Below are 228,856 nucleotides of genomic sequence, written 5' to 3'. Positions count from 1 at the left end.
TTGTGCGCCGATTACTGCTACATCTGCCATGTTTTTTGCCTTGCTGAACTAGAAGAGCCTCTATGCCGTGAGTCGACACAGCGGGGCCGAAATCAAAGCGGATACATGACGGATCGTCCTGCCCCGGTCAAACCGCAAATTCGGGCAAAAAGCTGTGGCCGACCCGACACACTGAAACACTGCTCAGTGTTATGGTTAACCCGGCGTTAAGGCCTGGGCGCTGACAACACGCCTCATGCAAACACCGGAGCGCATGAGATGAAACGATCCAAATTTTTCCTGGGGCTTTCCATGGCCCTGCTGGCTGGCTGGGGCACAGCGAAAGCCCAGCCGCAACAATACACCTTCAACCCCCGGGCGGTTTCCGCTGCATCTGCTGCAGACTCACGCCTTGGCGCGCGCGATGCAAAGTCCAGCGTTCTGTCCGGACCGCGCGCAGAACTGCGTCTTGGCTATGACTCTTTTGAAACAGAGGATCCTGTTGCGGGCAGCATTGAAGAAGATGGTGCCTTGTGGGGGTTTTCTCTCGGGTATGATCACCAGATGTCAAAACTGATCATTGGGGCGTTTACCAGTATCGAATGGTCCAGCACGTCTTTCGCAGGCGGCGTTGATACAGGCCGTGATGTAGAAGTGGGCGGCAAGCTGGGCTACCTCCTGCGCGATGACCTGACAGTTTATACGCTTGTGGCGCTGGTCAATTCACAGCTGACCGGCAATGGTGCAGAAGCCTTTGATGACGGGTTACGCGTCGGCTTTGGAGGTGAATTCGCCCTGCCGCGCAACCTCTTTGCCAAAGTCGAATATCGCTATACTGATTATGACGATGACACTGAGCGCCATCAGGTTGTGACGGCTGTGGGCAAGAAGTTCTAGGCTCAGGACTCATTGATTGATCCAGAAGATCATCGTAGCTGCGATGCAGATGCTTGAGAAGTATGTGTGAGCACAGCGGTCATAGCGGGTGGCGACGCGCCGCCAGTCTTTCAGTCTTCCGAACATGATCTCGACTTTGTGGCGTTGTTTATAGAGAGTTTCGCAAAACTCCGCTGGATGACGCCGTCCTTTTCGCGGTGGGATGCAGGGCTGAATGTTTTTAGCGGTGAGAGCACTGCGAAACTCATCGCTATCGTAACCCTTGTCGCCGATCAGGGTTTTCGCGCCCTCCGGCAGTGCCGGATAGATCAGCTTTGCGCCGATATGATCGCTTGTCTGTCCAGCCGTCAGGCACATGATCAGCGGGCGTCCCATGTTATCGACAACGGCGTGAAGTTTTGAGTTCAAGCCGCCTTTTGTGCGTCCAATGTGCCTGGGAAAAGCCCCTTTTTTAAAAGGCTGGACGCGGTGCGATGGGCTTTCAAATGCGTGGCGTCAATCATCAGCGTTTCGGAAACGTCCCCTTGCGCAGACAGGTTCGAAAAGATGCGATCAAAAACGCCCAAGCGGCTCCAGCGGATAAAGCGATTGTATAAAGTCTTGTGCGGACCATATTCCTTCGGCGCATCACGCCAGCGCAAACCGTTGCGGATCACGAAGATGATCCCGGACAATACACGCCTGTCGTCAACGCGCGGAACACCATGGGATAAAGGAAAATACGGCTCAATCCGTGACAACTGCTCTTTCGATAACCAAATCAAATCGCTCATTGCAAAGCCTCCTTTGCAATCTTGAATCACCGTTCGTATCAGATCACAAGATTAATAGGTCCTGAGCCTAGGCTCTTTCACCCGAAACAAACAGCGCCTCGCCCTTTTGGCCTGAATGTGCAGGTTACAAAGGGCGAGGCGTTTTTTTTGGCACCTGCCCGGCGTTGTTCTAAAGCACAACTGCCTGAAAGCCGGAAACGATGTCAGGCCAACTTTCGGGCCAGCTTTCGGTCCTGATCAGAACTGCAATTTCTTGGCCTGACGTACATGCGTCAAGTCACTGACTTTCTGCAGCAATGCATCGGTGATTTCACTGTCTACGGCGACGATGGCAATCGCGCCATCTTCATTCCGGCCCAGATTGAATGTCCCGATATTCAGGCCTGCCTCAGCCAGCAGCACACCCAGCGCGCCGATCAGGCCTGGTTTGTCATCATTGGTGACATAGAGCATATGCGGCGCAAAAGTGGCTTCCATCTCAATTCCCTTGATTTCAACGATGCGCGGTGCACCGCCAAACAGGGCCCCGGTTACGGTCCGCTTGTACCGCTCTGTGGTGATCTGGAGCTGTATCGTGCTGCCAAAGTTCTGCGCCGCATCAGTGAAGGTCTCTGTGACGACGATGCCACGCTCTTTGGCAACCGCGGGCGCACTGACGATGTTTACCCCTTGCAGCATTGGCGCCAGCACGCCGGCAATCACGGCTGACGTGAGCGGCTTGGTATTCAGCTTACTGACAGGCCCGGCATAAGTGATGATGATTTCACGCACACCTGTTTCCGTGAGTTGCCCCGCGAACGAGCCAAGGTTCTCTGCAAGGCTGACAAACGGTTTCAATTTCGGTGCTTCTTCCGCCGTCACGGACGGCATGTTGAGCGCGTTGGTTACAGCCCCTGTCAAAAGATAGTCTGACATCTGCTCGGCAACCTGGATAGCAACATTCTCCTGTGCTTCAGATGTTGAAGCACCCAGATGAGGTGTACAGACGACATTTTCGTGACCGAACAGCACATTCTCTTTGGCGGGTTCCTCCGCGAACACATCCAGCGCCGCCGCCGCCACATGCCCCTCATCCAGCGCTGCGCGCAGAGCTGCTTCATCAATCAGGCCACCGCGCGCGCAGTTGACAATACGCACGCCCTTTTTGGTTTTGGCTATATTCTCGGCAGAGAGGATATTGCGCGTCTGGTCCGTCAATGGCGTGTGCAATGTGATGAAGTCAGCCTTGGCCAGCAACTCGTCCAGGTCCAGTTTTTCGATACCCAGTTCCTGGGCGCGCTCAGGTGTGAGATAGGGATCATAGGCAGCAACCTTCATGGCAAGGCCAATGCCGCGACTGGCAACGATGGAGCCAATATTGCCACAGCCAATTAGACCCAGTGTCTTGCCGTAAAGCTCCGTACCCATGAATTTCGACTTTTCCCACTTCCCGGCATGTGTGCTTTCATTCGCCTGCGGAATGCGGCGAGCAGCGGCAAAGATCATCGCAATCGCGTGCTCTGCCGTGGTGATGGAATTGCCAAAGGGTGTATTCATCACCACAATGCCGGCACTGGTCGCAGAGGGAATGTCGATATTATCAACGCCAATACCCGCACGCCCAATAACTTTCAGGTTCCGACCAGCCGCAATAAGCTCAGGCGTCGCTTTGGTGGCAGAACGCACGGCCAGCCCGTCAAATTCAGGGATAATACGCAGCAGTTCTTGCGCGTCGGGACCCAACGAAGGTTCATAGGTCACGTCGAGGCCGCGATCCTTGAATATCTGTACGGCAGTGGGGCTTAGTTTGTCAGAGATAAGAATTTTAGGCATTGGTCATTCCTTGAAGATGAAAGGTGGGAACACAAAAAAAGCCCTGCTGTGGAAACAGCAAGGCTGATGATGCATATAATATATTGCGGGCAGTCAGCGCTGCGGCTGACTGTTCACAAATGTCTAACGGAAGCGACGCCCGAATTTGAGGCCGACATTCTCGACGCCCTCGTTCTTCTCTGTGTCGCCGAGAATCTGGCCGTGAGAAAGATGCTCGAAATAGGCTTGTACATCCCATTTGTCGGACACGGCCTTGCCAACGCCCGCCACAAAGTGGAATTGCAATTCTGATCCGAAAGTAATTTCTGTTGCCAGAATGCGCTCGCGCTCTGCTGCTTCGATTGGTGGCGGCAGATCGGTGCGACCATCCTGATAGACAAGACCGCCATCCAGCTCCCAGAACCAGTCCGACTGACCAAAGTCCCGCTTGTAGAGGAGGCCGCCGCCAGCGAAATTGGTCTCGCCATCTGTGTTGATGGACGCGATCAGATAAGGATTGGGTGACGCAATGAAGCGCAGGAAATCCGGCGACGTAAAGACGATTTGCGGTTGAATGTTGACGCCGCTCTCGCGCGGATCGTCGCCCGTCAGTTCCACGTCGTGCTTGGCGATGCCGATTCGAAATTCCTCGATCCCTGCCTGCGCGGCGGTGAAGCCCAACGCGGCCAGTGAAACCAGTGAAACGGCAAGTGTTCTGGTCAAGTTCATGTATATATCCCCTGCGACTGGGCCGGAGTATAGCTGTATTCACCATGGTGTAAATTGCCTATTCTGCCGCCAGTGCCGTCTCGAACGCCCAATCAAGCCATGGCGTGAGGTTTTCCACATCCCGCGTCTCGACTGTGGCCCCGCACCAGATACGCAGGCCCGGCGGGGCATCGCGATACCCGCCAATGTCAAAAGCGGCTTTCTCGACCTCAAGGTGTTTTTCCATCTGCTTCACAAACGCGCGCTGCGCGTCAGCCGACATGGCTGCTACCCGGCTGTCAGTGATTTTCAGGGTGACGGAGGTATTGGACCTGATGGCCTCATCGGCACACAGAAAATCCACCCACTCAGTTCTGGCAACCCAGTTTTCAAGGGCTGCCAGATTGGCATTTGCCCGCGCCTGTAACGCTGACAGGCCCCCGAGGCTCTCTGCCCAGTCCAGCGCGTCGATATAGTCTTCAACACAAAGCATGGACGGAGTATTGATAGTCGCGCCTTCGAAAATGCTGGCATTCAGTTTACCGCCCTTGGTCAGGCGGAAAATTTTCGGCAACGGCCAGGGCGGCGTATAGCTTTCCAGCCGGTCAACAGCACGCGGACCGAGAATGAGCATACCATGGGCTGCTTCACCGCCCATTACTTTCTGCCATGAGTATGTGACAACATCGAGCTTCGGCCAGTCCAGGTCCTGCGCAAAGGCAGCTGATGTCGCGTCGCAGATGGTCAGCCCTTCGCGATCTGCCCTGATCCAGTCAGCACCCGGCACCCGGACACCGGAAGTCGTGCCATTCCAGGTAAAGACAATGTCATGGGACGGATCAACCTGTGCAAGATCAGGGATCTCACCATAATCTGCCCGCAAGACCACTGGATCAATCTTCAGTTGTTTGACAGCATCTGTGACCCAGCCCTCGCCGAAACTTTCCCAGGCTAGCACGGAGACAGGGCGCTCCCCCAAGAGGCTCCACATGGCCATTTCCACAGCCCCTGTGTCAGACGCCGGGACAATGCCGATAAGATACTCATCTGGTACGCCCAGAACCTTGCGGGTCTTGTCGATGGCGTCCTTCAGACGTGCCTTGCCCGGCTTTGACCGGTGAGACCGCCCCAGCTGGGCATTTTCCAGATTTGCGAGAGACCATCCGGGGCGCTTGGCGCAAGGGCCGGATGAAAAAAAGGGTCTATCCGGCGTGATTGCCGGCTTCTGTAAAGTCATCATGTAACTCCTATCCTTACAGATAGGTCGCGCTGCGTTGGGACAGCGTGGCCCGGGCGGACCATTGCATATTCGATTTGTGAGTCAACGGCTTATTGTGCAGTTGCGAAGAAAACAGCGGCAATCTCCCCCATATGCGCGCTGAGTGCGACTGATCATCCCTCCGTTATCGGAGCATGACGGGCCGTCAATTTCTCACAAGGGTATCAGGAGAAAGCGCTTGACCCTTACCGGCACAAAGCCTAGCTGGCGACAATGAGCGAAGAACAGCCACAACTCTCAGTCCTGCGTGACGCCTCGGTGAAAGACTGGCTGATGTTGGCGGCCCTCATTTTTATTGGCGGATCAGCATTTGTCTGTATCAAGGCGGCCGTACAGACGGCAGAGCCTGCTGTTGTCTCTGGTGTGCGGCTTTGGGTCGCCGCGCTTTTGCTGTGCGGCTATGCCTACGCAAGTGGCCGACCATTGCCAGGTCTTCTGACAGTGAAAGACGGCAAACGCCAGCTTGACCGACGCTGGCGCTTCATGCTGGCGGGTGGCCTGATCGGTTATACTATTCCGTTCACGCTGTTTCCACTGGCGCAGCAAACGGTCGATTCGATGCTCGCCGGGATTTATATGGCTTTCATGCCCCTGCTGACGATTGTCATGGCTTATTTCTTTGCCCGTGAACCACTGACACTCTCACGCATCACAGGCTTCAGCCTAGGCACGATCGGCGTGATCTTCCTGATTGGCCCTGCTGCACTGCAAGGCATCGGCTCCAGCGATGTAACAGCCCAGCTCTGGTTGATTATCGCCAATGTCTGTTATGCCATCTATGCAGTGATGATGCGCTGGGCACCGGAGATGCCGGCCCGCACTTTTGCTGCTGGCACCCTTTTATCGTCGGCGATCTTCGCAACCCCTCTGCTGCTGATTTCAGGGCAGGACTGGACGGCGACAGACAGCACGAGTTGGCTGGCAATGATCTATCTCGGCATCATGCCCTCGGGTATTGCGGCCATTGTCATTATCAACCTGATCCGCAAGAACGGTGCCGGGTTTATGGCCATGGCCAATTATGTGACCCCGGTCGTGGCTATTGTTATGGGTATGCTGATTTACGCGGAACCCCTGAAGCCCACATTCCTGATTGGCTTGCTCGCCATACTGGCAGGGCTGGCAATCAGCCGTTCCAGGCACCTGCTGGGGCCGGGCATGGGGCTTCAGAAACTGATCCGGCCGCGCAAGTAAGTCACCGCCTGCCCACGCAGGATCACGCGGTCGCCTTTCACCAGACACTGAACCTTGCCGCCGCGTGGCGACGCCTGAAACGCAGACAAGTCTGACATGCCCAGTTTTTCAGCCCAGTATGGGGCTGTCATACAATGGGCGGACCCTGTGACAGGGTCTTCGAGAATGCCGACCCCTGGCGCGAAAAACCGGGAAACAAAATCAAACCCGTCATCGCCCGGCGCTGTCACCAACAGGCAGCCGTCATGCGCATGGTGCCTTAATTGCTCAATACGGAAGATATCCGGCTGTAACTCTCGCACTGTTCCGGCGTCTGGCAGGATGGCCAGCAGAAACGCATCTGACCAGACTTCCAGTGGCCAAACGCCAATCGCCTGTTCAATCAAATCAATCTGGTCCGTTGCTTCTTGTCGGTTCAGATAGGCCGGGAAGTCCATCATGAATACCTGCCCGTCACGCGAAACAACAAGCTCACCACTGCGCGTTGCGAATTTGAGCGTGGATGCAGTCGCCCCCAGCTCTGTACAAAGAATATGTGCTGTTGCCAGTGTCGCATGACCGCAGAGGTCAACTTCTGCGCCCGGCGTAAACCAGCGCAGGTCATATTTGCCCTGCCCCCTGTCAATGACATAGGCCGTTTCCGAGAGATTGTTCTCGATTGCGATTGCCTGCAGCGTTTCATCCGGTAGCCATTCCTGCAGCGGCACCACCGCTGCAGGGTTACCTTTGAACACTTCATCGGCAAAAGCATCTGCCTGATAGATATCGTACTCGGTCATTCAAGAACGCTCCACACTGACTTTCTTCACCACACTTGTGGTATAGTCATCGGCATCGATCGCAGAAACCTCATGATACTCTGTTTCTGCGGACTGCTTTGTCAGCGTTACCAGCATCCAGCCATGCCCATCGGGCTTGAACCAGTCCACTTCTCTATTGGCATCAGCGAATTGCTGGCCGAGGTCAGGCACATTGCTGATATAGCTGCCAAGACCCGGGGAGCTGACAGAGGTGGTGCCGAACTCGACGCCGCGTGTATTGCCTGCATCATCATACAAAGTGTTGGCCCACGCCGTATGGGTGTCGCCAGTCAGCGTCACCAGTCGGGCATCAGCTTTTTCAGCGGCCGCATACAGCCTCTCCCGTGCTGCCGGGAAACCATCCCAGGCATCTAGGTTCCATGGCACCTGAAGGCGGGAAAAGCCAACCACCTGTGCCGCGAAGCCCTGCAGCCCTGCTTTCTGCTCATCAGTCAGGGTTTGGTCAAACCGGGGCGGCTTTACCTTTGCCATGATGACCTGATTGGCGAGCACCTGCCACGCCTTGTCCTTTGCAGATTTTTCAAGCCCTTCGGCCAGCCAGTTTTCCTGTGTGGCACCAAGCATCGTGCGGGCGGGATCAGCGACTGCCTGCATGGTCGCAAACGCCGCTGCCGGAATTTCTGCTGGTGTCTTGTCCGCCAGAACAGCCCCCCAACTTATCTCGTCTGAACGCCCGGTCAGACGGCTTTCAAGGCAGAAAACGGTCGCGATATCGCCAAAGTCGAATTTTCGATAAATGCTTTCGCGCGCGCGGCCCGGCGCCGGATCGCGCACCGGCATCCATTCAAGGTAAGCCTGTGTTGCAATCTGCTTACGGACGGTCCAGTCTCCCTCACCGTCATTATGGTTCTGAGCCCCTGTGCGGTAGGAATTATTCGTACTCTCGTGGTCATCCCAGGTACACAGCCACGGCGCGGCCGCGTGGGCTGACTGCAGATCCCTGTCACTTTTATACTGGGCATGGCGGGTGCGGTAGTCAGCCAGTGAAATGATTTCCGTCGGCGGAATGTGGTTGCGGCCAAGCCGCTCACCAACATCGCCGCCATAGCCATCCCGGCCATACTCATAAATGTAATCGCCCAGATGGATAACCGCATCGAGATCAGCCTGTTTGCCAATTTCCCGGTAGACGTTGAAGTAGCCGAAAGGATAATTCGAGCAAGAGACAACGGCAAACCTGACAGGCGCTTGCCCGCTCGCAGCCAAGGTCCGTGTGCGACCAGTGGCCGAGTGCTGAATACCCTCAGGCGTGTTCACACTGAAACGGTAATAGTAAACCTGCCCGGCGACCAGACCAGTGGCGTCTACTTTTACGGTATAGTCACGCGCGGCGCTCGTCATCGCGACGCCAGACGTGACCGGTTTTTCAAGCGCCTGATCTTCATAAACCTGCCAGAGAACCGGCACGCTTGCGTCGACGGCATCAGAGGTCACCCGCGTCCAGAGAATAACCCGGTCCGTTAACGGATCACCGGAGGCAACACCATGGCGGAAGGTAACTTCACCCTGATAAAGGGGAGCCGTCGCTGTAAGCGTTGTGCAAGCGGTCAATCCCGCTCCGGCTGCACCTGCAGTTGTCGATAGGAATCCACGTCTTGTCAGTCTGGTCATCAGTCTCTCCTCACCGGGCGGCACTCAAATTGCCTATGCAGAAGGGCAATATCAGAAACGCACGGTCAGGGGAACGGCGCACTTTGCGCGCCGGATGGTGCTGTCAATACATCATTGAGAGGGTCGTTAGTTACTCAGATCGAGCAAGGCTGTTTCCTTGCTCATGCTATCCAGTGAAATCAACCCCTGATTGACCAGATAACCAGAAGCCCCAACAGCTTCCCGGCTTGTCATCTCGGCGACAAACTTTGATACGAGAGTATTATTCTGCTCGGCATTCTGCTTTGTATAAAAGCGCAGAAACCGCGATAGCTGATAGTCTCCTGACGCGATGGTGGACAGGGTCGGCGCTACCTCATTGATCGTCAGTGAAGAAATGATATCGCTATAGGCGGTGACATCAGCATATCCAAGTATACCTATTGCCTCTGGTATCCCGGAAATAGCTGCAATGATCGTATGATTATTCTCACCAGCATCAACCCAGGCACCATCAAGGCGCACGTTATGCGTCACTCTGTAAAAATGCTCTTTATCACGCGCTTTCAATACCTGGATGCACGTATCCTGCAGGGCACCATGCTCCATGGCCAAAGAAAGGAACGACCCTCTTGTGCCTGACGTGGCAGGTGGGCCGAAAACCTGTATGCGCCTTTTAGGTAAAGCCGGGTCAACATCGTGCCAGGTTTTGTTGTTGTTACTAGGGTCTGTACCCAATTTAACTGATTGATTTGTTTGTGCAAAGCGTGATTCAGGGATTTCCGAAAGGGAGTCTTAAATGGCGCGGTTTGATTTGTCGGATGAAGAATGGGCGGTGATTGAACCGTTGTTGCCAAAGGTTAGCCGCGGCCCGAAGCGCAAAGATGATCGTACGATCCTGAACGGCATCTTTTACATTTTGCGCACAGGCGCGCCATGGCGGGACTTGCCGGAACGATATGGACCGTACACGACTGCTTACAATCGGTATAACAGGTGGGGCGAGCGCGGCGTCTGGAAGGGCATATTCGATGCGCTCGCTGAAGAATGTGAGGACAGTCTGATCTTCATAGACGCCTCGATTGTCAAAGCTCACCGCGCAGCGAGTGGCTCAAAAAGGGGGAACTGGCGGAAGATATTGGACGCTCACGGGGCGGTCGCACAAGCAAAGTTCACGTGGCCGTAGATGAAAATGGCAGGCCATTGCGCATTGAGGTCACTGGCGGCCATGTTCATGACAGCCAGGTGATGAATGTCTTCCTCGACTGGGAGATGCCGCCTCTGGCGATGGTCCTGGACAAAGCCTATGGCAGTGCGAAGATCAGGCGCGATATCGCCGATGAAGGTGCGTTGGCGGTTATTCCCGCCAAGTCCAATGCGCGCAATCCGGTCCCGCATGACACCAGCCTTTACGCCATGCGTAATATTGTCGAGCGGTTCTTCTGCAAAATGAAAGACATGAGACGGCTGGCTACACGGTTCGAGAAATCTCGAAGGAACTTCATCAACATGATATATCTCTTCGCAGCAAAATGCTGGATCAATTGAGTCCACACCCTAACGAAAACGCAATCATCGTCAGAGGACGGCAGAAAAGCCGCCAGCGCGCGATAGATATGGCTGGTGGTCAGCTTTAGTGGTCTGTTCCCTGCCTTTTCAGCAAGCACAATACCGCTTAACCCGATTTTATATTCCCTGATTCCGTCTGCCAGTTGATCAGAACAGGCATTCATTTCCTCTTCGGTCATCGCGCGCGATGCCAGGAGAATTGGGGCAAAAGAATCTGTCTCGCTACGGCAGAATAACGATATGCCCCCGCTTGTACCAGTTGTGTCGATCACCAAGCGCTCTGTGTCGCTGACGTTGATGCGATCTATGACAGCTTGTCCAAAGGGCGTCACTGTGGAGGAGCCGACAATAATGATTTCTTGCTTATCGTCAGCTGCTGCCGGGATAAAAAGCGCGATCCCTAACGCCAGAATATTCAATAACATACGCATATATCAGCCCCTTCAAGCCGCCCTTGTCGCCTTGACATGGCTGCTCACACACACTGAGAGTTCATGTTTGGTCACAGGCTTGTGTAACACTTCCGTGAGGCCCGCTTCCAGAAGCAGGCTCGCATCCTCTGGCAGAACATGTGCTGTCACGGCGATGATTGGCATCACTGCCTGCGCCTCGCTCTGCTCACGTATCCGGCATGTGGCCTCAACGCCATCCATAACAGGCATATCAATATCCATCAGTATAAGATCAATATCATCATGCCTGTTCATGGCGTCAACGGCCTCTGCACCATTCTCGACCTCAATGATCTCAACATGATCAGATTGAAGAAAAGCCCGGGCAATCATGCGGTTCGGCATATTGTCATCAGCGACCAGAATTTTCATTTTCTCCGGAGCTCCCCTCTCCTCGACTTCACCAATCGATGGCTGACTGTTTTCATCTGAGTTTTGTTTCATAACAGTCTTCTTCATGGGCACGGTCACAACAACACTTTGCCCTCTACTGGTCAGTGTCGTGGACATCTCACCACCTGCCTTGTTGATGATCTGGCGACATAGAGCCAGACCAAGCTCACTGGCATCGCCCCGCGCATCTACAATGAGCTGGGCTTGGTTGCGGACATCAGCATTTTCCTTGGGAGAGATTTCAACAGCTCCGGACCCTGTGCTCTGAATCGATATACGGATGACCTCGTCATCGGCAGCGCTTGCCGTCTCGACTGTCATGGCAATATCAACAAAACCGGATGAGATTGACTTCATACCACTACCAATCAGGTTGATAATAACCTGACGGAACCGAAAGCTGTCTGTTTCATGGATATAATCTTCCGGAATGTCACTGCTGAAGTTCAGATCGACGCGCTTGTGCGCCGCTTCATGGCGCAGCATTTCAATGCAGGATTTGATCTGCTGATTAAGCGATACGAAAGAGAGATTGAAAGAGACGTCATCGGTATCGAGACGATTGAGCGCCAATACGTCATTGACAAGATGGCGCAGATGTCGACTGGCATCGTGAAGGTGATCGAGACGGTCGCGCTGCTCTTGATCAAGCGAGGTGTCACGCAAAAGGTCGGTCATGCCTGTTACGGCATTTAGCGGCGTACGCATTTCATGGCTCATGGTACGGAAGAACTGATCCTTTGCCCGCTTTGCCCGCAAGGCACTTGCTGCCTCTTCCTCTGCGCGCTGCCTCGCCTTGTCAGCCTCCCGGACACTGTCCCTGATCTTGCGCCCCATTGGCTCAAAGATGAAAAGCGCCTCCAGGATCAACAGTGCCACAATCAGGACGATTAGTACCCCCTGGGTAAACTTGGCCTGACGCACAGCGCTTTCAGACTCATGAACAAGGATATGCGCGATCACATCATGGGTCTGTGGAATAGACGTCATGCCCAGCAAATTGATTTCGCGCAAAGCATCGCCTGACGCAGCTTCAGATTCATCTTTCGACATGGACAGGTCGATTGCCTGCTGCGCAAAACGACGCACCTGTGCGTCGAACGGTTCTTGATCATTGAACATGATCATCCCGATGGGTGACAGCTTCTCCCTGTGCCCACGCACCAGATACGGCTTCACGAGCGCTTCGTGATCCTGCAACATCTGTTGTGCTGATGTGCGTAACTGTTCCCGGATCACAGCCCTGTCACTGTCGCTCAAGGTTGTCATCATCGCATTCGCCAGAAAGGCAATACGCTGGCTGGTTGCTTTTTGCGTTGCAGCAAGGTTGACCTGACGGGACTGTCCCGATTGCCAGCTTTCATGCCCCAGCAGGACAAACAACGAGGTAAAGGCCAGGGCCGCAATCAGCAGCATACCGGTGAGATAGCGCCCCCTGAACAGGCTGCGGATATTTTCAGCTTTTGTCGTCACCAGCGCGTTTCCAGAACAATAACAATATTGTTCTCCCCTTGTGGCTGATTAAACAGCATAGAGTTTAATGGCGCTTTAACCGGAAGTTGCAGATGCTGACTTTCTCACCAGAAAATCGGCATTCCTGAATTGAGAATTATTGAATCCTGCGCCAGACAGCAGTAAGCTCTTCGTATGACCAAGAATACCATAACTGAAAAGCTGGTCACCGCTGGTATCAATCCGACGCGCATACGCGTCGCTTTGGCAACATTGTTACTGTCCGGTAAAGACCAGCATGTGACGGCAGACAGTGTGGTGTCGGTTGCTCGCCAGAAAGGTATCAGGACATCTGTTGCATCGGTCTATAACACGCTGAACCAGTTTGCTGACTGTGGGCTGCTCAAGCGTATCATTGTCGAACACGGGCCAGTATTTTTCGACACGAATACTGATAATCATTATCATGTCTATCATGAAAATAGTGGCACGCTAACGGACCTCCCTGCTGAAAGCCTGAAAATTACTGGCATTGATGAAATACCACGCACCGGGAATATCACCGGCGTTGATGTCATTATCCGCGTCTCTGCCTAATTTAGTATCATTCCAGAAACTTGACCTTGGCCACGACTTCGCTATTGTCAGGCGCGTTATAGCCCACGGCCCGTGGGCCCTCTTTCACATACCCCTAACAGAGGAGAGAAACTCATGGAACTGGGACAAAGCAAGACGATTGAAAATCTGAAAGAAGCCTTTGCCGGTGAAAGCCAGGCCAACCGCCGTTATCTGTATTTCGCGCAAAAAGCAGATGTTGAAGGCTATAATGATGTTGCCGCCGTATTCCGGTCAACGGCAGAAGGCGAAACGGGCCACGCGCATGGCCACCTCGAATTCATGGAAGCTGTCGGCGACCCGGCAACTGGCAAGCCGATTGGCGGAACAGCCGACAATCTGAAAGCGGCAATCGCTGGTGAAACCCATGAGTACACGGATATGTATCCCGGTATGGCCCGCACGGCCCGCGAAGAAGGTTTTGACGAAATCGCGGATTGGTTTGAAACTCTTGCCAAGGCGGAAAAATCCCATGCCGGACGCTTCACCAAAGCACTGGAAAGCATGGACGATTGATATTTCAAAGCCGACGGCGGAAACACACCGTCGGCTTATGCCTCTCCCGGAGAGGCCCAGCCATTTTAAAGCGGAGGAAACCAGATGTCTTCAACACCCCCGAAGGAAGGCAGCACGGAAGCGCCGACACGGCATCCGCTCGATTGGCAATCTGACGAGTTTTACGACAAACAGGCCATTGAGGCAGAAATGGAGCGGGTCTTCGACATCTGCCATGGCTGTCGGCGCTGCTTTAATCTGTGTGAGAGTTTTCCACTCCTGTTTGACATGATTGACGAGTCCGAGACGGGCGAGTTGGACAGTGTTGACAAGGGGGAATACAAAAAAGTCGTTGATGCATGCACGTTATGTGACATGTGTTTCATGACCAAATGCCCTTATGTACCGCCTCATGAATTCAACCTTGATTTCCCGCATCTGATGCTGCGACACCGCGCTGCGGAGTTCAAGGAACATGGTGCGCCATTCACCCTGGCACAGCTGGCCCAGACGGACCGGAACGGCAAAATGGCCAAGCCTGTTTCCGGCCTTGCCAACTGGGCTTCCGCCAAAGGCAACACCGCAATGCGCGGCGTGCTTGAGAATGTTGCCGGCATTGACCGCAAGGCTGAGCTGCCCACGTATGTCAGCAAGACCTTTTCTGATAGAGCAAAGACTGACCCTGTACAGATCAATGCACAAGCGCCAGCGCATGGGCGCAAAGCCGTTATTTATGCAACCTGTATCGTTGACTATAACAAACCTGATACTGGCAAGGCTGCACAGGCCGTACTGGCGAAGAACGGTGTCGAGACGGAAGTGGTCTACCCGGCCTGCTGCGGTATGCCCCAGCTTGAGCATGGGAATATTGAACAGGTCGCAGAACAGGCCCGCAAGGTTTCCACCGAGCTGTTACCATGGATTGAGAAAGGATATGACGTACTCGCCCTGACAGCAAGCTGTGGCCTGATGATGAAATTTGAGTGGCCATTGATCCTGCCGGAAGATGAAAATATCAGGAAACTTTCGACTGCCGTATCCGATATTAGTGAATACATGGTAGATATTTCCAAGAAGGAAGGCCTTGCCCCCGGTCTTTCGAATGTTGATGGCGGCATCACCGTGCACATGGCCTGTCATGCACGCGCACAGAATGTTGGCGCGAAATCTGCCGAAATGCTCCGCCTTATTCCTGACGCCAAGGTTGATATTGTCGAGCGATGCTCCGGCCATGGCGGTACGTTCGGCATCATGAAGGAAACGCGGGGCTATGCCGAGAAAGTTGCCCGGCCAGCCGTCCGACAGATCAAGTCCAAGGGCAATGATCATCTGTGCTCGGACTGCCCCCTCGCCTGCAAGCATCTCGTGCAGGTTATGGAAGATAGTGGCGAGGAGAATGTGCCAGGCGCAGACCACCCAATCGAAATTTTTGCCCGGGCCTATGGCCTGACGTCATAAAGACTGAGGAGTATTTCTGACATGCCAGTTGCCGAAAGACGCATCACCCCTGACGATATTATCTCACCGGAAGAATTTGGCCGTCAGCGCGCTGAGCTGCGCGCCCAACTGCTGCCCGCCAAGAAGCGCCGGCGACTGGATGTGGGACCACATTGTACCTTCTATTTCGAGAGCTATGATACGATGCTGTTCCAGATACAGGAAATGCTTTTCATTGAACGTGGCGGTGACGAACAGCTTGTCGATGAAATGTCTGCCTATAACCCGCTGATCCCACAGGGCAGTGAACTTGTGGCAACAATGATGTTCGAGATTGATGATCCAAAGCGTCGCCTCAATCTTCTGCTGCGGCTGGGGGGCATCGAAAACCACGTTTTCATTCAGGTTGGCGATGAGAAAATCTATGCCGTCCCGGAAGATGATGCCGAGCGTACCACGGAGGACGGTAAAACATCATCCGTGCACTTCTTTCACTTTCCCTTCAATGATGCACAGAAAAAAGAATTCACCACCCCTGCGACGCAGGTTCTGATCGGGTCGGATCATCCTGAATATGCGCATCTGAGCGTACTCTCCCCGGCGAACCGGGAAGAGCTTGCAAAAGATTTTTCCTGACTTTTGTCCTGACGGTTAAGCAGGCTTGCGGAATTTCAGGGTCATGCGGTCGGTCTCACCGATCTCCATCATCTGCGCACGCAGCTCTTCGTCCTCACCACTGGTGCCAAGTGTAGGCGGCAGACGCCAGACCATGTCTTCTTCTGTTGGCTGATCTTTCGGGTTGGCGTTGATTTCACTGGCTTCGACCAGTTCAAAACCGGCGGCCTCGAAATCAGCAATGACTTCGCTTTGTTTGACATAGCCATTGTCGCCATTGGCCCACTCATCGCTGTTGCCTTCTGGCGCGCGGTGCTGAACCACACCAACAATGCCGCCCGGCTTCAGCAGGGTCATGATTTCTTCCAGCGCTGCCGTGGCATAGCCGCCCTGATCTTCAAAGCGGTTGAAATGGTGGTACGCGCGGACCATCAGCACGGCATCCAGTGTGCCGGCAGCCTCTGCCGGGGCCGTCGAGATTGTGAAAGCGTTCAAAGAGGCACTGGCTGGAGAACGCCACTCTTCTGCCTGCGCACTCCAGGTTTCAGCCCAGGTCTTGCGCGCTTCAAGGAATTCTTCCGTGGCAAACCCGCCAAACAGCGGCCACATCTCAATGTCGTAATCGACCCCATGGAGAGTGCCCTTTTCCCCAAGATAGGGCAGCAGGAGCTTGGAATACCAGCCACCGCCCGGCAGGATTTCCGCGACATTCATGCCCGGCTCAATGCCGAGGAAAAGGAGTGTCTCATACGGGTTGCGCGCATCATAACGGGCCTGCACTTCTTCTGGCTGGGCCGCCAGGATGAGCTCGAGCTGGCGCTCTTTTGGGGCAACCGTAATGCCGGATGTTGCTGGCTCTGGTGCCGCAACTTCTACTGTTTCGACAACTGTTTCTGCCGCTTCTTCAACAGCCGCTTCGGCTTCCTTGTTTTCAGCGGCGCAAGCGGTCAGCGCCAGTGCTGCTGCGCCGAGCATCAGATATTTCATGTCAAACTTCCTTTTGTTGCGGACAATCCTGTCCAGTAATCCCACACGGGACCGTACACATTTCGTATATCACATCAATCATTGCAATGTGACATCGTATTGAGACGCCAAAGCGCGTGCTAGCCTTCGCCTTACATCCACCTCTTGATGAGTCCGCTCAGCGAGATTTCGCGGGCCAGGATTTGCTGGTCTTCCGGCGAGAGATCGAAAATTTTGGAAACAGCTGCACGTTGCGGCACAAGAGGCAGCCAGAGGAAGCGAAAATCTCTCATCAGGCGGCCTTCAGACAGTGCCAGTTTGGTGGTGACAACAGTATCCTGATTTAGCTGTGTGCACACACGGTATGGCATGGGCATTGAAAGCCGCTACGACCAATCTGGCCAAAGCGACTTTCAATTTTATTGAGTGTGACTAATTTGTGCTCGCCTCTTGCGCAGCATTGGAGTCTTCCATTTCCTTTTCCCAACCTTTCGTGAACATCCCGACAAGGAACACCACGGCGCCGACACCAATTGCAAAAGTTGCAATCAGCTGGAAGAGGTCTGGCATCTCGGCAACATTTTCAGGATCGAAGCCACCCGCCAAAAGTCCGGCGATGATATTTCCCATGGAATAGGTCAGGACGAACAAACCCATCATTTGTCCCAGGAATCTTGGTGGAGATAATTTACTCACCGCAGACAAGGAAATCGGGCTGAGCGTCAACTCACCCACCGTGTGCAGAAAGTAAGTCATTACCAGCCAGAAAATGGCAACTTTCCCCTGAGACGCTGCCTGGGCCGCAAAGATCATAACGACAAAGCCCAACCCCATGATGATGAGTCCGGCACCCATTTTCAGCCCATATCCGGGCGTCATCATGCGCTTACCCAGCCAAATCCAGAAAGCTGCGAAAAATGGCGTGAGCGTTATGATGAAAAACGGATTGACGTTTTGCAACCATGTCGTCGGGACTTCAAAATCACCGATCATGCGGTTAGTAAAGTCCTGCCCGAACAGGTTTAAGGAGGATCCTGCCTGTTCAAATCCCGACCAGAAACACGTGGAGGCGATGCAAACGAGGAGGAATGCCCACATGCCTTTCTTCTCCACCCCGCTAAGGTTTCCGCCAAAATACACCCAGCAAAAATACAGCACGAATATTCCGACAAAAATAACAGCCGTCACTTTGGACAAGGCAATCGGGTCAAAGGTAAAAAGTCCCATCAACATGGCGATGGTCACAGCCGCCAGAACTGCCAGGAAGGCCCAGATCACTCCCCAGCCTTTTCGTTGGGCGCTTGATGAAAGAGGTGAATTGGGCGCCTCGCCTGCACCGTTCAGATCTTTGTTCGTAAACCAGAAATATATCAGGCCCAGGGCCATACCGATCGCCGATGCACCGAACGCCCAGTGGACACCCTGGTTTTCATACAACCAGCCACACACCGTGTAACCAATGAAGGAACCAATATTGATACCCATGTAATAAAGTGCGTAACCGGAATCTCGCCGTGCATCCTTGGCGCTATAAAGCTGCCCCACCACCGCAGAAATATTTGGCTTGAGCAACCCTGTACCCAGTACAACCAATATGAGACCAACAAAGAAAGTTTTATCGCTAGGGATAGCCAGTACGATATGGCCGAACATAATTATGATGCCGCCATACCAGATGGCCTTTTGGGAACCGATCATGCGGTCAGCAATCCACCCCCCCGGCAAGCCCATAAAATAAACCGATGCTGTATAAAGACCGTAAATTGCGGTTGCTGTAGCCACACTTATTGCCAGCCCGCCTTCAGCCATGGTCGCCGTCATGAATAAAACCAGCAATCCACGCATACCGTAATAACTCATGCGCTCCCACATCTCGGTGAGGAACAATGTTTGCAGCCCTTTAGGGTGGCCTAAAAAGCTTTTATCGCCGTCAAGCGGTCCTGCCGTAGATGTGTCACTCATAATACCCTCTTTATCCGGCACTGAACGGCCAGATTGTTGTTTTCCCGCCTCATCAACTATGAGACAAATTTTTGTCACCCTATGCCACTTTTTGAGCACACTCAAAGTGAAATAAAAGCCGGGCACGCCCGTTTACGGCCAGATGCCCTCCCGGATGAGGAAATGTCATTATATGAGCGCCCAAAGGCAGGCCCATAAGTTTTTTCTGGATGCCCGGATTGAGGCAGACACGATCAATGTTGCAAAGCTGGCATTATGCCAGATACGTCTGATGAATGACTGCCGCTTCCCGTGGCTGGTGCTGGTGCCCCAGAGACGGGATGCCACGGAAATTTTTGACCTGAAGCAGGAGGATCAGTCCATCTGTTATCAGGAAATAAGCCTGATCTCCCGGATGTTGAAGCAGGCAACAGGCTGCGACAAGATCAACATCGCCGCCTTCGGCAACATGGTGCCGCAACTGCACATCCATATAGTTGCCCGCAACCAGACAGACCCGGCCTGGCCGGATAGCGCCATCGGTTTTGGCACGCGCGAGGCCTACACCCCAGATGCTGCCGCTGCGATGGTCACAAAAATACGTCAGGTTATTGGCACAAGCCATTGATTATTCTGATTCTTTTGCCCGTTTGCGAAGTGACCGCACAAGACCGACCAGACTGATGATCAGCCAGAATAGCTCGATCACAAAGCTGGCGGCGTTGAAGGAAAAGATCAGCGAGAACAGAATCAGCAAAGCTGCAAGCGCATTAAGCACAGAGTAGAGAGGTGCCTCAGCCGAAATCTTGCCAAATTGCAGGCCTGCATAGGACGAGAGCAGGAAGGCGACGCCGACAAAGCCGACAAGATCAGGCCACCCCAGTGATAGTTCGCTCATGTGGCATCCTCATTGTTCGGCGCACTATGCGGCTGACAGCGCCTGTCTGTCGAGAGAAGACGTGGCTATTCCGGGATATAGGCTGCGCCATATCGCCGCAGCTCTGTGGCGACCGCGCCCTCCGCCGGTATCGTGACGACATAAAGCCGGTCATATTCGCTTTTTTCATAGATCGGCGTGCCGGGCTCACCGCCCAGTGCCGCAACCAGCGCTGGTGTCGTGTTGGAATGGCCAACCACAAGATGGGTGCCCGGCTCTTCTGTCAGGCGCGCGGCAAAGCCCGGCAGGTCCCGCGGATCATACAGGCTGACTGGCAGACCAGTGAATTGTGCAACGGGCATCGCCGTCTCGCGCGTGCGCCTGTACTCAGTTGAATGAATGTGTGTGAGTCCCGCGTCTGACAACTCCCGCGCCAGGAGCGCTGCTCTTTCCTGCCCGGCGACGGTGAGAGACGGATCAGTGCCCGTCTGTTTCTCCGCGTGGCGCACGAGATATATCACTGTCAGGGTATCGCCCCCGTCAGCAGTGGGGACCTTCGTGCTTGTACATGCCGCCAGCGCGAGCACGGCGCCGATAAAGAACAGTCTTCTTGTCACGGCGTAGATCATTTTTCCGCTCACGCCTGCATGGTCCAGCCCTCGACGCCCATGGCTGCCTGACGGACAGCTTCCGAGCGGGTCGGGTGCGCGTGACAGGTGCGGGCGATGTCTTCCGAGGCAGCGCCAAACTCCATGGCGACACAGACTTCCGCGATCAGCTCCCCTGCCCCTGTGCCAATGATATGCACGCCCAGCACCTCATCTGTTTCCTTATGCGCAAGCACTTTCACAAAACCATCCGTGTCATGATTTGTTTTGGCCCGGCTGTTGGCCATGAACGGGAATTTACCGGTCTTGTACGCGATGCCTGCTTCTTTCAACTCTTCTTCCGTCTTGCCGACTGACGCGACTTCCGGCGCGGAATAGATGACACCCGGCACGAGGTCGTAATTCACATGCCCTGCCTTGCCGGCAATCAACTCGACACAGGCAACGGCGTCATCCTCTGCCTTGTGGGCCAGCATTGGCCCTTGAATACAGTCACCTACCGCCCATATGCCCTCTGCCGAGGTGCGGAAATGATCGGTTTCGATAAAGCCGCGCTTGTCCGTCTGTACACCTGCATTTTCAAGACCAAGGCTTTGCGTGTACGGGCGGCGGCCAATCGAGACCAGAACAGTATCGCAGTCGATGGTTTCTGCATCACCGCCTTTAGCAGGCTCGATGGATACCTTGAGCTTGGTTTTCAGTTTCTCCACGCCGGTCACTTTGTGACCCAGTTTGAAATCCATGCCCTGCTTTTTCAGAATACGCATGAACTGCTTGGCGACTTCCCCGTCCATGCCCGGAATGATCCGGTCCAGAAACTCGACCACCGTCACTTTGGCGCCCAGGCGACGCCAGACAGAGCCCAGTTCCAGACCAATGATGCCCCCACCGACAACGATCATATGCTTGGGTACAGCTGGCAGGGAAAGCGCACCTGTTGACGACACAATGCGCTCTTCATCAATTTCCACGCCCGGCAGCGGCATCACCTCAGAGCCTGTCGCAATGATGATGTCTTTTGCTGTCAACTCCTGCGTGCTGCCATCTTCCTTGTGCACCGTTACCTTGCCCTTGCCGGTAATTTCGCCGCGCCCGAGAATGCCGGTGACCTTGTTCTTCTTGAACAGATATTCAATGCCGGTCGTCAGACCTTCCACGGCATCATCTTTCTGTTTCAGCATCTGTGGAAGGTCCAGCTTCAGACCGCTGAACTTGATGCCGAGACCCTCGAAATTCTGCAAAGCTTCCTCGTAAAGCTCTGATGCATGGAGCAACGCCTTGGACGGGATGCAGCCGACATTCAGACAGGTGCCGCCGAATTTCTGTGTTGATCGCATCTCCACACAGGCGACAGACAGACCAAGCTGCCCGGCCCGGATTGCCGCGTTATAGCCACCGGGGCCGCCACCGATGACAACAATGTCGAAAGAAGAAGCCATGTCGAGAAATCCTTGATCAGACGTGGGTTACAGGGTGTCAGGGCCTTAGCCCCCTTGCCACGGCAAGGTCAACCGGCGCGGCCTTTCAGCGGGGTCTGGATTTATATTTTGCTTTTTTGCGAATTAACGAATAAAAGAATCGCGTGGAGGTATTGTCATGGTAAAAAGATCAGTCGTTTTTCTTCTCATCAGCTGCACCTATAGCTGGGGGCTGTTCTATGCGCTGCGCATGGGCGGGCTTATCGGTGAAACCTTCAAGGCGGGAGACGTCATCTATCTCTTTGCCTATATGTTCGGACCGGCCATCGGAGCGCTTGTTACGGCGATGATGTTTGATCGCGGCGCGCTGAAAAAGATGCTCGGCTTGCGCTTCATGCCTTCCCTCTGGTGGCTGGTTGCCATACTCGTACCAGCCCTCGCCATACTGGCTGCAACCTGGCTGTCACCTTTTTTCAATGGCGTCGAGACGCAGAGCTATGCTGACGGCATACGGCCAGTGCTGGAAAGCCAGCTGGGTGAAGAACAGGCGGCCACCGCGCTGGACTCGATGCCGCCATTTCTAGTGGTTCTCCTGCTTTCTGCCCTGACCGGCGCTTTGATCAACGGTATTGCCACATTGTCCGAAGAGCTTGGCTGGCGCGGCTATCTCTGGTCGGTATTTCGGCCTGGCGGTTTCTGGTCTGCCGCCCTCTTCACCGGTCTTGCCTGGGGGCTGTGGCACGCACCAATTATTGTGCATGGCCATAATTATCCAGGTGAACCGGTGCTTGGTCCGATCATGATGGTGGGCTTCTGCCTGATGCTGTCACCGTGGATGGGATATCTGCGCGACCGGTCAGGCTCTGTCTTCGCCGGGTCAATTTTTCACGGTGTGCTCAATGCTGTCGCCCCCATGACGCTTTTTGTGCTGGTGACGGATGATGTTTTCCTGCGCGGCATTGTGGGCATTCCGGGATTGATCGTCATGGTACTGATGACAGTGCCGCTATTTTTTCTACCCAAGAAAGTTCATGACGCGGCGCATTGATCTTTTATGGAACCAAAAGCAGTCAATAGTGTTTCTTCGGGTATAACAGTTACCAAAGGACATTAACGATGGGCACATTACTCGCCATACTGCATTTTGTTGTCGCCATATGGGCGATCATGAATATTATTGGTTCCGGCGCAACACCGCTGGCAAAAGTTCTCTGGACATTGCTGGTACTGGTATTCCCGCTTGTCGGACTGATCGTCTGGTTTTTGGCCGGACCAAAATCATCCGCACAGGCAGCCTGAACTAGCGGATAACATGATAACAGGAGCGGCCTACTGGCCGCTCTTTTTTTTCACCCGAAAACTGCAGATCAATTATCTTTCACGACTATTCAGCCTTGTGGCTGATCCATGCGAGCAACGGCTCAACCCACACCGGGTCAGGGGTATAAAACGCCCCATGAGATCTACCTGTCGTGACAGCAATCTCACGATATTCAGACAAGCCTGCGCTGCGCGTTGCCAGTTCCTCACATGAGCCAACAAAGTCGGTTACTTCATAAATTGACAGTACACGACCATGAAGGCGTATATCCGGGCGCTCCTGCACCCAGCCGGCGCAACCAGCCAAGATCACAACATTGACTGGCTCATCACCAATCAGGTGAGACATATACGCTGCAATAAATCCGCCGCGGGAGAACCCGGCAATGCTGATGTTTTTCGCCGGCACGCCCTCGGCAATGAGGTTCTGTACATCATGAGCAAGTGCAGCCGCGTGCGCGACAGGGTCTGTCCCGGCCGCGCCGGTGATAGGCGATGAGATTGATATCTCCAACCGAAAGCGCCTGTTTTATCTCAGGGAAATCATAGCGCCCGAAAGTGGGATGCACCGGCGAAGGGTCAGTTCCCTCGACGATAAATCCGTGCACATAGAAAAGATACCTTCCGTCAGGATCAATCTTATCCGGATATGCTTCATATATCTCGCCCGCTGCGACCCTTAATGGCGCGATCAGGAGAAGGAACAGCAGGCACGCGAGGCGCACACCTACAGATCCAGAAGCAGCCTTTGCGGATCTTCCAGATTTTCCTTGGCGCGCACGAGGAAAGTTACGGCGCCTTTGCCGTCCACGATGCGGTGATCATAGGAAAGCGCGAGATACATCATCGGGCGCACAACGACCTGACCATTGACCACGACCGGACGCTCCTCAATGCGGTGCATACCGAGAATACCGGACTGCGGCATATTCAGGATGGGTGTGGACAGCAGCGAGCCATAGATGCCGCCATTGGTGATCGTGAATGTACCGCCCTGCATTTCTTCCAGCTTGAGGTCGCCAGAGCGTGCACGAGTGCCATAATCTACAATCTGCTTTTCAATATCAGCGAGCGACATCTGGTCCGCATTGCGCAGCACCGGCACCACAAGACCTTTCTCCGTGCCGACAGCAATGCCAACATCATAATGGTTCTTGTAGATAATGTCGGTGCCTTCTATTTCGGCATTCACGTCAGGAATTTCTTTCAGCGCGGCCACACAGGCTTTGACAAAGAAAGACATGAAGCCGAGTTTCACGCCGTGCTTTTTCAGGAAAAGATCCTTGTACTGTTTGCGCGCGTCCATAACAGCGGTCATGTCCACATCATTGAACGTGGTCAGCATCGCCGCTGTGTCCTGACTTTCTTTCAGGCGGCGTGCGATGGTCTGACGCAGGCGTGTCATCTTCACGCGCTCTTCCGTCGGTTCAAGGTCACGCTGAACAACTGGCGCTTTCGCACTCGCTTTTGTCGAAGACCCGGTACCAATAGCTGCCAGCGCATCAGCCTTTGTGATGCGCCCGCCACGGCCCGTGCCGGCGATACGGTTTGCATCCAGATTATTTTCCGCAATGACCCGGCGCGGTGCGGGGGATAGTTTTGCCGCATCAGCAGAACCAGTCGTGGCGGCAGGTGCAGGCGTTGCCGACTTGGCTGGCGCAGAAGCAGAACCAGAAGCGCCAGCACTTGCGCCAGCGCCTTCCGTCACGATCGCCAGCACATCTCCAACAGCAACCGTGTCGCCTTCCTGCGCGCGCAGTTCCTTGACCATGCCCGCTACAGGGGACGGCACATCCATGCTGGCCTTGTCCGTTTCCAGGGAGACGAGCGGATCATCGACTTTCACCTGATCCCCAACCTTGACGAGCCATTCGCCGATATCTGCCTCAGTGACGGATTCGCCGGAAGACGGGGCGACCACCTCAATGTCAGCCCCCGCCGCACCATTGCCATTGCTGGCGGCGGGTTTTGGTTCTGACTTGCCGTTAGCCGGTTTGACCGGTGACGGCCCTGCGCCGGTTTCATCGATCTCGCCCAGAAGCGCATCCAGCTCTACAGTGTCCCCTTCCTGCGCATTGATCACACTCAGAATACCCGAAGCGGGCGCCGGCACCTCAACAGACACCTTGTCTGTTTCAAGCTCAACAATCGGCTCATCAGCCTTGACGGTTTCACCCTGCTTTTTCAGCCACTGGCCAATAGTTGCTTCGGTGACTGACTCGCCAAGTGTAGGGACACGGATTTCCGTCATTTTCTTTAATCTCCAAGGGTGAGCGCTTCATCAAGAAACGCCTCGAGTTCGATATTATGGCGTCGCATCAGACCAGTGGCCGGGGCCGCAGCCGCTGAGCGACCGACATAGCGCGCGCGGGTGTGTTTTGCGCCGATCTGTTCAAGTGTCCATTCCAGGTTCGGGTCCATGAAGGTCCACCCCCCCATATTCTTCGGCTCTTCCTGACACCAGATCATTTCTGCATTCTTGAAGCGCTTCAGTTCCTTGATCAGGGAATGTGCCGGGAACGGATAGAATTGTTCAACACGCATCAGATATATATTTTCAATACCCCGCTTCTCACGTTCCTCCAGAAGATCATAATAGACCTTGCCGGAGCAGAGTACGACACGTTTGACATCCTTGTCTTTGCATAATGTCACCGTGGACCCTGGCCGATATTCGGCGTCATCCCACAAGACGCGGTGAAAGGACGATCCACTGCTCATTTCTTCCAGCGTAGAAACAGCCTTTTTGTGTCGCAGCAGTGACTTTGGCGTCATCAGCACGAGCGGCTTGCGGAAATTCCGTTTGATCTGCCGGCGCAGGATATGAAAATAATTCGCAGGCGTTGTACAATTTGCCACCTGCAGGTTGTCATGGGCACATGCCTGAAGATAGCGCTCCAGCCGGGCGGAGGAGTGCTCTGGCCCCTGCCCTTCATAGCCATGTGGCAACAGTTGCACCAGACCGGACATGCGCAGCCATTTGCGCTCACCGGAAGAAATGAACTGGTCGAAGATTACCTGTGCGCCATTGGCAAAATCACCAAACTGCGCCTCCCACATGACAAGGCAATTCGGGTCTGCTGTTGAATAGCCATACTCAAAACCGAGCACGGCAAATTCTGACAGATTGGAGTCGATAGCTTCAAAGAAGGCCTGCTCTTCTGACAGATTGTTCAGCGGCACATACCGGTCTTCCGTTGTCTGATCGACAAAGCTGGCATGACGCTGGGAGAATGTCCCCCGGCGCGAATCCTGCCCGGACAGGCGGACCCGGTAACCCTCCATCAGAAGCGAGCCATAGGCGAGTGCCTCGGCTGTGGCCCAGTCGAAGTTCTCCCCTTGCTCAAACATTTTGGCCTTGGCCTTGAGGATGCGTTGCAGCGTCTTGTGGGCGGCAAACCCGTCAGGCACTTTCGTCAGCACCTTGCCGATCTCTTTCAAGCGCTCAGGCTCGACAGCCGTATCGCCCCGGCGGTCATCCCCTTCCGGTAACTGGAAGCCTGTCCATTTACCATCCAGCCAGTCCGCCTTGTTGGGTTTGAATTGCTCACCGGCAGAAAATTCTTCTTCGAGGAAGCTGCGGAACTCGGCCTGTTCGCGGTCAACCCAGTCCTGGGTCACGGTGCCTTCATCAATCAGGCGCTTCGCGTACAGATCACAGGTTGTTGGATGCCCGGAAATTTTCTTGTACATCAGGGGCTGCGTGAATGACGGTTCGTCCCCTTCATTATGGCCGAAACGGCGATAGCAGATCATGTCGATGACCACATCCATGCCGAATTCCATCCGGAACTCTGTGGCAACCTTGGCAGCATAAACCACCGCTTCAGGGTCATCCCCATTAACGTGGAAAATCGGCGCCTCGACCATTTTCGCCACATCTGACGGATACGGAGAAGAGCGGGAGAATTGCGGGCTTGTAGTAAAACCGATCTGGTTATTGACGATGAAATGGATGGTGCCGCCGGTGCGATAGCCAGTCAAGCCGGTCAGGCCAAAACCTTCCGCGACAATACCCTGCCCGGCAAAAGCCGCATCCCCATGCAGTAGCAAAGGCATCACATGGGTACGCTTTTCGTTCAGCTCTGGTGCGTCAATTAAGTCCTGCTTCGCGCGGCATTTGCCCAGCACGACAGGGTTCACCGCTTCAAGATGCGACGGATTGGCGGCAAGGGAGAGGTGTACGGAATTATCATCGAAAGTACGGTCGGATGACGCACCAAGATGATATTTTACATCACCGGAGCCTTCAACCACATCCGGCGTCACGGACCCGCCCTGAAACTCGTGGAAAATATGATGATACGGCTTGCCCATCACGGCGGCGAGCACATTCAGGCGACCCCGGTGGGGCATCCCCAGATTGATTTCGCGCACGCCCAGGGCGCCGCCCCGCTTGATGACCTGCTCCAGCGCCGGCACCATAGCCTCACCACCATCAAGGCCAAAACGCTTGGTGCCTGTATATTTGACGCCCAGAAATTTCTCGAAGCCTTCAGTCTCAATCAGTTTCTTGAGGATCGCTTCCTTGCCGTTTTGCGTGAAGGAAATATCCTTGTCCGGTCCCTCAATACGCTCCTGTATCCAGCCCTTCTGCGCCGGATCAGTGATATGCATGAACTCCACCGCGAATGTGCCGCAATAGGTGCGGACCAGAATTTCCATGATCTGCCGGAGTGTCGCAGATTCAAGCCCGAGCACATGGTCGATGAAAATTTCCCGGTCGAGATCAGCTTCCGTGAAGCCGTAGCTTTCCATCTCAAGTTCAGGGTGGGATTTTTCTTCAGACAGGCCCAGCGGATCCAGATCGGCCTTGAGATGCCCGCGCACCCGATAGGCCCGGATGAGCATAAGGGCCTTGATCGACTCCTGCGTAGCGGCATGCAGTTGTTCTGGCGAGGCTTCCGGCTTGGCCTTGGCAATTTTCTTCTCAAGCACGCCTTCGATCGCTGCCCAGTTGCCATCAAGGGCGGCTGTCAGTTCATCACCGGGACGGTGCGGCCAGTCAGCCCCCTGCCAGCTTGGTCCATCAGATTTCTGATTGATCAGGGCCGGGTCATCATCCAGCGCATCAAAATAGTCTCGCAGATCCGGGTCTACAGAAGCAGGGTCGCGGGAATATTTCGCATGTTGCTGCTCAAGATAGAGCGCATTCGCACCAGAGAGAAAAGTCGTTTCTAGGAGGGCTGCATTGCGTGAGAGGCTGTCTGCCCCTCCCTGAGAGCCGTCATGGGCCATGTGTCGTTACCGTTATCCGAAGCGGCAAGGAACACCGCTCCTCTTAAGTTATTGATATGCAACAGTAGACGTTACTTAAAACGACTGTCCACCAGCGCAACCGTTTTGTTGCATAACTTCATGCAACGGAACGTAAACGATTATCCGTTCAGCAACTCAACCAGGGTTGAGCCAAGCGCTGCCGGTGTCGGGGAAACCGCGATACCGGCTGTTTTCATGGCCTCGATCTTGGCTTCTGCTGTGTCGTCACCACCCGAAACAATCGCCCCGGCATGGCCCATCCGGCGCCCTGGCGGTGCTGTAACACCGGCAATGAAGCCAACGGTCGGTTTTTTCACGCTGTTGCTGGCGAGGAATTTGGCCGCATCCGCCTCGGCAGAGCCGCCAATTTCACCAATCATGATAATCGAATGGGTTTCATCATCCGCCAGAAACATTTCCAGCACTTCGATAAAGTCCATGCCCTTGACCGGGTCGCCGCCAATGCCAACGCAGGTTGACTGGCCAAGACCGGCCTGTGTGGTCTGGTGCACGGCCTCATAGGTCAGTGTGCCCGACCGGGAGATGATACCCACATTGCCCCGGCGGTGAATATGGCCTGGCATGATGCCGATCTTGCATTCATCGGGGGTGATAACGCCCGGGCAGTTCGGCCCGATCAGCTTTGTGTCTGAATCCTGCAGGCGACGCTTCACCTTGACCATATCCAGCACCGGGATGCCTTCGGTGATGACACAGACCAGCGGGATTTCCGCATCGATCGCCTCGATGATGGAAGCTGCGGCAAATTTTGGCGGTACATAAATCACGGACGCATCTGCGCCGGTCGCCTCACGCGCTTCAGACACGGTGTTATAGACCGGCAGGGTTTTGCCGTCTGCCACGCCGCCGCCTGTCCAGGTCTGGCCGCCCTTGCCGGGCACGACGCCACCAACCATGTTTGTGCCATAGGCAATGGCTTGTTCCGTATGGAATGTCCCTGTCTTGCCGGTCAGGCCCTGACAGATGACTTTAGTGTCTTTGTTGACGAGAATGGACATGTTTGAACTTCCTTAGCCTTGCACAGCGGCGACAATTTTACGGGCGGCATCATCGAGATCATCAGCAGCGATGACATCGAGATCACTTTCATTGATGATCTTCTTGCCGAGTTCGACATTGGTGCCCTCAAGACGCACCACCAGCGGCACGGAGAGACCAACTTCCTTCACGGCCGCCAGCGTACCCTCGGCGATCACATCACATTTCATGATGCCGCCGAAAATATTGATCAGTATGCCTTTGACGCCATCATCAGACGTAATGATCTTGAAGGCTTCCGTGATGTTTTCTTTCGAAGCCCCACCGCCCACATCGAGGAAGTTGGCTGGCTCGGCCCCGTAATGCTTGATGATGTCCATGGTGGACATGGCAAGTCCCGCGCCATTGACCATACAGCCGATATTGCCATCCAGGTTCACATAGGACAGGTCAAATTCTGCAGCGCGCGCTTCCAGCGGATCTTCTTCTGTCGGGTCGCGCAGTTGTTCCAGATCAGGCTGGCGGAATTCAGCATTGGAATCAAAGCTCACTTTCGCATCGAGCACGCGGACATTGCCGTCTGTCATGACGATCAGCGGGTTGATCTCCAGCATGTCCATGTCTTTTTCGGTAAATGCCTGATAAAGAATGCCCATCAGATCACGGCCCTGCTGCACGGCATCGCCCGTAAGGCCTAGCGCCTTGACCAGCTCATCCTTGTCAGCATCGGTGACACCAGCGTCTGGATCAATGCTCCGGGTCAGGATTTTTTCAGGTGTTTCTTCAGCAACTTCCTCAATGTCCATGCCACCTTCTGTGGAGGCGATGAAGGCAACCCGGGATGTCGCACGATCGACCAGAACAGACAGATAGAGTTCTGTCTCAATATCAGCCCCGTCTTCGATATAAATGCGGTTGACGACCTTGCCGGCATCGCCCGTCTGTTTGGTTACCAGCGTTGAGCCAAGCATCTTGCGGGCCTCTTCGGCTGCTTCAGCGGCCGACTTGGCAAGGCGGACGCCGCCTTTTTCCCCGGCTTCCGGCTCCTTGAACTTGCCCTTGCCACGGCCGCCAGCGTGAATTTGTGCTTTTACAACGTATAAATTGGCGTCCATGGAGGCAGCCTTGGCCTCAGCCTCATCGGCATTCATGACGACGACGCCATTGGCGACCGGCGCGCCATATTGTTTCAGCAACTGCTTGGCCTGATATTCATGGATATTCATAAGAAGGGCTCTCTCAAAGGCGCGGATGAGTGCGGCGCCGGTGGACATTTCGCGCGCTTATAACATTGCCGCTTTCTCACGCAACCGGCAGAAGCGCATAAAGCAGCCCCGACGCTGCAATAATAAGACGCTACAATAATAAAAAGGCCGACACGCATGGTGCCGGCCCTTCGGGGTTATCCTCAAGTAAAGGGGGCTATACTCAGAGGCCTGTTATTTTTCCTCAGCGAGGTCACGACGCTGCTCGCTCACCTCTTCTCTGGCTTCACGAATTTCTTCGCGAGCAATTTCAATCTCGATGCGGGCTTCGGCCATCTCAGCAGCAGCTTCTTGTATTTGTTTCTCGATGACGTACCGTTCTTCTTCCGTCAGCCGCTCGCCATCTTTTTCGATATGCTGCAACCTGATCTCGACGGAGCGCCGGATTTCCTGCTCTGCGCCTTCCATTTCCAGTTCGGAGATGTCCATATCAGCCATGGCTTTGGCCAGCTTCTCTTCAGCACGGGCGAGTTGCTCATCAATACGCGCACGTTCTTCTGCCGACAGATCTTCATAACCGAGGACAATGCGCTCACCATCGGCCATTTTCATGATGTGGACTTCTTTCTTGATATCCAGATCTTCACCGTGGTCGCCGGTCTTGTGGACCCAGACATTGACGTCCTCTTCCTTTTGGCCGGCATCTGCTGTTGCGGATGAAACGCCTGCCGCACTGGCACAGCCGATTAGGCCAAGAACGGAAGCTGCAAGCAGAAGGCGCAGCGACCCTGTTAGAGTGGATTGCATGTGAAAATCTCCATTTATGATATTTTTTATTCTCATTTTTTCGCTCCTCAGGTTTTTTTGTGAGAAGGCAGCGGCGGAGCATGGCGCAGCCTCAACTGGAATACGGATCGCTGTCAGCAGGCTTTCCGCATAATTTTTGCGTTCTTCAGGGGCAGCATCTGCAAGGGCAACAGTGTCACTGCGCAACTCTACCGCCAGCTGCCAGCGCTTGATCAGATCCCGGACAAAAGGGCTGAACCAGAACAGGGCCTGCAGGAGATAGAAAAAATCTGCCCAGAGAGGATCTTTATGAGTGATATGCGCACGCTCATGACGCAGCACCATGTCAATCTGATCTTGTGTCAGAGCCGCAAGCAGATTGTCCGGAAAAACCACTTTCGGGTGCAAACCACCAACTGCGAAAGGTGACATGGGGCGATCAGTCACCCACAGGTCACGGGTGGCATCATAAGTCGCTTCCCGGATGATATGCCCTGTCTTCAGCTTGCCCAAGACGAACTGAAACAGGAAAAAAGCTGCACCCAGAGCATATATCATTGTGACACTGCGCAGCATCGGCGGCAAAATGCTCTGCCCCGTCACGGCGGCCACATCCATGGCGGGCAATGCCGCAAGCGCCTTGGGTGCTTTTTCCGGGTTTGCCCCTGCAAGCGACAAAAGGCCGGAGATATCCGGCAATGTGCCGGCCGGTAATGCTGCGAAGGCAAATATCGCCAATGCCGGCAGGCAGGCGACAATCGCATTCACCCGCCAGTAAGCTGGCCAGTTCGCATAAGAGGTGTTGCTGCGCGCATCAGACGTCGCGCATCCCCAGATCAATGCTGACCAGACAAGTGTGAAGACAATAGCAGCGACCAGAAGCGTCATTCTCCCGCCTCCTCTTTCAATAGCTCTTCCAGTTCCTTGAGTTCGTCGGCTGACAGAATCTTGCTGTCCGAAAATGCAGTCACCGGGAGGGAGCCGTCAATTTCCAACACGCGCGCGGTGAAATCCTTCATCATGCCGGCGATTGTTTTCAACTTGCTGATACCGGGTTGAAAGACTTTCACCCCATGGGCTTCAGACGTGGCAACCAGCCCCTTTTCCGCCATGCGCTCGAGGGTCTTGCGGGTTGAGGAAAATGACCAGTCCAGTTCACTGGCTGTTGCCTCATGAATTTCCCGTGCGCTCAACTGCCCTTTCGCCCACAGGACTTTCAGCAGGGTATATTCTGTTGGTGATGGCTTCATTTGACCCTCATTTCCTGTCGCAGGTATGCGACACTTGTCACAGAGGGGCAATGTAACTTTTTGTAAGGTTGGGGGGAGTACCAGTGTCCAGACTCAATCAGAACGACCGGAATTCGCCAATATCAGTCGCTAGGTTGGTGGTGCGGATGGTCTGGTGTAATCTCGTTTTCGGACGTTCGTCTCCAACCGATCCACTTCACATGGCGATATTCTGAAATTCCGAAACCGGCAACGAAAAGCAAAAATCACTGGGGGCTAACGCCCCCAGACCCCGGCTGGAAGGCCGAAGGCCTTCCAGCCGTAAAGGGGAAAAGACCCAAGGTGTAAGGTTGAGCCCTAAGGCTCAAGCGTCCTGGCAATCCGGAAGCCGAGTGTCACGACCCGGGCGGCTGAGTTGTCCCGGTAGCGATAGGCCGAGCGAAGGTCCAGTAGACCGCTGCTCCACGAGCCGCCGCGAAGCGCCCGCGGACACTCCGTATTACCTACGCCTTCAGAAACATCGGGCGACGGCCCCGGATTGCCCCGATAACAATCCTGAACCCATTCATAGACATTGCCATGCATGTCGTGGAGACCGAACGGATTGGCCGGGTAGCCGCCAACCGGCATTGTTCGTCCAATTTTCCAGCCATAATTTGCAAATTCATCGCTCGCCTCTTCGCCCCACCAGTACGGCGTCGTGGTTCCCGCTCGCGCTGCATATTCCCATTCGTGCTCCATCAGCAGGCGATAGGGCGCCCCTTCGACCTTGCTGTTGAGCCAAGCGATATAAGCCTGCGCATCGCGCCATGAAACTAAGATGACGGGGCGGTCGCTGCGGCCCCAGTCTTCATCTGATGGCGAATATCCATTGCACCCACCGTCAGCGACGCAGGCGTCCCATTCCGAAAAGGTGACCTCATACTGCCCGGCAGCAAAAGGCTGGACGGTCACCCGCTGGATCGGGCCTTCGTTGGGATTGCGTTTTGGTTCGCCGCTAGGCGAGCCCATCGAGAACGTCCCGCCCGGCAGAACGACCAATTCCGGACAGACGTCGCAATCATTGAAAGTCTCCCCTATTACATAGGGTGCTGGCGGCGGGATGAAGCCACGTTGGTCCGCTAAGTGATCATTATTGGCCATCGGCACAGCTTTGAGCGCCAGGAAGGCAACAGCGCCCAGAAGCGCCGCCACACCGACAGCAAGGCCGCCAAGGCTGACCGCCCAGCCGCGCGAGATCCGGGCGAGGGTCGCAGCCCACGTCTCGCCTTCGTGCTTTTTCGCCGGTGCGATCAGGTTGTCATCCGCTTCTTCATCCCCTTCGAGCCGCTCGGTGGTGTGGTCCGCAATGGCTTCGGCGAGTTCGCGGTGATCGAAATAGGTCGTGTGGATCAACGCGTCCCACGTCATCGCGTCCTCGGCGATCTTCCTCAACACCTCGTTCTGATCAGCGTCGACGTTGAACGCCCCGGATCGGTACTTCCTGAACAGACGTTGCGCCGCCTCTTCAGATGCTTCGGTCATCCGCTCGGCGAGTTCGCCGTCGAGAATGAGTGGCGTCGTGCCGAAACGATGGGAGCGCGATGAAACGTTTCCCGGATTGTGGTCGCCGTCCCTGCCGAAGGCGATGCCTTTCATGGCGCCGCCGACCGCCTGGTTGAGCGGCCCTCGCCCAAGCTGTTCAAGGACGACAAAGGCGAAGGCGCGATAGAGAAGATAGACGGCAGCGAACACCACGGGCGCGCCGGCGACGCCGAACAGGATCATCTGCTGCGCGATCGCTTCCAATGGCGCAGGGCCGAACCCATAGGGCGGATATGCCGGGCTCTGATCGAGAAAGCGTTACAGGCCCCAATCTGCCGCCAGCGCCATCAGGCCCAGAATAGGCAGAACGAAGACCGCCCGAACGCCCCAGAGGACCCCGCCCGTCCGCGAGCCGCGCCAGAGCGACCCCCGCGCAAACGGCTCAATGGGGAGCGTCTCCACCCGCTGCAGGAAAGAAATCGCTTCATCCAGGGGGTGCCAGATGGAGAACAGACCGGCTTTCGGGCGCCGCCGTCCAGCGCGCCTGATCCGCATCAGGCCCCGCCAGGCAATAGGCACAATGAAGATCAGCGCAATAAGGCCCGCGACGCCGACGGCGGTGAGCCAGGACGACAACGCAGACTGAAAGGTCTCGACGCCCGCCTCATCGACGTACCAGACCTCGCCGGTGAGAAAGCCAAGCAGCCATTTCGGCGCAGCAATCAGGATCGCGATGAGCGCAGCACTCACCAACGCCATCAGGCCGAAGCCGTAAGCGCCGAAGCGTTCGGCGTTGCTGACCGCCGACTGGAAGAACGGCGTCCCGACGGTCGTGATGGAGCGCAGCCGGTCCCGTGGGCCCCTTACGTCCGCACGCCCGCCGCGCCAGTTCAGCATCGCCGCCGCCTCGTTGGCCACATTGCCGCCATGGCTGTGGCCGATCACATGCACATTGTCGTACTCTTTGGCGAGTTTGCGCACTTGCCTATCAAGCGCCCGGGACGCATCCTCCCGCGCCGTGGCGCTATTGGCGCCCGTCCAGATCAGCGGATGAATATCCGCTTCGATGCCCCGCGCCGATAACTCCTCAATCAGCCAGCCTGAAAACTCCGAGCCCCGCTGCCACCATTTCTCGCCGTCCGGCCCGGGCTCGGTATCCCCCGTCCCATGCACCGTGATGATCGCTGTGCGGCCTGCCGCTGTAGAAGCTGTGTTATTCCCCGCCATTGATTCGCCCCACGCTCTTCAAGCAGACCATAGCATCTCGTTTCCGGATCGACAATTCTGGAAGACCCTTCGAAAATATAGTGACAAAAAGGCGCTGAGCCTTGGCTAAGTCTCGTTGCAAACAGAAATCGGACATTCACTTGATGAGCCGTTACGGCAAGAAAGGGCCAATCCCGGTCACGCTGATTGGGTTTTGAGCCTAATCTGTTACACCAACGACAATCTCGCCAAGACCTGAAGCCCGGTATGTCACTGTATCACCCGGTTGCAGGAAGTGACCGCCTGCCAGTTCGTTCTCGATAAATTTCTCCTTGCCGAAACTGTCGAGATCAGCCTCACCAAAGGGCCCCCCCTGCTTGAGATAACCGAGGATAATATCAGTGTAATCATGACGGGCGGGCGCCGTGAAAATCACGCCCTCGCCAGTGCCGGAGAACAACGCCATATCAGCGTCGATGCGGCCCTTGGGGGCCAGTCTGTAGAACTCACCCTGATAATAAAATCGCTCTTCCGACATATCAGCGAGCACTTTCTCCGTCAGTTGCCGGAAATCAAGCGTCATCTCGCCACCGCGCGCATCCTGGCGCGGCGCGCCATTACCTGGCGCGGCGCGCCATTATATGTCGTGGTCATGCGGGTTTCTTTCACGAACGCTGCCAGGTCTTTCGGGATCACCAGGAAAGGGCCTGTGGGGAAGAACCCTTCCCCGCTTTTCGCATCGCTGAATCCATAGCCGGAATCGAGATTGTCGGGATCTGCCAATTGCACAAGGGCAATCCGATCCGTAAAGTCCGCACACAGAAACAATCCCTTCACTGCCGCATCAAAATCCGCCAGCGACCTGATCGGCCGGTCAAAACGCACACACAGCTCCACTTCATAATCCAAAAGACCGTCGGCTGGCGCACTGACGCGCGTTCTTGCTGGCGTGGCGGCCCCGAATTTCGGAAAGTTGAAAACACCGTCACTGGAGGATTCTTCTGCGTGTTCCGGAAAATTCGTGCCGATACCAATATGTCTGTTGCCGCGCGGGCCTGATGGCAGAACATCATTGATTGACAGCACCGTCATCTCAAACACGCCGGAGGCTGGGAGAGAGAGATTTTCCAGATCAACAGCCGCAAATGCTTCAAAAGGATCTGTAGTTAGCGGCGCGCCCAGCGCGGTCAAAGCGATCCCCCTCACACTCTGCCCGTCGAAATCAGTCACCAGAAGTGTGCCGATGGCGCCTGCTTCTGTCTCATACTGGGCAAGCGTGATCGCCTGATCAATCGGGGCCAATCCGGCTTCCAGAGGTTCGTCCTCAAGACTTGCCGGGTTATGCGTTGGATCGGGAGAGGTGATGTGGGCGACATAAAGACTGGCAACCAGTAAAAACAGCACACCGATAAAACCATAAAAATAGCGCATCATACCACCCCCATCGAGCTTCATGCCCGCTGGGGCTGACGATAGCCTGAGAATAACCGCCGCGACAAGCAGCACCGGAAAATGAGCCTCTCACCGGCTGTTGTTTTTTACCCTGTACTGGGGGATTGTTACCCCAAGCGGTCATCGGCGCTGAGGTAAGCTATTTTGCGACCGAAGATGTCGAATTTACAAGTGGTAGCGACACGATCGAAGCATCGTATGGCAACACCTCATTGCTCGTTTTCTGGCGTAATGACTTCTGATTCCTGATCTGAAGTATCTGATCCAGCCCGGCTCACGGGGTCTACTCGGGGCCGGGCTTTTTTTTGGATTTTTTTTGCGGGCATATTAACCACCTAAATCCTTGTTTTGCCTGTCATTCAGCGAAATGTGGCTGAAAAGAGGTTATTTTGCAGGGTTGAGCGCCCCGGAAAATCGGATAATGTACTGGCTGCATGATGGGGACACTTAGTTCCTTGCGGAGGTTTAGTATGTTGAAAGTTTTCACAAGTTTTGCAGCTGTATCGGTTGCGCTGGTTGGTGCCGCTGCCGCTGATGACTATGAGCATGAAGCGTGGCCAGTGGCGAATAACGGCGAATGTATCTATGCGTTCACAGAGTCCGGTAAGTCTCAGGCTGTACCGCTCTGCACCGCTTTCTACGCGGCTGACCTCAAAGCCATGGCGGAGTTCAGCGAGCAGAAAACAGCGTATAGCGAAGTGATCGAAGAACACGCACAGACCATGTTTACAGCATATCGCAGTAAATTCAGTGGTAGTGACGACGATCTGTCAATTCTGACGACTGACATGACATGGCATTTTGGCAATGCAGCCCAGTATGGCAACTATCAGGAGTTCAAGGACTCTGCCAATATGGCCTGCGAAAGCTTTGCAGTGAATAATGACGTTGTCACCTTCGACTATCTTTCCAGCTTCAACGATGAGTTGCTGAGCGCGCTTTAAGGCTGAACTCTGTGGCAGGCGGTGAGGTAACCCTCACCGCGATGTCAGCGGAGCGGTTTATTCCACCAGACAAATATCCGGCAGGCCGCGCTTGAATTCCGCGTTGTCCATGCCGTACCCGACCAGAAAGGCGTCTGCGTCGGTCTCGAACGCCACGAAGTCGGCTGTGACCTGCTCGGCACGTTTCGACTTCTTGTCCACAGCGACGCAGATCTTGACATCAGCAGCGCCCCGATCTTCCAGCATCTTGCTGGCAAAATACAGACTGCGGCCCGAATCCAGCACATCATCAACCAGCAATATCCGCTCGCCTTCCACCGGGCGGTTGAAATCCTTGATCAGTTTGACCACGCCCGAAGAAGTCTGGGCAGTGCCATAGCTGGCAAGCTGAAGAAAATCGATCTTGGCATCGCCGCCTGCCCTGTATACTGCTCTGGCAAGATCAGCCCCCAGAACAAATCCACCTGTGAGAATCGGGGCCAGCGTAAACGCGCCCTGATAATGCCCGGCGATTTCTTCACCCAGTGCCGTGATGCGACGTGCAATATCAGCTTCTGAATAGAGTGTCTTCATGGGCCCTTCATCGCTCCTGCTGGCGCGGCGCAGGCGCGGATACCTCGTCAGTGCTGTTCCAGCCTGATGTGGTACGCTGAAGATAGAACGATTGTCCATCCTCCCCTTCCTGCAATACCTGTGCGCCAGTTGCCTGCTCAATCAGCACACGGTCTTTTTCAGACACAATACTGACAGCAATCCGGGCCGTGCCTTCCGGCGCAAGACTGCGCGTCATGAATGGCACCTCCATCTGGGGCAGCATCTGACGCGGGCCGGAAGGCCGGAAGACCCAGGTTGTGAGCACTTCTCCGCCCTCGCCGCGAGCTTCCGCGCGAATCAGCGGTGTTCTCAAGGGTGTGTCCCCCTGGTGTTGCAGTGACCCTGTCAATTCGATCACAGCGCCCTGATCTGACAGAGCGTAGCGAAAATCTGTATTGACCACCGCAACCGGGTCAATCCCGTCTGCCAGACCGGCAGCGGCGTAAAAGCCCGTCGTTTCAGGCCAGATGGTCATAATATTATCGCGCCAGACCACGGGGCCTGCCCCCAGCGCAACACAAGCATTCGCCCACAGGGTCCAGCCCAGCAGCCGCAGCGGCGTGAGTTTGTTCAGGGCTTTGCGGCGCTGTTGGTGGCGCCATTCAGATACCTTCAGGTCGCCGGGCGTCACAACCTTGCCAACAGGGCCGGCCCGATCAAAAAAGCGCTCTGCAATATGCGTGTCGAAGAGCACCCCTATTCTGCTGATGACAGCAACCAGACCTGCCGCGGCACCGGAAAGCGGCCCACGCTGATGCCCCCCCCCCTGATCAGGCCGGAAAGACGCCTGCTGACTGTTTTGCAACAGGGACTCAAGCGCCGGGTTCTCCTGTTTCAGGGCAGAAAGCTCATCGTGAAACGGGGAAGCTACAGCTTCGCCGGATTTTTGCTGCTCTATCAGGCGCGCTATCTGGCCAGAGCCGAGCGCCTCTTCCAGTTGCTGGTCAATGGTCACCAGCGCCCGGACATTCGATACAGGCTCACATTTTCCTTCAATGATCTGCTCTTCTTCGGCAAGATCGTGATGATCAAAAAGGGCCGCCAGTGCAGCGCCGCCGCGTGCCGTGCTGAGCGGGCGGGAAAAGGGGGTTCTGCCTGTCACATGGGACTCAGAACCATTGCGCGGTCCTGAAGATGCCGATGCAGCCTGCGGCGCAGCGCCCGCATTCCAGACATGATCACAGGAAGCACATTTGACAGACCGGCCATCAGACGGAATCCTGTCAGGCGCAACTTCATAATGTGTAGAACAAGATGGGCAGATCAGCAGCATGTTCTCTGCCCTCGCCCAGAATCAGGGTTGTATGCGGCGTGTAAAAAGCCGGTTTGAGAGTGATGGTAGAGCCAATCGTCCAATTCAAGAATGCCTGCCTGTCCTATGACGGGCATCTGGACATTCTGAAAGATCTGAATCTCATCATTCGGGATGGTGACTTCCGTTTCCTCACGGGACCGTCCGGCGCTGGCAAGACCTCGCTCCTCAAGATGATGTATCTCGCGCACAAGCCGACCAGCGGCGCACTGGAACTGTTCGGCACTGATGTCGGCACGGTGCCACGAGACGATCTGCCGCATATGCGCCGTCGCATCGGTGTGGTGTTTCAGGAATTCCGTCTGCTCGATCATCTCACGGCCTATGAGAATGCTGCGCTGCCCATGCGGGTCGCAGGTGTTAACCAAAAGGAGTACGGGCAAGACGTAACCGAATTGTTAACCTGGGTGGGACTGGGCACCAAGATGGACGCCCTGCCACAAACACTTTCCGGTGGTGAAAAACAGCGCGTGGCCCTCGCCCGCGCTCTCGTATCCAAACCTGACCTGATCCTGGCGGACGAGCCCACCGGCAATGTTGACCCGATCATGGGCGAACGGATCATGCGTCTGCTCATTGAATTGAACAAACTTGGCACGACAGTGATCGTTGCCACCCACGATCTCGCGCTGGTGCGGCGGATGCGCAAAAGCGTGCTCAGACTGAAAGAGGGCCGTCTGACGTTGCATGGCCCCCTTAAAGAGAATCAGTCCGGGGCGGGCGCGCAACTCACGGAAACCGCAGATGACCAAAACGGGACCATCTCCCTGCAGGGGCAGGCTTCATAATGGCGATGGAAGATACAACGGATACCGGCACAACGCTCATGCCGTCAGAGAAATTGCTGCCATGGCTGAAACGGGCGCCCTTGCTGCCGGAGGCAGGTGCCGCCGGAACGCCACTGGTGGCCGTCATCATGGTGATCTGTTTTCTCGCCAGCCTGGCGCTGGCCGGTTTTTTCGCTGTCAGTGAAGCGGCGGATGACTGGACCTCGGACCTGCGCGGATCTGTTACCGTACAGATCAAGGGTCAGGACGCCATCACGATCGCCTCTGATACCGGCAAGGCGATGGAATTTTTGCGCGATACGGATGGGGTTGTGGCAGCACGGGCCCTGTCGCGGGAAGAAACCGTAGAGCTGCTCCAGCCATGGCTGGGCACAAGCAACCTGCCCGCGAGCCTGCCGGTGCCCGGCCTTATTGAGATGGAAGTAACCCCTGCCTTGCGTCAAAACCTTGATGGGCTTGCTGATGATCTGGCTGTTGCCGCCCCCGGCGCTGCGATTGACGATCACTCGACCTGGAATGACTCGCTGGCCGCTTCTGCCCGGACAGTGCAGATATTTGCCTTTGGCGTCTTTGCCCTCATCATGGGGGCCGTTTGTGTCGTGATTATTTTTGCCACCAAAGCCGGGCTGGCGGCCAACAAGGAAATTGTTGATGTCCTGCATCTGGTGGGGGCCACGGACAGATATATCGCACTGGAAGTGCAGCGGCGTTTTCTGGTGCTGGGCCTGCGCGGGGCTATGGCAGGCGTTATACTTGCCGCCGCGTGTATTTTTGTGCTCGTGCTGGCCTTTGGCGCGCGCATTGATGCGGGCTATTTCCTGCCGGACCTTTCCGGCGGTGGCGGTCTGTTCTTCTACTTGCTCAGCGTCCCTCTTGTGACCTGTCTTGTGGCTGCCTGGACCGCGAGAACAACTGTGCTGCAAACGCTTGCAAAGCGCTTCTGATCTGGTTTCATTCAAAGCACATTACCGGAGCCCCCCCATGACCGACCTGACGCCCGATGAACAGGACAAGCTGGATGCCGCAGCCTTCCGGCAGCTTCTGGCCCACCTGGACAACCGCAAGGATGTACAGAATATCGATCTGATGATCCTGGCCGATTTCTGCCGTAACTGCCTTGGCAAATGGTACAAGAAAGCGGCCGATGAGGCGGGGATCAACGTCTCTGATGATGCTGCCCGCGCGCGCATTTACGGGATGCCCTATCAGGACTGGAAAGCCCAATATCAGACTGAAGCCACGCCCGAACAGATGGCCGCTTTCGAGAAAAGGCAGAAATAACGCGCCTTCTGGCCGCTGCGCGTGTGAATTTCTCGAATATCCTGCGCCAGATGCCACATCGGGACATGTTAACCTATGCGACAGGCACATTTGCGTCTCACGCCAAGTGAGGTAATATCTGCAGTGCTCTGGGCCACCCTTTCCGGGAAGCCCATGGAGGCGGCGTAACGGTAGGGGTTGAATGCAGAAACTGCTGCGACTGGTGACATTCGTTTTCCTGCTCTGGCTGGGCGGGTTTTTCGTCTTTGTTGCAACCCTGCCGCGTGAAGGTGATCCGGCTGTCGCCGTTCATCTTCTGGCTTTGCAGAATGAACAGACGGGCATTATCGCCCTGACAGGCGGCGGCGGGCGACGCATCGGGGCGGCCGTTGATCTGCTGGCAGAACGGCGTGGCCGGAAAGTCCTCATTTCCGGGGTGCACCCGGATACCAGAAAAGAAGAGCTGGCGGCGCAGTTCACCGGCTCAGACCTTCTGTTCGACTGTTGTATCGATATTGGCAAACGGGCACTGACCACCAAAGGAAATGCGATAGAAACCCGTGACTGGGTTCAGGCTGAGGGTTTCAACACGGCCATTCTTGTCACCACGGATTATCATGTTCCCCGCGCCAGGGCAGAAATTCACGCCATTATGCCTGAGCTGAATGTGGTCGTCTGGCCTGTCGCTTCCAAATCCGCCCCTGCAGAAGGCTGGCTGACATCATCGGAAGCCTGGCGTGTTCTCATGACGGAATATATGAAATTTCTGGCGGTGCGCCTCGGGCAGTTGCTGCCTTTGTCCTGACAGGCTATCTCCCCTTAGATGTTGATTCTCCTTCGCTCTCTCCTGCTCAGGGTCTGGCTTGTTCTGGTGACAGCCGTGATTGGCACACTTGCTTTCGTTACGCTTGCGCGGCGTGACTGGGCGCTGGCGCTCGGCAAGTTCTGGTGTCGCACTGTGCTTTTTGGCGCACGCATTTTTTGCGGCGTCGATCACCGGATCGAAAACCCGCAAAACATGCCGACCAGCGGGGCGCTGATTGCTGCAAAACATCAATCCTTCTGGGAAACCATGGCCCTGACCCTGATTCTGCCAAAGCCGTGCTTTATCCTGAAAAAGGAACTGCTGATGATCCCGATGTTTGGCTGGTGGCTAAAGGCCTGCGGCTTCATCCCCATTGATCGCAAGTCAGGCATCAACGCCATGCGCAGCATCATCGAGCGGGCCCAGAAAGAAACCGCTGACGGCTATCAGGTCCTGATCTTTCCGGAAGGCACGCGGATGCAACCGGGCACGACCGGCACCTATCACCCGGGAGTCGCCGGGATTTATGCCCGGCTTGGCCTGCCCTGCCATCCTGTCGCCCATAATTCAGGATTATACTGGAAGCAACCGGGGCTGATCCGCCATCCAGGCACCATCACGGTCAGTTTTCTGCCCCCTGTGCCCACGGGCCTCAGCCGCAAGGGATTCATGGCGGAGATACAGGAAGTGATCGAACGGCACTCCCTGGAACTTTCCGGCTTCGATGCCCCTGCAGACGAAGAAGACGATGATGATGAGATATTGCCGACACCAGCGCCTGCGAAACGCCCATCCCGGGAAAAACCGGACAGGGTCCGTCATTAAACCTGATTTATCCTGCAAATAGCGGCTGCAACAGGCAGACTGCTGCCCTAAACTGATCCCTGAAAAATCCGGAGAATTTCTCGTGAGCCAGACAGCCTCAAGCCCGCAATCATCAGGAAAACGCGCCAATCGCTGGCTGCTATATGGACCGCTGGGCGCTGGCGGCGTCATCTTCGCGATCTATACAGTCATCTGGATGATGGGGGCGAACATCATGCGCGAGGAACTTAACAACTGGATAGATGATCAGCGGCAAAGCGGTTTTGTGGTTGAGCACGGGAAAATCAGCGTTGAAGGATATCCGTTCCTGCTGCGCGGCAAACTCATGGCGCCGGTCTATGGCAACCCGGAGGATGGCTGGGAGTGGCAGGCAGAGCGGCTTTACGTGGACACAATCCCCTACAATCCCACCCGATTGATCCTGATGCCATACGGGGAGCAGCAGGTGCGTGTCATGGCAGATCAGGGCACGGAAATCTGGCGGATCAATGCAGATGTCATGAAAGCCAGCCTGTCCGAAACGGCCAATGCGGTTGAACTGCATAATGTTATCGCTGCCCCTGAGGGCGGCACATCGGCAACAAGTTTCAACCGGATTTCCATCGGCTCGCTGCGTGCCAATACCTATCTGCGAGATGATGAAGAAACAGGCCGCCAACAGGATATCGGCCAGTTCGCCCTCTTGGCAGAAGCAATTTTCCTTGATGGAGAAACACCTGAACGTGGTATACGGATCACGCTGGCGGATGCCAGCATTGATGCTGCACGCCTGCCTGAATTGATGGACGCGGTCGGGGGGCGCAGTACTTATCTGAACTGGCAGCGCGCTGGCGGTGAAGTGCTCATTAGCAGCGCCCGGATGGTTGTTGGCAGTGGCGACGAGACGATGCCTGCCTCCAAAGTTGCCCTGACCGGCAACCTGAGCGTCGATTCAGACAGCTATCCAGCGGGTGACCTGACAGCCAGCATTGCCGACCATGCCGGGCTGCTCTCTTTGCTTGTCAATTATGATCTTCTGTCAGCGGATAATGCCAGAGATGTTGATGGGACACTGAGCATGATCTCTTCTGCCATGGGCGAAGAAATGCGCGTGCCTCTTCAGTTGAAGGATGGTCGTGCCCGCGTTAGGACACCGCTGGGCGGCATCACCATCGCGCGCCTTGAGCCGCTGGAATAAAGGCTGCCTTCAAGAGGCCTTTCCTAGGCCGGACAATGCGCCCCGGCGTCAACCCAGGCAGAGGTCAAGGCACCGAACAGTGCCTGCTCTCCGGGTGCCGGGCTGCGGCCCTCTCCCGGGTTCCAGGCCCAGTTCACCAGATGGTCCTGCGTGTTGTGCTCAACGAGATCTTCAAGCGTGCGTCCGCCATTCAGGCTTTCATCCTTGATCTGCACACAAAGCTCAGCTGGGCTGGCACCAGCCCAGCCCATGCTTTCAGGCGCCAGCAACCAGGGCTCTGCACCGGGTATTGAGCCTTCCATGCTGGCAAAGGCGACATTTTCTTTGCCGTGACAGGTATCGCAGCCCATCGCTTCTGCGCCGAGGCCGGCACCGCGTATCACCGGCGGTTCATGCGGCTCCATATTGTCGCCCTGTGTCGGGCCGCCATAGCGTGGATGACAGTTTGAGCATCTTGGGTGCAGAAGCACCTTCGACATTTCCTCAAACAGGGCTGCTGCACGCGCATTATCGTCTGTGATGGCTGCAAAAGAGGCAGGTGTTTTCAATCCCTTCACCTCTGTTACATCTGTATAGGCTGTATTTTCATGGGCGCCCGAGTGACTGTCCGTCGCCGCCTCTTCTGCCCCCTTCTCCGCACAGGCGCCGAGCAAAAGGCCGACCGCGACCATGGATGTAATCATTTTTGTCATGACATTTTTTATCATCTTGTCGCTCCTAGGCCTTTAGGCTCTTGATCATCGGCAGTTTGCGCACAGGCTGTCCCGTTAACTGCCGCACTGCGTTGGCGACAGCCGGGCCGATTGGCGGCGTGCCAGGCTCACCGACGCCTGTCGGGGCTGCATCAGAGGTGATGATTGATGTTTCCACATCCGGCATCTCGGCAATGCGCAGAGAGCGATAATCATGGAAGTTGGACTGCATCACCTTGCCGCCCTCCCCCAATTCAAGCTCATTGAAAAGCACCGCACCCAAACCATACCCGATGCCACCTTCCATCTGCGCTTTGATAATTTCCGGATTAACCGCAATACCGCAGTCAACCGCGCACCAGACTTTATGGACACGCGGCACACCATCCTCAATGGAAACCTCAGCAATTTCCGAAACGTATGAGCGGAATGATTCAACACTAGCCACCCCCAGCGCATGACCTTCGGGCAGGCTGCGTCCCCAATCCGCCATTTCGGCAACCCGGCGTAGCGTCGCCGCAAGGCGCTGATGATCGCCCATCAGGGCAAGACGCCCCTCGACAACATCCCGGCCACCTTTTTCCAGCAGTTCGTCAATGAATGTTTCAACCGTGTATCCCGTATGCGTATGGCCGACCGAGCGCCACCATAAAGTCGTGACCGGACAGTTCAGGATATGGCAGGAAGCATTGAAATTCGGTACAGCATACGGAATGGCACTGCCGCCCTCGACCAGCCCGGCATCCACACCATTCTGGATCATCATGCTCTCAAAAGGCGTATTATACAGGAATGACTGCCCGGCCATAACATGATCCCAGGCCACGATATTGCCGTCAGCATCAAGCCCCCCACGCATCCGGTGCGCTGTGACAGGTCGATAGAACCCACCCTGAATATCATCCTCGCGTGTCCACATCAGCTTGACCGGCTGCTCGCCCCCAGCGGCCATGAAAACCTCTGCGGCTTCAGCCGCAAATTGCGACATGGGCTGGGCACGCCGGCCGAAACTGCCGCCAGCCAGCATGGTATGAACATGGACCTGCGCCTGTTCAACACCCGTTACAGCGGCAACAGCCTGCTGATCAAACCCGGGTGCCTGGCTACCCATCCAGACATCAATGCCACCATCATCGCGGCGTGCGATAACAGCATCCAGCGGCTCCATCGGGGCATGAACGAGATAGGGGAACTCATAGTCCGCCTCCAGCGTCGTAGCGGCAGAGGCAAGTGCCTGATCGACATCGCCTGTTTCACCTGCAACAGCGCCGCGCCGTTTCACAGCGGCAACACGCTCGGCCATGATTTCGTCGGACGTTCTTGTTTCTGCCTCGCTTGTATCCCAGGACACATCGAGCAGCTTGCGCCCTTTCAGCGCGGCAAATGTGTTCTCGCCATAAACAGCAACGCCGGTGCTGAGCTGCTTGACGTCCGCAACGCCAGAGACGACCCTCGCCTTCGCATCATCAACTGAGCCCACCTTTGCCCCAAAGACTGACGGGTGCTCCAGCACCACCGTCAGCATATCATCCTTGTACACATCAAGGGTGAATATGGCGTCGCCATTTGACTTGCTGGCCGTGTCCAGTTTGGGCACATTTTTGCCGATATAGACAAACTGGTCAGGCGTTTTCAGTGTCGGCTCCTGCGGCACATCAAACCCGGCGGCACGTTCGGCAAAGGTGCCGAATGTTGCGCTCTGGCCACTGCTCGGATGCGCAATGATGCCTTTCTCGACGCGGATATCAGCTGCCTCAACGCCCCATGCCTCTGCTGCGGCAGAGACAAGCATAGCCCTGGCAGCAGCGCCAGCCTTGCGCATCAAGAGGAAGGAATCAGCCATGGCCGTAGAGCCGCCAGTGATCTGCATGCCGCCGCTTACTTTATTCGTATAGAGATCATTATCTGCGGGGGCATGTTCAGCGCGGATCTGGACCCAGTCAGCATCCATCTCATCTGCCACAAGCGTGGCGAGACCTGTCCATGGACCCTGGCCAAATTCAATATGTTTGACAATCACCGTGACGAGATTGTCTGCCCCGACCCGGACAAAAGCATTATAGGCGTGCGTTGCCGATAATGCGGCATCCTGCGCCCTTGTTTTCATGGGCAAGGTCAGCCCGATCATCAGGGCACCTGCACCCGTGAGGAAAGTACGGCGCGATGGCGCAACTGTATCCAGTGGTGACATGATCTAGCCCTCCAGCTTTTCGCCGGCGGCCTTCACAGCCTTCCGGATACGGACATATGTCGCGCAGCGGCAAATATTCCCGGCAAATGAGTCATCAATATCCTTGTCACTGGGTGACGGGTTCACCGCGAGCAAGGCCGTCGCCGTCATGATCTGGCCTGACTGGCAATATCCGCATTGCGGGGTATCAAACGCGGCCCAGGCCTCTTTCACCGCGTCGGCTTCTGCCCCATCGAGGCCTTCAACCGTGGTGACCGCGGCCCCCTCCAGCGCGGCAATCGGCGTCACACAGGCGCGCCGTGGCCGGCCATTGACATGCACCGTGCAGGCACCACACTGGGCAATGCCGCAGCCAAACTTGGTGCCGGTCAGGCGCATATCATCGCGCAACACCCACAACAGGGGCGTATCGGGATCGACATCAACTGTCCTGTCCTGATTATTGACGTTCAGGGTAACTTTCATTTCTGATACCTCCCGCGATACGGGCCTGAATAGGCCGCTCATCTCCTCTGACGCGAGTTTACGCCTGTTGTGTCGCGAAGTCTACGGAATGGCAAAATTTGCAGGGGCTCAAGTCGAGGTCTAGTGACTGTCCCTGGCCCCAAATTGCCGGTCAACCCGTCTTTTCGAGCGACTTAAAAGCGCCTGCCGATTCAACCGGTCATCGCAACACAGGTATTTAATCGCTCAGCTGGGGTCTCATAGTCCAGTGTTTTTCTTGGGCGCTCATTTAGTTCTCTGGCGATCGCGTCCAACTGCTCCTGGGAGTGCACTGACAGATCCGTTCCCTTGGGGAGATATTGGCGCAATAGCCGATTGGTGTTTTCGTTCGTGCCGCGCTGCCATGGACTTTGCGGATCGCAGAAATAGACTTCGATATCCGTTTCAACAGTGAAGCGCTTATGCTCTGCCAGTTCATGGCCTCGATCCCAGGTAAGGGATTTATAGAGTTCGTCTGGGATTCTGTTGGCATGTTCGATCAACGCATCGACGACGGTTTCAGTGCGCCGGTTGGCTACCTTTGCAAGCATCACATAGCGCGAGTGACGCTCAACCAGGGTCACGATGAAGCTATGCTTGGGACCACAAATCAGGTCACCTTCCCAGTGACCGGGGACGGCGCGATCCTCCACCGAAGCAGGTCGTTCGCTGATCGAGACCGCATCCTTGATCTGTCCGCGTGGGTCTTTGCCTTTAAGCGCATGTCTTGAACCGCGTAACTGGCGACACGTTCGTAAATACTGCACGAGCTCTTTCTTCAGCACACCGCGCGCCTGTACGTATAGGCTTCGATAGATCGTTTCATGAGACACGTTCATCGCCTCTTGCCTTGGGTGCGCCCGCGCTAACCAGCCGGCGATCTGCTGTGGTGACCAATGGCGCTGAAGCTTGCAAACTACAACTTGCCGCAACTCATCATGCATGGCCAGCTTGCAAGGCTTCGGACGTAGGGCCTGCTTCCAGGCGCGCTTATCTGCTTTGACCGCGCGGTAACGCCTGGCGCCACCATTGCGCTTGATCTCCCGGCTGATGGTTGAAGCAGCACGCCCCAAAGCGCGTGCAATCGATCGGATGGATCGGTCCACCATAAGTCCTCGAGAAATCTCTTCACGCTCAGCCAAACTCAAACAGCCGGGCGCGCGGCGACGTTCAACCGGAGTATACCCACCCGTCGAACGAATATGTTTGAAAATGCTCGAAGATGGTTTTCCGAACTCTCGCCCGATCGACTTCATTTGTTCGCCGCGTCGCCATCGCTCCCACAGCTCTGCCTTTTGAGCCGGTGTAAAGCCAACCCGTACGTATTTCTTCCTCATCACTGTCGCTCCACATATCGAATTTATCGTATGTGTTGCGACGACCCATTGAACGCACAGCCCTAAAACGGACACTCGTTATGTTTCTAGCGAGTCGAGAACACGCATGCTCAAGAGTGGTCAATTTGGCGTTAGTTATTGAGGATATGCTGCATTTAGGGCTGTGGGGGCACGGGAGACGAGCTCATCGTCACTTTCGTGGCTCAGATCAAGCGCCGGCGTTGCAGCATTAAAGGCCGCGATAATCGGAACACCTAAATACTCATGGAAGTTAATCCAGTAGTTGAACTGCCCGCGTGGCAGGTCATTTTCCGGTGTTGTTAAGTCCTGATCCCAGAACACCTCATCAAACAGCAAATACAGCTTGTCCAACACGCCCATACCCATTCTGCCGATGGCCGACACTTTTTCTTCCGATAGCGAATGTTCGCGCTTTTTAATCTGCGGAGAAAACGGCACGTGGTGAGCCGGGGCATATCACCCTCTGAGCTGTTTAAATACTCTTGGATACGGAAATATGTCAGATCAAATCGCGACTACTACAGCTATTCAATCCGTCGTAACGCTGCGACGTTTGGCATCTCCTCCACAGATAACCATTCCTCATACCACCAATCATCCGGCGTTTTTTTCTTATCGGCTTTGTCGTTATTTTTGCGCTTAATGAAGTCTGATAGTTCTGCTTCATCTATTTTTTTAACAAGCTGAAGCTTCGACTTGGTCTTCTGCCAACGCTTACCGCCAAAGATAAATACCACAGCCTTGAAGATGAATATCACCATTGCGATCAAGTCAATTGGTGCAATCCATGACAAAAGAACAGTCGGCACATAGGTCAAATGCGAATCTAGAACACCGACTAGTTCTTTCTCGGGCATAAGCAACAGTGATGTCACAGAATTTTGATGGATAGTCAGAATTGTCTCTAGAAGATTGATCTCTGCGAGATCTACAATGCCATCTACCCAGGTAATGAATAAGGCATATGCAGATGAAAGGATAAGGACGCCCAACAACACAAAAAATACCATCTTTAGTATCAACCAAGCACCGTACAAGGACATTTTCGCATTCATATCGTCTATAAACTCAATATACTCATTCGCTTTCTTGATAAGAGACTCCGGTGTCGTAGATTTTGTGATCCTTATTTTCAGTAGATCCTTACCCTTATTAATTTTTGATTTTTCGTTCGCCTGTTTTGTTACCCAATTTTCTTCCAGCTCGGCGAGATCATCATTCAAAGGTGAAAGACATTTTAGCACCCAAACGCCGAAGCCTGCTAAAATGACCGAAAGGGCAAGTTGCAGATAGCCCATGATCTCAGCTTGATTAAATTCCATCCCTAACCCCACGATACGACCCCAACCCAGATCGTAGGACACATAAGCGTGTTACGTCTAGCCTTCAGAGATCGAGTGACGCTAAACCTGCAAATTCTTGTGCTCTCTTGCGCACTTCTCAGATTTTAACGCTCATTCTCATCGTCTCGATCACGCCCATTGTTCTGCTCAGGAGGTTTAGTCTGACCGGCATCTCTGAAACGCTCAGAAGTGGTCTTGTTGGATAGCGGTGTCATTTGAAGAGGCGGCGCTCACCGGTTTTTGCTTTTCGTTGCCGGTTTCGGGATTTTAGGTTAACGCCATGTGAAGTGGATCGCGTAGTGACGAAAGTCTGAAAACGGGATCACACTTAGAACTTTCGGAACACCAACGGCCGACTGTCATTGGCGAATACCCGCCGGTTGTGAAATTCGGGGGCTGGCAGGCAAGCGCTGGTCGCTTGTGCGCGATGGCGCCCGTTCAGCCTCATGCCAGCCCCCATTTCAGCCGCTTACCCCCCTTCAGCCCCCATGTTGTCATCGTAAACATTAAAATCTATGGGCCCCCCTTTGTCAGCCTTTAGTCTGGGTCTCCCGGCACATTTCGCGCCTCAAAAAAAAGGAGACCCCGAATGACTGCATCAACAACCGCATCAGCCCCACTCAGCCACGGCCGGGACCTTCTGCTCACGCCCCAGTCCCGCATCACCAACCTGCAGACAGCCCTCGACAGCCTGACCCTGCAGATCGCCGATCAGCGCAGCCTGTTCAATCCACAGGAAAAGCGCGTGCGCCTGATGCAGGATCAGGTCCGCCTCGTGGCCTGCCAGATCCGCTCTTACGAGAAACTCGAAGCCCTGAAAAAAGACATGGGGTTGAAAGTCACCATTGCCGAGGCGATGGCCGTGTACAACCAGCGAACCTGTACACCCGCCCCAACGGATGACGCAGATGCAACAAACACGGCAGAGGCAAAAGACACAGACACCAGCGACAAAGTGCACACCACTGCCACATCACCCACAAAAAAATCTGACCGGACCACCACGCCCGGCAATGAGATAATAGAGGCAGCCATGCCCGTTACAGGGGCAAAACCGCTGCAATCCGCCTCACCACAGCCAGCCGCCGCGGCGCGCGATGACGCCTTGCCCGGCCTCACCCCGAAAAAAAATCTCAGCCGGGCCGAGCGCCGCCGTCAGGCAAAAGCCGCGCGCAAAATGCCCGCCACAACAGCCGACCTGTTAAACGAGATCACCGCCATGGCCTGACCCCAGGATGACCCCAGGATGACCCCAGGCGCGCATACGCAATCAGCCGGGCCGGGAGTGGGTCATCGCTGTCATTCGATTGCCTAACTTGAACGACTGTTTCGCCCTCTTCGCGGAAGTCAGCGATCCATGCTAAGGAGAACGATGGCTAATAGGAGCAGGGCGCGATGACAGAAGCAGATCTCTTGGAACTAGCGGCTATGTCGCGAGCGAATTTGGGTTTTCTTTCAACTCAGATCATTGCCGTGCAATTCGCGCTAATTGCTGGAGTGTTCCTGTTTCTTAACCGCGCAGGAATTTTACTAAAGTTGGGTATCCTATTATTATATTCAGCCGGCTATGTGGCACTACTTGGCTTATATTATTGGGAGCAGGCCGCCTATGTTTCTGTCAGGGAAGCTATTCAGGCTCTCCCAGAGCAGAGCGCGGCATCTGCGGCTGTAATTGAATGGTTGCAAGGACCTGGCACGAACGTGTCTGCCTTGGTCAATGTGCTCTTCGTCGCGAACTGGTTTGTTGTTGCTTTCTTCTTGTTCGCGCCGGTTCTTGAGGATCGCGATAAATAAAGAAGCTTGATCCTTAGTTTCTATGGGCACTGTTTTAGAGCACATTGAAACGCAAATGTCCGCTTTGCGAATACCGGCTGGGTTTCTAACCAAGACATCCCCCCAAAAAAAAATTTGCAATGTCGGCCAAGACCTGGCGCTCTGAACCTGCCCTGATGCCTCTGGTCGGCGTCTACTGATCAGTGTCTGACCTTGTAGGCTTGCTGTCGCGGCCAAAATTCGGCTCGGCGGATTCCTGACCGGCGTCGATAATGGCCTTGCGCAAGCCGCGTGAGCGCGTGAATGCCTTTTCAAGCGCTTGCGCATCCCCCCAACGGATCGCCCGCTGCATCACAGCCAGCTCTTCCGAAAACCGGCCAAGCACTTCCAGCACGGCGTCCTTGTTATGCAGAAAAACGTCGCGCCACATCACCGGGTCAGAAGCGGCAATGCGGGTAAAGTCCCGAAAGCCGCCAGCTGAGTATTTCACAACCTCTGCCTCATTGACGCTCTCCACATCATCCGCCGCGCCCACAAGCGTGTAGGCAATCAGGTGTGGCAGGTGAGAGGTAACCGCGAGCGCAAGGTCATGATGGGCTGCATCCATCCGGGCAACATCAGAGCCGATGCTGCGCCAGAGGGTTTCGACTTTTTCGACCGCGCCCAGATAGGCATCATCCTGCCGGGCCAGCGGGGTCAGGATGCACCAGCGATTTTCAAAAAGCTCTGCGAAACCGGAAGCCGGGCCGGAATTTTCCGTCCCCGCAATCGGGTGTGCCGGCACCACATGGAGGTTTGGTGGCAGCTTCGCGGCAGCGTCTGCAACACTGCCCTTCACCGATCCCACATCCATAATGATGGCCCCGTCATGGGCGACATCAGCAAGTGCCTGTAACACGCCGGGCATCACGCCCACCGGCGTTGCGACAATGATGAGATCACAGCCTGCAGCAGCGCTGATGTCTTGTGACGTGGCGGTGACGATACCCAAATCAATGGCTTCAGCACACGCTGTTTCTGACTGGTCGATCGCGACCAGCTCGCGCGCCAGACCGTCTCGCTTCAGCGCGCGCGCAAGGGAGGAGCCGATCAGGCCGATGCCGATAATGCAGGCCCTGTCAAACAGGCCATGATTTTGCTCTTTAGGCGTCATGTCTTACCCGGCTTCACGATTACACCGCTTCCTTGCGGGCTTGTCGCGCGATCACCGACAGGATGCAAGCTGCGGGCACTGCGGCGTGTGGTGGCCGGGCGCAAAAGTCTTGGCTGCAATACATCCGCCTTGGTGCCGCCAGCGGGGATCGCAATTTCCTTGACCGCTTCCACAAGGGTCACCCCGGCCAGGGCCGACCACATATATTCGCCTGCCCGCTCCCAGGCGCGGGAGGCGCGCAACAAAAAGCCCATATCAAGCGGCGGAAAATAAAGGGCCGAGCTATGGGCCGCTGGCGTAAACATGGCGGATTTCAAGAGGCGGTCCAGCTGCACCCGCAGATAGGGCCGGCCAGCAGAAAAAGGCGTTGTTTCAATCATCGCCCATGGGCCACGCCGGTTCGGCACAACAATGATCAGCCGACCGTCATCGGCCAGCACGCGCCAGACCTCCCGCAGCAAGCGCCTTGGCGCAGCCGCCTCCTCAAGACCATGGACGATCAGAACCCTGTCCATGGAAGCATCCGGCAAGGGCCAGTACACATCACTGGTCAGGCAGGCATGATTTGCGGCGGCCCCGGCAGAAACGCCCATGCCTTCTGGCAGCAGCGAAAGGCACCGCTCAGCAGCGGAAAAGACCGGCAGATAGGGCTGACCATAGCCAAAACTTGCCACCCGCAAGCCCTCTGCCGAGCCCCAGGCCTGTTCAAGGCGGGCTGAAACATAGCTCGCCGTCGTCTGCCCGAGGGCAGAATCATAGAAGGCTTCGATATCAAGCACATCTGTGCGCATAGGTGCTTTGCCTGTTGCGGTTTTTTAAGGCAGTTTATTGCCTTAGCGTTTTAAGCATTGGTAAAGGACATATCATGCGCCAGGTCCACAAATTCAAAGCCGTTGATGTCTGTCAGTTTCCCTGCCTGAATGATAATTACGGATTTCTCGTGCGCGACAGGGCCAGCGGCCAGTGCGCCGCGATTGACACACCCGATGCGCAGGCCATCTCCGCCGCCGCCGCGGCAGAGGGCTGGCAGATCAGTCACATCTGGAACACACACTGGCACCCGGACCATACAGGCGGCAACTCCGCCCTGAAAGAGCACTGGAATTGCGAAGTCATCGGCCCGGCCGCCGAGGCTGGACGTATTCCCGCGGCAGACAGGCTTGTCGAAGGCGGTGAGACAGTCAGACTGGGCGATGTGTCAGCATCGGTGATCGCCACGCCGGGGCATACAACCGGCCATATCGTTTTTCACCTGCCGGGCGAACAGGTTGCCTTTGTGGGTGATACCCTGTTCGCGCTGGGCTGCGGACGTCTGTTTGAAGGCTCACCTGCCCAGATGTGGGACTCATTGCTGAAACTCCGGGCACTGCCCGACGACACGACCGTGTTCTGCGCGCATGAATATACTGCCGCCAATGCCCGGTTCGCGGTGACCGTGGAACCTGACAATACTGCCCTGCAAACCCGGCATGAAGAAATAATACGCTTACGGAGAGACGGTATACCGACCGTCCCGACAAAAGTCGGTATCGAAAAAGAGACCAATCCGTTCCTGCGCGCTGACCATGCGGCGCTGAAGGCCGGACTTGGCATGACCGCCGCCAGTGATGTTGATGTTTTTGCAGAGGTCAGACAGCGCAAGGACAATTTCTGAGCATGGAGAAAACCGCAGACGATACGGCCGCCCTGTTTGACCTCAAGCCGCATCCGTTTGATGGCTGGTTTGCCCCCATCCTGACGGACAAGCCCGGCCCTGCGCGCTTCCACTATCTCGCGAAAGCCAGTGAATATGCCGCCTGGCACCGCAGCAGCGGCCCTATATTGCTAACCCATATAGATGGTGCGCCCCTCACCCTTACCACCAGCGAAGATGGCCTTCGCGCACAGAACAGACTGCTGAAGCCGGGCGCGTCTTCTTCCGGCACGATTGGCGGCCATGTATGGCGCACCTGGGAGACACTGGGCCACTGGTCCCTGATTATTGTCAGTACAGAGAAAGCTGAGTTCTTTCTGGGCTGGGAGCTGGCACCAGACGATTGGTATCCGGGCTAAAGAGCGCCCTCAAGATAGCGCCGTGTCTGGCCAAAACCATTGCTGCCCGGGCTTGCGCCAAAGCGCAATGTCGTGCCGGAAAGGCTGGGGCCGGAGCCATCCCCGCTGCACTGGAATGATCTGATTTTGCTGCGCACCTTATCGGCCTGACCACTGTTGCACAGCGCTTCAACGGCACTGAGCGCACCATCACAGGCGCGCGCCAGGCCACGCCCCGCATTCGGCCAGTTGCCGGAGCGACGCCAGTCAATCCTGGCACTAATGGAAGCACCGCATTGGCCGGAAGTGTAAGCGGCTTCACCGCGCAAGGCCTGCTCTTCAGCCTGCCGGATGCGCTGCTCTTCAAGTGGCCGGTCATCCTGTACCAGCGCGACAGGCTCAGCGCCCGCGGCCGCAAAAGCAGACGCGAAAAACAGGCAGAATGTGCAAATAAACGCTTTCATCGGACACCAGATTACCAGAGCTTTGTTGAATACAAGATGAATCAGGCATGTGAAAGACCGGTTTGCGGCAAAATCACGACAGGCCGTCACCAAATCGTTAAAGCACACTCTCCAGATACCGCCGGATTTCCGCTGAAGAGGGTCTACCGGCAACGCCATTGCGCTCACTGTAGTAAACGATCAGCGTGGCATCTGCATACGCGACACCGGCTACATCACGTGGCCGGAACTCGACAGCCTGCAAGCGACGCGAGACAGCGCGCTGACCAAGTGAATCAGAGGCCACCAGATCAATGGCCTTGGCCGCCGTCAGAACAGCATCCCCCAGCACCGACTGGCTGGCAGGAGGACTGTCCACGGACATGAACGAGATGAAAAAGTCATATTTTTCAATAAGGTAACTCGTCACCTGACGCATACGCTCATCAACATCGGCAACAGACATGGCTGGAGGCACTAGGGCTTGTGTGCGGCTGACGACCGGCAGCACAGCGGCACCGCCTGCCACAACCGCCCCGAAGGAGCTGGCCGACAGATCAGTCAAAGCAGTTTCTTCCGGATCGTAGAGCGTCGCCCCGCCTGTTGCCGTGACGCGCAGGACCGCCTCACCGCGCCGGTTCTTGTAGGTCACATCGCCGCGCGGGCTGCGCCCTGCCCGCAGCAGGAGAATTTCCTCATGGGGCTGTCCCTGCAGCAGCCAGCATTCAAGGCTGGCATCATTTTCATCACAGTGAAACCGTAACAGGGCTGTCTGGCCACTGACCTGCAGAGTAAAACGGGTGTCACCCTGCGCCGTTTCGTAAAGTTGCGGCTCACGGCTCGACAGCCGGACCGCGCTGGGGCCACGCCTGTTCAACAGGGCAGAAAACGGATCAATATCCGGCAAGCTGCTGACATCGGAAAAACCGTCACCATCCTGCTGCGCCAGCGCCGAGCCAGAGGCCAACCCGAATGCAGGTCCCGATGCACACCAGAGACAAAAGCACAGGAAAGCCGACAGCAGCATGGTGCGCATGGCACGCTCAAAATCCGCTTGAGATTTCGTTCGGTCTTCCATCACTTCCTGTCATTCAACATCGGCAGATTACTATTACAGCAATTTGTCAGAATTAGGGACGGGATTCTACCGTAGCTGTGTCTTGCCGTCTCATGACCAGCAGAACGAAAAAGGGTGGCCAATCGGCCACCCCCTTACGCTACTCATACGCTTCGGAACACTACGTGAAGCGAACTGGACTAGAACTCGTAACGCGCACCAAACTGGATTTCCCAGGTTGAGATACCGATATTACGGCTCTGCGCACGAGGAGCAGTAAAATCAGAGATCACATATTGATTATTGGCATGGTCAATCGTCGCATCAACGATCGGTACATTGAACTCAAATGTGTTCTGGCGATAAATGCCCCACTCGTCGTTAAGCAAGTTGGTGAAGTTATCAATATCAACGATGAACTTCAGCTTGTCGTCACCAAATTTCTTCGGCAGCGGAATGTTCTGCTGAATGCGCAGATCAACCTTGCCGTTCCAATCACTTTGGAAGGCGTTACGCGGGGCGATACCACCACGATATTCACCGAGACCGGAAGCTTCGATGAAGTTCAGATACTCCTGAACAGCTGCGCCATCGGAGAGCGGGCTGATCAGCGGATCATTCACGCCGGTTGGCACATAAACCAGTGACCGATCTTCAGATGCATCTGAGTCACCAAACAGGTTGCCCGGCGATGTTGGGTCACCATCCCCAAATGGGGTATCGAAAGTATAGGAGAACGGACGCCCTTCATTATACTGACCGAAGAACGTGAAACGTGTATTCCATTCCGGTTTCCATTCCCAGTCGAACGTCACACGGGCTGTGAAACGTTGCTCAACTTCCGAGTTGGAAGTAGCTGGCGTTGGGTTATTGAAATCAGCCGTCGAGAAGTTTTCGAAATTTGAAATAGCCCGTGAAGATGTCAGCGGAGAAACTTCCTCTGCATCCGTGTAGGCATAACCCAGTGTCATATCGATACCGAGTTTTTCAAACTCCCAGTCCTTGTTCAGGTATGTAGAGAAAGTGAACGCATCAGGTGTCTGATTTGAGTTCGTCAGGAAGAAGTCACCATCACCCGAACCACCACTGCGAGAGTCACAGTTACCAGTGAACGTACCCGTTGGAGAAAGTACTTCCGGACAATCAGGATCAAGGAGATCCTGAGCTGCATAAATAGGACGACCATCAGGTGCTCGACCTACGAGCTGCAGGTTGGCCTGCTGGAACAGGAATGGATCTTCTGTTTCGGAGTAGAGGAAATCCACACCAAACAGCCAGTCATCACCCATACCCCAATCGCTGAAATCAGCATTATATGTGCCACCAAGAGCCCAACGGCGCACCTGAGGAATTTCAAAGTTGGGATCAATGAAGTTCACGAAACCATCGCCGATGGAGCCGGAGGCCGTAACATCTGCCTGCATCTGGGCAGGAATGTCAAAACCGTTGAAGCCATTGATGATGGAAGGATCAGTCTCGAAAGTAGAGCCCAGGAAACCGGTATTTGAATAGCTGTTGGACAGCAGCACAAACGGGTTGCCGCCAGAGAAAATACCGAAGCCACCGAAAAGCGTTGTGCGGTCATCAACCTGCCAGTCAAAAGAAATACGAGGCTGGATAATGGATTTACCGTCAAAGTTCTGATCGTTCGGGATGCCGTAACGCTGTTGTACGCGTGGGTTACGGGTCGGCGTATCGTCAGTGGTATACATGTCAATCCGCAGACCAGCAGTCAGCGTTAGGTCAGGAATGCCTGTATAGGTATCCTGCGCGTAAACTGTGTGGACCGTGTTTTCAAACTGCGCCGCACCATCAGCAGGGTCATTCGTGAAGTAGTTGGCGTAGAAAATGGATGACGGTGTCTGATTCTGGAAGTCAGCCAGACTGTCAAAAGATGCTTCACCTTGTGAGAAGGCCACGAACAGGTTGAACACTTCGATATTGTCGTATTCGTACCCAGCAGTGAACAGGTGATCATTCCACTGATAGTCACCTTTCAGTTTGATATTCAGCTGCTCCTGTTCAAGTTCGTTCGCATGACGGAAAACATCAGGCCCCAGTGTGATCTCATCACCACTGGCAGAGTCAATCACCACCTGGGCAAATTCGGTACCACCAATCGGGTCCTGCCCGGTTACACGCTCCTGGTAGGAGATACGCGCTTCAGTTGAGAAAGCCGGTGACCATTCAGAGAACAGGCGTGCGGTGTAAACATCCAGCTCTTCAGTACGATTGTAGTAGTTGGACGTCAGTGCAATATCACCGCCACCAGTGTTCTGTGGGATTACATTATTGCCTTCAGTACGCTGATACTGAACTTCCAGACGGTTTTGGTCATTGATGTACCAGTCAAGTTTACCGAAGAAACGCTCGTCTTCTACGTCAAAAGCCGTGCCCGGCAGTCCACCAGCATCATAGCCATAAACGCTCTGTGCAATGGAGGCCGCCTGCTGGAGTTCTGAGGACAGCGCCGCCAGATCGTCTGGGTCAATGTTGTTAACATCTTCGCCTTCAAACTTTTCGTAGCCGAGTGTGAAGAACAGTTTGTCCTGAATGATTGGACCCGTCAGCACCCCACCATAACTGTATTCATCAAAATCTGCGATATCAAGATCATCACCTTCGATTGAGTCACCCTGCAGATCGCCGTTCGTATAATCGACAAAGAACTTGCCGGAGAACTCGTTTCCACCTGACTTGGAGACGATATTGACGTTACAGCCAGAGAAGTTGCCGTACTCAACATCAAACGGTGCCAGCTCGACGGAGATCTGTTCTACAATGTCGAACGGGAACGGAAGGCGCTGTGTCGGGAAGCCATTTGAATTAAGGCCGAAATTGTCGTTCTGGACAACACCATCAACTGTCAGTGAGTTGATGCGGTTTGAAAAACCAACGCACTCAATGCCGTCATTGTTGGTTTCGTCAATAAATACACGTGGGTCAACGCGGATGATGTCCTTGATGTCACGGTTCGTTGTTGGCAGGTCAATGATATCCTGTTGTGTGAAAACGGCTGCGGGGCCGGTTGCGATATCAGCCAGAACACTTGGTGTGCCGACAACGATAATTTCGTCGCCTGCAGCGCCTTCAAGATCGAAAGTCAGGCTGGCTGCTTCGCCAACTGTCAGGAAAAGACCTTCAATACGCTCACCCTGAAAACTGCTATTATTGGCAGACACTGTGTACGGACCACCAACCGGGAGGTTACGACTTGAAAACTGGCCATTTGAATTGGTTGTGACGGTACGGCTGACGCCAGTACGCGTGTCAGTAATTGTTACCGTGGAGTTTGCCAGAGGCGCGCCACTATCATCTGTTACGACGCCACGAACGGAAGATGTTGTTGTTTGCGCCATTGCAGTGCCGCCCAATGCAGCCGTCAGCGCTATTGCAGCCGCGCCGGCTGCGAGTGCCTTCGTTAATTTCATGTCGATAATCCCCAAAGATTAAAAGGTTGTCGGCAACCATTTGCCCACTGGTTCGCTTAGGACTGGTTTGCGACAGAGACGTGACATATTTTCAAAGATTTCATGTAAGTCATCTGCATTCGGATAGACTCATGAATCAATTACATATTTTATTTTGCGACACATTTATGAAGCGCACGGAGCGCTCAAAAAACATGCAACAGAAGTGTCACAAGTTGCACAACAACATTACGATCTGACAAGTTTGAGATGAGCCTGTGAAAGCTGAAACTACATCCGCTCCGGCACATCGATGCCAAGGGTCGCCAAAACCAGTTCGAGCTGTCGTCCGGTTGTCGCGGCCAGTTTCAGCCGGGACTGGCGCAAGCCATCATCGGCTTCATCATTGATGCGGCAATTGGCATAGAATTTCGAGAAAGCCTGGGCCAGCGTGTAGGCATGATCGCACAGAATATGCGGCATCCGCTTGTCGCAGGCTGCCTGCATCGCCGGGGTAAAGCCGGCGAGCGCCAATACCAGATCACGCTCGGCTGCTTCCACGATCATGACTGGCGCATCGTCGATGACGCTGCCGGCCTTTTCCAGCACCGATTTGATCCGTACCGTCGCATATAAGAGATAGGGGCCGGTTTTACCCTCAAAAGATAAAAACTTATCCAAATCAAAGATATAGTTCGTTGTGCGCGGGTTGGAGAGATCAGCAAATTTCAGCGCGGCCATGCCGACCTTTGCCGAAATATCCGCCAACTCTTCAGATGAGTACCCCTTGCCGGAGAGGCTTGCGGTCACCCGGTCAATGGCGCCGGCTTTCATCTGGTCGAGCAGCACGCGCAAGGGCAGCGCGTCCCCCTCACGGGTCTTGTAGGGCTTGTTATCCGGCCCGTTGATGGTGCCGAACCCGAGATGCTCAAGTCTTTCCTCCGGAAAGAGACCCATTTTGTCCGAGGCCCGGAAAACCTGCTCGAAATGCTGGGACTGGCGGGCATCCACCACATACAGGATCAGATCCGGATCGAGGCTCTGCTTCCGGTCCATGATCGTGGCAAGGTCCGTCGAGCCATATAGCACAGAGCCATCCTGACTGATCATGATCAGCGGCGGGATCTCTTTCTTGTCATCTTCACGCGCGACACGGATGACCCGTGCGCCTTCTGACTCTTCAAGAATGTCCTGCGCTTCCAGTTGCTCGATCAGCGGCGCAATGAAAGGGTGGGCATCAGCCTCCCCCTTCCACAAATCGAAGGTGACACCAAGATCAGCATATTCCCGGCGCAGCCCTTCTTGCGAAACACGCACAAAATGCTGCCACAGCGCGCGATAGCCGGGCCGCCCTGCCTGCAGATCAGAGGTTGCCCGGCGCGCTTCATCGTTGCGTTCCTTGTCCGCCTTGCAGACGGCAGAAGCGACCGGATAAATCCGCGCAAGGTCTTCCAGTGTAACCGGGCTTTGTGCCGGATACGGCCCGTCAAAGGACTCGTCGAAATAGGGCAGGTCCGGCATTTCCCGCTTCACCTGCATCAGCAGCTGGCCCATCTGCTTGCCCCAGTCGCCCAGATGAATGTCGCCCGTGACATCATCGCCAGCAAGACGCATCAGCCTTTTCAGGCTTTCGCCAATAATCGCGGAGCGCAAATGTCCCACATGAAGCGGCTTGGCCACATTAGGGCCGCCATAATCCATCACCAGTGTCTTTGGTGCTGGCGACACCCAGGCACCGGTTCTGTCATCACCAGCTATCTCATCGGCAATCCCGGCGAGATAGGCATCTGTCAGTGTGAGGTTGATAAAGCCGGGCCCGGCCAGCGACACGTCTGCCAGTTCGTCACGCTTTTCCAGAATGGCAGCGACCTGTTCGCCCAGTGCACGCGGGTTCTGTTTTGCCTGCTTGGCGGCGGCCAGCGCACCATTGCACTGAAACTGGGCCAGATCTGGCCGGTCAGAAACCTGCACCTTGCCAAAACCAGCATCCAGCCCTGCTTCAGCAAAAGCATTGCCCACAAGGCCCGAAAGGCGATCAATCAGGGAAACAGTCACGGGAAATGTCAGCCTTCAGAGTTAGCCGTCAAGGCCGGGAAATTTCAGGCTTTCACCAGAGCGGTTGAAAATCACCTGATCGCGCGTCACGGCCAGCCCGACAATAATTTCAAAATTGATCCCGGAGATGGTCTCGTTGGCGCGCGGAATCAGAATGTCATTGATGCTCTCAGTGATGGTCACCACATCCTGCCCGCGGCGGAATTTCACTGGCACAGTAAATTCCTGCTTGGCAATCAGGTCGCGATTGGTGCGCGTGACGGCGACAAAATACGTCACGTCCCTGACATCGCCATCAGCCATGGGGCCGCGCCCGATCGACAGTTCAACGTCCAGCGCTGCTTCAATCGGCTCATCGGCAAAATAGCGGCAGGCCGTCGTCACATCCTTCACTTCACCGGACCAAGCTATGGTCTCCAGCGCAGGCTCTCCGGCAAATTCAATGAAACGTCCGGCATCCTGCAGCACCACAACATTGGGGCACGGGGCCGGGTTGCGCTCCTGGGAAGCACGATAACGCTCCTGCGCTTCCTGGGAGGCACAGGCGGTGGCGGCAAATGCGAGGAAAACTGCGGCAATGCGTTTCATTTATCTGTCCAATACTGCTAAACGGCCTTCAGCTTGCCATGATGGCCGGGTCTTTACAATGTGGCACTGGTAGCCACTTATGGAAATGTGCGCAATGGCCCGGTGCGGCGAGATATCATGAAAGTGTGTCCATGGAAGAGATGAACCCTGTGAAAAGAGACCTGACCGTATTGCTGACCGCCCCGCGTGGCTTTTGTGCCGGGGTTGACCGCGCGATTGAAATCGTCGAGCGGGCATTGGAGAAATTTGGCGCGCCAGTCTTTGTGCGCCACGAAATTGTCCATAATGACCATGTGGTCGGCCGCCTGCGGGATATGGGCGCTGTCTTTATTGATGAACTGGAGGAAGCACCTGACGATCGCCCGGTCATCTTCTCCGCCCATGGCGTGCCGAAATCCGTTCCGGCTGAAGCCGAGCAGCGCAACATGATCTTTGTGGATGCCACCTGCCCGCTCGTCTCCAAGGTGCATGTTGAAACCGAGCGCCACAGCACTCAGGGTCTTGAAATCCTGCTGATCGGCCATGCCGGCCACCCGGAAGTCGTCGGCACGATGGGACAGTTGCCGGACGGGGAAATCAAGCTGATCGAAACCGAGGAAGATGCGGAAAAATTTGAGCCGCAGGACCCGGACAAACTCGCCTATGTGACCCAGACTACCCTGTCCGTAGACGACACCGCGGCGATTGTTGGCATACTGCAACGGCGCTTCCCGAATATCTCGATGCCGCATAAGGAAGACATCTGCTACGCCACGACCAACCGCCAGGAAGCGGTCAAGGCGATTGCCCCGCGCGCGCAGGCGCTGATCGTGATCGGTGCCGAAACCTCCTCCAACTCAAAGCGCCTGGTAGAAGTCGGGGAGCGCCATGGATGTCGTTTTGCCGTTCTTGCCGCCGAAGCTGCACATGTAGACTGGGACAAACTTGAATCAGTGAAACCGGACACCGTGGGCGTGACGGCCGGGGCCTCCGCACCGGAACATCTGGTGCAGGAAGTCGTGGAGGCTCTTAAAGCACGCTATAATGTGACGGTTGAAACCATAGAGACCGCGAAGGAAGACGTGACCTTCAAAATTCCGCGCCTCCTTACTGCCTGAGCATTGACTGATGGCTGTCTACACGCCCGTCTCTGACGCCGATCTTGCTAACTTTCTGGAGAGCTATGATGTCGGGCACGCCATCAGCTTCAAAGGCATTGCGGAAGGTGTTGAGAACACAAATTACTTTCTGCAGACGGATCGTGATCGCTATATCCTGACCCTGTTCGAAAAACGGGTGCCCAAGCAGGATTTGCCATTCTTCATGGCACTGATGAACCATGTAGTTGAAGCCGGATTGCCCGCTGCTGCGCCCGTCAGCAACAGCGCCGGGCAGACGCTGGGCCAGCTGAATGGCAGGCCGGCAGCGCTGATTGCCTTTCTGGATGGCACCTCAAAAACCGCGCCCGAGAAGGCCGCGTGCGCCGCCTGTGGCACCATGCTGGCCCGCCTGCATCAGGCAACGGCAGATTTTGACCAGACACGCGACAATGCATTTTCCCTGCCTGGCTGGCAGAGGCTGGCACAGGATTGCAAGGCAGAGGCGAACAGATGCGCTGATGATCTCAACACCTTCATCCGCGATGAACTTGCCTTCCTGCAACAGCACTGGCCCGGGCCGGACGCACTGCCGCGCGCGGTTGTTCATACGGACCTGTTTCCGGACAATGTGCTGTTTCGGGATAACCGGATCAGCGGCGTCATAGATTTCTATTTTGCCTGTACGGATTTTTACGCTTTCGATCTGGCAGTCACACTCAATGCCTGGTGCTTTGATGAGACGCATGTCTTTCAGGTGGATCATGCGCGGGCGCTCCTCATGGCCTATCAGGAACACCGGCCACTTGACGCTGCTGAAAAAAAGGCCCTGCCTGTATTTTTGCGCGGCAGCGCCTTACGCTTTGTGCTGACCCGGCTTTATGACTGGATCAACCAGGACCCCATAGCTCTGGTGAGCGTGAAAGACCCGCTTGAATATCGCGACAAACTGCGCTTTCACCAGCAAAATGATTTCTGGAATTTGATTGATGAGTAATATTCATATTTATACGGATGGTGCCTGTTCCGGCAATCCCGGTCCCGGTGGCTGGGGCGTGTTGATACAACGCGCCAACGCAGAAGAAGAACTGTGCGGCGGCGCGGCGGAGACCACCAATAACCGTATGGAAATGATGGCTGCCATCAAGGCCCTTGAGCAACTGCCAGCCGGTGAAGCTGTCACCCTGCACACGGATTCCACGTATGTGATGAAAGGCATCACCGAGTGGATCAAAGGCTGGAAAGCCAGAGACTGGAAAAACAGTCAGAAGAAGCCGGTCAAGAATAAAGACCTCTGGCTCGTCCTCGACGAACTGGTCAGCACCCGTCAGGTGACCTGGAAATGGGTCAAAGGCCATGCCGGTAACAAAGGCAATGAACGCGCCGACGCCCTCGCCAATCAGGGCATGGAAGCGGTGCGCTAGACCGCGACACCCCTCTTCAGTTTGGGAGACGATTCCCGCGTCATCCTTGAAAATATAAGCTTTGCGACTCAGCCAAAGACGCGGCGTAAAATCTCTGATGTGCGCTTGACCGGATCACGGCGGATCGCCGCTTCTTCCTGGCCGATATAATAGAAAACGCCGTCAAGGCCCTTGCTGACACCATGGTCAATCAACTGGTCCTTGGCATCAGCGCCATATTGTGGGGCCAGGGGGATATTCCGCATACTGGCAACGAGATTGTCATATGTCTGGATGGCCCCGGCCTGTTGCAGGGCATTCACCATTATCGGCCGGAAAAGGGAAGTCAATCGCGGCGTGGTCGTCCGCTGAAGGTACTGCGTGGCGGCGTTGGACGGGCCACGCACAATGCCGATCGCATCCTGAATGGACAGGCTCGATACAGCCTGCACAAAAATATCACGCGCCACTGGCGCGGCAGCTTCTGCCCCCCGGTTCAGTTGCACCTGCAGGTTGTCCAGCGCGCCGGAAAGACCAAAACGCGCAAGCGTTGTCTGTGTCTCACCAAGGAATCCCGGCAGCGGTATGCGGATAATACCGTCATTGAGATACCCGCCATTGCGGCCAACAGTGGAGATGGCGCTGCCGATGCCATTATTCAGTGCAGCGCGAATGCCCGCCGCAGCCTCCGCCTGTGTCAACCCGACGCCACTGGTGCCGCCGGTTGTCTCCGCGAGGATACCAAGGAGTGCTTCCTGGTCCGCTGTGGTACAGGCCGTGACACCGAGCCCCAGTGCAGAAGCCATCAGCGTACGTCTTGTCATCAATGAAGTCATGGTATCCTCCTTATTGGTATGCGGTATTTCAGGAGCAGCCTAAAGCTGCCCCAGCATGTAATCGGCAGAAGAAACTTCATAAGCGCCGCCCTGCTCGATATTCAGCTCGGCGACACTGCCATCATCCACAATCATGGAGAAACGCTGAGAACGACCGCCCATGCCGAAGCCGGACGCATCCAGTTCGAGGCCCAGGGCCTTGGTGAACGCACCATTGCCGTCAGCGACCATCACGACCTTGCCTTGCGCACCCTGGTCTTTCGCCCAGGCATCCATGACAAAGGCGTCATTGACTGACATACAAACAATCTGGTCAACGCCCTTCTGCGCCAGCGCTTCAGCCTGTTCCACGAAACCCGGCAGGTGCTTTGCCGAACAGGTCGGCGTGAACGCCCCCGGCACGGCAAAAAAAGCGGTCTTCTTGCCCGCGAACAGTTCCCCCGTCTGCGCTTCCTGGGGGCCTTCCGGCGTGCCCAGCATTACTTTCACGTCCGGTAGCTTGTCACCTTTGGCAATCGTCATGATTCTCTCCTTCCAGAATTCTCTCAGATAGGTGTTAGGCGTTTGCGCTCCTTGCGTCCAGTCACGGCAGTGCCTAGCTTGGGTTACATGATAGAATTGAACACACGCACCCCGATGCCGGAATCCCTTACGGGCCAGTTGCTCCTGGCGATGCCGAACCTGAAAGAAGGATGCTTCGAGCAATCCGTTGTCCTTATCTGCTCTCACGATGAGAGCCACGCCATGGGGCTGATCGTGAACAAGCAAATCACGGATATGAGTTTCGCCACCCTTCTGGCACAGCTGGATATGGAAGCAGACACACTGGCGACAGACAGAAAACTGCATTTTGGCGGGCCCGTTGAGACAAAGCGCGGGCTGATCCTGCACGACCTCTCGCACCAGAGTGACGAAACGGTTCACGTGACAGATGAGATCGGGCTCACAGCCACACGACAGATGCTGGAAGACCTGAATGAGGGGCGCATCGGCCAGGATGCCAACTCGCCCGCGCTCTTATGCATGGGCCATGCTGGCTGGGCACCGGGCCAACTGGAAGGCGAACTGGCGCAAAATGCCTGGCTGAACATTCCTGCCACGCGCGATCTGGTTTTCAACGCCCGGCCGGACAAAACCTGGGAACACGCGCTGGCAGGCATGGGCGTCAGCAAATCCATGTTCTCGGCAGAATGGTCAGACACGCGCCATCCCGATGCGCCATTGAATTAAGTGGTGTACTGACTGCCGGATCAGCTATCAGCGCAGGTCCCCGACAATCGCCTGCGAGGTCTGGTCCGGCTCGCCTGCTGCTTCCGGGGCACCATAATAGAAGCCTTGCGCAAAGTCGCAGCCAAGGTCGTGCAGGAGACGGGCCGTTGCCTGATTCTCAATGCCTTCCACCACAACCTGCGCCCCGGCACGACGCGCCATATCCATGATGCCGGCGAGCAATTTTTCTGCCTGCGGATTATTTGGCAAAGACGTGATCAAAGAGCGGTCCGTCTTGATCATATCAAACGGGAATTTGCCCAGACGGCTGATCTGGGAATGGCCGGAGCCAAGATCATCAAGTGCCAGTCTGGCCCCTGCCTTGCGCAAGGCCGTTGCTACACTGAGGGCCTTGTCCTGATCTTTCAGAACGTGACTTTCCGTCAGTTCCACCACAAGAGATCCTTTTGGCAATCGGTGCTGCCTGATTTCAGCCTGAACGATTTCAACAAGTTCATCGCTCAGGAGGCTGTCTGCCGTGACATTGAATGACACAAACTGGCCAAGCCCCGGCTGTGCCTGCAGCCATGATGCCAGTTCTGCGGCGGCTTCGCGGGCCACCACCCGGATGATGTCCGCCTCGATGCCAGCCTCAACTGCTGCATGAATAAACTGATCCGCAGACATACCGTCTGGATGACCCGGCTGCTGCCAGCGCGCCAGCGCTTCAAAGCCGATAATTTCTTCATCACTGACCCGGATGATAGGCTGAAAATATGTGCGGATTTCGGCATTCGTCAATGCGGCGCGCAACCGATCCATGTCGGACTTGCGCGCGCCAGCTTCGCGCTGTGCTGCCACCTGCTTCATGTCATCGGGCATTGTGCGGGGCGCAGCACCGGCAGCTTCTACCTGCGCATAAATGCGGGAGATGAAGCCATCTGCATCCAGTTCCCGGTTACCGGTCAGGCGCACCGGCGCCCCGTTATGCAACCCAACCGTCAGGTCAAAAGCACCGGCCTGGGGGTCACCGCCACCAAGGATCGCCTCATCATACTGATCGAGGTCACTATGGGCGATCAGTCCACGCATGGTTTCAGGCGAGAGGTCTTCGGCGCTATTGACGCCGAACATCGAAATCACCTCGTCTGAGGCCTGAACACCTTCTTCAGCCGTCCACTGCCAGGCGGGATTGTTTGCTGCCGCTGCCGCAACAGCACCAGCTGCAGCCAGCCCAGAGGCAACCGCCACAGGAGCCGCCCGTTTTTCGCCAGGGCGTTTCCCCCAAAGCGCCGAGATCGGAGATTCGCCCTGGGCTATCTTTCCGGCGGTTTCGGAGTCTTTAACTTCTTCTCGCGACGGCTGTGGCGGCATCGGGGCCGTTTCCACACTGTCCGCATCATCTGTCGCCAGCACGGGCTCTCGGCGGGAAGGCTTGACGCTTGGGGCACGCCGCTCTGGCGCAACCAGTGGCGTGTCTTCCACATCCGTCAGCCCGGCAGGCAGCGCGCGGTCATCTTCGCGAAAGGCAACAGCTGGTTCATTGCGTGACATGCCGCCTACGGCAATCGGCGCGGCAGCATCCGCCTTGACCGGCACCAGCGCCATCAACCCGGCGAGAATGACCCCCCCGGTCAGCATCACATGAGGTGTAATCGCGCCAATCCAGTTGGTAACGCCCATATTACCGCCAATGATAATGGCAAGAATAGAGGCACTGGCCAGCATCACTCCCGGCGCAACAAGCATCGCGCGTTTATCAGACCCGAAGCCCTGATGCAGCACCATGATTGTGGCAAAGAAAGCTGTCGCAGCAATCACAAGACGCATCGGTCCGTCCGCGTCCAGCGCGCCAACAAAACCGGCAACGCCAAGCCCCACGGCCCCAAGCATGGCCAGCAGCATCAATGCTCCCAGAAGTGCATTATTACGCGCAGCCCTGACACTAGCGGTCAGAAACAAAAGCACCGTGGTGACGAAAAGTCCCTGCAGCACAACAGCGCTGCCTTCTGGCAGAAAGTCCACGCGCCCGAAGGCCAGCGCTTCCATCATCGCTGTCATCCCGCACAATCCTGCGGCTGTCGCGGCTGTGCCGCTGCGTCGAAAAAGGGCGATTACCAGAAACAGGAACAGGCTGCCCCCAAGGATGGCGAGAATAATACCTTCGCTCAACATGATCTCACGCGGATAGGAAATTGCCTGCGCGCGCGCCTGCTCAAAAAACTCACCAAGTTGTGCTATTGCCAAAATACTGTCCACTTTAACCTCACCCCATCACCCTGACAGGTCTTAACTGTCCCCTTGCAAAGACCGGAACCCGACGGATAATTGTCGCCGTCAGGGCTCATGGGTGCAAGGGAAAAATGGTCTCCGCGCTCATGGATGCAAAATTGGCTCCAGTTTTCGCGTCAGAAGTGTTCTTGTGGCACTTTTGCAAGCGTTTGCAGGGCGGCCTCAAAGTCACCAGGCAAAAGGGCAAAGAGCAGATGATCCTGCCTTTTCCCGTCGATTTGCAGGTATTGCCGGGCAAGCCCTTCCTGCCGGAACCCGGCTTTGGTGAGCAGATTGGCTGATGGCTGATTATGCACCAGACAGGCTGCCTCAACGCGCGTGAGACCAAGTAGTTCAAAAGCATGGGTAACAACGGCGCACACCGCCGCAAAAGCATAACCACATCTGGTATGCTCTGCGCCAACCCAATACCCAAGTGTCGCTGTCATAGCAGCGCGATAGCGAATGTTAGACAGGGTGCAGCCGCCAACAAGAGCATCATCCCGGGTCCTGAAGATGAAATAAGGGCGCGCGGTGCCTGCCCGGATGTCATGGGCATATAACCGCAACTTCTTTCGGAAAACCGGTCTTGTCAGCTCTTGCTCAAGCCAGCGCGGCTCAAATGGTTGCAGATGGCTCTGGCTCTTGCCACGCAGATCAGCCCATGCGTCATAGTCTTCTGCTCTGGGATAGCGCAGATATACCTCTTCCTGACAGAGCACAGGATTGCGCGGATCATTCAGCGGATAGTCCCAGAGTGCCATGATTTGTTCTGCCCGGTTCTTCAGGATGCAGACAGGATATGCTGTTTCATGATGGCAAGGTCATTCGGCAAAACGCTGAACCGCTCCTCACGCTCAAACAGGTCCTGAAGACCGGCTGGCAATTCTGGCCGCTTGCCTGTTGCCGCCTCAACAGCATCCGGGAATTTTGCCGGGTGCGCAGTAGACAGGGTGACGGCCGGACCGCTTATTCTGCCGCTTGCCCTTGCCTTTTCAGCGGCCACAAGCCCAACAGCTGTATGCGGATCAATCAATCTACCTGTCAGGTCACATACCCTGCCCATCATGCTTTCACATTCAGGTTCACTGGCAGCATAGGCTGCAAATTCTTCGCGTATTGAGGCAAGTATATTGTCAGACAGGGTGAATGCGCCCGTCTGCTTGAGGTCCCGCATGAGATGCGCGACAGCGCCGCTATCTCTGCCGAGCGCTTCGCTGATCAGTCGCTCAAAGTTGCTGGACACCTGAATATCCATTGACGGCGAAACCGTCCTGACAGTTTCCTGCGGCAGATAGGTCCCGGCGTCCAGCGTGCGCACCAAGATATCATTGGCATTTGTTGCGACACAGAGCACGTCCATCGGCAGGCCCATCCTTTTCGCCACATAGCCGGCGAAAATATCCCCGAAATTACCTGTCGGCACCACATAGGAGAACGCTCTGGCAGGCCCGCCAAGACTGGTCGCTGAGGTAAAGTAATACACCGCCTGTGCCATGATGCGGGCCCAGTTGATCGAGTTGATCGCCCCCATGCCTATCTCTGCGCGAAAGGTTTCGTCCGCGAACATTTCCTTTACCAGTGCCTGACAGTCATCAAATGTTCCCTGCACGGCAATGTTGTGAATGTTGGCCTCATGAACGCAGGTCATCATGCGGCGCTGTGTTTCAGAGACGCGGCCTTCGGGATGCAGAATGAATACATTGACATTGGCAAGACCGCGCAGGGCTTCAATCGCTGCAGCCCCCGTATCACCTGACGTAGCGCCGACAATCGTCAGGCGCTCGTTTTTCTCGCCCAGCACATGCTCGAAGAGCTGGCCAAGCAGTAACATGGCAAAATCCTTGAAGGCCAGTGTTGGTCCGTGGGAAAGTTCCAGCAGCCAGTCTGTCGGCCCAACCTGCGTGAGCGGCGCTGTCGCCGGATGCGCAAAACGGCGATAGGCCGCCTTGCACATTTCGCGCAGAATATCAGCAGGGATTTCGTCACCGATGAACGGGGCAACAACTGCCTGCGCAACCTCCGCATAGGGACGGCCCGTGAAACTGTCTATCTGTTCGCGCGAAAGGGACGGCCATGTTTCAGGCAGAAACAGGCCCCCGTCATCGGCAAGGCCTTTGAGCAAAACCTCGGTAAAGCTGCGGCCAGTGTCGTGGCCGCGCGTTGACAGATAGCGCATGTGATCTTCCTGACTTTCGAGGTCAGTTACATAGAAGGAATTTGTTTTCGGCGTAAGCGCCAATCAGCAGTTTTTGTCCCAGCCGGACAGCAGATGTGGCGCCGGACAGGCCTTCACCATCATCCTGAAAAAGTGCTTCAGGCATACCCTCCGCCTCATATGGCATTTCTATCTTCACTATGCGCGAGGGTGACAGCGCATCTGCGCTGCTTGTGTGTTTTGAAAACGACCATGGTTTTGGAATGGTCCCAACGAGAAGTGTGCCATCTTCAAGGCGGTTGATATTGTCGGGAAAGCCTTCAAGCGAGAGCGCACCGGCAGGTACGATTACGCCGGACCGGATGTCGCGATCAAATATGGCAACAGACTTGGCTGACGTTTCCGCCACATACAGCTTTGCCCCGTCAGCAGAAATCTCGATCCCGTTTGCCCGCTTCAGTTCATCAGCGGCGTTACTCCAGGAGCTGCCGTCAAAATAGAGAACCGAGCCGCTTGCCGTGCCGATGAGAAAGCCCAGATCCGAAAGCAAACCACGGCCTGCGCCCTGGCTTGAGTTGGTGACATAGAATTCAGACGGGCCAACAGCAACAACACTGTTTGGTGAGGTCAATCTGGTGTCTGTCAGTGTCTGCGCCAGGTCGAGGCGACCATCCGGCCCGACATCATAGATGAGAACCGATGGCCTGGCAGCATTGACCACGAACAGCCTGTGCACCTCTTCATCCTTGTAAAGATCGATACCCAGTGGCTCAAAAACGGCGGGGACACCGCCTGTCCTGTCGCGCCAGGACGCTGTGTCCAGCGGGTTTTCAGGGTCAAATGCTATAATCGCCCCTCTGACCTGGCCTGAAATGTCACGGCGATCCATTGAAGACAGCCAGGCTCGTTTCAGGCTCACATCCGCCGCCATGTCTTCGACACCCGGCACGCCGACCACGGGGATGCAACTGCCCGCATAGGCTGTCTCATATTCTTGAAAGACATTGAGATGACGCATGGCAACGTATGCCCCGCCCAGCCCGATGATCGCGAGAAGGAGAACCAGAACACAGGACACGACAAACAAACGCATATGCAAAACATCTTTATTTTGAGCCAACCAAAGCGCAACGCCCCAACGGGCGCAAGCAAAGCTGCGCGAAAGTGCCCAATATGACAAAAATTTAGGGCAGAGTTTCCACGGCCCTAACCACATGCAAGAATTTGCTTGCAATGCGATAAGTCGCGTTTTATCAGGCGCGTTCTGATTTTAACGCCATGTCCTTGACGGAGCGCGGACCATGAAAAAAGACATTCACCCTGAATACCACATGATCAATGTGGTGATGACAGACGGCACAACATTCCAGACACGCTCTACATATGGCGAGCCTGGTGCAACATTGCAGCTTGATATCGACCCCACATCCCACCCTGCCTGGACTGGTGGTCCGCAGCGTGTTTCTGAAAAAGGTCGTGTATCTGCGTTCAAAAACAAGTTTGGCAATTTCGGCCTGTAGTCTCAGGCTCTCTTTTATGTTCATGAAAAAGCCCGCAGCGATGCGGGCTTTTTGCTGTCATATTATTAAACAACTGTCTGATTACAGGCCATTGGAAAAAGCGGCCTGCAGGCTGCGTAGCTGACCAGCTGCATCGCCGCTGGAGACCGGGGCCTGTGCTGTCGCGAAGATGTCCGCATCAATGCGCGAAATGCGCTGATAGAGCAGACGTGTTTCGTCGCGCAATTCATGCAGGCGCTGCGGCAGGCTGGCCTCTTCATCCTCAGCTTCTGCGCGGCGCGCGGTGTCCGGTTTGCCAAGGCGATATTTATCTTCAGCAGCCTCGGCATAGCTCATTTCATTTTCGCGCACGGCGCGTAGCACCAAAAGCCAGGAGGCAATCTGCATGAGGCGTGTGGTCAGTCGCATCGACACTGCTGCATATGCCAAAGCCTGTGAGCGGGACAAGTCCTTGGCAGCTTCGCGCCCCTCGCCGTCCAGATAGGTGGCGGTCTCTTCAACCAGCTCCATGCCTTCGGCGAATATGTTGTTGAACAGTTTTGATTGCACAAATCCCCGGACCTGTGCGCTTTCGACAACTGTTTCTTCTGATGGTTTTTCGTGTGGCGTCACCAGCCTGCACTCCTCAAATTCGAATTATATCTTCGCCTGTAATCGCCTGTGATGCAATCCGGCAGTTTATTTGTGTATTCCGTTGCGTCTGTTGCGTATCCAGCCCTGTCACTGATCCTTCTTCCGAAAAGTGCAGCATTGTCACACACCGTTGAAACACATAGAGCAATGGCCATGCCAGCAACCGGAACGCGAAAAAAGAACGCCGCATTTGTGCTTGGGGTAGATGGATGCCCCAAAGGGTGGCTGGCGGTGAGGCTTTTCCCGCATCGGGGTGTCCCGCAAAGCGTTGAGCAGACCATTTTCAGTAACTTTAACGACCTCCTGCGTTCTGAATGGGGACAGGCTGAGCTTGTCCTTATTGATATGCCCATCGGGCTTGCAGATCACGGCAGACGTGGCTGCGATACGCTTGCCCGCAGGAAACTCGGCAAGGGCCGCGCCGCCAGCGTCTTCCCCGCCCCGCGACGGCCCATGCTGGAATTTGCCACCTATGAGGCAGCAAATGCCTGGGGCAAGGCGCAAGGCAAAGACGCTGGCGGCGGCCTTTCAAAGCAGGCCTGGAATATCCTGCCCAAAATCCGCGAACTCGATGCCTGCCTGACGCCGGACCTGCAGGAAGTCGTTCGCGAAGCGCACCCGGAAGTCGCTTTTCTGCGCCTCAATGATGGCAGCCCCGTTGTCGCCCCCAAGAGAAAACTGGCCGGGCAACAGCAGCGCGCCCGCCTGCTGGAAGCGAATGGCCTGATGAATCTTAACCGCACCTGGCAACAGCTTGCTGCAGAACATCGACGACAGGCCGCCAAACTTGATGATTATTACGATGCCTGTGCGCTGGCGCTTACGGCCAGTTCTATCTGCCTCGACCAGCCGGTTTTGCATCTGACCGAAAACCTGACGGACCAACGCGGCCTGAAAATGGAAATCTGGGGCTGATCCGTTTCGGGGCACCAGATGTGTCAGCTCTTGAACAGGGCCTCGGCGGCAGCTGTTGCTCCTTGCCTTTTATCCAGCGCTGCTTCGCAACGCGCGATTTCACCGCGCAGTCGTTCAATGCGCTCGCCCAGATCACTGACTGACAGGGCGGACAGATCCTGCGCCGTCAGTTCATCAATCAGGCGTTCGCCGCGCGGATCAGCCACAGAGGCCTTCAAAACATCCTCCATAAGCGCTATCTCCTCTCCACTGTCGTTCTCACACTCATACATATAGGCGCTCCTGAAGCTGCCCTCCAGATGAAAAGGCCCTGCCCATGACTGACGTGACGCACATGACTGCCGTTGAAATCAGCGCACCGGGTGGCCCGGAAGTGCTGCAGAGTGTGCAGCGCCCTGTGCCGCAGCCGGGCGACGGCGCAGTGCTGATCCGGGTGGCAGCGGCCGGTGTCAACCGGCCAGATATTTTGCAGCGTATGGGACTTTATCCACCGCCAGCAGGCGCGAGTGACCTGCCGGGTCTTGAAGTTGCCGGTGAGGTCGTGGCGCTCGGCGCGGGCGTTGAAGAAAGCTGGCTTGGCAGGAAGGTTTGTGCCCTCATGGCCGGCGGCGGCTATGCTGACTATGCGGTTGCTGATGCAGGACTCTGCCTGCCAGTGCCGGACGCCCTGTCGATGATCGAGGCGGCAGCCTTGCCGGAAACTTTTTTCACGGTCTGGACCAATGTTTTCGAAGACGGCCGTCTGAATCCGGGCGAGCGGCTTCTGGTGCATGGCGGGACCAGCGGTATTGGCACCACGGCCATCGAACTGGCCCATGCCTTCGGGGCCGAGGTGGTCACCACTGCCGGGTCTGATGACAAATGCCAGACCCTGAAAGACATGGGGGTTGCTGCTGCTTTCAACTACAAAAGCGATGACTGGGAGAAACTGATCACAGAGGCCGGCGGCGTTGATGTTGTGCTTGATATGGTGGGCGGTGACTATGTGGCAAAGAACCTCAACTGCCTGAAGACCGGTGGGCGTCACGTCTCGATCGCTTTTCTTGGTGGTCTGACGGCACAAATCAATATCATGCAGATCATGCGCGGGCGATTGACCGTCACCGGTTCCACCTTGCGGGCGCGGGATCCGGATGAAAAAGCACGTATCGCCAGCGTCTTGAAGGACAAGGTTTGGCCATTGCTGAACGCTGGCAAGATCAAGCCCGTGATTGACAGCACCTTCCCGCTGGCGCAGGCCAACCAGGCACATGCGCTGATGGAAGCCTCGAGCCATATTGGCAAAATTGTTCTGACAACGGAAAGCTGATTCATAGCCATGACGGAATATCTTGCGCCGGGCCTGTTCCTGATCCTGTGGGTCGTCCATAGCTGGCTTGTGGAGCGCAGCCGCTGGCGCACTCATGCCCTTTCCTGGCACATGGAAGAAGAACGCCGCAAATGGATGCAGACCATGGCCCGGCGTGAATTGCGGATGATTGACACGAATATCATCAGTGGCCTGCAAAGCGGCACGGCCTTCTTTGCATCCACATCGTTGCTGGCCATCGGCGCGGCCTTCACCCTGTTGAACAACACAGACAGCTTTCTGGGAATTGCCCAGAGCCTGCCAGCCCTTGTGCGCACCTCTGATCCCACTGCCTTCCAGATCAAAGCCATCGGCCTGATGCTGCTTTACGCCTATGCCTTTCTGAAATTCGGCTGGGCCTACCGCCTGTTCAATTATGCGTCGATCCTGGTGGGGATGGTTCCCATGCCCAAGGAAGAAGACCGGGAAGCAGAGGTCGAGTCCTGTGTTGAAAAGGCAACCGCCATGTGCGTGGAGGCCGGGCGGGAATTCAATCGGGGGCAGCGCGCCTTCTTTATCGCTATCGGCTATCTCGGCTGGTTTTTCGGCGATATCTTTTTTGTTTTCAGCACCCTGGCCGTTTACACAATCATGGTGACCCGGCAGTTCTTCTCCCCGGCCCATCACGCCGTCGATTGACGCCTGCCCGTCGCCATACTTGCTTGACCTGAGTAGCCTGCCTGACGTGATCATGTTCCGCGTCCCACCTTGTCTTTCACTCAAATGCGACACGCATCATACGACACCACCAGAGGGGGCCCATAGATTTTCAGGGCCTTTATTCATTGAAAAGGCATAGGCCAGGCCGTGCGTAATCCGGTGATAAATAGCGGTTGGCATACTCCCCCAACCTGCTTATATGAAGCTTGTCGCATGACAGCTTTCCCCGATATTCATGGTGGTAAGCAGGACCGGAAGGAAATTCCGGTCTGGTGCATGAGCTATTTTTTCAGGCTGACCCTGTGAGGCACTCAGCCCAAGCCCAAGGAGAATTATGATGTCTGACGCCCCTTTGATGCCGAAAGCGACGGCAGTCTGGCTGATTGACAATACAGCCCTGACCTTTGACCAGATCGCGGATTTCTGTGTCCTGCATCCACTTGAAGTAAAAGGCATTGCTGATGGTGATGTGGCCGGCAGCGTGCGCGGGATTGATCCGGTGTCACAAAACCAGCTGACGCGGGAAGAAATTGAAAAAGGGGAAGCGGACCCGAAATACCGGTTGAAGCTGCTGCGCCCGAAAACAGTAGTCGTCACCAAGGCAAGCAAGAAGAAGCCTAAATATACGCCTGTTTCCAAGCGCCAGAACCGCCCGGACGCGATTGCCTGGATGGTGCGCAATCATCCGGAAGTCAGCGACGCGCAGATTTCCAAACTGCTGGGCACCACGAAAACCACGATCCAGTCTATCCGTGACCGCAGCCACTGGAATTCCTCCAATCTGGAGCCACGTGACCCGGTCGCACTTGGTCTGTGCAAACAAATGGAACTGGACATGGTCGTAAAGAAAGCAGCATCCAAGCTGCCGCCTGAGCCGGTAACGGATGAAACCAGCGAAGGACCAAGATTGCGCCCGGCTGCCGAGACCACCGCGCCTGCGGAACCGGAAGGGCAAAAAGCACCGGAAGATGTTGATATGAGCAAGGTGTTCTCGAATTTCACTGACATGGACAGTGAGAAATCTGACAGCTGAGCCTTTGGGCGGCGGGGAGCCGTCGCCTAGTCTTCTTTCTTTTTCGGCATGCCTTGCCCGTGCATGGCAAGGCGGCCACCATCAACAAACAGTGTCTGCCCGGTAATGAAAGACGCTTCCGGCGAGGCCAGGAAGTGAATGGCATTCGCGGCTTCCTCGGGTTCGCCCTTGCGCGACAGGGGCGTGATTTTGGCGGAGTCCGGTGTGCGCCCCGACAGGTCCGTTTCCGTATCTTCCAGTTCCTTGCGGATGGAGGCGACACCCACCGCATTGGCACGTGCGCCGTAAGGTGAAAGCGTCATGGCAACAGCCTTGGTCAGTTGTGTGATTCCGCCCTGTACCGCCGCAAACAGCGCATGGTCGGCGCTGGCCGTAACCGCTTCCGTTGTGGTGATATTGACAATGGCCCCGGTGCGCGCCTGATCCACGCCGCCATCTTCCAGCGCGCCTGACTGCTTGATGATCTGTTTGGCGACCGCCTGATTGAGCAGGAAAACGCTGAACAGGTTGGCACGGATTGTTTTTTCGAAATCTTCTTCGGAAATCTCCAGCAACGGCGCCGAGAAGAAATATCCGTCACAATGCGCCAGCACATCAATGCGGTCATAAAGGTCAAGCGCCTCGGCAATCACATTGTGCACGTCGAGCTTCTTCGAGACATCCATATGCAGGAAGCTCACATCCCGTCCCTGCTTGGCGATCATCTCGGTCACCTGGCGACCGCTCTGTTCATCCTTGTCCACTAGAACGAGCCTGTCGCCACTGCTGGCAAAGCGCTCTGCCACGGCCCGGCCAATGCCGGAACCGGCGCCTGTCACGATAACTGATCTGCTGCCCATGGTGTTCCCTAATGCTCCTGATCGCGTAGTCCGGTGAGATAATACGGCAACCGGCCCGGCCCCCGGTGCGACGCAAAAGCGCCCCGTTGCCGGGGCGCCTGATCGCTGGTTTGTGTGCCTTTTGTCAATTCGGCAGCTTTGTTTTCAACTGTTCAAGCTCATCCTTGATCGCCAGCTTGCGGCGCTTGAGTTCCTGCACCCTGTCTTCATCAAACGCCGGATAACTGACCTCCTCATTCAACGCATTATCCAGTTCACGATGTCTCTCACTCAGTGACTGCACACGTGCTTCAATCGACATGATTGCTCTCCTTTCAGTTGGGGTTTGAAAAAAAACTGGATGGGAGGCTGGCCCGGTTTGCGTATCAAGGCCAGTCTCAAGCGAAATGAATATGTCGCTAACGTATCCAGACCTTGGATTACACACCCAAAAAGAGCGTTTGTCACGCAAGAAGGTGTTAAAATGGGGATAACTATCTATGTATATGATCCTGCTGGAATAAATCGTCAGGCGAAGGGACAGTGATATATGGCAGATTCGGCCAGACTTGTTGTGGGCATAACCGGTGCCTCCGGGGTGGTTTACGGCAAGCGCCTGCTGGAAGTTCTGCGCGGAACCGATATCGAAACCCATCTGGTAATGTCGAAACCGGCAGAAATGACGGTCAGCTACGAGCTTGAGCAGAAGGCCGCCGACATCAAGGACCTGGCGGATGCGGTTTATGCCCCGGGAGATATTGGCGCGGCAATCGCGTCCGGCTCCTTCAGAACCATGGGCATGATAATCGCGCCCTGCTCTGTGCGCACCATGTCCGAGATTGCCACCGGGGTTACCGCCGGTCTGATTACCCGGGCAGCGGATGTGATGCTGAAAGAAAAGCGCCTGCTGACCCTGATGGTGCGGGAGACGCCTTTTCACCTTGGCCATTTGCGGACCATGACAAGCCTTGCCGAAATGGGGGCGGTTATTGCCCCGCCCCTGCCCGCGTTTTATGCCGAACCGCAAAGCGTGGACGAGATCGTGACCCAGTCGGTTTGCCGGGTGCTGGATCTTTATGGCATTGAAGCAGCAGCGACAAAACGCTGGGGTGAAGACCTGACCAAGGGACAAAGATGACACAAGACACGGCCACAGCGCCAACGCAGAGCCCGCCTGAGTTCTGGGACTGGTCCCTGAAAACCTATGATGTTTCCGGCCTGCCGGAAGTGCTTTTGAACCTGCAGGATGAATTCGACCTCGATGTGAATTTGATCCTCTGGTGTTTCTGGGCGGGGCACTGGTATCCCGGCCTGAGTGAAGATCAGACAACGGAACTGTTGCGCAGTACGCAAAGCTGGCACTGCCGTGTCACTGTGCCATTGCGCAAACTGCGCCGGGACATGAAAGACATGAAGGACGTCCTGACCAGGAAGGCCTGCAAGGGGGTGCGCCGGGAAGTCAAAAATCTGGAACTGGAGACAGAGCGGCTGGAACAGGAATTTCTTGCTGCTGCGACACGCGACGCGGCTGAGGGCGCGGCCTCAGACGGCGCAGATCCGGCGGCAGCCCAACGCTATTTCAGATTGTATCGCCAGCTCTGCCTTAAACTTGAACCCGCCGGGCAATTAAGCGTAGAAGGCCGGATGGAGCGCGCCAGTGATCTGTTCGCGGAGGCGCAGCAACTTATCAACACGGAAAACCGGAACACAGATGTCTGACGTAAACTCTGGCGGAGACGATCATAAGAAGCCCAAACTGACCGTCGTCAGTTCGCAGCCCGAAGAGAACACGCTCTCTCAGTCGGAGGATAATCACGAAGCCGCCGTCAATGATGAAGGCGTCATGATTCGTGTGCAGGACCTTGAACAGGAACACCGTGATCTCGATCAGGCGATTGCGACGATGGAAGAGCGCATGCCTTATGACCGGCTGACCCTGCAGCGCATGAAGAAGCGCAAGCTCGCGCTGAAAGACCGCATCTCCAAACTGAAAGGCGATGTCACGCCCGACATCATCGCCTGATCCCTTTCAATCTGATCCTGTTCCACCTGATCCCGGTACGCCTTATCCTGTCCGGCTGGGTCAGGCTTGGCGTTTGGCCTGCTTCTGGGCATACATGGCCCGGTCTGCCTCGATCAGCGTTTCCTCGATGCAATTTCCCTGAAGAATCGGGAACACGCCGTAGGAGATGGAGACCTGCAAGGCACAGTTGTTCCAGATCATCGGCTTGGCCGAAATGATGCTGGCCAGCTGGCTCATTTTCACTTCGGCCATTTCCGTCGACGTATGGGTGAGCAAAAGGCCAAACTCATCCCCGCCGAGACGACCGACGGCATCGGTCTGGCGTATCTGCGCGGCCAGGGTTTCGCCAATGCGCTTGAGCACGGCATCACCAGCTGCGTGACCATGATTGTCATTGATGGCCTTGAGGCCGTTCAGGTCAAGATAGACCAGATTGGATTTGAAATTATACCGCTCCACGGCGGCCATTACCCGGCTCAGCTCGCGCACGAAGGCGCGGCGGTTCATGATCTCGATCAGGGGATCACGATCAGCCAGCTCCACCAGTTCAGAGACGCGCTTGCGCGCCTCCCCCAGTTCTGCTCTCAGGCGCGTGACTTCACTTTCAAGAAAGTTGATCCGCTGTCGAACTTCCCCGGTAACCTTTTCTTCCGGCAGGTCGATCAGTGCCTGTGCTTCCGCCTGGGATTGCCGGAGCTGCTCCTGCTTGCTGAGTTTGTTCTGCATCTTACGCCCTTATAGAAACTGCCTCTTAACAGTAGTGGAAAATTCCTTAAAAAAAGCAAAGCCGTTGCCTCGCATTTGAAATTATTGGGAACGGTTTTCACCGCGAGACTGCGCGATCAGACAATGACCTGTAAGCTGATTGCCTGCAATTTTGAATTTGCTATAAGCGTTGTTTTCCTGAACCACCGGAAAGGTGATGCATGGCAGACGCTCCTCTTGTCGGGATTATCATGGGCAGCCAGTCCGACTGGCCGACAATGCGCAAGGCCGCCGAGGTTTTGGAAGCGCTGGAGATCGCCCATGAAGCAAAGATTGTCTCCGCCCATCGCACCCCCAAACGTCTTTATGAATATGCCCAAAGCGCCAAAGAGCGCGGCCTGAAAGTCATCATTGCCGGGGCTGGCGGGGCGGCCCACTTGCCGGGCATGACCGCAGCCATGACGCCGCTGCCGGTTTTCGGGGTGCCGGTGCACAGCAAGACCCTGGATGGGCTCGACAGCCTCTTGTCGATTGCACAGATGCCAAAAGGCGTGCCCGTGGGCACACTGGCCGTGGGCGATGCCGGCGCGGCCAATGCCGGACTGCTGGCCGCAGCCGTTCTGGCAGCTTTTGATCCCGCGCTGGCAACGCGCCTTGACGCCTGGCGCGATGCACAGACGCAAAGCGTTGCCGAGACACCTTCCGGAGACTGACAAAATGAGCAAGAGCGCGCCCCTGCCCCCGGGCAGCACGATTGGTATTCTCGGGGGCGGACAGCTTGGCCGGATGCTGTCACAAGCAGCAACCAGCCTTGGCTTCCGGACGCATATCCTGTGCCCTGACGAAAAATGCCCGGCAGGCGAAGTCGCCACTGACTGGACCCACGCGGATTATACGGATGCGGCTGCCATAGAGCAGTTTGTCGCCGCCGTGGATGTGGTCACCTATGAATTCGAGAATGTGCCGGTTGCCTGCGCCGATATGGTGCTTGAGGCAGGCGGCCTGTTGCGGCCGGGCAAGCGCGCCCTGGAAGTGGCCCAGGACAGACTGACAGAGAAACGCTTCTGCAAGGACCTTGGTATTGAAACCGCGCCGTTCATGCCGGTCGCCAATGCCGAAGCGGCCAGTTTCGCCCTGAATGTGACGGGCATTCCCGCCATCATGAAGACACGGCGCCTTGGCTATGACGGCAAGGGCCAGCAGGTTATTCACGAAGAAAGCGAGGCTACGACGGCCTGGCAGTCCTTGCAGGGTGCACCGGGCATCATGGAAGGGTTTGTGCCCTTCGAGCGGGAGATTTCAATCATCCTGGCGCGCAGCACACTTGGTCATGTTACCTATGATCCGCCGGAAAATGTACACAAGGACGGTATATTGCGGGTTTCTTCCGTACCCGGCAGTATCACCGCTGAGGTGCAGGACAGAGCGAAAGAAATCGCGACGCAGATCGCGCAGGAACTTGACTATATTGGCGTGCTGGCGGTGGAATTCTTCGTTGAGAAATCAGGCCTGTTGCGGGTCAACGAAATGGCACCACGGGTACATAATTCAGGTCACTGGACCGCTGATGCCTGCTATATGGGGCAGTTCGAAGCGCATATCCGCGCCATATGTGGCTGGCCTTTTGGCAGTACAGCGCGCCATTCAGATGCCAGAATGGAGAACCTGATTGGCGAGGATGCCGCCGACTGGTCGGCCCATGCCGCGCAGGACAAGGCGAAGCTCACCCTCTATGGCAAGAAAGAGATGCGCCCCGGCCGCAAGATGGGCCACGTGACCTATTTATCTGCCCGGCGCTGAGTCGATACAGTCTCACTTGCTGCCGCCGCCATACCTCGCTTTGCCGAGAAAGCCGAACAGTTTTGAGGAATCGGGCACTGCTTTCAGGACCTTTGATTTGACCTTCTCGAACTGCATCACATTGCCGATGCGGTCATCGAGGAAAGCCCAGGTCGCTGCATAGGCGTTGTCCCCTTCCAGCTCTTCTTCGGCGAGCCATTTGGAGAATGTGGATAGCCAGACCCCGCTGAGAATGGTGCGCTTGGTATAGTAATTATAATCCGTAGACGTATCGCCCAAGGCACGCCAGATTGCATCTGACGTGGCCCATGTCAGGCGCCGGGCCACATTGGCATAAGGCGGCAGGGCCAGTGTTGCAGCGGCCCGGCGGGCGGCCTCGCGATGCTCATCCAGCAATTCAAGACGGCGGCGAACCAGCCAGGTCACCTTGTCGCGAATGCGCTGGGGCGCGGGATCAGCATTTTCATAGTCTTCTGCCATCTGCAGGTCTGTCTGTTCGCTCCAGAAGGTCAGCACATCGGCGATGCCGTCCGGAAAGGCGCGATAGAGGTCGCCCCGTGACCATTCTTCCTGGGACATGCCAGCGGCAAAGCTTGCCCGCTTTAGGCTCTGCGGCGTCCAGCCGTCAAACACGGCTTCCATGCGGATTTCTTCCAGAATGGCGTGGCGCAGGTCTTCCAGATCGTCGGCAACACCGGCATCGTTGCTGCCCGGCGTCTCAGCTTTTTTTTGAGCGGCCATCAGTGACCTCCTTTTGGATCATTTCCTGTGCCTTACATATATCTTGAGAGTGGACATTCCAATGTCTGTTTGCTATGGCGCCAGTTCCATTGAGGTCTGACTTCAAGGGAACGCTTTTTTTTTGCCAGTTTTCGGCTGGTATCCGACACTGCCGGTCTGACCGGTTTTTTTTGAACTGCCTGTGCCCATGCGGATTGGGGCAGGTCTTACAAGGAGGCCCTGGCCATCGTTAACATCGTCGTCCGCGAGAACAATGTCGAACAGGCATTGCGCGCCCTGAAGAAGAAAATGCAACGCGAAGGTACATTCCGGGAAATGAAACGCCGGAAGTATTACGAAAAGCCATCAGAGCGCAAAGCGCGTCAGAAAGCCGAGGCCGTGCGTCGTGCCCGCAAACTGGAGCGCAAGCGGATGCAGCGCGAAGGCCTGATCTAGGCTGGTCTGCCGGGCCCATGGCCTCATATTTTTTTTTCAAAGCCGCATCACCCGATGCGGCTTTTTTGCGTTCAGTCTTTGCCGGCCTTAAGACCGTGGTAACATTGTCTTAGCCCCCTATAACTGAGCTACCTAAATCGTGATATTCTACGAGCTTTGGAGGTACTGGGATGGCAAGGAAAAGATTTACAGACGAAGACATATTGAACCTGCTGCGACAGATTGAGTTGAGCTTGGCGCCTGGCACCTTCGATTGCGCCACGATCTCAACCTTCTCGTCATCTGACCAGTTTCGGCGCACTGTCCGAGAGGTCGTCAATGAGGACGCTAGGGTCATCTACATAGATGGGTTCATACTCGCTCGGGTCGCTGATCACTCCGAGACCGGTGCCAAACTGATCCTAAAAAATCGGACCAACCTGCCCTCACACTTCAAGGTCGAAGCCTCAATCTACTCCGGGCAAGTTGAAAAGGTCTGGCAACGGGGCAAGGCCATCGGTGTCAGAAAACAGCTCGCTTAAATCGCGATGTCGTCCTGCAGGGCTACGATGGTGATGTTCCGAAGGGTCAGTGTATCACCGCCCGAGACAAACAGGACGTCCCCATCAACCTCACTCATCAATGCTGTCGCCTCAGAGACGTTTGAGAACCCGTACGAAGAAAGGTCCAGCGTGTCCACGTCGTCCTTGAAGTCAGTTACCTCGACCTGCTCGTGACCAGCTTCAAAGACAAAGGTATCGGATCCGACCTTACCGGTGAGCGTATCACTTCCTGATCCACCAGAGAGGATGTCATTTCCGGCACGACCATCCAGCACGTCATCATCCACTCCCCCGAATAGCGTGTCGTCTCCCTGACCCCCAACAATGAGGTCATTACCGGCATCTCCATGTATGGTGTCTCGGCCACCGTTGCCCCGCAGCTCGTCGTTTCCGTCTCCACCAAAGATCGTATCTGTCAGCCCACGTCCTGAAACGAAGTCATCACCAGAGCCAGCATCAATGAAATCTGAGCCACGACGACCTGAAATTGTGTCATCGCCAGCGCCACCGAAAATGCGATCAGCGCTGTCACCTCCAATTAGATAGTCCGCACCGTCACCCCCAAATATCTCGTCTCGATCGCCTCCACCATTTATCGAGTCGCTACCGCCTTCACCGAAAAGCCGGTCTTTTCCGCCATTCCCATCTAGGGAGTCATTGTCTGCGCCACCGTTCAGTAGATCTCCTCCGCTGCCACCTGTTAAAGTATCTTGTCCTTCCCCTCCAAAAATTAGATCCTGACCAGCACTACCGCCGTCAAGAATATCATCTCCATCATTACCAATAATAATGTCCACACCCGCTGATCCTATAACGAGATCATTACCTGATCCAAGTGTCAGTTCTAAGGCTTCAATTTCGTGAAGCTGTAGATTAGGTAAGAGAAATACTGAACCTTGTGCATCAATGGTCAAATTTGATCTGCTATCAGAATAATCCCCTATGAATTTATCAACTCCTTCTCCACCTCGGATCACGTCTAACCAAGTCTGATCAAAAATATCGTCTCGATCTGTTCCAAGCCCCAAATCTGCTAAAAATGAAAGATCTAAATCGGCTATTTCGTATCTGGTGCCTCGAAAAAAAGCTACTCCGTTCATCAACCCTGCGAGGGGATTGCCGCTGGAAGGGTGTTCAATAACATTTCCGTAGTGAGCATAATTATTGTCTGTAAGAGGTACTGGATTCCCAAATGACTCCAGAGTATTGGGGCCAGTAAACAATACATCGTTGTTTATGAACAAGAGTCGTTGATCGTAAGGTGATCTGGCGTCATCTATGAAGCTATTGCTGCCCTCGAGATAATAGCCAGTGAAACCCAGCATATGTCCAATTTCATGCACAATTACGGACAGCGCATCTATCTTGTCTACAGGAATATCATTGGCAGTAGATGGGGTCGAATCGAACCAAAGTTCATTAAGCAAATAATCAACATCAAATCTAATTGTGGCGTCAATGTTGTTGCCATTAGGGTTAGAGTTGTGTCGCAATTCGTAGGCAAACGTTCCTTCAAATGTGTTCTTACCGTTTGGATTACCAATGAAGAGAACGTCAGAAGGGCCTGCGTCAGCAGTGACGGCTGGTGTTGCTTCCAATATTTGCACGTCAATGTTTGGAAAAGCACTGCCAGCGAGAAGTTCACCCCAAAGCTCAAAACCGAAATCCATGAGATTCAATATTTCGTCGATGGTGTCTGACGCAATCCCAGCAAAATTTTGAACTGAATAATTTGCGAATATTGCCATAAACGCCTCCCACCCCTGCTAAAAATGGTACTCGTCTCTTAGGATATTACAGAAACCACGCCTTCCTATGGTGATCCAACGCTGCGCTCCCTTGAACCGATACTTGAGAAAGTAAGTCTTTGTGCTCTTCGCTGATACCTCGATTCCAAGCCCTTTGACCTCAGAATCCCACGTTCGGGTGCCAGGTTGCGCAGAATCCACAACCTTTTTGGTTAGTTTCTGCGGCACTCCGAGCTCCTTTTCTCTACCATATTCCTACCATATTCCTACCATTTTCCTACCATTTTATCGGAATTTTGGTACATTGATAGGTACTCTATGAAGCTATCGCACCCTATTTTTCAACGATATTACAATAAAAAACACTATGAGAAACCGGTGACCCTGCTGAAACACGGAAAACCGGAGTTCATAACGCCATTCCGTAGGTGCTATGGGCCGGAGTTCGCCTCACAAGGCTTTCAGGACTGGCTTATCAAGGTCGGTATCAAACCCATCCGCATCTATCCAGGCTCTCCTTGGGAGAATGGATACAACGAGCGGTTCAATGGCACGCTACGCCACGAAGTTCTGAATGCAGAGTGGTTCCATACCATCGATCAAGCGAGAACAGTCATCGCCAGATGGCTCAGGCAATACAATCATATCCGGCCACATCAGGCCCTCAACATGCGTCCACCAGTGCCACAGACTCTATCAGAAAATGGCCCATAGGCATGGGGCTTTACAAGGTTGAAAAAAGCCAAAGCGGCTTCATTTGCGCTTACGAAGAAAGCGCAGCGACGTTCGATCTAACTATAATAATAAAGCATCAAAGTCATAATGCCGCGCACATACTGACGTGCCGATTGAATGTCAAGGCAGCTCCGCCCGCTGACAAGTGTGTTCGAACGGCAGAAATATGGTGGACACTGGTCATTCTCATTCGTTGTTTGCTACGGCAGTTTAGGGCCAACTCCCGGCCCTGCTGATTGCGTATGCCCGCCTGGGGTCATCCTCGGGTCAGGCCATGGCGGTGATCTCGTTTAACAGGTCGGCTGTTGCGGCTGGCATTTTACGCGCGGCTTTTGCCTGACGGCGGCGTTCGGCCCGACTGAGATTTTTTTTCGGCGTGAGGCCGCGCAAGGCGTCTTCTTGTGCGGCGGCGGCGGCTGGTTGTGGTGAGGCGGATTGCGGCGGTTTTGCCCCTGTAACGGGGATGGCTGTCTCTATTATGTCATTGTCGGGGGTGGTGGTCAGCTCAGATTTTTTTGTGGCTGGTGCGGTGCGGGCTTGGGCTGTGTCGCTGGCGTCTTTGTCTTTTGCCGCTGCCGTGTCAGTTACGTCTGCTGCGTCTGGGGTATCTGTTGAGACGGGTGTACAGGTCCGCTGGTTATACACGGCCATCGCCTCGGCAATGGTGACTTTCAACCCCATGTCTTTTTTCAGGGCTTCGAGTTTCTCGTAAGAGCGGATCTGGCTGGCCACAAGGCGGACCTGATCCTGCAACAGGCGCACGCGCTTTTCCTGTGGATTGAACAGGCTGCGTTGATCGGCGATCTGCAGGGTCAGGCTGTCGAGGGCTGTCTGCAGGTTGGTGATGCGGGACTGGGGCGTGAGCAGAAGGTCCCGGCCATGGCTGACTGGGGCTGATGCGGCTGTTGCTTCGGTCATATGGAGGGCTCCTTTTTTTGAGGCGCAAAATGCGCCGGGAGACCCAGACTAAAGGCTGACAAAGGAGGGCCCATAGATTTTAATGTTTACGCTGACAACATGAGGCCTGAAGGGGGCGGAGTGCAGCAAGATGCTGATCTTTAGCAACCTATGCCGTCTGGCATGCCAAGCTGAAGGCAACGATTCGCGCTGATTACGCCGCGTTGATCACAATTTTCCCCTTTGCGCGACCTGTCTGCAGGTAGGACAGCGCCTCTTGCACTTCATCGAGAGAGAATTCCCGATCGATCACGGGGCGAAGTTCATCTCGCTCAATCAAGTCCGTAATCTTGCCTAATTGTTCGGCATTTGGTTGCATGAGAACCATGTCAAATCCCGCTTTTTTCTGGCGCGCGAGCTGATTGTTTTTGCGGTTCAGAAACCCAAAGAGGAGTGGCATGTAGAACGGGAGATTTTGGGATTTCGCCCATTCAGCCGAGGGAATTCCCACAATCGACACCAAGTATCCCCCATTTTTCAGAACTGAAAAAGATCTGACCTGATTTTCACCGCCGAGTGTTTCCAAAACCACATCATAGTCCCGGAGAACTTCGTCAAAACGTTGTTTCTTGTAGTCTACGACGATATCAGCACCCAATTGGGTTACCAGGTCGACGTTACTGGTGCTCGTTGTCGTGGCAACATGGGCACCGAAGCTCTTTGCAATTTGAATGGCAATTGTGCCAACCCCTCCCGACCCGGCGTGGATGAGGATCTTTTGTCCTGATTTCATCCCTGCGGCGTCGAACATGCATTGCCATGCGGTGAGGCCAGCAAGAGGCACCGCGGCGGCTTCCGTGTGCGAAATATTTTGCGGCTTTCTTGCTACAAATTTTTCGTCGACGGCGCTATATTCCGCAAAAGTGCCGCAACGGTCACTATCGACGCGGGAGTAGACTTCATCCCCAACTTTAAACTTCGAGGTTCCGCTACCGGCTTCGACCACCACGCCAGACACATCAAGCCCCATCGTGTACGGGAAGGCTCGTTTTCGGACGTTTTTGAGGTCGCCTTTTGCCTCTTTAATATCAATCGGATTGACAGAAGCTGCATGGACCTTAATCAGGACATCATTTTGTAAAACCACAGGTTTTTTAATGTCACGCACCTCCACCACATCTTCTATTTTTCCATAACCTGTGCAAATCGCCGCTTTCATGTTAATTTCCTTTTATGTCTCGCCGCTGTTGATCGGCAGATCAATCATCTGCATACGATTCGTTTAAGTAGATTTTATTGTTCTGATTTTTTCTGAAGATCGCAAGATTTCTATACACCATTACGGTGAACGAATTCTAGATACTCAGATCCAGAAGATTGTAGTCCCGCAAAGAGGCTTTTGCCGCTGCGTCCCAAACATAGTTCTCAAGCGCGTCATGGAACGGCTTGTATTGGTAAGGTTTTTCATCAGGGTATTTCTTTTGGCGTGCGTCAATCGCGTATCCGATGACTTTCGAACGCTCTTTGATCACATCATTTGTATACACTGTTACTGGGCTGTGAATGCCAGCCCCTTTGACATTTAAGACCGACGAACGCCGATGAAAACCAAAGTTGATTGTCAGTCGAGGTTCAAACCCGGCATTCGCAAATGAGCCGTGGACAAGCTGACGATTGCAGATCACGACATCCCCTGGTTCACATACAATCGGTACAGCACCTTTAAGGCGTGCGCTGCCTGATTCTTCCACCATCTCTTTGATATTCAGTTTCCCTAGCTTATGAGTGCCCGGGACCACCCAAACGCCATTCACAGGGGTGCTTCCATAGACTTGTGCCATAAAATTGAAGCCATGGATGCCTTCATCGAAATTTGGACTTTCCCAGTGTGTGTCACCATCTTGATGCCATGACACTGCTGCACCAAGGCCGGCGTCTTTGATAAACAGTACCTCGTTGAAGGGCGCAAAATCTTCGCCATTGATCGCCGCTGCGACTTTCAGAAGTTCCGGGTGCCCATAGATTCGCAACGCCGCTTCAGAAAACTGCAACGAACCAAGCAGAATAAATGGTGCGGCGTCGGGTGCACCTTCGGAAGCCTTCAAATCCTTCAGCTTGACCTGGTGACGGCCATTTGCAATCTCGGTTCCGCCTAAGGGGTCGCTCAACGGTTTGCTCCATGTCAGGCCGGGCGCTTTATTTCCGGCCCCCAATGCTGGGCGGCCATGTGCATCGACTTCGGCGCCAGGATGAATTGGAAAACGCGAGCGTAGCTCCTCAATATCTTCAAGGATATCAGCCATTTCTCTTTCACCAATAACGTTTTCAAAGACATAAAATCCGTACTTTGAATAAGCTGTGACGATGGCGTGATGCAACGACCCGTCTTCATTAAACCGGATCGGGCCGCGATTATTGAGAGCGTAAGCTCGGGCCTCGCCCTCTAACATGTAGTTTTTTGCCGCCTCGGCCTCGTCGCCATAATGGGCTGCGCAAGCATCGATCGATTTCGTATAGTCAGGACGAGACATCGGCTTCCTCCAAATAATTTTTACATTGTAAAAAATTTAACAGCGTGTAAATATTGAGTCAATCCGCAATTTCACTTACGATCGAAAAATGGAACAGCACAGCCAAACCACAGTTGGATCAACGCGCACCATAAATATGGCGAAGCGGCGCGCCGCTGTCCTACACCACGCTCGAATCATCATTGCGCAAGAGGGGTTCGAGTCCTTGAAATTGAGGGATCTTGCGAGCCGCGCGGGCATCACCGTACCAACGATCTACAATCTGATAGGTGGAAAACCGGAGATACTCTCGCTGATCATCGAAGATCTAGTGGAACAACTTTTGATGGCCCAAGCGCGAATCGAAATTGGAGAAGCAGAGGAAACATTTGAAGCACAGATCGATGAATTGGTGACGCTTTTCGCAACTAACGAGGATTACTATCGCGCCGCTTTCGTTGCCGGCGATAGGAGCGGCTTATTCGAACAAAAATCCGCATCAGGTATCTTTGCGCGTTCTGTTCGCTATCCGATAAGTGCCTGCAAGAAGGCCCGCCAGGCAAAGCTGCTTCGAGGAAATATCTCCTCCGAACAGCTTGGCCGGCAAATCTATGGGTGTTATCGGCTCGCACGCCAGGATTGGGTAAATAGATATCTCGATCTTAGGACGTTTCGAGAGCAAGCGCTAACTGGTGTATTTCTATGCCTTGCGGCAGATGCCTCTACAGCGTTCCGTCAAAGGCTCGTGCAACGCATTCAATCACTAGCATGATTTTATCTATCAACGGCTACCAGCGGCTATGCGCACACAAACTACAATTATTGCTAAAAACGAATATTCGATTCTACGCCCTTGACGGGAATAGCTAACGGGTTCTGGCTGATCATTTCTTTGGTGCGTGGATCGGGTTGAACTGTTGAACAGGTGCCTTTTTTGGAACATGGTTCTTATTCGGGACCGACCTCACAGAACCTCCCGCTCTCAACGGCGCTTCTGCTATGGCCCCTGGCCTTGCACATTACTGACGCAATGCGTGTTCAGGACGACGGCGCGGGTCAGCGCTCGGTCAGTTTGCACTCGATGCGGTGCCCGCCTAGCTTTTTGTGGCTTCTTTTGGCCAGCGGCGGTGGAACCAGAGCCATTGGCCGGGATTGTCGTGGATGATGTCACTAAGGGCATCATTGGTCAGGCGTGTCAGGTGTTCCGTATCCTGTTTTCCATTGTCCGTAGGCTGCGGCATGATCGGCTTGTGCACGCGGATCGTAAAGCGGGCCTCGCCTTTATGGCGGCGGATGGACAGCGGCACCACGGGGGTATTGAACTTCAACGCCATCTTTGCCGTGGCAAGGCCTGTCATGGCATCATGCCCGAGAAACGGCACGGGGATGCCTTCGTTCAATTTCTGGTCTATCAGCATACAGACCGACAACCCCTCCCCCAGAGAAGTGAGCAGACGGCGGCTGCCGCGCTTGTTCTTCGGGATCTGGTGGCGGGACATGACATCCGCCCGCAGGTTGATGATTTTCTCATCAATGACCGGGTTATTGGCTGAACGGAAGACGATGGCGCATTTCAACCCGGCACGATAAAGCGTGATCGGCATCACCTCCCAGTTGGCGATGTGGCCGGACATGAAAATGACGGGCTTGCCACTGTCGCGGATCTGTTCGAGGATTTCAGCATTTTCAACGGTGACCCGCGCCTCTTCCGTGAACGGCACAAACTCTTTCAGATGCGCATATTCGGCCACTGTGCGGCCAAGATTTTCCCATGCCTCACTGAGGATCGCGCGGTTCTGCGCGGTCGTGTTCCGGGGATAAACCAGGCGCAGATTGGCAAAGCCGCGCTTCTGGACGCCTGTGAACAGCGGCCCGATGCGACGCAACAGACCGCCCATGAAACCGGATGCCCGGTCCACCCCCAGAAGCCGGAAAAGCCGGAACATGATTTCCATGAGCCCTGCCTCAAACCGGTGCGCCAGGGTCACCTTCATATTGGCACGGCGCTCCGGCAGGTCCGCGCCCGCATCCCAGCGGGCAGGATCGTGGGGGTCATGGATGAAGCTGGCAGATGTTTCAGCCATTCAGAACAAATCCTCCAGAAGCGATGTCAGGGTAGCCTGTTTATCAACCTGCATCCGGACGGGCAATGTCTCGACCTCTGCCTGCAGATCTGTTGGCAGGCGGACATGATCCTTCTGCGTGGTGAGGAGCGTGGCCTGATGTTGCCCCGCCAGCGCGCGCAAGGCGGTAAGGTCTGCCTGTGTAAAGGCGTGATGGTCCGGAAAATCCCGGGTGGCGGCAAGGTCATAGCCCGCAGACCTGGCGGTGCGATAGAATTTCTCCGGACGGCCAATGCCGCAAAAGGCCACGACCCGGCGCCCGGGAGGATGGACGGGCGCGGCCTCAAGCCAGGCGCGCAGAACCGGCTTGCCTGCCGCGCGCCTGACCAGCGCATCCGGCACACTGGCGCTCTGGTCCGGCAGCACGAACACCACCGCCTGCGCGCGGCGGAGTGCAGCGGCAGGTTTTTCCCGCAAGGGGCCTGCCGGGAACACCTGACCATTGCCGAAGCCTGTTTCTGCATCGATCAGCAGAAAAGAGAGGTCCTTGTGCAGGGAGGGATTCTGGAAGCCATCATCCATGATAAGGCTGTCAGCACTGGTCTGTGCAAAGATCAGGCGCGCGCCTGCTGGCCTGTCTGCGGCCACGACCACCGGCCCCTGTTGGCGCAGGAGTTGCGCTTCATCGCCGCTTTGGGCGGCAGTATGTTGTGTGCCGAGCATGGTTGGCTGTCTCAGGCTGCCGCCGAACCCCCGCGTGAGAAAGGCCGGTTGCCTGTTCAGGTCCTGCAGCGTTTCTGCCAGCATCAGGGAAAAGGGCGTCTTGCCGACGCCGCCCATGCTGACATTGCCGACACAGATGACCGGCCCTGCGGCCCGGTATGGCGTGGCCGCGCTGATCTTCCGTGCTCCAATGAAACCATAGAGGGCGGCAACAGGCCAGAGCAGGCGTGCCGCCGGGTGACGGGCGCCATCGGGCTCCTGCCAGAATTTGGGCGGCGTCATCATCCCGGCTCGTGCGGTGCTGGCAAAACGGGCATGAGCGCCTCGACAATGTTGATGAGTACCTCCTCGGCATTATCTTCTGCCCAGTTGCGGGCCCGGTCCGCCATGGCGTCGCGCGTCATATCATCCGTCAGCAAGCGGACGAGCGCCGCGGCAAGGTCCCGCTCATTGCGCACCAGCGCCGTGCCGCCAGAGGCGCGCATGTCGCGATAGGTTTCAGTAAAGTTAAACGTATACGGACCATATAGAATGGCCGAGCGCAGGCGGGCAGGCTCCAGCGGGTTATGGCCGCCGGTTTCGACAATACTGCCGCCAACAAAGGCAACATCGCTGAGCCGGTAGAACAGGCCGAGCTCGCCCAGCGTGTCGGCCAGATAGACTTGCGTGTCAGCCGTGATGTCTTCGCCAGCGGCGCGGCGCGCCACACGCAGCCCGCGCGCGCGGATCAGGCCGGCAATTTCTTCGCCCCGCTCGGGATGGCGCGGCGCAATGATGGTCAACAGGTCAGGGAAGCGTTCCGACACCCGTGTATGGGCATCGAGCACATATTCCTCCTCACCGGGATGGGTACTGGCTGCGAGCCAGCGCGGGCGTGTCCTGACCTGTTCTTCGAGGGCCGAAAGGTCCGTCTGCGTGACCGGCAGGGCCGGTGCCGCCATTTTGAGATTGCCGAACATGGCAACATCGCCGTCGCTCAGCTCCGCCAGGCGTTCCTTGTTGGGCGTGTCCTGCGCCATGCGCACCTGAAAGGCAGACAAAAGCGCATGGATCGCGTCAGGCCGTTGCTTCCAGCTGTTATAGGATTTGGGAGAGATGCGGCCATTGACCAGCGCCATGGGAATGTCGCGCGCGGCTGTCATCTGAATGAGATTGGGCCAGAGTTCAGACTCCACAAACATCGCCGCATCCGGCTGCCAGTGATCGAGGAACCGCCGCACATAGGCGGGGTGATCGAGGGGGGAGAACTGGTGCGTTGCGTTGTCCGGCAGGCGCGTCGCCATCAACCGAGCCGAGGTGACGGTGCCGGAGGTGACGAGAAACTGCAAATCCCGGCGCAGGACAGACAGGCGCGCGACCAGCGGCAGGATCGACAGGCTTTCGCCAACACTGGCCCCGTGAATCCAGACCAGCGGACCATCCGGGCGGGCAATCGTGGCGATGCCACGACGCTCATTGACCCTGTCCGGGTCTTCCTTGCCGTGTTTCAGCCTGTGTTTCAGGGTCAGGTCTGCCAATGGCCCCATCATGCCGGAGGCCGCCCGGTATGTCCGCAGCGACAGCGCGTTCCGTGATTTGCGTTCGCTGGTCATGACGGGGATATGGTCTTTCTCTCCTCTGCGCCCGGCGCTGCCTGCACCTGTTGCAGGTCTGGTACCAGATGCCCCATGCGACGGTCAGCGGTGCTGGTCACGTCCCGCAGGGCCTGTTCAATCTGCTGACGGGCTTCTTCCTCATCGCCGGTCACGTCAATGGGCTTACCATAGACATAACAGCCGCGGGAGAAAGGCAGCGGCAGGTGAAACCTGTCCCAGGTGGAGAAGAAATGCGCCCGCTTGACCGCATAGGCCGCCGGATAGACCGGCACGCCGGAGAGTTTGGCCAACTGGACGATGCCGGCATGGCACTTTTCGCGCGGGCCGCGCGGGCCATCGGGGGTCAGGCCCACCCCCTCGCCCCGGCGCAAGGCCTTTAGCAGCGTGCGCAGGGCATTGGAGCCGCTCTTGTTCTTGGCCTTTTTGCGCGGATTGCGGGCCGAGCCACGGGCGAATGAAATGTCAAAGCCCTTCACCGCCCGGGCAATGAGCTCACCATCCCGGTGTTCGGAAATCATGAACCAGAAGCGCTTGGGGAACAGACGCCGCTGATCGACCATCATCAGGATGCGACTGTGCCAGAAGACCACAATCATGCCCTTGTCGCTGGTGCGGGCCTGCTCGAAATTCTCTTCGCCGATCACCTCCCAGCGCGTGGTCAGCCGGATCAGGCGGATCCAGGCCGGCACGATGATGCCCAGGCACCAGGCCAGGAAAGGGTTGGGTTTTGAAGACTTTATGGCCATGAAGGACGGGATACATGTAACTGGAATGGCCGCTTATAGACGCTTGCCGCCGCCCTGACAAAGCCCGATATGCGGTTACGGGCACGAATATGCGCCGGGGCTTGGCCGGGGGCCGGTGGGCCGGGCCTAGAGGTCGGGCTTGGGGCAAGGCTTAAGGCCAGACTTAAGATCGGGCGGCCAGTCAAGGATCAAGACTGAACAGCGGCTTGATCCGGGAAGTGGACGTTGACCGCCCGTGAGGAAGTTCCGAATATCGGACATTAGAGTTAGCGAGAATAACTGGCAAATACTCGCCAATAGCGGTCATCTCAGCCGAATTTGCGAGCGGCGAATCTGCCCCAGTTTCGAGCCGGTTGAAGCGCGCTCCCACGTGCTGGAATGCTAAAATTCAGTTTGTAGACGTTGTGCTTGGACCGCCCGCTCTTTGGCAGGGTGAAAACAGACCCTTGCAACACGGGCCTCAATCCCATAGCCGGGAAACGCCCTGCCACGCCTGCTCGGCCTTCACGCGCCACCATTTGGGGCTTTTTAAGCCGTGGCGATCACAAGGGTCGCGCAAGGGTGTGCCGTCGACGGACAATCCGCTGAGAATGGGCGACACCTCCGTATACTCCGGGCGCCCATTCAGTTCTTTGCGCTCACAGCCGAGCCGGAACATATCTTCCCGGCTCCAGGTGTAGGGACCTGCCATCGCATCCCAGAGCCGCGCGGTGTCATCATCAGAGGCGGTGACAATCCGGGTCCCGTCTAAGCTGAACGCCGCGTGAACGACATCGCCCCCGTGGCCCTCCAGCGGGATGATGAGCGCCCCCGTCTCGGCATCCCAGAGCCGCGCGGTGTCATCATCAGAGGCGGTGACAATCCGGGTCCCGTCAGAGCTGAACGCCGCGTGAACGACATCGCCCCCGTGGCCCTCCAGCGGGATGATGAGCGCCCCCGTCTCGGCATCCCAGAGCCGCGCGGTGTCATCCCTAGAAGCCGTGACAATCCGGGCCCCGTCCGGACTGAACGCCGCGTAAACGACTCGGGCCCCGTGGCCCTCCAGCGGGGTGATGAGCGCCCCCGTCTCGGCATCCCAGAGCCGCGCGGTGTCATCATGAGAGGCGGTGACAATCCGGGTCCCGTCAGAGCTGAACGCCGCGTGAACAACCCAGTTCCCGTGGCCCTCCAGCGGGGTGATCAGCGCCCCCGTCTCGGCATCCCAGAGCCGCGCTGTGTTATCATGAGAGGCGGTGACAATCCGGGTCCCGTCCGGGCTGAACGCCGCGTGAACAACCCAGTTCCCGTGGCCCTCCAGCGGGGTGATCAGCGCCCCCGTCTCGGCATCCCAGAGCCGCGCTGTGTTATCCCTAGAAGCCGTGACAATCCGGGTCCCGTCGGGGCTGAACGCCGCGTGAACAACCCAGTTCCCGTGGCCCTCCAGCACCAGATTTCGCCGAAAGGCCCGTCGAAACTGCGCCATCGCCTGGGTATCATCGGATTTGATGAGATTTGTGGGCGCCGCCAATCCGCCCAGGGCCCAAAGCATGGCTGCGTCGTAGCGGAAATTGTCGGAGAGCTGCGTCGCCTTCTCCGCGAAAAGGAGGGATCGGGCGTCAACGACGCTTTTGCTCTGCACCGTCGCCAGAACGGTTGCGATGGCCCCGATGGCGAACAACAGTGCACCGCCAGAGAACAGCGCCCGCGCCCGCCGCGCCTGTTGTCGGACCCTGATCCGCTCTCGGTTTTTGAGGACATCATAATCGACATCTAACAAACCACTGACGAGACGCAGGAGACTGTCTTCCTTGCCAAACTTCCGGACATCGGTGGGCAGCGGTTCGGCCGGTTCGTCAGAGAGCGTCCCGTCTTCCGCAAGGGTATATTTAAGAGCGTTTGGGAAACATTCCTCTGCTGGCTCAGCCGCATGGGGTTCGCCCTCGACGATGAGCGCAAAGACACGGTGGGGGCGACCCAGTTTCTTGAAATCATGGATTTCCTGGTTCACCCATTGGGACTTTGCCGAATTGGGCGAACATACCACGATGAGGACATCACTGTCCTGCAAGGCCGCGGTGATCTTGGCCCCCAAATCAGCATGGGTCCCCAGTTCATCATCATCCCGGAAGACTTTGCCCAGGCGTTTCGGGGTGACGCCAACAGCGGTTTCCTGACCGACCAATTCTTTGGGGACTTTGAAGGTTTCAAGGGCTTTATGGAGCCAGCGGCCCCATTTCTGATCCGCATGACTATAGCTGATGAAAGCCCGATATTTATAGTCCGACATAATGCGCCTTCCCCCAAAAGTCTGCAAGGGCAGGTTATCGTATCAGGTGCCAGAATCAAACTGAATGTCGCCTGCTTGGCCTAAAGGGTCATTCAGGGAGCAAACCTAATGTCGCATTAGGGCCAAGCATACCCGTTCAATGTGCCGTTCCTCAACGACCGTCCATGCCCGTATTCCTGACCAGCTGCCGGGCCCTTTATTCATCGTCGGGTTTATCGTCAGCCTTCATCGTCGCTGAATAGTCTCTGGCGGGGGGCGCTGGGGGCGAAACGTCCGCACGCGATCCACACGCCATCCACATACAACCCACACAGCATCCACTGGCTATCCACATTTTATCCACAGCCGGGGGTGGATAAGTCTCCCCTTCCCCCCGGCTTTCCCCCTCCCTTTCCCCCTGGCCTGTCGGGCAGTATCTGCATGGTTTGCATTTGCCCGCGGGGCGGCACATGGTGCGGCTGGTTCTTTGGCAGACACAGGTAGAAAGACAGTGCTCAACAGCGCAAACGACAACCCGCAGGAAGTGCGCCAGCCCGGCCTCGCAAGACGGCTCTGGCGGGACTATATGTCCGCCTATACGCCGCAATTGCTGGCCGCGTTCGGCTTCATGATATTGCTTGCGGCGGCCAGCGCGGCTTTCCCGCTGCTGACCGAATGGATTTTTGCCGGGTTCACCAGCGGCCGGGCCGCTGACGCCGGAGTTGGGGATGCCGGGGCCGGAGAGACGGATGGCACCCCCTCGGCCCTGCGCCAGGTCATGATTTTGGGGCCGGTGGCGATGCTTGCTGTGGGGATTGCCATGGCGGCGACCTCCTATCTTTATGCCATCATGAGCCAGACAGCGGCGGTCGGCACCCTGCGCGATTTGCAGAAGGCCATGTTCCAGAACTTCCTGACCTATGATTTTGCCCAGACCCGGGAGGACGGGGCCGGGCAGCTTGTCTCGCGCTTTACCAATGACACGACAATCCTGCGCGAAAGCCTGACCCGGGCGCCCAATTCGGTGCGCGATATTCTGCTTTTGCTGACCTATTGCGGGGTGATGATCTATACCGACTGGGTGCTGTTTCTGGTTGTGCTGCTGATTTACCCCACTGTCGGCCTGCCGGTGACGTGGCTGGGCAAATATCTGCGGCGGTTTGCGGCAAAGGTGCAGGACCAGATTGGCGACATGACCAGCCAGTTGACCGAGAGTATGCGCAGTGCACAGATGGTCAAGACCTATCGGCTGGAAGATTATGAGCAAAAGCGCGCAGATGAGTCCTTTGATGAACGGCGGCAGTTGCTGCTGAAGGTCGTGCGCACGCGCGCGGCCAATGAGCCGCTGATTACGCTGATCGGCTCTGTCGCGGTGGCCTTTATTGTCGGCATTGCGGCCTGGCGCATTTCGACCGGGCACCTGGAAACAGAAAGCCTGATTGCCTTCATCATTACCCTGACGCTTCTTTCGGCCCCCGCACGCGGCCTTGGCACCATCAACGCTGTGCTGCAGGAAGGCTTTGCTGCCCTGGAGCGGATTTTCTGGGTGATTGACCGGCAGCCGGAGATTACGCAGGCGGCGGATGCCAGGCCGGTTCGCGTTGAGGCCGGTCAGAAGGCCCTGCCCGTCTCCTTCCGGCAGGTCTCATTCTCCTATGGCGGGAGCGAACAGGCGCTGCGTGACTTCACGCTTGATATTGAAGCGGGCCAGACTGTCGCCCTGGTGGGCGAGTCAGGCGCTGGCAAATCCACCGTGTTCAACCTGCTGCCGCGCCTTTACGACTGCACAAGCGGTGACATTCTGGTCAATGGCCAGAATATCCGGGAACTGACGCTTTCTTCCCTGCGCGACCAGATTGCCCTGGTGACACAGGAAGCGATCCTGTTTGATGATACGATCAGCAACAATATCCTGTTCGGGCAGGAAGGGGCGCGTGCTGAAGATGTGATTGAAGCGGCCAATGCCGCCGCCGCTGATGAGTTCATTCGCGAGCTTGAAAAGGGCTATGAAACGCGGGTTGGCGATGCGGGCAACAACCTTTCCGGCGGGCAGCGCCAGCGCATTGCCCTTGCCCGTGCTTTCCTGAAGGACGCGCCGATCCTGCTGCTGGATGAGGCAACATCGGCGCTGGATGCAGAATCAGAGCGCAAGGTACAGGACGCGCTGGCACGCCTTTCCGCCGGCAGAACAACCATTGTCATCGCGCACCGGCTGTCCACCATCCGCAAGGCGGACATGATCGCCGTGATGGACAAGGGCCGGATTGTCGAACTGGGCAACCACGAACAACTCCTGTCCAATGGCGGCATTTATGCACGGCTCTCTGCCCTGCAATTTACGGATGGGTGAGTGCGGCTCTGCGCAGCAGTTCTTCAGCACAACGTTATTCAGCGCAAGGTCGGTTGGTGACGATATTGACCCCGGCTGATGCGGCAGTGCAGGCGTTGCTGTAGGTTTTGCCATCGCAGCCACAGACCGGGCGATACTCCCGGGTGCAGAATTGTGGGCGCGCGGTGCAAGTGCCTGCCATATCCGTGACGCGGCACTGGCCCACCGGCATGGCGCAATAGTCACCCTTCTGAGCACATTGCAGACCGGCGATGCCTGCGCAGGACTGGCCTGTATCTGAAAGCCGGTCACTGTTCAGGGCGTCCCGGTGACGATCGCTCATACAGGCAGATGAGAGCAGCAATACCGAAAGCAGCAAAAAGATGCGGCGCATTCGGATTATCCTTCGTCAGCCATATCAGGCACCACGAGCTGCGCATCCAGCAGACGATCACGCCATTTGAGGCTCCAGTGCATATGCGGGCCGGTGGCACGGCCGGTGGCCCCGATCGCGCCGATGATGTCGCCCTTGCTGACGCGCTGGCCGGCTTCCACATCTACACGCGACATATGCATCAGGGCACTTTCCAGCCCCTGACCATGGTCGATAAAGACAAGTCCGCCCTCAAAATACATGTCATCTTCCGCCAGCGTGATGATGCCATCTGCGGGCGCGCGCAGATCCGTGCCGGTGGGCGCGGCAACATCCACACCGGAATGGAAGCGCCGGGGCACCCCGTTGAGAATGCGCTGCGAGCCGAAGACGCCGCTGATACGGCCTTTGACCGGCCAGTCAAACCCACTGGTCCAGTCAGCCTGTTTCTGCATGTTGGCGCGGGCGGATTTTTTCAATTCGATACCACGGACAATCTTCTGCTCTTCCTCCGGGGTGAACGCGTTCACCTTGTTGTCCGGCAGGCCGTCTATGCGCTCGATCTTGAACTCGCGCGGTTCAATGTTCAGGGTTTGCGGCGCCAGAATAGTACCATCAGCATACGTGATACGCAAAATGGCCGTCTCCGGATGGTCCCGGTTGAAGCCGAAAATAAAGCGGCCCTCACCGTCCACATCCAGGGTCATGTCATCCAGCATCACCGTTGAGCCGGGCTGTGTCTGACCAATGATCAGGCCGCCCTGCGCAAAATCACCTGCCAAGGTGGGCGGCGTGATGCCGCCATCGGGCCGGATCTCACTGGTGTCGAGCTGGGCGACTTTCATCTCCATGGACAGGGAGGCAGAGCCCAGCGCCTGTGTGGAACTGGCAAGGCCAGCCTCGCGCATCAGGTCTTTCATGCTGGCGGCCGAACTGGTGACCTTGGCCTCTTCTCCCGGTGTCGCAGCGGCGGGTGTGCCAGCCAGCGCCAGAGCGGAGAAGGCTGCAGCCAGCAGCAAGGCATGACGACGAGCGGATATTTGTTCAGGGAACATGCGTATAAAGGACATGCGTTTTCCTTCTCTCAGCTTTTCAGTTTGCCATCGGCATACATGGCTTCTGCAGCAATATGTGCGTTCAGATAGGCTTCCTGCCGGTCCACGCTCCAGTAGCGCAGGGATTCCAGCGGAATCTGCTTGCCGGTGACGGCGCAGAGGACAAAACTGCCATGTTCAATGATGGCAAATTCACCATCAAGATATTCCAGGACAGCCTTGCCGCTGCCAAATGAGTCTAACGGGTTCATGCCCATATCCTAGCGCCGCTTGTGTGAAAAAGCGAGTATCTGCGGGTTACGTTGCTGTCAGAGGAGGCGAAAATGCCGCAATTTCTGCGCGATTAACGGTTTTACCACCTAATCGTCGTAGAAAGTCTGCAATCCTCCCTCCTAACGGTTCAGGTGCAGAACATGACAGAAGAAAACCAGAAACAGAACAGCAAGGCGACCAAAGAGTACAAAAAGGCGTCTGAAATCGCTGAAAAAGCCTTCACCTATATCGAAGAACACCAGACGCCAGCTTATCCAAGCACTTATGCTTTCTGGTACAGCTATGCCGCGCGTTCTGATGAAGACATGGTCCGCACGGTTGATGAAACACTCGAAAAGACGGGCAGTCTGAGTGTTTATGACATCAACCAGCTGCACGATAAATTCCTTTCCGCTGACGAAGCGGAAAAGCGCCAAAGCGAAAAAATCGGCAATGATTTTGAAAAAGAGATGGTCAGCGTCATGCGGCTGGTGCAGCAGGGCATGAGCAGCAGCGACAGCTATTGCAGCTCACTAGATGCTGCACAGGAGCAACTGCCTGATGCAGTCTCTCCGGACAAGATTGCTGAAATTGTCACGTCCCTGATCGCCCAGAACCAGGAAATGAGAGAGATGACGGAAACCCTGAATTCAGGGTTGCAGAAATCCCAGTCACAGATTCATGAACTGAATGCCCAGTTGGCCAAGGCCCGCGACGAAAGCATGCGCGATGGCCTGACCAAACTGGCCAATCGCCGCAGTTTCGATATCAGTCTTGCCCGCGAAATCGCGACGGCCCGCGAGAACGGCACAGACCTGACACTGGTGCTGGCCGACATCGATCATTTCAAGCGTGTCAACGACACCTATGGTCACCAGGTTGGTGACGGTATCCTGCAGACATTCGCCTCCCTGATTTCCAATAACGTCAAAGGACGCGACATTGCTGCGCGTTATGGCGGGGAAGAATTTGCGCTGATCCTGCCACAGACGAATATGCAGTCTGCGTTCCATCTGGTGGAGAAGATCCGCAAGGACCTTGAGTCTTCCAAGCTGGTCATCAAGAGCACCGGGCAATGCGTCGGCAAGGTGACGTCATCTTTCGGCATGAGCATGTTGCAGGATGGCTTTGAAGCAGAAACGCTGATCCAGCGCGCTGATGCAAAACTCTATGACGCCAAGAATAATGGCCGTAACCGCATCGAGATGGATTCACGCAAGTCAGAAGCGGCCTGAAGCCAGACCACCACCTGACCTGTACAGATTAAAAATGCTGCCCGTAGCCTGATGCGCGACGGGCAGCTTTTTAATATCCGGCATCCGGGCAGAGACTGGCGCGCGGCGCTCTCTTTTTTTGCGCCCGGGATGAATTGGAAAATTGCTCGAGGTCAACCGGTGGCGCGTAAGGGTTGTTCCGGGTGCTGTACATAAAACTCGTTTGGCAGAACGGCCGTGAAGCGGGAGCCTTTGCCTGGAGCGCTTTCCACATCCAGGTGTCCGCCGGCGGAGGCCAGAAACTCGCGACTGAGCATCAGGCCGATGCCGAGACCGCCGTCAAAATCCGCCCCCGGCGTATAACCGTTCCGGCCAAGAATATCGGCGACCAGCTCCGGCGCCATGCCAATGCCGGTGTCTTCAACGCTGATGCGCAAGGTGTCGCCATGCCGACAGGCGCTGAGGGTGATCTGCCCCTCCTCGGTAAACTTGATGGCATTCTTGATGAGATTGACCAGCACCTGACGCAGGCGCAACTTGTCGCCCTTATACTGACAGTCAAGCGCAGATGGCAGGGCCAGGACAAGCTCCAGCCCCTTATGCGCTGCGTGTTCGCGGAACAGGCAGACAAGCTCTTCCAGCACGGATCCGACATCGAATATTTCCTGTTGCAGGGAGAGCTGGTTCTTGCTGACCCGGACATATTCGGAAATATTGTTGATGGCATCCAGCACATGGGTGATGGCAATGGTCGAGATACGGGCATTGGACTTGATTTCGTCAATGTCGTCCAGGAGCGCGATATTGGCCTGAAGCGTCTTTGCCGCCTGAAGGGGGCTGGACAGTTCATGGCTCATATACTGGAAAAATCGCGTATTGGTCTTGTCTGCCAATTCAATGGCAGACTGGAGATTACCCATTTCGTGAATGACCGTGTTGACCTCATTGAGATATTTCAGTGTGGTGAACAACAGATCAGCGCGCACCTGCTTGCTGCCAAAAACTTCCGACATTGGCAGTTTTTCCGTGCAGCGCGCTGCTTCGGGTGTCTCTGGGTCGGTGATCCTGATGACAGGCAACAAACGCCCGGTAATTTTCCTGTGGGATGAAACGCATTGATGCAAGGAAACGTCATCGTCGATGATGAAACTGTCTACGTCTGCTGGGCAGCCGGTATCCAGGAAGGCGTCAAACGTGGGATAGACCTCATGGGCATAGCGCGACGGGTCCGCTTCCTGAAAAACGGATGCAAGGCGTGCTCTGAGCCATTCATGATGGGCAATGATGACTACCAGCTGCGGTTTTCCCCCGGCGGTCAACGCGTCTCTCCTCTTTAATACGACCCATAGTTGCAAATTCGATTTAACGAATTGTTACAAAGGCAAAAAATTAACGGACAGGGCTGTTGCCGTTGGGTTTGCGGCCATTATGGTAAACGGTTGCTAACCCAAAGGTTGCAACCAAGAAAACGTCAGGCCGAAGAGCGATCCTTTAACGCGGCGATCGCCAGCAGTTCATCATCCTGCTTTTCCGCCTCCTGCAGGGCTGCCTGTCGTTGCGCGTGGGCGCGCATCATCTCAAGGCCGGTCACGCGCTTGAGGTCCTTGCGCAGCGCCTGTTGCAACTCCGCGACAATCTGGTCCAGCGAGGCTGCCTGCTGTCGCAGCTGCGCAGCCTTCGCCCGCTGCGCACAAAGCCATTTTTCAAGGGCAAGGGCATCCTGCAGGCTTTCCCCTGGCAGCGTATCCAGCGCTTCTTTTTCACACGTATCCGCCTGATCGCGCAGGCGCTGCTGATCCTGCCGGATACGTTGCAGGGACTGCTCCTTCTGCTGATATTGCAGATCGACCAGCCGGGCGATTTTCTCAAAATCGAGCGCCATCCTACCAGCTCCGCTTGCGCAGTTCGTCGGCGAAATGGATCGCCGCCGCGACGGCTGCATAATGCTCCGGCCGGATCGGATCGCCCACTTCCACCGTAGCATAGAGCGAGCGGGCGCATGGCGGGTCTGGGCGGATCGGTATATCGGCAATGGCAGCCCGCTCCCGGATGCGGAAGGCCAGTTCGTCGACCCCCTTGGCCACACAGATGGGCACCTGCCCTTCTGCGCGATCCCATTTCAGGGCAATCGAATAGTGTTCCGGGTTGGTGATGATGACATCAGCCTTGGCCACATCATTGAGCATGGTGTTGGTCGCCAGCGCTTCGGCCCGGCGACGGCGCGATTGCTTCTGGTGCGGATCACCTTCGTTTTCCTTATTCTCCTGGCGCATCTCCTGCAACGTCATGCGCAGTTTCTTGGCATGGGAGAAGCGCACCCAGGGCAGGTCTATCGCCGTAATGGCCGCAGACATGAGGGTGACGAAAATCAGCAAGGTGACTGTCCGTGAGCGCATTTCATTTGGCAGCACTGTTTCTGGCAGAAGGCTGAGCTGCGGCAACTCGTAATATTGCTGCCAGAGGAAAATCCCGGCGATCACTGTAATCGCCATCATCTTGGCGAAACTCTTGGCAAACTCCATCAGGCCGTCAGGGCCGTATTTCTGTTTTGCATTGGAAATCAGCGATATTTTTGACGGCTTGGGTTTGATCTTGGATGGCGCAAAGACAATCGCCTGTTGCGAGATGAGCGCAACGAGCACAAAGGCGGCGGGAATCAGGATCATTGGCAGGATGGCAAGACTGATGCCCATCATCGTCTCCCCCAACAGGCGTCGATCACTGCTGAAAAGGAAGGACTCTGACAGTTCTTCCGGCCGGGACAGCATGATGCCCAACTGCTCGGCCGTGCCGATAATCGCCGGGCCGCCAGCAAGGGAGATCGCAACGAGCATACCGATATAAAGGAGTGTGGTGGTCAGTTCGCGCGATTGCGGGACATTCCCCTGTTCGCGTGCCTTGCGGATTTTCGTTTCCGAGGCATCAAACGACTTTTCCTGGCCATCATTCTGCTGGTCTTCGGACATGGCCTACCCCACCCCGAACTCGCTGAAGACCATATTGAAGCTGGTGACCCAGGCCATCAGCATGGCAGCGACAGAAATTGCCAGAAGCACAAGACTTGCGCCGGTGATGGCAGGCAAGCCGACGAAAGAAACCATGAGCTGCGGCATGGCGCGGTTCACCACGCCCAGCACCACATTGTAGATGAAGTTGAGCACCACGAACGGCAGTGACAGGGAGAGGGCAAACTCAAACGCATAGGCCGCCTTGCCCGATGCCCAATAGGCCAGTTGCTCAAGGTCCGGATACGTGCCCATGGGGAATGTCTCATAGGATACCAGAAGAAGGCGGATCGCCTCGACATGGAAATCCAGTGTCAGCAGGATTGTGGTGCCGGCAACCATCAGCAACAGCGAGACGGTCGGGTTTGGCTCTTCCGTCAGGATATTCCCGAAAATCTGCGACAGGGACATCGCCTGCGCAATGATCGTCCCGGCGATCTGCAGGACAAAGACCATCAATCTGAGCGAGAAACCCAGGACAAAGCCGTAAATGGCTTCAATGAACATCAGTGAGACGAGAGCGGAAACGCTGCCGGTGGTTGCCGGGAAATCATCGACCATGAAGGGAACCAACAGCCATGTGATGACAAGGGCAACGATGATCCGCATCCGGACAGGGATAGTGCCCTCCCCCAGACCCGGCAACAGAAAGGCGAGCATCGACAGGCGCACGAACATGGCAGCGACGGCAAACAGATATGGTTCAAACGGGGCAATGACCTGTGCCAGAGACTGGAAAATATCCATGCCCCCACCCCTTTAGGCTACGCCGACGATGGACGGCTGTTCGTTTGAAGCAATTTCCTCATAGGAAATTACCGGATTGCGGATGCCCTTGGCGGAGAGCACCGTCTTGAGAAAACGCCGCCGTCTGGCGCTTGAGGCGATCGCCGCATAGACACCACGTGCTGCCGCCGTATTCAGCTTGTCCTGTATGGAAGAGGCAAGGCGGTTGAATTCTTTGGGTGGCAGGGCAATATCGGCCTGCCCGCCTTCACTCACGCGCTCATGCTGGCTGAAAAGCTGCTCCCATTCCGGCCCGAGCTGCACAAGGGGCAGTTTCCCCTTGTCATCGCGCAGTTTGTGCACAAACTGATAACTGAGGCGCTGGCGCACATATTCTGCAATCTGCTCTGTAGACGACAACGTGCCTTTGACCTCGGCAACAGTTTCCAGAATGACCGGCAGGTTCCTGATCGAGACCCGCTCTTCCAGCAAGGCGCGCAACACGGACTGCAACAGTTCCAGCGGCACTTTTTCGGGGATGAATTCATCCATGATACGCTTGTTGGACGCGCCCCGCTCCTCATTGGTCAGGCAGGTGAAGGCTTCCAGAATGTCGCGCAAGGCACGCCGGGTCATCAGTTTGGGAAAATTGGCCTGAATGGTTTCCATGACATGGGTGGCCATCACCTCCGGTGCTTCAATGGTGGGCAGGCCGTGCATCATCAGTTCATCCTGATGCGCCTTGCCAACCCAGCGGGCTGAGGCACCATACACCGGCTCCCGGACTTTCTCGCCAGGAATTTCCGGGTGGGCATTTTCTTCCATGAGGGCCAGCACATGACCGGGTTTGAGCTTGCTGCGGGCGATTTCCGCTCCCTGAATTTTAATGCGGTAAGTCTCCGTGGGCATGACCGTCGTGTCGGTGAGGCGAATGGCGGGGACCACAAAGCCGTATTCCTGGGCAATGAATTTGCGGATTTTCTCAATACGCTGATCGAAGCCGATTTCCGGGTCCATGGCGATGGGCACCAGTTCCTTGGAGAGTTCGATATGGATTTCATCCACATCGAGAAGGTCACCAATAACGGGCTTGGCATCTGCTTCTTCTACCGGCTGCGCCAGACGCTCCGCCTTCGCCGCTTCCTCTTTCTTGAATTGCCACGATCGCCAGGCCAGCCAGCCCATCACCCCCGACCCAAGCAGAAAGGGCAACAATGGCAGGCCGGGGAACAGGGCAAACACAGCCAGTATCGTCGCAACGGTCGCCAGGGCAGACGGATGTTTGCCAAGCTGCTGCACCAGCGCCAGATCGACAGCGCCCTCGCCGCGTCCTTTTGACAGCAGCAGGGCGGCAGAAACAGAAATGATCACGGCGGGAATCTGTGAAACGAGACCATCGCCCACGGTCAGAATGGAATAGTTCTGGGCGGCTTCTGCGAAGGTCAGGTTGTGGACGCCAAGGCCGATGGCCATGCCCGCGATGAGATTGAGCAGGGTAATCAACAGGCCCGCAACCGCGTCACCCTTGACGAATTTTGAAACACCATCAAGGGAGCCGAGGAAGGATGTTTCTTCCTGCTCCTGATCCCGGCGACGGCGCGCTTCTTCATGGCTGATCGCGCCAGCGGCCACATCTGAGTCAATGGCAAGCTGTTTGCCCGGCATCGCATCAAGAGCGAAACGTGCGCCAACTTCAGCCATCCGGCCTGCACCGCGCGTGATGACAAGGAAGTTGACAATAATCAGAACACTGAAAACAATCAGGCCAAGCCAGATATTGCCGCCCATGATAAACATGGCAATACCTTCGATCACACCGCCCGCGGCGCCAGACCCCGTATGCCCCTCACCGATAATCAGCTTGGTCGATGAGATGTTCAGGGAGAGGCGCAACAACAAAGATGCCAGCAGCACACTGGGGAAGGAGGAGAAGTCCAGCGGTTTTTCGATGAAAAGCGTGATCGTGAAAATCAGGATTGCAAAGGCGAACGAAATCATCAGCCCCATATCCAGCACAATCGCCGGGACAGGCAGAATCATCATGGCAATGATGACCATCAGCGCCAGTGCCAGCAGCACCGTCGGCTGATAGAGAGAACTCATCTTGAATTCAGGCATCCGCCAGCACTCCAGGGTGTCGCATCATTGCGCGATAACAGGCAAAACCTGTTCATTGAACAGGCTGAGACAGACCCGCGCCATATAGCCGGATGAGAGGAAGAAAACGATCAGCATCACGGCAATCTTGGGCACGAAAGTGAGAGTCATTTCCTGAATCGAGGTCAAGGCCTGCAACAGGCCCACCACGATACCGATAAACAGGGCCGTGCCCAGAAGCGGCGCAGAGATGAGGGCTGCGGCCCAGAGGAATTCCCGCAATATGCTGAGGACTTCAGTTTCGGTCATTTCACCAGCCTCAGACAGGCATTCTCAGGAGTTCCTGATACGCCTCAATCACCTTGTCCCGGACTGTCACCGCTGTTTCCAGCGCCACTTCAGCCGTTGCCAGTGCTTCCACTACAGAATGCGGGTCAGCTGCGCCCACACTGAGGGCCTTCGCGGTTTCTTCAGCATTGTTGAAGACTTCCGCAAATTCGCTGGCCGCCTTGGCAACGCTTTCAGCGCCGCCAGTTTCGGTCGTGCTTTTGTCAGGTGCTTTGGCAGCATTGTCTGGGGACAATGCCTGCCGGGCCGCTGCGTAATTTTTCAGCGCGGCCAGTGATGCCGGTTCCATATAGGCTCCTCCTATTAACGGCGTAACAGATCAATCAGACTGCCATACATCTCTCTTGCCTGTTTGAACGTCGCAAGGTTGGCTTCGTAACTGCGTCCCGCCTCCCGTGCATCCGCCAATTCCGTCATCATCGTGACATTTGAAAATGTCACATAACCCTGATCATCCGCCAGGGGATGACCGGGATCGAATTCTCTCTCACCCTCGCGCGTATCAAGACTGATCTGTCCGACCTCGACTTCACCGGTCTTGGTGATCCCGTCCACAATGGACTGGAAGGACAACATCTTGCGCTGATAGCCGGGCGTGTCTGCGTTGGAGATATTCTCACTGACGACCTGCAGGCGATATGCCTGGGCGTCCATGCCGCTTGACGCGGCTGACATTGCCTTGGAGAGCGGGTTCATCTGTTATCGCTCCTTCCTACCTAGCGATTGCTGCCGAGGCTGAGCCGCATCAGGTCCAGCGTTTTCTTGTAAACGGCAAGCGCCATGTCATGCTGGCCCTTGGTCTCGGCGGTTTTCAGCATCTGGTCTTCAATGGAAACATTATTGCCGTTGGGCGACTCCACGCCGCCCGAGGCGGCGCGCACAAGATCTGACGTGTTGATCTCGACATCCCTGCCCTGACGTTCTGCTGCCTTGTATAATTCAGCAAAACTCTTCAAATCCTGTGCCTTGTAGCCGGGCGTGTCGGCATTGGCGATGTTACCTGCCAACACCTCATGCCGCTTGGCCGCATGTTGGGCCATGGCTGAGTAGGTTCGAAGAATATCCAGGTCGGTCGGCACTTCTGTTTACCTTGATTAACGAATAAGTAAAAATTGCATCTATAAGCTGAACAAATGGTTAACAGCCCTTTAAGCCCCGGAACGACGACCCTGCTGGAACGGCAGGCTGGCATGATATCCGGCCAGCCGCGTGTGCGCTATCACGGCACAGTGACGGCCATAAACGGAGACGCGGTGACGATTGCCGGGCTCAGCCATCTGGCAATGCTGGGAGATCAGGTCTCGCTCAGTGGCACGGCGCCCGATGGAGAGATTATTGCTCTTGAGCAGGATGATCTGACAGCCATCCTTTATGACGACCCGCGACAGATCAAGATCGGTTGTTCGATCTTCCTTTCACCGCAACTGAACCCGAAACCGAGCACTGACTGGATCGGGCATGTGCTGAACCACAGGCTGCAGGGCCCCGACGGCCAGGAAATGCCGCAAGGACTGCACGAAGCGCCGTTGAAAGCCAAACCGCCTGCCCCGGCAACACGCAAGCGATTGGGGCGACGACTGAATACTGGCGTTGCGGCGTTCGATACTTTTCTGCCTTTATGTCAGGGACAGCGCATTGGCCTTTTCGCCGGCTCAGGCGTTGGCAAATCCACGCTGCTGGCGGAGCTCGCCAAAAGAACCGATGCGGATATTGTCATCCTTGCCCTGATTGGTGAGCGCGGGCGCGAGGTGCGCAATTTTGTTGAGGATACGCTTGGTGCTGAGGGCATGAAGCGGGCAATCGTGTTCGCCGCCACGTCCGATGATCCGGCCCCGCTAAAAAAACGCACGGCCTATCTCGCCATGGCCACGGCCGAACAATATCGTGACCAGGGCAAGCAGGTTTTACTGCTGTTTGATTCCCTGACCCGCTTTGCCGAAGCGCATCGCGAAGTAGCGCTGGCGGCAGGCGAAGTGCCTTCCTTGCGCGCTTTCCCGCCCTCGACATTTCGGGCAGTCGCCGCGCTAACAGAACGCGCCGGGCCGGGCGCCGAAGGCAATGGCGACATTACAGCCGTCTTCAGTGTGCTGGTCGCCGGCTCCAACATGGAAGAGCCTGTGGCGGACATGGTGCGCGGCATTCTCGACGGGCATGTTATCCTTGAACGCGAAATTGCCGAGCGTGGTCGATATCCCGCGATTGATGTGCGGCGCAGTGTTTCACGCTCCCTGCCGGAGGCAGCGACAGCAGAAGAAAACCAGATACTGGCAGCTGCACGTTCACTGATTTCAGCCTATGAAGAAAATGCGCCATTGATCCGGGCGGGCCTCTATACCGCCGGGGCTGACCCGATGCTGGACGAAGCGGTGCGCCTGTGGCCACAGCTGGATCAATTCATCAGTGTGCTTGATGTGAAAAATGCAGAAGAAAGTTTTGCCGCGCTGAAAGAGATTCTGCTGGGGGCGCCGGCAGATGCAGCACCGGCTGAAAAAGCCAACTCAGCTGTTGGATAACAACAGATTTTGTGCCGCAGATGCGCCAAAGCCAGCCGCATTCTGCAACAGGCTGAGGGCGGCAAAGCCGGGCGTGGTCGCTGACGGGCCGTTTGCAATCTGACTGCGCACGGTAAACAGTTTTATCAGGCTCTCGATATTTTCAGGATTTGAATAGGCTTCCGCAAAGCCAACGCCGAACTGCTTGCGGCTTCTTTCTTCGAAAATTTCCTGCTGCTGATCAATATCAATCTGTGAAAACTCGGTTGGCAGACCAAAAGCTGTCTCAAACACGGCGCGCAAGGGCTGGTCACCCATGACCTGGAACCAGAGGGCTTTTTCCGACAGAACAGACTGGCTATTGCCGCCTGTGGTCGTGGTCACTTCTTCAAGCCGCTCACCCAGTTCCGGCAGGGAAGTTTTGCTCTCCGCCGCAACTGTCAACAAGTTCCCGGAATTGTTCCGTATTGTGATTTCTGCCTGACCCGTCAATGGGTCAGCGGCCAGTGTTGCACTTGCCGTGACCCCGGCAATGCCAAGATCATTGATCAGACTGGTAATGCCCTGGGCAATATCATTCTGGTCTTCGCCATCTCCGGCAATATAAGTCACTGTCTGACCGCCAAGGGAGACCTGATAGGCGAGCGTTCTGTCGAGCCCATCATTGGTGGCAACGACACCTTCTGTAATCGATAAGGTCCGCGACCCGCCAAGGGCCACTGTACCATCATTGGTGATGGCACCGCCGGAAGTATCGGCGATTGAAATACCTTCTTCAAAAGCCGCAGCCACACCAACGATGGTGGAATTGCTGGTTGCCTGCGCTGTAATCTGCAAGGGGACGTTTGATGTATTGGCAAAACTGATACTGGCTGTTTCCGTCGCTGGATCATCGGCGTTTACTGCCGTTGCGGTCAGCCCTGAAATACCGAGGGCATTCACCGCCTCCGCGATGGCATTCGCCACATCATTCTGGGTTTCACCCGGGCGCGCCACAACAGTAACCGTTTCTGATCCAACTGTGACGGCATATCCGGTGGCTTCGCCTGCATTATAGGAACTTGTGAGGGCGCCCGGCTGTAAAGTGAGAGAGGTTTGCCCCCTTAGGCCAATGAACCCGCCACCCGAGATAGCACCCGGCGTATCTGCCTCAACAGTCTCAGTACCGAATATATCCTGTGTCTGCACGGTTGATGTTGTGGTGACCGCTTCCTGTTCGATTCCCCGCGCAGCGATCTCGCCCATCTTACGCTGGAAATTCAGGGACAGGCGCATGTCCTGATCGACTTCACCGACGGCAACTTCAAACTGGGACTGCTTGTACTGATTGATGATTTTATCAACAAAGGCATCATCCGGAGCGAAGCCGCCATTGCCATATGAGAACTCGTTTGCCATGTCCTTGAACTGACTGTTGTTCAGGCGGTTGGCGAATGAGCCCTGCTCGATTGTACCTTCTTCCAGCACCCGGCGCACCAGCGCCTGCTTGTTGATCTCATCCTGAAGACCAAAAGCGCCAAGGGCGACTTTCAACAAGGTACGGTCAGTCACAAGGTCTGCAACATCTGTCGCATTCTTGATATTTTCGCGGAAGTAATCCACTTCGCGCTGAAGTTCAGGGGAGGCATCAAATGCCTCCACCTGACGTTCCTGTGTACGCTGAAGGAACAGCCAGCCGGTATAACCGTTCAGGGGTATGACTGGCTGAAAGACCATCAGGCAACCTCAGACTTCTGCTGTTCAGCATCATCTGCCTGCGGCAAGCGCAGGTTGAGCAACTTTTCCTCAAGCGGAAAAACATGTTTCAGGGAACAGAGAACCGAATAGTAACGCCCGATTTCTGCTGCATTGATGGCTTTTTCAAGCGGTGCCTTGGCGGTATCGCGGAAGACGTTCTGAAGATCCTTGAGGGCCTTTATCAAAACCTCTTTTGCCTCCGCCTCTTCCGAGTCACCTGTCAGGATGAGTTGGGCGATGTAATAAACGCGCTTGACGGGCGTATTCACATCATCCGGGTGCAGTGCATCGCTGAGACGCAAGATACTGGCACCTTCTGTTTCAACCCTGATCTGGGCACGCTTTGGACCATTTTCCAGAACGACACCGTTCACGAGAAAACGCTCACCTGGTTTTATGTTCAATATCAATCCGGGCATCAGGCAGCCTCCCGAATTCTCTGGGATTCTCTTAAACCCGCAATAATCGCCTTGTTGATGTCAATGATGGCATCAACCGTTTCGGTGCCTTCCAGCACTTTCAGCGTATGCTTGCGGATGAATTCACCCAGATTGAAAATTTGAGCCCGAAGCTCCAGCGGCAACTGGTTATCATCACCTGCCACATCCGCCATGACGGTTGTCCAGAGCTGGACATTTTCGTGCATGGCTTCAGCAAGTTTGGTGAAACCACCAACCGCTTTCGGGTCAACACTGCTCAGTTTTGATGTAACAGACGTGAAGACGCGCAGTTCAATGTCCTTGTCTGTACCGGTTTCTCGGGTTGTTGTCCGGTATCCCGCTTGTGCCTGTAGCTGATTAAGCATTGGCTATCTCCTTGTTCAGAGGAATTCAGGAACGGGGGTTAGCCCGTCCGTCCTTCGCGGGTTTACTGGAACAGCGCCAAGAGCTGCTGTGGCTGCTGGTTGGCGATCGACAGGGCCTGAACACCAAGCTGCTGCTGGACCTGCAGGGACTGCAAGCGGGCAGAAGCCTCTTCGATGTCAGCATCGACAAGGGCACCAATACCTTCCGTCAACGCATCTGTCAGTTGCTGTACGAACTCTACCTGGTTATCAATACGTTTCTGGGCGGAACCGAAGGCCGCAGACGCATCAATCGCCGTTTGCAGCAGCACTTCAATATCATCAAGCGCAGCACTGGCTGTGACGTTGGATGTTACCACATCAACGTCACTGATACCGGCCAGACCACCGCCAGCTGTACTGGCGTCACCACTGGTCGTGGTGACGGTGATTGCACCGCCGGAATTGTTATTGATTGTGAAGGTCACATCCGTGCTTGTCGGATCCGCCACTTCGGTCAGGTCAACCGTGATGCCTGTCAGACCAAGCGCATCAATCGCTGACTTGAGATTGCGGGCCACATCATTTTGTGTATCGCCTTCACGTGCAGCAAAAGTGACTGTTTCCGTACCAACCTGCACCGTGTACCCGGAGGTCGCACCTGCAGTATTGGACGTCACCAGCGCCCCTTGCGTCAGGGTGATGGTCTGGGCGGCGCCATCATTGACAGATTGCGCTGTAAGCGCCGTAATGGCACCCGCCCCAGCGATTGTCGTACCGGCAACCGTTGCGTTGGCAGACTGCAAATTCTGTCTGTTCACGGTAATACTGGATGCGGAAACATTCTGGTTTGCATCCCTGTCAAGGGACGAGAGAACGGACACATTGCCGCCTCCTACCAGCAGGTTCTGGCCATTAAACTGGGCCGCCGACACAACGGACTGAACCTGCAGGGTCAATTCATCAATGTCTGTCTGGATTTTGGAGCGGTCAACATTCTCTTCCTGTGCAGAAACGATGAGTCCTTTCATATCCTGCAGTAGGCTTGTGACATTCTCCGCCGCCGCTCGGGCGACACCCACCGTGGAAGATCCCAGATTCAGTGAATCAGAAATCTGCTTGAAGCTGTCCACGTCTGTCTGCATGACAGTCGAAATCGCAAAGATAGAAGCACTATCTTTGGCGTTGGCAACTTTTTTTCCGGTGGAGATTTGCGATTGGACATCCTGAAGATCTCTATTGATGCCACGCAGAGTTTCCAGTGCTACCATAGCACTGCTGTTAGTAAGAATACTAGACATAGGTCTTTCCTTTTGGGTGCGCAATCCAGCGCGTTTTTTGAAAGTGTCTGCCCGCGTTTTGCGGTCAGACGGCGTCACCTAAGTCTTCCTGACGAGTTGAGGTTCTACTCAACAGCAACCAATCCTAGCTGCATCCCGAAACCATGGCACACAAATCAATAATTTAGAGTTAACCCGAAAAATTGAGAGAAAAAAATTTTGCAACCTACCCGCGCAAGCGCGAATACGTCTGTAGGCCGCATGAAAAAAGGAGCGGCAGAACCGCTCCTTTTCAGTCTTGGAAGAAAATTTATTATTGTTCTTAGTTGAACAGCGCCAAAAGCTGGGCTGGCTGCTGGTTGGCAATAGACAGGGCCTGAATACCAAGCTGCTGCTGAACCTGCAGAGACTGCAAGCGGGCAGATGCTTCTTCGATGTCAGCGTCTACGAGTGCGCCGATACCGTCTGTCAGGGAATCTGTCAGCTGGCTAACAAACTCGATCTGGTTATCGATACGCTTCTGGGATGAACCAAAAGCTGACGCAGAGTCGATTGCTGTCTGCAACAAGCCTTCAATATCAGCCAGTGCCTGGTTGGCTGTTGCTGTAGATGTTTCCACATCAATGTCAGCAAGACCAGCAAGGCCGCCACCAGCTGTAGAGGCATCGCCACTGACAGTTGTTACGGTGATACCGCCACCAGAATCGTTGTTGATCGTGAATGTTACATCCGTAGATGTTGGATCAGCAACTTCTGTCAGGTCAACAGTGATACCTGTGAGGCCCAATGCATCGATTGAGTTTTTCAGGTTGCGAGCAACATCGTTCTGTGTGTCACCTTCACGCGCAGCGAATGAAACTGTTTCAGTACCAATCTGTACTGAGTAGCCAGATGTGGCGCCAGCCGTGTTGGAAGCAACCAGTGTGCCTTGTGTCAATGTCACTGTCTGCGCTGCGCCGTCAGCAACAGCCTGGGCAGACAGGGCAGTGATGGCACCAGCACCAGCGATTGTCGTACCGGCAACAGTTGCGTTGGCACTTTCAAGGTTCTGACGGTTCACGCTAATGCTTGAAGTAGAAACATTCTGGGTTGAATCACGGTCAAGAGAAGACAGAATCTGAATGTTACCACCGCCTTGCAGCAGGTTCTGGCCGTTGAACTGGGCTGCGTTCACAACAGAATTGATCTGTGTAACAAGCTCATCAACGTCAGTCTGGATCTTGGAACGGTCAACGTTCTCTTCCTGCGCAGAAACGATGAGTTCTTTCATGTCCTGCAGGAGAGAAGTCACGTTTTCAGCAGCCGCACGGGCAACACCAACAGTCGACGAACCAAGGTTCAAAGAGTCAGAAATCTGCTTGAAGCTGGCAACATCTGCCTGCATCACGGTTGAAATCGCGAAGATAGACGCGCTGTCTTTCGCGTTGGCGACTTTTTTACCAGTTGAAATCTGTGACTGAACTTCGTTCAGACCACGGTTAATACCCCGAAGGGTTTCCAGCGCAACCATGGCGCTGCTATTTGTCAAAATACTGGACATCAGCTTTCCTTAAAGAATGGGATAGCGTTTGCGTACTGGAAGCACGCATGCGTATCGGTTGATTTGTCGGGATTGTTCTTAGGAGTGTCGTCCTGACAGACCGAGCATCCTCTCGGTCATCACCATTCTGGTGAGCTTATAAATAGCACCGTAAGATGAAGGGCCTAACAAGCCGTAAATCTCAGACAGTTTTTCCGGATAAAAGCGGGTTTTCTTCCAGGCAGACCGCCTGGCCATTGCGGCCGTAAACACCCACGCTCACTTCCTGCTGTTGCAGGCGCGCCAGTTTTGCCTGGGCAGCGCGTGAGCCATTGAACATGCTCTTGAGCAGAATACCGTTTTCGTTGGAGAGTTTGTCCAGCCTGATCATCAGCGGGCCAATGGCAGCTTTTTCCTCATCGGAAGAGATCGCCTGCAAGCTGGCCTCAAGCTGTTTGATAGCCTCAAGTTTAAGGGCGCTGTGGTCCTGCAAGCCTGAAAGCTCGCCGTTGCGCAGCATGGCCGTTTCACTTTCCAGAAGGACAATAAGGTTTTTTATCTGCTCGCTGCAGCGCTGGACCGTATTCATGTTCAGTTTCCACCCTGCTCTTCATATTTGGCCAGCTGCTCATAGATATTGTCAGCAATGCCGAAGCCGCCCTGATCTGCAATGCGTGTTGAGAGCTGATCTATATAGAAGACAGAAAACGCATCCGTCCCCTGCCCGCCTGCACTTTGCAAGGCCTTTGGCAAGCCACTGTGTTTCAGCATCTGGGATATGAAACTCGCTTCGAACTTTTGCGCCATGGCCCTCAGATCTGCATCCTCGGGTTTGTCCGTGGCAGATGTCTGCGTGGCTGACTGCCTGTCAGCAGGCTGAATGTTCAATCCTGGTACAATAGTGTTCATTTCAGAACACCTCCTTCGCGAATCTTACCCAAAGCCTAACGCGCACACGTAAAGGATTGGTAAACCATTTTTGTCCTATGTATGGTTGCAGGAGTGTTAGGATGACACAGATTTTTGCTTTGCTGGCCGGCACGGGCACCCGTGCACCAGCGATGGATCAGGACGATCCAGCCAAGTTTTCAAGTCTCTTCTCCCCCGAGACCGCCGGGGATGAGAAAACCTTTCCCACATTTTTTACTGAAATGACGGCATCGGAAGATAGTGCTTCCGGTAAGGCCGCGCCGGACAGTGTGGCTGAAGATGCCGCCAGCACCCGGACAGGGCCCGCAATAGATAACAGCGCCCGTGACACTGACGATACCACGCCTGTGCGCTTTCTGGCGGGGATCGAGCCTCTTGAGCAAAGCGATGCTTTACCTGTTGGTATTACGACGGCACTCCCATCTGTTGATCAGGCTCCTGTTGATCCGGCCCCTGTTAATCAGGACGGTGCGGGTGCCATCGCCGCGACACCGACAGCTCTGCCAGCTTCCCCGCTGGCGATTCTGAGCGCCCCGACAGGTGTGGCCGCCGGCGGACCTGAAGGGCCGATCCGCAGCGATGTCGCTGTGCCAATACAAAACGCCCCTGTCAGCATTTCAGCCTTACCGACACGCGGCGTGCTAGCGGTTAACCCGATACAGTCTGCTGACGGCAAGCCTGCTGATCTCCCGGAATTGCCGGGCGTGCCTGCGCTCGTGACGCAGATGACGGGCGTTGCCCCGGACGGTGAGAGCCCCGTGATGGCAAACCCGGTGATCACGAATCCTGTTGAAACAGTTGCACAGGCCGTTGAAGCCAGCGCCAGGCCGGTTGAGGTAAGCGCCAGAGCAGCTGAGCTGCCAACTGTCAGCGTTGTGGCTGCCGCTGGCAACCGGGATGCTGTTGCTGTGGCAAGTAACGTGCCTGTACTGAGCGTTACACCTTTACCTGCGGACCTATCCCTGAATATTGATGAATCAGAACAGCCCTTTACTGAAATCGTCAGACTGGTGCGGGAGAAGCTGGATCTGGCTGATATTCTGCCGCAGGCAAGTGTCAGCGATGCCACAAAGCTGAAAGTCGGCCCCGTCGCTGGTTTCATCGAAACAGCGACAACAACGACAGCGCCATTACTGACCGGTCAGGCGCAGGGTGCAGCCACAACGGCACCTCTGGCCGCACCAGCAGCAACGTTATCCACACAACCGCCTGCCTTTGCAGCACAGAGCCCTGTGCAGCAAGTCGCAAGCGCCATCGTTAATGTGGCCGCCAAAGGCGACCGCATGGAAGTCATGCTGGACCCGCCCGAACTTGGCCGCGTCTACATTGACTTCAATTTCACCGCAGACCGCAGCGTCAGCGCTGTGATCAGCGCCGACGTCGCTGACACCAGCACCCTCATGCGCCGGGCGGTTGATAATCTGATGCAGGAACTGAACAATGCCGGCTTTGACAATGTCGATCTGAGCTTCGCAGAACACGCCGAGCGCCAGTTCTCTGATGAGCGGCCGCAGGAAGGGTCATCCTTCAATTATGCGGCCGCTATGGAAACTGTCTCTTACGAAGCCCGCACGGAAACACCCACCCTGCTGTCTGTCCTCGGATCGGACAGCCTTGATCTCAGATTATAGAGAGCGCCCACAATGGATCCAATCAATACACAGACGACTGGTACGCAAGGAACACTTGCCGCAGATAACAGCCTGTTCCAGACGGACGATGTGGGCGAGCAGTTCGATACCTTTCTGAACCTGCTGGTGGCCCAGATTAAAAACCAGGATCCCCTTTCGCCACTTGATTCCACACAGTTTGTCGAACAGCTCGCGACATTTACCAGCCTGGAACAACAGGCAGAGAGCAACAATACGCTCACTTTCCTTGCGAGCCTCACAGACGAGTTTTTTGGCCTCGCGGCGGCTCAATGGATCGGGCAGACGGTAGAAGTTGAAAGCTCTTTCGTGCCTTATTCGGGTGAAGCCGTGAATTACACGGCAGATATTCCTGAAGATGCTGATACGGTCATCTTTGTTGTGCATGACCGTAATGGCCAGGCGATCTACAGCGAACAGATCGACCCTTCCGACAATAGCTGGAGCTGGGATGGCACACTTTCTGACGGGACGCAGGCGAATACTGACGTATATGGTGCCAGTATTGAGCTATATGCCGGTGATCAGTTTCTCGGGCATATCGCCCCAAGCCTGATTACACAGGTTACAGAGGCCACGGTTGAAGACGGTGAATTGCGTCTTGGTTTTGAAAACCGCCTTTCGGAATTCGCCAAGAATGTCCGCAAGCCATAAGCGCTGACAAAAGCGTTATTGCTCCTGACGGGCGAAATCCAGAATCAGAACACTGATGATTTCATCCTTGACTGTGCGGGCTGCCCGCAACAGCGCTTTCTGGATCTCGTCATATCTTTCCGGGTCCGTCAACTGGCCTGTAAAATAGCCTTCATTGGACAGCGCCAGTAACTCGCGCATCAGGGCGTCGCGGAATTTAGGCTCCATTGAAAACATGCCATCCGCATCGCCCTGTTCCATTTCCAGATTCAGGTCAAGAATGACCAGCGCCTGTACGCGACCAGACTGCATGACCGGGACAACAAACTGGCGGCTGAAGTTAAAGTAGTAGTTTCCGGCTGTCTGCTTGGCGTCATAGTCACCACCATGATCATCATCCCCTTTGCCATTATCATCTGCGTGATCGCCTTTGCCGGAGCCGCCATGGTCGCCGCCTTCATGGGAGGTGGAAACGGGAGATGGCCGCAGCATGTCAGCGGCGAACACACCGCCAACCACAAAGACCAGCATCAAAACGGCAGGGATGATTTTCTTGATCATCTGAAGTCTCCTAGAATGGTATCACAGCATTCAGAAAGCGGTTGCCGGATTTCGGGGCGACCGTGCGCGTCACCTGCCCCTTGCCACCATAGGCAATACGCGCCTCTGCAATCTTGTCATAGGTAATGATGTTCTGGCGTGAGATATCTTCCGGCCGGACAATGCCCGTGACCTGAAGCTGACGGGCCTCGTAATTGACGCTGATCTCCTGCGTGCCGGCCACCACCAGATGGCCATTGGGCAGCACATCCACCACGCGGGCAGCAAGGCGAAGAGTTATCTCTTCCTGACGACTGATATTGCCATTGCCGGTTGTTGCGCGTGTTCTGTCCAGGTTGACTCCCGGGTTCAGATCAGCACCGCCCGGCAACACATTATTCGCCCATTCTGGCAGGCCGAAGAGATCATTGACGCTGAACTGCTCATTGTTGGTGCGGTTGGCCGTTACGGAATTCTGGATTTGCGCTTCGTCATCAATGTTGACAACAACCGTCAGTATATCCCCCATCGTCTTGGCGCGTCGATCGCCAAACAAAGAAGAAGGCCCGCTTTTCCACAGGGAAGCAGTGGTTTGTGGTTGCTGTGGCGGCGTAACTGCCATGGCGCTTTCCCGCAACGGTGCAAGACCAGTGTTCTGCTCATAGATATCCAGTTTCTTGCCAGAGGAACTGCAAGCAGCCGCAAAGATGGCCAGCAACCCAAGACAGGTGCAGACACGCATGATTTTTTGCCCGTTTATCATTGTACGATCACCCTGTCTGGTCCGGCAACGATGCCCTTGACCCTGACTTTTGAGTCCACATTCATGATATCCACGATGTCCCCTTGCGCGCCTTCACTGAGCGCGCGCCCATAGGTCGTGATTGTCAGGCCGCCCATTTTGTAACTGAGGGTGACCATGCGATTGCGCTTGACCAGCAAGGGCGGTTCAACATTCGCCAAGGTGAGCGTGTGGCCAGCATAAACAGTACGGCTGGTCTGCATACCCACAAATTGCTGGCGCACAGCTTCGCTATGCTCATGATTTTGCGCGACGACATTGATGTCGCCCGGCCCGATGACCGTGCCGCGCATTAGCGTGTTAACCGCCGTCACTTCTGCCGCCGTCGCAGCACAAAACAGAGCGGTAATGATAAAGGAGCCAAGAGCAGAAAAAACAATACGCATCTATCTGATCCTTGTTGTTGCGGCGAGCATTTCGTCAGCAGCCGTGATGACTTTCGAGTTCAGCTCATAGCCACGCTGCGCCTCAATCAGCTCAGAGATTTCTTCGACGACATCAACACCGGACTCCTCCAGAAAGCCCTGTCGCATCAGGCCAACGCCGTCCGTGCCGGGGGCATTGGTGATCGGTGTTCCGGATGCGGATGTCTCGCGGAAAAGATTACCGCCAAGCGCTTCAAGCCCTTTGATATTAGTAAAGATGGTCAGGTTGATATTACCCAGTGCCTGAGGCGCTGGCTGGTCGTCAAAGACAGCACTGACAACGCCATCATTACTGATCGTCACCTGACGGGCGTCATCCGGGATGGTGATATTGTCGGCGAGTGCAAAACCATCCGCGTTGACCATCAGGCCCTCGGCACTACGGTTGAACTTCCCGTCCCGTGTGTATGCGGAATCGCCTGATGGCAGGGTGATTTCAAAGAAGCCTCGGCCCTCAATCGCAAGATCAAGCTCCGCTCCCGTCTGGCGCAGGCCACCTTGTATGAACTCGAGGGAAACGGCCGAAGGGCGCACGCCCATGCCGATCTGGATCCCGGCGGGCACAATCGTACCGCTCTCCGAAGACAGCGAGCCGGGTGGCAATTCCTGTTGATAGATCAGATCCGCAAACTGAGCGGTACGCGGCGCATAGGCCGTTGTGCTCATATTGGCGATATTGTTCGAGATGACATCCACGCGGGTCTGCTGCGCAGCCATCCCGGTGGCAGCGATTTTCAAGGCGTTCATGTATCGTCCCTCCTAGACTTTACGTTTCACCCTTACGGTCTACTGACCGTCTGGATTACCTGACTGATCCTTTCGTCTTCCTGTTCGAAAATTTTCTGACCAGTCTCATAATTGCGCTGAACTTCTATCAGCCGTGCAATTTCACTTACCGGGTTCACATTCGATGACTCGATGAACCCCTGTAGAATTATTGTTTCCTCAACCGGCTGATAGCCGCCCTCTGCCCGCCAGAGGTTTGATCCCTCACGGACAAGATTTTCCGGTGCCGCTGTGACAACGCCGATCTTGCCAAGCGGATTGCCATCCGCGCTGATCGTGCCGTCGCCTGCGATGGCAACCTGCGTGACTTCTGGCGGGATCTGTATTTCGCCGCCCGCATCATCGAGCACACTGAAGCCATCCGGATTCACCAGCGTGCCTTCTGCTGTCGTCATGAAATGACCGGCACGGCTGAGTTTTTCGCCGCCGGGTGTACCGATCAGAAAAAACCCTTCACCCTGAATGGCAACATCATAAGTGCCGCCCGTCTTGGCCATCTCCCCTTGTGAGAGGTCGGGGAAGTGAGCGCCGAGACGTCCCATGGAAATACTTGGATCATCGCGCCCGACCGCTGCAATATACTCCGTAAAAAGCGCACCTTCGCGCTTGTACCCAGCAGTGTCAGCATTGGCGATGTTATTGGCAATAGTGTTCAACTCTTTCAGAAGACCTGCCTGCCGCGAGAGAGATACATAACCGGGATTATCCACGTGTCAGGAGCCCTTCCAGTTTCTTGCGCTCATCCGGGTAGGATGTGTACAGGTTTTCAATATCCAGAATGTCTGCGGAGTCTTCCAATACGTGAAATCCGCCCTGCTCTCCGGCCATGTAAGCGGCAAGATTATAGCGCTGATTATTTTCCTCAGAAGCGTCTGCCAGAAGCGTCTCGGCATAAAGGTCGCGGGCCTGTGCCCACAATCCCGCATTCCAGGCGATGTCTGCTGCCTTCAAGATGTTTTCCTGCGTCTGCGGCAGGCGACCCAGCGCGGCCAACGCATCATTCGCGTCGTCACGCATCAGGGCAGCTTCAAGACTTATCTGGTCAAACGACGCATCGCCTTCATGCAGTGAGCTGAGGGACCAGGCACGTTCAGCATTGCCCCGCAGCAAGGCAGAATGTGCCCGCAACAGATCAATATCGCGTTGGGTATCCTCGGTGGACTGATCTTCCAGAAAGATGTCCGTCAGATGGGGCAAGTATAACGCAATCGCCTTGCGTGATGCCTGCAGGCGCAGTGCCGCATCATCCTTGACGCCAACATAAAACTCGAAATTCTCTGTGTAATGCCGGATATCGCTGAGATTGCGCTCGGTATCATCCTGATTCAGATATTTCAGGAGATAGCTGCCAACCACATCGCGCGCGCGCTTTCTGGTTTCCGCATCATCTGTAAAGTCCTGCGCGGTTGCAGAAACAGCCTGCGGAAATGCACCCTCTTCTGCCAGAAACCTGACATTCATCAGCCGGGCCTGCGCACTCGCGGCGGACCCTCTGAACTGCGTTGAAATGAAGTCAAGGTCTTGGCTGTATTCTGCATACGGCTCACTCTCGCTGGCCTGTCCAAGCGCAAGTAACGCCTTGGCCTGCAGCGGATGTGGTTGCTGTGCGACCTGTTGTAACTGGCCGTAAGCCTCGGCCTCACCAAGACTCGTGTCGATCAGGGATTCAAGAAAGATGATTGCCGGATCATCCTTGCGATCCAGCTTTTTTGTCTTGTCAAGCAATTCCTTGGCCAGGGCATAGTCGCCCTGCTCTGCCGCCAGAATGCCAAGTTGAGTGGCGAAAGAAAATAACAACTCAGGGGGTAACTCTGTAATCAGGTAAAGGTAATCACGGGTGTATTGCAGCGCCAGATCCGGCTCCGAATTCATATAGGCTGCGGCAACCCAGAGGCTAGCAGACTCTTCACACGGAATATAGGCAGCAATTTCTTCAGCATGGTCAGCACGGCCCGTTGACAGAATATGCGCCAGTTTGACTGACAGCTCTATCTCATCAGTGGAAATTGCATCAGACAGGCCGATAACTTCCTCTGGCAAGGCAACAGCAAGATATGTGCGGGCAAGCTCCTCTGCCACTTCCGGGATGAAATTACCCTTGATGGAGGTAAGCTGTGTCCGCAGCGCGAAGATATCGTCATAGGTGACGTCTTCATTATAATCATCAAAGGCAAAAACGTCGGCCAGTTCGCAGGTGGTTCTTGTTGGCGTCGGGCGAACACCCTTCTCGACGCGCAAAAGGCTTGAATCGCCGGTGGCGGACGTCTCTTCTGCGGCTCCGGTATTGGTTTTTGTTGCAGACAGCTCAGCTGCTTCTTCGCCGGCTTGCTCTGCGTCTGCGCTTTCATCCTCAGCCTGACTTTTCAGGGAGATATAGCCGCTGGCTGCGGCTCTTTCGATGACACGCTGTAACTCTTCCTTTGTGCTGTTCGCCTCATCTTCTTCAGGCTCTGCCTGAACGGGCGATGCCATCAGCAATCCGGCTGTGGCAAGGGCAGCACATATGGCCGCGCGTGGGATCATGCTGCTTTCCTGAGTGCCTTTAATGCTTCTTCCATTTCGCCAAAGCTCGGGCGGTTGCGCTTTGGCGCATTTCGTCGCGCCACTTCGACGCAAATACTTGTAGGGTTCTTATGCAGGCTGGAAACCAGCATCTCGCGTATCAAGGAGTAGAAATAATGCTCTTCCTCGCGTACCGCTTTCGCCTTGGCCGCGAATGGCCCAACAATACCGTAGGCCAGGAACACACCGAGGAACGTGCCAACCAGCGCGCCACCAATCATCTTGCCCAGAACTTCAGGCGGCTTGTCGATAGACGCCATGGTCTTGATCACACCCAGAACGGCCGCAACAATACCCAGCGCGGGCAAGGCGTCTGCCATATTCTGCAAGGCATGTGATCCGTGCAAGGAATCTTCCGCCATACTGTCCAGTTGTTTTTCCAGCAGTTCTTCGACCTGATAAACATTGTCGAAGTTCATGATCATTGAACGGATCGTGTCGCAGATAATTTCGACCGCCGCTTTATCGCCCTGAATTTTGGGATACCGTGAGAATAGGTCTGATTCTGCCGGATTTTCGATATGTGTTTCAATATCTACGGGGTTTTCACGCGCGATGCGCACCAGTTCATGCATCAGGCACAGCAAATCAGCGTAGTCTGACTTTTTCCATTTCGGTCCCTTGAAGACGGCAACAAGGTCAGAAATAGTATGTTTGATTGTCGGCATGTCATTGGCGGCAAAGAAGGCACCGATGGCTGCCCCACCGATCATCATCATCTCAAACGGGAGAGATGCGAGGATAATGGTCATCTTCCCGCCGGCCAGAATATAGCCACCGAAAACCATGACCATAGTGATAACAAGTCCGATGATCGCGTTCATATTTGAAGGCGTATCCTACTTTAGGTTTATAATTGGTAAACACCCGGCCAGAGGGCTTGTATGACAAGGCACAGAGCGCGATGCGCCCTGCCCTACTCAACCGCCAGGCGGTTGAGGTTCATGACAAACTCGGTATCGAGGTCATCATGCAATTTCACCGCCTTGTTGCGTTTGAAAATGCCAAGCTCGGACCGGGCAATATCGACCTTGCCAGAGCGTGTCTGGGCCTTAACCGTCAAGTCATCAAGCGTCACACCCGGCAGGGACAAGACCTGCCCCTTCTCCAAACGCGAACAATCCCCTACGGACATGCGACAACTGTCCAGCACCACACTCAGCGCCAGTCGTGATTGCAGGACCGTGGAGCGCATATGCCCGGACCAGGGATCGTCACTGTCAAAATCAATGTTACTGACCCGGTTATTCCCAAGCAGACTGATTTTTTCGAGTACGGCATAAGGAAAACAAAAACCGATCAGCGGCGGGTTTTCCTTGTTGTTGTAGAGACTGAGCGAATAATAAAACAAGTCGGCTTCTTCATCTATATCGCTCAATTCTTCCAGCGACAGCGCCTGATCGCGCAGCATGAAGTCAGACGATACTTCTGCATCATTGATCTTGGAGTAGATCCCTCTTAGCGCATCAATCAACTGCTGCACCATGGGTTGCAGCAGATAAAGGTCCAGCAAGCCAGGCTCGCTGCTCTCGTGCGACTCTTCAGTATCACCCGAAAGTTTTCTTGTAGCCAGACGCGAGACCAGTGGTGGTGAGAAAAAGATCAGACCGGCAAACACCTCCAGTGAATTGCCAAGATGATAAAATGTCGTTCGCTGATTGAACTGGCTGACAAATTTCTGATGGGATAACTTGCCCATGGATGGGCTGGCGGAAGTAATCTCCTCCCCCAGGGCATCACCGACGATCTTGAGACTTTCCTTTTTCAAGCCACCCCAAAGGGACGACATGTTACGCACGCCATTGGATGAAGCACTTTTGCCATCGAGCTTCTTGCGCAGAACAAAATGTGTCTCAGAGCCCATGCGTCTCAGAACCCATGTGTAAAATTCCGTTTACGCCTCAACAAATCGGACGAAGTGGTTTACAGACGGTTAACAGAATGCATTGCTTTCGCCCTGTCATGGTTAAAGGCAATTTTACGCCTGTGCAGTAATGTGCCCCCCAGTGTACGAGTTTGGGGAATACGGTGGTCATGGCGGAAGCGCTTCAACCGATTATCAAAAAGAAAAAAGTCATTGCTGGCGGTGGCCATCATGGCGGCGCCTGGAAGGTTGCCTATGCGGATTTCGTGACCGCGATGATGGCGTTCTTCCTCTTGATGTGGCTGTTGAACGCGACAACGGAAGATCAGCGCAAGGGGATCGCCGACTATTTCAACCCAACGATTCCTATCAGCCGGATTTCCGGCGGTGGGGCTGATGCGCTGAGCGGGGATTCAATCTATACGGAAGAAACCCTCGCGCGTGACGGCACCGGCGCGCGCCAGAAAGAAAATGCCATTAATGAAAGCTCCGGGGCCGGCGAAAAGGACGGAAAGAGCCCAGCAGAAGACCAGGAGGCGGTCAGCGAGAAGGCTGCCCAGCTTGCGCAAGCCATTGATGAAAGCAAGAACAATCTCTCTGAACACCTGCAGATCAAAATGAGCCCTGACGGCATGGTGATTGAACTGGTCGAGTCCGACAAGCGCCCGTTATTTGCTGTCGGAAACGCCAAACCGTCCGCCTTGCTGCAGGAACTGCTCGGCATCGTGTCGGCCTCTTTTGATGATGTGCAAAACGATATCAAGATTGTCGGCCACACAGATGCCAACAGTTTTGCGGCAAACGCTGCCTACACGAACTGGGAGTTATCCACGGATCGCGCCAACACGGCCCGGCGCGTGCTGCTGCAAGCCGGCTTCCCGCAAAGCCAGATCACGGAAGTCTCCGGCAAGGCTGACACGGACCCATTGTCAGACGATCCGTTCGCGCCGGAAAATCGCCGTATTTCAATAACGATACTGAAATAAGGTCACCCAGCGCCCGAGGGGGCCGGTCAGCAAAATTATATAATTCTTAACCCTCCTTTTTTACAGCTGTATGGGACGCAGTTTGAAAAAAAGGGTTTACCCATGAGCATTTCCTCCTCACTGAACGCCAGTGTGGCTGGTCTTCGCGTTAACGCGACGCGACTGGCAACGATCTCCGATAACATCGCCAATTCGGCCACCTTCGGCTATAAACGCAGCGATGTGGACTTCTCCACGCAGGTGCTCCGTCAGCGGGAAAATGCGTATGCGGCGGGCGGTGTCTCCGTCTCGGTTTTCCGTGATGTTGAAGCCCAAGGCTCCCTTATCAACACCGGCGGCGCAACAGACCTCGCTGTTTCCGGTCGCGGCCTTCTGCCGGTGACTGATGAAAGCGGCACAACAGCGCTTGCCTCACAGCGCCCACTTTCTCTTGTCCCCACCGGTTCGTTCCTGCCGGACGAAAATGGCCTCCTGAGAACTTCCAGCGGCCTGTTCCTGATGGGCTGGGAAGTTGATGCCGCCGGCAATGTCCTGAACCAGACACGGGATAACGCTTCCGGCCTGGTCCCCGTGAATGTCTCCCCCAACCAGTTTGTTGCCTCACGCACCAATGAAATCACCCTGGGTATCAACCTCCCGGCCGATGCCACAGATGCAGGCGCTGCCGGCGATCCCTTCACCGTGCCAATTGAATATTTTGATAATCTCGGCCGTTCAGAATCACTGACCATCACATTCACGCCCGACACTTCAGGTACGGGTGCCAGCAACCAGTGGTCTGCAACGATTGAAGACAGCGCCAACATTGCGGGCGGCGTCATCGCCAGCTTCGATGTCGAGTTTGACGCAACCGCAACCGCGACCAGTGGTTCCATCCTGAATGTGACCAACACCGCAGGCGCTGTTTATGATAGTACAGCTGGCACACTCTCCCTGAATGTCGCAGGTGGTCCGATGACACTGAATATCGGCGCACCGGGTGAAAATGGCGGCCTGACACAACTCGCCGGCCCGTTCTCTCCAAACGCCATCAGCAAGGACGGTTCCCAGATTGGTAACCTCACCGGTATTGAGATTGACGATACCGGGTTTGTGCAGGCAATCTACGATAGTGGCTTCCGCCGTACCCTGTATCAGGTCCCGGTTGCAGATGTACCTAATCTGAATGGGCTACAGGCCCTGAACAACCAGTCTTACTCTGTCTCACAAACCAGTGGTGACCTTTATTTCTGGGACTCAGGCGACGGGCCGGTTGGCACCGTGACAAGTTTTGCCCTGATGGAATCTACAACTGATGTAGCTTCCGAGTTGACTGACCTGATCGCCACCCAGCGCGCATATTCATCCAATGCGACAGTTGTTCAGACTGTTGATGAAATGCTGCAGGAGACATCTAACCTCGGCAGGTAAGGATTGAACGCCTGATGCCAGTCGGAAGGAGTATAAAGTGACTTTAACGCGCGCACTTGGAAACGCGAACTCCGGCCTGGCAGCTGCATCTTTTCGTGCAGAGATTGCAGCCAATAATGTCGCAAATGCGAATACACCCGGTTACGTCAAGCGTACAGTTGACGTAACCGAGTCACGACTTGGCGGCCAGAGCAGTGGTGTTACGGTTGCAGGGGTTACACGCACAAATAACCCCGCCCTCACCGCAGAACGCCGACAGGCGGAAGCCTCCGCCGGGCGCGCCGATATCATTTCACAAGCCTTTAGCGAGTTGAACCGCACCCTTGGTGAGCCGGATGACACAACCGGCCTGTTCAACAGCTATCAACGGTTTGAAACGGCTTTGCGGGAACTGACCGTGACGCCGGAATCACCTGCCTTGCAAAATGCCCTTTATGGCACGACGGCAGACGTGGTCTCTGAATTCAACAGCCTGTATAACAAGGGCCAACAGATGCGTATTGATGCTGATGCCAGCATCGAGAACGCGGTCACGACGGTTAACACCGCCCTGAAAGACATCGCTGACCTCAACCAGAAAATCATCAGCCTGCCAGATCAATCAACCGAACAGGCCGCTCTTCTTGATGAGCGCCAGCTGCTGGTCGATCAGGTCTCGCAGTTCGTGCCCGTCAAGCAGCTTCCTGCGGGCGATGGCGCCATCAGTCTTCTGACCAATGAGGGCGTATTCCTGCTTTCAGGGCAGGCACGTGAAATCGAGTTTACACGCACGCCATTCATCGGCCCCGGTGCAACATACGACAATGGAGCAGGCGTCCTTTCCGGATTGCGGGTCGGTGACCAGGATATTACGCCGGGCAGTAACGGCACATTTGCGGTGCAATCCGGTTTGATGGCCGGCTACTTTGCCGTGCGCGATGAAGTTGCCTTTGATTTTCTACAGCAGGTCGACAGTCTGGCTGCTGATCTTGTGGCCCGTTTTTCCGACGACTCGCTTGACCCGACCAAGGCGGCAGGCGCAGCCGGCATCTTTACGGATAATGGCGGCCCCGTAGACCCGACAAATATTGATGGCATTGCACAGCGCATGACCCTGAATGCCGCTGTCGATCCTGCGCAGGGCGGCCTTGTGTCGCGCTTCCGCGATGGCGTTGGTGCCACCACAGAAGGCCCCGCCGGGGACGCAACCATTCCGGCGAACCTGCTGGAGGCTTTTAACGACCGTCAGCCTGTGCCTGCCGGGACCGGCCTGACCGGTACGCTTTCCATCAGTGAAGCTGTTGCAGGTGTCACATCTTTGATCGGCGAAGAGCGCGTGAGAAGTGACGCCGTGCTTTCATCTGCCCGCGCCAGAGCAGAAATTCTGAGTGACGCTGAAATCGCCGAAACCGCTGTCGATACCGATCAGGAACTGCAATCCCTGTTGCTGATAGAACAGGCCTATACAGCCAATGCACGTGTTATCCAGACCATCAATGACATGTTCAACAGGCTGCTGGAGATCTAACCATGGCAATTTCCTCTGTACCCGATCTGCTGTCAGCCCGCCGCTTCAACCGGTCAACGCTCGAGTTGCGTCAACGCATTGAAGTTGTTTCACAGGAAGCTGTGACCGGACGCCGGCAAGACCTGACCGAAGCCACGCGCGGCAGCGTCGGGCAGGCACATCTTCTCAACAAGGCCGTGCAAGATATTGATAACCGCCTTGATCTGTTCAAGGTCAGCGAAACGCGGATCAGTGTGATGAATCAAACCCTGAGCGGCGCACGCCTGACCCTGGACAGCATCGGTGTGCGCGTCCTGACCGTTCTGGGCAGTAACAGCGATGCTGGCCTGGACACGATCATTGAGGAGGCTGAGTCTTCTCTTCGCACGGTATTTTCTGCCTTCCAGGTCAATCAGGGAAACCGCAACCTGTTCTCCGGCGATGCAACGAATGTCTCCCCGCTGGGTGATGTCGATCAGCTTCTGAGCGATGTGCGCGCCATTGTTTCCGCAGGCCCGGATACGGCAACGATTGATGCGGAACTTGAAACATATTTCAATGATCCCGCCGGTGGCTTTCAGACAACGATCTATCAAGGCGGCACGGGCAGTGCCAATACCGTTCTGCTGGATGGCGACACGCGCCTCGATTTCACCGTTCGTGCAGATGACGCGGCCATCAAACAGGTATTTCGTGGTCTGGCCATGATCGCCGCCGCCGATGTCACGCCATTTGAACGCTATTCGGATGAGTACACGTCCTTTTTCAATGCCGGGTCATTCAACCTGACCAATGGCGAGTCCGGACTGGTACAGCTTGAAGCGCGCCTTGGTATTGGTCAGCAAACCATCGCCAATTCTCAGGACACTCTTGAGGCTGCGAAAATCACACTGTCCGCGACCTATAATGAACTAACCTCCCGCGACCAGTTTGAAGCAGCTGCAGAGCTGAAAGCGATAGAAACGCAACTCGAAGCATCGTATCTTCTCACGACAAGACTATCAGAACTGACCCTTACCAACTTTATCTGATGAGACCCATGAAACACACATTTTTCGCTCTGGTTGCTGCCCTGACGGCTTTCAGCCTCACTACTTTTACAGCATCAGCTGAAGTGCGCATCAAGGATATCGTGGATGTGGAAGGGGTGCGTGGCAACGATCTTCTCGGCTACGGACTCGTGATCGGCCTGAACGGCACCGGTGATACATTGCGGAATTCACCGCAGACGGAAGAAGCGCTGACCAGCCTTCTTGAGCGCAATGATGTGAACATTGCCGGTGAACAGATCCGGGCCAATAATGTGGCGGCTGTAATTGTGACGGGTACCCTGCCTGCATTTGCGCGAGGCGGCTCCAGCATTGATGTGACGGTTGCGTCAATCGGTGATGCGTCCAGCCTTTCCGGTGGCACACTCGTCATGACCCCGCTGAAAGCTGCTGATGGCAGCATCTATGCCGTGGCACAAGGCAGTGTCCTGATTAGTGGATTTCAGGCTGAAGGTGATGCGGCTGCCATTACCGAAGGCGTGCCGACAACCGGCGCGATTCCCAACGGTGCCCGCGTTGAGCGCGAACTTGCCTTTGAATTTGGCACCCTCTCGCAGATCAACCTCGCCCTGCGCTCTCCTGATTTTACGACAGCAACACGCATCGAAAATGCCATCAATGTCGGTACATCAATGCCACTGGCAACGATGCTTGACGCCGGCACGGTGCAGCTGAATCTTGCCGGACTGACTGCCTCCCCTGCCCGGGTCATCAGCCAGATCGAGAACCTGACACTGACCCCTGCACAGCAGGCACGAGTTGTAGTTGACCAGCGCTCTGGAACGATTGTGCTTGGCTCTGACGTGAAAATCTCGTCTGTTGCCGTGGCGCAGGGTAATCTTTCGATCCGTATTGCCGAGACGCCTGTTGCCGTCCAACCCAATCCCTTCTCTGCAACAGGCGAAACTATCGTTTTGCCACGCACACAAATTGATGTGGTGGACGCGGAACCCGGCAATATCGGCATTGTGGAAAGCAATGTCACGCTGTCAGAACTTGTTGCCGGATTGAACGCCCTTGGTGTTTCACCACGCGAAATGATTGATATTCTGAAATCAATGAAGACAGCCGGTGCCCTGCACGCTGAACTTATCCTTCAATAAAGCAACTGGCCGCCTGACGCGATCAGCAACCTGTCAAGACAAACCAGGCTGGTTGATCCCTGTTATTCATCTGTATCGTGAGATTTGTGCCATGCGGCGAGCGGCGGCGCTCTATTCGCCCGCTGGATCAGGCGGCGGTATCAGACTGAGACGGCCTTCCTTCTCCAGCCGTGAGACTGTTGCCATGAACACTGACTGTGCAGCTTCACCCTCTTTCTGGCTGATATCTGCAATATCCTCCAGCTGTTCCTTGAACTGATCGGCCATGCGTTGAGAGATGTTGCTGAACAGGAATTCCAGACTTTCGGGCGCATTTCCCTGGCCCATTTTCAGTGCCTTGAGAAGGTCAACGGTATCAGCCTCACGGAAAATAATCGGTACGGCATTGCGGGGCAGACGATCCGGCAGATCCTCAAACGTGATAATCCCCTTCTTGACCTGCTCGGCGATGGCTTCGTCTTTTTCCGTCAGAAACTCTATCAAGGCTTCGCGTTTCGCCGTTGGCAAGACACTGAATATCTCCCCGACAGATTTCAGCGGATTGTCATTCTTTTCACCACCGCCCTCAACACTGAGAAATTCTGTATCAATAACCTTGCCGATGGTAGACAGCGTGATCGGGTCAATCTTGCCGGGCCGTGTCAGATAGCTGACAATTTTTGTGCTGACCTCATCGTCAATTTCCCCGAGAATTTCACCTGCTTTACCGGAAGGTACTTTCGACAGCACGATGGCCGCGACCTGTGGTCGCTGTTTTTCAAGGTACCCTGCAATCTCGGCAGATTTACGCTGGGCCAGGGTGTGCCAGACAGTTGTCTCATTCTCATCAGCTTCCTCGATGATCTGCGCATTGCCGAAAAGTTTCTCCATGCGTTTTTCATCAAGAATTTCTTCTGCCAGTCCCCGGGCTTCCTTCTGACCACATTTCAGGCCGGCAGAAACAATTTCCAGATTGGCAATGAAGTCTTCGACCGCATGCAGAAGAATCTGACGAGGCACCAGTTTCATGTTCTCATAAGCAGAGAGAAACACTTTCAGATGACGATCGCCAATCTTCTCAACGACCGGGCCAGCAAATTCCCGGCCCAGCAAGGCGATAACGATCGCCGCCTTCTGCGGGCCGCTGAGCTGAAAGCCCGACATATCCGCCGATACAGTTTCCACTGCTGGTAGTTGGCCAGCCGGATTGTCAGTTGCGACCTGCGCTTGCGCACTCATCCTGCGTACCCCATCAATAATGCTTCGGTGAGCTTCATCCAGCCATCCGCCATAACAAAGAATGCCAGTTTGAAGGGCAGTGACACGATAGCTGGCGGCACCATCATCATACCCATGGCCATCAGAATAGAGGCAACAATCAGGTCAATAATCAGGAAGGGGAGAAAAATAACAAAACCGATCTGAAACGCCCTTTTGATCTCCGAGAGCATGAAACTGGTTACCAGAAGGGAGAGCGGCTTCTCGCCCTCAAGCGAAAACTCACGGTTTGGCAAGGCTGCGGCCAGCCGGTCCAGCGTCTCTGGCTCGACCCGGTTCTCCATGAATCCGCGAAACGGCTCCATGGTGTTTTCAAATGCCTGCTCTTCCGTGATGTCGTCATCCATCAACGGCTTGATGCCCGTTTCCCAGGACTCCATGAAGACCGGCTCCATGATGAAAAAAGTCAGGAACATGGCCAGACTCATCACCATCATGTTGGGTGGAGCCTGCTGAAGGCCGATGGCCTGCCGCAGAAATGAAAAGACAATGACCATGAAGGGCAGGCAGGTAATCATCATGGCAATGCCGGGCGCGAGGCTCAGTACCGTGATAATAAGGAAAAGCTGAATGATGCGCGCACTCAGGGCGCCGCCCTCGTCTTCAATGACGGGGAGTTCCTGTGCGCTCGCACCACTGACAAGGGCCAGTAAAATACCGACTCCCGCCAGCAGGCAGATCAATAATTTTGCGCCCGGTTTTGGCATCACAACATGTCTTCGGCTGTGTCCACTATCTCGGTCAAGCGCACACCTATGGAACCATCTCCATCGTCTGATTCAATCAGTTCACCGCGCGCGATTACCTTGTTGTCCACATACAGCTCCACAGGATCATCTATTTTACTGTCGAGCTGGATCAGCGAGTCCCGTTTCATCTGCAACAGTTCCGCAACCGTTGGCCGGGCCGTGCCAATCGTCACAAGCACATCCACCGGAATACTGTAAATCGACCGGCGATAGGCATTATCGTTGCTGTTATCACGCCGCTCCTGACCGGATTCACCATCCTTTTCGTCTGGCGCTGCGCTTTCGATATCAATACTGACTTCAACTTCTTCCGTGCTCATGATCTTCCTGCTTTCCGGTGTTCTCCGCTGCGCCCTGGTCAAGAATTGCCAGGCATTTTGCGAGGACATTTTCCGTCTCTATCTGTGCACCGCCGTTTTCCCACGCCAAATCGACCGCAAATGCCGCGCAGTCCGGGCTTGCCTTGAAGTCGAGGCGGTCACGCAGACCACCATCGCCCAGCTTGCTTTCAAGCTCTGTGACAAAGTCAGGGGCTGCCTGCACACTGATTTTTCCTGCCATACCGGCAGCAGCTGTTTGCCTGATGATTGCCGCAATTTCGTCTGCCATCTGCTCTTTTGCCAGAGCTGGCAGCACTTCGCGCAGAATGCGCTGCAATGCCTGATAATGGCTTGCCTCAATATGCGCAGCCAGTGTGTCAACCTTGCCAACAAGGTCCGCCAATGCCTGCTGCGTCTTGCCCTGATGGTCCGAGAGGTCCAGCTCAGCCTGTGCATAGCCTTTTTCATAACCGTCTTTATACGCCTTTTCCTGAATTGAAAAGCGGATCGCTTCAATATCTTCTCCAGCAGGATCTTCTTTTCTTGATTGAGCCGGGAATACCTTGAGACTGGCGAGCAACGCCTCGGACATCAGGACGCAACCCTCCCTTCTTCTTCCAGCCAGGACATCAGCAAGGCTGCTGCATCGTCAGGTTTTTCAGCGGTAAGGTCCCGCAAGCGATCGACCGGGTCCATTCTGGCCGCAAGTGCATCTTCGGCGCTGCCATTTTCAAGAGCACCTGCCGCACCAGCACCTGGAGATTGCAAGGCCGCCGCATTGCCAGCTGCCGTCCCATCGGCCAGTTGCAAGGCGGGTGATTCAGCCAGCACAGGCGCAGAGGCTTGCGGCGTTAACAGAGGTTTGACCACAAACAGTCCCAGTACCATCACGACCACAGCCAGTATGCCAACCTGAATCATGCTCCAGAGATGGGTTCCGATAAACTGCTGGGCTATCCCGGGCGAGGGTAATGCATCCAGTTCCGGCACCGCCGAGAAGGCAAGGCTTTTCATGGTGAGTACGTCTCCGCGGCTGGTATCAATACCTGCTGCGGCAGAAACAAGCTCCTGCAGGTCAGACATCTCTTCAGCGGTGCGCGGCTCAACGGTTACTTCACCTTCCGTGCTGGTAATCACCATATCATTCAGCAAGACGGCAACTGTCATTCTACTGACATTGCCCGGCATCTTCTCTGCCTCACGCCGAACTTCGGAAATCTCATATTGTGTGTCTTCTGTTGTCTCTGAACGGTCAGAACTGGAAGAGCTGCCGCCCTGCCCGTCTCCCTCAGGCAGATTGCTGGCGACGGTGACATTTGCCGGGCCCGTTCCATTGCTGGTTTCGGAAACTTCGCTGGCTGTGCGCGACTTGATGACCCGGGATTCTGGGTCGAACACGCGCTCGGAGACCACTTCCCGGTTACGGTCAATCTCCATACTGACAGAAACACGCGCATTGCCCGGACCGACGCGCGCTTCAAGCAGCGACACCAGTGCCTGCTCAATACGCAGCGCACGCTCATCGGTATCTGCCGAGCCGCCGAGCATGTCGTTCGTTGCGCCCGGCCCCGCCAGTACGCCGTGCACCGTGTCAATGACCGCCACATCATCAGGCGCCAGTCCGGAGACCGCGAGTGCTGCCAGATATTGCACAGCCCGCGCCTGTTGGGGGTCCAAACGGTTATTCGTCGTCACTGTAACTGAAGCTGTCTGCGCGCTTGGCGTGCGTGAGAAAGAGGATTGCTTTGCCGTACCGATATGCACCCGCGCGGTTGTTACGGTTGGCAACGACATAATGGTGCGTGACAGTTCACCTTCCTTGGCGCGCCAATATGCCGTGTTGAACATCTCGGAGGTCATGGCGAAACTGTTCAGATTATCAAGCAGTTCGTAGCCGGTGACACTTTGGCGCGGCAAACCCTGACGGGCCAGTTCCAGACGGAGCATGTCGCGCCGGGTTGCATCCGTATAAATGGTTTCACCGCGCACTTCATAGGTCGCGCCAAGACCTTCCAGCTCGGCAATCACCTCACCGGCGGCAGAAGGCTCCAGACCTGAATATAACAGCGCCATTTGTGGCTTTGTGGTCTGTTGCAGCAACAAACCGAACAGCAGAAATGTCACCAGAACGGCGCCAACAGAAAATATCCTGTTCTGCATCGACAGCGACTGCCATGTGGCCAACAAACTCATCCTGCTTTGCCTGCTCTTTGTAACGCAACACCCGCGTCCTGCGGGATCTGACTTGGTTAACGATTAGGGAGAAAGCGTTAACAGATAGTTTACCTCTCACTGCGATACCCGAAAGCCAACAACCATGAGTAAGCGAAGTCGTCCTTATTCACCCAGGTAGACAAAGATGGCGCAGGAAAACGACGTCGAGCCGGAAGCCCAGGATGCCGAAGATAAACCCAAAAAATCATCCGGGTTCATCGGGCAAATAATTCTGGCTGTCGTGATGGGCGGTGCTGCTTTTGGCACGGTTTATTTTCTGCCACAGGAAGAACCGCCTGTGATGGAATGCCCTTCCGTTTTCACCGAACGCAAAGAGCCTGAATACAAGCCGCCTTCACTGGACAAGATCAAATTTGTTGAGCTGGAGCCCTTACTGGTTTCCCTTGGTAGTAATCCGCGCTCGAACACCCTTAAGATCAGCCTGACGCTGGAGGCCGACAAGGAAGCCGGTGATAAAGTTCTGGAAGCGCAGCCCAAACTGAAAGATGCGTTTACGGCTTATCTGCGCGCGGTTGAAGTCGCAGAACTGGAAGACCCGGCAATGATCGTGAAACTGCGGGCGCAGCTTTTGCGACGCGCCAAGGTGGTGCTGGGACCTGACGCTGTTCATGGCGTCCTGATTACGGAGTTTATTGTACGATGAGTATTTTTAGCCTGCTGGAAACACATATTTTCGACATCATCCTGATCCTGGTATCCGGGTCCGCCTGCCTCTACTGCTGGCTGTTGAGCCGGCGCCTGAAGGCGTTGCAGGATACCCGCAAGGGCATCGGGGCATCTATCGTTGGCCTGTCCACAGCTTTGTCCAAGACGACCATCGCGGCCCAGGAAGCGCGTCATTCCACCACGCAATCTGTCGAGCATCTCCAGAAACTGCTCGAAGATGTGGATGCCAGCATTCCAAAAATTGAGATGATGCTGGAAAACCTTGAAATCAGTTCACAGCGCACATGTGCGGAAATCGAGACAGGCCAGAAACAGGCCGCTGCGACCATCAGCCCCCTGCTGTCAGAAGCGAAAGAGCGTGCCACAACGCTTTCCGTTATCGTTGCCGAAATTGATGCCTATTCACGCCGCATCCGCTCCCTTCAGGCTGCGGCAAATGAAGTCACTGCCAGGAACACAGCTGGCTCGGCAGAAGTTCACATTCTGAATGAGCACAAGCAAGCCGCGCGATGAAATCCAGTATCCTTCCCATCCTTGGTGCTATCTTCGCCATATCCCTGGTGGGGCGCTCGCTCGCCCTGAACGGGGCCAATGCGGGCACTGAGGAAAAGACGGATACGGAAGTTACAGCTTCGGCGCAGCCTGCGGAAGTAAAGGCTGAACCGGATGTTTGTGTGTCCGGCCCGATCCTTGAAAGTTTCAAACAGCAACAGGCTAATCTGCAAAAACGCGAGCAGGCGATTGCCGACCGCGAGCGCACCTTGGAGGCTGTGGAGAAACGGCTCAATGAACGCCTTGCTGTGCTGGATGAGTCCAATGCGCGCCTTGCCGACAAGATGGAAGCAATGAAGCGCACGGCCAATGAAGACATCACGCATCTCACCAGCATGTATGAAAACATGAAACCTGCACAGGCGAGCACTATCTTCGACAAGATGGACCCGGTTTTTGCCGCCGGTTTCCTGCGGGAAATGCGCTCTGAACAGGCAGGGCTGATCCTGGCCAATATGCGGCCTGAACAGGCCTATGAAATCAGTATTATCATTGCCAGCAAGAATGCCGACTTGCGCCCGACGGTACAGTAGGCCAGCTAATCCTGCCTAGGCTGACAATTCTGACAGTCGATCAAGCGCCGTTTGCAGTTCACTGAGCTTTTCCTGCGCAGCTGATTTCTGAGCGTGTTGCGCCTCAACAACTTCAGCAGGTGCTTTTTCCACGAAGTTTTTGTTCGCCAGCTTCTTTTCAATACCGGTAATTTCACCATTCAGCTTGTCTGCTGTTTTCTGCAAGCGTGCGATCTCAGCCTTGATGTCAATCACATCTGCAATCGGCAGGGCAAATGTAGCACCGGCACTGACAATCTGGACTGCACCCGCTGGCAAGGCCGCAGCAGCCGAAATAGACTCTATGCGGGCAAGGCGAGAGATCAACGCCCCGTGGCTTTCCAGCAGCGCTGCGGCTGAAGGGGCCTCACCTACCAGCACCAAAGGCACCTTGGCACCAGCTGGTACATTCATCTCTGTACGCACCGAGCGAATACTGGTGATAAGGCTGATAAGTGCCTCCATCTCCTCGCCCGCTGCCGGGTGACGGGTGACGGTTTCGGGCCAGCGCGCATTGATAAGATATTCATCGCGTGTCGCCAGCGCTGCCCACAGCTCCTCGGTGACAAACGGCATGATCGGGTGCAGCATGACCAGAATCTGGTCCAGCACATAAGCGGTTGTGGCGCGGGTTTCTGCCTTGGCGGCTTCATCTTCGCCATTGAACACCGGCTTGGCAAATTCCAGGAACCAGTCACAGAATTTATGCCACGTGAAACTGTAAACGTCCGCCGCTGCATCATTGAAGCGATAGGCCTCAAGGGCTGCCGTCATCTCGGTTGCGCAGGTGGACGCCTCATGCACGATCCATTTGTTCAGGGCAGATGAAACTGATGCCGGATCATAGCCGTCAACCTGCTGACATTCATTCATCTGAACAAATTTTGCTGCATTCCACAGCTTGGTGCCGAAATTGCGGTATCCCTCGACCCGGCTCTCTGCCAGCCTCAGATCACGCCCCTGCGCGGCCATGGCTGTCAGGGTAAAGCGCAGAGAGTCCGTGCCGTATTTTTCACAGAAATCCAGCGGGTCAATAACATTGCCCTTGGATTTCGACATTTTTTGCCCCTTCTCATCGCGCACCAGCGCATGAATATAGACCGTGTGGAACGGCACTTCCTTCTTGAAATGCAGCCCCATCATCATCATCCGGGCAACCCAGAAAAAGATGATGTCAAAAGCTGTGGACAACACAGCTGTCGGATAGAACGTCTGCAATTCCGGCGTCTCTTCAGGCCAGCCAAGTGTTGAGAATGGCCAGAGTGCTGACGAAAACCATGTATCCAGAACATCTTCATCCTGCCGCAGCGCTGTCGGCTTGCCATAATGGGCCTGCGCCGCCGCCAGCGCTTCAGCTTCTGTTTCGGCCACAAACATCTCGTCATCCGGTCCATACCAAACAGGAATCTGGTGGCCCCACCAAAGCTGGCGCGAGATGCACCATGGTTCAATGTTCCGCATCCACTGAAAATAGGTCTTGTCCCAGTTGGCAGGCACAAACCTTGTCTTGCCTGTTTCCACCGCTTCGATAGCAGGCCTGGCCAGTTCTTCGGCATTGGCAAACCACTGATCGGTCAGCATAGGTTCAATCACCACATTGGAGCGATCCCCAAAAGGCTGCATGATCAGCTTGTCTTCGACCTTTATCATCAGGCCTTCTGCATCAATATCAGCGATGATTTTCTTGCGGGCCTCAAAGCGGTCCATGCCCCGATAATTATCCGGCACCAGGTTGTTTGTATCGACATACACCGTGTCCGGCGCATCACCCGACTCGACCAGTTGGCGCGCCTTCTCTGCTTCTTCTGCGTATGGCGCGCCGTCTGTTCGCAGCGCGGCCTGCCAGTCCATCAGACGATACATCGGAATTTTGTTACGTCTGGCAACCTGATAGTCATTGAAATCATGCGCGCCGGTAATCTTGACCGCACCGGAGCCGAAATCAGGGTCCGGATATTCATCCGTAATAATCGGAATCAGGCGACGATGCTCTTTCGGCCCGACCGGAATTTCACAGAGCTTGCCAATAATTGGCGCATAGCGCTCATCTGACGGATGAACCGCTACCGCCCCATCACCCAGCATGGTTTCAGGCCGGGTCGTTGCGATGGAGATATAGTCACGTGTCTCACGCAAGGTGACCGTGCCGTCTTCATCCTTTTCGACATATTCGTAGGTTTCACCACCGGCCAGTGGATATTTGAAGTGCCACATATGGCCGTTGACTTCGGTGTTCTCGACCTCAAGATCGGAAATCGCCGTTTCAAATTTCGGGTCCCAGTTGACCAGACGCTTGTCACGATAGATCAACCCTTCCTTATACAGCTGAACGAATACCTTGCGGACAGCCGCGGACAAGCCCTCGTCCATGGTGAAGCGTTCGCGGGTCCAGTCACAGGATGCGCCAAGGCGGCGAAGCTGACGCGTGATGGTGCCACCGCTTTCTTCTTTCCAGGCCCAGACCTTTTCAAGAAAAGCGTCGCGGCCAATCTCTCTGCGCGTTGGCTCCTGACGTGCTGCCATCTGCCGCTCGACCACCATTTGTGTGGCGATACCTGCATGGTCCGTTCCCACCTGCCAGAGGACATTCTTGCCGCGCATACGCTCAAACCGGCACAATACATCCTGCAGGGTGTTGTTCAGGGCATGGCCCATATGCAGGGAGCCAGTGACGTTTGGCGGCGGGATCACGATGCAGTAATTTTCAGCATCCGGTTTGCCTGCAGGCTTGAAACAGCCGTCCTTTTCCCACGCATCATAAAGGCGCGCTTCTGCTTCCGCGTAATTGAAATTCTTGTCGATCGTCTTCACAGCCGCTGTCCGCCCTGATCCTGTTCTGCATTGAAATCGCGCTTATATGACAGGTCTTTGGTCCAACGCAAAAAAGAAAACCGGCCTGACGGGCCGGTTTCCGGATAAACTGTAAGACTGGATACAGATCAGCGGCGGCGGGAAATCCGGCGCACCTCATCTTCGACTTTCTCTTCGACGATCCGGCTGAGATTTGTGTCGAGCCATTGCCGCAACATGGGCTCCAGCATCCGCTCCACAACATCCTGCAAGGTATCGCCGCTGGCATTGGAAAGACGAATATTTTCTTCCAGTGCGGCAAAAGCCGTTGAGGAGGAAGCAACAGTCGTGTCGCTGAGAACACTGTCAGCAGCATCCGCAGTTTCTTGCTCCGGCTGGAAGGCTTCTTCCACTCTGGTTTGTTGCACGGCTGGTCCCCCTTCGGCATTTCCCGGGACGGGCTTGCGGACGATACGCGGTGTTGCCACCGCTGCCTGCAAGGCGTCGTTATAATTACTGAGTACCGGCTGTATCTGAGGTGCCGCCGCTTCCGGCTCACGCACTTGTTGAGGCTGGCTGACCTGAGGCTCTGGCTGGCGCGCCTGAACAGGCGCTGGCTCTGCCGGCTGCTGTCGTACTTCTGGCTTGGCTGCGGCCGCGGGCTGGAGTTGTTCGGCTACTGTCTCCGGCTGGTCGAAAACCGCATCGAAACCATCTTCGCTGTCAAAGCTGCCGCTATCATCGAACTGGGTATCGGCAACAGCTTCAGGCGCTGGCCTTTGGGTTCTCGCGGCAGGTGGCTCTGGCGGGGTAACCTCGGATTCCGCTACAGATGACAGTTCTGCCGACAGATCCGGTGACCGGGCATCGGCTTGCTGTTCTGGCTCATCCTCAGCGATAATCCGTCGGATGGACGCAAGAATTTCATCCATACTCGGTTCGGGTTGCGCGTTTGCCATCACTCTCATCCTGAATTTTTGCTACAGGACCTGTTTCTGGCGCTTCGCCAAGAGGATCAAGACCGTTTTTTACCCAAATTTAGTATTTGTGACATCTCGGGCACTAGATATGGGGTAAATCGCACTCATTCAGTCCTACAAATTGTGCTGCAACTAGAACGCGAAAGATTTTTCCCGTGCAAACCCGGAGATGATTCCCCGCGGGCTCGCTTCGAAAACCGTGTTTTTGCCGATGCCATCAGCTGACTTGGTAAAGACCACAGCATGTCCGGGCGCTTCTCCCATTTCAATACAGACCAGGCGCCCGCCCTCTTTCAACTGATCGAGCAATACTGTTGGCACATGCTCTACGGCACCACTGGCCAGCACAATGGCGTCATACGGCCCCTGCTTGGGCAGCCCTTCTGTCAGGGCACCTGACAGAACCACCAGATTATCGAGCCCGAGATCAGCGAGCTTCGCCTCGGCAAGAGCTGCATGTTCTTCACTGTCCTCCAGCGCCATGACCATCCCGGAAATACGGGCGAGCACGGCAGAGGAATAGCCATAACCGCAGCCAAGATCGAGCACGAGGTCATCCTGCTCGATACCTGCAGCGTGGACCAGCTTTGCAAAGTCACGCGCGCGCAGCAAAAATCTGCCCGGAAACAGCATGATATCGAGCTCGGCGTAAGCCATGGCCTGCTGATTGCCCGGCACGAACAATTCTCGTGGCAGCCGTTCCATCGCCTGCTGAAGGGCACTATTGGTCACATCATTCGGGCGAACCTGGCTGTCCACCATATGCTTGCGGGCTGTTGCAAAATCCATCGTTGGTAACATTCTCTCACAGCGAATAAGGCGCGGTCATAAGCATATCTGCCAGCGCGCGCAATCCGCTTAAGTGAACGAGCCTGTCCGGCGAAAAAATCATATCATTCTGCTTTACTGCACGGGATGCGAAGTCTAGAAGGCGCAGTCTCACCAACCCAAGAAGGCCACGTGGCGGAGTGGTGACGCAGCGGATTGCAAATCCGTGTACCCCGGTTCGATTCCGGGCGTGGCCTCCAAAAATATATCCCCCTTTTCAAATGCGGGTTGCTGACATAACATCTCCCCTTGGGTGCGTTGATGTTTGTGGGGACATTATGCCGGACTTTTCTGATCCGCTGTTTTTCTGGTCGCTGGCGATCTTGCTCAGTATTATTGCTTTCATCCTGATCGGTGGATGCTGGATGACGATTGTGCCGTCAGCCTCAAGAGCGGAACTGTCAGGCGCGACCGGCCCTGATACGGATAATGCAACCTTGTCTCTCAGCGAGGACGCGACAGCGCGGACAGTTTTTGCAGCGCCCCCGCTGGCAGAACAAGTGGCCGCACAGACTGCCGAGCCGCTTTATCTGCGCCGCACTCAACCGAGCCGGGTGCCGGATCTGCCCTGAACCACCCGCGATATTCGAAGTGGCCCCGACCTGCGCAAACGTGATGTTTTCGCAACGCCGTGCGAATAATTTTCCATCTGTATTGTGACAGTGATTTAACGCCCGCCCGGAAAAAACTGACAGGACGTCATCCGGACAAGCCCGATCACCAGTCAATCGGCCATAAGGCATTGTTTTACAATAGTTATTTCTAGCGATCCGTGGCTGTGCCCTTGCGTCAGGGCAATACCGATCAATCCGCGCACCACACTCAGTTTCGTTAACCATAAAAGGTTAAAACCATTTTAGTTGACCACATGCGGAATATGGCGTCGCTGGTATATGCTACTATGTATGTAACGGGGCGTGTAATTTGAGAGGGAATGCTGCCGGGTCTCCGGCCGCACTTATATTGTATGAAAAATCTGTACCGTCACACGTCTATCGTGGCTGTTTGCGCTGTTCTGGCTTCCTGCGCGACACAACCGCCTGAAGAACTGCTGGCACCAATTGAAGCACCGGCTGAATGGACTTCCCTTTCTGACGCGACATCTGCAGGCAGTGATCAGCCGCTGCCCCTGAACTGGGTCGAGAGCTTCGCGGACCCGACGCTGAACAGCCTCATTCTGGAGGCCATGAACAACAACAATGACCTGGGCGCTTCTGCTGCCCGTGTCCGTGCCGCCAGGCAAGGGTTCCGACAGGTCCTGTCCGGCGCTTTGCCGCAAGTTTCAGCATCCGTCAGAGGCAACAGGGATGACGACACGGGGGAAGGTTTCAGTATTGATCCGACAGCTCCCCCTGTTCCCGGCTCCATAACGAACTTTACCTTCAACTTGAGCGGCTCATGGGAAGCTGATGTCTGGGGTCGCCTGAGCGACTCAGCGAGAGCGGCCTACCGTGATGCGGCCGCTGCAAGCCTTGACTTCGACGGCGCGCGTCTTTCTATCGCTGGCAATGTAACAATCGGTTGGTACAATCTTGTCAGTGCGCGACTGCAACGTGAACTGGCCGAGCGTGATGTGGAAACCGGTGAAGCCAACCTGCGCATCACCGAGCGCCGCTATGAGCGCGGTGTTTCCTCCAGCCTTGATGTACGCCTTGCCCGGTCCTCTCTGGCCACGTCCAAAGCCTCCCTCATCTCGCGCCAGCAAACTGAACTGGAAGCCAAACGCTCCCTCGAGGTGCTACTGGGCCGTTATCCTGCGGCAGAATTGACCACAGCGGAAGAGCTGCCTGCTTTGGCCTCTATAGCAAATGCTGAGGGTATCGTTGTCGGGCTCGGAACACCTGAGAGTCTTCTGGATAAGAGACCAGACGTTCTTGCTGCAGAGAATCGTTTGAAGGCAGAAGGCCTTCGCGAAAGAGCCGCTCTCAAAGCATTCTTGCCATCATTCCGCGTCGCTGCGAATGGTATTGCCAGCGCCGATGAATTTGATAACCTAGTAGATGTCGATGATTTGATTGGCAGTATTGCTCTGACAATTACCCAACAGATTTTCGCTGGCGGCAGACTCGACGCTCAAAAGAAACAACAAAGAGCCCTAGTCGAGCAGTCCGCCTACAATTACGTCAGCACCGTGCTCAGCGCCTATCAGGAAGTTGAAAACGCGATTGCGGCCGAGACCCTTCTGGCCGCCCGCGAAGATGCGCTTAAGCTGGCTTTTGAAGAGGCCCGTGCCAGCGAAGAACTGACCGAGCGCCAATACATCAACGGTACGCGCAACATCTTCAATCTCATTCAGGCGCAGCAACGCCGCATTTCGAATGAGGCGCAATATATCACAGCCCGCCAGCAGCGCCTGATTAACCGGGTACAGCTTTACATGGCGCTTGGCGGCACCTTTGATGTAGGTGAAGAAAAATTCGTTCGTGGCAAAACTAATGTCGTTGAAGAAGACGATATGCCGCTTTTTTCAAGATGGTGGACTCAAGTCCGGGGTGACCGGGCCGAAGACACAACAGCTGTGGGGGCTGAATAATGCTACGCAAACTCTCTGTAATAGGCGGCACGCTCGCCATCATCGTCGGCTTTGTCTTTCTGATTGGCTTGATGGGCCAGATGGCCCCGAAGCCACCGGAGGCAACGCCCGTTATTCAGGCGCCGGCTGTTTTCTACATGGAAGCCAAATCGGAGCCAGTCAGTCTCAGCGTGATTGCTCAAGGTGAAGTCCGTCCCAAGACAGACATTACACTGACAACCCAGGTTGCCGGCAAAATACAGTCGGTTTCAGAAAGTTTCGCAGATGGTGGTGCTTTTTCAGCAGGTGACATTCTCGTTCAGATCGAGCCTGATGATTATCGCAACGCCGTGACCCGGTCAGAGGCCAATCTTGCACAGGCCGCACAGGCCCTGCGCCTTGAAGAAGCTGAAGCCGAGCTTGCACGCAAGGATTACGAAGATCTGAGCGGTGATGTCACAGACGGAGAACCCTCAGCCCTGACGCTGCGCCTGCCGCAGCTCAACCAGGCACAGGCTAATTATGATGCCGCCCGCGCCGACCTTGACTCAGCCCGTTTGAGCCTGCGCCGCGCAACCATTCGCGCCCCGTTCAATGGCCGTATCCGCCAGAAAAACGCTGATGTGGGCCAGTATGTTGGTCCTGGTTCTGCCCTCGGCCGGATTTTCTCGACCGATACAGCCGAGATCAGGCTGCCAATGACTGATGATGACTTTGCCAAGCTCGGCTTGCCACTGGCCTTCAGCGGCCCCGGCCCGAGCGTGACCCTTTCTGCCGTGATTGGCGGCAAGGAGCGTAGCTGGGAAGGTCGCATCGTCCGCACCGATGCCGCGATTGATTCAACAACGCGCCAGATTGCTGCGATCGTCGAAGTACAGGACCCCTATGGCTCTGCAGCCGATGAAGGCTTCCCGCTGGCGATCGGCCTGTTCGTCACCGCTGCTGTTCAGGGACCGACAATCGACAACGCCATGGTTCTGCCGGCAATCGCTGTGCAGAATGATGATACAGTCTATATCGTCAATGATGAGGACAAGCTGGAGCAGATGCCGGTTACTGTCGTTGCCGCGGTGCCGCGTGGTATCGTCATCACTGGCGGCCTTGAAGAAGATATGAAAATTGTTGTCTCCCGTCTCGGCTCTGCCCGTGTCGGTGACGAAGTAAGGCCGCTGCCACAGGGCGGCACGCCTGCTTCATCCGAGCGTCCTGCAGCTCAATCAGCAACGAGCAATACAGGGGCTAACTGATGAGTGGTATGATTAACTGGTGGGCGCGCAACTCAATTGCGGCCAATCTGCTGATGGTGGCTATCTTCATCGGCGGTATCGTCACATTTATCGGCCTTGATCGCGAGGTCTTTCCCAGCCCGAAAATTAACGACGTAACCGTAAGCGTGGTTTGGCAGGGTGCATCGCCCATCGAGGTCGAAGAGCAGATTATTCTGCGCATTGAAGAAGCGGTTTCCGGCATTGATAATCTTGATCAGGTAACTGCCGTCGCGCGTGAAGGCGTGGCAACTGTCACCGTCAGCATGGTGGAACAAGGCAACTTCACTGAATTCCTGAATGAGGTGAAAAGCCAGGTTGATGGAATCAGCACTCTGCCGAGAGATGCATTTCCGCCGGTCGTGTCACGCCGTTCATTCAACAACCAGATTTTCTCAATTTCACTCGCCGGGGACGTCGAAGAGCGCGAACTCTACCGTCTGGCCCGTCAGTATCGTGACGAGCTGGCCGCTTTACCGAACGGCTCGCCCCTGGTGACCATCAACGGGGCCCGTGATGAAGAAGTCTCAATCGAAGTTTCCGAAGAAGCCTTGCGCCGCTACGGGCTCACTTTCGATGACGTGGCTCAGGCCATTAGAGGCACATCTATCGATGGCTCTTCTGGCACCGTTCGCACTGAAACAGGCACTATCAATCTGAGTGTCCGTAACCTTGCTGATACGGAAGAAGAGTTCTCACGCATCCTCGTACGCCAGAATCCCGATGGATCATTTATCACTATCGGAGATGTCGCAATTGTGGTGGACGGTTTTGTTGATGCAAATTTCAAAACAGAGCTCGACGGTAACCGTTCAATATCTCTGAACGTCAACGCCCCGGAAAACTTCAATGTGGTCGAACTCTCCGATGCCATCCAGGCATGGGTTGAAGAAAAACAGCGGACCCAGCCGGCAGAACTGGACCTTGAAGTACAATTCGACTTCTCTGAGGCTTACACGGAGCGTATGGAACTGGTTAGTTCCAATGCGCTGACAGGCCTTATTCTCGTAATGATCGTGCTTGTCCTGTTTCTACGCCCTATCGTGGCGTTCTGGGTGGTTACCGGCATTGCAACGGCCTTTGCCGGTAGCTTCATATTCCTACCCATGGTTGGCATCACTCTGAACATGCTATCGCTGTTTGGCTTGCTGCTGGTGATCGGGATTGTGGTTGATGACGCGCTCATTGTCGGGGAAAGTATTCATCGGCAGACAGAGCGTGGAAAACAGGGCATTGACGCCGCTTTGATTGGCACACAGATTGTTGTTAAGCCGGTCTTTTTCGCCGTTTTGACAACCATGATTGCCTTCCTGCCCTTCGTTTTGATTGGCGGGCCTGCTTCGGAACAAATGGCCAATATCACTTATGTAGTGATCTTTGCGCTGACATTTTCACTGATTGAATCATTCTTGATTTTGCCAGCTCACCTGTCACACATGAAGCCGGTCAGTGATACAAATCCGTTCAACCGCTTCCAGCAGAAGATTGCTGACAGCATGATCTGGTTCTCAAACGCGTTCTATCGGCCGTTGATTTCATTAAGTATCAGGTTCCGCTGGGCGACGATCATCACCTTTTTCGGCTTTTTTATGGTTGCCATTTCGCTTCTATCTCAAGGCTGGGTGCGCACGGCCTTTATTCCTGATGTGGAAGCACCATTCATCAATGTGAATGTAACACCGCGTGAAGGCACACCATATTCCCGCAATCTCGAAGTCTATGACATTCTAGAAGCCGCTGCCGAGGAGCTGAAAGACGAAGTCCGTGAAGAAGAAGGCGACAATGAGCTGATCGAAAGCATTTTTGTTTTTGCAAGCGAGGGCGGTTCCGGCGCTTTCCTGACTCTCAATGATGGCAAATGGCGTACAATCAGTGCCAGTGAAATAGCAGATAGATTGCGCGAAAAAATTGGCGATATTCCAGATGCTGAGTCTATTGATATCAGCTTTACATTGAGTGATGGTGGTAGTGATCTCAACTTCGGCATTGAGTCCAATGATCTGGATGAACTGCGCCGCGCTTCTGCCGACATTGTAGCCTATCTGAATGGGATCAACGGCGTGTACGATGTCCGTAACCAACTGCAGTCTGTGACGGATGAAATTCAGGTAACCCTGAAACCGGGCGCAGAGCGCTTCGGCTTGTCACTGGCTGAAGTTTCCCGTCAAGTCCGTCAGGCTTATTTCGGTGAAGAAGCCCAACGCCTCCCCCGCGATGGAGAAGACGTCCGTGTTATGGTGCGGTATCCAAAAGAGACTCGTGAAAATCTGGAGAGCCTCCAGAGTTTCCGCATACGCACACCCGACGGGCGCGAAATTCCGCTCTCGGCTATTGTCGATATCAACTATGCGCCGAGCTACAGCCAGATCAGACGGTTTGAGCGCAAACGCTCAACGACGGTGACCGCCGATGTACGCGACGGCATTGATGCAAATGCTATACGTCAGGAGTTCTATCGGACCTATTTTCCAGAGTTCAGGGATCGCTATCCAAATGTCTCTATCGCTCAGCGTGGACAAACGCAGGACCAGCAGGAGTTCTTTGCTGAACTGGTGACCCTACTGATGCTGGCAATCATTGCCATGTACATGCTGGTGGCGATTGGCTTCTCCTCCTACTTCCAGCCGATCCTGATCATGTCAGCGATACCCTTCGCGGTGATGGGGGCCATATTCGGGCATCTGTTCTGGGGGGAACCGTTCGGTGTCTTCTCGGTCTTCGGCGTCTGTGCAGCTGCAGGTGTGGTCGTGAACGACAACCTGGTGCTGGTCGATTACGTAAACCGGCTGCGGCGTGAGGGTGCCGGGGCTTTTGCAGCCCTGGTAGAAGCGGGCGTTGCCCGTTTCCGGCCAATTATCCTGACCTCCCTCACTACGTTCCTTGGTTTGGTACCGATCATGCTGGAGACCTCCATCAATGCTGACTTCCTTCGGCCAATGATTGTCGCCCTCGCCTATGGGGTTCTTTTCGCTCTCTTTGTGACGCTCATTTTCGTCCCCGCGCTGTATGCGGTCGGCGCGGATATTGCGCGCTTCTTCCGTGGCCTCTGGACTGGCGAAAGCCAGCCGAAACTGGGCCAGGGCGAATCACTCAGTGGCCATGTGCCGGATGTCGACTCACTGCTACAGGAGAGTGACGGGGAAGATCTTGGAACAGAAACTCGGTGAGGCAAAAATTTTTAAGAAATACGCAAGAAAGTTTACCGTCTTAAGACCCCGTTAACTTTTTACGTGCATCTTGAATACATCTTCTCCCAAGAAGATACCCCACCATACCCCACGACAGTGAGTAGCGGCTCCGTTCCCCAAGCGGAGCCGTTTTTCGTGGGAGATATTTTCTCACGCTATTAGCAAAAAAATCATGGATTTGCCGTATTGCCTTTGCTATAGCCCAGTTTCCAAGGCTGATCCCTGATAGCTCAGTTGGTAGAGCAAGTGACTGTTAATCACTGGGTCACAGGTTCGAGTCCTGTTCAGGGAGCCACTTTTTTCTTTATCTCGAAAACACACATTGCCGACTCAGGCTTCCTTTCCTACCAACCGCGGACAAGGGAGTTCATGGATGCCTGACAGCAGAATTATCAATGGCAAGGAAATCGCCGCAAAGCTTGTGGACGCAATCAGTGCAGCCACAGGGAAGTTGACAGATGCCACGGGCATCACACCCGGTCTGTCAGTTGTGCTTGTGGGGGAAGACCCGGCAAGCCAGGTTTATGTGCGCAACAAGGGCAAAATGGCGGACAAGTGCGGCTTCAAATCCGAGCAACACACCCTCGACAAGGATACATCCGAGGCAGACTTGCTCTCCCTGATAGAGGACCTGAATGCTGACCCGACCGTGCATGGCATTCTCGTGCAGTTGCCATTGCCAGACCATATCGACGAGACAAAAGTGCTGCGCCTGATTGATCCCGCAAAGGACGTAGATGGCTTTCACCCCGTGAATGTCGGTCTCCTGCATTCCGGCCAGACGGATCAGGCGCTGGTACCGTGCACGCCCGCTGGCAGTATCCTTCTTGCCAAGGCAGCGCTGGGCAAGGACCTGTCAGGGCTGAATGCCGTTATTGTCGGCCGTTCCAACATTGTCGGCAAACCGGTTGCCCAACTGCTGTTGCAGGAAAACTGCACCGTCACCATCGCCCATAGCCGCACCAGAAACATTGCAGATGTGGTGTGCGCGGCTGATATCGTCGTTGCTGCTGTCGGCAGGGCAGAAATGGTGAAAGCCGACTGGATCAAGCCGGGGGCGACGGTGATTGATGTCGGCATCAACCGCGTTGATGCGCCTGAAAAGGGACCGGGAAAAACACGGCTGGTTGGCGATGTTGCCTATACGGAGGTGTCACAGACTGCTGGTGCCATAACGCCTGTCCCCGGCGGCGTTGGCCCGATGACAATCGCCATGTTGATGGCCAACACATATGTGGCTGCTGGCCGGCTGCATGATGTTGGTACGGAACATGTATTGGACCTGTCAGCCCTCCACCAGGACACTTGAGCCCCGGCGATTGAAGCAGGTTCTCCCTAGCGAAGAATCAGTTTTATGATGAGTCAGATTAAAAACTTTGGTTGGCTCATGAAAATAACAGGAACAGGCACGCTCAAGCGCGGTGCGTTTATTCTCGGTCAGGTGACGTATAGTATCGAGTTTGGCAGTGACTGCCATGCAACAGGCGGCCGCGGTGGTTTGAACGGCAAGCCACTCGTTCTGTGGGAGGCGGCCGAACAGCCAGACCTGTGCATTCAACTGGACAATGGTGATGTAATGCCAGTGACCATTCAGGGCTACAGGCCAACTAAACAGTGGGCAGAAATTGCCGTCAGCGCGTCCCCCGCGCTTCACTGATGCTTGAGATGACTAGTCCTGGCGGCTCGCTGTAACAGTGACAGAAACGTCCACTGTATAGCCAATCCAGGCATCATCTGCATACGCCCCTTCACCAACATTGAAGTCCGTACGGTCAAGGCTGATGCTGCCAGAAGCGGACGCCATGTTGCCGTCAATTTCCAGCTCAAACGGCAACGTCACCGGCCTTGAGACGCCTTTGATCGTCAACTCACCGGCAGCTTCATAGGTGCCGTCAGGACGTTCAGATACCGCTGAAGAGCGGAACGTGGCTGTCGGGAACGACCTCGTCCTGAACCAGTCATTGGTCGGCAGTGAACTGTTCCTGTCATCATCACCGGCATCAACAGATGCCATATCAATGATCGCGTGAATTTCAGCATCACCAAGATTGTCAGGATTGAGGCGGATGGCTGCCCTGAAACTGTCAAAGCGCCCTTCAAAAATACTGCCTTCCTGCTCAGCCGAAAAGGTGACTGCACTGGCCGCATAGTCAGGTGTCCAGACGAAATCTCCGTCGAGGCTCACGAGCTCAGAGAAGGCACCAGCCTCTGCCGCACCGGCAGAAGCGACAGAGTTTGCCACGGCGCTGTCCCCGGCGCCCCCACAGGCTGTCAGAATGATTGGTAAAACCAGAAATGTGGCGAATCTCATGTGGGGCATCCTTATGTTGACGGGGCAAGCACACCTCAAACGGGCGCTGACTTAACCTGTATAGCTATTGATATGTAACATTCTCGCCGTTAGAGGCAAATGAACTATCAACAGTCCCGTGCGCGAATCCCTAATCCTGCTTTAACTTGTCAGGTGATACATTTGCCCGGATTTACAGGGCGCATACGTGCAAGAAATACCTGAACATATTACCCCGCAGCGCTCTCTTGGCGAGCGTATCGCACTGGGCACGGTATGGATCATGGGCGCGCGTATGCTCGTGCGTATGCTCGGGCTGATCAACACGCTGATTCTGGCCCGCCTCCTGGTTCCGGAGGATTTCGGTCTTGTGGCGATCGGCATCACGCTCATGCAGCTCTTACAGAACATCTCCGATATTGGCGTGCGCCAGACGGTGATCCGGTTCCAGACCGCTTCCGAAAGCATGATTGATACTGTTTTCACGCTTTCTGTCCTGCGCGGGGGCGTCGTCATGCTGGTCATGCTTGCGCTCGTGCCCTTCGCGCCTGCCCTGTTCGATGATGACCGCACGGCTGCTGTCGTGCTGGCCATCAGTATCACACCGTTTATTCTCGGGTTGAAGAATCCAAAATTTTACGAGCTGGAACGCCAACTCGACTTTACCCGCACTTTCCAGCTTGATGCGGCAGTCAAAGTCATCAGTGTGGCAGTGTCCATTTTTATCGCCGTTACCTTCCGGACGTACTGGGCGATCATTATCGGCATAATTGCGGGTGCCCTGACAGAAACTGCCTTGTCCTATTTTTTCCGATCCTACAGACCGCGCCTGTCCTTTGCGGCCATCCGGGAAGTATTCGGATTTTCCGGCTGGGTCGCAGCCGTCAGTTTCATCACAGCCCTGAACAACAAGCTGGATGTGCTGATTATGCCCAAGCTGACTGGCCCGGCTGCCACAGGCGCGTTCTATATTGGCCACCAGATTGCTGACATCCCCACCGAGGAGATTGCCGCCCCGATGGCACGTGCCGTCTATCCGGGACTCTCTGAGTTGCAGGAAAAACAGGGCGAAATGAACAAGACTTTCCTGCAGGGTATTGAGGTGCTTGCAGCGATAGGCCTGCCAGCGGCGCTTGGTTGTGCGCTGGTGGCTGCTGATCTTGTCGCAATCTTGCTGGGGCAGAACTGGCTGGCCGTCATCCCCGTCTTCCAGATTTACGCCCCGGCAGCCGGACTGGTGATGTTGTTCATGTCCCTTGAAGGGTTTGCCATGGCGCGTGATCGCACGCATCTGATTGTCTGGCGTGAAGTTGCCTATTTTTGTGTCCGTACACCATTGCTGATCTGGGCTGCTTCAGCCTATGGCCTTATCGGCGCAATATGGGCGACGGCCATAGGCGCCACATTCAATTCATGCATGAGCCTGCTTGTTTATCAGAAAGTCAGTGGCCGCCCCTTCTGGTGTCCGATATGGCAGATTCGCCGAACAGTATTTGCCTGCAGCATGATGACATTATGGTTTATCATGTTCCGCCCCCTAATCCCCTTCTGGCCGGACCTTCCTGTAATCATACGTCTTGCAGCAGATGTAATGCTCGGCGGTGTTGTCTATTGTGCAACGCATTTCCTGATCTGGAGACTGTCAGGCCAGCCTAACGGGGTTGAGCAGCAAATCAGGCGATATGTTACCGGCTTTCTGGCAAACAGAAAACAAGCCTGACCTCAAACGGCCAGCCAGTTGAGAAGCCGCTGGCTCAACTCTTTTTGAGCGCCTAACTCCGTATATGTATGGTCCACATGGGACAGAACATCGACTTCCAATTTGTCGGCGAAATCAAAATCCCTGAAAGTCTGGTGGAACTGATTACGCGCATTTATCAAATGCCGGACAGAGCTTGTATATAACATCAGCAGGCTGACGCCGCGTTGCGTGAGGGATTGCAGGTCAGCCCCGAATACCTCGCGCTCTGGCGGAATACGATCATTGTCGTCTTCCATGATTTCCTCTTCGTCTTCCGCCCCCTCGGTGCCGGAAAGAAGGCGGCCTGCGAGGCGTTTCCAGCGCTCCGGGTCCTGCGCCCGCTTGGCAAGATCCGAAATCTGGGCGGTTGTATTCTGATAGGCATAGGGATCAAGCAGGATAAGTCCGGTAACGCGGTCATCCCTCAAGGCCGTCCGGTAGCTGTTGTCTGCCCCCGAACATATGCCCGCAAGCACGATGGGCCGCTCGCCAAAACGGGCCTGCATCATGTCGATGGCCTGGCGCGTATCCGCAATGGATTGTTCTTCATAGCCCTTGCCTGCAGGTGCTGGCAGGCTTTCTCCCAATCCGGACAGGTCGAACCGCAATACCTCATATCGCTCTTCTGCGAGCGCGCGCGCCAGTTTCACATGCAGCCGGTTGGGGCCAACATGATGCACAATGCCCGCATTGAGAAAGATGACCAGCGGCCTGTCCGTCACCATCTCGGGGCTCAATGTGAGAATACCCGAAAGCCGGTTATCATCACCAAACTGAACGATTTCTTCTCTCATCTCAGCTCTCCGAGAGTTTCCACCAACAGATCAAGTGTCTTTCGGGGTACTGAAAAAGCATTGAGCGCCGCATCAGAGTTCCATGACTGGCTTTCTTCATCTGTGTGAGCGACAAGTTTTACACCCGTTGCCTCAAGGTGCTGCTCAAGCTCATGCTGTTGTTCGCCTGCAATGATCGCCATATGCCGGGCCGGGCGTGACTTTATGGCTGCCAGAGACAGCTCATCCATGCCGGACTGCAACGCATCGCCAAGCGCAAAACCCATTGCTTCGGCACGAGAGCCCGTCTTTTGCCGCATAGAGGCGGCAGATTTTTCAGACTGGTCAAAGACGCGCGCAAGCTCTGTCACGTGTGCAGATTGAATAGCCTGAAGATAGTCCGACCCGTCCGTCACCGGGTCCCAGAGGCAAACACCGCCAAGCGCTCGCGGCTTGCGCTGGCTTGCCAGCAGGGCCAGCCCGGCCCCAAGGCGCAAGCCCAGCCAGGCAACACGGGTCGCCCCGCTCATGTCGGTCAGTTCCTGATGCGCGATTAATATATCTTCCACAGCACTGGTGACAGAAAATGCTGTATCATCGCCAGCGGCATTCCCCGTCCCGGTATAGTCGAAGCGCAGGACAGGTGATCCGGCCGCGGCGAGCTTCTCTGCAAGAATGCGGTAGATGCGAAAAGCGCGTATGGCTTCTACCCCAAACGGGCTGCATAAAAGAATGGCAGGCGCCCGGCCTGATGGCTGTTTGGCAGGATGATAAACGCCATATAGAGGGGCAGCCGACGGGCCAAAATGCAGGGGAGTCATAGGGGCCACCTTGTCATTGAAATTCTGCCGCGAACGGAGGCATCAAATAGGGATGGAGAATATACCCGAAGTTGTTCTGCGCTGTCTGCAGGCGCGCCCGATGGCGCAGACAAGACTGGTCTGTGTGCCCCATGCTGGCGCGGGCGCATCAATATATCGGAAATGGCCGTCATACCTGCCCGAGACGGTTGAGGTGCTGGCGCTGCAACTGCCAGGACGTGAAGACAGGCTGGACGAACAGCCCTTCACCAGGTGGCAGCCAATGATGGAAGGTGTCTGCCAGGCTCTGGACCAGTTGCCCCCGACACCTGTCGCGCTGTTTGGTCACAGCCTTGGAGCGCTGATCGCCCTTGCGGCCGCACGGCATCTCGCCACGAGCAAAAAACGGCTTGCGCATCTGTTTGTCTCCGGCAGGCACTGGCCGGGTGACGTAGCGGAGCCGGTCGCGGACATTGACACCCTTTCGGATGAGGAACTGCTGTCGCTTTTCACAGCCCGCTATGGCTCTCAAGGGCCTGCCATGGACAATCCCGAGATCAGGGAAATGATCATGCCGGTTCTGCGGGCCGATTTTGCCCTGCTGACATCCTGTCGCTGGCAGGCCGCCACCCCCCTGCCCTGCCCTGTCAGTGTCTTTACCGGCAATGATGATCCGGGTACGGCGGACCGTGACGCCAGCAAGTGGCAGGCTGAAACCTCGTCCGATTTCGCCCATCACACCATCGAGGGGGGCCATCTGTTTCACATGGATAGCACCGAAAAGGTGCTTGCGTATATTCGTCAGGATATTGCGGCAGGCTGAGTGCATTAACTGGCTTCCCGGTCAACAGATGCGGCCAGTTGCTCCAGTGTTTCGAAAATCACTGCGCGCGGAGAAATTCTGTAGCCATGCATTTTCCGGAGCAAGGCTGACATTTTCGCAACCTGCAATGATTGTCCGCCCAGCTCGAAGAAATTATCTGTCACGGAAATATCCGTAATCTCGAGCATTTCCTGCCAGAGTGCCGCAATTTCACGCTCGCGCTCGGTACGCGGCAGTACACGATCTGTTTCCACCAGCCGCAAGGACACAGCCTCCGGCAAAGCATTGCGATCAAGCTTGTTATTGCCGGTGAGCGGCAGTTTTGCAATTTCAACAAAAACCTGTGGCACCATATAATCGGGCACGGACTGCCGCAGCCACTGGCGCAGGTCACTATGGGTAACGCGCTCGCGATTCCCCGGCACGATATAGGCGGCAAGCATGGGCTCACCATGATGGTCATCACGCACGGCGATAGCCACTGCATCTAGCGCGTAATGACACGCAAGAACTTCCTCAACCTCGCCCAGTTCAATACGGTGCCCCCGGACCTTGACCTGATTGTCGCGCCGGCCCCGCATCTCAACCCTGCCGTCCGGCAGCAGAATGGCCCGGTCCCCGGTGCAATATATCCGGGCCGCAACATCATCCACAAAAGGATCCGCCCGGAAGCGCTCGGCGGTGAGTTCCGGTCTGCCGATATACCCGCGCGCCACACCGGCACCGCCAATCCACAACTCCCCCGGGACGCCTTTGGGCACGGGGCGCAGATAATCGTCGAGCACATAGAGGACAGTGTTATCTATTGGTGTACCAACAGTAATATCAGTATGGTCTGAAATTTTCACGCAGGTTGACCAGACAGTTGTTTCTGTTGGTCCATACATATTCCACAATTCTACAGTCCTGGGCAGCAACTGTTCTGCCAGCGCCGACGGGAGCGGCTCGCCACCACACAGGGCCTTGAGGGTTTGCGTACCATCCCACTCGCAGTCAAGCATCAGGCGCCAGGTGGCAGGTGTCGCTTGCATGATTGTCACTTCATTGTCCGTAATGAGATCACACAAGTCATACCCATCCAGCACTTCATCCTGTGTTGCCATGATAATCTGTGCCCCGGCTGACAGGGGCACCATCAGTTCGAGCAGGGAAATATCAAAGGACAGGGTTGTGACAGCCAGCAGGCGGTCTGTAGAGACAAGACCCGGCGACACTTTCATCGACTCGACAAAGTTCAGCAATGCGCCATGGGTGTTCTCGACCCCTTTCGGCTTGCCGGTGGACCCTGAGGTGTAAATGACATAGGCCCTGTCTTCTGGCTTTAGCTGTATCTCCTGCTTGACCGCTGTTGCCTGTCCAGCGATGGCCGTTATCTCTCTTGTCAGGTCAAGAACGGGTGCCTTGAGCTGCCCGGACAGAGTAGCAAGATCGGCCGAGGAAATGACCCTGCAGGCCCCGGCATCCTCGACCATGTAGTTCAGACGCTCAACGGGAAATTCAGGATCGAGTGGCAGATAGGCGGCGCCGCGACTCCAGATCGCCAGAATGCTCGCCACCATGTCAACGGAACGGTTGAGCATGATACCGACAATATCCCCTGCCCCGACATTCTGCTCGGCCAGATAATTTGTCAGTTGACTGGCATACGCCTGAAGCTGACCGTAAGTCGTGGCCTTGCCATCGCAGATTATCGCAACAGAGTCAGGTGAGGCTGCCGCCGCCGTGGCAAAAAGGCTGACCACATTTTTATCCATATCATGACTGGTGGTTGGACCTGTCAAGCTGAAGCCGGCCTGTCCTTCTGTATCAAGGGTCAGCTCGCCTATCGCCCGTTCAGGATAGACAAGCGCATCTTCCAGCAAGGTTTCAAAATGCGTCACCCAGCGCGCGATTGTTTCTTCGCGATATAGGGAGGTAGCAAAATCAAAATCCACATGCAGTCTGCCGTCTGCTTCAACGATATTAAAAAACAGATCATAATAAACCGACTGGCGCCGGTTCTCCCGCGCAGAAACCTCACAGCCAGTCATGTCGATATCTGAAAAATACCGACTGTAGTTGAAAACTGTTTCTGTCAGAGACAGACGCCCGGTGTGACGCGGCGCGTTGATGTCCTGTAGCAGTTCACTGAAGGTAAATTCCTGATGATCAAAAGCATCAAGTACAGACTTTTGTGTCTGTCTCGCGAAGTCCGCAAAAGAAGCATCATAAGCTGGTTGCAGCCTGACTGGCAGCATGTTGACACAGTAGCCAACTGTTTCCAGTTCATGTCGCGCCTGTCCGGCGGCAGGCATGGCAATCACAAAATCATCCTGCGCAGAAAGGCGCGACAGCAGCGCCGCAAAGGCAGAAAACAGAACGGCATTCTGGCTGACACCAAGTTTGCGCGCTGTCCCCTGCAGTTTTTCTGTCAGATCGGTTTTCAGCTCATGGTGATAGGTGGAGCCTGCATATTGCCGCTCTGCCTGGCGAGATTTATCCGTTGGCAAATCAATGAGAGCAGGCACCTTATCAGAAAAGACTTCCTGCCAGAATACTCTGGAGCGTGCTTGTGCTTCGTTGCCTGACTGCGGCGCTATAGCCTGCGCATAAACGCTGAAGGGTACAAATTCTGTACGCTCCCGTTCATGCCCAGAGACAGCTTGGTTATACCGCTGGACAATATCATCAATGACCAGTTGAGCTGAATACCCGTCAAAAACCAGATGGTGGCAATAGATCGTAAATATCCAGCTTTCCGCCCCTGTGCGGATCAAATGCGCACGCACCAGTGGCCCGTTTTCAAGATCGAAAGCCTGGCAACCCTGTGCGGCAAAGAAGGCTTCAGTTTTCTCAGCCAGCGCTTCGCCCGACAGATCACCAAAGTCATGGCTTTCAACGCAGAGCGTCAATGCGTGATCGACCCACTGATATTCACCATCAGGATCAAACCGCACCCGGAAGGCTTCATGGCTGGCAAGTCCGTGTTCGACAGCCTCGCTGAATTTCTGCTCATCCAGCTTGCCTTTTATCAGAACCGTATCTGACTCATTAAAGGCGCAGGAAGCCTCCTCTCCCATCTGGCAGGCGAGCCATGTATGGCGCTGCGCATCTGTAAGGTCGAATTTTCTGTTATACACAACGCTCTTGCCGTGTGGCGTTGCCAGGATGCCATCTGCCTGCATCTCGAAGATGCTGTCTTTTGCAGCCGCGATAACCTGATCCACATCCTCATCCGTATACGCAGCAGTCATGTATGTCGGGAAACCTTCCAGCAGATGAATGCCCCGATCACGCATGTGATAGAAGAAAAGCGTCGCCAGTTCATTTTCTTCATTATTGCGAATGAACATCTGCGAGGCAAAATGCGGCACCTCAAAATTGACGCCTTGCTCCGCAAAAAACGCCGTCAGCGTCGTCGCAAGCCGGGTGGCCTTTTTATTGACGCCCTGCTGGAGCGCAGGCCCTGCGGTCTTGATATAGGACAGGGATGCATGGGCAGCAGCGATTGCCAGCGGGTGGCGCACGAAAGTCCCTGCAAAGAAGGTAACCCCTGCAGTTGGTCTTGAATCGTCCCCATAGGACCACTGGCCGCCATCAAAAGTATCCATGAATCTTGAGCGCCCGGCGACAACACCAATGGGCATTCCGCCCCCGATGATTTTGCCATAAGTCGCCATGTCAGCTTCTATGCCGAAATATGCCTGTGCGCCGCCCGGTCCGGTTCTAAAGCCTGTAATCACTTCATCAAAAACAAGGACAATTTCCTCTTCGCGCGTCAGATCACGCAAGGCGTGGAGAAACTCTTTCGGCTGAAGTTCAGGTCGACGGCTCTGAATTGGCTCAACAAGCACCGCCGCAATATCATCTGCCTGCGCCTTTATTTCTTCCAGAGAAGCCATATCGCCATAGTCAAGGACAATGACATTGCCAACGGAATCAAACGGTATGCCCGGTGCCAGAGGAATAGTCCGGCGGCCACGTGCGTTCTTTGTGCCCCGCACGAGTACTTCGTCAAAATTACCATGATAGTCACCGGAAAAGACTACGATCTTGTCTCGCCCGGTCATGGTACGCGAGATCCGGATAGCCGCCTGCACAGCTTCTGAACCAGTATTGACCCAACTGACGCGATCCATACCGGTCAGCTCACAGAGCAGCTTTGCAGCTTCGCCCGCGCGTGGCGTTTGTGGGCCCACTTCGTAACTGTCATCAAGCTGGGCCTTCAAGGCCTCTGTAATGAACGGGGCATTATGACCGAAAAAGTTGGGGCCAAAACCATTCAGCATATCAATATACTGATTACCGTCTGCATCCCAGAGATATGCCCCCTTGGAGCGCTCAACAACAATCGGGTAAACCATTTCCTTCCAGATCGGATTGAAACCCGCAGCCGTGCGTGGGTCTGCGTGATAGGCACGGTCCGCCTGCGTTCTTTTCTTGGAGACTTGCGTTTTGGCATTATACCTGCCCACCAGGCGGGCGATATGCGCTTTTTGCTCTGCAGAAAGCGCATTTGCGGAAAGTACCGAATTCTGTGTCGGGCCAAAGCCTTTCGGCAGTTGCGGCTTCTCCGGCTCTGCTTCAGTCGCTGTCTCCTCGGCTGGCACGCCTGTTTGTGGCGTCTGGATGGGCGCAACAGAGGCAGCCGCAGCCTGTTGAGCAACAACCGGCTGAGTAGCTGGTTTACCGCTGCGGGCAGCTTGCAACATTTGCAGCTGCTGGGTCATCAGGTTGATCTGTTCCGAGAATATACCTGAAAGGCCGCCGGCATTCCCTGCGCCCGCAAGAGGCGTGACAAGCAGCGTCGGCGCGACTGTGGCTGCTGGCGCAGCAGGCAGCATTTGTGGCGCTTCATGCGGCATCTGAGCGGGGGCAGCAGCCTGCACTGGTTGCGGCTCTGCCGCTTTTTCTGCGGGTGCAGTGTCGGCTGGTAATTGTGTATCAATATGAGCAGAGATTGCTGCAAGAGTCGGCAATTCGTCAAAAAGCTGCCGGAACGTGATCTTGACATTATATTGCTTCTGAAACGCTGTTGCCAGTTGGGTCAGAAAAAGGCTGTCAAATCCCAACTCCAGAAAGGTTTGGCTCGCACCAAGATCCGCTTCATCATACCCTGACAAATTGGCTGTTAATTCCGTTAGCTGAGCGAGTATATCATTTGCGCGCGCAGATTGTGACTGGGTCATGTTTTTGCCTTCATTCCTATTGACCGCCGAGCATCTTCAACTGGCCGGAAATGACTTCCAGTTGCTGCCGGATCAATGTTTCAACTTCATCTTCCAGTACCGCCGGAGCAGGTGCCTGCTCTGGTGTTTCAGATACTTCTGATTCTATTTTTGTGTGCACTTCATGTTGGTTTTGCACCGGTACTGAGGATGAAATCGTCGGCTCCACCCAAAACCTCTTTCGCTCGAACGGATATGTCGGCAGGGCCATGCGGCGCGGAGTCCCGTCTTCCAACATCGACCAGTCTGGCGTGACACCATTGGACCAGAGCTGCCCGGCAAGCGTGAGGAGGTTTTCAAAATCAGGACCAGGATCACGAGCAGGGCCCATGGCCGGAAAAGCCATGCGCTTAATATCTCCCTGCAGCGCCCGCCGGGCGAATGAACATAATGCTTGCCCCGGTCCGACCTCGACAAAGATACGATGTGCATTTTCACGCGCCGCTGTTTCGACGGCTGTCTGGAACAGAACGGGCTGGCGCAGTTGACGCCCCCAGTAATCAGGATCACCCAACTCGCTTGCCGTGACCTTGGCACCAGTCGATGTGGAGACTATTTCACAAAGGATTTCGCTACCAAACGCGCAATTCGCAGCTTTTTCCTTCAACGGCGCGACGGCATCCTGCATCATCGCCGAATGAAAGGCATGGGATGTGGCGAGCACAGTTGCCTTGATATCCTGCTGAGCCAGCAATTCGGCAAAAGCTTCAATATAATCCGCATTGCCACTGACAACTGTTGCCCCCGGTGCATTGACAGCGGCGACGGACAGAGTATCCGGCAGCAGTTTTTCAACTTCTTCACGTGATTGCAGTACCGCGAGCATCTGCCCGCCCGGCAGGTCATGGATCAACCTGCCGCGCGCAGCGATCAGCAGGGTTGCTTCAGACAGGGACAGCAGACCTGCATGACAGGCGGCGGTGAATTCTCCAACACTGTGCCCGATCATGCTCGCGGGAAAAATGCCCCAGCTTTCAAGTAAGCGGGCCAGCGCGATCTCAACCGCAAAAATTGCGGGTTGTGTGATCCAGGTTTGTGAAAGGTCAGCAGCGGCTTTGTCAGCATCAAGTACCGTGTTTTCTTCGGACCAGAGAAGATAGGTACGAATATCCGTATCAAAATCACCTGACTGGATCAGCGTCTCGGCCACTTCATCAATCACTTGGCGGAAAACAGGCTCAGTATAATATAACTGCCTGCCCATGCCGGGATATTGCGCACCCTGACCGGGGAACATGAATACCAGCTCCGGTTCGCGTATCTCAGGTTTTGCCGCCGCACCCGTGTCACTGAACTTTTGCAGCTTTGCAGCCAGATCAGCGGCAGTGCTGCCCGCAACGGTGGCACGATAATCATAAACGCTGCGGCCCTGCTGCAAGGTAAAGGCAAGGTCCGCCAGGCTGGCGTCCGGATTGCTCTCAAGCCAGCTTGACAGTTGCTGCGCCTGCTGCCGGAGAGCCGTCTCGGTCTTTGCTGAAAAGGGAACCAGAACCGCCGGCTTGCTGCCGTCATTTTCCGGCAGCAATGGCGCTTCCTCAATCACCACATGGGCGTTTGTACCGCCCACACCGAAGGAACTGATACCGGCACGCCGTGGCCAGGCATTTTCAGGCCAGTGGCGAAACTCCGTATTCACATAAAAAGGAGATGACTCGAAATCAATTTTCGGGTTTGGTGCCTCGAAGTGCAGCAATGCCGGCAACACCTTATTGTGCACACACAATGTAGATTTGATAAGACCGATAGCTCCAGATGCACAGTCAAGATGCCCCAGATTGGCCTTGACAGACCCAATCGCGCAGAACTGCGTATCGTCCGTACCATCACGATAGGCCTTGGTGAGCCCGGCAATCTCAATCGGGTCACCAAGCGGCGTGGCCGTGCCATGAGCTTCAACATACCCCATGGTGTGTGGCTCTATTTCCCCCAGTCCCATAGCCATGGAAATAACCTCAGCCTGGCCGTCAACACTTGGTGCTGTGTAGCTGACTTTCTGGCCACCATCATTATTGGTCGCATACCCCTTGATGACACCATAGATCGTGTCGCGGTCGCGGATCGCATCTTCGAGACGCTTGAGCAGTAGTACAGCGGCGCCATTACTGAAGACTGTACCCGCCGCATTACTGTCAAACGGGCGGCAATGCCCGTCCGGGGACAACATGCTTCCCTCTTTGTAAAAGTATCCCTTCTTTTGCGGCAGGACGATCGTAATGCCACCGGCAAGCGCCATATCACACTGATAGGCATCAAGGCTCTGGCAGGCTGTCGCCACCGCGACCAGCGATGTGGAGCAAGCAGTCTGCAAGGTCATGGCAGGCCCGCGCAGGCCGAGCTTGAAGGCAACGCGCGTTGCCAGATAATCCTTGTCGTTACCAAGCTCTGTCTGGAGCGTGCCTACCTGGATAGACTCCACAAGCTTCTGTCTGAAATTTTCATCAGAACACAGATTGGCCAGCACATAAGTGTCCATATAGCAACCGCCATAGACACCAACCGCACCCTCATACCGTTGCGCGTCATAACCGGCATGTTCAATGGCTTCAGAGCAGATTTCGAGGAAAATCCGGTGCTGCGGGTCCATCACCTCTGCCTCTTTGGGCAGATAACCAAAGAAACGCGCATCGAACATGTCTATATCGTCCAGCATTCCCTTGGCGCAAATATAGTCTCCCTGGTCGGACGTATCTGCCTGCTCAGGTACCGGGATTTCAAGCTCGGAAATGTCGAACCGGGTTATGCTCTCCCGGCTGTCTTGAATGTTCCGCCAGAATGACGCCACGTCAGGCGCGCCCGGAAAGCGCCCTGACATGCCAACTATGGCGATACCCTCATGGGCCTCCGGTGTATCGGTATCCATCATGATACGGCACTCTTCTGTTGTCGGCTTACCGATCGGCGGTTACGGGCGGCACGCATTTTCTGTGCTCTGGCCATGCCTGATGACGCCTCACCCGGCGCTGCCTTGGTGGCCAGCTGGCGTGCCAGAGAGGCAATCGTTGAATGTTCAAACAATAGGGTGAACTCGAAGCGTCGCTCCAGCTCCTGCTGTAGCAGCGCATGGATCTGGACGAGTTGAATGGATTTTCCGCCAAGATCTCCAAACGGATCATTGATGCCCACTTTTTCAAGTCGTAAAACCCGCTGCCATATACCGGCTATCTTCTGCTCCACATGCGTGGAAGGTGCAACATAGCTGATTGCCATTTCGGGCCTAACACTGATGGCGCCGCGCATGGCATCAAGGATGCTGGCAGCAGTGATCCACTCAGTTGCGATCTTCTGATAGACCGCATCAGGCCGGACATCATTGGCAGTGCGACGCGCGCCGGGTGCGCCAGAAGCAGGTGCGGCATCTGGTGCACTATCCGTACCCGGCTGAAAACTGACAACCCTTGCCGCATCTGCGCTCAGTCGAACACAGCCAGACTTGCGAATGTCCCCTTGCGCGCTGCCCAGTGAGGACAGGAAACTCAGTGCCGGGTGATTGCGCGGCCCCTCCTGCAGGTTGATCGTCACGTGGGAAAGCCCGCGATTGTCAGCAATGCGGCCCAGTTCAGCCACCATTCCGTGCTCGATGCCGCGACCCATAGCCCGGCAGCTTAGCAGGAAAACATCTGCTTCAAGATCAGTCTCACGAGCAGTCGCGCATAGGGCACCAACAATGCCATAATCGCCAAAACGATCGCGCGCTGAAATGACCCTTAGCGCGGTAGTTGCCTCAGCTGCAATCTGCTGCACTTGTGGTTCGGTCAACCGGGCGAGGGACGCATTGAACTGGTTTGTTCTCAAGGTCAGTTGTGAAAAACGCCCCAGCTGCGCTGCTGTCGGGGCAGAGATAGTCACCTCCAACTCCAGCTCCGCAAAGAAATCTTCGAGGGATACAGCGGCCCGGCGAGATTCCTCGCGCGCAACCTGCTCTTTATACATCTGTACACGCGATTTATCTTCTTTCGTCACGCCGGGCTGATCGAACAGCCAGAGGTGGCGTACAAAACTCTCAAACTCGTCAGCCTGCTGCGGCACTTTGACGGTTTGAACTTCCGGACAAAAAGCGCGCATGGCAGCACATTCCACTGTGCTGTCATCCAGGAAAAGAACACTGTCGAGGCCGAGATTCAACTCGCTGGTGAGTGTTGTCAGGTTATCGGGCTTGGCTTCCCAGTTAATCCGCTGAGAGACAATATGAGATGATGACAGCACCATGTCCTGCCGCTGCGCAAATACTTCTTCCACATCGCTTGCATCATTCTTGCTCAACAGACAGACGATGCGCCCGCCATCAACCTGACGCACAAGCTGTTCCTGCAAGGCGCGATAGCCATCACCAAGATCAATACCGGTGGCGCCATCCTCGCCCACAACACCGCCCCACAGGGTATTGTCACAGTCAACGGCCAACATTTTCAACGGCTTGCGCCGCCGCGCATCAAACCAGCGATAAACGGATGTCCCGATTGCCGCAAATGCTTCATCTGTATAGGGTATTTTTCCTATCTGGTCGCCTTGCAGGTTGTGGATACCCGTACAGGCGTAGCGCTCAAAGGCTTCATCGGCCCTGATGGTTGCAAGGCCGGTCATGCCTGCGACAGCTTCCAGAAAGATTGTGTCTGCTTCGTCGGTTTCCTCGCGCCTGTCCGCTGCCGGACACAACACGACAAGGAGCGGAATGTCGTGCTGCATGGCGAGAACAGCGTCGGACAACTCGCGCGCTGCCCGGGCATAAGCGTTTGGCAGGTCAACCGCCAGATCGTGCCAGCGGACCAGAACGACATTTGCCCCGTGCCGGTTGCGGCGCAGCAGGCTGCCAGCATCCAGTAACTGCTGATATACTTGTGCATAGGGGGCGATTGCCGGGGCAACAGGATGCGCGAACTGGTCTGCCCAGAAACTGAGAATATCAGCCACCGGGTCAGCCGTGAATGTCGCCGAGAGTACGATTCTGGCTTCTGTATCCGTCATCCAGCGTTTCCGCATTTTTACACGCAAGGGTAATCGTAAACGAACATTTACCCCCGTTGATAGACTTCGTTCAGAAAACTTAATTTGCCGTAAAACTTATCGTCAGGCGGAAACACCAAATCTGAAAAATCTTGTGTGCCGTATCGGTACTGATGTGGCAGCGGTTGCGATCGCCAGATCATCAGCCTGAAAGGTGTGCAAAGACCAGCTTTCAGGCCCTTTTTGCGGATCAGTCCAGCGGGCCGCGTCCTGCGAATCTGCCACGGTTATTTCCAGGGGCGACATGGAAAGGCCGATCCCTTGCAGTTTCAGGACAGCCTCCTTCTGGGTCCAAAGCCGGGTGAACCCGCGCAACCAGTTATCCCGGCTGAGCCCCTGCAGGCGCTCCTGCTCAAATTTCGTGAAATTATCTTTGGCGACGAGGTCCAGCGCCGGCTGCCCCAACATATGCTCCAGATCAATGCCAACCGGCAGATGGCTCACACTCAGGAGACCAAGATTGCCACTATTGGCAGCACTGAACGAAATGCCGGAGGCCGCCGGCAATGCAGGTTTTTCCGGGTGATCGGTGTCATACTCAAGCTGTGACGGTTCCACCGCACAATAGGCGCCAAGGATTATCCGTTGAAACGCACGGCGCAGAATATACCGATGCCGGTGCTCGCGAAAACGATAGGCGCGGGCACGGGCTTGCTCTGTCTCATCAAGCAGCTTTTTAAGTCGGGATATTTTCTGACCTTTGCCTGTGAGGTCCAGGAGCCAGAAATCTGTCGTGTCGGCGACCAGTTGCGCCTGCTCTGCCAAGTCTTCGTACTCAACAGGGAACCAGTTTACCGGTGAGTTGTCAGTCATCGTTTCAGCCACACTGCGATGAAATGCCGTCTCAGGCATCCCGGCGTTTAAGTGAAAAGGCGAAAAAGACCACCAGCAATGTGGCGGCAAGACCAAACCAGGTCAGCGCGTATTCGAGGTGGCGATTATTGAAATCCAGACGGGTCGTATTCCCCTTTGGCCATGCTGCCGGGTTCTCACTGCCGCTTGAATCAACCCAGACAGGCAGGGCTTTCACGCCCGCCGCACCGGCAAACACCATCGGATCGCGTACATACCATTCATTTCTGGCCGGATCATTTTGCGGGGTCAACGCGCCGGCAATAGCCGGACTTTCCTGCGGGGTGCGCAAAAGACCCGTCACGACAGGTAGCGTATCATTTTCATCCGCTGCGATCAGGCTGTCCGGTCTGGTCTCACGCGCCTTGAAAGTATCAGCAGTAAACCCACGATTGATGTACAAAACAGCGTCCTCATCAATAAAATCAGGCTGCCTTTTATGAAATGAGGCCGGCGTGAAAACGTACCAGCCTGCCACCCCTTCAAGCGAGCCAAACACATGCGCTTCACGCGGATGATTATAGACCAATTGCACCCACACAGGCGTATATTCCATGTCCTCGCCCTCAAGCCACCGGCGATAGGCTTCGGCAAATTCGATAGGCTCCGCGTTTGTGCGGGCTTCGACACGCGCAATGAGATCTTCTTTCCAGGCGAGGCGCTGCACCTGCCACGTGCCCAGACTGATCAGAATCGCAAGGCCAATAAGCGTCGCAACGGTAAGGGCGGGTTTGAACGCGAACTGCATCAGCCTTCGTCCCCCTTGGACGGATCCAGCCTGCTCACCTCAGCCTTGTTGGCATATTGCAAGGCGAAAAGCAGGGCTTTCAAGCGGGGCAACAGATAAAAGCTGGAGAGTAGGATCACGATGATACCGCCCAAAAACGCGATCAGCATGGGCAGATACAGACTGAAACGCAGGAGAAAAACAACAGCAACCGCCAGAAACCCGACAATGAATATCGCAAATACAGCCGGCCCGTCGCCGCTGTCGGCCTTGCTGTAATCAAGACCACATGCATAGCATCGCTCAGCCATGGTCAGATATTTACTGAACAGGTCGCCCTGACCACATTGCGGGCATTTGCAGGACAATCCCGCCGCATAAGGCGATAGCGACGGGTGATCTGACACGGGTGGCGACTACCAGAGACCCTGATTGCCCATCACATAGATGCAGGCGAACAGGAACAGCCAGACAACGTCCACGAAGTGCCAGTACCACGCAGCGGATTCAAAACCGAAATGACGCTCTGAGGTGAAATGCCCCGCCATGCCACGGAAATAGCACACCAGCAGGAAGATCGTCCCGACCAGAACATGGAAGCCATGGAAACCTGTCGCCATGAAGAAGGTGCCACCATAGGTTTCACCAGAGAAGGTGAACATGTTCAGCGCAAAGACTTCATAATACTCGTAGGCCTGCAGGAAACTGAAAAAGGCGCCGAGCAGAATAGTGATCAGCAATCCCTGCATGAAGCCGGACCGGTCACCAACCTGTAGAGCGTGGTGCGCCCAGGTTACCGTCGTGCCAGAAAGCAGCAGCACCAGTGTGTTGATCAGCGGCAGCTGCCACGGGCTGAGCGGCTCGACGCCCGCTGGCGGATAGACACCGCCAGTTGCATGTAACCGTGCATCATTTTGCAAATGAGCTGGCAGGCCATCGGCGTTCAGCATCTGTGATCCGTCAGCCAGCAGTACCGCATCGCCGGCACCAGGGAACAGGGCCAGACCGAAGAAAGCCCAGAACCAGGCGACAAAAAACATTACCTCAGAGGCAATAAACAAAACCATGCCATAGCGCAGACCAATGCGCACCACAGGCTTGGTATTCTCACCGCTTTTCACGCTTTCATCGACAACGTCTTTCCACCAGCCGGCCATCGTCAGAAGCACAAGGGAAAAACCAAAGAAGAAGATCCAGTTGCCTTTCAGCTGAAACAGCGCCGTGTCAGGCTGTGCACCGCCAACCAGAATGCCATCAGAGCCGGAATGCCCCCAGGTCACAGCGCCGAGCATCATGATCATGGCAGCAACAGACCCGACCAGCGGCCACGGGCTCGGGTTTACGAGGTGATAATCGTGTTTAACAGCACCAGCCATGAGCGGACATCCTTATATTCGGTCAGTATTTTGGTGTTGATGTAACGCGCTTGGCGTTGAAACTCAAACAGTCAAATGCACCAGCAGTGCATGTTTTTCAACGGTTTTCGTAAACGTTTGTTTCGGCACTGCCGCTATAGGCGAGTTTCTCGCGCTCGGCATTCTCGTTGCGGTAAAATGTATAGGACAACGTGATGGTTGTAACATCATCGAGGTTTTCTTCATCCGCAATCGCCGGGTCGATATAATAGGTCATGGGCATGGAGACACGCTGCCCCGGCTCCAGCAATTGCTCTGTGAAACAGAAACACTCGATCTTGCGAAAATACAGGCCGGCCTTGGCAGGTTGTACATTGAATGTCGCACTGCCGATCACTGGCGAGTCCGAAAGGTTTTCAGCCTCGTAATAGGCAAGGCCTGTCTCACCAATCTGCAGGGTCTGGGAGACCTGCTCGGGCTTGAAATGCCAGGGAAGATTTTTTGAGGTCGTGGCATCGAAACGGATCGTGATTGTCCGGTCAAGAATTTCGCCAGAAGCCACTTCTGAACGCTGCGTTGTGCCGCCCCAGCCAGTGATCTGGCAGAATACGCGATAGGCTGGCACGGCGGCAAAGGACATGCCCACCATGGCAAAAACTACTGTCACAACAATCAGGGCGGTTCTTGAATTCTTGTCAGCAGGCAGTTTCATCCGGCTGCGCCTCCGATACGCAAAACGGTTATTGTGAACACGAGCACAATAAATACGACAATAGCCCCGGCAATCGCGAGGCTGCGTTTATTGCGCTGCTTCAGTTCTTCACCCGTTGGCGTGTAGGTTTCGCCCGTCGCATGAGCGGCATGCATGGACAGGAAATCCGCTGCGCTTGCGGCAGGTGCGGTCGTCTGGTCAGGACGCTGCTGCGGCGTTTCCTGTGCAGCCTGCCCGGGCGCATCAGGTTTTTTTTCAGTCTTGCTCGATTTCTCAGTCATCTTATCAGCCATGGAACCCCAGCCAGTGCTCCGCCAGCAAGGCGGCAAACAATGTAAATAGATATAGGATGGAAAAACCAAAAAGCGACTTGGCAGCCTTGTCCATTTCTGCACCCGGCCCGGCCCGGTATAACCGGAAAGACAGGCCGACAAAGAACATGCCGAAAACAGCCGCGATCACGCCGTAGAGAAGACCGGCAACCGGGAAAAAGACCGGGGTCACCGCCAGCGGCGCGACGATCAGCGCATAGATGAGTATCTCCGTCCGGGTCCGCGCTTCGCCTTTGACATTGGGCATCATCGGAATACCGGCCGCCTCATAGTCAGCGCTTTTGAACAGTGCCAGCGCCCAGAAATGTGGCGGCGTCCAGAAAAAGATGATCGCAAACAGCAGCCATGCCTCAATCGGCGCGGTGCCTGTGACTGCCGCCCAGGCCACGACCGGCGGCAAAGCACCCGCCGCACCGCCGATGACAATGTTCTGCGGTGTCAGGCGCTTCAGAAACATGGAATAGATCACGGCGTAAAAAAAGATCGTGAAGGCGAGCAGGGCCGCCGCAAGATAATTGGCCGCAAGTGCCAGCACAATGACCGACAGAACCGACAGAAACAGACCGAAAGCAAAGGCTTCGGGTCGATCGACGCGACCGGAAGGAATAGGCCGTGCTTTCGTGCGCGACATGACCGCATCAATATCGGCATCCCACCACATGTTCAGGGCACCGGAAGCCCCCGCCCCGACAGCAATCGCCAGAAGGGAAAAAGCGGCCAGCCAGATATTACCTACCGGTCCGGGTGCAGCCACCATACCCACCAGTGCCGTGAAGATGACCAGCGACATCACACGCGGCTTCAACAGCGCCACGTAATCCATGGTGCCACCCGTCGACATGAGCCGTGGTTCGGCTGTGTTCATGCTGGTCTGCTCGGTCATCGCGCGCTTATGGCGTTTTTTCCGGTCAGGGACAATAGCCAAACCCGAGCATGTACCCGTCCGGATCAAGGACCCGCAGTTCGGTGCAGCCATGGGGTTTAAGCGTTGGGCCATCATGGATGGCAGTGCCGCGTTTTTGCAAATCCCGGTGGATAACATCAATATCACGCACCCAGATATACGCATCCCAAAGATCAAGCCCCGGCACGAGGTCGCGGTTGAAACTGCCCGGTTTCTCGCCCAACCGCAGCATGATGGCCGCCCCTTCTGCCTGCGCAATGCAGAAGCCTGGCTTAGCCGACCAGTCCGGCTCCGGCACATCAAAGCCGAGCTTGTCGCGGTACCAGTGCACGGAACGCTTCATGTCTGTCACGATGAAGACGGCGGCGGTATCCAGGAAGGTTCTATGGTCCTGATGCATGACTACACTCTGGCGCCAATTGCGGCTGAGGGAAAGTTAAACGAAAGTTAAGTGAACCAACTGCGCCCTCAGACTTTTCTCCCGCAAGAGCCAAATGCTCTTGAAACCGGCAGTCGCCGGTTTTGAAAGAAGATATACTGATGAACCGTATATTGATGACAGGGACGATTATGAGTGCCGCTTTTTCATATGCAGGCTTTCACCATTTCCCGATAAAGATCAGCATGGGTTCCCTCATGGTTCGCCATGCCCGGCTGGGTCAGGCATCCTTTAGGCGCTATAAAACTGTTAATCTTGCGTACCGGGTTTTCGTGCCAGCCAATATTGAAGACTGCAAATTTGGGGTAAAACATCATTGAGCTGTAAGGCAGATGGTCATGTATCCACCAGGCCATTGCCTGCCAGTCTCCTGTTTCCTCAAAATACGGAATGAACCCGTTGACAACTATTGTGGCCATAGCCCCCATATAACCGTCCGGGTCACGACGATCCCAGATATGGCGACCATAATTACTTTCATTGCTGGCACAGCCAAGGTCATTCTCGTTACCATACTGATTGACCGCCGGACTTCGATAGGCAGAGCGAATACTGATTCTGCCAAATTGTGCCTGTAAGGGCTCCAGCAGCTCCTCACATAATTTGTTGCCTGCGGCGATGGCAAGGTCCGGGTCATCCGGGATATTCTGTATACCGCAATAATTGGAAATTTCAGAATATAGCATATCGCGCATGAAGAAGGATGGCGAGAGCCTGACACGCCCGAGCTTTTCCAGAGACCTAATCGAACCGGGTTTCTTCATCTTCCCTCCTGGCGCAAACATAAAAAGCCGGACGCGAAGCCCGGCTTTTTATTCATAGGATCAAAATGCCTATTTCATTTTGGGCAGTTCATTGAACTGGTGGAATGGTGGTGGAGAGGACAATGTCCACTCGAGGCTGGTTGCGCCTTCACCCCATGGATTGGCCTCACCCTTGCGGCGGACGATAAAGGCTTCAGCCACACCAACGAGCCAGATCAGCACACCAACGATTGTAATCAGATAGCCAACAGTAGAGATGTAGTTCCAGTACTCAAAGGCTGCAGGGTAATCAATGTAGCGACGCGGCATCCCCTGCAGGCCAAGGAAATGTTGCGGGAAGAAGATCAGGTTCACCCCGATAAACATCGTCCAGAAATGCAAGCCGCCCAGGAAGCCATTATATTTCACGCCGAACATTTTTTCGAACCAGTAATACCAGCCCGCAAAAATACCGAACACAGCACCGAGTGACAGCACGTAATGGAAGTGCGCCACCACATAATAAGTGTCATGCAGCGCGTGGTCGATACCGGCATTGGCAAGCACCACACCTGTAACACCGCCAACCGTGAAGAGGAAGATGAAGCCAATGGCCCAGAGCATTGGCACCTTGAAGTCAATTGAGCCGCCCCACATTGTCGCAATCCAGGAGAAGATTTTGACGCCGGTTGGCACCGCGATCACCATCGTGGCCGCCACAAAATAGGCTTTCATGTCCACCGAAAGGCCGACCGTGTACATATGGTGTGCCCAGACGATGAAGCCGACAAAACCAATCGCCACCATTGCATATGCCATCGCCAGATAGCCAAAAACCGGCTTTTTGGAGAATGTCGCAACGATGTGAGAGATAATCCCGAAGGCTGGCAGAATAAGAATGTAGACTTCCGGGTGTCCGAAGAACCAGAACAGGTGCTGATACAGAATAGGATCACCACCGCCAGCAGGATCAAAGAAGGTTGTATCAAACAGACGGTCCGTCAACAGCATGGTAATCGCCCCAGCCAGCACTGGCAGAGACAGCACGAGCAGGAACGCCGTGACCAGCACAGCCCAGGGGAAAAGTTCCATCTTGTGCAAGGTGATGCCAGGGGCACGCATGTTGAAGATCGTCGTAATGAAGTTGATCGCGCCGAGGATCGAGGAAGCACCGGCAAGGTGCAAGGACACAATCAACAGGTCCATCGCCGGGCCTGTGCCCTGCGTCGAGAGCGGCGGATAGAGAACCCAGCCACCGCCAAAGCCGAGTTGCCCCGCATAACCGGGCACAAACATGGATAGCGTCAACAGGGCCGCAGAAGCCGCATAGAGCCAAAACGAAATATTGTTCATGCGCGGGAAGGCCATGTCCGGCGCGCCGATCATGATCGGTACAAACCAGTTGCCAAAGCCCCCAATAAGGGCGGGCATCACCATGAAGAAGATCATGATCAGGCCGTGATAGGTAATCAGCACGTTATAGAAGTTCTTTGCCGCTGCCAGCTGCGCTTCTGGTGGCAAGGTCTGGTCGGTAAAACTGGTGAGGAACGTCACACCAGGTTCAGCCAGCTCTATGCGCATCAGACCAGACATCGCCCCGCCGATCAGGCCAGCGAGGATAGCGAAGATCAGGTATAGTGTCCCGATATCCTTGTGGTTTGTGGACCAGAACCAGCGCACGAAAAAGGATGGCACGTGGTCGTCATGGTGATCTGCAGTTTTTGCGTCAGCCATTGTCAGTTTCCCTCAGTTAGTCTTGCAGCTGGTCAGCTGTGTCAGCGACAGCCGCAGCAAATTTCGGTGTTTCATCTTTGGTTGCGAACATCGGCTCCATGCCATTGAAGTCGCGTTGTTCATCAACCCAGGTGTTGAACTGCTCACGCGGCATCACTTCGACAGTGATGGGCATATAGGCATGATCAATACCGCAGATTTCCGAACACTGGCCGTAATACTTGTTCACGCCATTGGGCCTGTAGGCCGGGGCCTGAAACCATGTCTCGTTCAGACGACCTGGCACAGCATCAACCTTGATCGAGAAGGCCGGGATGGTCCACGAGTGGATCACATCAATAGCCGTTGTAATAATACGGATTGTCTCGCCTTCAGGCACCACAACATTCGTGTCGGTTTCCAGCAGCCACAATCTCGGATCAGAGACCTGATCTTCCGGCATCAGGTTGGACGCAAACTCGAAATCACCAAAGTCAGGATAGGCATAATCCCAGCCCCACTGACGGCCTGAAGCCTTGATGGTAATGGTTGGTGCCGGCACGATAACGCTGCGGTCTTCACCCCAGAACGGCCTTGGACCTGTGCGGCTGCGTCCAGCCACAATTCTGATGCCTTCATTCGGGCGCAAAGCCTCATTCATGACCAGCGTTACAATGGGATCACGCAGATCACGCAAGGTGTAATCATCGCGATATGACAATTTCGCCATCGCCCCGTTGGTCAGGTTCACCTTGAAGACATCCACATGATCGCGGTTGGCGACCTTGCGTGACTTGGGAAAGTCATTGTCGATAGCATATTCAACCGTCTGGCCATCGCCTTCATAGGTGAACACCTTGCCGTCCGGAATAACGTCTTCCTTGTAAAGAAGTTCAAACGAGAACAGTGCGATATAGGCGAGGATAAACATCGGAATAACCGTCCACACAACCTCGATAAAGGTATTGTGCGAGAACTTCGCCGGTACCGGGTTGGCCTTGCTGTTATAGCGCACAATAACCCAGACAAGCAGCGCCAGCACAAATACGGAAATGAAGGTTATAACCGGCATCAGCACCCAGTTATGGAAAAAATGCACTTCTTCAGCCAGCGGTGTCGCTGCATCCTGAAAGGAATATCCCTTGTCTTCGGGCTGGCTGGCCAGCGCCGGAAGCATCAGGAGTGTGGTTACGAAAGCTGCGGCAGCAGCAGGCATTGATTTCAAAAATGGTCTTACGGACATAAGCCAAAAGGTCTTTCTATTGGTCAGATAGCTGCGGCACGGGCGCAAATTTTGCGACGCTTATGAGCCTCACGCTGTCAATCTTCAAGGCGATATAGACCGATTTTTGCAGAAACACAGCGATTCTTTCAGCTGATGTGCCTGTTGCCGCCGCTTTGGATAATTGCAGATAGCCCGATACCAATCACAATCGCTTCTGTGTTAGGATCACACGATCAAACTGTTGGGGTAATCACTCATGGCTGACTTTGACCAGCGGGAAACGCCGGAACTTATACGCGCGCTGTCCCCTGCCCTTTATGGCGATCGCGATGTCTTCGCACGGGAGAAACAGGCTATTTTCGCCAGAACATGGCGCCTCGTGGGCCATGAGAACATGCTGGCATCTGCTGGTGACTTTATTACGGATGATTTTGCAGGCACATCAATCATGCTGGTGCGCGGAGCAGATGAAGAAATCCGGGCTTTCTATAATATCTGTCCGCACCGGGCTGGCCCCCTGGCAACAGAGTTTACCGGGAACTGCGGCCACGAGCTGACGTGTAAATATCACGGCTGGCGTTTCATGCTGGATGGCCGTCTGCGCGCCGCCCGTGATTTCGGGAACGCCGCAGGCTTTGATCCGCGAGACTTCGGGCTGAAACCGGTCAGGCTTGAGCAATGGCGTCGTTTCCTGTTTGTGGTGATGGATGAGGACGCAGCACCGCTGGCTGCACTGATGGCCCCGATCGAGGAGGCATGGCCAGAAACGGCAATACAGCCCTTCGCCCTGCGCCGCAGCCACGAGATTGCTTGTGACTGGAAAGCCTATGTGGAGAATTATCTCGAAGGCTATCATGTGCCGACCCTGCATCCGACCCTTGATGCAGAGATTGTCTCTGAGGATTATCAGGTCGAAATGCATGATCAGGTCGCCGTGCACACAGCCCCGTCAAAGGGGGAAGACGCCGTCTATACGGGCTTCTGGGGCTGGGTTTTTCCGTTACTGGGCATCAATGTCTATCAGCATGGGGTGATGATGGAGCGCATTTCGCCCGTCGGCCCGGACCGGACGCGGCTGGATTATCTCTATTTCTTCGATCCGGCACGCCGTGATGAGTTGGAAGCGATGCTGAAACTTTCCGACGCGGTCACGGCAGAAGATGTGTGGATCTGTGAGCGCGTCCAGAAAAACCTGACCTCCGGTGTCTATGAACCCGGCCCGCTCTCCCCCCGTCATGAAGGTGCAGTTCGTTGGTTTCAGGATCAGATACGCAGCCGGCTAGAGCTCGACGGATGACCACGGAGAACGCATGAGCCAGAACGAGAAGAAACTGGGACCGATGCTCGCGACATTCGTGGTCGCGGGAAACATGATTGGCTCCGGCGTTTTTCTGCTCCCTGCTGGCCTTGCACAAACCGGCTCTTCCAGCATGATCGGCTGGCTTGTTGCTGCCATCGGCGCGGCAATCCTCGCTTGTGTCTATGCACTTCTCGGGACCATCCGTCCGCAGAAAGAAGGTCTGACCGATTATCCGGTCAGCGCCTTCAACCGTGGCGCAGGTTTTCTGTCATGGGCAGCATACTGGATTTCCTGCTGGGTGGGCAACGTCGCCGTTATTCTTGCGGCCGTTGGCTATCTTGCCAGCCTGTTTCCGGGCGGCATCAGCCGCTTTATGGAAAGCCTGATCCTTATTGGTCTGATCTGGGGATTGGCGCTGGCTAATCTGGCCGGCGCCAAACAGATGGGCAGGATCGCCGGGGCAACACTTATCATCGGTATATTGCCGATTTTGGCAGTGACGGCTCTGGGTATGATTCATTTTGATGCTGACCTTTTCGCATCTTCCTGGAATGTCAGCGATGCACCGCTGACAGCATCCATCCCGCCAACCATTCTGACAATTTTCTGGGCTTTTCTGGGGCTGGAAAGCGCCAATGCTGTCGCGGCTGTCGTTAAAGACCCCCGGCGTAATCTTGCCATCGCAGCTGTCGGCGGTGTCAGTATGGCCGCTCTGCTTTATGCCGCAGCCTGCGCGGCGCTGTTTGGTATCTTGCCAGCAGCAGAAATGGCTGCATCCTCTGCACCTTTCGCAGATGCCGCAACAAAAGTTGCAGGCGCCGGGTTCGGGGCATTGATTGCCATTGCGGCAATTACGCGCACCATAGGATGTGCCGGTGGCTGGTTTCTTGTTTCAGCCCAGAGCAGCCGTGCCGCGGCGGTGATGGGATTTCTGCCCGCAGGCCTCAAAGAGGAGAATCATATCGAACGGCCTGTACGGAATATCCTGCTGATCGCTATCCTTATGACTCTGGTTGTGTTTGCCACCCTCTCCCCGACCCTTAACGGGCAGTTTCTGGCCATTGTCGATTTTTCCGTACTGCTCTTTATGGCCGTTTACGCAATTTCTGCGGCAGCATTGATCCGGTTTGCGGCACAATTACGCGATGTGCGGCACCGGCGCCTGACCCGGCTGCTGGGCGGCATCGCCATCGTCTATTGCCTATTTGTTGCCGTGGGGTCTTTTTGAGGTCAGATAATCATGATGGATACGATCTTTTTCACTTACATCCCGAGCCCCGTTGGCAACTTCCTACTGGCAGGCCGCGATGGCGCCCTGACCTGCACATCTTTCACGACCGGACACCGTGACCGGCAGCCGCAGAGCGACTGGCGCGAAGATGCAGGCCCTTTCAGCGAAATCATCCCTCAGTTTACGGCCTATTTTGAAGGGGAGGCCACACAGTTTGATATCCCGTTGAGGTCACAGGGCACCGATTTCCAGAAAAAAGTCTGGCAGGCGCTCACCGCCATTCCCTATGGCAGGACCTGGTCCTATGGCGATCTGGCCCGCAAGGTCGGCAACCCGAATGCAAGCCGGGCTGTCGGCGCGGCCAATGGCGCCAACCCGTTGCCGGTCATTGTACCCTGTCACCGGGTGATCGGCGCCAGTGGAAAACTGACCGGTTTTGGTGGGGGTCTTGATACCAAGGCCACGCTTCTGCGACTGGAAGGACTCACCATTGACGATCGTGACCGTCAACTGGAGTTGATCTGAGCCCCGGCATCATCCACATATACGGTATGTCAGATTCTTTTTTCTTCTCCCGCACCGACCTCGACCGCTCCCGCACCCAAGGCATTGTTGATGATGCCCTGAACGACTTTGAGGATGGCGAGCTTTATCTGGAATACAGCCAGTCAGAAGCCTTCATTTTCGACGACAACCGTCTGAAAAATGCGAGCTACGATGTGAGCCAGGGCTTTGGCCTGCGCGCCGTGGACAATGAAACCACCGGCTACGCCCATTCATCGGATTTTTCCGAAGCCGCGCTGAAACGGGCGGCATCCTCGGTGCAAGCTGTCAAAACCGGCAAGAATGTGAGCCTGGCAGATGGGCCGGTTGGCACAAATACGAAGCTCTATGATGAAGCCAATCCGCTGGATGAAGTCCCCTTTGAGGTCAAAACCCGGCTTCTGGAAGAAATCAACGCCTATGCCCGGGACAGTGATGACCGGGTGCGGCAGGTCTCCTGCTCCCTGTCCGGTGAGTGGGTTTCGGTGGAGATCATGCGTCCCGGTGGCCAGCTCGTGCGCGATATTCGCCCCCTTGTGCGGCTGAATGTTTCTGTCACGGCAGGTGACGGTGACCGGCAGGAAACCGGCAGTCACGGGGTTGGGGGCCGCGAAGGCTACGCCCGTTTCATTGACCCGGCACAGTGGCAGGGTCAGGTGGATGAAGCCCTGCGGCAGGCACTGACCAATCTCGAAGCAGAGGCAGCCCCGGCTGGGGAAATGGAAGTAGTGCTTGGCCCCGGCTGGACCGGCGTTTTGTTGCACGAAGCTGTTGGCCATGGGCTCGAGGGCGATTTCAACCGCAAGGGCACTTCCGCCTTTGCCGGCCTGATGGGCGAACAGGTGGCCGCAAAAGGCGTTACCGTGATCGACGATGGCACCATGGAGAAACGCCGCGGCTCCCTGACGGTTGATGATGAAGGCACCCCGACAAGCCGCACAGTCCTGATCGAGGATGGCATCCTGAAAGGCTATATGCAGGACCGCATGAATGCCCGGCTGATGGGCATGGCCGCCACCGGCAATGGCCGACGCGAGAGCTATGCCTATGCGCCGATGCCGCGCATGACCAATACGTTCATGCTGAATGGCCAGCACAGTCAGGAAGAAATCATCCGCTCCGTGAAGGACGGGATTTTTGCCGTCAATTTTTCAGGTGGTCAGGTCGATATCACTTCCGGCAAATTCGTCTTCAATTGTACCGAGGCTTATCGTGTTCAGAACGGTGTCATCGGGGCACCGCTGAAAAATGTTGCCCTGATCGGCAATGGCCCGACGGTGATGAAAGAGGTTTCCATGATCGGCAATGATCTGGAGCTTGATCCCGGTGTCGGGGTTTGCGGCAAGGCAGGCCAGGGCGTACCGGTCGGCGTCGGTCAGCCCTCCCTCAAGATTGACAAGCTGACAGTCGGCGGTGCCGCAGCCTGATCAAAAATAGGCCGAGAAACCGGTACTGTCAGACGCAGACTGTGCCCGGGCGCGCATGGACGCTGCGCGATTTTCAGCACGCATGGCCGAAATGATCTCATCATAAGCCGTGTTGATTTTCTGCGTTGCCCGGCGCGCGGCGTAGACAATCTCGCTGTCAAGATCGAGCGCAGCAATCCGGTCGGGATGACAGGCTTTCATGCGGCGCTTCCACGCCTCCTTGACCTCCCCCAGTGACGCGCCTTTCTGAATTCTCAAAATGGCATATGGATTTGTCTCAGCGGCGGGCACCGGCATGATCTCCCGCGCCTCAATAATACTGTTGCGGGCCACAAGCCGCGTCTCGCCCGCGCTGGTTTCCACTTCCACGAAAGGTTCCCCGCCATTCATGAACATCGCAAATGTCTGACCAGTGGGCAGATGCATCTCTCCCTCAATCGCCTTGTCGCCGGTTGTCACAAAATGGACCAGTATTTTTGTCTGACTTGACTGAGGGGCGGACTTTTCAAACATGGCACACTCTTTATGCTTTACAGGTTGTTAGGGAAGAACCTGCAGGGAATATGCCATTAACGGGAATTAACCACGACTGCGACTTTTCCAGTGTCGCAGGCCGGGCATTTGCCTGGCCAACCCGGCGCACGTGGATTGAAGCGGGCGGCATTGCCTGCGTGTTCGGCCTGATCGCCGTACCCTTTGGGCTGACCAGCGGCCTGTTGCAGTGGCAGCCGGCGGCGGCGGCGGGGCTGCTGCCGGTGATGCTGGTGGCGTTTTTCGCCCCCGCCTTACTGGAAGAGATCGTGTTTCGAGGCCCGTTGCTCCTGCTGGCTGGCAGGCCCGGAAGGGCAATGGCGGCGATTTTTCTCTTGTGCCTGTTTATTCTGTGGCACCCGCTGAACGGAACATACTTTCTCACGGATGCCGGGCCACTGTTTTCAGACATGCGTTTTTTGATGATTGCCGCTGGACTGGGCATCACCTGCACGCTCATCACCCTGCGCAGTAACAGCCTCTGGCCTGCGATACTGTTTCACTGGCTCGTGGTGGTCGCCTGGAAAGGCCTGTTTGGTGGGCCGGATTTCCTGACAGGAGCAGTCTGATGTTTCGCACCCGTTTTGCGCCCTCGCCCACGGGCTATCTGCATCTGGGCCATGCGCTCTCTGCACTGACCGTTGCCCATTTTGCCCGGCAGGCCGGGGGGGAGATGCTGCTGAGAATCGAAAACACAGACTTCACACGCTGCCGCGATGAATATGAATCCGCGATTTTTGACGATCTTGACTGGCTCGGACTTGACTGGCCGACGCCTGTGCGTCGGCAAACAGCGCATTTTCCTGAATACAAAAAGGCCTTACAGAAATTGATTGACGCACATGTTGTTTATAGATGCTTCCTCTCCCGCAAGGAACTCATGACCATCATCGACAGTAATCCGGAGATGAGCGCGCACGGGCCAGACGGGCCTGTCTATTTCGGCCAGCCACTGCCAGCAAGCGAGGAGGCGCACCTGATTGAACAGGGCACGCCATTTGCCTGGCGCCTGAGCATTCGGGCAGCGCGTGATATGCTTTGTACTGACTGGTCTGATATAAGCTACGCCGAGCGATCCTCTGGTGGCGAGATGCTGGTTGCCAGACACAAGGCAACACCGGAAATCTTCGGTGATGCCGTTATCGCCCGCAAGGATATTGGCACCAGCTATCATCTTGCTTCTGTGCATGACGACGCCTTACAGGGCATAACGCATGTCATTCGCGGCGATGACCTGAAACAGGCGGTTCATCTTCACCGGTTACTGCAGGTGCTGCTGGACCTGCCCGAGCCGGTATATCAGCATCATCGTCTGCTCACTGATGATGCAGGGAAAAAACTTTCAAAGCGGGATGAGAGCCCGTCCCTGAAGCAGATGCGCGAGAGCGGCGTCAGGACCGCGGACGTCAAGGCGCAGATCGCCGATCTGTTGCAGGACTAGGGGTGCCTATTCAGCCTGCGGACCGCCTGCGACGACTTTCAGCTCCGGTGTCGCCATGTCCGGCTTGGACATTTTGGTGATGCCATTGAACTTTGCGCCCTCATCAATGACGATAGAAGGGCATTCAACTTCGCCATCCACAAGGGAGCCTTGCCGCAGGATAACCCGGTCAGCCGCGCGCACCGCGCCTTTCACCGTGCCGTAAACTTCCACAATGGTGCTGCCAAGAACATTGCCATTGACCTCGGCCCCGGCGCCGATCACCAGATGATCGTCAGACACAAGATCGCCTTCAACAATACCTGAAATCCTGCTGGGGCCCTTGCAGGTCAGCTTGCCTTCAAGCTGGCACCCGGGGGCAAGAACAGTATCACACTTCATTTCAGTGTTGGCGTTGAACATGATCGACCTTTGTTTGTTGAGAATAGATGCTGCAGGTTTCGTACCAGCCGAACCCGCAGCACCTCCAAGTCAGTTAGCGCCGCAGGGTGACATCCCCGCCGCTTGACGTATCCGCGTCCATGACGCTCGGACCGCCAAAAACCACAATGTCAGCCCCGGAAGAAGCATCAGCGTTCAGCTCTTTGCTCACATGCATGACAATATCTGCGCCGCTCGACGCATCCGCGTCACCGATTTCACAGATCAGACCTTTTGCATCAATATCGGAACCGGAAGATGCATCAGCACTGATGCGGCCACATTTGCCGGAAACTTCTGCGTCTGCGCCGCTTGAGGATTCAACACTGAAAGTTTCAGAATCGATACCTTTGGCGATCGCATCCGCACCGGAAGAAACATCCAGATCCACCAGCGATGGCATGGTGATATAGACAGTCGTTTTCGGACCGCTCCAGTTCCAGTTGATATTGCGTTTCTTGCCAATAGAAAGCGTTGAGCCGTCAACGCCGATTTTCATCCATTCCAGCTTGCCGCCTTCGCGTGTTTCAGCCCGCACGCTGAAATCATCACCAACGCTGATCTCGGCATCATAGCCGGACGAAACGCTGACGCGGTCAAAGCCGCTGAAATCATAGTCCTGTGATTCCATGGCAAAAGCTGGTGCAACAGCGATCCCCATCACTGCCACAAGCGTAAGTGCAGATTTCTGCATGTTGTAATCTCCAAAAGTTACAACGCCCTACGGGGATACTGCCGCCCCCGGGCGTCAAAATCAAGCACGGTCCCGGCTCTGCGCCGGTATATGATAGCGAAAATGCCGCTTTACCGGCCAGAGGAACAGAACATTCTCGTGGCGCGGTGTACCACTCAGATGGTGAATGACCAGCGGCGTACCGTCGGCGGCCTTTTGCGCCGAGACAATTCCGATATGCGGTGTTGTGCCACCGCCATATTTGGGCACCATCCAGCTGACCAGATCCCCTGGCTGATAGTCTGCCGGATTACGACTGGCGGGCAGGGCCGCCCCCTGCCGGGTGAAGAACACTTCAAGATTGAGCACACGGCGATGGTCGATATTCCGGTCGGGTCGTGACAGACCCCAGACCCGCTGGCTGGGATAGGCTGCAAAATCATCACGCATGTCCTCATGCAGGCGCTTTTGCAGATCCACGCCCAGACGGCGATAGGCACGGACAAGCACATCAGAACAGACCCCTTGTGTGGCGGGCACATCTCCCCAGGGGTAATCCAGGCCGACATAGCTACCATTATACTGGAGGTCACGGCGCACACTTTCCAGCGCTGCTTGCGCCAGCAACGCACCGAAATTCTGCGACTCAGCCGTTTCCTGCGCGTTGGCGCTCATACCGGCACTGGTGCTGGCAAAAACCATGGACAGGCCGACAGCAGCCAGCAACAGGGCGAAATGGTGCCGGGGAAATATGCATTGTCTGTTCATGATCTCAACATCTCCTTCGGTCGCGCGCTGGTTCAGCGTAGCATCAAAATGCGCCCGCCGGGAACATGTCTGCACGCGCAAAGCCCACCGGGGATATACACGCATGGCGTGTGCCATGACACCAACACATCTTGATTTGCCAGACAGGCTGTTTTGGCTAGTATGAAAACGTATTGGTGACAGGAAATACGCCATGTCTGTGACAGCGCCTGCCGACAAGCGGCACATGGATGCCGCGCTGGAGAAAAGTGACCTGAAGGCGTCGCTTTATCTCGGCGGCGCGTTTGCCTTCTATATTCTCTCTTTACTGGTCACCTTATCCGACGCGCCAATCTGGGTGCGGGTGCTGGCCTGCATGGTGCACACCATCACACTCTCGGTATTGTTCACCATCGGCCATGACTGCGTGCATAATGCCTTCTTCCGGACGCGCTTCTGGAACCGCTGGGGCGGGCGTTTTGCCTTCGGCTTTCTGCTGCACTCCACCTCATTGTGGAAGCAGGTGCACAATATCAATCACCATGGGCGCACAAACCTGAAAGGCGTGGATGATGTCTGGGCACCGTTCAGCCCGGAGGAGTTCCGTACCCTGCCCGGATGGCGGCAATGGCTGGAGCGTGTCTACAGAGGCCCATTCGGCCATCTGATCTATTATCAGAGCCAGTATCTTCTGCCCAAGGTCATCCTGCCGATCTGGGGAGAGACGCGCATCCACTGGCGCAAACATGTATTTGACAGCGGCTTCGTGGTCTTTTTCTGCGCCGGGCTCATCCTGCTGACATTGGGGCTGAAGGCGCTTGTCAATCCGCAAGGGTCTCTATGGGTTGCCCTGTTACTGGCATCCGTCATCCCTTTTATCATCTGGAACGCGCTGCTGTCTTTTACGATATATGTTCAGCACACGAATCCGGGTGTGCACTGGTTTGACCGGCTGGATGACTGGAGCCATCATAATGCCCATATACGCGGCACCGTTGACACCATACTGCCCACAGGCGTTATCCCGCTTTATGCCGAAGTAATGCGGCATACGGCACATCACGATAATCCGACAACACCCATTTATGCCCTGCCCGTGGCGCAGGAACGCCTGAACGCCCTGCATACAGATGACATAACCCGGTTCAGGGTAAACTGGCCGGAATACTGGCAGATTGTCCGGGCCTGCAAGCTGTATGACTACCGCAAGCGCTGCTGGACAGACTTTGACGGCCAGCCCACCTCGCCAACCTACTTTGAGCGCTTCAACATGCCCGCTGACCCGGCCTGAGAACTGAACGGGGTTTGGCCTTCTCGGCAAAGCTGCCTGCCAGCTCAACTGACCGCTTATCTGGTCTTGTTTTCACAGTTTCTTAACTACGCCTATCAGGCGTTTCTTAAATTTTTAATGGCATGGTCAGTGTCGTTATGATAAAATTGATCAATAAATTTATCCGCGATACGAGTGGTAATTTCGCAATGATTGCCGCGCTCGCGTCCCCTGTGCTCATGCTGATGACGGCTGGTGCGATGGACATGGCGCGCTATCGCGGGGCTGTTGATGAGTTACAGGATATTGCAGATTTTGCAGCAATCGCCGGCGCGCGCGAGATGGTGTTGGCAAACTCGAATGCAGGCAGCATTGAAACCGCTGTGCAGAATGTCATTCAATCCCGCATGGGGTCAAAATTCAGCGGAGAAACGTATACCAAGCTGGTAGATGTGCGCATGAATGACGGTCAAGTCTCTGTTGATCTTTCAATTCAAATTGACGGAATGTTGGGCCAAAGCCTGTTCCCGGATAATGGCCTGGACACCTGGTCAAAGCAGACAGTAATGCAATCGCCACCGGATCTTCGCAAATCTGCGTCATCAGTCTCTCTCCTCATAGAAAAGGATCCTTCACGATGAGTAGGAGGAGCAAATTACAGGCGGATGGCTGCAGTATCTATGTCAATTCTGACCATACCGAAGCTGCTCGCCTGAAAGACGCGTCAAGAGTATACGCTGATGTTCTATGCTCTGCAGGCGGCGTGAAATAAGGCTCCCGGAATGAGACGAGCACGTCACTGATCACTGATTGTCCGTCTATTGATGACCCTCTTAAAGACAGGCGGCCACCTCAGTATCCTGCCAGTTGCCAGGAGGTCAATCTCGAATTGGGCGACATTATCAGAACCGAGGAGGAGAACAGTGAAGACGGTGATGATGTCGATGATGTCGATGATGATATCGACGATCCAGAAAACAATGCAGACGACAATATTGTAAATTATGATTCAATCGACGCAATGGAATTCAATGATCACACAGTGCTGAGTCCCGGTGTATATTGCGGTGGTATCAACATCGGACAAAATATCCAGGTAGAATTCGAACCAGGCACGTACATCATTCAGGACGGGCCCTTCATTGTTGATCGAAATTCCCATGTTAATGGTGAAGGCGTAGGCTTCTATTTTACAGGTGAAAATTCTTACTTCAATTTTCTTGCAGGGTCAGCCGTAACATTTACAGCGCCAGAAACTGGCGATTTCGCGGGAATGTTATTCATGGAAGACAGGAACAAACCAGCACGGACAAAATTCATAATCGCCAGGCACCTGACAGATGAACTGCTGGGCACAATTTACCTTCCGAGAAGTCGCATAATCGTACAATCCCCCAGTTCGGTCGGGCAGGACTCAGCGTACACAGTCATCGTCGCATGGAGAATTCATGTGGGAAATAGATCATCGTTATTCCTGAACTCGGATTACAGCGCAACTGATGTCCCCGTTCCGGAGGGCGTAGGCCCAGTAAACGGATCAATTTACCTTACAAACTGATTGATAAGCTCTATCAGTTTACGCCTTATTAACCAACGTCATGAGCCTTTCCTTAAATTTTTAATGGCATGATCAGTGACGTTATGGAAAAACTGATCAGCAAATTTATCCGCGATACGAGTGGTAATTTCGCCATGATTGTTGCGCTTGCGTCCCCTGTGCTGATGCTGATGACGGCTGGTGCGATGGACATGGCGCGCTATCGTGGCTCTGTGGACGAACTGCAAAATATCGTTGATTTTGCTGCTATTGCAGGTGCACGCGAAATGGTGCTTGCAAACTCCGAACAGAGCAGCATTGAAGCCCAGGTGAACAATGTTGTGACTTCACGCATGGCCTCAAAATTCGGGGGCAAAAGTTTCACCAAAAATATTGATGTGCGCATGGATGATGCTGAAGTTTATGTCTCACTTTCCATGCAGGTGAACGGGGTGCTGGGGCAGAACCTGTTCCCGGATAACGGTCTGGTCAAGGCAGACAGCACAGCGATTGCAACAGCTTCTTCCAAAATCTGCGCCATTTCTCTTGACCCTTCTCAACAGGGAAATGCTTTTCATGCTGATGGTGATACAAGATTGGAAGCTCTGGGGTGTAGTATTTATACGAATTCCACACACCCGAATGCAGCGGATATTGGCAACGGCGCAGAACTGATAGCAGATCTTTTATGCGTGGCAGGCGGGATAAAATCCAATGGCAAAAAGGGAGCGACCTCTTTTATTGACGGATGCCCTCAGCTTGAAGATCCGCTGAAAGACCGTGCTGCGCCCAAATTCTTAAATGGGTGTAATGAAGTGGCCATGAAGATACAGCAATATGCATCTGTCATATTGAGTCCCGGTGTTTACTGCGGGGGCTTGGAAATTGAGAACGAAACCAATGTTAAATTCCTGCCTGGCACCTATATCATAAAAGATGGACCACTTCTGATTAAGCAGGAAGCTATTGTTAAAGGTGACGCAGTCAGCTTCTATTTCACCGGCAAAGACTCCTATATGAAATTTGAGGACCTTTCAGAAATAGAATTCTCAGCACCGATCAATGGCGAGATGGCTGGGCTTCTGATTATGGAAGACAGAACCAAAAGCGACGTTGAGGATTTTGATATTCTCACAAGCGGTGCCCGGAAGTTACTGGGGACAATCTACATTCCCAAAGGCAAGCTGAAAATTGATACGAATAGTTCTGTTGGTCAGGATTCAGCTTTCACTGTCATTCTAGCCAATGAGCTCCACCTTCATGGCAATGCTTCTCTGCATCTGAATTCCGATTATGCTGCAACAGATGTGCCCGTGCCAGAAGGTGTAGGCCCGGTTGGCGGCTCTGCCTATCTAAAACAATAATTTGGACCACCCACCCTTAATTGGGGTTCGGATTAACTATAAATGTGAGCCAATTCTTAAATTTTTAATGGCACATTCACAGACGTTATGAAAAAACTGATCAGCAGATTTTTCCGCGATACGAGCGGCAATTTCGCAATGATAGCCGCGCTTGCGTCCCCTGTGCTCATGCTGATGACGGCTGGTGCCATGGATATGGCGCGCTATCGCGGGTCCGTGGACGACTTGCAGAATATTGCGGATTTCTCTGCCATTGCGGGCGCACGAGAAATGATTCTGGCGAATGCCAGCAAATCCAGTATTCAAACACAGGTCAACAGTGTCATAGACTCACGCATGAGCTCAAAGTTTGGCGGAAAAAGCTTCACCAAGAATGTTCAGGTACAAATGGATGATGGCGAAGTTTATGTGCATTTATCGATGCAGGTGAACGGGATGCTGGGTCAGAACCTGTTCCCGGATAATGGCCTCGTCAAAGCGGACAGCACAGCCATCGCAACCGGCTCGTCCAAGATCTGTGCCATCGCACTGGATGACAAGGACCCTAATACTTTTGTTTTCCAGGACAACGCCGAAATGATGGCTGATGGATGCAGTTTATATTCAAACTCAACCTCCCACAATACGGTGCAACTCGCTGCCCAGACAAACGTTTCCGCAGATTTGTTGTGTTCTTCCGGTGGCGTCGTAAATCATGCGAAAAAAAGTTCTGTCAGTATCGTCACTGACTGCCCGCCCCTCACCGACCCGTTGAAAGATCGCGCCGCGCCAACATATTCAGCAGGCTGTGATGAAGTCAATTATCATATCGGCAAGAAAGGTGAAGAAGACGATGATGATGACGGTGGTAATGACCTGGTGGATTCTTTAACTGATCTTATACGTTATGAAATCGCAACCCTGCGACCGGGCGTCTATTGCGGCGGCATTCATATTGGCAAGAATGTAAAGATCACCTTTGACCCAGGCATCTATATCATCAAGGATGGCCCCTTCATCGTAGAGAAAAACTCTTCTGTTAGTGGGCAAGGGACAGGATTTTATTTTACCGGCACCGGCTCGAATTTTGAATTTCAGAAAAATTCAGCCGTGAATTTCAGTGCGCCAGAATCCGGTGACATGGCGGGTATGCTGTTCATGGAAGACAGCAGTAAAAACCAGGTGGAAGAATTCAATATTTTCACCCATCTTGCCGACGAACTGCTCGGCACCATTTATCTGCCTCAGGGAAAGTTGACCGTTAATACGCAGCGCACAGTCGGGGCAGACTCTGCCTTTACCGTAATATTGGCAAAAGAAATTCACCTGACAGGCAAGCCAAAACTTTACCTGAATACTGACTATAGTGCCACATCCGTACCCGTACCAGAAGGTGTCGGCCCGGTTGGTGGTTCCGCTTTTCTGAAAAACTGATACGTGCAATCTGCGATATGCGCAGGTCAATGCGGTCGGTCAGTCCACTCACAATAAAGAGATAATCAGGCCCAGGCTTGCGCCGCGCGCTTGACGATACGCGCGGCCGGCAGGCTGGCGGTGACCGTGAAGCCGCCCTGCACACCATTACTGAAACGGACCTTGCCGCCATGGGCTTCAATAATCAGGGAGCAGATTTTAAGGCCAGCGCCCATGCCTTCATTGGCACGGGAGAGGTCCATATCCATTTGCTCAAACATCTTGCCAATATGCGCACGCTTTTCTTCCGGAATACCGGGGCCCTGATCGCGCACAAAGAAAATCACGCGGCCTGTTTCCTCATGAACTGTGAAACCGATGGTCACTGTTGATTTTTCAGGCGAGAACTTGATGGCATTGTCGACGAGCTTTGACAGCATCATATTGGTCAGTTTCTGGTCTGCCAGAATATTCATCTTGGCAGCTTCACTGGCCACATGAATGGTAATCTCTTTTTCTTCAGCCTGCTCCTCAAAAGACGAGGCGATCCCGCGCAGGGTATCCTGCGGGCTCAGCTCTGTTTCATCAAGGCTGAGACCATCAGTTTCGGCTGCCGCCAGAAAGACCATGTCTGATGTCAGATTCAGCAATCGCTGACCACCAAAGACAATGTGATCTGCATACTGCTTCTCATCCGGGTGGCCGCTGGCCGCCAGAAACTGGCTGATTACCTGACCGAAGCCGATAATATGATTGAGCGGCGTGCGCATCTCGTGATTGAGGTTGGCCAGAATGGCCTGTTTCAGTTTCGCGGCAGACTCAGCTTCATCACGCGCGACACGCAACGCTTTTTCACTCATCGCCGCATTGTGGACGAACTTCACAGACCGCGCGAACAGTTTCCAGTTGAGCGGCTTTGACAGGAATGACGTGGCACCAGCTGCATAGGCTTCATCAACCGCCTCTGTCTGATCCTTGCCCGTCACAACCATGACCGGCAGGTTTTGCAGCGCAGCATCAGCCCGAATAGCGGCCGTCAACTCAAGGCCGTTCATTACCGGCATCTCAAGGTCCGTCACCAGCATGTCAAAAGAGCCGTCCTGCAGCTTTGCCAGCGCTTCCTTGCCATTTTCTGCGGTAACAACGTCATACCCTTCAGAGGTGAGCGTCGCTTCGCCCAGTTCAAGCAGAACCGGGTCATCATCTGTCATGAGTATGCGTGATGGCTTTGTCGCGTGCGTCATATTCTTGTCGAAATATCCCTCATTGACCCTTACTTATAGTAAGCAAAACTTAAAAACAGATTGATGCTGTTCTGGACTGACGCACATCACAGCCATTAACCATATAATGACGCAAGCAGGATATGCTTCTGGTCTGATATGCGACCAGGAGCCTGTTGCAGATGAAATTTATTCAGACCTCGATTGCCCGGAAACTCACGGTCATGATTGTCGGTGTGCTGCTGCTCGCAGTCGGGATTTCCACAGGCGGTTCCCTGCAACGGGAGCTGTCCGGCTATAGCGAAGCGCGCAAGACAGAGCTGACCGGCATCGCCCGGGTCCTGGCGAATTCTATCGCTGTGCCAATGGCAACAAAGAACAGGGGTGAAGCCCAGAGTGTGCTGACAACCATCTCAACCATGCCCGACATCATGTTTGTGCGTGTACGCGGCGAAGATGGCAGACCTTTTGCGGAGATGGGCAGTGCCATCATTATGCCAGACCAGAATTTCACGGTTGAAGAAGATGCTGGCATCCTGCTGCTGCTGCGCTCGCGCTCCATGTCGGCAGAAGTACCGATTGTCAAAGCCGGCGTACAACTTGGCACCCTGACGGTTTATCGTGATGTGAACGCAGCACGCCTGCTCCTGATCAAGATTTTGCAGGAAGCAACGATTACCCTTCTGCTGACGACATTTGCCGGCATCTTTGCCGCCTGGCTGATCCAGAAACAGGTATCAACACCTGTGCGGACACTGGCAGAAACAATGGGGCGCGTACGCGAGACCGGCAACTTTGATGTGCTGGCAGAGCGCGTCAGCCAGGACGAGGTGGGTGATCTTGCTGACGCATTCAACAACATGCTGGTCAATATCCGTGAACGCGATGACAAACTCGCCGCCTACAGGCGAAACCTGGAAAAAACGGTCCAAAAACGTACCCTGCAGTTCCGCAAGGCCCGCGATGAAGCGGTGAGCGCCAACGCGGCGAAATCAGAATTTCTTGCCACCATGAGCCATGAAATACGCACACCGATGAACGGTATCATGGTCATGGCTGAACTGCTCTCGTCCGCCGATCTCGCGGCCCGGTACAAGCGCTATGCCAATGTGATTGTGAATTCAGGTCAGAGTCTGCTCTCGATTATCAATGACATCCTTGACCTGTCAAAGATCGAAGCCGGCAAGATGGATCTTGAAACTATTGCCTGGAACCCGATGCGCAAACTGGGTGATGTCATTAATCTGTTTGAAGAAAAAGCAACCTCGAACGGCCTTGAGATCACCGCCTATGTGGCGCCTGATGTGCCAGACATGGTGATGGGTGATCCGGTGCGCCTCAACCAGATTGTCAGCAATCTCGTCAGCAATGCGATCAAGTTTACGCATGAAGGGCATGTGGCGATTGAAGTCACTACTGAACCGGATACCAATGACATGCTGCGTTTCAGCATAATTGATACTGGCATTGGTATTCCGGAAGACAAGCTGGACAAAGTGTTTGAAAGTTTCTCTCAGGCCGATCAGTCCACGACACGCGAATATGGCGGCACCGGCCTTGGCCTTTCCATCTGTCAGAAGCTGGTGCGCCTGATGGGCGGCGAAATCGGCGTCACCAGCGAACAGGGCAAGGGCTCCTGCTTCTGGTTTACGATCAAAGCCGAAGCCGCCGACTCAGAGAGTGCCCTGCCCTATCTTGATGGCATCACCGTCCAGGTCGCCATGCGCGGCAAGGCTGTTCAGGCCAACCTTGTACGGACATTACAGGATTATGGCGCAACCGTCCTCACAGAAGAGGCTGACGCGAGTGCCGTATCTCATCTTGATTATCTGATTGCGGATGCCGGGGTTATCCAGAATCTGCCTGACAATGTTCTGCCCCAGGGCAGAATTTGCCTCGCCGCAATCGGCGACCATGCGCCCGAACAGCTCGTCCAGCAACAAAAAGCGCATGACCTCCTGTTCCAGCCAATCCTGCCGGATGATATCATCACCCTCGCAGACCGTATGGCGAACAAATCCCTGCTTGGCCTCAAGGCACTTGAAGGCAGCAACACCAACATGCCCACTTACACGACCTTCAGCGGCAAGCGCATTCTCGTTGCCGATGATAGCGCGGTAAACCGCGAAGTCATTATCGAAGCGATGAACTGTCTTTGCACAGAAGTTGAAACTGTTGCCAATGGTGAGGAAGCTGTTGCCCGGTTCCGGGAAGAAAAATTCGATCTCGTCTTCATGGACTGTTCCATGCCGGTCATGGACGGATACGAAGCCACGCGCCAGATCAGGGCCTATGAAAATGAAATCGCAGCCATCGCCACACCCGTTATTGCCCTGACCGCTCAAATGGCCGGCGCGACAACCGATGCCTGGAAAGAGGCTGGCATGGATGCCTTCCTGACCAAGCCATTCACACTGGAAGGTATCTCCAGCATGATGGCGCAATATATTGAGGGGGATGCGGAGCCACAGAAAATGGCTAGAACCGACGAGGATATCCCCCCGTCAAAAACCGCTGCGCCTCTGCCATCATCACACGGTCAGGCACAAATAAAGGCACAGACACAAGGAATGCTGAACCCTGAGGTTCTGGCAGAACTGAAACAGATGGGCGATATATCGGGCCGGGATATGGTCGCCCGTGCCCTGACGATTTTCAATGAAAATGCCCCGACTGCCTTGCGCAAGGTCGCCGACAGCATGAATGCAGGAGATGTGCGCGAACTTGCCAGAGCCGCCCACGCGCTCAAATCCATGAGTTACAATATCGGTGCACAGGCACTGGGCGATGCCTGCGGCAGAATAGAAGAACGCGCCGCCGCTGGCGAGCAGGCCGATTTGCAGACAATGCAGGTACTGACCGACAGTTTCCAGGCAACGGTGCATGAAACCACCGCGCGCCTGACCGGATAAACCAGCCCCCTCAGTCGCAGCAGACAAAAAAAGCCCGGCGCATCATGGCCGGGCTTTTCCGTGTTCAGATCAAAGGCAGAAGCTTATTCAGCTTCCGGCGCTGTGTGCGTCACAGATAGACCAAGCACATCCGGTAGCGTCTGCGGTGCAGATTCTCCGGTTGCTGCCAATGTGGAGAGCGCCACTGGCGCTTCTGGTGCAACGGCAATCTCAATCGCGCCGCCCGTGCCGATCCAGTTGGAGATCGCGGCAAGATAGGCCGGGAATGCCGGATTCATCTGGGCAAATTGCTGGCCACCCATATTGATCATCAGCGGCGCACTTGCACGCAACTGCTGCGGGTCCTGCCCCATCTGGGAGGCGGCAACCGCAAAAATGACATCCAGCAGTTTCTCATCCTCAATACGGATGGTCATGCCGTCAATCGCCACATTCTGGAACGCGGCGCCTTCACCTTCGGTTGCTGATGCGTGCAATGTTTCAAGCACAGCTTCCGAGGCATTGAAGGAAATGTCAAAATTGGCGAACCCTTCCGTATCGGTATCGATCACCAGACTCGCATCACCGGATGTCTCGTCATAGGTCCAGAGCATTTCGCTCTCACCCGTCAGATTGTCGAGACCATTTTCCTGGAACAGGGTCAGCATCTCCGGCATCTCTTCAGGTACATACGCCGTCAGGTTGGAGACAACATCCGTTGAATAGGACTTGATCCGTGTCGGCACCAACCAGGAAAATTCGACCGGCTCGACAACAGAGTAGCCTGTCGTTGAGGCCAGCTTGTCATTGACATACATTTCGGCATCACGGGCTTCAAGTTTGCCAAAAAACAGAAGATTCGATGCACTGAGCGGTGCTGATTCGCCAGATTCGAGATATGGCAGAAGCCCGGCAAAGCTGAACCCGTCAAAGGTCAGACTACCGATCGTCGCGCGCTGCTTGCCCGGCATGATGATGTTGCCGAGCGGGCCACCAAGGATGGCCTTCATTTGCGGATCAGCAGCTTCAATCAGCGCGGCCTTGGCTTCATCAGACTGGGTAATGGTGTAGTCCATATTCTCAATCGAGATCGGTCCGAATTTGCCGGCGCTGACACCGCCAAAGCGCATATCAGCCACAGCCATGGTGATGCCTGTGCCCTCGGTTTCAATGCCCTGCATGGACAAGCCATCGATATAGATAGCGCCCAGGTCAAATGCTTTCATGGCTGCGGCAAATTCCTGACCGTCGCCAAGCTCTGCCGTTTCGTCCTGGGTCATGCCGCCAAGACGCAGACCATCAATTTCAAGGCCGTCGATCGTGACGATGCCGCCAGCATCATCTTCACCATTGCCAGCAACGGTGACGTCGAACATGCGCACTTTGCGGAATACTTCGTCCTTGGCGACAGCGCCTTCGGTGTCTTTCAGCGCCTGAATATGCGCTTCATTGACGCCAAAAAGCTCCATGCGGCCAACGGTAAGCGTGCTGTCTTCATCTGTGGTTGTCAGCTGCTCAATCACCGTTGCACCGGTGTTTTCGTCAAAATTTGCAGAACCATAGCTGACATTGGCTGGATCATCTTCATCACCCATCATGGCAAAGAAGGCGTCCACATCCAGGGCGCTTGCGCCAGTCAGCGTATAAGGCTCATAAATCGGGCTTTCACCGCTCAACTCGACTTCAGCCGGTTTAGTGGCCGGTGACGGTGCGTTGACAGACTCCGTTTCGCCCCCGCCGCCACAGGCGGACAGCAGCAAGGCAGATGCCGCAGTTGCGGCCATGAGTTTCAGTTTCAGTGGGTTTTGGTGGGTCATCCTATCCTCCTCGTGACAGTTAACAGCGCCCTCAATAGGTCAAATGGCACTTATTTGCCGGTTCTGCAATGAAACCAAGACAGATAAGCGCTGGCGCCTTGAATTTTTTGTGACGGACAAGCTTTCCAGGTGAGGCATTCGCGCTCAGGAAATATTCTCGCCGCCCATGATCGCCTTAATCAACGCAACAGCTTCCGGACTGTTCCAGTCCGCCCCTTCATTCAGGCGGCCGACCTCCCGGCCCCGCGCATCATACAGGATGGAAACCGGCAGGGTCGGGTTTGCCCCCAGGGCATTATTGACGAATTCCAGGCGTGGGTCGTGGTAAAGATCGAGATACTCAACCCCGAGACGCGCCAGAAAGGGGGGACCGCGCTCATCCATGCGCGGCTCGGCTGCAATCGCAACCACGACAAAATCGTCGCCGCCGAGACTTTCCTGCAACGCATCAAGGGAGGGCAGTTCGTCAACACAAGGTGGACACCAGGTCGCCCAGAGATTGACGAGCACGGTCTTGCCTTTGAAGGCCGCTAGTTCTGTCTCACCATCCGGTCCCTGAAAGCGCGTCAACGGCGTGCCACGCGGCGGAAAGGCCAGTTCAAAATCAGCCATCTCCCCGACAAGCAGATCACGATCAATCTCCCGCGCCTGACCGGGCTTGCCCTGCGGGATCATCGCAGCAACGCCGACCCAAAGCACAATCAGGGCGCCCAGCCCTCCCCAGATCATCAGCATCATGCGGGGCTGGAAGAGCTGTGCAATCAAGGAACTGACAGGGGGCTTGGAAGGCGGTGTCGGTGAAGAATTTTGCATTGCGGAAATCTGGCTCGCGGCTATCACTGCTGTTGTGGTTGACCTATAGATAATGTGATGAACAAGAAAACAACAGGCAATGAAATGTGGGGCGGTCGTTTTTCTGCCGGGCCGTCTGCCATCATGGAGGAAATCAACGCCTCGATTGATGTGGACAAGCGCCTGTGGCGGGAAGACATCGCCGGATCAAAGGCCCATGCGGCCATGTTGGCACAACGCGGCATCATCAGCGCAGAAGACCATGCTGAAATTGCACGCGGCCTGAGCCAGATTGGCGACGAGATAGAAGCCGGCACGTTCAATTTTTCGGCGGCGCTGGAAGACATCCACATGAATATCGAGGCGCGCCTGAAAGAGATCATCGGCGAAGCAGCCGGACGGCTGCATACGGCACGCTCACGCAACGACCAGGTTGCCACCGATTTCCGGCTCTGGTGCCGACAGACCTGCCAGGATATGGATACGGCCCTTGCCGGCTTGCAAGCCACACTCGCCCGACGCGCCGAGGCTGAAGCGGCAACCATCATGCCGGGTTTCACACATCTTCAGTCCGCCCAGCCGGTCACCTTCGGCCATCACTGCCTGGCCTATGTTGAGATGTTTGCGCGCGATCGAGGTCGCTTTCAGGATGCCAGAAAACGGCTCAATGAAAGTCCGCTCGGCGCAGCGGCCCTTGCCGGCACCTCCTTTGACATTGACCGGCAGGCAACAGCCGCAGCACTGGCGTTTGACAAGCCGATGGCCAACTCCCTCGATGCCGTTTCAGCAAGGGACTTTGCGGCAGAATTACTGGCGGCCTGTGCAATCTGCGCCACCCATATCTCGCGCCTGTCGGAAGAAATCGTGATCTGGTCGTCGGCACAATTCGGCTTCATCACCTTGTCGGATGATTTCTCCACGGGCTCTTCAATCATGCCGCAAAAGAAAAACCCTGATGCTGCTGAACTGTGCCGCGCCAAATCAGGGCGCATAATCGGGGACCTGAACGGCCTGCTCATCATGCTCAAAGGCCTGCCACTCGCCTATTCCAAGGATATGCAGGAAGACAAGGAACAGACCTTTGATGCAGTGGATGCCCTTGCCCTGTGTCTGGCTGCCATGACCGGCATGGTTGCCAGCCTGCACGTCAACCGGCCGGCAATGCACAGTGCTGCGGCCACTGGCTTTTCCACCGCCACTGATCTGGCGGACTGGCTTGTGCGCACGCTTGGCCTGCCCTTTCGCGACGCCCATCACGTCACCGGGGCGCTGGTCGCCATGGCCGAACAGAAAGGCTGCGATCTGCCCGACCTGACACTCGATGAAATACAGTCCGTACACAGTGGCGTGACTGATGATGTTTTCTCTGTCCTGTCAGTGGAAAATTCTGTAGCGTCCCGTATGTCATATGGCGGTACCGCGCCTGAAAATGTGCGCCAACAGGCCGCATTATGGATTGAGAGACTGGAAGGAACTGCCTCATGAAACTGCTGACCCTCGCCCTGCTCGCCTGTTTCGTGTTGACAGCCTGCGGCAAGAAAAGTGAGCTGGTGCGCCCACCCCTGCCCGGGGAACAGCAGCAGCAGCCTGAAAATCAGGACGACTGACACCATATGCACCATTTTACCTATCGCGAAGGCCATCTCTATGCGGAAGATGTCGCGCTTGAGGCTATCGCGCGCGCTGTCGGGACACCCTTCTATTGCTATTCGGCCGCTACGTTACGCCGTCATTTCCGGGTATTCGCAGATGCCTTCGCGGATCGCGACACACTGGTCGCGTTTTCGGTCAAATCCCTCTCCAACCTTGCGGTACTGACACTCCTGCAAAAAGAAGGGGCCGGCGCGGACGTGGTCTCCGGCGGCGAGTTGTCCCGTGCCCTGACGGCCGGAATCCCCGGGGACAGAATTGTGTTTTCCGGCGTCGGCAAGACGCGGACAGAAATGGCTGCCGCCCTTGAGGCAGGCATTCATCAGTTCAATGTCGAATCCGTCCCCGAATTACAGGCTCTGAACGATGTGGCAATCAGTCACGATACAACGGCGCCCGTTGCCCTGCGCATCAATCCGGATGTGGCCGCTGGCAGCCATGACAAGATTTCAACCGGCCGTGCCGAGGACAAATTCGGCATTCCCTGGGCACAGGCAAGAGACGTGTACAGACTGGCGGGCAACCTGCCAGGTATCGCCGTGAAAGGAGTCGATGTGCATATCGGCTCCCAGATCACCGACCTTGCGCCGTTTGAAAAAGCCTTCAACCGGACGGCGGAGCTGGTGCGTGCCCTGCGCGCAGATGGTCACGAGATCACCCGGCTGGACCTGGGCGGCGGTCTGGGTGTGCCTTATCAGCATGGGGACGACCAGAGCGCCCCGCCCCACCCGGAAGTCTATGCCGAGATGATCAAGCGTATTGCCGGGCCGCTGGATGTTCAACTGATATTCGAGCCGGGCCGCATGATCACCGGCAATGCCGGCATTCTCGTGTCACGGATCATTTACCACAAGGAAGGCGAGAGCCGCCGCTTCCTGATCCTTGATGCTGCCATGAATGATCTGATCCGGCCTGCCCTTTACGATGCCTGGCACGACGTTATCCCGGTACGGGAACCCGGCAGCCAGGGCGGCAAAGTGAAATACGACCTTGTCGGCCCAGTCTGCGAAACGGGAGATACATTCGCCCGGCAGCGCGACCTGCCGGAACTGGCCGAAAACGACCTTGTCGCGTTTCTGACCGCCGGGGCCTATGGCGCGGTGCAGGCTTCCCAATACAATACGCGCCCGCTGGTGCTGGAAGTGCTGGTCGATGGTGACAGATATGCCGTCATCAGAAAGCGCCCGACAACAGCGCAAATCCTCGCCATGGAATCCGTCCCCGACTGGGTCTGAAGGCTAAAACATTCCGGCGATTTGCAGGTTGTTCCAGACGACCATGGCCGTCACGGCGACCGGCACGGCAAAGATCATCAACACCAGCCGGTGCGGGAACCACAGGATCATGACCGTGACCAGCAGTTGAAGTGTGAGCTTGGCGAGGATCCAGCCATTGGCCAGATTATCCATGAGCAGGCGCACAAATGGGTTCGCTTCTTCCCCAAGCTGAGCCTGCAGGCCAGCAACCGTCGAGATAATGTCCAAGGCCCCGACCAGATTATAGATAATGGCGAGGGCCGCCGACGCGAGAAAAAGCTGGCGGTCCGCGCGGGCCGCCCGGGCAAATTCACTAATCCGGGACCAGCGCTGGCGCATTGTCTCGCGCCGCATATCCGAATTTGAAACAGGTCTGGCAGATTGCGAGGCAGGTGAATTCATGAGCGGGCGTCCGGTATCTGATCGTTAAGTTTTCCTTCATATCTTTTGCAAGAGCCGGGCCGGTAACCATGAGACAGGCATGACGGAAAAGAAAATCGACGCGCCCGGCCGGACACGCTAGATATTGAAGGCTATGGCAGAACCAGAATCACAAGAGGATAGAGACGCGGCATCGCGGCACCGCATCAGTATCGTGCGGGCCAAATGCACGCTGTTTTTGGAAAAACTCTGGCCTGCCCTGTTGCCGGCCCTTGGGGCCATCAGCCTTTTCCTGCTGATCAGCCTGTTTGATCTCTGGCAGATCATGCCAGGGCTGATGCATTATGCCGTACTCGGCCTGCTGATGGGGGTGCTTGTTTACAGCCTCGACAAGGACGTATCCGGGCTGACATGGCCGGATGATGCACAAGCGCTGCAACGCCTCGAAGCGGACAGTGCGCTGCCTCATGCGCCGCTCCAGTCGCTGCAGGACAAACCATTCGCCACCGCTGGAGAGGACAACCCCCTGTGGCAGGCGCATCTCGCGCGGATGCGCGCGCTGGGTCGGGACGTGCGTGTGGGCAAGGCCAGCAGCATAACCGCTGACCGGCGGGACCCCCTCGGCCTGCGCTATGCCGTCATTATCCTGATGGTTTTTGCGCTGTTTGTATCCTGGGGTGATGTGGCCCCACGCCTTGCCTATGCCCTGTCGCCACAAATGAACAAGGATGCGCCTGTCACCGTGGACCTCTGGATTGATCCACCGGGCTACACCGGCAAGGCCCCCGTCGTGCTGCTGCAATCTGCCAGTCCGCCCCAGGGCAATGGCGATCAGGTCAATGTGCCCGCCGGCTCTGTGCTCCACGCCCGCATCGCCGGCAGTCGCGGTTTCAGCCGGGGCCGCATTGATGTGCATACGGCAGACGGGCGAACGCGGCCCCCGCTGGAAGAGACGGACGGCACGCTGATCGGTGAAAGTGACCTGACCGCCAACAGCGCTATCGTGCTTACCGTGCAGGGGCGCAAAAGCAGCTGGCCCGTTGTCGTGACACCGGACCGTGCGCCCAATGTGGTCTTTCGCGAAGCGCCAACCATTACCGAAGAAAACCGTGTACGCATGGTTGTCGAAATTCGTGATGACTATGGCATCACTGGCGCAACCGCGATCATGATGCTTGATCCCGAACAGCCACGGCCCGTTGATGCGCCTGCATTTTCCAGTAACGCCCTGACAACACCAGAACGCCTTGAGGTGACGACCGTAACCGGCATTGAAGGGCCGCGCACCGCCGACCTTGACCTGACGGACCATCCCTGGGCCGGGCTTGATGTGCTGATCCGCCTGGAAGTGCGCGACGGTGCTGGCAATGTCGCGGAGACCTTGAGCGAAAAGGCGACCCTGCCCGAGCGCGAATTTTTCAATCCACTGGCACAGGCAATTATCCATGAACGGCGCAATCTGGCCGTCGCACCGGACAATCTGCGCAACTCCACCCGCGCCCTTGGCGCTCTCACCCTGGCCCCGGACCGTTTTTTCGACAGGCCCGTGGACTATCTGCTGCTACGCACCGCCTATTGGGATATGCTGCAACAGTCTGTTGCCCTGAACACCGGGCCAAGTGCTCCGGTACCTGAAGAACCAACGCTCACGGATGTTCGCAGCGTTGTTGACAGCTTCTGGCCACTGGCGCTGCAACTGGAAGATCAGGCTCTGGAGCTTGCCCGGCGTGCCCTGGAGGCGGCGCAATCTGCCTTGCGCGAAGCGCTGGAGCGCGGTGCGCCGCCAGGCGAGATTGCCAGCCTGGTGGAAGACCTGCGCCTTGCCATGCAGAATTACATTCAGGCCCTTGCCGAGTCCGGTCAGGCTGTCGCGGACCAGTCTGCTCCAAGTGAGGAGCTGGGGCAGAGCGATCTCGATGAAATGCTCGACTCCATCAATGATCTCACCCAGTCCGGTGCCAATAATGCGGCCCGGCAGATGCTGTCATCCCTCGAGCAGATGCTGGAAAATCTGCAAATTAGTGGTCAGAGTTCTGCTGACGGATCAACCGGGCGCAGCGGTCAACAAGGCGCTGGTGAAGGCGGGCAACCCGCAGCTGGCGAAGGCCAACCCGGCAATGGCTCCGCCGGGAACAGCCCCGGCAGCCAGAGCATGGGCGCGGCAGGAGAGCTGATCGGGCGGCAGCGGGAACTGGCGGACGAAACCTTTGACTCTTTACGCGAACAATTTGGCCTTGACGGTGCAGGTAACGGAGCCCGCTCCACCACACAGTTGCGTCAGGAACAGGAAGCGCTGGCCGATGAACTCTCTGATGTGCTCGACCAGTTGGGCGATGTGGCGGCCAGCGAGAATGGTGAGGCTATTCGCAATGCCTTTGAGGAAGCACGTGACTTCATGAATGAGGCCGTAGAAGGTCTTTCTGCTGACAATCCGGACATGGCCAGCAAGGCGCAGGAAAGCGCACTTGAAGCCCTGCGCCGGGGTGCCGAAGGCATTGCTGAAGAAGTCATGCGGGCACAAAATGAAGGCGAGCAGGGTGACACCGAACAGGGCTTTGGTGAAAATGCTGACGGTGCCCCGGCAGATGTTGACCCCCTCGGGCGGCCTTATGGGGCTGCCGTGCCCGGCAATGCCATCGGCATTCCGGATCTCAGTGACCCGGAGCGTGCCCGCGAACTGGTCGAAAGACTGCGCCAGCGCCTGTCAGAGCCCGGCCTGTCCCGCGACGAGATTGAATATCTGGAGCGCCTCCTGCAACGCTTCTAGGCGCTCCCGCCACGTCAAATAGCGCGTCAGAGCAACCCTTGAACCCAATGCCCGAACATTGATTTATTCCGCTGCACCCGGTAAAAAGTCATCATGAAAAATTTTATCGCTGGTCTCGCGTTGGCTCTTGCAGCCTTTGCCATAACAGGTCCCGCTTCAGCAGGAGACGACACATCCATGGAAAAAGCTGTCATACCCGTTCAGTATCTGGAAATAGTCACGGAAGATGTTGAGACAACCTGCCAGATTCTGGCCAAACAGCATGATGTGACATTCAGCGACCCGCAACCCGGTCTAGGCACCGCGCGTGTCGCAGATTTGGCTGGTGGCGGCCGGATCGGTGTTCGCCCCCCGTTGAGTGCAGAAGAAACGCCGGTTGTGCGCCCCTATCTGCTGGTGGACGATATCGAAGTCGCCATCGCGGATGTTCAGGCCGCTGGCGGCGAGTTTGCCATGCTGGCGACGGACATTCCCGGTCAGGGAAAATTTGCGATCTATTTTCTTGGTGGCATTCAGCATGGCTTGTGGGAGCGCTGATAAAAATCAGCCCCTCCCATAGCTGGAGAAACTTCCATCAAAAAACCCTCGGCTGAGCCAGGACAGGCCTTTGCGTCAGCCTATTTCTCACCCTTGAAGAATGAGTCATCGCCCAATAGTTCAGCCTCGCGCAGGCTGCCCACAAACTTATTGAGGCTGACCGTTTTATCCGCTGCCTGATCACCTTCAATCATATTGTCGATCTTTGATGCAACAAGAGGCTCGAAATCCTCCGGCAAAGAGGCTGCAACAACGCGGTTCTGCTCCCCATACCAGTCCACAAAAGACGAGGCATAGCCCATAAAGATGGCGATTTCTGCGGCAACACCGCCAGCAGTGACGCCATTAAAGCTCGTAATCAGGCGCTGGATACCGATGTCACCCGTATCCGGCGCATATCCGGCATTGCCCTGCGGACGCGGCCCGTTAAACGCGTTGAAGTTAATTGTTGTCGGGTCCGTCCCCTGACCATCAATCAGCGCAACGAAGTGGATGCCACGGCACACACCTGCCTCACAGCCAAATGTGGTGGCAAAGAACTGGCCACCTTCACCCGCATCCAGAACGACAATCTCTCCAATGCTCGCCTGTTGCACACTGGCATTGGCAATGCCGGACGTGACAGCAACCTGTGCAAGCTGGCGCAGATCGACGCCGTTCAGCATGATGACATCATTTGGCTCGATCGCCGGGGCTGGCATGGCGTTGGACGTTCCCTGCGCGCTCGCGCTGGTGGCCGCAAAAAGGCCAAGCATCAGCGCACTGACACCTGCAGTAAAAAACCGGTTTTTCATGATGTTGACTCCAAACAAAGTCAAACTCTGGGCGATAAAATGCAGGCGGTCAACCAAGCCCGAAGCGGGTATTGGCTGACCGCGGCTGAATTACATCAGGCAGCAGCCCGTCCGCCGGCGCGCGGGCCATTGCGTTTTGACGAGGAGGCCCTGCCCGCAGCAGGTTTTCCTGATGCAGGTTTGCCGGAAACCGGCTTGCCAGCACCAGGTTTCCCGGATCGCGGCTTGCTGGTATTGGGCTTGCCCGCATATGGCTTTTTGCCCTTGGCGGGTTTTTGCTGACCGGATTTGGCCCGTGCCGGTGGCTTGCCTTTTCTGCCAGGCTCTGCTGCCGCAGTGGCGGCATCGCCATGTCCGGCATCCCCCTGCCCGGCACCAGAATTGCCAGACGCTTCTTTTCTGGCCCAGTCAGGCTTGCCCGCATTGCGGTTGCGCTTCGGGCGGCTGCGTTTTTTGGCTTTGGACGGCGCTGGCATGTCAGCCGGTACGTCGCCGCCTGCAACACTGATTTCCATCCCCATCAGCTTTTCGACAGCCCTTAGAAGATGCACATCTTCAGGCTTGCAGAAAGCAACGGCCTGACCGCCTGATCCGGCCCGGGCCGTTCGGCCAATACGGTGAACGTAATTTTCCGGCACTTCCGGCAGGTCATAATTATAGACATGGCTCACGCCTGGAATATCAATACCGCGCGCTGCCACATCCGTTGCAACCAGCACACGAATACTCCCGTTACGGAACGCTTTAATGGCGCGCTCACGCTGGTTCTGGCTCTTGTTGCCATGCACAGACCCGGCGGCAAAGCCGGTCGCCACAAGCTGCTTCATCAGCTTTTCTGCCCCGTGTTTTGTGCGGGAAAAGACCAGGGACAAATCATCCGGGCGCTGCGCCAGAAGGGACTTGAGCAGATCCGTCTTGCCGCGCTGGTCAACGAAGTGAACGCTCTGGCGCACTTTGTCAGCAGCTTTGCCCGGCGGTGCCGTTTCCACGCGTACCGGATCGCTCAGATACGTGCTGGCAAGCTCTGCCATCTGTTTTGGCATCGTTGCAGAAAAAAGCAGCGTCTGGCGCGGTGTCCCGACCAGTGCCGCGATCTTGCGCAGGGCATGGATAAAGCCAAGGTCCAGCATCTGGTCTGCTTCATCCAGCACCAGAAACTTCGTGTCCGACAGGGTCAGGGCCCGGCGGTCCAGCAGGTCAAGCAGACGACCGGGTGTTGCCACCAGCACATCTGTGCCGCGTGACAGGTTCCTGATCTGCAGGCCAATGGAAGCACCACCAACAACGCTCTGCACGTTCAGATGTCCGCCGCGCACATAATCGCGCAGGTTTGTGGCAATCTGGTTCACGAGTTCCCGCGTTGGCGCGAGAATAAGCGCGCGCACAGACTTGGGCTGGCGTTTGTCATGATTGCTCATCAGATGGTGCACAAGCGGCAGGCCGAAGGCGGCTGTCTTGCCGGTGCCTGTCTGGGCCAGGCCCATGATATCGCGCCCCTGCAGCACCAGCGGAATGGCTTTGCGCTGGATCGGCGTTGGCGTGGTGAAGCCAAGACGGCTTGCGGATTTAAGGATGGCTGGAGCCAGTCCAAGACTGGCAAAACTGTTTTCATTCTGTGTCAAAATAATATCTTTCGGTCAGGCGCAAAAGCGCCAGTAAAAATTCATGCGCGCGGTGCAGGCACCAGACAGCGCATGTCATCTGCGGTTACGACGCGTATTCACCCGGGACCTGATTGTCCTGGCGGGCCACAGCATCGTTAGAACCCCGCGTGAAATGGGAAACTTGTGAGGTGCCATCTGCCTGTCCGGCAGCGTTGGCATTCTCCGGGTATCTTGCCCATGCTGTTTTCTAGTCTTTCAGCCTTAACGATGTCTGAACATCTCTTGTCAGAGCTTTTCAGCAGGGCTGGCTGCTCACGCGGCAACCGGAATCCGTAGATTGCCGATATCGTTGTGCGCTGCAATAAAGTCAAGGAATGATTTGCCCCTGCCGCAGTTTGAATTTCAGGCAGCTCGTCACGAGGAGCGGTCGTGAGGGATCAGCACATTGACCGGGTATTTCTGGCGATGAGCAGCCGGATTGGATGATTAGAAGGCCACTCGGTCCGCGGGGCCTGCTTTGTTTGCTGTCACGATTACAGTAATACGAATTATGAATTGTTCGATTAACGAGGAAGTATGACTGTTCTTCATAAAAGTTCTGTCAGCCTAAGAGTCTGAATCAAAAGTCTTTCATATGAAACATGCTCTTGCCAGTCGTCTTGTTGCGATACGGATGTGAGCCATGAATAGCCATGCGATAGCTGAGGTCCAGCATCGTTCCCAATCCTTGGCGAGACGGCGTGATCGCCCTAACCATGCGAATGTGCGTTCTACGACCCATCGCCGGGGCAGGACTTTAAAGCCTTTCATTTTATCGGATCGCTTGATGATTTCCATCCGGAATGGACCGACTTTTTTAAGTTTGCGCTTTAGCTTATCTCCCGCATAGCCACCATCGGCAAAGATATGGCGAAGCCATGGAAATTTGTCTCGCGCTTCCATCAACACCGCTGGTGCGCCGTCGCGATCCTGTACATCCGCGGCATGCACAAGTGCTGTCACCAGAAAGCCTTCCGTATCCGTCAGAATATGCCGCTTGCGGCCTTTTATATTTTTGCCCGCGTCAAAGCCAGTAATACCGCCACTTTCTGTGGTTTTAACCGACTGGCTATCGATCACACCTGCGCTGGGGTGTGGGCTTCTGCCGTGTGCTTCGCGGCATTCAAACAGCAGGCGGTGATTGATCTTTTCCAGCAATCTGTCATCACGCCACCAATAAAAATATTTCTGAACCGTCGAAAAAGGCGGGAAATCCCTTGGTAACATGCGCCATTGGCAGCCAGTAGACGCGATATACAACAAGGCGTTCATGATCTCCCGCATCGGCCACTTGCGAGGACGCCCCATCCGATTTGGAAGAGGTATTTCAGGTTCAATCAAAGCCCATTCGTCGTCCGTCAGATCACTTGCATAGCGCAGGAAACTGCGGTCATAATATGTGCGGGTGGTTTCATTCCAACTCATCTGATCCTCCGTGTCTTAAGCAAACAAAGAGAATCATAAGTCGTTGAAATCACCCAGATACTTTTGGATCAGGCTCTAAGGTTTTTTGGTGATCAACTCATACCTGATGAGGTAACCCGGATTATAGGCAAAACACCGACTGTGGCAGCAGCCAAGGGTGAAATAATAAAGAATCCCAAGACTGGGAGGGAACGAACTGCCAGAAAGGGAAGTTGGCGTCTACATGTAGAACGCCGTTCGCCTGGAGATTTCGATACGCAAATTGCGGAGTTACTGGCTGGTACTTCGAACGACTTTACCGCATGGCAAAAATTATCGCAGCAGTACGATGGCGATATCTTTTGTGGGTTGTTTATGCTCGAGGAGAATGAAGGAGTAAGATTTTCCCCAGAAACCCTGCAACATATTGGCGAACGCGGACTAATATTGCACTTGGATATCTATCATGATTCAGAAGAAAAAAACTGAGTCGAGAATGCATCACATACCAGACATTGCCGATTGAAATGGAAACGTCCTCTTCTGGCCAATTCTGTTGAAAAACTCAAAACTCGCTATTATACTCAGTATACGCCAGATATTTTGTATTGAGCATTTGAGATGCTTGAACCGATACGCTAAATTAAAGGCTTATGGCAAACGAATATTCCAACCGCGCACTTGCCAGAGGACCTCAAAATAGTTTTTCAACAGAATTGGCCCTTTGCAGCCAGTCAATTTGAAAAATTGAGTGACTATATACGGAGCGAATTCCATCATTAGAATTTGCTCAAGGAATTTTCGGCGGCTGTGCTCTTGCATGCGGGCTGCCAGTATCGACCAGGGACTTCACTAACTTGACTGCAAAGGGGAAGTCATCTTGATTGCACCAATACTCTCCGATGGTTCCATATTTTTTGTAGAGAGAATGGTTGAAACCGTCTTCAATGTCATTGAACCATATCACCGTCTTTCCGATCACGCCAATTACCCAAAATCCGCCACCTTCATTGCCCCATGGGTCCAGAGTCCATTTTTCCGGATTAACACGAATGGCTTCAAAGAATAAGGCTTCCGAGGCCGTCAAATGTGGAATGCCTGCATTGATGAGGTCCCACACGGCTTCTTCAGATATTGGTTTCGAATTAGGCAACGTTGAACTTTCTGTATCGTAAAAATGGATGTGGCTTAGGTCAGTGTCATCCGAGATTCAGTCCTACCCGTCTAAACTACGTCGCTACTAGAATAGATTCCAGACATTTAGCCTGTTGAGCCGCACGACCGTTTCTTGCCGAGTATTTGCCCGTTATTCTCGCTAACCCTAATGTCCGGGTTTCGTAACAACCCGCCACTCCATCCACTACCACCGAACAGCCGCTTCCCACCAAACCCGGTCAGGAAACCTCACCCTGAGGCACGACCGCTAGAGGTCGCTGCCTTAAAACGCACCATGCCGCCCTTTGCCCCCTGCAAAGGCACTGGCCCCGGCATGGGTCTCCCCTGACTGGATCGTATCAAGCCCCCGCCGCATCTCGTTACGGATCGCCTCGGCTTCCGTGAGGTCCCATTGTTCGTACATGGATTGTCTGTCATTGCGCAGGCAGCGCTGCGGGAAGGCAGCAATATCCTGTGCCAGTTCCAGCGCACTGGCCAGCGCCTGCCCATCCGGCACCAGCCGGTTGGCCAACCCAAAATCAAGCGCTTCGGCCCCCTTCACCTCGCGCCCGGTCAGGATCATGTCTGCCGCGCGCGACTGCCCGATCAGGCGGGGCAGGCGAATTGTGCCAAGGTCAATCAGCGGCACGCCAAAGCGGCGGCAAAAGACACCGAACACGGCAGAATTTCCCGCAACGCGCATATCTGCCCACAGCGCCAGTTCCAGACCGCCCGCCACCGCAAAGCCTTCGACAGCGGCAATCACCGGCTTGGAAAGCCGCATCCGTGACGGGCCCATCGGGGCAAACTGGCCCTCCTCGCGCACCGTCTTGCGCTCCCCGTCAGACAGGGCCTTGAGGTCAGCGCCAGCGCAGAATGTCCCGCCCGCGCCCGTAAAAACCGCGACCGACAAGGCCGGGTCCGCGTCGAACTGTTCAAAGGCCGCCACCAGCTCTTCCGCCGTGGGCTGGTCCACAGCATTGCGCCGCGCCGGCCTGTTGATGGTTACAATCGCCACCGGCCCTTGTGTTTCAACCGTCACCTGCATGTCGCCCCTCCCCGTTTTGTATATTGGTCACGGCCGCTGCCCCACTATTCCTTATGCCAACAGAAGAATAATTCATGCCAACGGCTCTTTTTCGGAGGGAAGATACTATGCTATGAGCGAATTCCAAATAACGATCAGCAGCGAGAAGCAAGATGAAGCGCATTGGCCTGATTGGCGGCGTCAGTCCCGAAGCCACGATCCTCTATTACCGGCACCTGAATGCGGCGGCGCGCAAGAAGCATGGCGGACAACATTCCGCTAACGTCCTTTATTACATGCTCGACTATGGCGTGATGATCGACCATTACCATCATCATGCCTGGCCGGATTTTATCGCCGAAGTTGTGCGCGGGGCAGAAGCCCTGAAAGCCGGCGGCGCGGAGGCGCTGGCGATCACCTCCGGCACAACCCATGTGGGGGCCGCGGCAGCCGCAGAAAGAACCGGCCTGCCGCTCATCCACATGCATGACAGCCTGACCAGGGCCATGCAGGCGCAGAACATCCAGCAGCCCCTGCTGACAGGCACCCCCTGGGTGATGAGCGGTGACTTTTTCAAGCCAGAGCTCGCGCAGCGCTATCACGGCAATATCATCACGCCATCCGCGCACGACCGGGACATGATCGGACGGATCATTTTTGACGAATTGGTGGAAGGGGTGGTCACGCCCGCTTCCCGTGCTGACATGGCCAGCATGGTCGGGCACCATCAGCAGCAGGGGGCAGATGCCGTTATCCTAGGGTGTACGGAGCTTTGCATGATCCTCGAACAGGCTGATTGTGACATTCCGGTACTGGACGCAACCGCAATCCACGCAGCCGACATCGCGCAGATATTGCTGGGCGACTGACCATAGCCAGCTCCTGCCCTCAGGGCCTATAACAAACAGACTGACCGGATTTGGCGTTTATGCGAAATTTCATAGGGACGGTTTGAATGTCCGTTCGCCCATCATTGCGGATGAAAAGGGATGAATGGGAACGTCCTCTATGCGGCCAGCGCGTGCGTCTCAGTCACCTGAGTAGAACGCCTGGAACGTGAGGCCAATAAGTTGTGACGGGTGGTTCTTTCGTTGGAAATCAGGATTTTCCGTCGGCGCCCGGTGTACGATAACCATGTCCGCACCCGGGTGTACAGATATCAGATGAGAGCCGTATCCTGTATGGCTAAAAGATATTACATTACCATCGCGGACGGCGACGGACCACATCATGCCATAACAAAGAGACATACCGCCGCCGATGTCCTCATTCACGACGGATCGGCAAGTTGTTGCCTGATCGATCCAATCCTTTGAGATGAGTTGTCTGCCCTCCCACATACCATCCTGTAGTAACAGCTGACCAAAAAGTGCAAGATCATGGGCTGATAGGCGGAAATGATAGGCTTTGTGACGGGACTTTTGAGGCTCGTGGAAGTAAAATCCGTCCACATCGGATAGAGAGGAAGGTAATATATCCAACTCCTCCGCGTTCTCCCGAAGCACAAGATTTCCAATTTTTCCTTTGAAAGAGGTCATGCCAAGGGGTTCAGCCATTTGATCCTGAAAAGCCTCGTAGATCGTCTTGGATGATCTTTCTTCAAACAGGGTGCCCAGAGCGTTGAAGGACCAATTATTGTAATAATGGGCCTCTCCAGGCTCGTGGGAGCCACGCGCAGGACGGCTTTCTTTCATCGCAGCTGACTCTGCCGCAGCGGGCAAATATATGCCGCTTCGAGATTCCAGCAGCTGTTTGACACTTGCACTGGCTTCAAGATCTGAGAACGGAGTTTCTGCCTCAGCCAACGCCAAATCCCCCACGCGTTCATCCAGCGCTATGCGGCCGTCCTGGATCAACTGTCCGTATAGGATACCCAAGATTGCTTTGCGGATTGAATGGATCAAATGCTTCCGGTGGATATCGCCATATTGATAAGCGATCTGACCTTCATACAGAATAAGCGCTGACGAAGATCCACTATCTTTAAGAAAAGCATCAATTCGTTCTTTTCCCTCAACAGATAAGGGGTTCTGATCGGTCGACCAATTGTCGAAACGCGATTGAGAAGCCGTGTCGTTCACGCTGAAACAGGCGAGCGTCAGGAGTGAGAAAGAAAGCAACAACGTGTTCATAAACATGCGTTTGGTCGAGTGGTCATATGCCAGGAGGCAACTTCATAAAGCTATAAACTGTGCCGTAGGAGTAAAGTTTCATAGTATATGCTTTGCAAGTAAATTTTGGGTCCCATTTGAGCTTTTTTAAGCCGCACAAGGTGAGAGTTTTTAAGTTCACACCTGCGATATTCAAGATATAGGAAAGGCACCTGTGAAAAGTCGCTTCTGGCGATCTTCACGCATTCTGATCCAGTATAAATTCTACTCTGCCTGCACTTCTTTCAGGCCCATGCCTGCAAGCGCCGCCAGGGCTGACATCGCTGCCATCACCGCGAGCACCGTTGCCGATCCTGCAAAGGCAGCGAGCACGCCAAACAGGCCGCCCGCCAGCAGCACAATACCGATGACAGTGTTCGACAAAGCCGTGTAGGTTGCGCGCGTTTCTTCCGTCGCCATATCCACAAGATGCGTTGAGCGCCCGAGCCGTACACCCTGATAGGCAATCATCAGTACAAAAAGAAACCCCGCCAGCAGAAGGCTGTTTGTCAACCAGCCCGCATAGCCGGCAACAGCCGCACCGCCCAGCGCCGCTGCCCCCACCACGCCAGTGAACAGCAGCACCTTGCGGCTGGAGCGGTCCGCAAGGCGGCCCCAGACATAGGAACTGAGCAGGGACGCCAGTGCCGAAGCCAGCAGCAAATATCCGAGCACGGCATAATCCTGTTCCCCGCCGCCACTTGCTGCAACGGCCAGCATGAAAGGCGGGGCCAGGGCCGTGCCCGTGAGCAAGCCCCGCACCAGAATAAACAGGCGCAGTTGCGCATCTTCTCTCAGCAGGGAGATGTTTTCCATGGCCGCACTGAACGCTGCCTTGCCCCCTTCTGTCGCGCCTGCCTGTTCCTGCAGGCTGAGGAAAAGCACCGCGCCGCTAAGCCATAGGCCACCGGCCAGAAACAACGCCCCCACCACAAGCGAAAACCTGTCACCAATGTCAAATGTCAGCAGCAGGCCAAAAAGGATGATCGCCGCCGCCGAGAGCGTGCCGGCCAGCCCTGTTGCCTTGCCGCGGCGTGACTTGGACACCGTCTTCCCCAGAACATCCTTATACGACACTGAACAGGCACTGCGCGCCACCGCCAGCAGCGCCAGAAAGCCGACAATCATCCAGCCGGCCTGCGCCCCCTCCAGTAAAAGCGCCGATACACCAATGCCCACCGCGCACAGCCCCTGCACAAAAGCACCAGCCGCCCAGACAAACTTGCGCTGCGGCAAGCGCCGGATCGCGCCTGCGGTAAATAATTGCGGCAGCAAGGCCCCTGCTTCGCGCACAGGCACAAGCAGGCCCAGCAGGAAAGCAGGCGCCCCGAGGGCCGTCATCAGCCAGCTCAGCACCAGCTTGGGGTCAATCAGTCCGTCAGCGGATTTTGACAATGCCAGCGCCCCCACATGGGCCAGGAAGTTGCGCGGCTCCTCCCGGCAGGCACTGTCGGGAATATCGCGGCAGGCGCGCCCTTCATCCTCTATCGCAACGGTCTCATAGATCTGCTCAATGGTGGATGTCCGGCCCATGCCAACCCGCCCCTCTCAGTTATTGCGCTGCACAATCCCGTTAAACGCGAATGCGCACAACAGGTTCAGCCGAAAACCTGCAAGTTGGCCGCATTATGTCCTGCTGGCCCTGAAATTCCCTGTTTTGGAACTATGAAAAGCCATCTCCGTTCCTGTATGGTTAACAGACGGTAAAAGGAGCGTGGGACCCATGATATCAGAAATTTTCAACGATATTTTCAATTCAGTCGGCTATGTTTTCCAGAGTGCATCTCTGGTCGTGCTGCTGCCGATCATCGCCATTTCAATTTTCGCTGGCCTCAGAATGCAGAAAGTGACGGCAATCTTCGGCTGGATCTTTGAAGCCACCGTCATCCTTGGGCTCTTCACCTATATCTGGAACTGGCTTTCAGCCCCCGGCTGGCTGTCATTCGGTGTCTGGGAAGCACAGACAATCGAGTCATGGAATGCGCTCATGCGTCTGTCGCTGCAGGAACTGATCGGCTATTTCGCTGTCTTCTTCCTGTTGATCCTGCTGATCTTTGTAACCAAACGCTTCGCCAGAGGCTGACATGCGATGAGGGTCAAACAATCATGATGAACTGGCTGACAAAAACATCAACCCTGTGGTGGCTGTTCGGCCTGTTCATCCTTGAGACGATCGGTTTTGGCGTCATCATGCTGATCTGGCAATTCGAGGTGATTGACGAATTCAGCGACCCTGAACTGATCCGCGCACATATCGCAGCGATGAGTGAAACACAGCGACAAGTCCACGTCTGGACGACCGCCACCCTGGATGTGGCTTACCCGCTGACCTATGGCCCGCTTTTTATCGGCCTTGCCATGCGCTTTCTCAAACCAGTCTTCGCGCTGCCGGGCATCGCTGTCATCCTCGCTGACCTCATGGAAGGGGTCGTCCAGGTTCAGTTGCTGACCGGCAATATGGACCTGCTCTGGACCAAGGCCTGGCTGACGCCCACGAAGCTGCTGCTTTTCTATCTCTGTCTGGCAACAGCCGTGGCCGCCCTGATCGTCGCTTGGCGAAGAAGACGCGCGTGACCTTATCGCGTGACCTGATCTTGACCGGGCCTGACCCGGCCTGACCCGGCCTGTACCAGACATCAGACTCTTCTGGGCCTTGAAACCCGTGAAGCCGCACGGTAAAGGCCACACTTCCTGAGTTAAAATATAAAAATACGAAGAGGCGCGGCATGGCCGGACATTCCAAATGGGCGAATATTCAACACCGTAAAGGGCGGCAGGACAAAGCGCGCTCCAAGCTGTTTTCCCGCCTGTCCAAGGAGATCACGGTCGCAGCCAAAATGGGGATGCCCGACCCGGACATGAACCCGCGCCTGCGCCTTGCCGTGCAGAACGCCAAGTCCCAGTCCATGCCGAAGGACAATATCGAGCGCGCCATCAACAAGGCGAGCGCCGCTGACGGCGAAGACTACGAAGAAATCCGCTATGAAGGCTTCGGCCCGGAAGGCGTCGGCATTATCGTTGAGGCACTGACCGACAACCGCAACCGCTCTGCCTCCGATGTGCGCTCCACCTTTTCCAAGAACGGCGGCAATATGGGGGAGACTGGCGCTGTCTCCTTCGGCTTCGACCGCGTCGGTGAAATTATCTATCCGGCGGACAAGGCGTCAGAAGACGAGATGATGGAAGCGGCGATAGAATCCGGGGCCGATGACGTTGAAAGCTCAGAAGATGGTCATACGGTCTACACGGCAGATACAGACCTGATGGATGTGGCCAAGGCACTGGAAGACCGGTTCGAGGAAGCTGAAAGCACCAAACTGATCTGGAAACCCCAAAACCTGATCGAAGTTTCTGGCGAAAAAGTCGGTACACTCATGAAGCTCATGAACGCCCTTGAAGATCTCGACGATGTGCAGAACATCTACGCCAATTTTGATGTCTCTGACGAAGACATGGAACAATATGGCGGGTAGCGACAGGCTTATAGGTATCAGGCTTTGCTGATCCGGTACGCGCATCTGCGGGCCCCTTGCAGAATATGCTCTTCTCTGGTCACGCGAACGTCAAGCCCGAGCACATCCTGAAACACTTCCAGTTCATTGGCACACAGACTGGTACAGGTCCTGGCAGCAGAGCAGACCGGGCAATGGTTCTCGATCAGCAGCCAGTCGCGCCCTTCCCGGACTGCTTCGGCCATATAGCCTTCATCCGTGCGGGCGCCTGCCAATCTCTTGGCACGATCACCAAGGGAGCGCGCACCGGCGAGAAGCGCAGTATAGGATTTGCGCTGACTGTCAGCATGACGATCGACGACTTTCTTCAATCCCGCTGCACCGAATAAAGCCTCGACGGAATTGATCAATTCCACCGCCAGCCCCTGATGCGCATCGGGAAAAATACGGGCCGCCGCGTCCGTCAGGTGCCAGAGTTTGGTTGGCCGCCCGCGACCGGAAGAAACAGCACGCGCTTCGACCAGCCCCTCTTCCGCCAGATCATAAAGTTGCAGACGCACGGCCATCGTCGTGAGGGAGAGATGCGCAGCAAGGTCCGCCGCTGATTGCTCACCATGGCGCTTCAAACGGTCCAGAATAATCTGCCGCGTGGAAGTGGCACTCAGTGGTGTGCTGTCATCGTCGCTCATGGTTTTTTATAAAAGCTATTGCTTTATAAAACAAGCCGAATTAAAGAAAGAAATATCTTTTTTAATTGAAAGGACACCCCATGCCAAAGCTCGAGCACGTGAACCTTGTGGTCACCAACATGCAACCAACACTGGACTTTCTGAAAGCGGCCTTTCCGGCCTGGCGCGTCCGGGGGCAAGGCGCGCGCCCCTGGCATAGGCACCCGCAGAACTGGCTGCATTTCGGCGATGACGACTTCTACGTCACCCTTAATGACAATGCTGTCGGTGAACAGCGCGACCTGAAAGGGCATACACCGGGACTGGCCCATATCGGTTTTGAAGTGCCCTCCCTCGCTCGCCTGATCGCGCGCCTGAGCAAGGCCGGTTTCGAGCCTGACCACATGGGCGAGGAACATCCACACCGCCGCAATGTCTATTATGTGGACAAGGCCGGCCTGGAATTCGAGTTCGTTGAATATTTCACCGATATTCCGGCAGAAAAGAATCTCTATGTCTGAGGCCGACAGCAACATCCTGTTTCTTCTCGGCACCAGCAATCCAGCCGGGAAGACACGGGCCCTTGTGGATGCGACATCCATGCATCTGCCGGGCAGCCACCTGATAGACCTTGGGCGCCTGTCCATCGCCCCCTATGATTATGACCATCGTCACGAGGCGGATGACTTCTCAGTTGTTGCAGAAGCTGTAGACGCCGCGCAGGTCATTATCTTTGCAACCCCGGTCTACTGGTACAGCATGAGCGCGCAGTTGAAGGTCACCTTTGACCGCCTAACTGACCTGACGGAGACCCGCAAATCCGTCGGCAAACGTCTTGCCGGTAAAACAATGTTCGCGCTAGTCAATGGTGATCCGTTACCGGAAGGCTTTCTGGTGCCCTTTTCCGGCACGGCCGGATATTTCCACATGCACTGGGGCGGTGCCCTCAATCTTGCGGTTGAAAGCCGGACCTTTCCGGAAAATCAGCAGGCCCGCATAAAAAACTTCGCCGCCTGCATCTCACAGGCGGCGAAGTAACACATCAAAGGATCAGCGCGACGAATCAGAAATTGGATCCGGTGTCACCGCCAAAGGCATCTTCCTGATTATTCGGGCATTCACCCGGGCATGGTCCACGGCCAGGTCCACCTGGCGGGCCCGGACGACGCAGGTCGCGCAGGTCCGGCACATCACGGATGACCGGGCGCAGATCACGTGGTGGACGCTGACTGTCTCCCGTCACCTGTGTCCCCACATCTCCTGCCACTGAGAAGAACAGGCTGTCATCAAACCGGAAAGGCCCAAAGACCTGCCCGCCTGAACGCGGCACGAAAACCGCTGTGCCGCTTTTCCACAAGGTCACCGTATTGCCACCCGTGGTGACAGAGGCACCGCCATCCTTGTTCAACCCGGACTGCTCTCGCCCCGGGCCACGCAGCACGACAAGCGTCGCACCATCGCCAGCGGCAGCCGCACCGGTTGTATCAATGCCGCTCTGGCGGGCCGCGGCCAGTGCATCTTCACCCACAACCACGTCAAGCACGGTTCCGCGCACGCCGATATTGGCCGTTGGTGTAACCAGCGTCACGTCGTCCGGATTTGCCTGGGCAATCTTGCCGGACATGAAGCGGAAAGCCCCCTTCTTCACGGTGGCGGCCAGAGACCCGGTTTGCGCTGATGGGTCGTACACAAACTCATCAATGGTCATGTCAACATTTGCACCAACGGTGAACACGGTTTCGTCCTTGAGCAGAATTTGCAAGGCCGAGTCCGCGCCGGAGACAACAGAGTCACCGAGGAAGACAGTTTCCGCCGGGACAGCAGGCCGCGCCGCAGTGCCATCGCTCTGCAGCGTCACCTGATTTCGAACAGCGGCATTGACACCGACATCAACGCCTTGCGCAAGCGCAGAGGCTGACATCATCAGGCTGGCAGCAAGACTGGCTGTCAGGCCAACAAAGGCGGTTTTTCCAAAGGCTGTGATCATGATCTTCCTCATTGGCCGAACCCCCAAACAAAGCGCAGTTGCGCGCCGGTATTATCATATTCAAAGAACTGCGCGCCAAACGGGGCGTCTGCGTCACGCCGCTCATAGAAGACGGAACCTTCAACGGTCAGTGCCTCCAGATCCTGCAGGGTTGCCCCTTCTCCGCCACCAAGCAGCGCCTTCAGAGGCGCCCCGAGGCTGGCCCGGACGTAATGTAGGTCTTCTTCACGCTGAACAAACTGACCGGAATAATCGCGTTGCTGATAGGCATAATCGACTTCCGTATAGGTGCCTCTGCCCCATTCGCGATCGAGCGAGAAGCCAGCACTCCAGCCGTCATACTCAAATGCCTGCTGGTCGGCTGTACGTTCAAGCAGACCAACCTGCGCGCCAACAGCCAGTCTTGGCGTATAGCGATGTTCAATACTGACCACACCGGCAAACTCCTCACCGCTGCGCCCTGTCTCCCCGAAAGTCTGGAAACCGTTGACCTCGATATTGTCGAAATCAAGATCGTCATAGATCAGATCGAGCGCGACGGTCGTCGTGGCCGAAAGATCGCGGCTGATCTTGCCGCTCACGCCGGTGGCGGTCACATACTGTTCACCATCCACATAAGTTGTCCGCGCCGTAACCGCACCGCCAACATCATAGCTGCCCAGCGTGCCCTCAAGGCCCACATTACCGGCCAGCACCGCATAGCTGAAGGAGTCGAAATCGAAATATTGTTTGGTAAAGGCCTGCACCCCGGCAACGAAACGCAGATCGCGCACGTCGCTCAGATCCTTCTCATATTGCAGATTGCCGCTGAGGATAGCTGACCCGTCACTCTCGGCATTCACAAAACCGAAGAAATCACTCAGTGTACCCAGCACAGTGTCATCATAGCCAATGCCGGCAACGAACTGTCCGGAAACCCGGGATGACTGACGACCTTCCTGCACGCGGGCACGGTAATAGTCGTAATCCGCGGCCAGGTCGGCCGAGAGGTTTGCCCCTTCAAGCTGCACCAGCTCGCGGTCTGCGGCCTGCAGGTCATTCATACGGAAAAGAACCACCGCGTAAAGTAGCCGCACATCATGACGGTTCGGGTCGGTCAGCAGGATACGCTCCAGCGCCGCCGCTGCTGAAACCAGATCACCCGCCGTCATTTGCTGGACGGCGTAATTGTAATTGAGTTCAGCGTTCGATGGATCGCGGACCACATCCGCGAATGTAATCTCCTGCGCCTGCACGGCTGTGGGCACAGCCACCAGACCAGCTGCCAGCACCATCGCCAGCACGCCGCGCGCATTGCGCTTCAGTCTTACCTTATGGGGCAATTTCTCTCTCCCTCTAAATGAATTGGCAATAAGATTTTACCACAGCGAATCACTTGCAACCAGTGACGCAGCGCACATTCTGACCGCCCCTGCGCCACCTCAGGCTCCCCCGCAAACAGTTTGAATTCGCTGGCAATTTCTCACCAAAACGGGGCATTGTGGAGTTGGTCAATAGTAGCGAATGAGAATGCGGTATCTCTATTGAAAACGCGATGGAAAGAGTTATTTATTGGACGCCGCAATGTAAACACGTTTCCAATATAAAAAATGCGGTGTCTCATCAAAAAGGAGGCCAATCAATGACGACAGACAATACGAAATTTAGTATCCCGGCCGAAGACGTTGTGAAGACGTCTCAGGCTACGATGGACGGTGGATATGACATCGAATCGAAAGTTTCCAAAACTTTCACCGTTCCGTCAGAGGATGTTGTGAAAACATCTCAGGCTACGATGGACGGTGGGTACGATATCGAGAGTGCTAAAGCCTAAGAGCCTGATCCAAAAGTATCTGGGTGATTTCAACGACTTATGATTCTCTTTGTTTGCTTAAGACACGGAGGATCAGATGAGTTGGAATGAAACCACCCGCACATATTATGACCGCAGTTTCCTGCGCTATGCAAGTGATCTGACGGACGACGAATGGGCTTTGATTGAACCTGAAATACCTCTTCCAAATCGGATGGGGCGTCCTCGCAAGTGGCCGATGCGGGAGATCATGAACGCCTTGTTGTATATCGCGTCTACTGGCTGCCAATGGCGCATGTTACCAAGGGATTTCCCGCCTTTTTCGACGGTTCAGAAATATTTTTATTGGTGGCGTGATGACAGATTGCTGGAAAAGATCAATCACCGCCTGCTGTTTGAATGCCGCGAAGCACACGGCAGAAGCCCACACCCCAGCGCAGGTGTGATCGATAGCCAGTCGGTTAAAACCACAGAAAGTGGCGGTATTACTGGCTTTGACGCGGGCAAAAATATAAAAGGCCGCAAGCGGCATATTCTGACGGATACGGAAGGCTTTCTGGTGACAGCACTTGTGCATGCCGCGGATGTACAGGATCGCGACGGCGCACCAGCGGTGTTGATGGAAGCGCGAGACAAATTTCCATGGCTTCGCCATATCTTTGCCGATGGTGGCTATGCGGGAGATAAGCTAAAGCGCAAACTTAAAAAAGTCGGTCCATTCCGGATGGAAATCATCAAGCGATCCGATAAAATGAAAGGCTTTAAAGTCCTGCCCCGGCGATGGGTCGTAGAACGCACATTCGCATGGTTAGGGCGATCACGCCGTCTCGCCAAGGATTGGGAACGATGCTGGACCTCAGCTATCGCATGGCTATTCATGGCTCACATCCGTATCGCAACAAGACGACTGGCAAGAGCATGTTTCATATGAAAGACTTTTGATTCAGACTCTAAGCGTTTAAGCAAATTCAAGTTTAGTTGCCGCCCTCGTTGACGATTTGTTCTGGCGAATATTAACTTTTTCGCCAGAACATTTTTTTATGAATTCACTTGGTATTCATGATTTTACTTGGAAAAAATTACTTTACATGCGCGCCACACGAGGGTGCCGCGTCAATCGTAACTTCGGCCTTTAACGCGAAAATTATTAAAAGCATAAACGCGTTGATCAGATCTGCGGCGAAGACGCTTGATGCGGATGTTACAGAGGCGCTTTTTGCTCTTGGAAAACTAAGTTCTGATCAGGCTGGAAAGCTCTGTCCCTCGATATTCAACTTCAATACGCTACTTCGAGATGCGATGACGAATGGAGACGAAGTAAACGTTGCGATTCTGCTGGAAAGGGCTCCGCGTGTTTTCATGTGCGCAATGCCTGCACCGTCACTTTCGGTCATCAATTTTGGATCGAAACCGTGGCACGATTATGTATACCAGAAACAAAAAGACACTTACCGTTATCAGAGCGAGTCGCCAATGGAATTGAAACCCTGCGACGGCAATGAATTTTTACATAGCGAACGATTTTTCGTCGAGTCGCTCGGGCTTATGCGCCTCGGTTCTACGCTATTTTATGAGCATGTGCGCGATATCGTTTCCTATGTGACCATTACGGAGGGGCATGGATGCTGGGGATTATCATCGATTGATATGTTCGGCGACATCTTCATTACGAAGCTGCAAGACCAACGCAATCCTCACGTCCATTATTTTGATCACGTCACGCACGAAGCGGCACATTACTATTTGCACGCATTAATGCAGTTTGACCCTCTTATCGAAAATCCGCCGACCGAGGAGTATTCATCACCAGTAAGGGAGGACAAACGGCCTATGCTTGGCGTCTATCACGCGGCGTTCGTGCTCTCAAACGTGTGTCAGAATCTTCAAGCAATCCTCGATTCAGGGGTTGAATTGCACGACAAAAAAAGTTTCCAGCAATGCTTCGACGTCAGCCTGGCGAAATTCAATCAAGCGCTTTCGACAGTTGAAGCATCCGCGAAGCATACGCTTCTGGGTAAGTCAGTGACAGAAAGTATGCGCGATGTATCTCGAGGTTTGTCATGACAACGACACTGGTCCCACTGCGGACTGTTGTGACCACAGAACGGTTTCTCGACGTAACATATTATGTTGCGAAGACAGGAACAATATTTGAAAACTGGATGGGGGACCGCGTTTACCTCGGCGGGTTCGCTCTTTCACCGGATGAAGCTGATGCCACTACGCGTGCGCAAGCCGAACTCTACGAGCGATATTTCGCGCACTTTGACTACCACGAAGAACGACTATCAACATCGCCGTATTTCAAACCCATTGACGATTGTTCGTTAGTGAACACCGAATATCATTTCAAAGATATTCTGATGGGTCCAATTCCTCCCGATGGGAGGTTTGTCAAAGATTCAACCGGATTGGCTTGGCACTTCGATCGAGATATCGCAGTTGAGAAAGCATTATCAGAGGTCGTTGAGAGACACTTAAGTAGCCAAATTTGGTTTCGCGACGGCATGATCACTCAGGTCGGACCAACAATCAATTGGGAAGAATGGACGATAAATACCTATACTTACGCACATAAATACGCGTTGCCATACGCGTTGACGGTTTTCGAAAATGTGCAAGCTGGCTGTCTGCTTTGTGGCGCATCGCTCGAGCGAAATTTCTCGAAGGCGCAAGAAAAGTCCTATGAAGAGTGCTTTTTAATGCTCGGAGATATATTGCGCGGCAATCAGGGCGTTTGTGCAAGTCCCGGAACAGTTGACCGATTACGATCGTTGCGTGATCGACTATTAAGTGCTGATCGCGCCGATCAATTCGCACGTAAAACGGTTTCGAATGACGTAAAAACAATCGCCGACACAAAATTTTCGATCTTTGAGACAATCGCCCTGCTATTTGGCGACAACACGAAGTGGTCAGCAGTGCAGATTTGTGAAATTGGGGGTAACTCGTTGGTGCGGGGAGTCATCCCGGAGGCGCTTAATCTTTATAAGGAAAGAGAATTGCAAGAAAATAGAAGCGTCGTCAGCGATCCTTTTTGTTAGGGTCTGTACCCAATTTAACTGATTGATTTGTTTGTGCAAAGCGTGATTCAGGGATTTCCGAAAGGGAGTCTTAAATGGCGCGGTTTGATTTGTCGGATGAAGAATGGGCGGTGATTGAACCGTTGTTGCCAAAGGTTAGCCGCGGCCCGAAGCGCAAAGATGATCGTACGATCCTGAACGGCATCTTTTACATTTTGCGCACAGGCGCGCCATGGCGGGACTTGCCGGAACGATATGGACCGTACACGACTGCTTACAATCGGTATAACAGGTGGGGCGAGCGCGGCGTCTGGAAGGGCATATTCGATGCGCTCGCTGAAGAATGTGAGGACAGTCTGATCTTCATAGACGCCTCGATTGTCAAAGCTCACCGCGCAGCGAGTGGCTCAAAAAGGGGGAACTGGCGGAAGATATTGGACGCTCACGGGGCGGTCGCACAAGCAAAGTTCACGTGGCCGTAGATGAAAATGGCAGGCCATTGCGCATTGAGGTCACTGGCGGCCATGTTCATGACAGCCAGGTGATGAATGTCTTCCTCGACTGGGAGATGCCGCCTCTGGCGATGGTCCTGGACAAAGCCTATGGCAGTGCGAAGATCAGGCGCGATATCGCCGATGAAGGTGCGTTGGCGGTTATTCCCGCCAAGTCCAATGCGCGCAATCCGGTCCCGCATGACACCAGCCTTTACGCCATGCGTAATATTGTCGAGCGGTTCTTCTGCAAAATGAAAGACATGAGACGGCTGGCTACACGGTTCGAGAAATCTCGAAGGAACTTCATCAACATGATATATCTCTTCGCAGCAAAATGCTGGATCAATTGAGTCCACACCCTAGAGGAAGGGGGTGTCGGCTACCATTTCCAGCCAATCATAGATACACGAACGAATAAAGTGACCGGCGCAGAAGCATTGATCCGTGTGAAAGGCGGCGGCGGCCATGCCAATGCCGAAGACATCATGTCTGTTTCCGCCACCGCAGGCCTGTCTGATCAATTGACCCAAGCGCTGTTCGATGCGCTGGAAACGCAGGGCAAGGCCCTTTTTGCCGCACTACCTGATCTCGAGAAAATTTCCATCAACTTCAGTCCCCTGGAGTTACGCTCAGCAAAGCCGGTAATATGCCTTGAAAACATCATTCGCAATGGCGCTTTCAAGCCGCATCAGCTGCAGGTCGAGATCACGGAGCAGTCAGTGCTGGAACGCGGCAGCGATCAGGCCTTGCGGGCTATTGATCGTATCGCAGAGCTTAATGTGCCGATTGTGATGGATGACTTCGGCACCGGTTACTCTTCCCTCACACACCTGAAGATGTTGCCTATTTCCGGCATAAAAATAGACAAATCATTCGTGCGTGAGCTGAACAATGACCCCAAAGACGCCGCGATCGTCCGCTCCCTTCTGGGATTGTGCAAGGGTATGGGGCTGAAGGTCACAGCTGAAGGTATCGAAACATTCGCTCAATATGAGACCTTGCGCCACCTGGGATGTGACCTCGCTCAAGGTCACCTGTTCTTTGCGGCCGGGTCTGTTGAGGACCTGGATGAGCGCATCAACCGGGGGGCAAACCCGGCCCTGGACTGGATCGCCAGGCCACAAGCGCAGAAAAATGCTGGCACAAACCGATAAGTCTTCTCAAGCGCCTGTATTTTCTGCTGCATGATCGAGAACACAACTACACACAATTTCCGTCATATAAGGAAATCTTTATATGATCTTGCCTTTCCCGCATAGCTGGTCTAAATCGCGCCAGAAGATTTGAAGGAAAGGCTGCCCCTGATGAGCACGCAAGATTACGTCGTCAAAGACATCTCCCTGGCTGATTTCGGCAATAAGGAAATTGAAATCGCTGAAACAGAAATGCCTGGCCTTATGGCCACCCGCGAAGAATACGGGAAAGCCCAACCGCTGAAAGGTGCCCGTATTGCCGGTTCACTTCACATGACAATTCAGACCGCCGTGTTGATCCAGACGCTGGAAGCACTGGGCGCAGAAGTGCGCTGGGCGAGCTGCAACATTTACTCCACACAGGATCATGCAGCTGCAGCCATTGCCGCCAGTGGCACACCTGTTTTTGCCACCAAAGGCGAAACACTGGAGGAATATTGGGCGTATGCTGACCGCCTGTGGGAATGGCCGGACGGCTCTCTTGCCAACATGATCCTTGATGATGGCGGCGATGCGACCCTGCTGATATTGCTCGGTGCAGAAGCTGAAAAAGACCCATCTGTGCTTGATAAACCGTCAAACGAAGAAGAGACGGCCCTGTTCAACACGATCAAAAAACGCCTGGCAAAAGACCCTGATTTCTATTCCCGGGTACGCGCTTCCATCAAGGGCGTGACAGAAGAGACTACGACTGGTGTGCTGCGTCTTTATCAACGCGAGAAGCGTGGCGACCTGCCCTTCCCGGCTATCAACGTCAATGACAGCGTGACCAAGTCAAAGTTCGACAACAAATATGGCTGCCGGGAAAGCCTCACGGACGGCATTCGCCGGGCTACTGATGTGATGATGGCTGGCAAGCTGGCACTTGTGGCTGGTTATGGTGATGTGGGCAAAGGTTCCGCCGAGTCCCTTCGGGGCGCTGGCGCGCGCGTCATGGTCACCGAAATTGATCCTATCTGCGCTTTGCAGGCAGCAATGGATGGTTATGAAGTTGTGACCATGGATGCTGGCATTCCGCGTGCAGACATTGTTGTGACTGCCACAGGCAACAAGGACATTCTCACAGTCGATCATATGCGCGACCTGAAAGACATGGCCATTGTTGGCAATATCGGCCATTTCGACAACGAAATTCAGGTAGAAGGCTTGAAGAATTTCAAATGGTCCAACATCAAGGATCAGGTGGATATGATTACCTTCCCGGACGGCAAAAGGATGCTGCTGCTGTCAGAAGGCCGGCTGCTGAACCTTGGCAATGCCACAGGTCACCCGTCTTTTGTGATGTCCGCTTCTTTCACCAACCAGACGCTGGCACAGATCGAACTTTTCACTAAAGGTGAGAAGTACGACAACAAGGTTTATGTGCTGCCGAAGCATCTGGACGAAAAGGTTGCGGCTCTGCATCTTGAAAAAGTTGGCGCACAACTTTCAAAACTGACTGACGAGCAGGCTGATTATATCGGCGTGCCGGTGAACGGCCCTTACAAATCTGACCATTACCGCTACTAATACCATACTGCGGTTTCAGCACTGAATCATGATCAGCGCCTGCTCTGCACAACAGGGCAGGCGTTGTCCGTTTCGGTAAAAACAGTATATTCTGCAGATGATCAAACCTGCCGATCTTCTGCGCCCGACGCCTGCCGGTCTTTACTGCCCGCCGGGCGATTTTTATATTGATCCGGTACGTGCCGTTGATCGCGCCGTCATCACTCATGGTCATGCGGACCATGCCCGGGCAGGACATGGTTCTGTGCTCGCAACACCGGAGACGATAGCGATCATGGCATCGCGATATGGCGAAGACTTCACTGGTCAGACGCAAGCACTTGGCTATCATGATCGTATAAACCATCGTGGTGTACAGATCAGCTTCGCACCTGCCGGGCATGTTCTTGGGTCTGCACAAGTCGTTGTGGATTATCGGGGGCTCAAAATAGTCTGCACCGGGGATTACAAGCGCCGGGAAGACCCGACATGCGTACCTTTTGAGGTTGTGCCATGCCACGTTTTTATCAGTGAGGCCACTTTTGGCCTGCCTGTATTTCAACATCCGCACACGCGTGACGAAATTGCGAAACTGCTGACGTCAGTAGAGCGCAATCCGGACAGGGCACATCTGGTCGGTGCTTACTCTCTTGGTAAGGCGCAACGAATTATCGCATTACTGCGCCTGATGGGGTATGAAAAACCAATCTTCATTCACGGCGCAATGCAAAAGCTGTGTGATCTGTATCAGGAATTTGACGTTCATCTGGGCGAACTGCGCCCGGCCACCATTCGCGAAAATGGACGTGCTGGCGGGGACAAACAGGATTTTGCCGGCAAGATCATTGTGTGTCCTCCCTCAGCCATGAATGACAAATGGTCACAGCGCTTCCCGTCTCCTGTTGCCTGCTTTGCTTCTGGCTGGATGCGCGTGCGCCAACGAGCCAAGCAACGCGGCGTCGAATTACCGCTGATCATCTCGGACCATGCAGACTGGGAAGAATTGACGAAAACCATAAAAGAAGTGGGACCGGAGGAATTGTGGGTCACACATGGTCGTGAGGAAGCACTGGTGAGATGGGCTGAACTGGAAGGACTAAAAGCACAGCCCCTGTCGCTGGTCGGGTATGAGGACGAAAATGAATAAATTCGCGGCTCTACTTGACCAGTTGATCCTGACGCCGTCGCGCAACGGAAAATTACGCCTACTGACAGCGTATTTCAGAAATGTACCCGACCCCGAACGGGGGTGGGCCGTGGCAGCAATAACGCGGGACATCGAGATAAAGAGTTTCAAACCGGCCATGTTGCGGGAGCTGATTTATGAACGTATGGATGCGCAACTGTTCGATCTGTCCTATGATTATGTGGGCGATCTCGCGGAGACGGTCTCACTGGTCTGGCCTGCTCAACACGGCACAAACTATCTGCCTGGTCTGTCCGAAGTGGTTGAGGCTCTTGCGACTGCAAAGCGGACTGATGCGCCCAAACTCGTTGAAGGATGGCTGAATGCCCTGGACCCGTCCGGGCGCTGGGCGCTTATCAAGTTGATCACCGGCGGATTGCGCATTGGTGTGGCCTCGCGGCTGGTGAAACAGGCGCTGGCGGCCTTTGGAGATAAACCAATCCAGGAAATAGAAGAGCTCTGGCACGGACTCGAAGCACCTTATACAGATTTATTTTCATGGCTTGAAGGCAAAACAGATAAACCGGTAAACGCGATGAAAGCACCCTTTCGTCCGGTCATGCTGGCACATCCCGTTGAGGAAAAAGACAAGGCGCGCATTGACCTGACCACCCACGTGGCCGAATGGAAATGGGATGGTATTCGTGTGCAGGCTGTGAGCGAAGCCGGGGTCAAACGGCTTTACTCGCGCACCGGCGATGATATTTCCGGCGCTTTTCCGGAT

224 protein-coding genes, 2 tRNA genes and 3 pseudogenes (2 of these 229 only partly in view) are annotated in these 228,856 nt (G+C 55.2%); 95 read left to right on the top strand and 134 right to left on the bottom strand.

Annotated features, from left to right (window positions below; all coding sequences use genetic code 11):
• Positions 1 to 30: the beginning of an adenylosuccinate synthase gene (locus tag RAL90_RS02225; RefSeq protein ID WP_306252905.1), read on the bottom strand. 1,263 nt of this gene lie to the left of the window's left edge; 30 of the gene's 1,293 nt are visible here — the first part of the coding sequence; its start codon is at positions 28 to 30; its stop codon lies off the left edge, out of view.
• A 228-nt stretch (positions 31 to 258) separates the two neighbouring features.
• On the opposite strand from RAL90_RS02225, the gene RAL90_RS02220 reads away from it, so the two are divergent.
• Positions 259 to 876 carry an outer membrane protein gene (locus RAL90_RS02220; protein WP_306252904.1) on the top strand — a complete coding sequence of 206 codons (618 nt, stop codon included), beginning with the start codon at positions 259 to 261 and terminating at the stop codon, positions 874 to 876.
• Between the two features lie 9 nt (positions 877 to 885).
• Here RAL90_RS02220 and RAL90_RS02215 read toward each other — a convergent pair.
• From RAL90_RS02215 to RAL90_RS02200, 4 genes are all read right to left on the bottom strand, one after another.
• Positions 886 to 1,649 (bottom strand): IS5 family transposase gene (locus RAL90_RS02215; protein WP_306252903.1). Its coding sequence is split into 2 segments (ribosomal slippage): positions 886 to 1,316 and positions 1,316 to 1,649, totalling 765 coding nucleotides; the frame shifts between segments, so codons are not numbered across the junction.
• Positions 1,650 to 1,886: 237 nt separating this feature from the next.
• Complete coding sequence (serA, locus tag RAL90_RS02210; RefSeq protein ID WP_306252902.1) at positions 1,887 to 3,461, bottom strand: phosphoglycerate dehydrogenase; 1,575 nt, start codon at positions 3,459 to 3,461, stop codon at positions 1,887 to 1,889.
• Between the two features lie 123 nt (positions 3,462 to 3,584).
• Positions 3,585 to 4,169, bottom strand: a complete 585-nt coding sequence (locus tag RAL90_RS02205) for an acyloxyacyl hydrolase (RefSeq protein ID WP_306252901.1) — start codon at positions 4,167 to 4,169, stop codon at positions 3,585 to 3,587.
• A 58-nt stretch (positions 4,170 to 4,227) separates the two neighbouring features.
• The gene (locus RAL90_RS02200; RefSeq protein WP_372340495.1) at positions 4,228 to 5,385 is read right to left on the bottom strand and encodes a phosphoserine transaminase; all 1,158 of its coding nucleotides are present in this window, start codon (positions 5,383 to 5,385) and stop codon (positions 4,228 to 4,230) included.
• Positions 5,386 to 5,640: 255 nt separating this feature from the next.
• On the opposite strand from RAL90_RS02200, the gene RAL90_RS02195 reads away from it, so the two are divergent.
• Positions 5,641 to 6,621 (top strand): DMT family transporter, encoded by a 981-nt coding sequence (locus RAL90_RS02195; RefSeq protein ID WP_306252899.1) that lies wholly within the window; start codon positions 5,641 to 5,643, stop codon positions 6,619 to 6,621.
• Here RAL90_RS02195 and RAL90_RS02190 read toward each other — a convergent pair.
• From RAL90_RS02190 to RAL90_RS02180, 3 genes are all read right to left on the bottom strand, one after another.
• Positions 6,594 to 7,400 (bottom strand): PhzF family phenazine biosynthesis protein, encoded by an 807-nt coding sequence (locus RAL90_RS02190; protein WP_306252898.1) that lies wholly within the window; start codon positions 7,398 to 7,400, stop codon positions 6,594 to 6,596. The genes RAL90_RS02195 and RAL90_RS02190 overlap by 28 nt on opposite strands.
• Positions 7,401 to 9,053 carry an alkaline phosphatase gene (locus RAL90_RS02185; protein WP_306252897.1) on the bottom strand — a complete coding sequence of 551 codons (1,653 nt, stop codon included), beginning with the start codon at positions 9,051 to 9,053 and terminating at the stop codon, positions 7,401 to 7,403.
• Positions 9,054 to 9,179: 126 nt separating this feature from the next.
• Positions 9,180 to 9,770 carry a PstS family phosphate ABC transporter substrate-binding protein gene (locus RAL90_RS02180; protein ID WP_306252896.1) on the bottom strand — a complete coding sequence of 197 codons (591 nt, stop codon included), beginning with the start codon at positions 9,768 to 9,770 and terminating at the stop codon, positions 9,180 to 9,182.
• Positions 9,771 to 9,858: 88 nt separating this feature from the next.
• Here RAL90_RS02180 and RAL90_RS16250 point away from each other — a divergent pair.
• Positions 9,859 to 10,559, top strand: a pseudogene (locus tag RAL90_RS16250) (IS5 family transposase); the annotation flags it as partial.
• Here the strand turns inward: RAL90_RS16250 and RAL90_RS16245 are convergent.
• Both RAL90_RS16245 and RAL90_RS02165 read right to left on the bottom strand, forming a co-directional pair.
• Entirely contained in the window at positions 10,442 to 11,026 is a 585-nt protein-coding gene (locus RAL90_RS16245) for a substrate-binding domain-containing protein (protein ID WP_372340494.1), read from the bottom strand. The pseudogene RAL90_RS16250 and the gene RAL90_RS16245 overlap by 118 nt on opposite strands.
• Before the next feature lie 18 nt (positions 11,027 to 11,044).
• Positions 11,045 to 12,919 carry a response regulator gene (locus tag RAL90_RS02165; protein ID WP_306252895.1) on the bottom strand — a complete coding sequence of 625 codons (1,875 nt, stop codon included), beginning with the start codon at positions 12,917 to 12,919 and terminating at the stop codon, positions 11,045 to 11,047.
• 174 nt (positions 12,920 to 13,093) lie between these two features.
• Between RAL90_RS02165 and RAL90_RS02160 the strand changes: the two genes are divergently transcribed.
• The 4 genes from RAL90_RS02160 (at position 13,094) to RAL90_RS02145 (ending at position 16,081) form a co-directional block, all read left to right on the top strand.
• Positions 13,094 to 13,495, top strand: a complete 402-nt coding sequence (locus RAL90_RS02160) for a Fur family transcriptional regulator (protein WP_306252894.1) — start codon at positions 13,094 to 13,096, stop codon at positions 13,493 to 13,495.
• 114 nt (positions 13,496 to 13,609) lie between these two features.
• Entirely contained in the window at positions 13,610 to 14,029 is a 420-nt protein-coding gene (locus tag RAL90_RS02155; protein ID WP_306252893.1) for a rubrerythrin family protein, read from the top strand.
• A gap of 84 nt (positions 14,030 to 14,113) precedes the next feature.
• Positions 14,114 to 15,466, top strand: coding sequence for a (Fe-S)-binding protein (locus RAL90_RS02150; protein WP_306252892.1), 1,353 nt, complete (start codon positions 14,114 to 14,116; stop codon positions 15,464 to 15,466).
• Positions 15,467 to 15,487: 21 nt separating this feature from the next.
• A complete protein-coding gene (locus RAL90_RS02145) occupies positions 15,488 to 16,081 on the top strand; it encodes a DUF3501 family protein (RefSeq protein WP_306252891.1) in 594 nt (197 codons plus the stop codon).
• A 15-nt stretch (positions 16,082 to 16,096) separates the two neighbouring features.
• Here RAL90_RS02145 and RAL90_RS02140 read toward each other — a convergent pair whose 3' ends face one another.
• The 3 genes from RAL90_RS02140 to RAL90_RS02130 all read right to left on the bottom strand — a co-directional run bounded on the left by RAL90_RS02140 (position 16,097) and on the right by RAL90_RS02130 (position 18,988).
• The gene (locus RAL90_RS02140) at positions 16,097 to 17,047 is read right to left on the bottom strand and encodes a class I SAM-dependent methyltransferase (RefSeq protein WP_306252890.1); all 951 of its coding nucleotides are present in this window, start codon (positions 17,045 to 17,047) and stop codon (positions 16,097 to 16,099) included.
• 131 nt (positions 17,048 to 17,178) lie between these two features.
• The gene (locus RAL90_RS02135) at positions 17,179 to 17,403 is read right to left on the bottom strand and encodes a hypothetical protein (protein WP_306252889.1); all 225 of its coding nucleotides are present in this window, start codon (positions 17,401 to 17,403) and stop codon (positions 17,179 to 17,181) included.
• Between the two features lie 55 nt (positions 17,404 to 17,458).
• Positions 17,459 to 18,988, bottom strand: coding sequence for a peptide MFS transporter (locus tag RAL90_RS02130; RefSeq protein ID WP_306252888.1), 1,530 nt, complete (start codon positions 18,986 to 18,988; stop codon positions 17,459 to 17,461).
• Positions 18,989 to 19,160: 172 nt separating this feature from the next.
• Here RAL90_RS02130 and RAL90_RS02125 point away from each other — a divergent pair, with 172 nt between their 5' ends.
• Positions 19,161 to 19,595, top strand: coding sequence for an HIT domain-containing protein (locus RAL90_RS02125; RefSeq protein WP_306252887.1), 435 nt, complete (start codon positions 19,161 to 19,163; stop codon positions 19,593 to 19,595).
• On the opposite strand, the gene RAL90_RS02120 is transcribed toward RAL90_RS02125, so the two are convergent.
• The 3 genes from RAL90_RS02120 to lpdA form a co-directional block, all read right to left on the bottom strand.
• Positions 19,596 to 19,865, bottom strand: coding sequence for a hypothetical protein (locus RAL90_RS02120; RefSeq protein WP_306252886.1), 270 nt, complete (start codon positions 19,863 to 19,865; stop codon positions 19,596 to 19,598).
• A 65-nt stretch (positions 19,866 to 19,930) separates the two neighbouring features.
• Positions 19,931 to 20,461 (bottom strand): histidine phosphatase family protein, encoded by a 531-nt coding sequence (locus RAL90_RS02115; protein ID WP_306252885.1) that lies wholly within the window; start codon positions 20,459 to 20,461, stop codon positions 19,931 to 19,933.
• A 20-nt stretch (positions 20,462 to 20,481) separates the two neighbouring features.
• On the bottom strand, positions 20,482 to 21,891 hold the full coding sequence (gene lpdA / locus RAL90_RS02110; RefSeq protein ID WP_306252884.1) for a dihydrolipoyl dehydrogenase: 1,410 nt from the start codon (positions 21,889 to 21,891) through the stop codon (positions 20,482 to 20,484).
• A gap of 157 nt (positions 21,892 to 22,048) precedes the next feature.
• Here lpdA and RAL90_RS02105 point away from each other — a divergent pair, with 157 nt between their 5' ends.
• Together RAL90_RS02105 and RAL90_RS02100 are read left to right on the top strand one after the other, a co-directional pair.
• On the top strand, positions 22,049 to 22,918 hold the full coding sequence (locus RAL90_RS02105; protein ID WP_306252883.1) for a CPBP family intramembrane glutamic endopeptidase: 870 nt from the start codon (positions 22,049 to 22,051) through the stop codon (positions 22,916 to 22,918).
• A gap of 68 nt (positions 22,919 to 22,986) precedes the next feature.
• Complete coding sequence (locus RAL90_RS02100; RefSeq protein ID WP_306252882.1) at positions 22,987 to 23,169, top strand: PLD nuclease N-terminal domain-containing protein; 183 nt, start codon at positions 22,987 to 22,989, stop codon at positions 23,167 to 23,169.
• A gap of 85 nt (positions 23,170 to 23,254) precedes the next feature.
• On the opposite strand, the gene RAL90_RS02095 is transcribed toward RAL90_RS02100, so the two are convergent.
• The 11 genes from RAL90_RS02095 to RAL90_RS02045 form a co-directional block, all read right to left on the bottom strand.
• A complete protein-coding gene (locus RAL90_RS02095) occupies positions 23,255 to 23,704 on the bottom strand; it encodes a hypothetical protein (protein WP_306252881.1) in 450 nt (149 codons plus the stop codon).
• A 213-nt stretch (positions 23,705 to 23,917) separates the two neighbouring features.
• A complete protein-coding gene (gene odhB, locus RAL90_RS02090) occupies positions 23,918 to 25,441 on the bottom strand; it encodes a 2-oxoglutarate dehydrogenase complex dihydrolipoyllysine-residue succinyltransferase (protein WP_306252880.1) in 1,524 nt (507 codons plus the stop codon).
• Positions 25,442 to 25,446: 5 nt separating this feature from the next.
• Positions 25,447 to 28,428 (bottom strand): 2-oxoglutarate dehydrogenase E1 component, encoded by a 2,982-nt coding sequence (locus RAL90_RS02085; RefSeq protein ID WP_306252879.1) that lies wholly within the window; start codon positions 28,426 to 28,428, stop codon positions 25,447 to 25,449.
• Positions 28,429 to 28,568: 140 nt separating this feature from the next.
• The gene (gene sucD, locus RAL90_RS02080) at positions 28,569 to 29,468 is read right to left on the bottom strand and encodes a succinate--CoA ligase subunit alpha (RefSeq protein ID WP_306252878.1); all 900 of its coding nucleotides are present in this window, start codon (positions 29,466 to 29,468) and stop codon (positions 28,569 to 28,571) included.
• Positions 29,469 to 29,480: 12 nt separating this feature from the next.
• The gene (gene sucC, locus RAL90_RS02075) at positions 29,481 to 30,674 is read right to left on the bottom strand and encodes an ADP-forming succinate--CoA ligase subunit beta (protein WP_306252877.1); all 1,194 of its coding nucleotides are present in this window, start codon (positions 30,672 to 30,674) and stop codon (positions 29,481 to 29,483) included.
• 213 nt (positions 30,675 to 30,887) lie between these two features.
• Complete coding sequence (locus tag RAL90_RS02070; protein ID WP_306252876.1) at positions 30,888 to 32,327, bottom strand: M56 family metallopeptidase; 1,440 nt, start codon at positions 32,325 to 32,327, stop codon at positions 30,888 to 30,890.
• A complete protein-coding gene (locus tag RAL90_RS02065) occupies positions 32,324 to 32,689 on the bottom strand; it encodes a BlaI/MecI/CopY family transcriptional regulator (protein ID WP_306252875.1) in 366 nt (121 codons plus the stop codon). The genes RAL90_RS02070 and RAL90_RS02065 overlap by 4 nt, the downstream gene beginning before the upstream one ends.
• Before the next feature lie 336 nt (positions 32,690 to 33,025).
• A complete protein-coding gene (locus RAL90_RS02060) occupies positions 33,026 to 34,456 on the bottom strand; it encodes a formylglycine-generating enzyme family protein (protein WP_306252874.1) in 1,431 nt (476 codons plus the stop codon).
• A 54-nt stretch (positions 34,457 to 34,510) separates the two neighbouring features.
• Entirely contained in the window at positions 34,511 to 35,419 is a 909-nt protein-coding gene (locus tag RAL90_RS02055; RefSeq protein WP_306252873.1) for a triacylglycerol lipase, read from the bottom strand.
• Positions 35,420 to 35,618: 199 nt separating this feature from the next.
• Positions 35,619 to 35,981 (bottom strand): hypothetical protein, encoded by a 363-nt coding sequence (locus RAL90_RS02050; protein ID WP_306252872.1) that lies wholly within the window; start codon positions 35,979 to 35,981, stop codon positions 35,619 to 35,621.
• On the bottom strand, positions 35,978 to 36,832 hold the full coding sequence (locus tag RAL90_RS02045; RefSeq protein WP_306252871.1) for a fumarylacetoacetate hydrolase family protein: 855 nt from the start codon (positions 36,830 to 36,832) through the stop codon (positions 35,978 to 35,980). The genes RAL90_RS02050 and RAL90_RS02045 overlap by 4 nt, the downstream gene beginning before the upstream one ends.
• A gap of 488 nt (positions 36,833 to 37,320) precedes the next feature.
• Here RAL90_RS02045 and RAL90_RS02040 point away from each other — a divergent pair, with 488 nt between their 5' ends.
• Positions 37,321 to 37,794 carry a hypothetical protein gene (locus RAL90_RS02040; protein WP_306252870.1) on the top strand — a complete coding sequence of 158 codons (474 nt, stop codon included), beginning with the start codon at positions 37,321 to 37,323 and terminating at the stop codon, positions 37,792 to 37,794.
• A gap of 57 nt (positions 37,795 to 37,851) precedes the next feature.
• On the opposite strand, the gene RAL90_RS02035 is transcribed toward RAL90_RS02040, so the two are convergent.
• Positions 37,852 to 38,367, bottom strand: coding sequence for a phosphoribosyltransferase (locus RAL90_RS02035; RefSeq protein WP_306252869.1), 516 nt, complete (start codon positions 38,365 to 38,367; stop codon positions 37,852 to 37,854).
• A gap of 7 nt (positions 38,368 to 38,374) precedes the next feature.
• The gene (locus RAL90_RS02030; protein WP_306252868.1) at positions 38,375 to 39,661 is read right to left on the bottom strand and encodes a zinc-ribbon domain-containing protein; all 1,287 of its coding nucleotides are present in this window, start codon (positions 39,659 to 39,661) and stop codon (positions 38,375 to 38,377) included.
• Between the two features lie 62 nt (positions 39,662 to 39,723).
• Here RAL90_RS02030 and ftsE point away from each other — a divergent pair, with 62 nt between their 5' ends.
• The 6 genes from ftsE to RAL90_RS02000 all read left to right on the top strand — a co-directional run bounded on the left by ftsE (position 39,724) and on the right by RAL90_RS02000 (position 44,555).
• Entirely contained in the window at positions 39,724 to 40,488 is a 765-nt protein-coding gene (gene ftsE / locus RAL90_RS02025; protein WP_306252867.1) for a cell division ATP-binding protein FtsE, read from the top strand.
• Entirely contained in the window at positions 40,488 to 41,432 is a 945-nt protein-coding gene (locus tag RAL90_RS02020; protein WP_306252866.1) for an ABC transporter permease, read from the top strand. Before ftsE ends, RAL90_RS02020 begins: the two co-directional genes overlap by 1 nt.
• A gap of 37 nt (positions 41,433 to 41,469) precedes the next feature.
• A complete protein-coding gene (locus tag RAL90_RS02015) occupies positions 41,470 to 41,769 on the top strand; it encodes a DUF1244 domain-containing protein (RefSeq protein WP_306252865.1) in 300 nt (99 codons plus the stop codon).
• Between the two features lie 181 nt (positions 41,770 to 41,950).
• Positions 41,951 to 42,553, top strand: a complete 603-nt coding sequence (locus RAL90_RS02010) for a YdcF family protein (RefSeq protein WP_306252864.1) — start codon at positions 41,951 to 41,953, stop codon at positions 42,551 to 42,553.
• An 18-nt stretch (positions 42,554 to 42,571) separates the two neighbouring features.
• A complete protein-coding gene (locus RAL90_RS02005; protein WP_306252863.1) occupies positions 42,572 to 43,378 on the top strand; it encodes a 1-acyl-sn-glycerol-3-phosphate acyltransferase in 807 nt (268 codons plus the stop codon).
• Positions 43,379 to 43,460: 82 nt separating this feature from the next.
• A complete protein-coding gene (locus RAL90_RS02000; RefSeq protein WP_306252862.1) occupies positions 43,461 to 44,555 on the top strand; it encodes a DUF2125 domain-containing protein in 1,095 nt (364 codons plus the stop codon).
• A 23-nt stretch (positions 44,556 to 44,578) separates the two neighbouring features.
• Here the strand turns inward: RAL90_RS02000 and RAL90_RS01995 are convergent, their stop codons facing one another.
• From RAL90_RS01995 to RAL90_RS01970, 6 genes are all read right to left on the bottom strand, one after another.
• A complete protein-coding gene (locus RAL90_RS01995) occupies positions 44,579 to 45,262 on the bottom strand; it encodes a hypothetical protein (protein ID WP_306252861.1) in 684 nt (227 codons plus the stop codon).
• Positions 45,263 to 45,272: 10 nt separating this feature from the next.
• Positions 45,273 to 47,438: a xanthine dehydrogenase family protein molybdopterin-binding subunit gene (locus RAL90_RS01990; protein ID WP_306252860.1), complete on the bottom strand. Its 2,166-nt coding sequence runs from the start codon at positions 47,436 to 47,438 to the stop codon at positions 45,273 to 45,275.
• Positions 47,439 to 47,441: 3 nt separating this feature from the next.
• Positions 47,442 to 47,903: a (2Fe-2S)-binding protein gene (locus tag RAL90_RS01985; protein WP_306252859.1), complete on the bottom strand. Its 462-nt coding sequence runs from the start codon at positions 47,901 to 47,903 to the stop codon at positions 47,442 to 47,444.
• Positions 47,904 to 48,094: 191 nt separating this feature from the next.
• The gene (locus RAL90_RS01980) at positions 48,095 to 49,258 is read right to left on the bottom strand and encodes an IS30 family transposase (RefSeq protein ID WP_306252534.1); all 1,164 of its coding nucleotides are present in this window, start codon (positions 49,256 to 49,258) and stop codon (positions 48,095 to 48,097) included.
• Between the two features lie 135 nt (positions 49,259 to 49,393).
• Complete coding sequence (locus tag RAL90_RS01975; protein WP_306252858.1) at positions 49,394 to 49,717, bottom strand: FAD-dependent oxidoreductase; 324 nt, start codon at positions 49,715 to 49,717, stop codon at positions 49,394 to 49,396.
• Between the two features lie 86 nt (positions 49,718 to 49,803).
• Positions 49,804 to 50,601 (bottom strand): hypothetical protein, encoded by a 798-nt coding sequence (locus RAL90_RS01970; protein WP_306252857.1) that lies wholly within the window; start codon positions 50,599 to 50,601, stop codon positions 49,804 to 49,806.
• Positions 50,602 to 51,211: 610 nt separating this feature from the next.
• On the opposite strand from RAL90_RS01970, the gene RAL90_RS01965 reads away from it, so the two are divergent.
• Both RAL90_RS01965 and RAL90_RS01960 read left to right on the top strand, forming a co-directional pair.
• The gene (locus RAL90_RS01965) at positions 51,212 to 51,850 is read left to right on the top strand and encodes a hypothetical protein (RefSeq protein ID WP_306252856.1); all 639 of its coding nucleotides are present in this window, start codon (positions 51,212 to 51,214) and stop codon (positions 51,848 to 51,850) included.
• 167 nt (positions 51,851 to 52,017) lie between these two features.
• A complete protein-coding gene (locus RAL90_RS01960; RefSeq protein ID WP_306252855.1) occupies positions 52,018 to 52,416 on the top strand; it encodes a hypothetical protein in 399 nt (132 codons plus the stop codon).
• Between the two features lie 172 nt (positions 52,417 to 52,588).
• Here RAL90_RS01960 and RAL90_RS01955 read toward each other — a convergent pair whose 3' ends face one another.
• Positions 52,589 to 53,548, bottom strand: a complete 960-nt coding sequence (locus RAL90_RS01955; protein WP_306252854.1) for a prephenate/arogenate dehydrogenase family protein — start codon at positions 53,546 to 53,548, stop codon at positions 52,589 to 52,591.
• Positions 53,545 to 54,339 (bottom strand): class I SAM-dependent methyltransferase, encoded by a 795-nt coding sequence (locus tag RAL90_RS01950; protein WP_306252853.1) that lies wholly within the window; start codon positions 54,337 to 54,339, stop codon positions 53,545 to 53,547. Before RAL90_RS01950 ends, RAL90_RS01955 begins: the two co-directional genes overlap by 4 nt.
• Before the next feature lie 74 nt (positions 54,340 to 54,413).
• Between RAL90_RS01950 and gloB the strand changes: the two genes are divergently transcribed.
• Positions 54,414 to 55,202, top strand: coding sequence for a hydroxyacylglutathione hydrolase (gene gloB, locus RAL90_RS01945; RefSeq protein WP_306252852.1), 789 nt, complete (start codon positions 54,414 to 54,416; stop codon positions 55,200 to 55,202).
• Between the two features lie 2 nt (positions 55,203 to 55,204).
• Positions 55,205 to 55,600 carry a cupin domain-containing protein gene (locus tag RAL90_RS01940; protein ID WP_306252851.1) on the top strand — a complete coding sequence of 132 codons (396 nt, stop codon included), beginning with the start codon at positions 55,205 to 55,207 and terminating at the stop codon, positions 55,598 to 55,600.
• Here RAL90_RS01940 and RAL90_RS01935 read toward each other — a convergent pair.
• The 5 genes from RAL90_RS01935 to RAL90_RS01915 all read right to left on the bottom strand — a co-directional run bounded on the left by RAL90_RS01935 (position 55,597) and on the right by RAL90_RS01915 (position 63,132).
• A complete protein-coding gene (locus RAL90_RS01935; RefSeq protein WP_306252850.1) occupies positions 55,597 to 56,043 on the bottom strand; it encodes a hypothetical protein in 447 nt (148 codons plus the stop codon). The genes RAL90_RS01940 and RAL90_RS01935 overlap by 4 nt on opposite strands.
• 97 nt (positions 56,044 to 56,140) lie before the next feature.
• On the bottom strand, positions 56,141 to 57,100 hold the full coding sequence (locus RAL90_RS01930) for a DUF4908 domain-containing protein (protein WP_306252849.1): 960 nt from the start codon (positions 57,098 to 57,100) through the stop codon (positions 56,141 to 56,143).
• Positions 57,101 to 57,279: 179 nt separating this feature from the next.
• Positions 57,280 to 60,510, bottom strand: coding sequence for a TonB-dependent receptor (locus tag RAL90_RS01925; RefSeq protein WP_306252848.1), 3,231 nt, complete (start codon positions 60,508 to 60,510; stop codon positions 57,280 to 57,282).
• A 270-nt stretch (positions 60,511 to 60,780) separates the two neighbouring features.
• Positions 60,781 to 62,544, bottom strand: coding sequence for an arginine--tRNA ligase (gene argS / locus RAL90_RS01920; RefSeq protein WP_306252847.1), 1,764 nt, complete (start codon positions 62,542 to 62,544; stop codon positions 60,781 to 60,783).
• A 21-nt stretch (positions 62,545 to 62,565) separates the two neighbouring features.
• Complete coding sequence (locus RAL90_RS01915; RefSeq protein ID WP_306252846.1) at positions 62,566 to 63,132, bottom strand: hypothetical protein; 567 nt, start codon at positions 63,130 to 63,132, stop codon at positions 62,566 to 62,568.
• Positions 63,133 to 63,272: 140 nt separating this feature from the next.
• Between RAL90_RS01915 and ispH the strand changes: the two genes are divergently transcribed.
• The 3 genes from ispH to rnhA are packed head-to-tail and all read left to right on the top strand — an operon-like array spanning position 63,273 to position 65,632.
• Positions 63,273 to 64,229, top strand: coding sequence for a 4-hydroxy-3-methylbut-2-enyl diphosphate reductase (gene ispH / locus RAL90_RS01910; RefSeq protein WP_372340493.1), 957 nt, complete (start codon positions 63,273 to 63,275; stop codon positions 64,227 to 64,229).
• Between the two features lie 10 nt (positions 64,230 to 64,239).
• The gene (locus RAL90_RS01905) at positions 64,240 to 65,205 is read left to right on the top strand and encodes a homoserine kinase (RefSeq protein ID WP_306252844.1); all 966 of its coding nucleotides are present in this window, start codon (positions 64,240 to 64,242) and stop codon (positions 65,203 to 65,205) included.
• Positions 65,195 to 65,632 (top strand): ribonuclease HI, encoded by a 438-nt coding sequence (gene rnhA, locus RAL90_RS01900; protein ID WP_372340396.1) that lies wholly within the window; start codon positions 65,195 to 65,197, stop codon positions 65,630 to 65,632. The genes RAL90_RS01905 and rnhA overlap by 11 nt, the downstream gene beginning before the upstream one ends.
• 68 nt (positions 65,633 to 65,700) lie before the next feature.
• Here rnhA and RAL90_RS01895 read toward each other — a convergent pair whose 3' ends face one another.
• Both RAL90_RS01895 and RAL90_RS01890 read right to left on the bottom strand, forming a co-directional pair.
• The gene (locus RAL90_RS01895) at positions 65,701 to 66,447 is read right to left on the bottom strand and encodes a DUF4197 domain-containing protein (protein WP_306252842.1); all 747 of its coding nucleotides are present in this window, start codon (positions 66,445 to 66,447) and stop codon (positions 65,701 to 65,703) included.
• A gap of 39 nt (positions 66,448 to 66,486) precedes the next feature.
• Complete coding sequence (locus RAL90_RS01890; protein ID WP_306252841.1) at positions 66,487 to 66,969, bottom strand: peroxiredoxin; 483 nt, start codon at positions 66,967 to 66,969, stop codon at positions 66,487 to 66,489.
• An 87-nt stretch (positions 66,970 to 67,056) separates the two neighbouring features.
• On the opposite strand from RAL90_RS01890, the gene RAL90_RS01885 reads away from it, so the two are divergent.
• Positions 67,057 to 67,677, top strand: coding sequence for a YqgE/AlgH family protein (locus tag RAL90_RS01885; protein WP_306252840.1), 621 nt, complete (start codon positions 67,057 to 67,059; stop codon positions 67,675 to 67,677).
• Positions 67,678 to 67,704: 27 nt separating this feature from the next.
• Here RAL90_RS01885 and RAL90_RS01880 read toward each other — a convergent pair whose 3' ends face one another.
• From RAL90_RS01880 to RAL90_RS01865, 4 genes are all read right to left on the bottom strand, one after another.
• The gene (locus tag RAL90_RS01880) at positions 67,705 to 69,915 is read right to left on the bottom strand and encodes an EAL domain-containing protein (RefSeq protein ID WP_306252839.1); all 2,211 of its coding nucleotides are present in this window, start codon (positions 69,913 to 69,915) and stop codon (positions 67,705 to 67,707) included.
• Between the two features lie 149 nt (positions 69,916 to 70,064).
• The gene (locus RAL90_RS01875) at positions 70,065 to 70,691 is read right to left on the bottom strand and encodes a GNAT family N-acetyltransferase (protein WP_306252838.1); all 627 of its coding nucleotides are present in this window, start codon (positions 70,689 to 70,691) and stop codon (positions 70,065 to 70,067) included.
• Positions 70,692 to 70,711: 20 nt separating this feature from the next.
• Positions 70,712 to 72,106, bottom strand: a complete 1,395-nt coding sequence (thrC, locus tag RAL90_RS01870; protein ID WP_306252837.1) for a threonine synthase — start codon at positions 72,104 to 72,106, stop codon at positions 70,712 to 70,714.
• Between the two features lie 22 nt (positions 72,107 to 72,128).
• The gene (locus RAL90_RS01865) at positions 72,129 to 73,178 is read right to left on the bottom strand and encodes a strictosidine synthase family protein (protein ID WP_306252836.1); all 1,050 of its coding nucleotides are present in this window, start codon (positions 73,176 to 73,178) and stop codon (positions 72,129 to 72,131) included.
• A 208-nt stretch (positions 73,179 to 73,386) separates the two neighbouring features.
• Here RAL90_RS01865 and rpmE point away from each other — a divergent pair, with 208 nt between their 5' ends.
• Positions 73,387 to 73,605, top strand: a complete 219-nt coding sequence (rpmE, locus tag RAL90_RS01860; protein WP_306252835.1) for a 50S ribosomal protein L31 — start codon at positions 73,387 to 73,389, stop codon at positions 73,603 to 73,605.
• Positions 73,606 to 73,686: 81 nt separating this feature from the next.
• On the opposite strand, the gene RAL90_RS01855 is transcribed toward rpmE, so the two are convergent.
• The gene (locus tag RAL90_RS01855) at positions 73,687 to 74,217 is read right to left on the bottom strand and encodes a DUF1465 family protein (RefSeq protein ID WP_306252834.1); all 531 of its coding nucleotides are present in this window, start codon (positions 74,215 to 74,217) and stop codon (positions 73,687 to 73,689) included.
• 174 nt (positions 74,218 to 74,391) lie between these two features.
• On the opposite strand from RAL90_RS01855, the gene RAL90_RS01850 reads away from it, so the two are divergent.
• Complete coding sequence (locus RAL90_RS01850) at positions 74,392 to 75,153, top strand: DUF429 domain-containing protein (RefSeq protein ID WP_306252833.1); 762 nt, start codon at positions 74,392 to 74,394, stop codon at positions 75,151 to 75,153.
• A 23-nt stretch (positions 75,154 to 75,176) separates the two neighbouring features.
• Here the strand turns inward: RAL90_RS01850 and RAL90_RS01845 are convergent, their stop codons facing one another.
• Positions 75,177 to 75,425, bottom strand: coding sequence for a DUF1192 domain-containing protein (locus RAL90_RS01845; protein ID WP_306252832.1), 249 nt, complete (start codon positions 75,423 to 75,425; stop codon positions 75,177 to 75,179).
• A gap of 44 nt (positions 75,426 to 75,469) precedes the next feature.
• On the opposite strand from RAL90_RS01845, the gene RAL90_RS01840 reads away from it, so the two are divergent.
• From RAL90_RS01840 to RAL90_RS01830, 3 genes are all read left to right on the top strand, one after another.
• Complete coding sequence (locus RAL90_RS01840; RefSeq protein ID WP_306252831.1) at positions 75,470 to 76,462, top strand: NAD(P)H-quinone oxidoreductase; 993 nt, start codon at positions 75,470 to 75,472, stop codon at positions 76,460 to 76,462.
• Between the two features lie 9 nt (positions 76,463 to 76,471).
• Entirely contained in the window at positions 76,472 to 77,140 is a 669-nt protein-coding gene (locus tag RAL90_RS01835) for a DUF599 domain-containing protein (protein WP_306252830.1), read from the top strand.
• Between the two features lie 358 nt (positions 77,141 to 77,498).
• Positions 77,499 to 78,194: a DUF1013 domain-containing protein gene (locus tag RAL90_RS01830; protein WP_306252829.1), complete on the top strand. Its 696-nt coding sequence runs from the start codon at positions 77,499 to 77,501 to the stop codon at positions 78,192 to 78,194.
• Positions 78,195 to 78,220: 26 nt separating this feature from the next.
• Here the strand turns inward: RAL90_RS01830 and RAL90_RS01825 are convergent, their stop codons facing one another.
• The gene (locus tag RAL90_RS01825; RefSeq protein WP_306252828.1) at positions 78,221 to 79,033 is read right to left on the bottom strand and encodes an SDR family NAD(P)-dependent oxidoreductase; all 813 of its coding nucleotides are present in this window, start codon (positions 79,031 to 79,033) and stop codon (positions 78,221 to 78,223) included.
• Between the two features lie 124 nt (positions 79,034 to 79,157).
• Positions 79,158 to 79,334 (bottom strand): YdcH family protein, encoded by a 177-nt coding sequence (locus RAL90_RS01820; protein WP_306252827.1) that lies wholly within the window; start codon positions 79,332 to 79,334, stop codon positions 79,158 to 79,160.
• A gap of 228 nt (positions 79,335 to 79,562) precedes the next feature.
• Here RAL90_RS01820 and RAL90_RS01815 point away from each other — a divergent pair, with 228 nt between their 5' ends.
• The 3 genes from RAL90_RS01815 to RAL90_RS01805 are packed head-to-tail and all read left to right on the top strand — an operon-like array spanning position 79,563 to position 81,035.
• A complete protein-coding gene (locus tag RAL90_RS01815) occupies positions 79,563 to 80,150 on the top strand; it encodes a UbiX family flavin prenyltransferase (RefSeq protein WP_306252826.1) in 588 nt (195 codons plus the stop codon).
• Positions 80,147 to 80,731 carry a TIGR02444 family protein gene (locus RAL90_RS01810; RefSeq protein WP_306252825.1) on the top strand — a complete coding sequence of 195 codons (585 nt, stop codon included), beginning with the start codon at positions 80,147 to 80,149 and terminating at the stop codon, positions 80,729 to 80,731. The genes RAL90_RS01815 and RAL90_RS01810 overlap by 4 nt, the downstream gene beginning before the upstream one ends.
• A complete protein-coding gene (locus RAL90_RS01805; protein WP_306252824.1) occupies positions 80,724 to 81,035 on the top strand; it encodes a YdcH family protein in 312 nt (103 codons plus the stop codon). Before RAL90_RS01810 ends, RAL90_RS01805 begins: the two co-directional genes overlap by 8 nt.
• 60 nt (positions 81,036 to 81,095) lie before the next feature.
• Here the strand turns inward: RAL90_RS01805 and RAL90_RS01800 are convergent, their stop codons facing one another.
• On the bottom strand, positions 81,096 to 81,761 hold the full coding sequence (locus tag RAL90_RS01800; RefSeq protein WP_306252823.1) for a GGDEF domain-containing protein: 666 nt from the start codon (positions 81,759 to 81,761) through the stop codon (positions 81,096 to 81,098).
• 200 nt (positions 81,762 to 81,961) lie between these two features.
• Between RAL90_RS01800 and purE the strand changes: the two genes are divergently transcribed.
• Both purE and RAL90_RS01790 read left to right on the top strand, forming a co-directional pair.
• Positions 81,962 to 82,453 (top strand): 5-(carboxyamino)imidazole ribonucleotide mutase, encoded by a 492-nt coding sequence (purE, locus tag RAL90_RS01795; RefSeq protein WP_306252822.1) that lies wholly within the window; start codon positions 81,962 to 81,964, stop codon positions 82,451 to 82,453.
• 4 nt (positions 82,454 to 82,457) lie between these two features.
• Positions 82,458 to 83,540 (top strand): 5-(carboxyamino)imidazole ribonucleotide synthase, encoded by a 1,083-nt coding sequence (locus tag RAL90_RS01790; protein WP_306252821.1) that lies wholly within the window; start codon positions 82,458 to 82,460, stop codon positions 83,538 to 83,540.
• Between the two features lie 12 nt (positions 83,541 to 83,552).
• Here RAL90_RS01790 and RAL90_RS01785 read toward each other — a convergent pair whose 3' ends face one another.
• Positions 83,553 to 84,281, bottom strand: coding sequence for a COQ9 family protein (locus tag RAL90_RS01785; RefSeq protein WP_306252820.1), 729 nt, complete (start codon positions 84,279 to 84,281; stop codon positions 83,553 to 83,555).
• A 219-nt stretch (positions 84,282 to 84,500) separates the two neighbouring features.
• Between RAL90_RS01785 and rpsU the strand changes: the two genes are divergently transcribed.
• Both rpsU and RAL90_RS01775 read left to right on the top strand, forming a co-directional pair.
• Positions 84,501 to 84,716: a 30S ribosomal protein S21 gene (gene rpsU, locus RAL90_RS01780; RefSeq protein ID WP_372340492.1), complete on the top strand. Its 216-nt coding sequence runs from the start codon at positions 84,501 to 84,503 to the stop codon at positions 84,714 to 84,716.
• Positions 84,717 to 84,886: 170 nt separating this feature from the next.
• On the top strand, positions 84,887 to 85,237 hold the full coding sequence (locus RAL90_RS01775) for a hypothetical protein (protein WP_306252819.1): 351 nt from the start codon (positions 84,887 to 84,889) through the stop codon (positions 85,235 to 85,237).
• Here RAL90_RS01775 and RAL90_RS01770 read toward each other — a convergent pair.
• Both RAL90_RS01770 and RAL90_RS16240 read right to left on the bottom strand, forming a co-directional pair.
• Positions 85,234 to 87,006: a hypothetical protein gene (locus RAL90_RS01770; RefSeq protein WP_306252818.1), complete on the bottom strand. Its 1,773-nt coding sequence runs from the start codon at positions 87,004 to 87,006 to the stop codon at positions 85,234 to 85,236. The two genes, RAL90_RS01775 and RAL90_RS01770, sit on opposite strands and share 4 nt — an antisense overlap.
• An 18-nt stretch (positions 87,007 to 87,024) precedes the next feature.
• Entirely contained in the window at positions 87,025 to 87,234 is a 210-nt protein-coding gene (locus RAL90_RS16240; protein ID WP_372340395.1) for an Arm DNA-binding domain-containing protein, read from the bottom strand.
• 150 nt (positions 87,235 to 87,384) lie between these two features.
• Between RAL90_RS16240 and RAL90_RS01765 the strand changes: the two genes are divergently transcribed.
• On the top strand, positions 87,385 to 87,720 hold the full coding sequence (locus RAL90_RS01765; protein WP_306252817.1) for an integrase core domain-containing protein: 336 nt from the start codon (positions 87,385 to 87,387) through the stop codon (positions 87,718 to 87,720).
• A 288-nt stretch (positions 87,721 to 88,008) separates the two neighbouring features.
• On the opposite strand, the gene RAL90_RS01760 is transcribed toward RAL90_RS01765, so the two are convergent.
• From RAL90_RS01760 to RAL90_RS01750, 3 genes are all read right to left on the bottom strand, one after another.
• Complete coding sequence (locus RAL90_RS01760; RefSeq protein WP_306252816.1) at positions 88,009 to 88,659, bottom strand: hypothetical protein; 651 nt, start codon at positions 88,657 to 88,659, stop codon at positions 88,009 to 88,011.
• A 193-nt stretch (positions 88,660 to 88,852) separates the two neighbouring features.
• Positions 88,853 to 89,857 (bottom strand): NADP-dependent oxidoreductase, encoded by a 1,005-nt coding sequence (locus tag RAL90_RS01755; protein ID WP_306252815.1) that lies wholly within the window; start codon positions 89,855 to 89,857, stop codon positions 88,853 to 88,855.
• 136 nt (positions 89,858 to 89,993) lie between these two features.
• Complete coding sequence (locus tag RAL90_RS01750; RefSeq protein WP_306252814.1) at positions 89,994 to 91,169, bottom strand: phytanoyl-CoA dioxygenase family protein; 1,176 nt, start codon at positions 91,167 to 91,169, stop codon at positions 89,994 to 89,996.
• A gap of 88 nt (positions 91,170 to 91,257) precedes the next feature.
• Here RAL90_RS01750 and RAL90_RS01745 point away from each other — a divergent pair, with 88 nt between their 5' ends.
• A complete protein-coding gene (locus tag RAL90_RS01745) occupies positions 91,258 to 91,920 on the top strand; it encodes a TetR/AcrR family transcriptional regulator (protein ID WP_306252813.1) in 663 nt (220 codons plus the stop codon).
• Positions 91,921 to 92,242: 322 nt separating this feature from the next.
• Here RAL90_RS01745 and RAL90_RS01740 read toward each other — a convergent pair whose 3' ends face one another.
• The 5 genes from RAL90_RS01740 to RAL90_RS01720 all read right to left on the bottom strand — a co-directional run bounded on the left by RAL90_RS01740 (position 92,243) and on the right by RAL90_RS01720 (position 98,541).
• Positions 92,243 to 93,232 carry a lysophospholipid acyltransferase family protein gene (locus tag RAL90_RS01740; RefSeq protein WP_306252812.1) on the bottom strand — a complete coding sequence of 330 codons (990 nt, stop codon included), beginning with the start codon at positions 93,230 to 93,232 and terminating at the stop codon, positions 92,243 to 92,245.
• Positions 93,233 to 94,219 carry a tetraacyldisaccharide 4'-kinase gene (lpxK, locus tag RAL90_RS01735; protein ID WP_306252811.1) on the bottom strand — a complete coding sequence of 329 codons (987 nt, stop codon included), beginning with the start codon at positions 94,217 to 94,219 and terminating at the stop codon, positions 93,233 to 93,235. It abuts the gene before it with no gap.
• Entirely contained in the window at positions 94,216 to 95,526 is a 1,311-nt protein-coding gene (locus RAL90_RS01730) for a 3-deoxy-D-manno-octulosonic acid transferase (protein WP_306252810.1), read from the bottom strand. Before RAL90_RS01730 ends, lpxK begins: the two co-directional genes overlap by 4 nt.
• Positions 95,523 to 96,275, bottom strand: a complete 753-nt coding sequence (locus RAL90_RS01725; protein ID WP_306252809.1) for a lysophospholipid acyltransferase family protein — start codon at positions 96,273 to 96,275, stop codon at positions 95,523 to 95,525. The genes RAL90_RS01730 and RAL90_RS01725 overlap by 4 nt, the downstream gene beginning before the upstream one ends.
• Positions 96,276 to 96,735: 460 nt before the next feature.
• Entirely contained in the window at positions 96,736 to 98,541 is a 1,806-nt protein-coding gene (locus RAL90_RS01720) for a TIR domain-containing protein (protein ID WP_306252808.1), read from the bottom strand.
• A gap of 490 nt (positions 98,542 to 99,031) precedes the next feature.
• On the opposite strand from RAL90_RS01720, the gene RAL90_RS01715 reads away from it, so the two are divergent.
• Positions 99,032 to 100,870, top strand: coding sequence for an ABC transporter ATP-binding protein (locus RAL90_RS01715; protein WP_306252807.1), 1,839 nt, complete (start codon positions 99,032 to 99,034; stop codon positions 100,868 to 100,870).
• 34 nt (positions 100,871 to 100,904) lie between these two features.
• On the opposite strand, the gene RAL90_RS01710 is transcribed toward RAL90_RS01715, so the two are convergent.
• The 3 genes from RAL90_RS01710 to RAL90_RS01700 are packed head-to-tail and all read right to left on the bottom strand — an operon-like array spanning position 100,905 to position 102,528.
• A complete protein-coding gene (locus RAL90_RS01710) occupies positions 100,905 to 101,243 on the bottom strand; it encodes a Kazal-type serine protease inhibitor family protein (protein ID WP_306252806.1) in 339 nt (112 codons plus the stop codon).
• Positions 101,244 to 101,248: 5 nt separating this feature from the next.
• A complete protein-coding gene (locus RAL90_RS01705) occupies positions 101,249 to 102,292 on the bottom strand; it encodes a M23 family metallopeptidase (protein WP_306252805.1) in 1,044 nt (347 codons plus the stop codon).
• Positions 102,293 to 102,306: 14 nt separating this feature from the next.
• A complete protein-coding gene (locus tag RAL90_RS01700) occupies positions 102,307 to 102,528 on the bottom strand; it encodes a DUF2093 domain-containing protein (protein ID WP_306252804.1) in 222 nt (73 codons plus the stop codon).
• Positions 102,529 to 102,690: 162 nt separating this feature from the next.
• Between RAL90_RS01700 and RAL90_RS01695 the strand changes: the two genes are divergently transcribed.
• Positions 102,691 to 103,764, top strand: coding sequence for a GGDEF domain-containing protein (locus RAL90_RS01695; RefSeq protein ID WP_306252803.1), 1,074 nt, complete (start codon positions 102,691 to 102,693; stop codon positions 103,762 to 103,764).
• A gap of 152 nt (positions 103,765 to 103,916) precedes the next feature.
• Here RAL90_RS01695 and RAL90_RS01690 read toward each other — a convergent pair whose 3' ends face one another.
• The 9 genes from RAL90_RS01690 to RAL90_RS01650 form a co-directional block, all read right to left on the bottom strand.
• Positions 103,917 to 105,062: a HAMP domain-containing sensor histidine kinase gene (locus RAL90_RS01690; protein WP_306252802.1), complete on the bottom strand. Its 1,146-nt coding sequence runs from the start codon at positions 105,060 to 105,062 to the stop codon at positions 103,917 to 103,919.
• Positions 105,063 to 105,214: 152 nt separating this feature from the next.
• Positions 105,215 to 105,625, bottom strand: a complete 411-nt coding sequence (locus RAL90_RS01685) for a hypothetical protein (RefSeq protein ID WP_306252801.1) — start codon at positions 105,623 to 105,625, stop codon at positions 105,215 to 105,217.
• A 1-nt stretch (position 105,626) separates the two neighbouring features.
• The gene (gene flhB / locus RAL90_RS01680) at positions 105,627 to 106,709 is read right to left on the bottom strand and encodes a flagellar type III secretion system protein FlhB (RefSeq protein ID WP_306252800.1); all 1,083 of its coding nucleotides are present in this window, start codon (positions 106,707 to 106,709) and stop codon (positions 105,627 to 105,629) included.
• Between the two features lie 3 nt (positions 106,710 to 106,712).
• On the bottom strand, positions 106,713 to 107,495 hold the full coding sequence (locus RAL90_RS01675) for a flagellar biosynthetic protein FliR (protein WP_306252799.1): 783 nt from the start codon (positions 107,493 to 107,495) through the stop codon (positions 106,713 to 106,715).
• Between the two features lie 12 nt (positions 107,496 to 107,507).
• Positions 107,508 to 109,592 (bottom strand): flagellar biosynthesis protein FlhA, encoded by a 2,085-nt coding sequence (flhA, locus tag RAL90_RS01670; protein WP_306252798.1) that lies wholly within the window; start codon positions 109,590 to 109,592, stop codon positions 107,508 to 107,510.
• Between the two features lie 24 nt (positions 109,593 to 109,616).
• The gene (locus RAL90_RS01665) at positions 109,617 to 109,880 is read right to left on the bottom strand and encodes a flagellar biosynthetic protein FliQ (protein WP_306252797.1); all 264 of its coding nucleotides are present in this window, start codon (positions 109,878 to 109,880) and stop codon (positions 109,617 to 109,619) included.
• A gap of 10 nt (positions 109,881 to 109,890) precedes the next feature.
• A complete protein-coding gene (locus RAL90_RS01660) occupies positions 109,891 to 110,208 on the bottom strand; it encodes a flagellar hook-basal body complex protein FliE (RefSeq protein WP_306252796.1) in 318 nt (105 codons plus the stop codon).
• 14 nt (positions 110,209 to 110,222) lie between these two features.
• Entirely contained in the window at positions 110,223 to 110,615 is a 393-nt protein-coding gene (gene flgC / locus RAL90_RS01655; RefSeq protein ID WP_306252795.1) for a flagellar basal body rod protein FlgC, read from the bottom strand.
• 20 nt (positions 110,616 to 110,635) lie between these two features.
• Positions 110,636 to 110,998, bottom strand: coding sequence for a FlgB family protein (locus tag RAL90_RS01650; protein WP_306252794.1), 363 nt, complete (start codon positions 110,996 to 110,998; stop codon positions 110,636 to 110,638).
• Positions 110,999 to 111,052: 54 nt separating this feature from the next.
• On the opposite strand from RAL90_RS01650, the gene RAL90_RS01645 reads away from it, so the two are divergent.
• Positions 111,053 to 112,432: a FliI/YscN family ATPase gene (locus tag RAL90_RS01645; RefSeq protein WP_306252793.1), complete on the top strand. Its 1,380-nt coding sequence runs from the start codon at positions 111,053 to 111,055 to the stop codon at positions 112,430 to 112,432.
• Here the strand turns inward: RAL90_RS01645 and RAL90_RS01640 are convergent.
• From RAL90_RS01640 to RAL90_RS01610, 7 genes are all read right to left on the bottom strand, one after another.
• Complete coding sequence (locus RAL90_RS01640; RefSeq protein ID WP_306252792.1) at positions 112,418 to 114,127, bottom strand: DUF1217 domain-containing protein; 1,710 nt, start codon at positions 114,125 to 114,127, stop codon at positions 112,418 to 112,420. The genes RAL90_RS01645 and RAL90_RS01640 overlap by 15 nt on opposite strands.
• Entirely contained in the window at positions 114,127 to 114,567 is a 441-nt protein-coding gene (locus RAL90_RS01635; protein WP_306252791.1) for a flagellar biosynthesis repressor FlbT, read from the bottom strand. The genes RAL90_RS01640 and RAL90_RS01635 overlap by 1 nt, the downstream gene beginning before the upstream one ends.
• A complete protein-coding gene (gene flaF / locus RAL90_RS01630) occupies positions 114,567 to 114,953 on the bottom strand; it encodes a flagellar biosynthesis regulator FlaF (RefSeq protein ID WP_306252790.1) in 387 nt (128 codons plus the stop codon). The genes RAL90_RS01635 and flaF overlap by 1 nt, the downstream gene beginning before the upstream one ends.
• Before the next feature lie 62 nt (positions 114,954 to 115,015).
• On the bottom strand, positions 115,016 to 116,233 hold the full coding sequence (locus RAL90_RS01625) for a flagellin (protein WP_306252789.1): 1,218 nt from the start codon (positions 116,231 to 116,233) through the stop codon (positions 115,016 to 115,018).
• 301 nt (positions 116,234 to 116,534) lie between these two features.
• Complete coding sequence (locus RAL90_RS01620; RefSeq protein ID WP_306252788.1) at positions 116,535 to 117,752, bottom strand: flagellin; 1,218 nt, start codon at positions 117,750 to 117,752, stop codon at positions 116,535 to 116,537.
• A 181-nt stretch (positions 117,753 to 117,933) separates the two neighbouring features.
• Positions 117,934 to 118,320, bottom strand: a complete 387-nt coding sequence (locus tag RAL90_RS01615; protein WP_306252787.1) for a hypothetical protein — start codon at positions 118,318 to 118,320, stop codon at positions 117,934 to 117,936.
• A 2-nt stretch (positions 118,321 to 118,322) separates the two neighbouring features.
• Positions 118,323 to 118,640, bottom strand: coding sequence for a rod-binding protein (locus RAL90_RS01610; RefSeq protein ID WP_306252786.1), 318 nt, complete (start codon positions 118,638 to 118,640; stop codon positions 118,323 to 118,325).
• 101 nt (positions 118,641 to 118,741) lie between these two features.
• Between RAL90_RS01610 and RAL90_RS01605 the strand changes: the two genes are divergently transcribed.
• Together RAL90_RS01605 and RAL90_RS01600 are read left to right on the top strand one after the other, a co-directional pair.
• On the top strand, positions 118,742 to 120,292 hold the full coding sequence (locus RAL90_RS01605) for a flagellar hook-length control protein FliK (RefSeq protein WP_306252785.1): 1,551 nt from the start codon (positions 118,742 to 118,744) through the stop codon (positions 120,290 to 120,292).
• 12 nt (positions 120,293 to 120,304) lie between these two features.
• On the top strand, positions 120,305 to 120,964 hold the full coding sequence (locus RAL90_RS01600; RefSeq protein WP_306252784.1) for a flagellar hook assembly protein FlgD: 660 nt from the start codon (positions 120,305 to 120,307) through the stop codon (positions 120,962 to 120,964).
• 15 nt (positions 120,965 to 120,979) lie between these two features.
• On the opposite strand, the gene RAL90_RS01595 is transcribed toward RAL90_RS01600, so the two are convergent.
• The 8 genes from RAL90_RS01595 to RAL90_RS01560 form a co-directional block, all read right to left on the bottom strand.
• A complete protein-coding gene (locus tag RAL90_RS01595; protein ID WP_306252783.1) occupies positions 120,980 to 121,504 on the bottom strand; it encodes a hypothetical protein in 525 nt (174 codons plus the stop codon).
• Between the two features lie 10 nt (positions 121,505 to 121,514).
• On the bottom strand, positions 121,515 to 122,246 hold the full coding sequence (locus RAL90_RS01590) for a flagellar basal body L-ring protein FlgH (RefSeq protein WP_306252782.1): 732 nt from the start codon (positions 122,244 to 122,246) through the stop codon (positions 121,515 to 121,517).
• On the bottom strand, positions 122,243 to 122,671 hold the full coding sequence (flgA, locus tag RAL90_RS01585; protein WP_306252781.1) for a flagellar basal body P-ring formation chaperone FlgA: 429 nt from the start codon (positions 122,669 to 122,671) through the stop codon (positions 122,243 to 122,245). The genes RAL90_RS01590 and flgA overlap by 4 nt, the downstream gene beginning before the upstream one ends.
• Complete coding sequence (gene flgG / locus RAL90_RS01580) at positions 122,672 to 123,457, bottom strand: flagellar basal-body rod protein FlgG (RefSeq protein WP_306252780.1); 786 nt, start codon at positions 123,455 to 123,457, stop codon at positions 122,672 to 122,674.
• Between the two features lie 32 nt (positions 123,458 to 123,489).
• A complete protein-coding gene (locus RAL90_RS01575) occupies positions 123,490 to 124,206 on the bottom strand; it encodes a flagellar hook-basal body complex protein (protein ID WP_306252779.1) in 717 nt (238 codons plus the stop codon).
• On the bottom strand, positions 124,199 to 126,019 hold the full coding sequence (locus RAL90_RS01570; RefSeq protein ID WP_306252778.1) for a hypothetical protein: 1,821 nt from the start codon (positions 126,017 to 126,019) through the stop codon (positions 124,199 to 124,201). Before RAL90_RS01570 ends, RAL90_RS01575 begins: the two co-directional genes overlap by 8 nt.
• A complete protein-coding gene (gene motA, locus RAL90_RS01565; protein ID WP_306252777.1) occupies positions 126,016 to 126,882 on the bottom strand; it encodes a flagellar motor stator protein MotA in 867 nt (288 codons plus the stop codon). The genes RAL90_RS01570 and motA overlap by 4 nt, the downstream gene beginning before the upstream one ends.
• 92 nt (positions 126,883 to 126,974) lie before the next feature.
• On the bottom strand, positions 126,975 to 127,922 hold the full coding sequence (locus RAL90_RS01560; protein ID WP_306252776.1) for a FliM/FliN family flagellar motor switch protein: 948 nt from the start codon (positions 127,920 to 127,922) through the stop codon (positions 126,975 to 126,977).
• 170 nt (positions 127,923 to 128,092) lie between these two features.
• Between RAL90_RS01560 and RAL90_RS01555 the strand changes: the two genes are divergently transcribed.
• The 5 genes from RAL90_RS01555 (at position 128,093) to RAL90_RS01535 (ending at position 133,956) form a co-directional block, all read left to right on the top strand.
• Positions 128,093 to 128,908 (top strand): flagellar motor protein MotB, encoded by an 816-nt coding sequence (locus tag RAL90_RS01555; protein ID WP_306252775.1) that lies wholly within the window; start codon positions 128,093 to 128,095, stop codon positions 128,906 to 128,908.
• Positions 128,909 to 129,010: 102 nt separating this feature from the next.
• Positions 129,011 to 130,318: a flagellar hook protein FlgE gene (locus tag RAL90_RS01550; protein ID WP_306252774.1), complete on the top strand. Its 1,308-nt coding sequence runs from the start codon at positions 129,011 to 129,013 to the stop codon at positions 130,316 to 130,318.
• A 37-nt stretch (positions 130,319 to 130,355) separates the two neighbouring features.
• A complete protein-coding gene (gene flgK, locus RAL90_RS01545) occupies positions 130,356 to 131,825 on the top strand; it encodes a flagellar hook-associated protein FlgK (protein ID WP_306252773.1) in 1,470 nt (489 codons plus the stop codon).
• 2 nt (positions 131,826 to 131,827) lie between these two features.
• The gene (locus RAL90_RS01540; RefSeq protein ID WP_306252772.1) at positions 131,828 to 132,835 is read left to right on the top strand and encodes a flagellin; all 1,008 of its coding nucleotides are present in this window, start codon (positions 131,828 to 131,830) and stop codon (positions 132,833 to 132,835) included.
• Positions 132,836 to 132,843: 8 nt separating this feature from the next.
• The gene (locus RAL90_RS01535; protein ID WP_306252771.1) at positions 132,844 to 133,956 is read left to right on the top strand and encodes a flagellar basal body P-ring protein FlgI; all 1,113 of its coding nucleotides are present in this window, start codon (positions 132,844 to 132,846) and stop codon (positions 133,954 to 133,956) included.
• A 111-nt stretch (positions 133,957 to 134,067) separates the two neighbouring features.
• Here the strand turns inward: RAL90_RS01535 and RAL90_RS01530 are convergent, their stop codons facing one another.
• The 5 genes from RAL90_RS01530 to fliF are packed head-to-tail and all read right to left on the bottom strand — an operon-like array spanning position 134,068 to position 138,475.
• Positions 134,068 to 135,174 carry a FliG C-terminal domain-containing protein gene (locus RAL90_RS01530; protein ID WP_306252770.1) on the bottom strand — a complete coding sequence of 369 codons (1,107 nt, stop codon included), beginning with the start codon at positions 135,172 to 135,174 and terminating at the stop codon, positions 134,068 to 134,070.
• Positions 135,171 to 135,920: a flagellar type III secretion system pore protein FliP gene (gene fliP / locus RAL90_RS01525; RefSeq protein WP_306252769.1), complete on the bottom strand. Its 750-nt coding sequence runs from the start codon at positions 135,918 to 135,920 to the stop codon at positions 135,171 to 135,173. The genes RAL90_RS01530 and fliP overlap by 4 nt, the downstream gene beginning before the upstream one ends.
• Positions 135,920 to 136,282 (bottom strand): FliM/FliN family flagellar motor switch protein, encoded by a 363-nt coding sequence (locus RAL90_RS01520; protein ID WP_306252768.1) that lies wholly within the window; start codon positions 136,280 to 136,282, stop codon positions 135,920 to 135,922. Before RAL90_RS01520 ends, fliP begins: the two co-directional genes overlap by 1 nt.
• Positions 136,263 to 136,874 carry a hypothetical protein gene (locus RAL90_RS01515; protein ID WP_306252767.1) on the bottom strand — a complete coding sequence of 204 codons (612 nt, stop codon included), beginning with the start codon at positions 136,872 to 136,874 and terminating at the stop codon, positions 136,263 to 136,265. Before RAL90_RS01515 ends, RAL90_RS01520 begins: the two co-directional genes overlap by 20 nt.
• The gene (gene fliF / locus RAL90_RS01510; RefSeq protein WP_306252766.1) at positions 136,874 to 138,475 is read right to left on the bottom strand and encodes a flagellar basal-body MS-ring/collar protein FliF; all 1,602 of its coding nucleotides are present in this window, start codon (positions 138,473 to 138,475) and stop codon (positions 136,874 to 136,876) included. The genes RAL90_RS01515 and fliF overlap by 1 nt, the downstream gene beginning before the upstream one ends.
• A 166-nt stretch (positions 138,476 to 138,641) precedes the next feature.
• On the opposite strand from fliF, the gene fliL reads away from it, so the two are divergent.
• From fliL to RAL90_RS01495, 3 genes are read left to right on the top strand one after another with little or no spacing between them, the layout of a single operon-like run.
• On the top strand, positions 138,642 to 139,160 hold the full coding sequence (fliL, locus tag RAL90_RS01505; RefSeq protein ID WP_306252765.1) for a flagellar basal body-associated protein FliL: 519 nt from the start codon (positions 138,642 to 138,644) through the stop codon (positions 139,158 to 139,160).
• Complete coding sequence (locus RAL90_RS01500; RefSeq protein WP_306252764.1) at positions 139,157 to 139,696, top strand: hypothetical protein; 540 nt, start codon at positions 139,157 to 139,159, stop codon at positions 139,694 to 139,696. The genes fliL and RAL90_RS01500 overlap by 4 nt, the downstream gene beginning before the upstream one ends.
• Positions 139,693 to 140,268, top strand: a complete 576-nt coding sequence (locus RAL90_RS01495) for a MotE family protein (RefSeq protein WP_306252763.1) — start codon at positions 139,693 to 139,695, stop codon at positions 140,266 to 140,268. The genes RAL90_RS01500 and RAL90_RS01495 overlap by 4 nt, the downstream gene beginning before the upstream one ends.
• Before the next feature lie 15 nt (positions 140,269 to 140,283).
• Here RAL90_RS01495 and RAL90_RS01490 read toward each other — a convergent pair whose 3' ends face one another.
• The 3 genes from RAL90_RS01490 to RAL90_RS01480 form a co-directional block, all read right to left on the bottom strand.
• Positions 140,284 to 143,097 carry a valine--tRNA ligase gene (locus tag RAL90_RS01490; RefSeq protein ID WP_306252762.1) on the bottom strand — a complete coding sequence of 938 codons (2,814 nt, stop codon included), beginning with the start codon at positions 143,095 to 143,097 and terminating at the stop codon, positions 140,284 to 140,286.
• A 128-nt stretch (positions 143,098 to 143,225) separates the two neighbouring features.
• Positions 143,226 to 144,035, bottom strand: coding sequence for a DUF2497 domain-containing protein (locus RAL90_RS01485; protein WP_306252761.1), 810 nt, complete (start codon positions 144,033 to 144,035; stop codon positions 143,226 to 143,228).
• A gap of 153 nt (positions 144,036 to 144,188) precedes the next feature.
• Positions 144,189 to 144,845 carry a protein-L-isoaspartate O-methyltransferase gene (locus tag RAL90_RS01480; protein ID WP_306252760.1) on the bottom strand — a complete coding sequence of 219 codons (657 nt, stop codon included), beginning with the start codon at positions 144,843 to 144,845 and terminating at the stop codon, positions 144,189 to 144,191.
• A gap of 165 nt (positions 144,846 to 145,010) precedes the next feature.
• Here RAL90_RS01480 and RAL90_RS01475 point away from each other — a divergent pair.
• The 8 genes from RAL90_RS01475 (at position 145,011) to RAL90_RS01440 (ending at position 153,506) form a co-directional block, all read left to right on the top strand.
• Positions 145,011 to 145,084: transfer RNA gene (locus RAL90_RS01475), tRNA-Cys, on the top strand.
• 78 nt (positions 145,085 to 145,162) lie between these two features.
• Positions 145,163 to 145,456, top strand: coding sequence for a hypothetical protein (locus tag RAL90_RS01470; RefSeq protein WP_306252759.1), 294 nt, complete (start codon positions 145,163 to 145,165; stop codon positions 145,454 to 145,456).
• A 395-nt stretch (positions 145,457 to 145,851) separates the two neighbouring features.
• On the top strand, positions 145,852 to 147,417 hold the full coding sequence (locus tag RAL90_RS01465) for an efflux transporter outer membrane subunit (RefSeq protein WP_306252758.1): 1,566 nt from the start codon (positions 145,852 to 145,854) through the stop codon (positions 147,415 to 147,417).
• Complete coding sequence (locus RAL90_RS01460) at positions 147,417 to 148,643, top strand: efflux RND transporter periplasmic adaptor subunit (protein ID WP_306252757.1); 1,227 nt, start codon at positions 147,417 to 147,419, stop codon at positions 148,641 to 148,643. The genes RAL90_RS01465 and RAL90_RS01460 overlap by 1 nt, the downstream gene beginning before the upstream one ends.
• Entirely contained in the window at positions 148,643 to 151,828 is a 3,186-nt protein-coding gene (locus tag RAL90_RS01455; RefSeq protein WP_306252756.1) for an efflux RND transporter permease subunit, read from the top strand. Before RAL90_RS01460 ends, RAL90_RS01455 begins: the two co-directional genes overlap by 1 nt.
• A 240-nt stretch (positions 151,829 to 152,068) precedes the next feature.
• Positions 152,069 to 152,144: transfer RNA gene (locus tag RAL90_RS01450), tRNA-Asn, on the top strand.
• A gap of 78 nt (positions 152,145 to 152,222) precedes the next feature.
• Positions 152,223 to 153,158, top strand: a complete 936-nt coding sequence (gene folD, locus RAL90_RS01445) for a bifunctional methylenetetrahydrofolate dehydrogenase/methenyltetrahydrofolate cyclohydrolase FolD (protein ID WP_306252755.1) — start codon at positions 152,223 to 152,225, stop codon at positions 153,156 to 153,158.
• Positions 153,159 to 153,236: 78 nt separating this feature from the next.
• Positions 153,237 to 153,506, top strand: coding sequence for a hypothetical protein (locus RAL90_RS01440; protein ID WP_306252754.1), 270 nt, complete (start codon positions 153,237 to 153,239; stop codon positions 153,504 to 153,506).
• 12 nt (positions 153,507 to 153,518) lie between these two features.
• On the opposite strand, the gene RAL90_RS01435 is transcribed toward RAL90_RS01440, so the two are convergent.
• Complete coding sequence (locus RAL90_RS01435; RefSeq protein WP_306252753.1) at positions 153,519 to 154,160, bottom strand: YceI family protein; 642 nt, start codon at positions 154,158 to 154,160, stop codon at positions 153,519 to 153,521.
• Between the two features lie 187 nt (positions 154,161 to 154,347).
• Here RAL90_RS01435 and RAL90_RS01430 point away from each other — a divergent pair, with 187 nt between their 5' ends.
• Positions 154,348 to 155,859 carry a lipopolysaccharide biosynthesis protein gene (locus RAL90_RS01430; RefSeq protein ID WP_306252752.1) on the top strand — a complete coding sequence of 504 codons (1,512 nt, stop codon included), beginning with the start codon at positions 154,348 to 154,350 and terminating at the stop codon, positions 155,857 to 155,859.
• A 2-nt stretch (positions 155,860 to 155,861) separates the two neighbouring features.
• Here the strand turns inward: RAL90_RS01430 and RAL90_RS01425 are convergent, their stop codons facing one another.
• The gene (locus RAL90_RS01425; RefSeq protein WP_306252751.1) at positions 155,862 to 156,674 is read right to left on the bottom strand and encodes an alpha/beta fold hydrolase; all 813 of its coding nucleotides are present in this window, start codon (positions 156,672 to 156,674) and stop codon (positions 155,862 to 155,864) included.
• Positions 156,671 to 157,474 carry a serine aminopeptidase domain-containing protein gene (locus RAL90_RS01420; RefSeq protein ID WP_306252750.1) on the bottom strand — a complete coding sequence of 268 codons (804 nt, stop codon included), beginning with the start codon at positions 157,472 to 157,474 and terminating at the stop codon, positions 156,671 to 156,673. Before RAL90_RS01420 ends, RAL90_RS01425 begins: the two co-directional genes overlap by 4 nt.
• 52 nt (positions 157,475 to 157,526) lie before the next feature.
• Here RAL90_RS01420 and RAL90_RS01415 point away from each other — a divergent pair, with 52 nt between their 5' ends.
• A complete protein-coding gene (locus RAL90_RS01415; RefSeq protein WP_306252749.1) occupies positions 157,527 to 158,276 on the top strand; it encodes a thioesterase II family protein in 750 nt (249 codons plus the stop codon).
• Between the two features lie 5 nt (positions 158,277 to 158,281).
• On the opposite strand, the gene RAL90_RS01410 is transcribed toward RAL90_RS01415, so the two are convergent.
• The 14 genes from RAL90_RS01410 to RAL90_RS01345 all read right to left on the bottom strand — a co-directional run bounded on the left by RAL90_RS01410 (position 158,282) and on the right by RAL90_RS01345 (position 177,504).
• On the bottom strand, positions 158,282 to 163,444 hold the full coding sequence (locus RAL90_RS01410; RefSeq protein ID WP_306252748.1) for a non-ribosomal peptide synthetase: 5,163 nt from the start codon (positions 163,442 to 163,444) through the stop codon (positions 158,282 to 158,284).
• A gap of 16 nt (positions 163,445 to 163,460) precedes the next feature.
• Positions 163,461 to 166,346 (bottom strand): type I polyketide synthase, encoded by a 2,886-nt coding sequence (locus RAL90_RS01405; RefSeq protein WP_306252747.1) that lies wholly within the window; start codon positions 166,344 to 166,346, stop codon positions 163,461 to 163,463.
• Entirely contained in the window at positions 166,343 to 168,445 is a 2,103-nt protein-coding gene (locus RAL90_RS01400) for an HAD family hydrolase (protein ID WP_306252746.1), read from the bottom strand. Before RAL90_RS01400 ends, RAL90_RS01405 begins: the two co-directional genes overlap by 4 nt.
• 102 nt (positions 168,446 to 168,547) lie before the next feature.
• Positions 168,548 to 169,297, bottom strand: a complete 750-nt coding sequence (locus RAL90_RS01395; RefSeq protein ID WP_306252745.1) for a 4'-phosphopantetheinyl transferase superfamily protein — start codon at positions 169,295 to 169,297, stop codon at positions 168,548 to 168,550.
• A gap of 31 nt (positions 169,298 to 169,328) precedes the next feature.
• Complete coding sequence (locus RAL90_RS01390; RefSeq protein ID WP_306252744.1) at positions 169,329 to 170,084, bottom strand: SURF1 family protein; 756 nt, start codon at positions 170,082 to 170,084, stop codon at positions 169,329 to 169,331.
• The gene (locus tag RAL90_RS01385) at positions 170,084 to 170,470 is read right to left on the bottom strand and encodes a DUF983 domain-containing protein (protein WP_306252743.1); all 387 of its coding nucleotides are present in this window, start codon (positions 170,468 to 170,470) and stop codon (positions 170,084 to 170,086) included. Before RAL90_RS01385 ends, RAL90_RS01390 begins: the two co-directional genes overlap by 1 nt.
• Positions 170,471 to 170,479: 9 nt before the next feature.
• Positions 170,480 to 171,439 carry a cytochrome c oxidase subunit 3 gene (locus RAL90_RS01380; RefSeq protein ID WP_306252742.1) on the bottom strand — a complete coding sequence of 320 codons (960 nt, stop codon included), beginning with the start codon at positions 171,437 to 171,439 and terminating at the stop codon, positions 170,480 to 170,482.
• 97 nt (positions 171,440 to 171,536) lie between these two features.
• The gene (locus RAL90_RS01375; RefSeq protein WP_306252741.1) at positions 171,537 to 172,130 is read right to left on the bottom strand and encodes a cytochrome c oxidase assembly protein; all 594 of its coding nucleotides are present in this window, start codon (positions 172,128 to 172,130) and stop codon (positions 171,537 to 171,539) included.
• Positions 172,127 to 172,411, bottom strand: a complete 285-nt coding sequence (locus tag RAL90_RS01370; RefSeq protein WP_306252740.1) for a hypothetical protein — start codon at positions 172,409 to 172,411, stop codon at positions 172,127 to 172,129. Before RAL90_RS01370 ends, RAL90_RS01375 begins: the two co-directional genes overlap by 4 nt.
• A 4-nt stretch (positions 172,412 to 172,415) precedes the next feature.
• A complete protein-coding gene (locus RAL90_RS01365) occupies positions 172,416 to 173,327 on the bottom strand; it encodes a heme o synthase (RefSeq protein ID WP_306252739.1) in 912 nt (303 codons plus the stop codon).
• Between the two features lie 43 nt (positions 173,328 to 173,370).
• Positions 173,371 to 173,766, bottom strand: a complete 396-nt coding sequence (locus RAL90_RS01360) for a VOC family protein (protein WP_306252738.1) — start codon at positions 173,764 to 173,766, stop codon at positions 173,371 to 173,373.
• Between the two features lie 185 nt (positions 173,767 to 173,951).
• Positions 173,952 to 174,569: a hypothetical protein gene (locus RAL90_RS01355; RefSeq protein ID WP_306252737.1), complete on the bottom strand. Its 618-nt coding sequence runs from the start codon at positions 174,567 to 174,569 to the stop codon at positions 173,952 to 173,954.
• A 69-nt stretch (positions 174,570 to 174,638) separates the two neighbouring features.
• Positions 174,639 to 176,282, bottom strand: coding sequence for a cytochrome c oxidase subunit I (gene ctaD / locus RAL90_RS01350; RefSeq protein ID WP_306252736.1), 1,644 nt, complete (start codon positions 176,280 to 176,282; stop codon positions 174,639 to 174,641).
• A 16-nt stretch (positions 176,283 to 176,298) separates the two neighbouring features.
• The gene (locus tag RAL90_RS01345; protein WP_306252735.1) at positions 176,299 to 177,504 is read right to left on the bottom strand and encodes a cytochrome c oxidase subunit II; all 1,206 of its coding nucleotides are present in this window, start codon (positions 177,502 to 177,504) and stop codon (positions 176,299 to 176,301) included.
• A gap of 238 nt (positions 177,505 to 177,742) precedes the next feature.
• Between RAL90_RS01345 and RAL90_RS01340 the strand changes: the two genes are divergently transcribed.
• The 4 genes from RAL90_RS01340 to tldD are packed head-to-tail and all read left to right on the top strand — an operon-like array spanning position 177,743 to position 181,987.
• On the top strand, positions 177,743 to 178,783 hold the full coding sequence (locus tag RAL90_RS01340; protein ID WP_306252734.1) for an aromatic ring-hydroxylating dioxygenase subunit alpha: 1,041 nt from the start codon (positions 177,743 to 177,745) through the stop codon (positions 178,781 to 178,783).
• 13 nt (positions 178,784 to 178,796) lie between these two features.
• Entirely contained in the window at positions 178,797 to 180,014 is a 1,218-nt protein-coding gene (locus RAL90_RS01335; RefSeq protein ID WP_306252733.1) for an amino acid permease, read from the top strand.
• 12 nt (positions 180,015 to 180,026) lie between these two features.
• Positions 180,027 to 180,542 (top strand): methylated-DNA--[protein]-cysteine S-methyltransferase, encoded by a 516-nt coding sequence (locus RAL90_RS01330; protein WP_306252732.1) that lies wholly within the window; start codon positions 180,027 to 180,029, stop codon positions 180,540 to 180,542.
• A 26-nt stretch (positions 180,543 to 180,568) separates the two neighbouring features.
• Positions 180,569 to 181,987 (top strand): metalloprotease TldD, encoded by a 1,419-nt coding sequence (tldD, locus tag RAL90_RS01325; RefSeq protein WP_306252731.1) that lies wholly within the window; start codon positions 180,569 to 180,571, stop codon positions 181,985 to 181,987.
• Here tldD and RAL90_RS01320 read toward each other — a convergent pair whose 3' ends face one another.
• Entirely contained in the window at positions 181,988 to 182,500 is a 513-nt protein-coding gene (locus RAL90_RS01320; RefSeq protein ID WP_306252730.1) for a J domain-containing protein, read from the bottom strand. It lies immediately after the preceding gene.
• Between the two features lie 50 nt (positions 182,501 to 182,550).
• Here RAL90_RS01320 and RAL90_RS01315 point away from each other — a divergent pair, with 50 nt between their 5' ends.
• Both RAL90_RS01315 and gluQRS read left to right on the top strand, forming a co-directional pair.
• Positions 182,551 to 183,087, top strand: coding sequence for a type II CAAX prenyl endopeptidase Rce1 family protein (locus tag RAL90_RS01315; RefSeq protein WP_306252729.1), 537 nt, complete (start codon positions 182,551 to 182,553; stop codon positions 183,085 to 183,087).
• The gene (gene gluQRS, locus RAL90_RS01310; RefSeq protein WP_306252728.1) at positions 183,087 to 183,959 is read left to right on the top strand and encodes a tRNA glutamyl-Q(34) synthetase GluQRS; all 873 of its coding nucleotides are present in this window, start codon (positions 183,087 to 183,089) and stop codon (positions 183,957 to 183,959) included. The genes RAL90_RS01315 and gluQRS overlap by 1 nt, the downstream gene beginning before the upstream one ends.
• A gap of 6 nt (positions 183,960 to 183,965) precedes the next feature.
• Here the strand turns inward: gluQRS and RAL90_RS01305 are convergent, their stop codons facing one another.
• From RAL90_RS01305 to RAL90_RS01295, 3 genes are all read right to left on the bottom strand, one after another.
• Positions 183,966 to 184,361, bottom strand: a complete 396-nt coding sequence (locus tag RAL90_RS01305; RefSeq protein ID WP_306252727.1) for a polymer-forming cytoskeletal protein — start codon at positions 184,359 to 184,361, stop codon at positions 183,966 to 183,968.
• 73 nt (positions 184,362 to 184,434) lie between these two features.
• Entirely contained in the window at positions 184,435 to 185,073 is a 639-nt protein-coding gene (locus RAL90_RS01300) for a head GIN domain-containing protein (protein ID WP_306252726.1), read from the bottom strand.
• A 60-nt stretch (positions 185,074 to 185,133) separates the two neighbouring features.
• Positions 185,134 to 185,925, bottom strand: coding sequence for a DUF1287 domain-containing protein (locus RAL90_RS01295; protein WP_306252725.1), 792 nt, complete (start codon positions 185,923 to 185,925; stop codon positions 185,134 to 185,136).
• Between the two features lie 88 nt (positions 185,926 to 186,013).
• Between RAL90_RS01295 and RAL90_RS01290 the strand changes: the two genes are divergently transcribed.
• The 5 genes from RAL90_RS01290 (at position 186,014) to RAL90_RS01270 (ending at position 191,383) form a co-directional block, all read left to right on the top strand.
• Entirely contained in the window at positions 186,014 to 187,090 is a 1,077-nt protein-coding gene (locus tag RAL90_RS01290) for a fatty acid desaturase (RefSeq protein WP_306252724.1), read from the top strand.
• Positions 187,091 to 187,227: 137 nt separating this feature from the next.
• Complete coding sequence (locus RAL90_RS01285) at positions 187,228 to 187,710, top strand: TadE/TadG family type IV pilus assembly protein (protein ID WP_306252723.1); 483 nt, start codon at positions 187,228 to 187,230, stop codon at positions 187,708 to 187,710.
• A gap of 248 nt (positions 187,711 to 187,958) precedes the next feature.
• A complete protein-coding gene (locus tag RAL90_RS01280) occupies positions 187,959 to 188,627 on the top strand; it encodes a hypothetical protein (protein ID WP_306252722.1) in 669 nt (222 codons plus the stop codon).
• Positions 188,628 to 188,710: 83 nt separating this feature from the next.
• Positions 188,711 to 189,970 carry a TadE/TadG family type IV pilus assembly protein gene (locus RAL90_RS01275; RefSeq protein ID WP_306252721.1) on the top strand — a complete coding sequence of 420 codons (1,260 nt, stop codon included), beginning with the start codon at positions 188,711 to 188,713 and terminating at the stop codon, positions 189,968 to 189,970.
• A gap of 87 nt (positions 189,971 to 190,057) precedes the next feature.
• Positions 190,058 to 191,383: a TadE/TadG family type IV pilus assembly protein gene (locus RAL90_RS01270; protein ID WP_306252720.1), complete on the top strand. Its 1,326-nt coding sequence runs from the start codon at positions 190,058 to 190,060 to the stop codon at positions 191,381 to 191,383.
• A 65-nt stretch (positions 191,384 to 191,448) separates the two neighbouring features.
• On the opposite strand, the gene RAL90_RS01265 is transcribed toward RAL90_RS01270, so the two are convergent.
• Positions 191,449 to 192,606, bottom strand: a complete 1,158-nt coding sequence (locus tag RAL90_RS01265) for a hybrid sensor histidine kinase/response regulator (protein ID WP_306252719.1) — start codon at positions 192,604 to 192,606, stop codon at positions 191,449 to 191,451.
• 161 nt (positions 192,607 to 192,767) lie between these two features.
• On the opposite strand from RAL90_RS01265, the gene RAL90_RS01260 reads away from it, so the two are divergent.
• A complete protein-coding gene (locus tag RAL90_RS01260; protein WP_306252718.1) occupies positions 192,768 to 195,497 on the top strand; it encodes an ATP-binding protein in 2,730 nt (909 codons plus the stop codon).
• An 83-nt stretch (positions 195,498 to 195,580) separates the two neighbouring features.
• Here RAL90_RS01260 and RAL90_RS01255 read toward each other — a convergent pair whose 3' ends face one another.
• Both RAL90_RS01255 and RAL90_RS01250 read right to left on the bottom strand, forming a co-directional pair.
• Positions 195,581 to 197,293: a hypothetical protein gene (locus RAL90_RS01255; protein WP_306252717.1), complete on the bottom strand. Its 1,713-nt coding sequence runs from the start codon at positions 197,291 to 197,293 to the stop codon at positions 195,581 to 195,583.
• Between the two features lie 144 nt (positions 197,294 to 197,437).
• Entirely contained in the window at positions 197,438 to 198,106 is a 669-nt protein-coding gene (locus RAL90_RS01250) for a TlpA disulfide reductase family protein (protein WP_306252716.1), read from the bottom strand.
• Positions 198,107 to 198,163: 57 nt separating this feature from the next.
• Between RAL90_RS01250 and argH the strand changes: the two genes are divergently transcribed.
• The 3 genes from argH to lysA are packed head-to-tail and all read left to right on the top strand — an operon-like array spanning position 198,164 to position 200,970.
• Entirely contained in the window at positions 198,164 to 199,570 is a 1,407-nt protein-coding gene (gene argH, locus RAL90_RS01245) for an argininosuccinate lyase (protein WP_306252715.1), read from the top strand.
• A complete protein-coding gene (locus tag RAL90_RS01240; protein ID WP_306252714.1) occupies positions 199,567 to 199,692 on the top strand; it encodes a hypothetical protein in 126 nt (41 codons plus the stop codon). The genes argH and RAL90_RS01240 overlap by 4 nt, the downstream gene beginning before the upstream one ends.
• A 6-nt stretch (positions 199,693 to 199,698) precedes the next feature.
• The gene (lysA, locus tag RAL90_RS01235) at positions 199,699 to 200,970 is read left to right on the top strand and encodes a diaminopimelate decarboxylase (RefSeq protein WP_306252713.1); all 1,272 of its coding nucleotides are present in this window, start codon (positions 199,699 to 199,701) and stop codon (positions 200,968 to 200,970) included.
• Positions 200,971 to 200,973: 3 nt separating this feature from the next.
• Here lysA and RAL90_RS01230 read toward each other — a convergent pair whose 3' ends face one another.
• Positions 200,974 to 201,393, bottom strand: a complete 420-nt coding sequence (locus RAL90_RS01230; RefSeq protein ID WP_306252712.1) for a DUF5658 family protein — start codon at positions 201,391 to 201,393, stop codon at positions 200,974 to 200,976.
• Positions 201,394 to 201,526: 133 nt separating this feature from the next.
• Between RAL90_RS01230 and RAL90_RS01225 the strand changes: the two genes are divergently transcribed.
• The gene (locus RAL90_RS01225) at positions 201,527 to 204,139 is read left to right on the top strand and encodes a TIGR02302 family protein (protein ID WP_306252711.1); all 2,613 of its coding nucleotides are present in this window, start codon (positions 201,527 to 201,529) and stop codon (positions 204,137 to 204,139) included.
• A gap of 93 nt (positions 204,140 to 204,232) precedes the next feature.
• Complete coding sequence (locus RAL90_RS01220; protein ID WP_306252710.1) at positions 204,233 to 204,676, top strand: VOC family protein; 444 nt, start codon at positions 204,233 to 204,235, stop codon at positions 204,674 to 204,676.
• A gap of 80 nt (positions 204,677 to 204,756) precedes the next feature.
• Here the strand turns inward: RAL90_RS01220 and RAL90_RS01215 are convergent, their stop codons facing one another.
• The 3 genes from RAL90_RS01215 to RAL90_RS01205 form a co-directional block, all read right to left on the bottom strand.
• Positions 204,757 to 205,470: a hypothetical protein gene (locus tag RAL90_RS01215; RefSeq protein ID WP_306252709.1), complete on the bottom strand. Its 714-nt coding sequence runs from the start codon at positions 205,468 to 205,470 to the stop codon at positions 204,757 to 204,759.
• 95 nt (positions 205,471 to 205,565) lie between these two features.
• Complete coding sequence (locus RAL90_RS01210; RefSeq protein WP_306252708.1) at positions 205,566 to 207,092, bottom strand: DEAD/DEAH box helicase; 1,527 nt, start codon at positions 207,090 to 207,092, stop codon at positions 205,566 to 205,568.
• Between the two features lie 612 nt (positions 207,093 to 207,704).
• Entirely contained in the window at positions 207,705 to 208,538 is an 834-nt protein-coding gene (locus RAL90_RS01205) for an IS5 family transposase (RefSeq protein WP_306249540.1), read from the bottom strand.
• 63 nt (positions 208,539 to 208,601) lie between these two features.
• Between RAL90_RS01205 and RAL90_RS01200 the strand changes: the two genes are divergently transcribed.
• Entirely contained in the window at positions 208,602 to 209,006 is a 405-nt protein-coding gene (locus RAL90_RS01200; protein WP_306252707.1) for a DUF4279 domain-containing protein, read from the top strand.
• Positions 209,007 to 209,307: 301 nt separating this feature from the next.
• Here RAL90_RS01200 and RAL90_RS01195 read toward each other — a convergent pair whose 3' ends face one another.
• Together RAL90_RS01195 and RAL90_RS01190 are read right to left on the bottom strand one after the other, a co-directional pair.
• Positions 209,308 to 209,637: a hypothetical protein gene (locus RAL90_RS01195; RefSeq protein WP_306252706.1), complete on the bottom strand. Its 330-nt coding sequence runs from the start codon at positions 209,635 to 209,637 to the stop codon at positions 209,308 to 209,310.
• Positions 209,638 to 209,955: 318 nt separating this feature from the next.
• Complete coding sequence (locus RAL90_RS01190) at positions 209,956 to 210,720, bottom strand: crotonase/enoyl-CoA hydratase family protein (protein WP_306252705.1); 765 nt, start codon at positions 210,718 to 210,720, stop codon at positions 209,956 to 209,958.
• A 152-nt stretch (positions 210,721 to 210,872) separates the two neighbouring features.
• Here RAL90_RS01190 and RAL90_RS01185 point away from each other — a divergent pair, with 152 nt between their 5' ends.
• Positions 210,873 to 211,568, top strand: coding sequence for an aspartate/glutamate racemase family protein (locus RAL90_RS01185; protein WP_306252704.1), 696 nt, complete (start codon positions 210,873 to 210,875; stop codon positions 211,566 to 211,568).
• A 159-nt stretch (positions 211,569 to 211,727) separates the two neighbouring features.
• On the opposite strand, the gene RAL90_RS01180 is transcribed toward RAL90_RS01185, so the two are convergent.
• Both RAL90_RS01180 and RAL90_RS01175 read right to left on the bottom strand, forming a co-directional pair.
• The gene (locus RAL90_RS01180; protein WP_306252703.1) at positions 211,728 to 212,837 is read right to left on the bottom strand and encodes a serine hydrolase; all 1,110 of its coding nucleotides are present in this window, start codon (positions 212,835 to 212,837) and stop codon (positions 211,728 to 211,730) included.
• A gap of 237 nt (positions 212,838 to 213,074) precedes the next feature.
• Positions 213,075 to 214,382, bottom strand: coding sequence for an MFS transporter (locus RAL90_RS01175; RefSeq protein WP_306252702.1), 1,308 nt, complete (start codon positions 214,380 to 214,382; stop codon positions 213,075 to 213,077).
• A 190-nt stretch (positions 214,383 to 214,572) separates the two neighbouring features.
• On the opposite strand from RAL90_RS01175, the gene RAL90_RS01170 reads away from it, so the two are divergent.
• From RAL90_RS01170 to RAL90_RS01160, 3 genes are all read left to right on the top strand, one after another.
• Positions 214,573 to 214,932, top strand: a complete 360-nt coding sequence (locus RAL90_RS01170; RefSeq protein WP_306252701.1) for a hypothetical protein — start codon at positions 214,573 to 214,575, stop codon at positions 214,930 to 214,932.
• A gap of 23 nt (positions 214,933 to 214,955) precedes the next feature.
• Positions 214,956 to 215,423, top strand: coding sequence for a hypothetical protein (locus RAL90_RS01165; RefSeq protein ID WP_306252700.1), 468 nt, complete (start codon positions 214,956 to 214,958; stop codon positions 215,421 to 215,423).
• Between the two features lie 152 nt (positions 215,424 to 215,575).
• Positions 215,576 to 216,322: a YebC/PmpR family DNA-binding transcriptional regulator gene (locus RAL90_RS01160; protein WP_306252699.1), complete on the top strand. Its 747-nt coding sequence runs from the start codon at positions 215,576 to 215,578 to the stop codon at positions 216,320 to 216,322.
• Between the two features lie 17 nt (positions 216,323 to 216,339).
• On the opposite strand, the gene RAL90_RS01155 is transcribed toward RAL90_RS01160, so the two are convergent.
• On the bottom strand, positions 216,340 to 216,990 hold the full coding sequence (locus RAL90_RS01155; RefSeq protein WP_306252698.1) for a metalloregulator ArsR/SmtB family transcription factor: 651 nt from the start codon (positions 216,988 to 216,990) through the stop codon (positions 216,340 to 216,342).
• Between the two features lie 80 nt (positions 216,991 to 217,070).
• Here RAL90_RS01155 and RAL90_RS01150 point away from each other — a divergent pair, with 80 nt between their 5' ends.
• Both RAL90_RS01150 and RAL90_RS01145 read left to right on the top strand, forming a co-directional pair.
• Positions 217,071 to 217,490 (top strand): VOC family protein, encoded by a 420-nt coding sequence (locus RAL90_RS01150; protein WP_306252697.1) that lies wholly within the window; start codon positions 217,071 to 217,073, stop codon positions 217,488 to 217,490.
• A complete protein-coding gene (locus RAL90_RS01145; RefSeq protein WP_306252696.1) occupies positions 217,483 to 218,007 on the top strand; it encodes a flavodoxin family protein in 525 nt (174 codons plus the stop codon). Before RAL90_RS01150 ends, RAL90_RS01145 begins: the two co-directional genes overlap by 8 nt.
• Positions 218,008 to 218,032: 25 nt before the next feature.
• Here RAL90_RS01145 and RAL90_RS01140 read toward each other — a convergent pair whose 3' ends face one another.
• Both RAL90_RS01140 and RAL90_RS01135 read right to left on the bottom strand, forming a co-directional pair.
• Complete coding sequence (locus tag RAL90_RS01140; protein WP_306252695.1) at positions 218,033 to 218,956, bottom strand: FecR domain-containing protein; 924 nt, start codon at positions 218,954 to 218,956, stop codon at positions 218,033 to 218,035.
• Between the two features lie 8 nt (positions 218,957 to 218,964).
• Positions 218,965 to 220,278 carry a tetratricopeptide repeat protein gene (locus tag RAL90_RS01135; RefSeq protein WP_306252694.1) on the bottom strand — a complete coding sequence of 438 codons (1,314 nt, stop codon included), beginning with the start codon at positions 220,276 to 220,278 and terminating at the stop codon, positions 218,965 to 218,967.
• A gap of 299 nt (positions 220,279 to 220,577) precedes the next feature.
• Here RAL90_RS01135 and RAL90_RS01130 point away from each other — a divergent pair, with 299 nt between their 5' ends.
• From RAL90_RS01130 to RAL90_RS01085, 9 genes and pseudogenes are all read left to right on the top strand, one after another.
• Positions 220,578 to 220,769: a hypothetical protein gene (locus RAL90_RS01130; RefSeq protein WP_306252693.1), complete on the top strand. Its 192-nt coding sequence runs from the start codon at positions 220,578 to 220,580 to the stop codon at positions 220,767 to 220,769.
• A gap of 76 nt (positions 220,770 to 220,845) precedes the next feature.
• Positions 220,846 to 221,679, top strand: a complete 834-nt coding sequence (locus RAL90_RS01125; RefSeq protein WP_306249540.1) for an IS5 family transposase — start codon at positions 220,846 to 220,848, stop codon at positions 221,677 to 221,679.
• 233 nt (positions 221,680 to 221,912) lie between these two features.
• The gene (locus tag RAL90_RS01120) at positions 221,913 to 222,812 is read left to right on the top strand and encodes an HEXXH motif-containing putative peptide modification protein (protein WP_306252692.1); all 900 of its coding nucleotides are present in this window, start codon (positions 221,913 to 221,915) and stop codon (positions 222,810 to 222,812) included.
• Positions 222,809 to 223,792 carry a hypothetical protein gene (locus tag RAL90_RS01115; RefSeq protein ID WP_306252691.1) on the top strand — a complete coding sequence of 328 codons (984 nt, stop codon included), beginning with the start codon at positions 222,809 to 222,811 and terminating at the stop codon, positions 223,790 to 223,792. The genes RAL90_RS01120 and RAL90_RS01115 overlap by 4 nt, the downstream gene beginning before the upstream one ends.
• A gap of 101 nt (positions 223,793 to 223,893) precedes the next feature.
• Positions 223,894 to 224,615, top strand: a pseudogene (locus RAL90_RS16235) (IS5 family transposase); the annotation flags it as partial.
• Positions 224,616 to 224,633: 18 nt separating this feature from the next.
• A pseudogene (locus RAL90_RS01100) lies at positions 224,634 to 225,419 on the top strand (EAL domain-containing protein); the annotation flags it as partial.
• A gap of 150 nt (positions 225,420 to 225,569) precedes the next feature.
• Complete coding sequence (ahcY, locus tag RAL90_RS01095; RefSeq protein ID WP_306252690.1) at positions 225,570 to 226,967, top strand: adenosylhomocysteinase; 1,398 nt, start codon at positions 225,570 to 225,572, stop codon at positions 226,965 to 226,967.
• 97 nt (positions 226,968 to 227,064) lie between these two features.
• Positions 227,065 to 228,093: a ligase-associated DNA damage response exonuclease gene (locus RAL90_RS01090; RefSeq protein ID WP_306252689.1), complete on the top strand. Its 1,029-nt coding sequence runs from the start codon at positions 227,065 to 227,067 to the stop codon at positions 228,091 to 228,093.
• On the top strand, positions 228,086 to 228,856 hold the 5' portion of the coding sequence (locus tag RAL90_RS01085; protein WP_306252688.1) for a cisplatin damage response ATP-dependent DNA ligase. The gene runs 849 nt beyond the window's last position; only the first 771 of its 1,620 coding nucleotides appear in the window; it begins with the start codon at positions 228,086 to 228,088; its stop codon lies beyond the right edge, outside the window. Before RAL90_RS01090 ends, RAL90_RS01085 begins: the two co-directional genes overlap by 8 nt.

It is taken from the genome of Parvularcula sp. IMCC14364, from assembly GCF_030758415.1.
GTDB lineage: Bacteria > Pseudomonadota > Alphaproteobacteria > Caulobacterales > Parvularculaceae > Aquisalinus.
The sequence above is the reverse complement of the archived record's forward strand: the minus strand, read 5'-3'. Positions and strand labels throughout refer to the sequence as shown.

Coding starts and splice junctions, on each gene's coding strand:
- RAL90_RS01730 (WP_306252810.1), bottom strand. CDS start 95,526: ATGACCAGCGAACGCAAATCACGGAACGCGCTGTCGCTGCGGACATAC.
- RAL90_RS01535 (WP_306252771.1), top strand. CDS start 132,844: ATGAAACACACATTTTTCGCTCTGGTTGCTGCCCTGACGGCTTTCAGC.
- RAL90_RS01165 (WP_306252700.1), top strand. CDS start 214,956: ATGATGAACTGGCTGACAAAAACATCAACCCTGTGGTGGCTGTTCGGC.
- RAL90_RS02070 (WP_306252876.1), bottom strand. CDS start 32,327: ATGACGCTTCTGGTCGCTGCTATTGTCTTCACACTTGTCTGGTCAGCA.
- RAL90_RS01395 (WP_306252745.1), bottom strand. CDS start 169,297: ATGACTGACAACTCACCGGTAAACTGGTTCCCTGTTGAGTACGAAGAC.
- RAL90_RS01885 (WP_306252840.1), top strand. CDS start 67,057: ATGATAGAATTGAACACACGCACCCCGATGCCGGAATCCCTTACGGGC.
- RAL90_RS01365 (WP_306252739.1), bottom strand. CDS start 173,327: ATGAACACAGCCGAACCACGGCTCATGTCGACGGGTGGCACCATGGAT.
- RAL90_RS01850 (WP_306252833.1), top strand. CDS start 74,392: ATGCCAGCAACCGGAACGCGAAAAAAGAACGCCGCATTTGTGCTTGGG.
- folD (WP_306252755.1), top strand. CDS start 152,223: ATGCCTGACAGCAGAATTATCAATGGCAAGGAAATCGCCGCAAAGCTT.
- RAL90_RS01775 (WP_306252819.1), top strand. CDS start 84,887: ATGGCAAGGAAAAGATTTACAGACGAAGACATATTGAACCTGCTGCGA.
- sucD (WP_306252878.1), bottom strand. CDS start 29,468: ATGTCCATTCTCGTCAACAAAGACACTAAAGTCATCTGTCAGGGCCTG.
- RAL90_RS01805 (WP_306252824.1), top strand. CDS start 80,724: ATGTCTGACGTAAACTCTGGCGGAGACGATCATAAGAAGCCCAAACTG.
- RAL90_RS01370 (WP_306252740.1), bottom strand. CDS start 172,411: ATGACTGAGAAATCGAGCAAGACTGAAAAAAAACCTGATGCGCCCGGG.
- RAL90_RS02145 (WP_306252891.1), top strand. CDS start 15,488: ATGCCAGTTGCCGAAAGACGCATCACCCCTGACGATATTATCTCACCG.
- RAL90_RS01250 (WP_306252716.1), bottom strand. CDS start 198,106: ATGCAAAATTCTTCACCGACACCGCCTTCCAAGCCCCCTGTCAGTTCC.
- RAL90_RS01915 (WP_306252846.1), bottom strand. CDS start 63,132: ATGAAACGCATTGCCGCAGTTTTCCTCGCATTTGCCGCCACCGCCTGT.
- RAL90_RS01925 (WP_306252848.1), bottom strand. CDS start 60,510: ATGAAATTAACGAAGGCACTCGCAGCCGGCGCGGCTGCAATAGCGCTG.
- RAL90_RS02035 (WP_306252869.1), bottom strand. CDS start 38,367: ATGAAGACACTCTATTCAGAAGCTGATATTGCACGTCGCATCACGGCA.
- RAL90_RS01405 (WP_306252747.1), bottom strand. CDS start 166,346: ATGATGGATACCGATACACCGGAGGCCCATGAGGGTATCGCCATAGTT.
- ctaD (WP_306252736.1), bottom strand. CDS start 176,282: ATGGCTGACGCAAAAACTGCAGATCACCATGACGACCACGTGCCATCC.
- RAL90_RS01230 (WP_306252712.1), bottom strand. CDS start 201,393: ATGAATTCACCTGCCTCGCAATCTGCCAGACCTGTTTCAAATTCGGAT.
- RAL90_RS01970 (WP_306252857.1), bottom strand. CDS start 50,601: ATGGAATTTAATCAAGCTGAGATCATGGGCTATCTGCAACTTGCCCTT.
- RAL90_RS01660 (WP_306252796.1), bottom strand. CDS start 110,208: ATGGAACCGGCATCACTGGCCGCGCTGAAAAATTACGCAGCGGCCCGG.
- RAL90_RS01090 (WP_306252689.1), top strand. CDS start 227,065: ATGATCAAACCTGCCGATCTTCTGCGCCCGACGCCTGCCGGTCTTTAC.
- flaF (WP_306252790.1), bottom strand. CDS start 114,953: ATGCTTAATCAGCTACAGGCACAAGCGGGATACCGGACAACAACCCGA.
- RAL90_RS01785 (WP_306252820.1), bottom strand. CDS start 84,281: ATGGCCGCTCAAAAAAAAGCTGAGACGCCGGGCAGCAACGATGCCGGT.
- RAL90_RS01125 (WP_306249540.1), top strand. CDS start 220,846: ATGAGTTGGAATGAAACCACCCGCACATATTATGACCGCAGTTTCCTG.
- RAL90_RS01495 (WP_306252763.1), top strand. CDS start 139,693: ATGAAATCCAGTATCCTTCCCATCCTTGGTGCTATCTTCGCCATATCC.
- RAL90_RS01180 (WP_306252703.1), bottom strand. CDS start 212,837: ATGTTTATGAACACGTTGTTGCTTTCTTTCTCACTCCTGACGCTCGCC.
- RAL90_RS01295 (WP_306252725.1), bottom strand. CDS start 185,925: ATGCGTGTATATCCCCGGTGGGCTTTGCGCGTGCAGACATGTTCCCGG.
- serA (WP_306252902.1), bottom strand. CDS start 3,461: ATGCCTAAAATTCTTATCTCTGACAAACTAAGCCCCACTGCCGTACAG.
- RAL90_RS01825 (WP_306252828.1), bottom strand. CDS start 79,033: ATGGGCAGCAGATCAGTTATCGTGACAGGCGCCGGTTCCGGCATTGGC.
- RAL90_RS01315 (WP_306252729.1), top strand. CDS start 182,551: ATGCCATTAACGGGAATTAACCACGACTGCGACTTTTCCAGTGTCGCA.
- RAL90_RS01460 (WP_306252757.1), top strand. CDS start 147,417: ATGCTACGCAAACTCTCTGTAATAGGCGGCACGCTCGCCATCATCGTC.
- RAL90_RS01620 (WP_306252788.1), bottom strand. CDS start 117,752: ATGTCCAGTATTTTGACAAATAGCAGCGCCATGGTTGCGCTGGAAACC.
- flhA (WP_306252798.1), bottom strand. CDS start 109,592: ATGCCTGAATTCAAGATGAGTTCTCTCTATCAGCCGACGGTGCTGCTG.
- ispH (WP_372340493.1), top strand. CDS start 63,273: ATGAACCCTGTGAAAAGAGACCTGACCGTATTGCTGACCGCCCCGCGT.
- gluQRS (WP_306252728.1), top strand. CDS start 183,087: ATGTTTCGCACCCGTTTTGCGCCCTCGCCCACGGGCTATCTGCATCTG.
- RAL90_RS01635 (WP_306252791.1), bottom strand. CDS start 114,567: ATGCCCGGATTGATATTGAACATAAAACCAGGTGAGCGTTTTCTCGTG.
- RAL90_RS01420 (WP_306252750.1), bottom strand. CDS start 157,474: ATGACTCCCCTGCATTTTGGCCCGTCGGCTGCCCCTCTATATGGCGTT.
- RAL90_RS01965 (WP_306252856.1), top strand. CDS start 51,212: ATGACTGCATCAACAACCGCATCAGCCCCACTCAGCCACGGCCGGGAC.
- RAL90_RS01600 (WP_306252784.1), top strand. CDS start 120,305: ATGGATCCAATCAATACACAGACGACTGGTACGCAAGGAACACTTGCC.
- lpdA (WP_306252884.1), bottom strand. CDS start 21,891: ATGGCTTCTTCTTTCGACATTGTTGTCATCGGTGGCGGCCCCGGTGGC.
- RAL90_RS01400 (WP_306252746.1), bottom strand. CDS start 168,445: ATGACGGATACAGAAGCCAGAATCGTACTCTCGGCGACATTCACGGCT.
- RAL90_RS02050 (WP_306252872.1), bottom strand. CDS start 35,981: ATGACGCTTGATTTCCGGCAACTGACGGAGAAAGTGCTCGCTGATATG.
- RAL90_RS01790 (WP_306252821.1), top strand. CDS start 82,458: ATGAGCAAGAGCGCGCCCCTGCCCCCGGGCAGCACGATTGGTATTCTC.
- RAL90_RS01440 (WP_306252754.1), top strand. CDS start 153,237: ATGAAAATAACAGGAACAGGCACGCTCAAGCGCGGTGCGTTTATTCTC.
- RAL90_RS01740 (WP_306252812.1), bottom strand. CDS start 93,232: ATGGCTGAAACATCTGCCAGCTTCATCCATGACCCCCACGATCCTGCC.
- RAL90_RS02190 (WP_306252898.1), bottom strand. CDS start 7,400: ATGACCGAGTACGATATCTATCAGGCAGATGCTTTTGCCGATGAAGTG.
- RAL90_RS01770 (WP_306252818.1), bottom strand. CDS start 87,006: ATGGCAATATTCGCAAATTATTCAGTTCAAAATTTTGCTGGGATTGCG.
- RAL90_RS02125 (WP_306252887.1), top strand. CDS start 19,161: ATGAGCGCCCAAAGGCAGGCCCATAAGTTTTTTCTGGATGCCCGGATT.
- RAL90_RS01360 (WP_306252738.1), bottom strand. CDS start 173,766: ATGCATCAGGACCATAGAACCTTCCTGGATACCGCCGCCGTCTTCATC.
- RAL90_RS01290 (WP_306252724.1), top strand. CDS start 186,014: ATGTCTGTGACAGCGCCTGCCGACAAGCGGCACATGGATGCCGCGCTG.
- argH (WP_306252715.1), top strand. CDS start 198,164: ATGAACAAGAAAACAACAGGCAATGAAATGTGGGGCGGTCGTTTTTCT.
- RAL90_RS01255 (WP_306252717.1), bottom strand. CDS start 197,293: ATGACCCACCAAAACCCACTGAAACTGAAACTCATGGCCGCAACTGCG.
- flhB (WP_306252800.1), bottom strand. CDS start 106,709: ATGTCCGAAGACCAGCAGAATGATGGCCAGGAAAAGTCGTTTGATGCC.
- RAL90_RS01330 (WP_306252732.1), top strand. CDS start 180,027: ATGATGGATACGATCTTTTTCACTTACATCCCGAGCCCCGTTGGCAAC.
- RAL90_RS02220 (WP_306252904.1), top strand. CDS start 259: ATGAAACGATCCAAATTTTTCCTGGGGCTTTCCATGGCCCTGCTGGCT.
- RAL90_RS01675 (WP_306252799.1), bottom strand. CDS start 107,495: ATGGATATTTTCCAGTCTCTGGCACAGGTCATTGCCCCGTTTGAACCA.
- RAL90_RS01845 (WP_306252832.1), bottom strand. CDS start 75,425: ATGTATGAGTGTGAGAACGACAGTGGAGAGGAGATAGCGCTTATGGAG.
- RAL90_RS01645 (WP_306252793.1), top strand. CDS start 111,053: ATGGTTAACAGCCCTTTAAGCCCCGGAACGACGACCCTGCTGGAACGG.
- RAL90_RS01455 (WP_306252756.1), top strand. CDS start 148,643: ATGAGTGGTATGATTAACTGGTGGGCGCGCAACTCAATTGCGGCCAAT.
- RAL90_RS01335 (WP_306252733.1), top strand. CDS start 178,797: ATGAGCCAGAACGAGAAGAAACTGGGACCGATGCTCGCGACATTCGTG.
- RAL90_RS01425 (WP_306252751.1), bottom strand. CDS start 156,674: ATGAGAGAAGAAATCGTTCAGTTTGGTGATGATAACCGGCTTTCGGGT.
- RAL90_RS01955 (WP_306252854.1), bottom strand. CDS start 53,548: ATGACGCCTAAAGAGCAAAATCATGGCCTGTTTGACAGGGCCTGCATT.
- flgG (WP_306252780.1), bottom strand. CDS start 123,457: ATGAACGCCTTGAAAATCGCTGCCACCGGGATGGCTGCGCAGCAGACC.
- gloB (WP_306252852.1), top strand. CDS start 54,414: ATGCGCCAGGTCCACAAATTCAAAGCCGTTGATGTCTGTCAGTTTCCC.
- RAL90_RS01155 (WP_306252698.1), bottom strand. CDS start 216,990: ATGAGCGACGATGACAGCACACCACTGAGTGCCACTTCCACGCGGCAG.
- fliL (WP_306252765.1), top strand. CDS start 138,642: ATGGCGCAGGAAAACGACGTCGAGCCGGAAGCCCAGGATGCCGAAGAT.
- RAL90_RS02140 (WP_306252890.1), bottom strand. CDS start 17,047: ATGAAATATCTGATGCTCGGCGCAGCAGCACTGGCGCTGACCGCTTGC.
- RAL90_RS01760 (WP_306252816.1), bottom strand. CDS start 88,659: ATGACCGAAGCAACAGCCGCATCAGCCCCAGTCAGCCATGGCCGGGAC.
- ftsE (WP_306252867.1), top strand. CDS start 39,724: ATGGTAGAGCCAATCGTCCAATTCAAGAATGCCTGCCTGTCCTATGAC.
- RAL90_RS02200 (WP_372340495.1), bottom strand. CDS start 5,385: ATGACTTTACAGAAGCCGGCAATCACGCCGGATAGACCCTTTTTTTCA.
- RAL90_RS01340 (WP_306252734.1), top strand. CDS start 177,743: ATGGCTGACTTTGACCAGCGGGAAACGCCGGAACTTATACGCGCGCTG.
- rpmE (WP_306252835.1), top strand. CDS start 73,387: ATGAAAAAAGACATTCACCCTGAATACCACATGATCAATGTGGTGATG.
- RAL90_RS01685 (WP_306252801.1), bottom strand. CDS start 105,625: ATGGCGCTCGATTTTGAGAAAATCGCCCGGCTGGTCGATCTGCAATAT.
- RAL90_RS02150 (WP_306252892.1), top strand. CDS start 14,114: ATGTCTTCAACACCCCCGAAGGAAGGCAGCACGGAAGCGCCGACACGG.
- RAL90_RS01555 (WP_306252775.1), top strand. CDS start 128,093: ATGGCGGAAGCGCTTCAACCGATTATCAAAAAGAAAAAAGTCATTGCT.
- RAL90_RS01875 (WP_306252838.1), bottom strand. CDS start 70,691: ATGGCACTCTGGGACTATCCGCTGAATGATCCGCGCAATCCTGTGCTC.
- RAL90_RS02130 (WP_306252888.1), bottom strand. CDS start 18,988: ATGAGTGACACATCTACGGCAGGACCGCTTGACGGCGATAAAAGCTTT.
- RAL90_RS01390 (WP_306252744.1), bottom strand. CDS start 170,084: ATGCAGTTCGCGTTCAAACCCGCCCTTACCGTTGCGACGCTTATTGGC.
- RAL90_RS01625 (WP_306252789.1), bottom strand. CDS start 116,233: ATGTCTAGTATTCTTACTAACAGCAGTGCTATGGTAGCACTGGAAACT.
- RAL90_RS01130 (WP_306252693.1), top strand. CDS start 220,578: ATGACGACAGACAATACGAAATTTAGTATCCCGGCCGAAGACGTTGTG.
- RAL90_RS02135 (WP_306252889.1), bottom strand. CDS start 17,403: ATGCCCATGCCATACCGTGTGTGCACACAGCTAAATCAGGATACTGTT.
- RAL90_RS01995 (WP_306252861.1), bottom strand. CDS start 45,262: ATGATAAAAAATGTCATGACAAAAATGATTACATCCATGGTCGCGGTC.
- RAL90_RS01810 (WP_306252825.1), top strand. CDS start 80,147: ATGACACAAGACACGGCCACAGCGCCAACGCAGAGCCCGCCTGAGTTC.
- ahcY (WP_306252690.1), top strand. CDS start 225,570: ATGAGCACGCAAGATTACGTCGTCAAAGACATCTCCCTGGCTGATTTC.
- RAL90_RS01320 (WP_306252730.1), bottom strand. CDS start 182,500: ATGTTTGAAAAGTCCGCCCCTCAGTCAAGTCAGACAAAAATACTGGTC.
- RAL90_RS01560 (WP_306252776.1), bottom strand. CDS start 127,922: ATGGGCTCTGAGACACATTTTGTTCTGCGCAAGAAGCTCGATGGCAAA.
- RAL90_RS01940 (WP_306252851.1), top strand. CDS start 55,205: ATGGAGAAAACCGCAGACGATACGGCCGCCCTGTTTGACCTCAAGCCG.
- RAL90_RS02155 (WP_306252893.1), top strand. CDS start 13,610: ATGGAACTGGGACAAAGCAAGACGATTGAAAATCTGAAAGAAGCCTTT.
- RAL90_RS01990 (WP_306252860.1), bottom strand. CDS start 47,438: ATGTCACCACTGGATACAGTTGCGCCATCGCGCCGTACTTTCCTCACG.
- RAL90_RS01750 (WP_306252814.1), bottom strand. CDS start 91,169: ATGTCTCGTCCTGACTATACGAAATCGATCGATGCTTGCGCAGCCCAT.
- RAL90_RS02065 (WP_306252875.1), bottom strand. CDS start 32,689: ATGAAGCCATCACCAACAGAATATACCCTGCTGAAAGTCCTGTGGGCG.
- thrC (WP_306252837.1), bottom strand. CDS start 72,106: ATGCGCTATCTGTCAACGCGCGGCCACGACACTGGCCGCAGCTTTACC.
- RAL90_RS01865 (WP_306252836.1), bottom strand. CDS start 73,178: ATGCGTTTGTTTGTCGTGTCCTGTGTTCTGGTTCTCCTTCTCGCGATC.
- RAL90_RS01305 (WP_306252727.1), bottom strand. CDS start 184,361: ATGTTCAACGCCAACACTGAAATGAAGTGTGATACTGTTCTTGCCCCC.
- RAL90_RS01215 (WP_306252709.1), bottom strand. CDS start 205,470: ATGAAAAACCGGTTTTTTACTGCAGGTGTCAGTGCGCTGATGCTTGGC.
- RAL90_RS02085 (WP_306252879.1), bottom strand. CDS start 28,428: ATGGCCCATGACGGCTCTCAGGGAGGGGCAGACAGCCTCTCACGCAAT.
- RAL90_RS01355 (WP_306252737.1), bottom strand. CDS start 174,569: ATGAAGAAACCCGGTTCGATTAGGTCTCTGGAAAAGCTCGGGCGTGTC.
- RAL90_RS02040 (WP_306252870.1), top strand. CDS start 37,321: ATGTTGAAAGTTTTCACAAGTTTTGCAGCTGTATCGGTTGCGCTGGTT.
- RAL90_RS01205 (WP_306249540.1), bottom strand. CDS start 208,538: ATGAGTTGGAATGAAACCACCCGCACATATTATGACCGCAGTTTCCTG.
- sucC (WP_306252877.1), bottom strand. CDS start 30,674: ATGAATATCCATGAATATCAGGCCAAGCAGTTGCTGAAACAATATGGC.
- RAL90_RS01755 (WP_306252815.1), bottom strand. CDS start 89,857: ATGAAAGCGGCGATTTGCACAGGTTATGGAAAAATAGAAGATGTGGTG.
- RAL90_RS01515 (WP_306252767.1), bottom strand. CDS start 136,874: ATGTCCGAGGCGTTGCTCGCCAGTCTCAAGGTATTCCCGGCTCAATCA.
- RAL90_RS02160 (WP_306252894.1), top strand. CDS start 13,094: ATGACCAAGAATACCATAACTGAAAAGCTGGTCACCGCTGGTATCAAT.
- RAL90_RS01835 (WP_306252830.1), top strand. CDS start 76,472: ATGACGGAATATCTTGCGCCGGGCCTGTTCCTGATCCTGTGGGTCGTC.
- motA (WP_306252777.1), bottom strand. CDS start 126,882: ATGAACGCGATCATCGGACTTGTTATCACTATGGTCATGGTTTTCGGT.
- RAL90_RS02045 (WP_306252871.1), bottom strand. CDS start 36,832: ATGATGCGCTATTTTTATGGTTTTATCGGTGTGCTGTTTTTACTGGTT.
- RAL90_RS01800 (WP_306252823.1), bottom strand. CDS start 81,761: ATGCAGAACAAACTCAGCAAGCAGGAGCAGCTCCGGCAATCCCAGGCG.
- RAL90_RS01890 (WP_306252841.1), bottom strand. CDS start 66,969: ATGACGATTGCCAAAGGTGACAAGCTACCGGACGTGAAAGTAATGCTG.
- RAL90_RS01720 (WP_306252808.1), bottom strand. CDS start 98,541: ATGTCGGACTATAAATATCGGGCTTTCATCAGCTATAGTCATGCGGAT.
- odhB (WP_306252880.1), bottom strand. CDS start 25,441: ATGACGGAAATCCGTGTCCCTACACTTGGCGAGTCAGTCACCGAAGCA.
- RAL90_RS01170 (WP_306252701.1), top strand. CDS start 214,573: ATGATATCAGAAATTTTCAACGATATTTTCAATTCAGTCGGCTATGTT.
- RAL90_RS01830 (WP_306252829.1), top strand. CDS start 77,499: ATGTCTGACGCCCCTTTGATGCCGAAAGCGACGGCAGTCTGGCTGATT.
- RAL90_RS01930 (WP_306252849.1), bottom strand. CDS start 57,100: ATGGAAGACCGAACGAAATCTCAAGCGGATTTTGAGCGTGCCATGCGC.
- RAL90_RS01480 (WP_306252760.1), bottom strand. CDS start 144,845: ATGGATTTTGCAACAGCCCGCAAGCATATGGTGGACAGCCAGGTTCGC.
- fliP (WP_306252769.1), bottom strand. CDS start 135,920: ATGCCAAAACCGGGCGCAAAATTATTGATCTGCCTGCTGGCGGGAGTC.
- RAL90_RS01175 (WP_306252702.1), bottom strand. CDS start 214,382: ATGGGCCGGACATCCACCATTGAGCAGATCTATGAGACCGTTGCGATA.
- RAL90_RS02105 (WP_306252883.1), top strand. CDS start 22,049: ATGGTAAAAAGATCAGTCGTTTTTCTTCTCATCAGCTGCACCTATAGC.
- RAL90_RS01815 (WP_306252826.1), top strand. CDS start 79,563: ATGGCAGATTCGGCCAGACTTGTTGTGGGCATAACCGGTGCCTCCGGG.
- RAL90_RS01115 (WP_306252691.1), top strand. CDS start 222,809: ATGACAACGACACTGGTCCCACTGCGGACTGTTGTGACCACAGAACGG.
- RAL90_RS01610 (WP_306252786.1), bottom strand. CDS start 118,640: ATGAACACTATTGTACCAGGATTGAACATTCAGCCTGCTGACAGGCAG.
- RAL90_RS01345 (WP_306252735.1), bottom strand. CDS start 177,504: ATGTCCGTAAGACCATTTTTGAAATCAATGCCTGCTGCTGCCGCAGCT.
- RAL90_RS01185 (WP_306252704.1), top strand. CDS start 210,873: ATGAAGCGCATTGGCCTGATTGGCGGCGTCAGTCCCGAAGCCACGATC.
- lpxK (WP_306252811.1), bottom strand. CDS start 94,219: ATGATGACGCCGCCCAAATTCTGGCAGGAGCCCGATGGCGCCCGTCAC.
- RAL90_RS01985 (WP_306252859.1), bottom strand. CDS start 47,903: ATGAAAGTTACCCTGAACGTCAATAATCAGGACAGGACAGTTGATGTC.
- RAL90_RS01615 (WP_306252787.1), bottom strand. CDS start 118,320: ATGAATACGGTCCAGCGCTGCAGCGAGCAGATAAAAAACCTTATTGTC.
- RAL90_RS01905 (WP_306252844.1), top strand. CDS start 64,240: ATGGCTGTCTACACGCCCGTCTCTGACGCCGATCTTGCTAACTTTCTG.
- RAL90_RS02005 (WP_306252863.1), top strand. CDS start 42,572: ATGTTGATTCTCCTTCGCTCTCTCCTGCTCAGGGTCTGGCTTGTTCTG.
- RAL90_RS01530 (WP_306252770.1), bottom strand. CDS start 135,174: ATGAGTGCGCAAGCGCAGGTCGCAACTGACAATCCGGCTGGCCAACTA.
- RAL90_RS01300 (WP_306252726.1), bottom strand. CDS start 185,073: ATGCAGAAATCTGCACTTACGCTTGTGGCAGTGATGGGGATCGCTGTT.
- RAL90_RS01265 (WP_306252719.1), bottom strand. CDS start 192,606: ATGACGCACGCGACAAAGCCATCACGCATACTCATGACAGATGATGAC.
- RAL90_RS02195 (WP_306252899.1), top strand. CDS start 5,641: ATGAGCGAAGAACAGCCACAACTCTCAGTCCTGCGTGACGCCTCGGTG.
- RAL90_RS01745 (WP_306252813.1), top strand. CDS start 91,258: ATGGAACAGCACAGCCAAACCACAGTTGGATCAACGCGCACCATAAAT.
- RAL90_RS01225 (WP_306252711.1), top strand. CDS start 201,527: ATGGCAGAACCAGAATCACAAGAGGATAGAGACGCGGCATCGCGGCAC.
- RAL90_RS01725 (WP_306252809.1), bottom strand. CDS start 96,275: ATGGCCATAAAGTCTTCAAAACCCAACCCTTTCCTGGCCTGGTGCCTG.
- RAL90_RS02020 (WP_306252866.1), top strand. CDS start 40,488: ATGGCGATGGAAGATACAACGGATACCGGCACAACGCTCATGCCGTCA.
- RAL90_RS01980 (WP_306252534.1), bottom strand. CDS start 49,258: ATGAGGAAGAAATACGTACGGGTTGGCTTTACACCGGCTCAAAAGGCA.
- RAL90_RS01710 (WP_306252806.1), bottom strand. CDS start 101,243: ATGCGCCGCATCTTTTTGCTGCTTTCGGTATTGCTGCTCTCATCTGCC.
- RAL90_RS01220 (WP_306252710.1), top strand. CDS start 204,233: ATGAAAAATTTTATCGCTGGTCTCGCGTTGGCTCTTGCAGCCTTTGCC.
- RAL90_RS16245 (WP_372340494.1), bottom strand. CDS start 11,026: ATGTTATTGAATATTCTGGCGTTAGGGATCGCGCTTTTTATCCCGGCA.
- purE (WP_306252822.1), top strand. CDS start 81,962: ATGGCAGACGCTCCTCTTGTCGGGATTATCATGGGCAGCCAGTCCGAC.
- flgC (WP_306252795.1), bottom strand. CDS start 110,615: ATGAACCCGCTCTCCAAGGCAATGTCAGCCGCGTCAAGCGGCATGGAC.
- RAL90_RS01270 (WP_306252720.1), top strand. CDS start 190,058: ATGAAAAAACTGATCAGCAGATTTTTCCGCGATACGAGCGGCAATTTC.
- RAL90_RS01895 (WP_306252842.1), bottom strand. CDS start 66,447: ATGACTTCATTGATGACAAGACGTACGCTGATGGCTTCTGCACTGGGG.
- RAL90_RS01605 (WP_306252785.1), top strand. CDS start 118,742: ATGACACAGATTTTTGCTTTGCTGGCCGGCACGGGCACCCGTGCACCA.
- RAL90_RS01160 (WP_306252699.1), top strand. CDS start 215,576: ATGGCCGGACATTCCAAATGGGCGAATATTCAACACCGTAAAGGGCGG.
- RAL90_RS01665 (WP_306252797.1), bottom strand. CDS start 109,880: ATGACCGAAACTGAAGTCCTCAGCATATTGCGGGAATTCCTCTGGGCC.
- RAL90_RS02015 (WP_306252865.1), top strand. CDS start 41,470: ATGACCGACCTGACGCCCGATGAACAGGACAAGCTGGATGCCGCAGCC.
- RAL90_RS01240 (WP_306252714.1), top strand. CDS start 199,567: ATGAAACTGCTGACCCTCGCCCTGCTCGCCTGTTTCGTGTTGACAGCC.
- RAL90_RS01705 (WP_306252805.1), bottom strand. CDS start 102,292: ATGTCCTTTATACGCATGTTCCCTGAACAAATATCCGCTCGTCGTCAT.
- RAL90_RS01570 (WP_306252778.1), bottom strand. CDS start 126,019: ATGATCCCACGCGCGGCCATATGTGCTGCCCTTGCCACAGCCGGATTG.
- RAL90_RS01285 (WP_306252723.1), top strand. CDS start 187,228: ATGATAAAATTGATCAATAAATTTATCCGCGATACGAGTGGTAATTTC.
- RAL90_RS01820 (WP_306252827.1), bottom strand. CDS start 79,334: ATGTCGATTGAAGCACGTGTGCAGTCACTGAGTGAGAGACATCGTGAA.
- tldD (WP_306252731.1), top strand. CDS start 180,569: ATGTCAGATTCTTTTTTCTTCTCCCGCACCGACCTCGACCGCTCCCGC.
- RAL90_RS01380 (WP_306252742.1), bottom strand. CDS start 171,439: ATGGCTGGTGCTGTTAAACACGATTATCACCTCGTAAACCCGAGCCCG.
- RAL90_RS01950 (WP_306252853.1), bottom strand. CDS start 54,339: ATGCGCACAGATGTGCTTGATATCGAAGCCTTCTATGATTCTGCCCTC.
- RAL90_RS01960 (WP_306252855.1), top strand. CDS start 52,018: ATGACAGAAGCAGATCTCTTGGAACTAGCGGCTATGTCGCGAGCGAAT.
- RAL90_RS01375 (WP_306252741.1), bottom strand. CDS start 172,130: ATGAAACTGCCTGCTGACAAGAATTCAAGAACCGCCCTGATTGTTGTG.
- RAL90_RS02010 (WP_306252864.1), top strand. CDS start 41,951: ATGCAGAAACTGCTGCGACTGGTGACATTCGTTTTCCTGCTCTGGCTG.
- RAL90_RS01700 (WP_306252804.1), bottom strand. CDS start 102,528: ATGAACCCGTTAGACTCATTTGGCAGCGGCAAGGCTGTCCTGGAATAT.
- RAL90_RS02185 (WP_306252897.1), bottom strand. CDS start 9,053: ATGACCAGACTGACAAGACGTGGATTCCTATCGACAACTGCAGGTGCA.
- RAL90_RS01550 (WP_306252774.1), top strand. CDS start 129,011: ATGAGCATTTCCTCCTCACTGAACGCCAGTGTGGCTGGTCTTCGCGTT.
- RAL90_RS01435 (WP_306252753.1), bottom strand. CDS start 154,160: ATGAGATTCGCCACATTTCTGGTTTTACCAATCATTCTGACAGCCTGT.
- RAL90_RS01410 (WP_306252748.1), bottom strand. CDS start 163,444: ATGACCCAGTCACAATCTGCGCGCGCAAATGATATACTCGCTCAGCTA.
- RAL90_RS02030 (WP_306252868.1), bottom strand. CDS start 39,661: ATGCTGCTGATCTGCCCATCTTGTTCTACACATTATGAAGTTGCGCCT.
- RAL90_RS01500 (WP_306252764.1), top strand. CDS start 139,157: ATGAGTATTTTTAGCCTGCTGGAAACACATATTTTCGACATCATCCTG.
- RAL90_RS01275 (WP_306252721.1), top strand. CDS start 188,711: ATGGAAAAACTGATCAGCAAATTTATCCGCGATACGAGTGGTAATTTC.
- RAL90_RS01590 (WP_306252782.1), bottom strand. CDS start 122,246: ATGATAAACGGGCAAAAAATCATGCGTGTCTGCACCTGTCTTGGGTTG.
- RAL90_RS01485 (WP_306252761.1), bottom strand. CDS start 144,035: ATGGCAAACGCGCAACCCGAACCGAGTATGGATGAAATTCTTGCGTCC.
- RAL90_RS01640 (WP_306252792.1), bottom strand. CDS start 114,127: ATGGTCTTTCAGCCAGTCATACCCCTGAACGGTTATACCGGCTGGCTG.
- RAL90_RS01465 (WP_306252758.1), top strand. CDS start 145,852: ATGAAAAATCTGTACCGTCACACGTCTATCGTGGCTGTTTGCGCTGTT.
- RAL90_RS01260 (WP_306252718.1), top strand. CDS start 192,768: ATGAAATTTATTCAGACCTCGATTGCCCGGAAACTCACGGTCATGATT.
- RAL90_RS01470 (WP_306252759.1), top strand. CDS start 145,163: ATGCCGGACTTTTCTGATCCGCTGTTTTTCTGGTCGCTGGCGATCTTG.
- RAL90_RS02120 (WP_306252886.1), bottom strand. CDS start 19,865: ATGAGCGAACTATCACTGGGGTGGCCTGATCTTGTCGGCTTTGTCGGC.
- RAL90_RS01415 (WP_306252749.1), top strand. CDS start 157,527: ATGGAGAATATACCCGAAGTTGTTCTGCGCTGTCTGCAGGCGCGCCCG.
- RAL90_RS01840 (WP_306252831.1), top strand. CDS start 75,470: ATGACTGACGTGACGCACATGACTGCCGTTGAAATCAGCGCACCGGGT.
- RAL90_RS02100 (WP_306252882.1), top strand. CDS start 22,987: ATGGGCACATTACTCGCCATACTGCATTTTGTTGTCGCCATATGGGCG.
- RAL90_RS01150 (WP_306252697.1), top strand. CDS start 217,071: ATGCCAAAGCTCGAGCACGTGAACCTTGTGGTCACCAACATGCAACCA.
- RAL90_RS01520 (WP_306252768.1), bottom strand. CDS start 136,282: ATGAGCACGGAAGAAGTTGAAGTCAGTATTGATATCGAAAGCGCAGCG.
- lysA (WP_306252713.1), top strand. CDS start 199,699: ATGCACCATTTTACCTATCGCGAAGGCCATCTCTATGCGGAAGATGTC.
- RAL90_RS01935 (WP_306252850.1), bottom strand. CDS start 56,043: ATGAAAGCGTTTATTTGCACATTCTGCCTGTTTTTCGCGTCTGCTTTT.
- RAL90_RS01145 (WP_306252696.1), top strand. CDS start 217,483: ATGTCTGAGGCCGACAGCAACATCCTGTTTCTTCTCGGCACCAGCAAT.
- RAL90_RS01540 (WP_306252772.1), top strand. CDS start 131,828: ATGGCAATTTCCTCTGTACCCGATCTGCTGTCAGCCCGCCGCTTCAAC.
- flgA (WP_306252781.1), bottom strand. CDS start 122,671: ATGCGTATTGTTTTTTCTGCTCTTGGCTCCTTTATCATTACCGCTCTG.
- RAL90_RS02205 (WP_306252901.1), bottom strand. CDS start 4,169: ATGAACTTGACCAGAACACTTGCCGTTTCACTGGTTTCACTGGCCGCG.
- fliF (WP_306252766.1), bottom strand. CDS start 138,475: ATGAGTTTGTTGGCCACATGGCAGTCGCTGTCGATGCAGAACAGGATA.
- RAL90_RS01595 (WP_306252783.1), bottom strand. CDS start 121,504: ATGATCAAGAAAATCATCCCTGCCGTTTTGATGCTGGTCTTTGTGGTT.
- RAL90_RS02055 (WP_306252873.1), bottom strand. CDS start 35,419: ATGGCGGGGAATAACACAGCTTCTACAGCGGCAGGCCGCACAGCGATC.
- RAL90_RS01140 (WP_306252695.1), bottom strand. CDS start 218,956: ATGATCACAGCCTTTGGAAAAACCGCCTTTGTTGGCCTGACAGCCAGT.
- RAL90_RS01695 (WP_306252803.1), top strand. CDS start 102,691: ATGACAGAAGAAAACCAGAAACAGAACAGCAAGGCGACCAAAGAGTAC.
- RAL90_RS01190 (WP_306252705.1), bottom strand. CDS start 210,720: ATGCAGGTGACGGTTGAAACACAAGGGCCGGTGGCGATTGTAACCATC.